157 protein-coding genes (2 of these 157 cut by a window edge) are annotated in these 230,686 nt (G+C 60.8%); 76 read left to right on the forward strand and 81 right to left on the reverse strand.

The annotated features are described in order from the left end of the window. Positions 1 to 190, forward strand: partial view of an FtsH protease activity modulator HflK gene (gene hflK / locus U1A53_RS05220; protein ID WP_322279438.1) — the 3' end only. It extends 824 nt beyond the left edge of the window; 190 of the gene's 1,014 nt are visible here — the last part of the coding sequence; the start codon falls outside the window, past its left edge; its stop codon occupies positions 188 to 190. Next, the gene (gene hflC, locus U1A53_RS05225) at positions 187 to 1,248 is read left to right on the forward strand and encodes a protease modulator HflC (protein ID WP_322279439.1); all 1,062 of its coding nucleotides are present in this window, start codon (positions 187 to 189) and stop codon (positions 1,246 to 1,248) included. Before hflK ends, hflC begins: the two co-directional genes overlap by 4 nt. A 249-nt stretch (positions 1,249 to 1,497) precedes the next feature. Here the strand turns inward: hflC and U1A53_RS05230 are convergent, their stop codons facing one another. Both U1A53_RS05230 and U1A53_RS05235 read right to left on the reverse strand, forming a co-directional pair. Continuing rightward, entirely contained in the window at positions 1,498 to 28,218 is a 26,721-nt protein-coding gene (locus U1A53_RS05230; protein WP_322279440.1) for an autotransporter-associated beta strand repeat-containing protein, read from the reverse strand. 512 nt (positions 28,219 to 28,730) lie between these two features. After that, positions 28,731 to 42,377 (reverse strand): autotransporter-associated beta strand repeat-containing protein, encoded by a 13,647-nt coding sequence (locus U1A53_RS05235; protein WP_322279441.1) that lies wholly within the window; start codon positions 42,375 to 42,377, stop codon positions 28,731 to 28,733. 341 nt (positions 42,378 to 42,718) lie between these two features. Between U1A53_RS05235 and U1A53_RS05240 the strand changes: the two genes are divergently transcribed. Both U1A53_RS05240 and U1A53_RS05245 read left to right on the forward strand, forming a co-directional pair. Continuing rightward, positions 42,719 to 44,236: a sulfatase gene (locus tag U1A53_RS05240; protein WP_322279442.1), complete on the forward strand. Its 1,518-nt coding sequence runs from the start codon at positions 42,719 to 42,721 to the stop codon at positions 44,234 to 44,236. Positions 44,237 to 44,386: 150 nt separating this feature from the next. Next, positions 44,387 to 45,856: a sulfatase gene (locus tag U1A53_RS05245; RefSeq protein ID WP_322279443.1), complete on the forward strand. Its 1,470-nt coding sequence runs from the start codon at positions 44,387 to 44,389 to the stop codon at positions 45,854 to 45,856. 61 nt (positions 45,857 to 45,917) lie between these two features. Here U1A53_RS05245 and U1A53_RS05250 read toward each other — a convergent pair whose 3' ends face one another. The 3 genes from U1A53_RS05250 to U1A53_RS05260 form a co-directional block, all read right to left on the reverse strand. Continuing rightward, positions 45,918 to 46,382: an EVE domain-containing protein gene (locus tag U1A53_RS05250; RefSeq protein ID WP_322279444.1), complete on the reverse strand. Its 465-nt coding sequence runs from the start codon at positions 46,380 to 46,382 to the stop codon at positions 45,918 to 45,920. A 486-nt stretch (positions 46,383 to 46,868) separates the two neighbouring features. Next, entirely contained in the window at positions 46,869 to 47,981 is a 1,113-nt protein-coding gene (locus tag U1A53_RS05255; RefSeq protein WP_322279445.1) for a D-TA family PLP-dependent enzyme, read from the reverse strand. A 71-nt stretch (positions 47,982 to 48,052) separates the two neighbouring features. Further along, a complete protein-coding gene (locus U1A53_RS05260) occupies positions 48,053 to 48,196 on the reverse strand; it encodes a hypothetical protein (RefSeq protein WP_322279447.1) in 144 nt (47 codons plus the stop codon). A gap of 126 nt (positions 48,197 to 48,322) precedes the next feature. Here U1A53_RS05260 and U1A53_RS05265 point away from each other — a divergent pair, with 126 nt between their 5' ends. From U1A53_RS05265 to U1A53_RS05290, 6 genes are all read left to right on the forward strand, one after another. Then, a complete protein-coding gene (locus U1A53_RS05265; protein ID WP_322279448.1) occupies positions 48,323 to 49,471 on the forward strand; it encodes a lactonase family protein in 1,149 nt (382 codons plus the stop codon). A gap of 43 nt (positions 49,472 to 49,514) precedes the next feature. Further along, the gene (gene tal / locus U1A53_RS05270; RefSeq protein ID WP_322279449.1) at positions 49,515 to 50,453 is read left to right on the forward strand and encodes a transaldolase; all 939 of its coding nucleotides are present in this window, start codon (positions 49,515 to 49,517) and stop codon (positions 50,451 to 50,453) included. Positions 50,454 to 50,557: 104 nt separating this feature from the next. Then, positions 50,558 to 51,316, forward strand: a complete 759-nt coding sequence (gene hisF, locus U1A53_RS05275) for an imidazole glycerol phosphate synthase subunit HisF (RefSeq protein ID WP_322279450.1) — start codon at positions 50,558 to 50,560, stop codon at positions 51,314 to 51,316. Positions 51,317 to 51,360: 44 nt separating this feature from the next. Next, positions 51,361 to 51,573, forward strand: a complete 213-nt coding sequence (locus U1A53_RS05280; RefSeq protein WP_322279451.1) for an addiction module protein — start codon at positions 51,361 to 51,363, stop codon at positions 51,571 to 51,573. Continuing rightward, positions 51,570 to 51,884: a type II toxin-antitoxin system RelE/ParE family toxin gene (locus U1A53_RS05285; RefSeq protein WP_322279452.1), complete on the forward strand. Its 315-nt coding sequence runs from the start codon at positions 51,570 to 51,572 to the stop codon at positions 51,882 to 51,884. The genes U1A53_RS05280 and U1A53_RS05285 overlap by 4 nt, the downstream gene beginning before the upstream one ends. A 44-nt stretch (positions 51,885 to 51,928) precedes the next feature. Continuing rightward, positions 51,929 to 52,825 carry a TIM barrel protein gene (locus tag U1A53_RS05290; RefSeq protein ID WP_322279453.1) on the forward strand — a complete coding sequence of 299 codons (897 nt, stop codon included), beginning with the start codon at positions 51,929 to 51,931 and terminating at the stop codon, positions 52,823 to 52,825. A gap of 575 nt (positions 52,826 to 53,400) precedes the next feature. Here the strand turns inward: U1A53_RS05290 and U1A53_RS05295 are convergent. Beyond that, the gene (locus tag U1A53_RS05295) at positions 53,401 to 55,257 is read right to left on the reverse strand and encodes an ABC-F family ATP-binding cassette domain-containing protein (RefSeq protein ID WP_322279454.1); all 1,857 of its coding nucleotides are present in this window, start codon (positions 55,255 to 55,257) and stop codon (positions 53,401 to 53,403) included. A gap of 112 nt (positions 55,258 to 55,369) precedes the next feature. Here U1A53_RS05295 and U1A53_RS05300 point away from each other — a divergent pair, with 112 nt between their 5' ends. The 4 genes from U1A53_RS05300 (at position 55,370) to U1A53_RS05315 (ending at position 59,781) form a co-directional block, all read left to right on the forward strand. After that, positions 55,370 to 56,644, forward strand: coding sequence for a PQQ-binding-like beta-propeller repeat protein (locus U1A53_RS05300; RefSeq protein ID WP_322279455.1), 1,275 nt, complete (start codon positions 55,370 to 55,372; stop codon positions 56,642 to 56,644). 77 nt (positions 56,645 to 56,721) lie between these two features. After that, on the forward strand, positions 56,722 to 57,831 hold the full coding sequence (locus tag U1A53_RS05305; protein ID WP_322279456.1) for a hypothetical protein: 1,110 nt from the start codon (positions 56,722 to 56,724) through the stop codon (positions 57,829 to 57,831). Positions 57,832 to 57,878: 47 nt separating this feature from the next. Then, entirely contained in the window at positions 57,879 to 59,045 is a 1,167-nt protein-coding gene (locus U1A53_RS05310; protein WP_322279458.1) for a PQQ-binding-like beta-propeller repeat protein, read from the forward strand. Between the two features lie 4 nt (positions 59,046 to 59,049). Next, complete coding sequence (locus U1A53_RS05315) at positions 59,050 to 59,781, forward strand: VTT domain-containing protein (RefSeq protein WP_322279459.1); 732 nt, start codon at positions 59,050 to 59,052, stop codon at positions 59,779 to 59,781. A 258-nt stretch (positions 59,782 to 60,039) separates the two neighbouring features. On the opposite strand, the gene U1A53_RS05320 is transcribed toward U1A53_RS05315, so the two are convergent. Continuing rightward, a complete protein-coding gene (locus U1A53_RS05320; RefSeq protein ID WP_322279460.1) occupies positions 60,040 to 60,477 on the reverse strand; it encodes a hypothetical protein in 438 nt (145 codons plus the stop codon). Between the two features lie 166 nt (positions 60,478 to 60,643). On the opposite strand from U1A53_RS05320, the gene U1A53_RS05325 reads away from it, so the two are divergent. Both U1A53_RS05325 and U1A53_RS05330 read left to right on the forward strand, forming a co-directional pair. Next, positions 60,644 to 60,778 (forward strand): hypothetical protein, encoded by a 135-nt coding sequence (locus U1A53_RS05325; protein ID WP_322279461.1) that lies wholly within the window; start codon positions 60,644 to 60,646, stop codon positions 60,776 to 60,778. Between the two features lie 117 nt (positions 60,779 to 60,895). Next, on the forward strand, positions 60,896 to 61,777 hold the full coding sequence (locus U1A53_RS05330; protein WP_322279462.1) for a LuxR C-terminal-related transcriptional regulator: 882 nt from the start codon (positions 60,896 to 60,898) through the stop codon (positions 61,775 to 61,777). A gap of 18 nt (positions 61,778 to 61,795) precedes the next feature. Here U1A53_RS05330 and U1A53_RS05335 read toward each other — a convergent pair whose 3' ends face one another. From U1A53_RS05335 to U1A53_RS05350, 4 genes are all read right to left on the reverse strand, one after another. Continuing rightward, positions 61,796 to 62,770: a DUF1080 domain-containing protein gene (locus U1A53_RS05335; RefSeq protein ID WP_322279463.1), complete on the reverse strand. Its 975-nt coding sequence runs from the start codon at positions 62,768 to 62,770 to the stop codon at positions 61,796 to 61,798. A gap of 409 nt (positions 62,771 to 63,179) precedes the next feature. After that, positions 63,180 to 64,187: a hypothetical protein gene (locus U1A53_RS05340; RefSeq protein ID WP_322279465.1), complete on the reverse strand. Its 1,008-nt coding sequence runs from the start codon at positions 64,185 to 64,187 to the stop codon at positions 63,180 to 63,182. Positions 64,188 to 64,217: 30 nt separating this feature from the next. Next, positions 64,218 to 64,610 carry a hypothetical protein gene (locus U1A53_RS05345; RefSeq protein ID WP_322279466.1) on the reverse strand — a complete coding sequence of 131 codons (393 nt, stop codon included), beginning with the start codon at positions 64,608 to 64,610 and terminating at the stop codon, positions 64,218 to 64,220. Positions 64,611 to 64,619: 9 nt separating this feature from the next. Continuing rightward, on the reverse strand, positions 64,620 to 65,453 hold the full coding sequence (locus tag U1A53_RS05350; protein WP_322279467.1) for a prephenate dehydratase domain-containing protein: 834 nt from the start codon (positions 65,451 to 65,453) through the stop codon (positions 64,620 to 64,622). Between the two features lie 422 nt (positions 65,454 to 65,875). Between U1A53_RS05350 and pbpC the strand changes: the two genes are divergently transcribed. After that, positions 65,876 to 68,131: a penicillin-binding protein 1C gene (gene pbpC / locus U1A53_RS05355; protein ID WP_322279468.1), complete on the forward strand. Its 2,256-nt coding sequence runs from the start codon at positions 65,876 to 65,878 to the stop codon at positions 68,129 to 68,131. 84 nt (positions 68,132 to 68,215) lie between these two features. Here pbpC and U1A53_RS05360 read toward each other — a convergent pair whose 3' ends face one another. Beyond that, positions 68,216 to 69,322, reverse strand: coding sequence for a site-2 protease family protein (locus U1A53_RS05360; RefSeq protein ID WP_322279470.1), 1,107 nt, complete (start codon positions 69,320 to 69,322; stop codon positions 68,216 to 68,218). Between the two features lie 11 nt (positions 69,323 to 69,333). Continuing rightward, entirely contained in the window at positions 69,334 to 71,187 is a 1,854-nt protein-coding gene (locus tag U1A53_RS05365; RefSeq protein WP_322279471.1) for a SulP family inorganic anion transporter, read from the reverse strand. A gap of 119 nt (positions 71,188 to 71,306) precedes the next feature. Between U1A53_RS05365 and U1A53_RS05370 the strand changes: the two genes are divergently transcribed. After that, positions 71,307 to 71,603 (forward strand): Smr/MutS family protein, encoded by a 297-nt coding sequence (locus U1A53_RS05370; RefSeq protein ID WP_322279472.1) that lies wholly within the window; start codon positions 71,307 to 71,309, stop codon positions 71,601 to 71,603. 4 nt (positions 71,604 to 71,607) lie between these two features. Here U1A53_RS05370 and U1A53_RS05375 read toward each other — a convergent pair whose 3' ends face one another. Continuing rightward, a complete protein-coding gene (locus U1A53_RS05375) occupies positions 71,608 to 72,105 on the reverse strand; it encodes a hypothetical protein (protein ID WP_322279473.1) in 498 nt (165 codons plus the stop codon). 133 nt (positions 72,106 to 72,238) lie between these two features. Between U1A53_RS05375 and tig the strand changes: the two genes are divergently transcribed. Further along, on the forward strand, positions 72,239 to 73,588 hold the full coding sequence (gene tig / locus U1A53_RS05380; protein ID WP_322279474.1) for a trigger factor: 1,350 nt from the start codon (positions 72,239 to 72,241) through the stop codon (positions 73,586 to 73,588). Between the two features lie 110 nt (positions 73,589 to 73,698). Here tig and U1A53_RS05385 read toward each other — a convergent pair whose 3' ends face one another. Beyond that, a complete protein-coding gene (locus U1A53_RS05385) occupies positions 73,699 to 74,424 on the reverse strand; it encodes a DUF1080 domain-containing protein (protein WP_322279475.1) in 726 nt (241 codons plus the stop codon). A gap of 69 nt (positions 74,425 to 74,493) precedes the next feature. Between U1A53_RS05385 and U1A53_RS05390 the strand changes: the two genes are divergently transcribed. Next, entirely contained in the window at positions 74,494 to 76,440 is a 1,947-nt protein-coding gene (locus U1A53_RS05390) for an ATP-dependent DNA helicase RecQ (protein WP_322279477.1), read from the forward strand. Positions 76,441 to 76,593: 153 nt separating this feature from the next. Here the strand turns inward: U1A53_RS05390 and U1A53_RS05395 are convergent, their stop codons facing one another. After that, positions 76,594 to 77,790 (reverse strand): hypothetical protein, encoded by a 1,197-nt coding sequence (locus U1A53_RS05395; protein WP_322279478.1) that lies wholly within the window; start codon positions 77,788 to 77,790, stop codon positions 76,594 to 76,596. An 88-nt stretch (positions 77,791 to 77,878) separates the two neighbouring features. Between U1A53_RS05395 and U1A53_RS05400 the strand changes: the two genes are divergently transcribed. After that, on the forward strand, positions 77,879 to 79,132 hold the full coding sequence (locus tag U1A53_RS05400; RefSeq protein ID WP_322279479.1) for an SGNH/GDSL hydrolase family protein: 1,254 nt from the start codon (positions 77,879 to 77,881) through the stop codon (positions 79,130 to 79,132). 6 nt (positions 79,133 to 79,138) lie between these two features. On the opposite strand, the gene U1A53_RS05405 is transcribed toward U1A53_RS05400, so the two are convergent. Beyond that, the gene (locus tag U1A53_RS05405) at positions 79,139 to 80,689 is read right to left on the reverse strand and encodes a phospholipase D family protein (protein ID WP_322279481.1); all 1,551 of its coding nucleotides are present in this window, start codon (positions 80,687 to 80,689) and stop codon (positions 79,139 to 79,141) included. 81 nt (positions 80,690 to 80,770) lie between these two features. Here U1A53_RS05405 and U1A53_RS05410 point away from each other — a divergent pair, with 81 nt between their 5' ends. Genes U1A53_RS05410 through U1A53_RS05420 form a run of 3 tightly spaced genes read left to right on the forward strand, consistent with a single transcriptional unit; the run spans position 80,771 to position 83,105 of the window. Then, complete coding sequence (locus U1A53_RS05410) at positions 80,771 to 81,529, forward strand: creatininase family protein (protein WP_322279482.1); 759 nt, start codon at positions 80,771 to 80,773, stop codon at positions 81,527 to 81,529. Between the two features lie 4 nt (positions 81,530 to 81,533). Beyond that, positions 81,534 to 81,854 carry a hypothetical protein gene (locus U1A53_RS05415; protein ID WP_322279483.1) on the forward strand — a complete coding sequence of 107 codons (321 nt, stop codon included), beginning with the start codon at positions 81,534 to 81,536 and terminating at the stop codon, positions 81,852 to 81,854. 6 nt (positions 81,855 to 81,860) lie between these two features. Continuing rightward, positions 81,861 to 83,105 (forward strand): MFS transporter, encoded by a 1,245-nt coding sequence (locus tag U1A53_RS05420; RefSeq protein WP_322279484.1) that lies wholly within the window; start codon positions 81,861 to 81,863, stop codon positions 83,103 to 83,105. Here the strand turns inward: U1A53_RS05420 and U1A53_RS05425 are convergent. From U1A53_RS05425 to U1A53_RS05435, 3 genes are all read right to left on the reverse strand, one after another. Beyond that, positions 83,060 to 83,485: a hypothetical protein gene (locus tag U1A53_RS05425; RefSeq protein ID WP_322279485.1), complete on the reverse strand. Its 426-nt coding sequence runs from the start codon at positions 83,483 to 83,485 to the stop codon at positions 83,060 to 83,062. The genes U1A53_RS05420 and U1A53_RS05425 overlap by 46 nt on opposite strands. 5 nt (positions 83,486 to 83,490) lie before the next feature. Continuing rightward, positions 83,491 to 85,797 carry a response regulator gene (locus U1A53_RS05430; RefSeq protein WP_322279486.1) on the reverse strand — a complete coding sequence of 769 codons (2,307 nt, stop codon included), beginning with the start codon at positions 85,795 to 85,797 and terminating at the stop codon, positions 83,491 to 83,493. Between the two features lie 139 nt (positions 85,798 to 85,936). Next, positions 85,937 to 87,187 carry an SHD1 domain-containing protein gene (locus U1A53_RS05435; protein WP_322279487.1) on the reverse strand — a complete coding sequence of 417 codons (1,251 nt, stop codon included), beginning with the start codon at positions 87,185 to 87,187 and terminating at the stop codon, positions 85,937 to 85,939. Between the two features lie 153 nt (positions 87,188 to 87,340). Between U1A53_RS05435 and U1A53_RS05440 the strand changes: the two genes are divergently transcribed. The 7 genes from U1A53_RS05440 (at position 87,341) to U1A53_RS05470 (ending at position 94,260) form a co-directional block, all read left to right on the forward strand. Next, on the forward strand, positions 87,341 to 87,802 hold the full coding sequence (locus U1A53_RS05440) for a hypothetical protein (RefSeq protein WP_322279488.1): 462 nt from the start codon (positions 87,341 to 87,343) through the stop codon (positions 87,800 to 87,802). A 174-nt stretch (positions 87,803 to 87,976) separates the two neighbouring features. Further along, the gene (locus tag U1A53_RS05445) at positions 87,977 to 88,522 is read left to right on the forward strand and encodes an NADH-quinone oxidoreductase subunit I (protein WP_322279489.1); all 546 of its coding nucleotides are present in this window, start codon (positions 87,977 to 87,979) and stop codon (positions 88,520 to 88,522) included. Next, complete coding sequence (locus U1A53_RS05450; protein ID WP_322279490.1) at positions 88,522 to 89,103, forward strand: NADH-quinone oxidoreductase subunit J; 582 nt, start codon at positions 88,522 to 88,524, stop codon at positions 89,101 to 89,103. Before U1A53_RS05445 ends, U1A53_RS05450 begins: the two co-directional genes overlap by 1 nt. Next, positions 89,100 to 89,417 (forward strand): NADH-quinone oxidoreductase subunit NuoK, encoded by a 318-nt coding sequence (nuoK, locus tag U1A53_RS05455; protein WP_322279491.1) that lies wholly within the window; start codon positions 89,100 to 89,102, stop codon positions 89,415 to 89,417. The genes U1A53_RS05450 and nuoK overlap by 4 nt, the downstream gene beginning before the upstream one ends. Positions 89,418 to 89,426: 9 nt before the next feature. Further along, positions 89,427 to 91,301 carry an NADH-quinone oxidoreductase subunit L gene (nuoL, locus tag U1A53_RS05460; RefSeq protein WP_322279492.1) on the forward strand — a complete coding sequence of 625 codons (1,875 nt, stop codon included), beginning with the start codon at positions 89,427 to 89,429 and terminating at the stop codon, positions 91,299 to 91,301. A gap of 12 nt (positions 91,302 to 91,313) precedes the next feature. Then, a complete protein-coding gene (locus U1A53_RS05465; protein WP_322279493.1) occupies positions 91,314 to 92,780 on the forward strand; it encodes an NADH-quinone oxidoreductase subunit M in 1,467 nt (488 codons plus the stop codon). Between the two features lie 7 nt (positions 92,781 to 92,787). Then, complete coding sequence (locus U1A53_RS05470) at positions 92,788 to 94,260, forward strand: NADH-quinone oxidoreductase subunit N (RefSeq protein ID WP_322279494.1); 1,473 nt, start codon at positions 92,788 to 92,790, stop codon at positions 94,258 to 94,260. 10 nt (positions 94,261 to 94,270) lie between these two features. On the opposite strand, the gene U1A53_RS05475 is transcribed toward U1A53_RS05470, so the two are convergent. The 5 genes from U1A53_RS05475 to U1A53_RS27060 form a co-directional block, all read right to left on the reverse strand. Next, positions 94,271 to 94,750 (reverse strand): hypothetical protein, encoded by a 480-nt coding sequence (locus U1A53_RS05475; RefSeq protein ID WP_322279496.1) that lies wholly within the window; start codon positions 94,748 to 94,750, stop codon positions 94,271 to 94,273. A 93-nt stretch (positions 94,751 to 94,843) separates the two neighbouring features. Continuing rightward, positions 94,844 to 95,467 (reverse strand): hypothetical protein, encoded by a 624-nt coding sequence (locus tag U1A53_RS05480; RefSeq protein WP_322279497.1) that lies wholly within the window; start codon positions 95,465 to 95,467, stop codon positions 94,844 to 94,846. Between the two features lie 547 nt (positions 95,468 to 96,014). Further along, the gene (locus U1A53_RS05485; RefSeq protein WP_322279498.1) at positions 96,015 to 97,097 is read right to left on the reverse strand and encodes a DUF262 domain-containing protein; all 1,083 of its coding nucleotides are present in this window, start codon (positions 97,095 to 97,097) and stop codon (positions 96,015 to 96,017) included. Beyond that, entirely contained in the window at positions 97,094 to 98,119 is a 1,026-nt protein-coding gene (locus U1A53_RS05490) for an adenine-specific methyltransferase EcoRI family protein (RefSeq protein WP_322279499.1), read from the reverse strand. The genes U1A53_RS05485 and U1A53_RS05490 overlap by 4 nt, the downstream gene beginning before the upstream one ends. A 248-nt stretch (positions 98,120 to 98,367) precedes the next feature. After that, on the reverse strand, positions 98,368 to 98,547 hold the full coding sequence (locus U1A53_RS27060) for a hypothetical protein (protein ID WP_345786479.1): 180 nt from the start codon (positions 98,545 to 98,547) through the stop codon (positions 98,368 to 98,370). 161 nt (positions 98,548 to 98,708) lie between these two features. On the opposite strand from U1A53_RS27060, the gene U1A53_RS05495 reads away from it, so the two are divergent. Further along, positions 98,709 to 99,683 (forward strand): hypothetical protein, encoded by a 975-nt coding sequence (locus U1A53_RS05495; protein WP_322279500.1) that lies wholly within the window; start codon positions 98,709 to 98,711, stop codon positions 99,681 to 99,683. Positions 99,684 to 99,714: 31 nt separating this feature from the next. On the opposite strand, the gene U1A53_RS05500 is transcribed toward U1A53_RS05495, so the two are convergent. Beyond that, complete coding sequence (locus tag U1A53_RS05500) at positions 99,715 to 99,882, reverse strand: hypothetical protein (RefSeq protein WP_322279501.1); 168 nt, start codon at positions 99,880 to 99,882, stop codon at positions 99,715 to 99,717. 122 nt (positions 99,883 to 100,004) lie between these two features. Between U1A53_RS05500 and U1A53_RS05505 the strand changes: the two genes are divergently transcribed. Continuing rightward, a complete protein-coding gene (locus U1A53_RS05505) occupies positions 100,005 to 101,261 on the forward strand; it encodes a C39 family peptidase (RefSeq protein ID WP_322279503.1) in 1,257 nt (418 codons plus the stop codon). Here the strand turns inward: U1A53_RS05505 and U1A53_RS05510 are convergent, their stop codons facing one another. Together U1A53_RS05510 and U1A53_RS05515 are read right to left on the reverse strand one after the other, a co-directional pair. Then, on the reverse strand, positions 101,262 to 101,693 hold the full coding sequence (locus U1A53_RS05510; protein ID WP_322279504.1) for a DUF5069 domain-containing protein: 432 nt from the start codon (positions 101,691 to 101,693) through the stop codon (positions 101,262 to 101,264). Positions 101,694 to 101,739: 46 nt separating this feature from the next. Continuing rightward, positions 101,740 to 102,456 carry a hypothetical protein gene (locus U1A53_RS05515; RefSeq protein ID WP_322279505.1) on the reverse strand — a complete coding sequence of 239 codons (717 nt, stop codon included), beginning with the start codon at positions 102,454 to 102,456 and terminating at the stop codon, positions 101,740 to 101,742. Between the two features lie 67 nt (positions 102,457 to 102,523). Here U1A53_RS05515 and U1A53_RS05520 point away from each other — a divergent pair, with 67 nt between their 5' ends. Both U1A53_RS05520 and U1A53_RS05525 read left to right on the forward strand, forming a co-directional pair. Then, positions 102,524 to 102,946: a hypothetical protein gene (locus tag U1A53_RS05520; RefSeq protein ID WP_322279506.1), complete on the forward strand. Its 423-nt coding sequence runs from the start codon at positions 102,524 to 102,526 to the stop codon at positions 102,944 to 102,946. 9 nt (positions 102,947 to 102,955) lie between these two features. Continuing rightward, on the forward strand, positions 102,956 to 104,047 hold the full coding sequence (locus U1A53_RS05525) for an alpha/beta hydrolase family protein (protein WP_322279507.1): 1,092 nt from the start codon (positions 102,956 to 102,958) through the stop codon (positions 104,045 to 104,047). Positions 104,048 to 104,136: 89 nt separating this feature from the next. Here the strand turns inward: U1A53_RS05525 and U1A53_RS05530 are convergent, their stop codons facing one another. After that, positions 104,137 to 105,285 (reverse strand): 6-phosphofructokinase, encoded by a 1,149-nt coding sequence (locus U1A53_RS05530; protein ID WP_322279508.1) that lies wholly within the window; start codon positions 105,283 to 105,285, stop codon positions 104,137 to 104,139. A gap of 115 nt (positions 105,286 to 105,400) precedes the next feature. Between U1A53_RS05530 and U1A53_RS05535 the strand changes: the two genes are divergently transcribed. Together U1A53_RS05535 and U1A53_RS05540 are read left to right on the forward strand one after the other, a co-directional pair. Beyond that, on the forward strand, positions 105,401 to 106,288 hold the full coding sequence (locus U1A53_RS05535) for a DMT family transporter (protein ID WP_322279510.1): 888 nt from the start codon (positions 105,401 to 105,403) through the stop codon (positions 106,286 to 106,288). A gap of 42 nt (positions 106,289 to 106,330) precedes the next feature. Further along, positions 106,331 to 108,637: a CehA/McbA family metallohydrolase gene (locus tag U1A53_RS05540; RefSeq protein ID WP_322279511.1), complete on the forward strand. Its 2,307-nt coding sequence runs from the start codon at positions 106,331 to 106,333 to the stop codon at positions 108,635 to 108,637. 344 nt (positions 108,638 to 108,981) lie between these two features. Here U1A53_RS05540 and U1A53_RS05545 read toward each other — a convergent pair whose 3' ends face one another. Then, complete coding sequence (locus U1A53_RS05545; protein WP_322279512.1) at positions 108,982 to 109,737, reverse strand: exodeoxyribonuclease III; 756 nt, start codon at positions 109,735 to 109,737, stop codon at positions 108,982 to 108,984. Between the two features lie 100 nt (positions 109,738 to 109,837). Here U1A53_RS05545 and U1A53_RS05550 point away from each other — a divergent pair, with 100 nt between their 5' ends. From U1A53_RS05550 to U1A53_RS05565, 4 genes are all read left to right on the forward strand, one after another. Then, positions 109,838 to 110,473, forward strand: coding sequence for a class I SAM-dependent methyltransferase (locus tag U1A53_RS05550; RefSeq protein ID WP_322279514.1), 636 nt, complete (start codon positions 109,838 to 109,840; stop codon positions 110,471 to 110,473). A gap of 155 nt (positions 110,474 to 110,628) precedes the next feature. After that, positions 110,629 to 111,459, forward strand: coding sequence for a hypothetical protein (locus tag U1A53_RS05555; protein ID WP_322279515.1), 831 nt, complete (start codon positions 110,629 to 110,631; stop codon positions 111,457 to 111,459). Between the two features lie 104 nt (positions 111,460 to 111,563). Further along, positions 111,564 to 112,577, forward strand: coding sequence for a hypothetical protein (locus U1A53_RS05560; RefSeq protein WP_322279516.1), 1,014 nt, complete (start codon positions 111,564 to 111,566; stop codon positions 112,575 to 112,577). 10 nt (positions 112,578 to 112,587) lie between these two features. Beyond that, complete coding sequence (locus U1A53_RS05565) at positions 112,588 to 113,199, forward strand: YdeI/OmpD-associated family protein (RefSeq protein WP_322279517.1); 612 nt, start codon at positions 112,588 to 112,590, stop codon at positions 113,197 to 113,199. A 3-nt stretch (positions 113,200 to 113,202) separates the two neighbouring features. On the opposite strand, the gene U1A53_RS05570 is transcribed toward U1A53_RS05565, so the two are convergent. After that, complete coding sequence (locus tag U1A53_RS05570) at positions 113,203 to 115,497, reverse strand: FAD-dependent oxidoreductase (protein WP_322279519.1); 2,295 nt, start codon at positions 115,495 to 115,497, stop codon at positions 113,203 to 113,205. Between the two features lie 233 nt (positions 115,498 to 115,730). Between U1A53_RS05570 and U1A53_RS05575 the strand changes: the two genes are divergently transcribed. Then, the gene (locus tag U1A53_RS05575) at positions 115,731 to 116,267 is read left to right on the forward strand and encodes a polysaccharide biosynthesis/export family protein (protein WP_322279520.1); all 537 of its coding nucleotides are present in this window, start codon (positions 115,731 to 115,733) and stop codon (positions 116,265 to 116,267) included. A gap of 2 nt (positions 116,268 to 116,269) precedes the next feature. Here the strand turns inward: U1A53_RS05575 and tyrS are convergent, their stop codons facing one another. The 9 genes from tyrS to nrdR form a co-directional block, all read right to left on the reverse strand. Then, positions 116,270 to 117,535, reverse strand: coding sequence for a tyrosine--tRNA ligase (gene tyrS, locus U1A53_RS05580; RefSeq protein WP_322279521.1), 1,266 nt, complete (start codon positions 117,533 to 117,535; stop codon positions 116,270 to 116,272). 12 nt (positions 117,536 to 117,547) lie between these two features. After that, complete coding sequence (locus tag U1A53_RS05585) at positions 117,548 to 118,057, reverse strand: hypothetical protein (protein WP_322279522.1); 510 nt, start codon at positions 118,055 to 118,057, stop codon at positions 117,548 to 117,550. Between the two features lie 67 nt (positions 118,058 to 118,124). Next, positions 118,125 to 119,453, reverse strand: a complete 1,329-nt coding sequence (locus tag U1A53_RS05590) for an O-antigen ligase family protein (protein WP_322279523.1) — start codon at positions 119,451 to 119,453, stop codon at positions 118,125 to 118,127. Further along, positions 119,450 to 119,950 carry a DUF3592 domain-containing protein gene (locus U1A53_RS05595; RefSeq protein ID WP_322279525.1) on the reverse strand — a complete coding sequence of 167 codons (501 nt, stop codon included), beginning with the start codon at positions 119,948 to 119,950 and terminating at the stop codon, positions 119,450 to 119,452. The genes U1A53_RS05590 and U1A53_RS05595 overlap by 4 nt, the downstream gene beginning before the upstream one ends. 30 nt (positions 119,951 to 119,980) lie before the next feature. After that, entirely contained in the window at positions 119,981 to 120,604 is a 624-nt protein-coding gene (locus U1A53_RS05600) for a class I SAM-dependent methyltransferase (RefSeq protein WP_322279526.1), read from the reverse strand. Then, positions 120,601 to 121,797 (reverse strand): BtaA family protein, encoded by a 1,197-nt coding sequence (locus U1A53_RS05605; RefSeq protein WP_322279527.1) that lies wholly within the window; start codon positions 121,795 to 121,797, stop codon positions 120,601 to 120,603. Before U1A53_RS05605 ends, U1A53_RS05600 begins: the two co-directional genes overlap by 4 nt. Positions 121,798 to 121,896: 99 nt before the next feature. Next, positions 121,897 to 122,319 (reverse strand): hypothetical protein, encoded by a 423-nt coding sequence (locus tag U1A53_RS05610; RefSeq protein WP_322279528.1) that lies wholly within the window; start codon positions 122,317 to 122,319, stop codon positions 121,897 to 121,899. A 44-nt stretch (positions 122,320 to 122,363) separates the two neighbouring features. After that, a complete protein-coding gene (locus U1A53_RS05615) occupies positions 122,364 to 122,717 on the reverse strand; it encodes a histidine triad nucleotide-binding protein (RefSeq protein WP_322279529.1) in 354 nt (117 codons plus the stop codon). 6 nt (positions 122,718 to 122,723) lie between these two features. Next, complete coding sequence (gene nrdR / locus U1A53_RS05620) at positions 122,724 to 123,212, reverse strand: transcriptional regulator NrdR (RefSeq protein WP_294404293.1); 489 nt, start codon at positions 123,210 to 123,212, stop codon at positions 122,724 to 122,726. A 137-nt stretch (positions 123,213 to 123,349) separates the two neighbouring features. Between nrdR and U1A53_RS05625 the strand changes: the two genes are divergently transcribed. Continuing rightward, on the forward strand, positions 123,350 to 123,892 hold the full coding sequence (locus tag U1A53_RS05625; RefSeq protein WP_322279530.1) for a flavoprotein: 543 nt from the start codon (positions 123,350 to 123,352) through the stop codon (positions 123,890 to 123,892). Between the two features lie 55 nt (positions 123,893 to 123,947). Here U1A53_RS05625 and U1A53_RS05630 read toward each other — a convergent pair whose 3' ends face one another. After that, positions 123,948 to 124,787 (reverse strand): hypothetical protein, encoded by an 840-nt coding sequence (locus U1A53_RS05630; RefSeq protein WP_322279532.1) that lies wholly within the window; start codon positions 124,785 to 124,787, stop codon positions 123,948 to 123,950. Further along, complete coding sequence (locus tag U1A53_RS05635) at positions 124,784 to 125,764, reverse strand: SMP-30/gluconolactonase/LRE family protein (protein ID WP_322279533.1); 981 nt, start codon at positions 125,762 to 125,764, stop codon at positions 124,784 to 124,786. The genes U1A53_RS05630 and U1A53_RS05635 overlap by 4 nt, the downstream gene beginning before the upstream one ends. A 72-nt stretch (positions 125,765 to 125,836) precedes the next feature. Between U1A53_RS05635 and U1A53_RS05640 the strand changes: the two genes are divergently transcribed. Further along, positions 125,837 to 127,309, forward strand: coding sequence for a family 10 glycosylhydrolase (locus U1A53_RS05640; RefSeq protein ID WP_322279534.1), 1,473 nt, complete (start codon positions 125,837 to 125,839; stop codon positions 127,307 to 127,309). Between the two features lie 43 nt (positions 127,310 to 127,352). Continuing rightward, complete coding sequence (locus U1A53_RS05645; RefSeq protein WP_322279536.1) at positions 127,353 to 127,640, forward strand: hypothetical protein; 288 nt, start codon at positions 127,353 to 127,355, stop codon at positions 127,638 to 127,640. 10 nt (positions 127,641 to 127,650) lie between these two features. Here U1A53_RS05645 and U1A53_RS05650 read toward each other — a convergent pair whose 3' ends face one another. The 5 genes from U1A53_RS05650 to U1A53_RS05670 form a co-directional block, all read right to left on the reverse strand. Continuing rightward, positions 127,651 to 128,514, reverse strand: a complete 864-nt coding sequence (locus U1A53_RS05650) for a hypothetical protein (RefSeq protein WP_322279538.1) — start codon at positions 128,512 to 128,514, stop codon at positions 127,651 to 127,653. Positions 128,515 to 128,663: 149 nt separating this feature from the next. Then, positions 128,664 to 129,926 (reverse strand): DUF1080 domain-containing protein, encoded by a 1,263-nt coding sequence (locus U1A53_RS05655; protein ID WP_322279540.1) that lies wholly within the window; start codon positions 129,924 to 129,926, stop codon positions 128,664 to 128,666. 139 nt (positions 129,927 to 130,065) lie between these two features. Beyond that, positions 130,066 to 131,745 (reverse strand): 30S ribosomal protein S1, encoded by a 1,680-nt coding sequence (rpsA, locus tag U1A53_RS05660; protein WP_322279541.1) that lies wholly within the window; start codon positions 131,743 to 131,745, stop codon positions 130,066 to 130,068. A 228-nt stretch (positions 131,746 to 131,973) separates the two neighbouring features. Then, positions 131,974 to 133,041 (reverse strand): hypothetical protein, encoded by a 1,068-nt coding sequence (locus U1A53_RS05665; RefSeq protein WP_322279542.1) that lies wholly within the window; start codon positions 133,039 to 133,041, stop codon positions 131,974 to 131,976. 98 nt (positions 133,042 to 133,139) lie between these two features. Next, positions 133,140 to 134,735 (reverse strand): ATP-binding protein, encoded by a 1,596-nt coding sequence (locus U1A53_RS05670; protein WP_322279543.1) that lies wholly within the window; start codon positions 134,733 to 134,735, stop codon positions 133,140 to 133,142. Between the two features lie 135 nt (positions 134,736 to 134,870). Here U1A53_RS05670 and U1A53_RS05675 point away from each other — a divergent pair, with 135 nt between their 5' ends. Then, a complete protein-coding gene (locus tag U1A53_RS05675) occupies positions 134,871 to 135,518 on the forward strand; it encodes a hypothetical protein (RefSeq protein ID WP_322279545.1) in 648 nt (215 codons plus the stop codon). 106 nt (positions 135,519 to 135,624) lie between these two features. After that, a complete protein-coding gene (locus U1A53_RS05680) occupies positions 135,625 to 139,416 on the forward strand; it encodes an MBG domain-containing protein (protein ID WP_322279547.1) in 3,792 nt (1,263 codons plus the stop codon). A gap of 221 nt (positions 139,417 to 139,637) precedes the next feature. Here U1A53_RS05680 and U1A53_RS05685 read toward each other — a convergent pair whose 3' ends face one another. The 4 genes from U1A53_RS05685 to U1A53_RS05700 form a co-directional block, all read right to left on the reverse strand. Further along, positions 139,638 to 140,252 carry a hypothetical protein gene (locus tag U1A53_RS05685; RefSeq protein ID WP_322279549.1) on the reverse strand — a complete coding sequence of 205 codons (615 nt, stop codon included), beginning with the start codon at positions 140,250 to 140,252 and terminating at the stop codon, positions 139,638 to 139,640. Between the two features lie 103 nt (positions 140,253 to 140,355). Continuing rightward, positions 140,356 to 144,024 (reverse strand): alpha-amylase family glycosyl hydrolase, encoded by a 3,669-nt coding sequence (locus U1A53_RS05690; protein WP_322279550.1) that lies wholly within the window; start codon positions 144,022 to 144,024, stop codon positions 140,356 to 140,358. After that, positions 144,021 to 152,360, reverse strand: a complete 8,340-nt coding sequence (locus U1A53_RS05695; RefSeq protein WP_322279551.1) for an alpha-amylase family glycosyl hydrolase — start codon at positions 152,358 to 152,360, stop codon at positions 144,021 to 144,023. Before U1A53_RS05695 ends, U1A53_RS05690 begins: the two co-directional genes overlap by 4 nt. 11 nt (positions 152,361 to 152,371) lie before the next feature. Then, positions 152,372 to 159,487, reverse strand: coding sequence for a PA14 domain-containing protein (locus U1A53_RS05700; RefSeq protein WP_322279553.1), 7,116 nt, complete (start codon positions 159,485 to 159,487; stop codon positions 152,372 to 152,374). A 172-nt stretch (positions 159,488 to 159,659) separates the two neighbouring features. Between U1A53_RS05700 and U1A53_RS05705 the strand changes: the two genes are divergently transcribed. Further along, a complete protein-coding gene (locus tag U1A53_RS05705; protein ID WP_322279554.1) occupies positions 159,660 to 161,711 on the forward strand; it encodes a sensor histidine kinase in 2,052 nt (683 codons plus the stop codon). Then, the gene (locus U1A53_RS05710) at positions 161,708 to 162,343 is read left to right on the forward strand and encodes a response regulator transcription factor (protein ID WP_322279555.1); all 636 of its coding nucleotides are present in this window, start codon (positions 161,708 to 161,710) and stop codon (positions 162,341 to 162,343) included. The genes U1A53_RS05705 and U1A53_RS05710 overlap by 4 nt, the downstream gene beginning before the upstream one ends. Positions 162,344 to 162,384: 41 nt before the next feature. On the opposite strand, the gene U1A53_RS05715 is transcribed toward U1A53_RS05710, so the two are convergent. From U1A53_RS05715 to U1A53_RS05725, 3 genes are all read right to left on the reverse strand, one after another. Beyond that, positions 162,385 to 163,653 carry a hypothetical protein gene (locus U1A53_RS05715; RefSeq protein WP_322279556.1) on the reverse strand — a complete coding sequence of 423 codons (1,269 nt, stop codon included), beginning with the start codon at positions 163,651 to 163,653 and terminating at the stop codon, positions 162,385 to 162,387. 154 nt (positions 163,654 to 163,807) lie between these two features. Further along, positions 163,808 to 164,107, reverse strand: coding sequence for a hypothetical protein (locus tag U1A53_RS05720; protein ID WP_322279557.1), 300 nt, complete (start codon positions 164,105 to 164,107; stop codon positions 163,808 to 163,810). A gap of 2 nt (positions 164,108 to 164,109) precedes the next feature. Continuing rightward, on the reverse strand, positions 164,110 to 173,406 hold the full coding sequence (locus tag U1A53_RS05725; RefSeq protein WP_322279558.1) for a putative Ig domain-containing protein: 9,297 nt from the start codon (positions 173,404 to 173,406) through the stop codon (positions 164,110 to 164,112). 267 nt (positions 173,407 to 173,673) lie between these two features. On the opposite strand from U1A53_RS05725, the gene U1A53_RS05730 reads away from it, so the two are divergent. Both U1A53_RS05730 and U1A53_RS05735 read left to right on the forward strand, forming a co-directional pair. Continuing rightward, complete coding sequence (locus U1A53_RS05730) at positions 173,674 to 174,255, forward strand: hypothetical protein (RefSeq protein ID WP_322279559.1); 582 nt, start codon at positions 173,674 to 173,676, stop codon at positions 174,253 to 174,255. Positions 174,256 to 174,591: 336 nt separating this feature from the next. Beyond that, on the forward strand, positions 174,592 to 175,062 hold the full coding sequence (locus tag U1A53_RS05735) for a hypothetical protein (protein WP_322279561.1): 471 nt from the start codon (positions 174,592 to 174,594) through the stop codon (positions 175,060 to 175,062). Between the two features lie 18 nt (positions 175,063 to 175,080). On the opposite strand, the gene U1A53_RS05740 is transcribed toward U1A53_RS05735, so the two are convergent. From U1A53_RS05740 to U1A53_RS05755, 4 genes are all read right to left on the reverse strand, one after another. Then, positions 175,081 to 176,133 carry an MlaD family protein gene (locus U1A53_RS05740; protein WP_322279562.1) on the reverse strand — a complete coding sequence of 351 codons (1,053 nt, stop codon included), beginning with the start codon at positions 176,131 to 176,133 and terminating at the stop codon, positions 175,081 to 175,083. A 33-nt stretch (positions 176,134 to 176,166) separates the two neighbouring features. Further along, positions 176,167 to 176,967, reverse strand: a complete 801-nt coding sequence (locus tag U1A53_RS05745) for an ABC transporter ATP-binding protein (RefSeq protein ID WP_322279563.1) — start codon at positions 176,965 to 176,967, stop codon at positions 176,167 to 176,169. A 2-nt stretch (positions 176,968 to 176,969) separates the two neighbouring features. Next, positions 176,970 to 177,773 carry an ABC transporter permease gene (locus U1A53_RS05750; RefSeq protein ID WP_322279565.1) on the reverse strand — a complete coding sequence of 268 codons (804 nt, stop codon included), beginning with the start codon at positions 177,771 to 177,773 and terminating at the stop codon, positions 176,970 to 176,972. 130 nt (positions 177,774 to 177,903) lie between these two features. After that, on the reverse strand, positions 177,904 to 178,371 hold the full coding sequence (locus U1A53_RS05755) for a hypothetical protein (protein WP_322279566.1): 468 nt from the start codon (positions 178,369 to 178,371) through the stop codon (positions 177,904 to 177,906). Between the two features lie 445 nt (positions 178,372 to 178,816). Between U1A53_RS05755 and U1A53_RS05760 the strand changes: the two genes are divergently transcribed. The 3 genes from U1A53_RS05760 (at position 178,817) to U1A53_RS05770 (ending at position 184,489) form a co-directional block, all read left to right on the forward strand. Beyond that, the gene (locus tag U1A53_RS05760; protein ID WP_322279568.1) at positions 178,817 to 179,257 is read left to right on the forward strand and encodes a 23S rRNA (pseudouridine(1915)-N(3))-methyltransferase RlmH; all 441 of its coding nucleotides are present in this window, start codon (positions 178,817 to 178,819) and stop codon (positions 179,255 to 179,257) included. Positions 179,258 to 179,393: 136 nt separating this feature from the next. Continuing rightward, positions 179,394 to 182,330 (forward strand): PAS domain-containing protein, encoded by a 2,937-nt coding sequence (locus U1A53_RS05765; RefSeq protein WP_322279569.1) that lies wholly within the window; start codon positions 179,394 to 179,396, stop codon positions 182,328 to 182,330. 80 nt (positions 182,331 to 182,410) lie between these two features. Further along, positions 182,411 to 184,489, forward strand: coding sequence for a hypothetical protein (locus tag U1A53_RS05770; protein WP_322279570.1), 2,079 nt, complete (start codon positions 182,411 to 182,413; stop codon positions 184,487 to 184,489). Positions 184,490 to 184,612: 123 nt separating this feature from the next. On the opposite strand, the gene U1A53_RS05775 is transcribed toward U1A53_RS05770, so the two are convergent. Beyond that, positions 184,613 to 185,620: a pyridoxal-phosphate dependent enzyme gene (locus tag U1A53_RS05775; RefSeq protein WP_322279571.1), complete on the reverse strand. Its 1,008-nt coding sequence runs from the start codon at positions 185,618 to 185,620 to the stop codon at positions 184,613 to 184,615. Positions 185,621 to 185,745: 125 nt separating this feature from the next. On the opposite strand from U1A53_RS05775, the gene U1A53_RS05780 reads away from it, so the two are divergent. Then, positions 185,746 to 186,132 carry a hypothetical protein gene (locus U1A53_RS05780; protein WP_322279573.1) on the forward strand — a complete coding sequence of 129 codons (387 nt, stop codon included), beginning with the start codon at positions 185,746 to 185,748 and terminating at the stop codon, positions 186,130 to 186,132. Positions 186,133 to 186,235: 103 nt separating this feature from the next. Here U1A53_RS05780 and U1A53_RS05785 read toward each other — a convergent pair whose 3' ends face one another. Continuing rightward, positions 186,236 to 186,988, reverse strand: a complete 753-nt coding sequence (locus U1A53_RS05785) for a formyltransferase family protein (RefSeq protein WP_322279574.1) — start codon at positions 186,986 to 186,988, stop codon at positions 186,236 to 186,238. A 436-nt stretch (positions 186,989 to 187,424) separates the two neighbouring features. Between U1A53_RS05785 and U1A53_RS05790 the strand changes: the two genes are divergently transcribed. Together U1A53_RS05790 and U1A53_RS05795 are read left to right on the forward strand one after the other, a co-directional pair. Beyond that, on the forward strand, positions 187,425 to 188,393 hold the full coding sequence (locus U1A53_RS05790; protein WP_322279575.1) for a hypothetical protein: 969 nt from the start codon (positions 187,425 to 187,427) through the stop codon (positions 188,391 to 188,393). Between the two features lie 70 nt (positions 188,394 to 188,463). Beyond that, positions 188,464 to 189,183 carry a hypothetical protein gene (locus U1A53_RS05795; RefSeq protein WP_322279576.1) on the forward strand — a complete coding sequence of 240 codons (720 nt, stop codon included), beginning with the start codon at positions 188,464 to 188,466 and terminating at the stop codon, positions 189,181 to 189,183. Between the two features lie 15 nt (positions 189,184 to 189,198). Here U1A53_RS05795 and U1A53_RS05800 read toward each other — a convergent pair whose 3' ends face one another. The 7 genes from U1A53_RS05800 to mutS all read right to left on the reverse strand — a co-directional run bounded on the left by U1A53_RS05800 (position 189,199) and on the right by mutS (position 197,934). Next, positions 189,199 to 190,311 carry a Gfo/Idh/MocA family oxidoreductase gene (locus tag U1A53_RS05800; protein WP_322279577.1) on the reverse strand — a complete coding sequence of 371 codons (1,113 nt, stop codon included), beginning with the start codon at positions 190,309 to 190,311 and terminating at the stop codon, positions 189,199 to 189,201. 135 nt (positions 190,312 to 190,446) lie between these two features. Then, positions 190,447 to 191,394, reverse strand: coding sequence for an alpha/beta hydrolase (locus U1A53_RS05805; protein ID WP_322279578.1), 948 nt, complete (start codon positions 191,392 to 191,394; stop codon positions 190,447 to 190,449). Between the two features lie 152 nt (positions 191,395 to 191,546). Continuing rightward, a complete protein-coding gene (locus U1A53_RS05810; RefSeq protein WP_322279579.1) occupies positions 191,547 to 192,455 on the reverse strand; it encodes a sugar phosphate isomerase/epimerase in 909 nt (302 codons plus the stop codon). 77 nt (positions 192,456 to 192,532) lie between these two features. Further along, entirely contained in the window at positions 192,533 to 194,080 is a 1,548-nt protein-coding gene (locus U1A53_RS05815) for a hypothetical protein (RefSeq protein ID WP_322279581.1), read from the reverse strand. A gap of 15 nt (positions 194,081 to 194,095) precedes the next feature. Further along, the gene (locus U1A53_RS05820) at positions 194,096 to 194,290 is read right to left on the reverse strand and encodes a hypothetical protein (RefSeq protein ID WP_322279582.1); all 195 of its coding nucleotides are present in this window, start codon (positions 194,288 to 194,290) and stop codon (positions 194,096 to 194,098) included. Positions 194,291 to 194,515: 225 nt separating this feature from the next. Further along, positions 194,516 to 195,406, reverse strand: a complete 891-nt coding sequence (locus U1A53_RS05825; protein WP_322279584.1) for a hypothetical protein — start codon at positions 195,404 to 195,406, stop codon at positions 194,516 to 194,518. A gap of 20 nt (positions 195,407 to 195,426) precedes the next feature. After that, positions 195,427 to 197,934, reverse strand: coding sequence for a DNA mismatch repair protein MutS (gene mutS, locus U1A53_RS05830; RefSeq protein ID WP_322279585.1), 2,508 nt, complete (start codon positions 197,932 to 197,934; stop codon positions 195,427 to 195,429). 95 nt (positions 197,935 to 198,029) lie between these two features. Here mutS and U1A53_RS05835 point away from each other — a divergent pair, with 95 nt between their 5' ends. Continuing rightward, positions 198,030 to 199,151 (forward strand): metallophosphoesterase, encoded by a 1,122-nt coding sequence (locus U1A53_RS05835; RefSeq protein WP_322279586.1) that lies wholly within the window; start codon positions 198,030 to 198,032, stop codon positions 199,149 to 199,151. A 45-nt stretch (positions 199,152 to 199,196) separates the two neighbouring features. After that, positions 199,197 to 199,559, forward strand: coding sequence for a hypothetical protein (locus U1A53_RS05840; RefSeq protein WP_322279587.1), 363 nt, complete (start codon positions 199,197 to 199,199; stop codon positions 199,557 to 199,559). A gap of 137 nt (positions 199,560 to 199,696) precedes the next feature. Here U1A53_RS05840 and U1A53_RS05845 read toward each other — a convergent pair whose 3' ends face one another. The 6 genes from U1A53_RS05845 to U1A53_RS05870 all read right to left on the reverse strand — a co-directional run bounded on the left by U1A53_RS05845 (position 199,697) and on the right by U1A53_RS05870 (position 205,956). Then, positions 199,697 to 201,196 (reverse strand): SPFH domain-containing protein, encoded by a 1,500-nt coding sequence (locus tag U1A53_RS05845; protein WP_322279588.1) that lies wholly within the window; start codon positions 201,194 to 201,196, stop codon positions 199,697 to 199,699. A gap of 9 nt (positions 201,197 to 201,205) precedes the next feature. Next, a complete protein-coding gene (locus U1A53_RS05850) occupies positions 201,206 to 201,784 on the reverse strand; it encodes a hypothetical protein (protein WP_322279589.1) in 579 nt (192 codons plus the stop codon). Between the two features lie 86 nt (positions 201,785 to 201,870). Next, positions 201,871 to 202,737, reverse strand: coding sequence for a hypothetical protein (locus U1A53_RS05855; protein ID WP_322279590.1), 867 nt, complete (start codon positions 202,735 to 202,737; stop codon positions 201,871 to 201,873). Between the two features lie 5 nt (positions 202,738 to 202,742). After that, positions 202,743 to 204,707, reverse strand: coding sequence for an SUMF1/EgtB/PvdO family nonheme iron enzyme (locus U1A53_RS05860; protein WP_322279591.1), 1,965 nt, complete (start codon positions 204,705 to 204,707; stop codon positions 202,743 to 202,745). A 21-nt stretch (positions 204,708 to 204,728) separates the two neighbouring features. After that, positions 204,729 to 205,541 (reverse strand): tetratricopeptide repeat protein, encoded by an 813-nt coding sequence (locus U1A53_RS05865; protein WP_322279592.1) that lies wholly within the window; start codon positions 205,539 to 205,541, stop codon positions 204,729 to 204,731. Further along, on the reverse strand, positions 205,513 to 205,956 hold the full coding sequence (locus tag U1A53_RS05870; RefSeq protein ID WP_322279594.1) for a hypothetical protein: 444 nt from the start codon (positions 205,954 to 205,956) through the stop codon (positions 205,513 to 205,515). Before U1A53_RS05870 ends, U1A53_RS05865 begins: the two co-directional genes overlap by 29 nt. A gap of 168 nt (positions 205,957 to 206,124) precedes the next feature. Between U1A53_RS05870 and pabB the strand changes: the two genes are divergently transcribed. The 4 genes from pabB to U1A53_RS05890 all read left to right on the forward strand — a co-directional run bounded on the left by pabB (position 206,125) and on the right by U1A53_RS05890 (position 210,353). Next, entirely contained in the window at positions 206,125 to 207,327 is a 1,203-nt protein-coding gene (gene pabB, locus U1A53_RS05875; RefSeq protein WP_322279595.1) for an aminodeoxychorismate synthase component I, read from the forward strand. 35 nt (positions 207,328 to 207,362) lie between these two features. Next, positions 207,363 to 208,139 (forward strand): NIPSNAP family protein, encoded by a 777-nt coding sequence (locus tag U1A53_RS05880; RefSeq protein WP_322279597.1) that lies wholly within the window; start codon positions 207,363 to 207,365, stop codon positions 208,137 to 208,139. 200 nt (positions 208,140 to 208,339) lie between these two features. Further along, positions 208,340 to 209,686, forward strand: coding sequence for an SBBP repeat-containing protein (locus tag U1A53_RS05885; RefSeq protein ID WP_322279598.1), 1,347 nt, complete (start codon positions 208,340 to 208,342; stop codon positions 209,684 to 209,686). 166 nt (positions 209,687 to 209,852) lie between these two features. Further along, complete coding sequence (locus U1A53_RS05890; RefSeq protein WP_322279599.1) at positions 209,853 to 210,353, forward strand: 3D domain-containing protein; 501 nt, start codon at positions 209,853 to 209,855, stop codon at positions 210,351 to 210,353. Between the two features lie 93 nt (positions 210,354 to 210,446). Here U1A53_RS05890 and U1A53_RS05895 read toward each other — a convergent pair whose 3' ends face one another. Next, positions 210,447 to 210,632 carry a hypothetical protein gene (locus U1A53_RS05895; RefSeq protein WP_322279600.1) on the reverse strand — a complete coding sequence of 62 codons (186 nt, stop codon included), beginning with the start codon at positions 210,630 to 210,632 and terminating at the stop codon, positions 210,447 to 210,449. 123 nt (positions 210,633 to 210,755) lie between these two features. Here U1A53_RS05895 and U1A53_RS05900 point away from each other — a divergent pair, with 123 nt between their 5' ends. Then, positions 210,756 to 212,327, forward strand: coding sequence for a long-chain-fatty-acid--CoA ligase (locus U1A53_RS05900; RefSeq protein ID WP_322279602.1), 1,572 nt, complete (start codon positions 210,756 to 210,758; stop codon positions 212,325 to 212,327). 98 nt (positions 212,328 to 212,425) lie between these two features. Here the strand turns inward: U1A53_RS05900 and U1A53_RS05905 are convergent, their stop codons facing one another. From U1A53_RS05905 to tnpA, 3 genes are all read right to left on the reverse strand, one after another. Further along, positions 212,426 to 213,187, reverse strand: a complete 762-nt coding sequence (locus tag U1A53_RS05905; protein WP_322279603.1) for a ThuA domain-containing protein — start codon at positions 213,185 to 213,187, stop codon at positions 212,426 to 212,428. A 6-nt stretch (positions 213,188 to 213,193) separates the two neighbouring features. Beyond that, complete coding sequence (locus tag U1A53_RS05910) at positions 213,194 to 214,195, reverse strand: hypothetical protein (RefSeq protein WP_322279605.1); 1,002 nt, start codon at positions 214,193 to 214,195, stop codon at positions 213,194 to 213,196. 195 nt (positions 214,196 to 214,390) lie between these two features. Beyond that, on the reverse strand, positions 214,391 to 214,837 hold the full coding sequence (gene tnpA, locus U1A53_RS05915) for an IS200/IS605 family transposase (protein WP_322279607.1): 447 nt from the start codon (positions 214,835 to 214,837) through the stop codon (positions 214,391 to 214,393). 605 nt (positions 214,838 to 215,442) lie between these two features. On the opposite strand from tnpA, the gene U1A53_RS05920 reads away from it, so the two are divergent. Next, entirely contained in the window at positions 215,443 to 215,997 is a 555-nt protein-coding gene (locus U1A53_RS05920) for a hypothetical protein (RefSeq protein ID WP_322279608.1), read from the forward strand. 9 nt (positions 215,998 to 216,006) lie between these two features. Here the strand turns inward: U1A53_RS05920 and U1A53_RS05925 are convergent, their stop codons facing one another. Beyond that, complete coding sequence (locus U1A53_RS05925) at positions 216,007 to 217,647, reverse strand: fumarate hydratase (RefSeq protein WP_322279609.1); 1,641 nt, start codon at positions 217,645 to 217,647, stop codon at positions 216,007 to 216,009. A 99-nt stretch (positions 217,648 to 217,746) separates the two neighbouring features. Between U1A53_RS05925 and U1A53_RS05930 the strand changes: the two genes are divergently transcribed. Together U1A53_RS05930 and U1A53_RS05935 are read left to right on the forward strand one after the other, a co-directional pair. Beyond that, positions 217,747 to 217,974 carry an addiction module protein gene (locus tag U1A53_RS05930; RefSeq protein ID WP_322279610.1) on the forward strand — a complete coding sequence of 76 codons (228 nt, stop codon included), beginning with the start codon at positions 217,747 to 217,749 and terminating at the stop codon, positions 217,972 to 217,974. Next, a complete protein-coding gene (locus U1A53_RS05935; protein ID WP_322279611.1) occupies positions 217,964 to 218,275 on the forward strand; it encodes a hypothetical protein in 312 nt (103 codons plus the stop codon). Before U1A53_RS05930 ends, U1A53_RS05935 begins: the two co-directional genes overlap by 11 nt. Before the next feature lies 1 nt (position 218,276). Here U1A53_RS05935 and U1A53_RS05940 read toward each other — a convergent pair whose 3' ends face one another. After that, complete coding sequence (locus tag U1A53_RS05940; protein ID WP_322279612.1) at positions 218,277 to 218,660, reverse strand: molybdenum cofactor biosynthesis protein MoaE; 384 nt, start codon at positions 218,658 to 218,660, stop codon at positions 218,277 to 218,279. 88 nt (positions 218,661 to 218,748) lie between these two features. On the opposite strand from U1A53_RS05940, the gene U1A53_RS05945 reads away from it, so the two are divergent. The 6 genes from U1A53_RS05945 (at position 218,749) to U1A53_RS05970 (ending at position 226,583) form a co-directional block, all read left to right on the forward strand. After that, positions 218,749 to 223,599 (forward strand): PVC-type heme-binding CxxCH protein, encoded by a 4,851-nt coding sequence (locus U1A53_RS05945; RefSeq protein ID WP_322279613.1) that lies wholly within the window; start codon positions 218,749 to 218,751, stop codon positions 223,597 to 223,599. Positions 223,600 to 223,640: 41 nt separating this feature from the next. Further along, positions 223,641 to 223,898, forward strand: a complete 258-nt coding sequence (locus U1A53_RS05950) for a hypothetical protein (RefSeq protein ID WP_322279615.1) — start codon at positions 223,641 to 223,643, stop codon at positions 223,896 to 223,898. 3 nt (positions 223,899 to 223,901) lie between these two features. Beyond that, positions 223,902 to 224,198, forward strand: coding sequence for a type II toxin-antitoxin system RelE/ParE family toxin (locus U1A53_RS05955; protein WP_322279617.1), 297 nt, complete (start codon positions 223,902 to 223,904; stop codon positions 224,196 to 224,198). 9 nt (positions 224,199 to 224,207) lie between these two features. Continuing rightward, the gene (locus U1A53_RS05960; protein ID WP_322279619.1) at positions 224,208 to 224,462 is read left to right on the forward strand and encodes a hypothetical protein; all 255 of its coding nucleotides are present in this window, start codon (positions 224,208 to 224,210) and stop codon (positions 224,460 to 224,462) included. Between the two features lie 85 nt (positions 224,463 to 224,547). Further along, on the forward strand, positions 224,548 to 225,675 hold the full coding sequence (locus U1A53_RS05965) for a hypothetical protein (RefSeq protein WP_322279620.1): 1,128 nt from the start codon (positions 224,548 to 224,550) through the stop codon (positions 225,673 to 225,675). A gap of 17 nt (positions 225,676 to 225,692) precedes the next feature. After that, positions 225,693 to 226,583, forward strand: coding sequence for a glycosyltransferase (locus U1A53_RS05970; protein WP_322279622.1), 891 nt, complete (start codon positions 225,693 to 225,695; stop codon positions 226,581 to 226,583). Positions 226,584 to 226,589: 6 nt separating this feature from the next. Here U1A53_RS05970 and U1A53_RS05975 read toward each other — a convergent pair whose 3' ends face one another. Beyond that, entirely contained in the window at positions 226,590 to 228,071 is a 1,482-nt protein-coding gene (locus U1A53_RS05975) for a PLP-dependent transferase (RefSeq protein WP_322279623.1), read from the reverse strand. Between the two features lie 19 nt (positions 228,072 to 228,090). Then, positions 228,091 to 229,254, reverse strand: a complete 1,164-nt coding sequence (locus U1A53_RS05980; RefSeq protein WP_322279624.1) for a PLP-dependent aspartate aminotransferase family protein — start codon at positions 229,252 to 229,254, stop codon at positions 228,091 to 228,093. A gap of 75 nt (positions 229,255 to 229,329) precedes the next feature. Here U1A53_RS05980 and pyrH point away from each other — a divergent pair, with 75 nt between their 5' ends. The 3 genes in view from pyrH to U1A53_RS05995 are tightly spaced (at most 50 nt apart) and all read left to right on the forward strand, a layout consistent with a single transcriptional unit that may run on beyond the window. Next, on the forward strand, positions 229,330 to 230,067 hold the full coding sequence (pyrH, locus tag U1A53_RS05985; protein WP_322279625.1) for a UMP kinase: 738 nt from the start codon (positions 229,330 to 229,332) through the stop codon (positions 230,065 to 230,067). A gap of 50 nt (positions 230,068 to 230,117) precedes the next feature. After that, a complete protein-coding gene (gene frr, locus U1A53_RS05990) occupies positions 230,118 to 230,672 on the forward strand; it encodes a ribosome recycling factor (protein WP_322279626.1) in 555 nt (184 codons plus the stop codon). Positions 230,673 to 230,682: 10 nt separating this feature from the next. Beyond that, positions 230,683 to 230,686: the 5' end (the start) of a UDP-N-acetylglucosamine diphosphorylase gene (locus tag U1A53_RS05995; RefSeq protein ID WP_322279627.1), read on the forward strand. 674 nt of this gene lie beyond the right edge of the window; 4 of the gene's 678 nt are visible here — the first part of the coding sequence; it begins with the start codon at positions 230,683 to 230,685; its stop codon lies beyond the right edge, outside the window.

Consider the following 230,686-nt stretch of genomic DNA (forward strand, 5'->3'; position numbering starts at 1 on the left):
CGCGGAATATCTCAAAGCGCCCGAGGTCACCAAAAAACGCATCTACCTCGAAACGATGAGCAAGGTGCTGCCGTCCGTGCCCGGCAAAATCATCCTGGATGAAAAGGCATCCTCCTTCCTCCCGCTCATGAATCTCCGCCAACCCGCGCCCCAGCCGCCAGCCGCCGACCCCAAGCTCCCCGCCCGATGAAAGCCCCCCTCATTCTCATCATCCTCCTCGCACTGGCCATCGTGCTCGGCTCCGGTTTCTACACCATGAGCGAAACGGAGCAGGTCGTCATCACCCAGTTCGGCATGCCGGTGGGCGAACCGGTGACCAAAGCCGGCCTGCACTGGAAGACCCCGTTCATCCAGACCGCCAACCGCATCGAAAAACGCGTGCTGGAGTGGGACGGCGAGTCCACGCCCATGACGACGAAGAACAAAGTCTTCGTGATGGTGGGCAGTTTTGCCCGCTGGGAGATCATCGAGCCGCTGGTGTTTTTCCGCCAACTCACGGATGAGCGCCGCGCCCTCTCGCGACTGAACGGCATCATCGGCAGCGAGACGCGCATCGTCATCGCCAAGCATGACTTCATCGAGGCCGTGCGCACCACGAAGGACCGCAAGGTCGTGCGGGATATGATCAGTCCCGCGCCGGGCGCCACCGCCGGCACGCCGCTCTCCACCGCCGAGGCGCGCATCGGCGTGCTGCCCTCCATCACCAAAGGCCGCAGCGAGCTGGAGGCGGAGATTTTTGCCAACGCCGCCGAAAAGGTCAAGGATCTCGGCATCCGCCTGCTCGACGTGCGTCTCAAGCGCATCGACTACGATCCGTCCGTGAGCGAGTCCATCTACCAGCGCATGATCACCGAGCGTCAGCAGATCGCCGACCGTTACCGTGCCGAAGGCGAAGGCGAGGCTGCGAAAATCAATGGTGAGCGGGAACGCGATCTGAGCCTCATTGAATCCGAGGCCTACCGCAAGGTGCAGGAGATCGAAGGCGCCGCCGATGCGAAGGCCACGGAGATTTATGCGAAGGCTTATAACCAGACGCCCGAGGCCGCGCAGTTGTTTGAATTCCTGCAAACAATGTTGGCCTACAAGACCCTGATCACCCCGGACACGACGATGGTCTTCACCACCGACAGCGAACTGTTCCGCTATTTGAAGTCGAGCAGCCCGCAGGCCAAACCGGCGGCGGGTGGCACCAGCATGGAGTTCACGCCGTTGAACAAGCTGCCGACGCTGCTGGAAGTGGGGCGGTAAACACAGAACAACGAAGCAGCAGGGTTCCCATGTAACCAGGCAGCCTGCTGACTTAGGGAAACACTGATTTGCACCGCAGATTGGAACGCCGCAGAGGCTTGATTCAGAAGGCCATTCTCTGTGCCGTTTCCACCTGTATGTAGCGGCGTCCTGATTTCGAGCCACAGAGAACACAAAGCCAGGCTCTGGGTGTGGCTTTAATCAGCGGCTCCTTAGAAAACTGAGTGCCTTTGGCGCGGCGGACGCGTTTCAACGACGACGACGTCGGCGCAGCATCAGGCCGACCAGGCCGAACATCAACAGCAGCAGGCGGCTGGGTTCGGGAACCACGACGATGATGCCGTAGCGACCGAATGCTGAGGTGTCCCATGCCAGGCCTCCAAAGCCAGTGATGTCGGGCAGGTCGAGATCGCCAGCCGTCGGACTGGCGCCACCAATGAACCCGCTGGTGTAGGCGAAAGTCATGTCCGATGCCTGCGTCCAGTCGATCAGGTTGAAGACTTGGCCATAAGTGACCGAGGTCAGGCCTGCATCCAAGATGCGGATAGAACCATCACCATACGCGGCAGAAGCCCGGGCACCGACGGACAGGTTCGAGGTGGTGGCACCTGTGAGCTTGAGCTGGTCATGATTGGTGGAAGTGGTCGGAGCCACGTTCCAGGTGGCCAAGGCTTCAAGGCCATCAGCACCATTGGCTGAATCGTTATCCGCAGCGCTGTTGAACAGGAGCAAGGCGCTGGCATAAGTGCCGCCTTTGTACTCATACTGTCCGTTCGAGAACGTGATCAGGGACGCGTTGGTCGGGTTGGCAACACCGAGCTGGATCTGCGAGCCGTCGGCCACGGTCAGCGCCGTCGTGCTGTCCGCCGTGAGCGTCAGTGTGCCGTTGGCGGCGCCCAAGCTGCCGCCTACCGCGAGGATGCCCACGCTGGTCGGCGTCGGATTAGTGCCGCTGCCAACGGTGACTGTGCCGCCGATGGTGCCGTCTCCAGAAAGGATTGCGGCATTGATGAGCGTGCCACCGGTTTCACCGACCGTGACCGCGCCGGTGCTGAGGCTGCCTGAGACGTGGAGCTGGCCGTCATTGACCGTGGTGGTGCCGGTGTAAACGTTGGCACCGCTGAGCACCCATACTCCCGAGCCAGACTTGGCGACGGATGTCAGGCCGGCACCGGCATTAGCCAGGGGGGTGGCAAATGTGTTCTCATCGGTGTTGGTGCCGCTCAAAGCAAGCGTGCGGGCGGTTGCGGCAGTCGGTTGCGTTGGAGAAGTCGTGCTGGTGAACACCATCGGACTACCGGATGCGCCGGAAGCATCCAAGCCTCCACCGCTTGTGCCAAGTGTGAACTGACGGTCCGTGGTGCCGGTGGTCGCGCCAGTGCCGATGTAGCCGAGGGTACCGCCGTTGAGCACGAGATTGGCCGGGGCGGCGGCGGAGTTGCCAATGCTGCTGACGTTGCCGCCCGCGTCAAGCTTGGTGGCTTGGAGAGTGCCGGCGTTGATGGTGGTGGTACCGGAGTAGGTGTTGGCGGTGTTACTGAAGGCCATGGTGCCTGTGCCTGCCTTGATCACATTGTCCGTGGCACCAGTGCCATTGGAGATGACCGCGGTGACATTCAGCTCGGCGGAGCCGGCGGCGACACTGCTGCTGTCAGCAACAGTGAAGGTGCGAGTGGCAGCGCCAGGCAGGCCAGCACCCACTGCGGTGCCACCGAAGGAGACATTGCCGGAGAGCGTTGAGGCCAGCGGGTTGCCTGCGGCATCGTAGGCCACGTTGCCAAGCAGGTTCAGTGTGCCGGCTCCAGTCGATACATTACTGGTGCTGGTGGTCGTGCCACCGGTGCCGCCGAAGGTGAGGGAGGCGATGCTGTTGTTGAATCCTGCAAGGTTGAGCAGGGCGGTTTCCCCAGCAGTGGTGGAATTCACCGTGACAGCAGTGGTGGCAGGCAGCGTGTTGTTGGCTGCCGAAGTGATGGTGCCGCGGTTGATGGTGGTGGAGCCGCTGTAGCTGTTCGGGCCACCAAGCGTAAGGGTGCCGGTGCCCTGCTTCACGACATTGAGCGTGGAACCGACGTTGTTGGTGATCGAGCCGCCAAATGCCGTGCTGGTGGCGTCACCGATGAGCAGGGTGGTGGTGCCGGTCGTCGCCGAGGTGGTAAGGAGACCGCCCGTGGTGCTTGAGTCACCCGTCAGGGAAGCAATAGAGATGATGGCACCGCCGCCGTTGATGTCGAGTGTGCCGCCGCTGAGCACAGACACTGCGGAGGTGACCGGGATGGCGCCGAAGGTGCCATACTTCAGCAGACCACCGCTGACGATGGTCGGGCCGGTGTAGGTGTTGAAGCTGTTGGCAGGGGCAGCACCGCTGAAGGTGAGGTTCTGCAACGAAGCAAGCGTCGAGGTGGTGGCGAGGCTGAGGGTCACATCGCCGGTGCCGGTGTTGATGGCGGTAATGGTGGTGCCCGCAGCGATGCCGGAACCAGTCACCGTCGAGCCAATCACCAGTGTCGCGGCAGGCCCAACGCCCACGTTGATGTTCGTGCCAGCCGCAGGAACCGTGGCGGCGAGGCTGACCGCATTGCCGAAGGCAAAGGTGCCGGCATTGGTAGTGGCAATGGCGGGCTGAGAGAGAGTCACCACTGCGCCGGCGACGCTTGCAACCGTGGTGCCCGGTGCGATGCCAGTGCCGTGAACGGTCTGGCCGACGACGATACCTGCCGCAGCCGACGCGCTAAGGGTCAGCGCCGTGGTGTTGATCACCGTGGCGTTGGTAGCCGCACCTGTGGCACTCAGCGCACCTGGGGTCTGCGGGGTGAGGGTCAAGGTGCCGTTGCCGGTCTTGGTGAAGCCAGTGCCATTGCTAATGATGCCGTTGATGGCGGCGGTGGCCTGCGGATTGCTCACGTTGATGGAGCGTGCGCCGCCACCGAGATCGAGGGTGCCGTTGAGGGTCAGGTTGGAACCCGTGCCGCTGCTGTTGCCGTTGATGGTGAAGTCACCGTTGGCGATGACGTTGTTGGCGATGGTGCGGGCGGTGCCGTCGGCCAGGATGGTGGTGTTATTGGCAAGCGTCAGAGTGCCGGTGCCGAGAGGGCCTGCTGTCACTTGCAGCCCGACCGTGGTTGGCGTGCTGGCAGCACCGATGATGAGCGAGCCGACATCCACATTGACGCCACCATTGAAGCTGCTGGTCGTGCTGGTGAGTGCGAGGGAACCGTTGCCTGCCTTGGTGATGCCGGCGAGCGCTGTCGTGCCCATCACATTCTGGATGGGTCCGGTGATGGCGAGGCTGACTGGCGACGCGCCTGAAGTGGTGACCGTTCGACTGGTGCCGTTGAGTTCGACAGTCGAGGCGATGGTCGGCGTCGAGGCGTAGTTGTCGTTGGTGGCGGTGATGGGCGTCACTGAAGTGAACACCAGGGTGCCCCCGGTCACCGTCGGAGTCGCGGTGCCGCCGTTGTTGTTGAAGGTGACGCTGTTGAGGGTGTTGGCACCCACGAGGGTCAGAACGCTGCCGCCATTGAGGATAACGCTGCTGGTCGAGGCGATGGAGCCGTTGTTGGAGATCTGGGTGGCGTTGGCGTTGTTCAGGATCAGGTTGCCCTGGACCTGGATGCCACCCAACTGAGCTGCCGCGTTGCCGATCTGGAGGAGTCCCTGGTTGACCACCGTGTCACCCGTATAGGTATTGGAGAAGTATGGCAGCGGGGCGGAGAAGGTGATCGGATTGCCAGCAAGAGTGCCCGTTGCATTGGCCGAGAGGACAAAGGTGGTTCCGTTGGTGATGCTGGCAATGGTGGCACCGTTGGGGATATTGGTTCCAAACACAGCCATTCCCACGGCCAGTCCTGCGGTGCTACCAGCGCTAACGTTGGCCGAGGCATTGGTGGTGGTGAAGTTCGAGGTGGTCGAGGCAAGGAAGTTCGCGATTGGCGCACCGAAGATCAGGTTGTTGGAGGCGTGGGTGGCAGTTGCATTCACCGCTGCGCCCGTGGTGGCGTTGATCAGCGTGATGGTCGTGCCGCTCACGGTGCCGATCACGGTGTTCTGCGGGATACCGACGCCCTGGACATACATACCCACCGAGAGACCTGCAGCCTGTGCGGCACTCGCCATCGTGATGGACGCACTGGCGCTGGTCGTTGCGCCAACGGCCGTGCGACCGATGGCATTGGACAGGCCGTAGTAGGCGTTGGCCGTTCCCGTGGCGGAAGCGGCGGCGGAGAGAGTGATGGTGGTGCCATCAACGATGCTGGCGACCGTGGTGCCGAGCGGAATGCCCGGCCCTTGCACGGGCTGACCAACAAACATGCCGAGGCTGCTGAGCACCCGCGCTGTGCTGCTGCTGGCAGTAGTGGCGGTCGGTGTGGAACGTTCCGCAGGGGCAGCGAAGTTAGCCGTCGTGGGTGTGCCGCTGGTGAGGGCGTTGGCTGAGAGAGTGGCCAAACCAGTGCTCTGATCGTAAGCGGTGATGTAGGTGTTGGCTGGCAGAGTGCCAGTGCCGCCAGTGACCGTCACGATCTGACCGACATTCAGGCCCAAGGTATTGGCTGCCACTGAGAAGGTATTCACGCCAGAGGTCAAGGTTGGAGCGGCTGCGGTTTGAGCGGCGACCGGGGCGAAGAGCAGGGTGGCAGCACCATTGCCGGTGGCGTTGGCGGAGAGAGTGACCGTGGTGCCAGAGATGCTGAGAACGGTGGTGCTCGCGGCGAGCGTTCCGGTGGAACCCACGGCGGTGGTGACGACCTGGCCGGGATAGACCACGGTTCCGACTGGGACGGTCACGGTGTTAGCACCGCTAGCCAGGGTCTGGTTCACCAGCACCTGCGAGGTGGGCGCGGTGAAGGAAGCGTCGGCATTGGTGCCGGTACCGGTGCCGACGTTCTGATTGATGGTGTATTGCGTCCCGCTGTTGACGGCGGTAACAATCGAGCCGGCGGGGATGCCCATGATGGCAGGTGATCCCATGCCGACCACCACACCGGCGACACCGCTCGCACCCGTGCTCAGCGCACCAGCGGTGTCGATCGTCGGAGAGGCCGAGGTGGTGGTATTTAGTTCAAGCCGTGGTTCAACACGGAGAGCCACCGTTGCACCACCCGACTTCACGAAATTGACCGCACCACCGCCGTTGTTTTCGAGCCGGGAGAGGAACTGGGTGGTGCCGTTGTTGGCGAACACATAAAGTGAGGAGTTGGCCGTCGTGCCCGCCGTGAAGCGTCCATTCATGAAGTTCACCGCCTGCCCGTTGTTGTTGGTGAGAAGGCCGCCAGTGCCGATGCTGATCAACTGATCCATGGAGCGCATGACGAGTCCAGCGGCGGCGGTTGCACCCGTGTTGCTGTACCTCAGCGAATTCACCGTGCGGCTGGTGATATCCGAGCGGGACGCGCCGTCATTGATGTTATCCGTCGCGGTGCCGTTGCTCAGGTTGTTCGCATAGGCTCCGAAAGGTGTGGCACCGTTGGCACTGAAACCGATGAAGCCGACACCGAAGGCACCGGTGACGGGATCGACGGTGGAGCGATAGCCGGCGAAGTCCGCGCCGTTGACCACGGCCCAACCGCCGATGAGGTTGTTGGTAAGTGTCGGAGCGGCGGCGATGACGATCTGCGGGTTGGCTCCCTGATTGAGGGTGGCAACGTTGGCCGCATTGACAACCCCAGCGACGGGGCCGCCGAGGTTGCCGCCACCGCTGGTGAAGTTGATGGTCGCTTTGGTGTCGCCGCGGGAGAGGCTGGGGATGGTCAGCACAGAGCTTGATCCGGTCGGCGACCCGCTGGCGAAGATGGTGTTGTTGATCACGTTGGCACCGCCGTTGATGGTGACCGCGCCGAGGGTCTGGGTGTCGGCGATATCCGCCGCGAGGAAGGAGAGCGTGCCGCCGGTCATGTTGATGGCATTGGTGCCGATGCGGGCGGTGGCACCGAGCACGGCGAGGCCAGAGTTGTCGAGCGTCAACGACCCGAAGGACATGTTGATCGTCCCGGTGGCGGCGATGGTGCCGTTGTCGCGGAGAGTCACCGCGCTGCGGAGTGTCAGTGTGCCGGTGCCGAGGTTGTTGGCGCTCAGGAGCGTCCAGGCACCAGCGCCCTGCTTGTCGAGGTTGATGTTGCCACCGGTAATCGCGCCAGCGAAGGTGGCGGCGGCATTCGGGACGGTGATGAGGGTGGCGGTGGTGCCGCTGAGGTTCTGGATGGTGCCGGCGCTGTTGGCGTAGACGTTCAAGCTGCCCTGGGTGATCTGGCGAACGGCCTGGCTGTTGCCATTGAGGTCGAAGAAGCCGCTGTTGACGAAAAGGTCGGCGACGGTCGGGACTGTGGCCGTCGGGATGACAAGGAGCGCATTCGGGCCGACTCCGGTGCCGAGCGCAAGGGTGCCATTGTTGACGATGGTGGCACCGGTGTTGAAGCTCTTCTTGGTAATGGTGGCCGTGCCTTCGTCAGACTTCACGATGCCGCCGGAGCCGAGGATGGTGCTGCCGACGCTAAGGGTGGTGGCCGCGCCGAGCACATGGAGATGCACCGGGTTGGCAACACCGCTGATGGTGCCGCCGGAGAAGCCGCTGTTGCCAGCGTTGGCGACGATGCCGCCGCTGGTGATGGTCAGGGTGTTGAGCGCGCCATTGTAGCCGAAGAACTGGCCGTTCGGGCTGCTGGTGGCGGTCAAATTGCCGCCGCCGAAGTAACCGATGCCGCCGCCGCTTTCGAGCGTGAGGCTCTGGATGGTCGAAGCGTTCTGGATGCTCGTGCTGCCTGTGGCCTTGGCATTCACGGTCGTGGGCACGATGTAATTGAAACGGTTCAGGCCCGCTGTCACGGCCACGGAGGCGTGGACAAAGGTCACCGTATCCGTGCCGATGGCAGTGATCGTGGCTCCGGCAGGAATGACGTTAACCGCAGCGCTGAGGGTCTGCCCCACGACCAAGCCCGAGGTCGAAGCACCTGGGAACCAGATGGAGGCGGTGGTGGTGGTGCCAGCGAAGGTGGTGCCGCGATAGAGCGCTCCAAGTCCTTCACCCGTCGGCAGGATTTGGTATTCTGCCGAGGTGAGAAGGCGGTAGCCGTTGGCATCGTGAGTCACGAAAGCGCCCACAGTGTCACTGATGTCGATACCGATGATGTCAGGACGGATGCCGTTGGTCTTGGAACCTCCAACCGCCGGGTTGGTGCCGACCAGAGTCGGTGTGGTGGCAATAACGTTCACGCGATTGGCTCCGGCAGCACCGCCTCCAAGAGTGCCGGTGGCTCCGGCGTTCAGGATGAGCGAACCCTGATTGGTGGCGCTCTGGGCAGTCATGGTGCCGAGGCTGATGCGGGTCTGGAAGCTGGCGTTCTGGGTAAGGTTCCACTGGCTCTGGCCGGCGACGTTGGTGACAGTGTTGAGGGTCTCAACCACTGCGCCGGCAGTGCTGCCTTGGTAGTTGAGCACACCACCGCGGTTGTTGAGGACGCGGTCCGCGCTGCCTGACTGGATGGACTGCGCCCCGCCCAGGCGGTTGCTGATGGCATCCGTGGCGCTGTTGAGGGTGAGCACACCGCCTTCACCGAGGTTGGTGGTGACAAAGCCGAGCTTGCCGGTGGCCTGGTCGAGCACGACGGCGTCACCGAGGATGGTCAGGGTGCCAAGGAGGTTGCCTGAGCTGTCGCCCGTGAGCGTCCAGTCACCGGAGCCGATCTTGGTCACATTCAGCAGGCCGGAGGTGTAATCGCTCAGGAAGGTGCCCGCAAAGGTGCCACTGCTGCTGTTTCCAGTCACCAAGGTGCCAGCGGTGCTGACGTTGAAGTTTTTGATGAACGTGCCCGCCACACCACTGATGGTGCCGACAGCGATGTTCGTGTTGCCGCGCATGTCGAGGATGGTGCCAGCGTTGGCGAGGCTCACCGTCGTGTTCGCGTAGTTGGAGGCGGCAGTGTTGGTGTTCGGACCGAGCACGAGCGCACCGTTGTTCACGTTCAGCGTGAGTGTCTGGTTGCTGTAGCCGCCCAGTTGGAGCACACCCGCGCCTTCCTTGTTGATGGTGCCGCCTGCCGTGATGTTGGAGTTGAGCGCGAGGCCGATCTGCTTGTTGGACTGGCCGGCGGTGCCGCTGACCGCTGTCAAGCCGCCCATCACGTCCGCCACGGTGATGGTGGCGGCGCCGGGCAGGCTGAGCCTGCCGCTGACAGTCGGGATGACACGCACATCATCAAGGCTGGTCGCGTTGATGGTGTCAGCGGTATCGGTGAGCGTCAGGGTGCCTGAACCGGTCAGCATATGGGCGCTGCCGGTGATGCCGCCCTGGGAGTTGAACACCACTTTCGAGACGGTTTCATTGAAGCCGTTCAGATCCCACAGCGCACCACCGCGCACCGTGACCGTCGCCGTATCCGCGATCTGCTGGCTGAAGAGGCTGCGGGTGGTGGAACTGGCCACGACACCGGTGTCCCCACCGCTGTTGGTGCTGCCGGTCATGATCAGGTTGCCGGTGATGGCATTGCCGGAGCCGGTCTGGTTGTTCAGATTGAGGATGACGCCGTTCGCGTAAGCCGTGCCAGTGTAGGTGTTGGCATTGGTCAGGGTGATTTCGGGAGCGTTCCCCGTCTGGCTCAGACCCGTCATCACCAAGTCAAACGTGCCCGTGCTGTTCGCACCGATGTCCGAATGCACGGTCAGGGTGTTGTCACCGACATGCAGGAACAGTTCAGGACCAGTGGTGGTCAGACGGCCACGGACCGTGGCGGAGCCAATGGTGCGGGCGTTGTTGTCCACGCCGGCAAGGATACCGCCGGACGTGACCGTGAGGGTGTCGGTGCCTGCCGCGAACACCAGGGTGGAGACCGCGCCGTTCATCGTCACCGAGTTAACAGTCTGACCTCCACCGGTCACCGTCTGCGTGCCGTTGAAGCGCAAGTTGCTCGCGGCAGTGGAGGTCGCGAAAGTGATGTTCTGCTCCACGAGGTTCATCTGGCGGATGCCCACCACCGGATCGTAAACGGCGAACTCCGCATTGTTGGTGGCCGTCGTCCCGTCCGCAGTGACCACCGTGGCCCAGCCGCCGACCATGCCATTGGTGTTGGTGGTGAGTCCGGCTGCGGTCGCAGTAAAGAACGGATTCGCCCCCACGATGCCCGCTCCCGCCGTGAAGGTGAGGGTGGAGCCAGTGGCACGGCTGAAGGTGCCGCCAAGATTGAGCGTGGCCTGGCCGAGACCGGCACCGCCGACGTTGGCGCGGAGCACGGAGTTGCCTCCCACCAAGGAAAGGTTGCCGAGGGTAACGGTTCCGACTGTGTTGCTGCGGCTGATGTATTCAAAGGCACCACCATCAAGCTGGATGGCCACCGTGCTGGCGATACGGTTACTCATGCCCTGGATGCCGGAATCATCCCAGCGCAGGAGGGAGTTGCGGATGCTGATGGTGTCGCCAGCGCCCATGCCGGAGAGGCGGCCCTGGTCCACGAGAGCGGTGATGCTGCCCTGAAGGGTGAGATTGCCGGTGAACTGGTTGTTGTCACGCATCGTGAACTGTGTGCCGCCCGTCTTGACGAAATTCAGGTCGCCATTGATCTGGCCGGTCCAGTCACGAGCCGTGTTGACGTTGGTGATGAAGGTGGCGTTGGAACCAGAGTTTTGGATGATGCCGCCGCTGCCCACGGTGCCGTTACGACTGAGCAGGTCGCCGAACACCTGGGAATTGCCATTCAGTTCAAGCACGCCGCCAGCGGTGATGACGAGAGCGTCGTTGTTGGCGGTGGTGGTGGTGGCATTGGCCAGCGGGGCGGTGGCAAAGCGGTAGAGGAGCGGATTGGTGTCCGGGGCGGCGGTGGCGATCTCCACGGTGCCCAGGTTGATCTGGGTCAGACCGGTGTAGTTGTTGCCCGTGGTGGAATTGAGCAACAGCTTGCCGTTGCCGGTCTTGGTGAGACCACCCGTGGTGGGAGCCACACGACCACCGAGTGCCACATCCAAGGTGAGGACAGTGCCGCTTCCGTAAGTGTGGAAGTTCCAGTTGGTGCCCACCGCAGTCGTAGTCAGCGTACCCGCGCCCGTGATGGAACTGCTGGTCTTGGCCAACACACCGCCGCTCTCAATCTGAAGGTTGCGGTTGGTGTTGACGGTGAACGGACCGGCGTTCTCGAACGTGAGCGAGTTGATGCTGTTTGAGGTGATGCCCGTGGCGGCGGCACCGGAGTTCAAGGCTCCAGTAAGACGGATGTTGTCGTCCGCGCCAAAGGCGGTCGCCATTTCAGTGCTTGGGTTCAATGGACGCAGACCATTTGTAGTGTCATAGGTAAGGAACTGCGTCGTGGCCGTCGTTCCGTCGCTAGTCGCTGACGTGTCGCCGATGGCCCATGGGTAGATGCGCATTTCAATGCCGCTAGTGTCCGTCTGTCCGACAATGCCGACAAAGTTGGTCGGCGCAGTGGTGGTCGCCAGAATGATGTTTGTGTTCGTCGCCCCGACGCCCTGTCCGAGCGCATCACCACGAACGAAGGCGGTGGCGTTGTTCGCGCGGGAGAAGGTGCCGGTGCCGGTGGTGGTGATACGGAGGTTGGCACCGTTGTTGTCCAACGTGATGAGGTTATGGGCCAGGTTGATGGCAATCTGCAGGTCAGTGCCCGACGTCTCATTCACCGCCGTGCTGCCGTGGCCCAGCAACTCCAGATGGCCGCCGTTCAAGGTGACGGGCCGGGTGCCGAGACGCACGCTGCTGGCTGCCCCCGAGATGTTGTCCAGCGTCAGGCGTGTGTTTGGCACGATGCCGGTGTAGGTGCCGTTGTTCAGCGTGATCGTGCCGGCATTGCCGAGTGTGCCGGCACCGCTGGCGACAATCGCGCCGAGGTTGATGGTGGTGGCGCTGTAGGTGTTGGCCGCCGTGAGGGTGAGGACGTTGTTGCCGACCTTGGTGAGGGTGAACGCGCCGCTGACGGCACCACCGAGGGTGATGTCACCCGCCGTGGCCACGCCCGAGGTGGCGTTCACGCGGTTGGAACCGATACTGGTGGCCGCACTCATCGCCACCGTGCCGGACCAAGTGGCCGCCGTGTTGGAGGAGTTGATCAAAGCACCGAGGGAACTGACCGTGCCGACGCCGGAGACCGTGCCGGAGCCGCCGTAGCCCGCACCCGCGATGGTCAGCCCCTCGCCGGTGATGGTCAGGCCGTTTAGATCAAGCACTGCGCCGCTGACGATGGTCGCGCCGAAGGTGCCCAAGGCATTGACGTGACCAAGCTGCAAGGTGCCGAGGTTGACGGTGGTGGTGCCCACGTAGGTGTTGTCGCCGCTGAGAAGGAGGGTGTTGTTGCCCGTTTTGGTAAAACCTGCGGTGCCTGATACGATGCCGCTCAAGGTCATGTTGCCCCGGCCACCGATGGAGGAGTTGCTACCCATGGTGATGTTGCCGCTGAGGGTCGCGGCGGTGGCGCTGCTGTTCCAGATGGCACCCTTGAAGTTGCCCGCCAAGGCCGCCGTGCCCGTGCCGTTGATGGTCAGCGCATTGCTGATGCTGAAGCCGTTGATGTCCAACATGCCGTTGGTCGCACCCACGAGGTTGGTGATGGCCCCCGAAGCGGTGGCGCTTTGCGAGATGGTGATCTGCGTCGCGCTGTCCACGCTGACGATGTAGGCACCCGCCGGGATGCCCGTGCCGGTCACGGCCATGCCCTGCTGCATGGAGGCCGTGGAAGAGATGCCCGTGATGACAGCGGAGCCGGAGGTGGTCGTGGCGGCGGCCTGGGCTGCCAGCGTCGTTCCCGAAACGGTCACCACTCCCGAAGGTAGCGCACCCACATGATTCAGCATCACCGTGCCGTCCTGGATGGCGAGGTCGCCGGTGAAGGTGCCCGCCGTAGCGTTGTCGGCTCCGAGCATGAGGGTGCCCTGGCCGGTCTTGATGAGCGCCCCGCTAGTGCCGGTGCCCGTGACGAGCCCGGTGCCGCTCTGGGTGATGGGGCCAATGAGATTGAGCGTCCCCGCAGCGGCCGTGGTGCCGATGTTGGTGGTGGCCAGGATCACGCCAGTGCCGATGGAGGTCTCGCCACCCACGCCGAAGAAGCCGGTGCCGAAGCTGCCGGTGGCACCGTTGGTGACGTTGAGGATGGAGCTGTTGCCCAGCACCATCGCGAAGTTGCCTGCGCCCTGGGTGCCAGAAGTGTCGATCCTGTTCGCAACCTGAGGATCCACCACCACGCCGAACTGCGTGCCGAAGGTGTCAATGGTGGCGCTGCCGCTGGGCAGGTAGTAGGCGGTGTTGATGATGGCCGCGCCGTTGTAGCCGTTCGCCGACGTCGGAGCCGCCGTGGTGTAGTTCAGGTTGGAGGCGGCGATGGACTGGTAGGCACCGCCCGTGTCCGCGCCCGAATAGAGCAGGCGGAAGCCGCCGCCACCGCTACCGTTGGTCGGCTTGTAAACAATGGAGTGGAAGCCTGCCGTCAACGTCGTGGTGATGGCGGCGGAGTCCGTGAACGCGTGACCGAAGGCATCGCTGGCGATGGCCACACCGTCAATGTAGAGCGTCATGCCGTCATCCGTGCCGGAGCGGAAGGTGTAATCACCCGCATTGGTGATGTTGATGAAGCCGGAGAATGCCGCCGCTCCGTTGGCGAATGTTGCTGCCGTGGCCGAAGGGCGGTTCGCAAAGGAACCATCGGCAAGCTGGCTCACCACGAAGTTGGAGGCCGAGAAGCCGATTCCAGCCACCTGGCTGCTGACAGCGGCGGTGGGCGCGCTGGCCAAGGATGCGAAGGCTCCATTCAGGCCGCCGCTGCTGTAGCCGAAGCTGGTCATGTTCGCGCCGCTGAGCACGGCGCTGTTGATCTGGAGCGGGTAGGCCCCACTGAGGGTGATGGGGGCACCGCTGTTGAGCGTGGTGGTGGTACCGATCTGGATCTGGTCGGTGAAGAGCAGGGTGCCCTGACCGACGTTGATGGGCTTGTCGCCAGTGTAACCGAAGATGATGACTGTGGTGCCTGCCGCCGGGTTGATCATCGGAATCGAGCCGCCAAAGATGTCACCGCTCACATTCACGAGGCGCAGTTGATAACCGTTGGCGCTGGAGACGTTGAGGATCTGGCCGCCGTCGAGTGTGATGTCGTTGAGCACAATGGTGTTGCCCGTGTTGGCCCCGTTGTTGCCGATGTGCAGATTCGCGGTCGTGAGCGATCCGCCCACCACGACGTTGTTCGCGTAGGTGATGAGACCGTTGCTGGCTGTGCCGTTGTTGGTGAGCGCAAGCACGCCGCCGTCGCCGATGGTGGCGTTGGTTCCGGCGAAGACCGGCGCGGTGTTGCTGTCGTTGAGGCCGGCCAGTGCCAGCGTGCCGGCGTTGACGGTGACGCCACCACCGAAAGTGTTGTTGTTGCCGAGAATGAGGGTGCCCAGACCTTCCTTGGAGATGCCGAAGGTGCTTGCACCGTCATCGAGCAGCATGTTGAGCGTCAGCACCGCCTGCGGAGCCTCCACGGTCACCGTGGTATTGCCGAGCAACGTGGTCGTCGTGTTGTTGCCGTGCAGAGCAAGACTGTTGAGGCCCTTGTAGGTGAGCTGCGTCCCGGCGAGGGTCACGGCATTGCTCAAGGTGAACGCACCTGCGGAGGTGAGGTAGGTCCCAGCCGCACCGATGGTCAATGCCCCCGTGCCGACGGGGCCGCTGGCAAAGACACTGACCACGCCGGTGATGCCGTCGCGGGTGGTGACGTTCGTGCTCGCACCGACGGCGAGGCCGCCCGCCTGCACATCCACTCCGCCACCGAAGAGGCTCGCGCCGGAGAGCTGGAGCAGGCCGTTGCCGGACTTGATGACGCCGGTGGTGGCGAGGTTCGTGGTGCTGCTGATCGGGGCGCTGATGAGCAGCGTCGGGGTGACATTCGCGACCGTGGTGTTGCCGTTGATGGTCACGGGATTGACGGTGAACGTGCGGGTGGCCCCGTTGAGATCCAAGGCGATGCCGCCGGTGCCTGCGCCAGAGATGGTGGAAACGGTTCCCGTGTTGCTGGAACTGGCCGTGATGTCGCCGTTCAGCTTCAGGATGCCGACACCCGTGATGACCGCCGGGGGGTTGGCCACAGTGCCGCCGCCATTATTGTCAAAAATCAGGCCGGCGAGTGTCTGGTTCTGGCCGTTCAGGTTCAAGGTGGCGAAGTTGCCGCGGATCACCGGAGTGATGTCGAAGTCAATCTGGTTCGCCTGGAGCAGACGGACAGTGCCACCGTTGATGATGAGGGAGTCAGCCAGCGTGGCCGCTTCAGGAATCGCAGAGAAGCCAAGCGTTCCGTTCGCACCGGTCACGTTCAGGTCGAGGAAGCCGTTGTTGGCACCGTTCGTGGTGTTGACGACCGTGCCGCCGGAGTAGGTGTTCCCGCCGTTCGTGATCTGGAGCGCACCGGTGTTGTAGCCAGTGAAGGTCAGGCGCACGAGTTCCGTGCTGTTGTCCACCACGCGGGCGTTGAGCACAACCGGGTTGGCAGTCGCCGCCGTCACCACGAAGTTGAGGTCCACAAGGGCCGAATCCACGGCACCACCGGCGGTCAGACGACCGTTGTCCACCACCGCACCAATGTTGGAATTGAAGTTGGCAGTCTTGATGATGATGCCTGCGGTGAGGTTCATCACATCGGTCACGGTGTTCGAGCCGTTTCCGAAGGTGATGGTCTGGGTCGCACCCGGATTGAGGTTGAGGGCGTTGATGTTCAGTCCGCCAGTCGGCAGAGTGATTGCTGCGGTGGCCACCTTGTAGTTTCCGGTCGCATTGCTGGCCGTGGGAAGCACGGTGCCGTCGTAGCCCTGGTAACCGGCGCTGCCGAGCGGCGCGAGTCCACCGGCCGCGTTTCCCGCCGTCGGCTCCACATAGCTCACGAGTTCCCCGCCACCGGAGTTGATCCACGGGATGATGCCGTTAATCAGGAGGCTGCTGCCGTTCGCGACCACGATGCGAGTGTTGCTGCCCATCTGGCCCGCCGGGGTGTTGAGCAGCAGCATTGAACCGTCCAGGTGGGTCATGTTCCCCAACTCCATGACGGTGGAACGAACCGTGCCCGCCCCAAGCCCCACCTGGAGGTTGCCACCGCCTTGGGCGATGGTGATGTCGCCGAAGGTTTCCGTGGTGTTCGTCAGGTCGCGGCCCGTGAGGATCAGGGCGCCAAAGCCGCGCAGCGCGATGGTTGCAGCATCATTGACGCGATTCGTGTGAGTCGTGGTTCCGTTGTCGTTGAGGGTGAGCGTGGCACCGCTGATGTTGATGCTGGTGGTGCCAGAGAGACGGGCTTCGTCAATCAGGGTCAACGTGCCGCCGGTGAGGAGCGTGGCGCCGGTGTAGGTGTTGTCGCTGTAGAAGGTGGCGCTGTTGGCAGCCGCCTTGTTGAAGTAGAGCCCCGCGCCCTGGATGCTGCCGCCCCAGGCGGCCGTGCTGCCGGAGTTGTTCGATGAGACAAGCGTGCCCGTGCCCGTGATGATGCCGCCGGAGCCGGCGAAGGCGAAGCGGTTCGGCGAGCTGATTTCACCGACCATCTGGGCGTTGGCGCCGAGGTTCAGCGTGCCAGCGGGGCCGACCGCGAGGTTCTGGCCAGCCGTGCCGCCCTGCGCGCCCTGCCAGAGGGTGTTCGTGCCACCCGCGAGTGTCACAGAGCCATCGAGGACGGAGAAGAAGTTGTTGCCGGCGTTGAAGTATTGCTTGGTGTTGAACGTGAGGCTGCCGCCGAGGCTCTTGGTGACGTCCTGGGTGTTGAAGAACGCGGCGTTCACAGCGAGCGTGGCTCCCGTATCCACCGAGATCGCACCCGCGACGCTGGTGAAAACGATGGCTGCGGCGCTGGCTGCGGCGGGCTGCGGGGCCGTGCCGAAGAAGATGGCCGGTGCGGAGTCGGTGGCCACGAGCGAGGCACTGCCGATGGTCTGGCCCGTGCCGGTGGCGAGGATCATGCCGGTGTTGATGGCAAGCTGGGTGCCGCCGGAGGTGGCGAAGGTCACGTCCGTGTTGTTGCCTTCGATCCTGAGGGCGTTGGTCGTGCGCAGGTTCAGGCCAGGGTTGCTCAGCGCCACGGTGTCGCCGGTGATGTTGAGGACATTGCGGCCACCGGTCACGGTGGCTGCGTCCTGGGCATTCATGCCGAACGCGGTGCCACCATTCACATTGGTGAACCCCAAGTCGGTGCCAGTGCCGGTGCCATCAATGGCGGTGTAAGTCGAGTAGGCCCTGAGGTTTCCGGCAGCCCCCGCTCCAGTGTAGGTGGCGAAGTTGGTGCCTGCGGCGTCCTTTACGATGGTGCGCAGGATGATGCCATCGCCCGCAACCGTATTGGCATTGACGGGGCTGGTGCTGACAAACGTGGCAGGCATCGTCGCCACCACCGGCGTGGTGGTGAAGATGACGCGATTGGTCGTGGCGTTGAAGGTCTGGGCACTCTCAAAGAGCAGGTGACCGCCCGTGCTGGGCACGGCGAGCGAGGCAAAGGTCAGCGTGGCATTGGATCCGCCAGCGTTGGTCAGGGTCAGCTTGTTGCCACCCGGGCCGGCGGTGAGGGCACCGAAGGTCTCAGCGGAAACCGCGCCGCCGTTGGCGGTGTAGGCGAAGTTGCCGGCGTTGAGGGTCAGGGTGCGCGCGGTGCCGCCGATGCGGGTGAGCGGGCCACCGGTGGTGTCGTCAATGTTCAGCAAGCCGTTGTTCTGCACGATGATGTTGCCCGTGGCCCCGGTGAGCTGGCCTGCGCCGCTGATGTTGAACGTGCCTTGGGAGACTGTCCAACTGTTGGTGGTGTTGGCGGTGCCGGTAAGATTCAGGGTGCCCGTGCCGAACTTCGTATTCGCAGACTGGTTGGAATTGTGACCGGCAAGATTGATGATGCCCGAGCCCACGGCGATGAATTGCGGACTATTGGCTAGGGTATTGAAGGAGCTAGAACCAATGTTCAGCGTAGCTCCGCTGGCCGCACCATAGAGTTGAGTGGATGCACCCGAGTTCGTGAGGGCCCCGTTCACGGTGTTGTTGCCGCTAGCGGAGAAAATGCCTCCGGTGCCATTGATGCCGTTCAGGGAGTTTCCGGCTACAGTCTGCTGAATGGCGTTCGTCAGGGTAATACCACCCGTCAGCCAAAGTGCGGCACCACCAGCTCCACCGGGAGCCACGATGATCTGACCGCTGCCGAGGGCGTCGGCATTGTCAATCTGGACGACACCGCCGAGGATGCGGGTGATGCCCGAGCGACCGCTGTTGTTGGCCGTGATGACCAGGGTGCCCAGGTCATTCTTCGCCAGTTCATTGCCCGCCGCGCTGAAGGTGAAGGCGGTGTCGAGGGTGGCGGTGGTGCCTGCCGACACATCAATGCCCACGGCAGCAGCGTTGAGCATGATGGTGCGGCCCGTGAGCGTGTAGGCTGTGCCGCCATCGAAGCGCAGGCCATTGGTGGTGGAGTTCTGGCTGAGACGGATGACGTTGGACGTGTCGCCAAAGGCCCCGTTGCTCGTGCCGGAGAGGATGCCCGCCGTCACGTCGATGATGGCGCTGGTGCCGCCGAAAGTGTTGGTGGCATTGCTCAATTTCAAGGTGCCGTTGCCGGTCTTGGTAAGGACCACATTCGAAGCACCGGTGGCTCCGCCGGTGATCTGCCCGCTCAGCTCCATGCTGTCCACCACGTTGGAGTTCTTCGCACCCCCAGCGACGTTGAAAGTTGGGCCTGCACCCGTGAGGGTTGAAAGGGCCACGGCATCCGACACCACGAGTCCATAGCCGTTGTTGGCCGTCAGCAGGATGCCGTTGGCGACCGAGGAGAAGCTGGTCGGGGTGATGATCTTGTTGACCGCCTGGTTGAAGAGCACGGTCTGGCCGGAGCGGCCGATGGTCAGGTTCGGCGGGGAGGCGGACATGGTGATGGCACCAAGGTTGATGGCCTCGTTCTGCACATCGCCATCGCCGTCGTGCATGATGCTGAGGGTGCCGCCGTCGTTCATCGTCACCGGCAGGGTGCCGGTCGCGCCGGTGAGATTGATGACGAGGTTGCCGAGGCCGGTCTTGGTCACGCTGGTGATGGAGCCGATGTTGGTGATCGCCCCTTGGAGCGCGGCAGTGACGAAGGGATTGTCCACGTTGATCGTCAGCGCACCGTTGGGCGTGGTGATGGGGCCGTTCAGCGTGATGATGCGGGTGGTGCCCGTGGTGGTGTTGCGGAAGGTGGGGTCGCCCTGGAAGACCACGTCGTTCACGATGGTCCGGGCGGCGTCGTTGGTCAGGAGGGCATTGCCCGCAGCGAGGGTCAGGGTGCCCGTGCCAACGGGGCCATTCAAGAAGGCGGTGGCGTTAGCACCAAGACCAGCGGCAACACGCGTGGTGATGTTCGTATCCGCCGCCAATAGAATGCCGCCCGCTGTGCCTGTGGTGGTCACGCCACCCGTGAAGGTGTTCGCCCCGCCGAACTGAAGGACGCCATTGCCGCTCTTGGTGATGGTGGCGGTGCCGGTGATGACGGAGGCGATGGCGAGGGTGGGCTGGTTGATCGTGTAAACCTGGGATCCGATCTGGATGGGGGCCACGCTGATGGTCTTGGTGCCGGAGCCGAGCGCCAGGGTGCCGCCGGTGATGGTGGCAGTGGTGGCGGCGTTGCTGCTGGTCGCGGTGATGGGGCTGCTGCTGGACAGGGTAAAGGTGCCGCCGGTGCCGATGGTGACCGTGGGCGCGGCTTCACCACCGTTGTTGTTGAGAGTGATGCTGTTGAGGGTCTGATTCACCGATGCCGAACCCGTGAGCGCGGCACGCCCGTTCAAGGTCAGATCCGTCGTGGCTCCGATGGCGTTGCTGACGGTCAGGTTCGCTGTCGTCCCGGTTCCCGTGACGCCGCCGTTGATGGTGAATCCGCCCAGCGCGGGAACGACGACATCCCCGGGCGTGGTGGGGCTGATGTTCAACGTGCCGCGGTTGAGCACCGTGCCGCCGGTGAAGGTGTTGGCGGCGGTGAGGGTGAGGGCGCCGACACCATCCTTGACGAGGCGGACGGCATTGCCAAAGCCGTTGTTGGCGATGACGGAGTTGATGGTGATGGTGCTCTGGGCGTTGTAGGTGATGAGTTCGCGGGTGCCGCTGGTTTCCGTGCCGCCGGCGGTGAGCACGCCGCGCAGAGCGGTGGTGCCGAGGGCGGTGGTGGTGTTGTTGTCACTGCGCAGCAGGCCGCCGAGTTCGAGGTTCAGGATGTCATTGGCCTCGGCAAAGGAGATGTCATTGGTGAAAGCACCGGCGATGCGCAGCATGGCAGTGGTGGTGGTGTCCGCAGTGCTGTTCGCCAAGCCGAGCATGCTGTTCGTGACGGCGGTGGCGGGAATCTGGGTGATGAGGCCGGTGCCGAAGCCCGCGTCATACCCCGTGTAACCACCCTGGCCGACGATGCCGATGCCGTTGCCCGCGTTGTAGGCGGCGTAGTCGGTGCTGTTGGCAATGGCCCAGGCGCCGAGCGCACCACCGAGCACGGTGGTGAGCGGAGTGGTGAAGACGATGCGGGCGTTGTTGCCCTGCTGGCCAAGGTTGGTGCCGGTGAAGTTGAGGGTGCTGTTGCTGGTCCGGGTCAGGCTGGCGAAGGTGAGGTCCACGGTGGTAAATGTCCCAGCTGAAGCAGTGGCCGTGACTGTATTTGCCCCTTGGGCAATGGTCAGTGCACCGAGAGTCTCAGCAGCCGTTGAACTCACACGGCTGGTGTAAATGATCGAACCGCCGCGCAGGGTGATGGGGGCGGTGTCGCCGATGCGGTTGTTGTTCTGCGTCTGAAGACTGGTGTTGTTGCTCAGGGTCAGCGTGGCATAGTTGATGTCGATGCTGGAAGTGTTGAGGATCGTGGCGTCGTTTTCCAAGGTGGTCGTGCCGCCAAGCAGCATCGTGGCTCCGGTGTACGGGTTCGCCGACTCCAAGGCAACCGTGCTGCCGCCGATGCGGCCATAGTTCACACTGTTGGTGATCTGCCCCGCGAAGGTGCCGCCGCCGTTGGTTACCAGGGTGGCGGTGCCGGTGCTGGTGGTGACCGTGCCGGCGGTGTTAGGGAGTACGCCTCCCAAAAGACTGCCCACATACTGCGTGTTGCCATTGAGGTCGAGAGTGGCGCCCACGTCCACGCTGAGTGCTCCCACGGTACCCGCACCCGCCGCAAAGAGGGTGTTCAGCCCCCCGTTGAGTTGCAACGTGCCGCCGGAGACGTTCGTGGTGGTGTTGTGGAAGGTCTGGGTGTTCAGATCCATCTGGCCGGCCCCTGTCTTGTGGATGGTGTTTGTGAAAGAGGCGTTCACATCCAGCGTGGTGCCGGAGTCCACCTGGATGAAGCCCTGGGCAGACTGCACGATCTGGGCGGCGGTGAGAGTGTTGTTGCCCCCGGTGTTGAGGATGTTCGAGGAAGTCAGCGTGAGCGTCCGGCCCGCCGTGCCCACAGTGAGGCCAGTGCCGTTGATCTTGACGGCGTTGAGGGTGCGGCTGGCGAGGAGCGCGGCGTTGGCGGTGACATTCAGCGTATCGGTCGCCAGTGCGGTGTTGAGGTTGTTCGAGACGTTGTAGCCAGTGAAGGCCTGGAGGCCATTGGCGTTGGCCGAAACGCCGTCATGGTTGTAGCTCACGAAGTCCCCGGCAATCATCACACGGGGCACGATGCCACTGGTGGCAGGGACGATCCCGAGACCGGTGGACGTGGTGAAGAAAATCTTGTTGCTGCCGCCCAGGCTGGTGACTCCCGAGACATCCAACTGCGCGGAACTGCCGGTGAAGGTGACACCCGAGAAAGTAAGGCTGTTGCTGCCCACGCCAGTCATGTTGATGCTGCTGGCTCCCGTAACGGTGAGCGCACCCGCAGCCTCCGTGGTGGTGTTGCCGATGAAGTCCAGCACGCCGCCAGACATGGCGATCGCACCCGTGTTGGAAAGGCGATTGTCGTTGTTTGTAACGCTGTTGTCGAGCCGCAGGGTGCCCTCCGCGTTGATGGCGACAGTGCCTGCCGTCCAAACCCCATTCGCTCCGCCCAAGACGAGGGTGCCCCGGTTGGCAGTGAGCGCACCGGTGGCGGTGTTGGCCCCGGTCGAGGTGAAGGTGCCGGTGCCAGAGTAAGCGAGGCCGTTGGCCCCCGTGCCTGCGGCGTAGATGCCGTTGAGCGTGGTGTTGCCAGTGCCGAACACGGTCAGTGTGGAGGCGGCGGTGTTCGAGATGTTGCCAGTGATGGTGAGCGAGCCGCCGGAAATGTTGTTGATCAATGAGCGGCTAGCCGCCAGTGAGAGCGATGTGGCGGCGGTCAACTCGATGCTGTTCGTCCCGCTGAAGGTGGCCGGATCACCGCCGAGGGTGATCGGCGTGTTGATCGCGCTCGTGCCCGTGAGGGCGATGCCGCCCTGAACCGCACCACCATTGAACGCGAATGATGATGTCGTGCCAAGCGGCGACACGCCTGCAGTCTTGTTCAGGATCAACGTGCCCTGGCTCAGGGTTGTGACTCCCGTGTAGGTATTGGCCGCGCCACTCATGGTGAAGGAGGCATCATTGGCGATGGCGATGTTCCAGGCGATCTTGCCGCCCGCCGCCGCGTTTTCGGTGATTGCGCCATTCCAGAGTGTAGAGCCGTAGCCGCGGATCTCGAAGCTCTGGGTCGCGCCGGTGGTGGCGGCTTCAAGGTTGATGAAATTGCCGTTGATGGTGAGCAGCGCCCCACCTTCCAAGTTGTTGCTGATTCTTGTCGTGTTGTTGCCAGCAGCCTTGGTCACATTGTTGTTGATGGTGATCGCATTCTGACCGGCGATGACTGATGTGGCGTTGTTGCCCACCGTGACTGGCGTGCTGGTGGTCAGCGCGCCACCATAGGCAAAGATGGCACCGTTGCTGATGGTGATGTTGGCAGCAGTGCCAATGCCGTTCGAGGTAAGACCGAGAAGGCCGCCCGCAGCAGTGATGGCACCGGTGAACGTATTGGTCGCAGTAGGATTGAGCACCCATACACCACCCTCCGATTTTGTGACGGCAAGAAGGCTGGTGCCATTGTTCGCCAGCACCGAGGTGATCATGTTGTTGTCCGCGTTCGAGCCACGCAGGTCCAGAGTCATCGTGAAGGCACCCGTGTTGCTGTTGGTCACAGTGCTGAGCACGAGGGCACCGCTGCCAGAGCTGTCGAGGCGATGGGTGCGGGAGGCGGTCAGAGCGGTGCTGAAGACCAATGGACGGCTGGCTGTTTCCCCCGCACCGACGTAAACCAAGCCGTCCAAGGTGGCATTGGAGTTATAGACCATAGAGCCGCCGCTGGCACCGAGGGAGCTGGAGGTGGTGCCGGAAGCATTGCCGAAGGAACTGACGATGAGGGTGCCGCCCGTCAGGATGGTGTTGGCAACATAAGTGTTGGCATTGCCGAGAATCAAAGGGCTGCCACCGTTCTTGGTCAGTGTGCCGCCCGCCCCACCACTGATGACACCGGACAGGATGCCCGTGGTGACAGCGGCACCGGTGTTGCCGTTGTTGTTTACCGTCACGGTGCGGGCCGCAGTGCCGAGGTTGATGTCGTTCGTGATTTCCGTCTCACCCAGCGCGGTGGAGGAGCCCAGAACAAGGGAGCTTGGATTGAAGGTGGCACCGCCCCAAGTGATGGCACCGCCGCCGAGCGTGACCACGAGGCGGTCCGAGGTGGAGGCGGCAAAGCCGGAGGCACCGCCGGTTAGCTGCACCTGATTGGTTCCCGCCGTGCTGCCCAGGGCGCGGCTGAAGGTGCCGGAGGTTTCCAGAACGCCGCCATTGATGGTCAAGAGACTGTTGGAGGAAAGACCCGTGCCGTCCATCGCACGGAGGGCACCGCCGGAAATCGTCGTCGTGCCCGAGTAGGTGTTAGCGGAGGAAGGATTGAGAATCCAGAGGCCGGCGTCCGCCTTGGTCAGGGCAGTGGCCGAGGAGTCGATGGTGTTGTTGGTGATCTGCGGGGTGAAGACGTTGTCACCGATGGATGTGCCGCCGAGGGTCAGCGTTTTGGCACCGCCAGTGAGGAATTCGAGCGCGCCTGTGTTGCTGAAAATAAGACTGGCGTGGTTGGCACCCGTGCCCGCCGCGCCCGTTTCATTGCCATAAGTGCCGCTGGATTGGATGACAGCGTTGCCGGCGAACGAGAAGAGACGATCTGTGCTGGTGGACGGCGTTTGCGTAGTTTGGTAGATGCCGGCACCCGAGGTGTTGGCACCGGTGTAGAGCAGGGTGCCTCCACCGAAGATGAGGTTGGCAGCCGAATTACTCGAAGCGCCGAGACCACTGCTGAGAGAACCATTGGCAATGGACGTGATGGCGAGAGTGCCTGCGTTGATGGTGGTCACACCTGTGTAGGTCTTCGCCCCGACGATGGCCTGGGTGCCGGTGCCGTTCTTGGTGACGTTCAAGAGGCCCGTGCCATCCTGAAGCGCACCGCTAAAGGTGGCGCTGGAGGTCGTGGTGCCAAGCAGTCCGATGTTCAAGGTCGCCTGGGTGGCGCTGCCGTTGCCGCTGTTGGTCACCATGCCCGATCCCGAGAGGCTGCCGATTGTGGTCACCGGATAGGTGGTGCCACCCGTATAAAGCGCAGCAGATGCGCCGGCGGCGTTGATGTCGAGAATGCCTCCCTGCCGGATGGTGGTGATGTTACCCACGGTCGAGATGGTCCCGAGGCGCGCGGCGGAGCCAGACAACTGAATCGCACCCTGGTTGATGGTGGTGTTGCCGGTGTAAGCATTGCCGCCGAAGAGAATCAAGGTTCCGTTGCCGGCTTTCGTCAGAGATCCCGCGCCACTGCTGATAACGGTATTGGAGGCACCGGAACCAATCGACAACGCATTGCCCGTTGTCAGAGCCGCACCTTGTACGGGTGCCACTACAGGCGAGGTGCCGTTGGTGGTGACCACCAGTTCCTGAGCCGTGGTACCCAACTGGAAGGCACCTGTGATGGAGGCGGTGCCTGCGGAGTTATCAAACAACAAACCGCCGGGGTTGGTGGTGATGGGGAGCGCCGCGCCAAGGGTGAGGGCGGCACCGCCGGTCAGTTTAAGGGAATTCACCGCACCGCCAGTGCTGTTGGCGGCCCCGCCGATAACGTAATTGACCGTGGAGGTGGGCGCGAGCGCACCGCTCCAGGCAGTTGCACCGGTGTATTGCGCGGCGTTGTTACCGCTCAGGGTGACAAAATCCAAGCCGTTGAAGGTGGCATAGCCTGGAAGAACGCTGTTCGTAAGGGTGGGCGCGGTGGTGAAGCCAATCGTGCCAATGTCGGGCTGGAGATCGAGCGTGGCACCCGCTGCGCGGCTCAAATCCAGGAAGGTGAGTGTGTCAGCTCCTGTGCCGTTGGTGATTTTGACAATGCCGTGACCTGCGGCAGGATTCAGACGGCCCAGTACTTCCGTGCTGGAGCCGCCGGAGAAGCCAACGTATTCCAGAGTGCCCCCTGCACTCCCGAGGTTGGTTACAGCCTCGTTGCCGAAAACGAGGTTGCTCGTGTTGTTGATGATGTCGCTGGAAGCCGACGCGGCATTGAGACGTAGCAAGCCATTGGTGACAGACAGGTTGCCACCGAAGTTCGTGCTCAGGGTGGGCGTGACAGACTGGCCGGAGGCGATCGCACCGACCGTCATGGTCGAGCCAATGCCGCTCACAAGAGTAACCGTTGTGCCCGAAGTGATGTCTCGGATATACCAATTCTGGCCGGCAGGCAGAGACGCATGGGTCACCTGCTGGCCGGGAACCAAATTGACAGTGCTGGCAACCGTAATGATTGGGTTGGCAGTAGTTCCAGTGCTGGCGGCCGTGGTGGTCAACACGGCGGTAGCCCCACTGGCAACACCAATGGGATAAGTTCCTGCCACAACACTTGCTGCGCCCTGGCTAATCGTGAATGTGGTGCTACTAAGGATGCCCGTGATGACCGTGCCTGCCGGAATAGTCGAGCCGGAGATCGGCTGCCCGATAACCAAGCTTGCAGTCGTGCCGGAGGTTAGGGTAAGTGTCGAACTCGCAGTGGTGCCGATGGCGGCAATAGTCACTGTCCCGCTTGACCCGTAATTCGTGGGAGCGTTCAACTGCCACGTGCCGGTGCCGTATTTGATCACATTGGTGATGCCCTTGCCATTGGTGATGAGCCCCTGAATGTCGTTGATCTGGTCGCTTGTGCCACCAAGATTCAGCGTCTTGCCCGTGGCGTTGCTGCCAGCACCCCAGTTGTTGGGAAGGATGAGCGCGGTCGGTGCGCTGCCAGACTGGTTGGCCAGCACATAGCTGTTCACCACCCCGAGATCGAGGGTCTTGTTGCTCCAGGTTTCTCCGGCACCGGTGCCAGTGTCACCCAAGAAACTCAAGGCACCATTGCCAAAGATGATACGGCGGACGTTGGTATTGGTGTTGTTGAGAACTTCGAGGGTGCGGATGGCCAGAGTACCATCGCTGATCGTGACATCACCGGTGAAGTTGGAAGCCGTGCCTGCCGTGCCTTGGGTAAAGGTCAAGGTGCCGCTGCTGTTTTTCGTGAGCGAGTGAGTGCTGCCGCTGGCAATAATCCTGCCTGTCACGATTGTTTCCCCACCGCCGCCGATGCTCAGAGTGCGCGCCGACCCGTCAGTCTGATTCCAGAGGTTAGCATCAAGGGTGAGGGTTCCACTGGAGTTGTTGTTGATGGTGGCATTGTTGTTGCCGCCGCCGGCAATCGTGCCGCTTGCACCAAAGAAAGTGGCGCCCCATCCATTGCGCCCCGCGAAGTTAAAGGTGCTGTTCAAGCCCGTCGCCCGAAGATTCTGGAAGGCGACCGTTTGATTTTGAAAACTGGAAAGGTTGCCCAAGCTGAGGTTGCCGTCCAAGGCGTGATCGACGAACACGCTGCCGGTGGTGTTGTCGCGCACAAACACGTTGCGAGTTGAAAAGCCGCCCGGCGCATCAGTGCGGACTTCAAGAGTGCCGTTGCTCAAATCCACTGACTGCGTGCCCAGATTAAGACCGAGTGCGCTGTTCACCGCCACGCGCACCGTGCCCGAATCAATGCGGAGCGACTGCGCATAGTTGTTGTTCGCATTCTGCAGCCAGAGGGTCGTGCCGACGACGTTCCCGCTTTTGACGAAACGGTCATTGGCCACATCCACACCCGTCACCTGACCAGACACGTTCCAGTTGCCATTGCCCAAGAACACCTGTGCCGCGCCAGTGCCCAGATTCACGGTGCCGCTCACCGTCGTCGTGCCGTGAGTCGCGTAAGCGCGCGCCTCTGTGGCAGCCGAAGCCAGGGTGAGTCCGCCGGAGAAAGTGTTGTAACCAATGCTGACCACCCCCCCAGTCGCATTCACCGCGTTCGGGCCACGACCAGAGATGCTAATCTCACGGTTGATGGTGAGGCCGGTGCTTGATGCTGAAGTGCCTGCACCCTGAACGAGCAATGCACCACCGGAGAAACCGGGGTTGCCGGTATTGGCAATGCCCGTGACGGAGATCGCCGTGGTGCCCGTGCCGAGCTGCCCGGCGTTCGTGACGACCAACTGGCCCTGCTTGATGGACAAGTCACCGGAGAACGAGTTGGAGTTGTTCGACAGCACCAAGCTGCCATTGCCTGTCTTCGTCAAACCGTTGGACCCCGCAACCAAGGAGTCAATCGTTGCGCGGTTGGTGCCACTGCCTGTGTTATTCACCGCAATCACTGGTGAAGCCACGCCAGAAGCCGGAGTCAGTGTGAGAGTGTCGCCAATGATCAAATACCCGTTTGAATTGAACGTCAGCCCGCCGGCGCTGATCCCCGTGCCCAGCGTCACGGTAGCCGCCGTACCGGCAAAGATGGCGGTGTCGGTGCTGTTCGGCCAGGCGACATCTGCAGAAACACCGTCCCACCAGTTGGCCGTGATGGCATCCCAGGTTCCCGCGCCACCAAGGCCCGCTCCGGCGGTGGTGTTGCCCGCCGCCGTGGCATCTGAATCCCAGTAGAATGTGGCGGCCTGCAAGGGTTGGGCAATCTGCCAGAATGCCACGAGTACGATCATCGACGTGCTGATGGATCTGCGGCAGGCGCGAAGTAATTTCATAAGGTTGGGATCAGATGAGGTGACATTTTGCCGACATCACAGTCTCGGCAAAAGCCACCTCAAATAAAGTTTTTGGAAAGAAACGATAAAGGATTAGCGTGGCATCAGACAAGACAAAAGTTCATTCTTTTTTTGCCTGTTCGCCTCTTTGATTTTGAGTTCTTTAACCTCGCGGCTGTATTACAAGAAAAAGCCGGAGATGGGGCCTGTGGAATTGCCTTATTTCGCTCTAAAATCCTGCTGATTAAGCCCCACAATCACCCGCGTCCGCCGGCACGACGAAGTTGCTGGTGTCTGACACAGACTCCAGGTTCGGCGGGCTGAGTGACGCAGGCGTTTCATCAAAAGGTTCAGGCTTCATGCCATCCCACCAACGCCTTGCCTTGCCTTGGTCAACAGGACAAAATTCTGCCCAAAGACGGAGAGGCGACGATTCCCTGGCTCCTGATCAGGCCCAGTCAGCCTGAGTCAAAGACCGTGATATTCACGATCGGCCGCCACACGCCGGACCATTACCTGCGGCGACGGCGCAACATCAGGCCGAGCAGGCCGAGCAGGAGGAAGAGCGCACGGGAAGGTTCGGGGACGACGACGACGATGCCGTTGCTGGCGAACAGATCGGTGTTGAAGCCGAGACCCGCCCCGAGGGTGATCGCAGTGAAGTCGAAGGTGGTCGCGCCGGTGATATCACCCGCCGCCGTCCAGTCCAGGAGGTCAAAAATGTCACCATACTGCGGCACATAACCGCCGAGCACGGGGCCGAACTGGAAGGTGCCGGCGATGGCCGGTGTGCTGGCGCCCGTCACATTGACGCTGTCATGCTGGGTGACGCCGACCTGGTAGTTTTCATACGATGCCTGAATGGTGAGGCCGGTGAGACTCTGGCCGTTGGCATTGAAGTAGGTAAAGATGGTGGCGGCGTCATTGGTGGTGGCTCCGCCGATTTCAGCGAGGAGGAAGCCGCCAGCATCGATGTTCAGGGTACCGGTGAGGGTGAGCTGGCCAGCGCTGGCTCCTGGGGCGAGCGTGCCGCCGCTGTTGACCTGGACATTGCCGGCCACGGTGCCCGTGCCCCCGAGGGTGCCGGTGGTCAGGATCGTGACCGCGCCAGCACCGGTGGCGGAGCCGGTGGTGTTCATGGCGAGGAGGGTGCCGGCGGTGACCGTGGTGCCGCCGGTGTAGGCGTTGCCATTGGTCAGTGTCAGCGTGCCAGTGGTGGTCTTGTCGAGCACCCCGCCGCCGTTGAGTTCGCCGAGTTTGGTGAGAGTGCCGGACTGGGCGGCGAAGGTCACCGTGCTCGCGCCAGTTCCGATGTCGTTGCCTGTCATGTCGAGCAGACCACCGTCAAGGGTCATGGTGGCGCTGGTGGTGCCCGCGCCGCCAGTGCGCACAATGTCGCCCTGCACGGTCGTCGTGCCGCCGGTGAGGTTCACCGCCCCGGTGGCCGTGGTGCCCGCGGCTGCCGATGCCATTGTGATGGCCGTTCCGCTCGTGGCACCGATGGTCACGTCGCCACCGGTGACGTTCAAGGTCGCGGTGGCGATGTTGCCCGATGTGGAGGTCTGCCCCATTTGCAGGATGCCGCTGCCAATCGTGACAGTGCCGCCGCCGAGGTTGACGGTGCTAATGACGTCACGATCTCCCGCGAGGGGCGTGCCCGTCTTGACGGACATCGTCAGGCTGGTCATGTCGAGGGTGCCGGTGTCGAAGGAGAAGACGTTTGTCAGCGTATCCCCGCGGGTGGCCTGCGTGCCGATGGCCACAGCACCTAGCAAGAGGTCAGCATTGTGGCCGGTCACGTCGAAGGTGTTCTGTGCTCCTGCCACTGTGGCGACTCCCGTTGCACCACCCGTGGTACCCATGTTGAACGCAGCACGCCCCACCCCATCCGCCGCACGGACGGTGAGCGTGCCGGTGACATCCTGGAAGGTGACGGAACCAAAGTCGCGCAAGCCGGTGCCGATGTTGATGGCGTTGACATGGATGATGTTGCTTGTCGTACCGAGCTTGAGGCTGTTGACCTGACCAACGTTGCCATTGTAGGAACCAGCGCCGCCCACGGTGAGAGCGCTCGCGGTGATGGTGGTATCCTTCGCCAGGATCAAACTTCCAAAGCCAGTGCTGTTGGTCGTGGAAGTGCTGCTGACCTGCATGATGCCGCTCGTGGTGTTCAGGGACACGTTCATGGCACCCAATGCGCTGAAGTCGGCGGTGGCGATGTTCGTGTTCGCATTGCCCACCTGGAAAGTGACGCCCGTGGCCACAGTATTATTGACAATGAATGTCCCGTCTCCTGAAGCGGCGAACAACGTGGTGGAGCTTGCCAGGCTGCTGCCCAGCATGACGTTGCCGTTGATCGTCAACGACTTGGTGGCATCAATCGAAAGGTTGTTGGTATTGACGGCGGAGTTGGTCTGCACCGTCATGCTGCCAAAGGTGGCGTTCTCCTGAACCTCCAGGCTGCCTGCGGTAGTGATGGCGTTGGTGCTGCCGAACTGGAGTGCTCCGGTCAGGTTCTGCACAGCGGAGAGGCGGAGGATACCATTGTTGATGCTCGTTGCGCCGGTGTAGGAGTTGGACTGGTTGAGATTCCAGGTGTTGGTGTCAGTCTTGATGAGGCTTAGCACGCCACCGATCTCGGTGAGGGTACCGATGGAGTTGATCAGAGCGACATCTGAAGTGCCGCCGAGGTTTAGGGTTTTGTTCCCGGCCATTTCAAAGCGGGCACCGCCATAGCCGATGGCACCAGAACCACTACCGTTCAGGGTTACAGCGCCCGTGGTCCCCTGCATGCCGATGAGTCGGCCGCTGGTGTGACCGGTGCCGGTGTAGGTAAGAGTGGTGGCTGTGGTGGTCAGGCCCATGCGGATGATGCCAGCCTCCGCCGTGGTCGGAGCGCCGAGCGCGCTGGCTCCACCGCCGACGTTGGCGATGCTGTTGAAGCTCAGTGTGCCGGACTGAATCTCTGTTGTTCCGGTGTAGGTGCTAAGACCGGCCAAGGTGAGGATGTTGGTCTGATTTTTAAACAGCCCGCCCGAACCTGCCAGCACCGCGTCCACCGTTATATCACCCGTGTTGCTGAAGAAGAAGCCGGTGGAGGCGTTGATCGTGCCCGTGCCGGTGATGACTGGGCTGGCACCACTCGTGGAGACAAGACTGGCGGTGATGCTGTTGGTGCCGAGAGCCAGAGTGGCTCCTGCACCGATGCTAAGGGCACCACCGTTGCCGGTGGCATTGTTGGCACCGACGGTCAGCGTGCCGCCGCTGACCACTGTCGCTCCAGTGTAGGTGGCGGCGGCGTTCAAGGTTAGATTGCCCAAGCCGACCTTGGTGAGACCGCCGAGGCCGGAGCCGACGCTGTTGGCAAGGGCGAGATCGATGGTGTTGGTGTCGATCGTGCCACCGCCATCCAGCAGGGTGATCGTGCGAAGTGAAATATCGTCAGTCAAAGTTGTGCCGAGGCGAAGGGTGCCACCAGCGAAGACGAGGGAACCTGTGTTACCGCCGATGTTGTCGAGGTCGGCGATTTCGAGGATGCCTTCGTTGACTGTGGTCTTGTTGGCACCTCCGCCAGCGGTGTTCACGGCGGATAAGATGAGAGTGCCACGGCCCGATTTGGTGATGTCCGCAGCAGAGGTAAGGGGCGAGGAAATCGTGGCCGTGAGGGCCTTGGTCGGGGCACCTGAATCGGGGTTCACGACGTGGATGACGTATTCATTGGTGGCACCGACGGTGATGCCGCTGTCGAAGCCTCCAAAGGTGATGCCGTAATCTCCGGCCACTGCCGCAGGGTCCAGTGTGAAAAGCATCGCTCCGCTAGTGACTGCGAGGGACTCGCCGACACCAGCGCCGGTGACCGCATGGGTGGCACTGGCGAGGCTGGCATTGTGCAGCACGAGCGCATTGATGGTTTTTGCGGGGCCCGAAGCAACAGCGAGTGCCCCCGTGAGGGACTCGCGGATGTTATCCGTCGGCAGCACCTGGGCACCAAAGGTATTGTATTCCGCCAAAGTAAGCGGGCGGAAACCAGAACCGCTCACATAGGTCACGAGCGAGTTACCCATGTGCGTGGCTGCGAGAGCTCCGGCGGTGGACTCACCGATGGCCCACGGCACGATACTGATGTTCTGCGACGCGGCTGCTCCGCCTCCGCCGACGAGGTTGGCTGCATTCGCGATAAACGCCGTCTGATTGGTCGCGTCGCCGATACGGAACTCGTTTTCCTGAGAAGAGGCACCGCCGAGGTTCGTGCCGCGCACGTTCAGCGTCGCGTCGTTGAGGCGGACGAGATCACTGATGATGAAGTCCGCGTCATCATTGGTGGAGCTGGCTTCCATGCCGATGTAGCTGGCTCCCGTGTTGAGGGTGATGAGTCCGACGGTTTCATCCCGGGTGGCGTCGTTGTTGTTCCGAAGGCTGAGTCCGCGCACGATGGTCGGAGACGCCTGAAAGAAGCCGTCGGCCGAGTTCAGAGTGATCGGTGTGGTGTCAAGAATTCGCGTCGTGGTGATTGTGGTGGCCGTGTTGTCGATGTCGAGCGTGCCGCCTTTGTTGATGCGGATGTTACTGGCATTGATCTGGCCGATGCCATTGATGGTGACCAGACCGGACTCCACAGTGAGTATGCCAGTGAAGCCGGTGCTGACGTTGCTCAAGGCTAGGTTGTGCGTCCCCTGCTTGATGATATTGCCATCCCCCGTGAAGAAGCCCGCAAAGGTCGTGCTGCCGCCGCTGTTGTTGATGGTCAGGGTGTGGGAGCCGACGGCCACGGTGCCATAGTCCCCGTCCGTATTGCGCGAACCACCCTGGAGACGACCGATGGTCTCATCCGCAAGCAGTTCGAGGGTCGTGGGCCTGCTGGCCGAGAGCGTGACGATCGAGGTGTCGCCGATGGAGTTGCCGGAGACTTGTAGGGTGCCCTCCTGGATTTCGGTCAACCCGGTGTAAACATTATTTCCACTGAGCAAGAGGGTTCCGGCACCCGTCTTCGTCACTCCTTGGTTGATGCGGATGTCGGAGCTAATCTCGAAGCTCTGGGTGCTGTCCTGGGTGATCACAAGCTCTGTGGCACCCGAAGCCAGCGTGCCCCCCATCATGGAAGGCGTGCCGCCCACGTTGCTGGTGATGAGGAACCCACCGCTGCCGATGATGAGAACGCCAGTGTTCGACATGGCCACATCGGAGCCGCCCGCTGTATTGAAGCGCAGGCTGTTGATGAAGGCTCTCTGAAGCGTGCCGGTGAAACCTGTGGTTTCATCGGTGATGTGGTCACCTGTCAGCCATGTGGTGACATCATTCTTGGGCGTCGAGGCGAGGGCGACAATGTTGCCGAGACCAACGCCCGCCGTATTCTTCGTGGCAAACCAAGTCCCTGTCCCATCTTCCACCGTGGCGTAGGCCGCGTCAGAGGTGACCGTGGCACCAGTGCCGAGCATGCCGAAGGCGCTGTTGGGGCTGGTGGTGGTGATACCATTGGTGGCACTCTGCGTCCCGCCTGGCAGCATGAGACGGATGGTGCCGTCCTGGGCAAGATTGCCCCGGGTGATGGCACCGAAGTTCAGCACAGCATCCTGCCCTGTGCCGCCGGTGACCTGGATGGTGCTCGAGCCGCCGGTGGCAAGAGTGAGACCGGTGACGCTCTGTGTGGTGGCCGCGCCGTTGTTGCCAATGAGGTTGACCCTGGCACCGCGCATGTCGAGCGGCTGGGTCACATTGATCTTGGGGGTATTGCTGACCGTGTAATTCAGGTTCAGGATGCCGTCGTAAACGATGGTGTCGCCGGTGGAGAGGAGGCCACTGTTATCGCCGGTGAGCGTCACGGTGTTAGAACTGATCTTCTCCATCGCTTCGGTAGCCGCTAACGGAGAGGCGAGGTTCGCGTTCACCGTGCCGCCGTAGAGGTCGAAATTGCCCGTCACGGTGAGGGTGCCGGTTCCATTGACAAGGCCGGAGCGGTCAAGGTTGCGGTTCCCGAAAATGAACCCCGTCACGGTCTGGTTAAAGGTGCTCATGTTGAACGTACCCACCCCTGCTCCGTCGGTGCCGATTCTCAGTTCGTCGAACTCCGTGGCGACCACCGCATCGTTGGCTCCCAGATTGATCACCCCATTGGTGTAAGCTTGGAGGGTGCCCGAGGTGAGGGTCGGCGTATTGTATGAGAGGACACCGGTTCCATTCAGGTTCAGAGTAGCTCCGGCGATGACGGCAAAGTCGTCGCGCACCTGGAATAACCCGCTGTTCAGATTCAGGATCGTGTCGGCACCGGTGACGACCATGGCATCGCCAACGCGGCTGGTCGCAGTGGTATGTGTCCAGGTGCCTCCAGTAACCGTCATATCCGCTTCATCCCCTGTCTGGGTGATTCCCCCGCTGATGATGCCCTCGCTGCCGGCTGCGCCGGTCAGCGTGATCTTTGTCCCATCGGTGATTGACACAATGTTAATTGCGCCGCTGTAAGTGATGGCGGCTCCGCCCGTGCCGTTGGCCGAGAGGATGCCGGTGCCAGTGATGCTGATCGGGCGATTCGTGGACTGTGCGCTGGCGCCAATGAAGCGGAGCGTGCCGCCGGCGATGGTAACGGCCGCGCCGTTGCCAAGTGAACTGGCACCACCGCTGATGTCCGTGACAGTGTTGAACTCCAGTGCACCTTCTGAGAGAGAGATGTTCCCGGTGAAGCTATTCGCCCCGGTGAGGCGGATGATGTCATTGGTCACTGCCCAGGCACCCGCGTCATCATTGATCGCGAGTGAATAGCCGGAACCGCCATCAGAGATGATTCCGGAAATGGTGACAAAAGAGTCGGCATCGCCTCCGTCTGCGGAGATGCTGCTGTTGCCGCCGAGGATGACGTTTCCGGCAAGGTTGAGCGTGCTGGAGGCATCATTAACGGTAAAGCGGGCCGAGGCACCCGTGCCACCGGAACCGAGAGTGGTGACCCCGTTCTGATTGACCACATAGTCGCTGGCGAGAACAGCGCTGATGTTGTCAATCAACACCTCTCCAATGGACCCTGCGGCAAAGGTCAAGGCACCAGTGCGATTGAGGGTCTGACCGTTGATATTCCGGTAAATGACCCGCCCGAGCGTGTTGAAGGTCACTGCACCTATGTGACCGGCATTGGCCGCAGTCGCTGGGAGGGAGGTGAAGTCCACCGTTCCGCGTTCAAAGGCCAGTTCGCCGTCCCAGGTATTGGCCAGGTTGTTGATCGTGAGGGTGCCGGTTTCCGCATTGCCGGCAGTGAGCGTGTCCACGCTGTCCACCGTCAGCCTGCCCGAGCCGCTGAGCACGTTGGTGAGGGTGATGCTCCGGGCCGCAGTGGAAACGACGGCGGAATTGCTGTCCCGCATGTTGATGAATGAGTTACCACTGACATTCACCGTGCCGCTGTAGGTCTGGGTCGCAGTACCGGCGGAGAGCGTGCCACCCGCAAGCGTCAGAGGCATGGCCAGATTGGTCGTCGTGCTGGCGGCTCCGTTGTAGAAAAATACACCGCCGGTATTGACGGTGACGGTGGCGAAGTTGCCGTTCACCGCGTCACCGAGGGCCGCCACGTTGGTCATTTCCAGCGTGCCTGCATTGATCGTCACGTCGGCCGTGTCGCCACTATTGAAGGTCGGGTCGGCAGCAGCGGTGAGTGTGACCTTGCCAAGACCTGTCTTGGTCACGTCTCTCTCGCCCAAGAGCGAGCCCAGGGACAGGACGGAACCAGCGTCCGCCACATTCCAAGTCTGACTGGTGGCCAGACCGCCGAGGCGCACGGGGCCGCTGATGGTCACCGCCGCAGGTCCGCCTGCCGTGATCTTGATGCCGTCGGTCGCAAGTTGTGGGGCGATCTCGATGCGGTTCGTCGTGACGAGACCGGGGCCGATCGTCACCGAAGTCGGCGTGTTGGCAGGAGTCGTGGATGCCTCGAAGGTCAGCGAGTTGACCTTGAAGTTCTGCTCCAGCGTTGTTGTCACGGCAGCGTTCGTGGGTGCGTCCCACTGGAAGATCACGTCTGTGCCCTGCCCAGGGGTGGAAAGGGCGGGAGTGGTGCCAGCCTTGTCTTGGGACCAGTTGTTGGCATTGGCATTCCAAGTGTTGTCGGTCAGTCCGCGCCAGTAGGAAGAACCCGTGATGAGCGTTCCAGTGGTGATGAAGACGCTGTTGTTATTTGCCGTCAGTGTGATGGAACTGAAGCCGCCCGGGGTGGCCCCGAGGATGTAGTCGGTGTTCGCGAGCACCCCGCTCGTGAACCCGCCGTCCACGAAATTGAGCAATTCATAAGTCTGCCCGGCATTCAGCCCGGTGTCCGTGAGGTTGAAGGTGATTTGATTGCCGGTAAAAAGAGAGAGCGTGCCTCCAGTGGTAAGGATGAAGGTATCCGTGTTCAATTCATCGCCATCCACGGTGAGATCGCCAACATTGAGATTCAGGCTGGTCATAGTGCCACCGCTAGAGCCAAGTTGAAGGCTGGTCAGCCCGCTGAACTTGCTGCCCGCGCCGTCAAGGAGGTTGAGAAGCCCGCCGTTCTCAACGACGACACTCGTGATGGCAGATGGGGAGGTGATCCCGCCACTGAGGGTCAGGGCGCTGCCGCTATTGGTCACGCTCAAACCCGTTGTACCATTGAGGGCGGAGGCAATGGACATCGAGCCGCCGTTGACGTTAGTGGTGCCTTGATAGGTGAGCGTCACCCCTGTGAGGATCGAGGCACTGGCCGTGCCTGTCTTGGTGATCGAAAGCGCACCCGCTCCACTGTCGGTGATCGTGTAATTTCCGATGCCGCCGATGGTCACTGCCTGATCGTTTGCCCCAAAGGTCAGCGAAGCCGCAGTGCCAGAAGTATTGTCGATGATGGCGGTGCCAGCCGTGTTCGCGGTGAGCCCATTGATGGTCTCGGTCTTGCCATTGAGATCAAGGGTGGCGGTCAGTCCCAAACCGGGATCCAAAACGACTTCGTTGTTCGCGGGATTGACGGCCCCGTTGGGAATCACTTCGTTTGCACCCAGACGGAGCGTTCCGGATGTGATCCTCGTCCGCCCGGTGTAAGTATTGGCTCCACCCAGGGTGAGGCTTCCGGTGCCCGCATAGATGACCCCGAAACTGGGCATCGTGCTGCTGAAGATGCCATTGAGGATCGTGTCGCCCGAGCCGTCGAATCCAATGCCCAGACTGGTGGTTCCGGCGGTCGCGGAGTAGTTGCCGCTGAGGGTCAGCGTCTTGCCGGACACGATGTTGTTCCGGATGAAACGCGTGGTGCTCGTCGTGGAGGGATCCGTCCAGAGTCCCGTGAGGTTGATGCTGTAATCGCCGGTGAAGCCCGCGATGGTGCCGCTCGTAGCGGACTGCGTGATGGGATTGGAGATCGTGCGGTCGCCACCGTAGGCGAAAACGGTCCCGTTGCTGATCGTCAAGGTGCCGGTGCCTCCCAGTGCGTTGTCATGCCCGATCCCCAATGCACCGCCGGTCACCGAAGTTCCACCAGTGTAGTTGTTGTTGTTGGTCAGTATCCACGTCGCCGAGCTGTCCACGGTGACCCCAAGAATCCCCCCGTTATCGGACAACTGACTGGTTATCATGTTGCCACCGGCATTGACGCCGCGCAGGAACAGGGTCTTGGCACCGGCGACCATGTCATTGGCCACGTTGGTGAGGATCAGCGGACCGGTGCCGTCGGCGTGGAGTTGAACGCTGCCCGTCGTGGTGTTGAGCCGGATCTTGCGGTCACTGGTCTCGCCGGTGCCAACGTATTCCAGAATGCCTGCGCCCGTGCCGCCGTTGCCGATGGCAATGGCCCCGGCGTCCGTGTTGCCAAGGGCCGAGTTACCGACGCTGGTATTGCCCGGCGAGGTGCTGAGGCCGAGTGTCTCCACCACAAGGGTGCCCGCCCTCAGCAAGGTCTGGCCCGTGTAGGTATTGGCTGCTCGCAGATTCAAGATGCCCGTGCCTTCTTTGGCGAGATTACCAGCTCCGGTGATGATGCCGCTGATGGTGGCAAAGTCCGATCCAACGCTGGTAAAGTCACCCACATTGATCTGGCGGTAGCCGCCAGCAAGAGTGTCGGTGGCGACGCTGGTGCCCGCAGTCACGCCTGTGGCGGAATTCAGGGTAAAGGTCGTCGGACTCGTGATGGTCGCGATCGTGTAACCCGCCGGGATGTTCGGGTTGTTCGCGATCGTCTGTCCAATGGCCAAGCCAGCGGTGGTGCCGCTGGTGAGAGTGACCGTGGCGCTAGCTGCGGTGGTCGTGGCGTTGACCGTAACTGCAGCGCCTAGCGTAATCTCAAACCCACTGATGATGTCCACGTCGGAGCGGGAAACTCCGGAATTGTTCAACAGCAGGGCACCCGTGCCGAGGAAACCCGCCGTGCTGCCCCAGACGTTGCCCGTGCCGAGATCCACCGTCAGCGGCGAGCCTCCTGCGGAAAATCCACCTGCACCATGCGCCGTCCACTGAACCTGATCAGCACCCGTGCCGATGGCGCGGCTAAAGGCTCCGGAACTGGCGAGGGAACCTCCATCCAGGACCAAGTTCGAAGCGGTCGGAAGGCTGATGCCGTCGCTAACCGAAAGAGCACCGCCACGGATCGTCGTGGCACCCGAATAGCCGTTCGTGGCTTCCAGGAACCAGAGGCCAGCATCCGCTTTGTAAACGGAAGTAGCCGCAGCGCCGTTGTCGTTGATGATCGGGAAGAAACGGTTGTCTCCGGTGGACGCCCCCCCGAGGACGAGACCCTGGGGATTGCCAGTGGCATTGGCACCAAAAAGGAGCGCCCCGGTGTTGGTCCAACTGCTCGTCGCGCCATTGACCCCGTTGGACTGGATGCGCGCCCCGCCATCGGCACCACCATTGAAGGTGAAGAGACGGTCCGTCTCGTCGTTGGTCGTGCCCGTGTAGCTGAGCCCCCCGTATGCCTGAGTGGCGCTGGTGCCGTTGAAGATGAGGTTGCTAGCCGCATTGCTGGAGGCACCGATGCCGCTGGGGTTGGTGCCGTTCTGGAGATTGTTAATGGTCACGATGCCCGTGGAGCCGATCGTTGTACTACCAGTGTAGGTGCTCAGGCCCAGCCAAGACTGGCCGCCTGTGCCAAGTTTGACCACACTCACCTTGCCGACCCCGCCGTCCTCAATGATACCGAGGGAGGTGCCAGTGCCATTGGCACCGCCGACCGTGAAGGTGACATCGGTAGTGGCACTGGTATTGCGCACGATACCGTTGTTGTTGAAGGCGTTGGTGCTGGTCGCGAGCGTGACGCCGTTCAGTTCGAGGATGCCGTCCTGACGGATGGTCAGCGCGGCGGCAGCGCCCAAACGATCAGCGCCAGCGAGACGCACGGTACCTTCGTTGATGGTGATCGTGCCGGTCTGAGCGTTCGTGCCGCCCAGACGCAAGGTGCCTGCGCCCACCTTGGTAAAGCCACCCGTGGTCGTCGCGGTGATCGGAGCATCAAGTGACAGCGAGTTGGCCCCGCCATCCACATTGATGACCAGCGCACCGCTGCCACCGGTGCTGACGCCGGTGCCCGTGATGGAGCCGGAGCCGCCGGTCTGAATGATACCGCCCGAGGCATTCGCTGTGCCTGCGGTGCGGATCGTCAGGAGGCCGGTCATGTTGAGGGCGGTCGCTCCATTGATTCGGAGAGAGTCGATGGTCACCGCCGCGTTGCTGAAGCCAGCGCCCGTGATCTCCATGCTGCGCGCCGCCGTCAGCGCGGTAGAGGTGGTGGCAAAGTCCGTATCGGTCGTGTAATTCGGCGCGCGCAGGGCCGTCGCAGCTCCTGGCACAAAGGCGAAGTCAGAGCCATTGTAATAGAGACCGGCATTCGCGATGTTATTCACGATAGCAGTTGTCGTAAACTTGACGGTATCACCGCTGGTGGGCGCGACGATGTTCACCGTGCTGCCGCCGCCGACAGCGCCGAGCGAGGCGAAGACAATCGAGGCGGTCCCACCGCTTCCAGGAGTGAGCCTGACGGTGCCCGAACCAGCGGTAGGAGTCAGGACTCCGAGGGTTTCCACGTTGTTGGTGCTGGCCTGGCCGAGCAGTTCCAGAATCCCACCCGCATAGACGTTGGTGGCGTTGAACACGATGGCCGACGCATCGGCAAGGATGGTCGAACTCGCGGCATTGGCCTTCAATTGCAGTGTGCCGTTCGAGATGGTGGTGGCCCCGGTGTAGGTGTTGGTGCCAGCCAGAATCCAGCGACCCGCGTCGATCTTAGTCACCAGCGTGGAGCCATTTTGAACGATGGCCCCATTGATTGTGTTGGCCCCGATGTTCGTACCGCCCAAGGTAAGCGTCTTGGTGCCTGCACCCGTGGCGGTGAAGTCCGCGTTCAGCACCAAGCCTGGACTGGTGCCGGTCTGGTTGGCGAGAATGGTCGCGGCACCCGTCGTGCCCGAAAGGTTGATCACCTTGCTGGTGGTGAGGTTCGCCAGCGAGACGTTGTTGCCGATGACGCTCAGGATACCAGCGTTGATGTTGACCGTAGAGGTGTTGTTCGTGATCGCGCGCCAGTCACTGATCGCCACGGTGCCGCCGTTGACGCTAACGTTTCCGTCCAAGGTCGAAGCCGTGCCGGTGAGGGTCAACGTGCCGGCACCGGTCTTAGTGAGATTGTGGTTAAAGGCGACGGAGGTGGCGATAATGCTGCCGTTAATCAGGGTGTTACCGGCACCGCCGATGGTCATCGTGCGGGCAGCACCGTTATCCGTATTGCTCCAGAAATTCCCGGTGAAGCTGAGCAATGCACCCCCTTGGAGGTTATTGGTGAAGGTGCTCTGCTCGTTGCCCCCGTTTACCGGCGCGGTGGTGAAGCTCATGCCGTAGCCGTTCCTGCTGTTGAAGGTCAGCGTAATATTGTCTTCAAAAGACATGTTGCCGAACGCGACCGTCTGATCCTTGGCGGAACTGCCCGGTGTATGGTCCGCAAAGATGGTGCTGGCAGCACGGAAATAGACGTTCGCATTGGTGCCATTCGAAACCTTGACGTCCGGCGTGTCCATCAGCACGGCCAGTATGCCGCCATTCAGGTCCAGAACCGCACCCGTGGTCCCGCTGGTGCGTGTGCCGAGCACACCCGGAGAATCAATACGGACCTCGCTCTGCCCGCTGGCGGCGCTGCCGCTGACCCGGATGGTGCCGGAGAAACCCGAGGAATCGGAAGGACTGAGAAACAAGGTGCCCCCTCCACTCTTCTCGAGCGTGCCCGAGCCGGCGAGGACGCCGGAGATGTCGTAGGAGCTGGCACCCGCCTGATTTATTCCACCGAGAGAGTTGATGGTGGTCGCAGCGACACCCTGAACATTAAGCGGACCGGTGAGATTGAGCGTGCCGTCCGCAGCAATGATGCGGGTGTTCATATTCGTGCCACTGAAAGCAACCCCCATGTCCACTGTGCCAGACAGGGTGTTGTTCCCGGTGCTGACGAGGGCCGCACCGTTATCCCCAACCGGTCCTCTGCCTTGGAGGGACAGATCACGGGAGATGGTGATGTTGCCGCCCGTGCCATCGAGCACCAAAGAGCCGCCGCCGAAACCTCGCAGGTTGTTGACGCCAAGGGAACTGGCTCCCACATACGGATTGAAAGCCGCGACAACGATGGGGGAGCCGCTCGCACCCAGCGCCCCCTGACCAGTGATGATGAGGGAGCCGTTGCTGATCGTGGTGATGCCCGTGTAAGCATTGACGTTGTTCGAGAGGCGAATGGAGCCACCACCAGTCTTCGTGAACCCGGCGGAGCCGAGGATCTGGCTGTCGATCGTGGCGGACTCACCCAAGTTGGCATGTAGTGTCGGCGTCGTCCCCGCCAGGGTGAGATCACCTCCCGTGAGCGTGTACCCGCTGCGCAGGAAGCGGAGCTGATTGGCCGTGATGCCAGAGATCAGGGTCACGGTATTGAGCGTCGGAAGAATCGAAAACGGGACGCTGAAAACAGCCTCATCCACATTGGTGTTCGGCCACACCACGAGGTTGGTCGTATCCCACCAATTCATGGTGGAGGTGTTCCAAGTGCCCGTGCCCCCGAGACCCGTGCCATCGGCATTGTTGCCGGCAGTGCTGGTGTCCGTGTCCCAGTAAAAGGTCGCCGCCTGCAAGGGCTGGGCGATCTGCCAGAAGGCCATGAGTGAGATCATCAAGGTGCTGATGGATCGGCGGTAGGCGCGAAAGTGCTTCATAACAGTCATGGGTTGGGTGCAAAAAAAACGCTTTCGACGCAACCGCAGTTCCGCGAAGGCCCTCTTCAAACTAAGTTTGAATTTACAGTATGAAGGTTCTGAGTGACCACGAACAAGCAAAAAAGTTCATTCTTTTGCCAGCCAGCCCGCCATTGATTTTGAGTTCTAAAGCTGGCCGTTTTAATACGGGCAAATGACCGAGACTAAGACTGAGAAATCAGCTTATTGATGCCCTTTGAGCATGCTGATCAAGTCTTTCCACCGGAGATCTCGATCATCAGTGACAGGCATGCTGGATTCCGTCGCAAGACACTTCTTCACATCGCGTTTCAGGTGCCGTCATGAGACTCCCGACCCTCCTCACCGCTGCCGCCTTTTTCGCTCTTTCAGCCCTCCACGCCGCCCCGCGTCCGAACGTACTGTTCATGATGGCGGACGACCTCAACAACAGCCTCGGCTGCTACGGTCACCCGCTCGTCAAAACGCCCAATCTCGACAAGCTCGCCGCACGCGGTGTCCGCTTCCAAAACGCCGCCTGCCAGTTCCCGCTCTGCGGTCCCAGCCGGAACTCGATCCTCACCGGGCTTTACCCCAACAGCACCGGCATCCTCACCAACTCCCAACTCTTCCGCCAGACCATCCCCAACCACATCAGCCTGCCACAGGCCTTTCGTCGCGGCGGCTACTTCGCCGCCCGCATCGGCAAGCTCTACCACTACGGCGTCCCCAACTCCATCGGCACCAACGGCCACGACGACCCCGCCTCGTGGGAACTCGAACTCAACCCCGCCGGCTGCGACCGCCTCGAAGAACACCCCAACATCTTCTCCCTCATCCCCGGCAACTTCGGCGGCACCTTGAGCTGGTACGCCTCCCCACGTCCCGACGAACAACACACCGACGGTCTCCAAGCCAAGGACGCCGAGTGGGTGCTCGAACGCTGCGCCCGCGACAAAGACCGCCCCTTCTTCCTCGCCCTCGGCTTCTTCCGTCCGCACACGCCCTATGTCTCGCCGGAGAAATGGTTCAAAGGCTACCCCGAGGCCGAAATGCCCGTCGTTCAGGGAGTTAAGGAAGATCAGGCCGATCTCCCCACCCCCGCACTCGGCAGCTACAAAAAAGAGCAGGACAAACTCACCGACGATCTCCGCCGTCAGGCCGTGCAGGCCTACTACTCCGCCATCAGCTTCATGGACGCCCAGGCCGGCAAAGTCCTCGACGCCCTCGACCGCCTCGGCCTCGCCGACAACACCATCGTCGTCTTCACCAGCGACCACGGCTACCACCTCGGCGAGCACGGCCTCTGGCAAAAACAGAGCATCTTTGAAGAAAGCGCTCGCGTCCCGCTGCTCATCGCCGGTCCCGGGGCCAAAAAAGGCGTTGTGGCCAACACCCCCGTCGGCCTCATCGACCTCTACCCCACCCTCGCCGAACTCTGCGGCGTCAAAGCCCCCGAAAATCTCCAAGGTCAAAGCCTCGTCCCCATCCTCAAAGACCCCGACGCCAAAGGCCGCGGCTGGGTGCTCAGCCAGGTCGTCCGCGGCGGCGGCTTCAAACGTCAGGGTGCCAGCGCCGCCGCTGGCGACAACGGCAAACGCATCTTCGGCTATGCCCTCCGCACCGACCGCTGGCGCTACACCGAATGGGACGAAGGCCGTGCCGGCAAAGAACTCTACGACCACGAAACCGACCCCAAGGAACTCACCAATCTCGCCGACAAACCTGCGCACGCCGACGCGCAGGCCAAACTCGCCGAACAACTCCACTCCGCTGTGAAGACCACCTTCCCACCCAGCGGCGAAACACCCAAAATTCCCGAAGGCAACGTGATGTACTCGCCCATGCTCATCGATCTGTGAGGTGCTGCGCCGTCAAGCAGGTCAAGGAATGGTCAATCATCGTTGAGATGTTTCAGTGTCACCTTCTTGACCCCTTGACCACTCCTTGACGTCCAGACCCGCCCCTCAACTCCGAAACCCGGCTGCTTACCATCGCTTCAAATCGACCTCATGAAATCGCTCCTTGCCCTCCTCTTCGCCCTCAGCCCTTCGCTCTTCGCGGCTTCTCCGAACATCATCCTCATCAACATTGACGACCTCGGTTACGCCGACATCAGCCCCTTCGGCGGCAAAGTGCCCACGCCGCAGCTTGATCGCATGGCGAAGGAAGGCATGAAGCTCACCAGCCACTACGCCGCACCCGTGTGCTCGCCCTCGCGTGCTGCCATGATGACCGGTTGCTACCCGAAACGCGTCCTGCCGATTCCCGGCGTGCTGTTTCCGGCGGCCGCAGTCGGATTGAATCCAAGTGCCACCACCGTCGCTGAAGTGCTCAAAGGCGCGGACTACGCCACCGCCTGCATCGGCAAATGGCATCTCGGCGATCAGCCCGAGTTTCTCCCCACCGCTCAAGGTTTCGACCACTACTTCGGCATTCCCTATTCCAACGACATGGGGCCGCGCAGCGAAGGCTCGAAGAGCAATCCTGACAAACCCATCCCGCCAGAAAAGGAAGTCGCCAAAAAAGGTGTCGATCCCAAACAGGTTGGTGGCGACGAAACCGGCCTCAAAGGCGCTTCGCAGCCGCCGCTGCCGCTCGTTGATGACGGCAACGTCGTCGAGCGCGTCAAGGCCGCCGAGCACCACACCTTCACCCGCCGTTACACTGAACGCGCCGTGAAATTCATCCGCGAGAACCAGCAGAAGCCCTTCTTCCTCTACCTCCCGCACAACGCCGTCCACTTCCCGCTTTACCCGCATCAGGACTACATCGGCAAATCCGGCATCAGCCTGCAAAAAGACTGGGTGCTCGAAGTGGACTGGAGCGTGGGCCAGATTCTCGACACCTTGCGCGAGTTGAAGCTTGATGCGAACACGCTCGTCATCTTCACCAGCGACAACGGCGGCCCGCTTCAGCAAGGCGCCGACAACACTCCGTTCCGCGGCGGCAAAGGCAGCACCCTCGAAGGCGGCATGCGCGTCTGCACCATCGCCTGGTGGCCCGGTAAAGTCGCCGCCGGTTCACAAACCAAGGCCACCACCTCCCACATGGACTGGCTGCCCACCTTCGGCACTTTGGCCCGCTGCAAAAGCCTCGAAGAACTCAAGTTCGATGGCAAAGACATCTCCCCCGTTCTCCTCGGCCAAAAAGACGCCACCGGTCACGACGTCTTCCACTACTACAGCGGTTTCAATCTTCAGGCCGTTCGCAGCGGCCCGTGGAAACTCCACCTCGCTCAAAACGAGCTCTACAACCTCGACTCCGACATCGGCGAAGCCAAAAACGTCGTCGCCGATCATCCTGACATCGTCGCGCAGCTCCAAAAGCACGCCGAAACCATGAAGGCCGACCTCGGCGACAAAACCAAAGACGCTCCCGGCGTGCGCGAACTTGGTCGCGTGGCAAATCCGCTGCCTCTCATCGCCACCGATGGCACCGTGCGACCCGGCTTCAACAAGATCGCCAAAACGCTGCCTTAAACGTAAAACGAGTTTTCCAACTCGTTCCCCTCTCTCCAAACCACGAGTTAGAAAACTCGTGCTACACCCCGCCCAGCTTGCAAATGCGGTCCCAATGCTTCTGCTCCACCGGCGTGATGGAAAGCCGGTTCCCGCGTCGCAAGATCAGCATGTCTGCCAGCTTCGCGTCAGCGCGCAGCATGTCGAGCGTCACGAAGGTTTTGAAGTCCGCCTCCCACTTCACATCCACCATCAGCCAGCGCGGCTCCTCGCGCTTGCTGCCTTCATCAAAATATTCGGAGGACGGATCAAACTGCGTGTGATCGGGATACGCCTCCTTCACGATCTTCACCACTCCCGCGATGCCCGGCACGTCGCAACTGGAGTGATAAAAGAACCCCAGATCGCCCACCGCCATCTGATCCCGCATCATGTTCCGCACCTGATAATTCCGCACCCCATTCCACGGCTCCGTCTTCTTCGGGCGCGCCTTCAGATGGTCAAAGGAAAAAACATCAGGTTCGGATTTGAGAAGCCAGTGATTCATGGAATTGCCCCACGGAATACACGGAAGTCACGGAAAGGGAAATCCAAGTTCAAGCTTCTATTAAAAGTTCAGACTGTGATGTTGCCTCGATGGCCAGAATCTTTGTAAAGTAACCGCGTCAGGATGAGAACCATGTCTGAGATAATCGACGCACAAAAAGACACATGCGCACAACACCATGCCGTGTTTGACCCGCCGTCACCAAGTTCACGCGTTGGCATTGCTCTTCAGACACTGCATCTCGCTCCAATTCAAGGAGTGCGCGTAAGTCCTGACGATGGAACCAACGGTTGGTTCTTGTGGGCCGGGGAATGGTCTGCTGCGGATGACTTTTTCCAACCAATGTGCTACGAGCACTTGGCAGAGCATTGCCCTCTCGCTCTGCCGTTTCTCTCGCTGCCTCCTGGCTGGCGGTTTCTAACAGATGGAGCCTACATTGACGTTTGGCACGATCCCAGCTCACTCACAAACGTCTGAGTCTGACAATCACACCGTGATCAGCCGGTTCCGCGCCGTGATGGGCCAACGTTCGGTCGTTTTGCCGACTTCGATGACGTAAGCCTCGCCATGCATCGAAACGGTCGGACAGACGTGACGTGGGATGCCGTGGAGTGCTTGGCCGATGGTGAATTCGTGGGCGCGATCGGTTTCGAGGACGAGATGCTCCTCGCTCTGCATCACGGCGACGGCATCGGGCAGTTCCTCGAAGCGGACGCGAGGATGCGGGTTCTCAGGGGCGACGGATTTGTGGCCGAGGTCGAGCGTGATGCGGTTCGTGCCCGGCTTGCTGATGACGCGGGCCAGCAGCACGGCGGCGGGCTGGAAGGGCAGATCGGCGGGGTATTTGTCTCCATAACCAAAATCCCACAGCACGGTGGTGCCGGGGCTGAGGGTGCGGTCGTCATATCCCGCATGGATGCCGAACGTCGGTGAGCCACCGGCGACGAGTTCCTTCACGACGATGCCCTCGCCCTGCAAACGGCAGCGAAACTGCAACACCGGCTCGAACGCGGCATCGCAGCGCTCGCGACGCACATCAAGGCTTTCGTCATGAATGTGGCCGTCGTAGGCGTGGAGACCGCGAAACTGGAGTCGCGGCATGTCCTTGATGACATGCGCCAGCATCGCGACCGCATCACCGGGCACGATGCCGGTGCGGGCCATGCCGCAATCGAAATCCAGGTAAACACCGAGGGTGACGTTGTGCTGCTGCGCGGCGGTGGCGAGAAAGCCGATGGTCTCCTCGGCATCGGCGATGCTGGAGAACTGCGTTTCGGGAAATTTGACCGCGAGTTCGGCCAGACGATGCGCATTGATGCCGACGCAGGGCATGGCGAGCAGCACATCGGTGGCACCGACGGCGGCGCACATTTCTGTTTCAGCGATGGTGGAGGTCTTGAACTTCGTGATGCCAAGCTTGATCTGCATCGCGATGACCTCCGCAGTCTTGTGCGTCTTCACATGCGGGCGCAGGCGTTTCGCATTGCCCGCGATCTTGAGCATGAGTTGCAGATTGTGCTCGATGCGACTGCGGTAGAACAGCAGTGCGGGCGATGGGATGTCAGCTTCGTTTTCGACGTGGAACCAGGCGGGATGCATGGCTCATCGTGGCGAGCACCGCTGGCGCGGTCAAATGCGGGCGTGATGCAGATTTGAGCGCCAGACTGGCGCTAGCTGTTCTTCGGCATCCAGTTGTCCTGCTTGGTGTCGTAGGTCGGTTCTTTTTCGTCAGGCTCGAGATCCACGGGTTTGAATCCGTCACAGCCGGAGAGCATCACGAGAGCGGCGGCAAGAAAAAACAGGTTCGGCTTCATGGACGGAAACTGCGGCTTCCTTCGAGAAGGAGCAAGCGGACAAATGGACTGGATGAAATACCTTCATCCGACGACTCACAGTGCAGGCTTGACCGCGCTGCCACACACCGTCAGCATCGGGGCACCATGACACGAGCCACCCTTGCCTTCACCTTTGCCGCCCTCACCACCACCGCCATCGCCGGGGAAAATTTCCTCGTCTATTTCGGCACCAACACGAACGCCAAAAACGGCAGCAAGGGCATCTACGTCGCCCGGTTCAACTCCGCCTCCGGCGAGCTGACGCAGCCGGAACTCGCCGCCGAGGCCGGCAATCCGGGCTTCCTCGCGATTCATCCGTCGAAAAAATACCTCTACACGATTGGCGATGTCACCACGCCCGATGGCAAAAAAGGCGGCGGCATCAGCTCCTTCGGCATCGACCTCAAAACCGGCAAGCTCACGCCGATCAATCAAGCCAGTGCGGTCGGCAGCGGTCCCTGCCATGTGAATGTCGATAAAACCGGCAAGATGGCCGCCCTTGCGAATTACGGCAGCGGCAGCGTCGCCTCGTATGCCATCAAGGACGACGGCTCTGTTTCCGAAGCCGCCAGCTTCTTCCAGCACGAAGGCTCCGGTGCCGATCCGAAGCGCCAAGCCGGTCCGCACGCGCATTCCGTCAATTTCAGCCCTGACAACCGCTTCGCCTTCGCCTGCGATCTCGGCTTGGACAAAGTGCTCATCTACAAAGTCGATCCCGCCACTGGCAAGCTGACGCCCAACGAGCCCGCCTTTGCCAAAACGCCTGCTGGCGGCGGCCCGCGTCACCTCGCCTTCCATCCCAGCGGCAAATACGTCTTCGTAAACAACGAGATGGCCATGACCGAGACCGTCTTCGCTTACGACGCTGAAAAAGGCGCGCTCACCGAGATCGAAACCGTCTCCACCCTGCCGGAAGCCGACCGTGGCAAGACCGGCCTCAGCACCGCCGAGAGCCTCGCGCATCCGAACGGCCGCGTGGTCTATGTTTCCAACCGCACGCACGACACCATCGCCGTCTTCGCCTGCGATCCGGCCACCGGGAAGCTCACGCTGCTGCAAAACGTCCCCGTCGAAGGCGAAATCCCCCGCAACATCTGCCTCGACCCCACCGGCAAGTGGCTCATCGCCGCGCACCAGAACAGCGGTACGGCGGCGCTTTTCAAGGTCGATCAAGACAGCGGCAAGCTCACCTTCACCGGCACCAAGGTGAACGTTCCCGGCAGCATCTGTGTGCGTTTCCTGGCGCTTGATTAACCCGCCATTGACCGTATTCTCGCGCCCCCCAAAACCCCAGATTATGACCCAACTCGACCAGCTCAAGCAGCACACCGTCGTGGTCGCCGACACCGGCGACTTCGAAGCCATGAAGGCCTACAAGCCCCAGGACGCCACGACGAATCCTTCTCTCATCCTCGCCGCTTCGCAGAAGGCGGAGTACAAAGCGCTTGTCGATCAGGCAATCGCTGATGGCAAATCTGGCGGCGTGGACGGTGTGATGGACAAACTCGTCGTCGCCTTCGGCCTCGAAATCCTCAAGATCGTTCCCGGCCGCGTGTCCACCGAAGTCGATGCCCGTCTGTCCTTCGACACACAGGCAAACATCGACAAGGCACGCCATCTGATCGGCATGTATGAAAAAGCCGGCATCAGCCGCGAGCGCATCCTCATCAAGATCGCCTCCACCTGGGAAGGCATCAAAGCCGCCGAAGTGCTGCAAAAGGAAGGCATCAACTGCAACCTCACGCTGCTGTTCAGTCTCGCGCAGGCCGTCGCTTGCGCCGAAGGTGGCATCAAGCTCATCTCGCCGTTCGTGGGCCGCATCCTCGACTGGCACAAGAAGAGCACCGGCAAGGATTACGCCGCCACCGAAGATCCAGGTGTGATCTCCGTGACGCAGATCTACAACTACTACAAGCACTTCGGCTACACGACCGAGGTCATGGGCGCCAGCTTCCGCAACAAGGGTGAAATCACTGAACTCACCGGCTGCGACCTGCTCACTATCAGCCCCGGCCTGCTCGGCGAACTCGCCGCGAGCGAAGAAGCCCTCACGCCGAAGCTCAACGCCGCCAACGCCAAGTCCCTCAAGATCGAGCGTATCGGCAGCGATGAAAAAACCTTCCGCTGGTTGTTCAACGAAGACGCCATGGCGACTGAAAAGACCGCCGAAGGCATCCGCAACTTCGCCAAGGACATCGTGAAGCTCGAAACGATGGTGAAGGCGGCCTTGGGCTGAGGCCCAAAGCGTCAAGCAATGGTCAAGTCGTCGTCAAGAGGTCAAGACGGCCACTTCTTGACGATTTCTTGACCTCTTGACCACTCCTGGACAGTTCCGCTCCCATGCTCACCAAACGCATCATTCCCTGCCTCGACGTGAAGGAAGGCCGTGTCGTCAAAGGCACGAAATTCCTGCAGCTTCGCGATGCAGGCGATCCGGTGGAGTGCGCGATGGTTTACAACGCGCAGGGAGCCGATGAACTCGTCTTTCTCGACATCACCGCGAGTCACGAGGAACGCAAAACGATGGTCGATGTCGTCGCACGCACCGCCGCGAGCTGCTTCATGCCGCTGACCGTCGGTGGCGGCATCCGCACCGTGGCGGACATGCGCGAGATGCTCATGGCCGGTGCCGACAAAGTCGGCATCAACACCGCAGCCGTCAAAACGCCGCACGTCATCGACGAAGCCGCCAACGCCTTCGGCTGTCAGTGCCTCGTCGTCGCCATCGACGCCAAACGCAACGACCGCGGCTCCTGGACTGTCTTCACCCACGGTGGTCGCAACGTCACCGAACTCGACGCCGTCGAATGGGCCGCTGAAGTCTGCCGACGCGGCGCGGGCGAGATCCTGCTCACCAGCATGGACTCCGACGGCACCAAGGCCGGTTACGACATCGCTTTAACTCGTGCGGTGAGCGAAGCCGTCACCATTCCTGTCATCGCCAGCGGCGGCGCGGGCAATCTCGACCACATGGTCGATGTTCTCCGCGATGGCAAAGCCGACGCCGTCCTCGCCGCCAGCATCTTCCACTTCGGTGAATTCACCGTCGGTGATGTGAAGAAATATTTGGGCGCACGCGGTGTGCCGGTGCGTCTATAACAAGCAATTCTTGCCTGCACACGGAGGTGGCATACACTCAGGCTATGAGCCTCACGGACTTTCCTGATCTCGCACGCCTGCCGAAAGGCCAGCGCATGAAACTTGCTGACGAGCTTTGGCAGTCCAGCGTGGACGACAGCTCCAAAGTTCCCGTCTGGCATCAGGAAACGTTGGATCAACGTTGGAGTGATTATCGCAATGGCAAGGTGAAGCGCATTTCGCTCAAGGAACTCGAACGTCGCGTCGCCAAACGGTGAAAAGCCAGTCCGTCGAGTTTTTGGAGATCGTGGAGCATGATCTCCGCTATGCACGTGACTTTTATGATTCATGGAAACTGAATGGTGCGAATGACTTTCAGGAGCGTTTCCGCGAGAGTGTTTCGTGGATCGAATGGAACCCGGACATGTTCCCCAGACAGTATCGCAGCTTCCGTCGTGCCATCATCAGGCGATCTTATTTCGCGATTTACTATGTGATCGAGCCTGGAGTGACCACCGTCGTCGCTGTTCTCGACATGCGTCGTGAGCCGAAGTCCATCCAGTCGCTGCTCAAAGGCAGGAAGTCGTGATTCTCTGCTTGGAATCGCATATGCCATCCGTGTAGGCTGCACGCATGACTCCGCAAAATCTCTCCCGCCGTCAGTTCGGAACCCTCGCCAGCGTCAGCGCCATCGCCGCAATGCTGCAAACGCAGATCGAAGCCGCTGACAAGGCCGCAGGCGGAAAGGTGCGTCACTCCGCGTGCAAGTGGTGCTACAAGGACATCCCGCTGGAGGATTTCTGTCTCGCGGCGAAGGAGATCGGCCTGGAGTCCGTCGAGCTGCTCGATCCGAAGGACTTTGCCACGGTGAAGAAGCATGGTCTGCACTGCGCCATGGTCAGCTATCCCACCATCGAAGGTCCCGGTGGCGTGAAAATCGGGCCGATTCCGAAGGGTTGGAACCGTGTCGAGCATCACGACCTGCTCGTGCAAGCCTACGAGCCGCTGTTGAGAGACTCTGCCAAAGCGGGTTTCAAACAGGTCATCTGCTTCAGCGGCAACCGCGAAGGCATGAGCGACGAGCAGGGCCTCGAAAACAGCGCCAAAGGCCTCCAGCGCCTGCTGCCGTTGTGCGAGAAGCTCGGTGTCACGCTGGTGATGGAGCTGCTCAACAGCAAGGTGAACCATCCCGACTACATGTGCGACCACAGCGCCTGGGGCGTCAGCCTTGTGAAGAAACTCGCCTCACCGCACTTCCGGCTGCTCTACGACATCTACCACATGCAGATCATGGAAGGCGATGTCATCGCCACCATCCGCCGCGATCACGAATCCTTCGCCCACTACCACACCGGCGGCGTCCCCGGCCGGGCCGAAATTGATGAGACGCAGGAGCTGAACTACCCCGCCATCATCAAAGCCATCCAGGAAACCGGTTACACCGGCTACCTCGGCCAGGAGTTCATCCCCAAGCGCAAAGACAAGCTCGCCTCGCTCAAGCAGGGCGTGCAGATCTGCACGGTGGGGTGAGTGGTTGTAGCAGCCGTTGAGCTGCCCTTGTTCAGAATCAGCGCCGCAGAACCGTAGGCCGGATGTGTCCGGCGCGTTGCACTCCGCATGCACGCTTTGCATCCTTCGCCGGACTATCCGGCCGATTTGGGTATCGGTGAAGCTATCGGATGCGCAAAGCCGGATAGTTGGGCGATGTGCATCACGCCAGATGCGGGGTTCTTTTGCGCCCAACACATCCGGCCTACGTTCTCTCTCACCGCAGCGGCTCCGTACCCTCGCTGAGGATCGAGAGATAGGCGTCGTAAGCATACAGGCGGCCGTGCTTGCCGCCGTTGATCTCGCGGACGATGCCGAGGGTTTGGATGCGTTGCAGAGCTTTCGTGGCATCAGGCAGTTCTCGTGGTCTTCATGGAAGATGTCCGAAAAGCGGCGTGCGACCTGTCCTTGGTTCATGATTGAAAGAAACTAGGCGGTTTCTTTCAATCGATCCGGAAGATCGAAAGTTTCTATCGTTTTGTGGCCAATAATGAAAGAAAACTGGCCAAACCTTTCAATTCGACAGCCCAAATGTCAGAAGCTGAAGTTTACCGCTCTCAAGCAGGCACAGGCACCAGTTTCTCCAACTCCTCCGCCGCCTTTTCCCACTCGCTGGTGAGTTTGGGAATCTTGGTCTCGACGGCTTCCAATTCAGCGCTGAGAACGCGGAACTGGGCGGCGTCGGCATAGATCGCTTCTTCCTGGAGGAGATTGACGATCTCGTGCTTGCGCTTGTCGAGCGTGGCGAGTTCCTGCTCGATCTTGAAAATGCGCAGATCGAGCTCTTTTTTGGCTTTGCTGAAGGCATTGCGGGCATCGGCATCGGCACGGCGCTGCTGCTTGCTCTTGGGCGGCTCACGGACGGCGGGAGCGGTCCAGGTGGTCGGCTGGGCGTTGTGGAGCGTGGCGGTGAGGGCTTCGCGGGCGGAGCCGGCCTTGGATTTGTCGAGGTAGTATTGGTAATCCCCGGCATAGGGCGTGATGACGCCGGCGCTGACGTGCAGGACTTGCTTGGCCATCTGGCGGATGAAGTGGACGTCATGGCTGATGAAGACGAGCGTGCCTTCGTATTGATCGAGCGCGCCAATGAGCGCGTCGATGCTGCCCATGTCGAGATGCGTCGTCGGCTCGTCCATGAGCAGGAAATTCGGCGGATCGAGCAGCAGGCGCACGAGCACGAGGCGTGATTTTTCACCGCCGCTGAGCACGCCGACGGGCTTGAAGACATCATCGCCGTGAAACAGGAAGGAGCCGAGCAAGGTGCGGCACATGTTTTCACCGGGCCGGCTTGGCAGGTCCATGGCGGACTCGAGAACGGTGTGACGCATGTTCAGCACATCGCCGCGATACTGGGCAAAGTAGCCGAGTTTGACGTTGTGGCCGAGTTCGCAGGCACCGGCCTGCGGTGTGAGCGCTCCGGCGAGAAGTTTGAGCAGCGTGGATTTGCCCGCGCCGTTCGGGCCGACGAGCACGGTGCGCTCGCCGCGCTCCATTTCGAGATTGAGGCCGCTGTAAACGGGCTGCGTGCCATAGGCGAAATCAACGTCCTTCACGCGGATGACACGCTGACCGCTGCGAATCGGCTGCGGGAAGCGGAACTTCACCGTCTTGGCGTCAGCGACAGGCGCATCGACCTTTTCGATGCGGTCGATCATCTTCGCCTTGTCCTGCGCACGGGAGGCGAAGTTGGCCTTCGCTTTGAACTTGTCCACCCAGGCCTGCATCTTGGCGAGTTCGCGCTGCTGATTGTCGTAAGCACCCTGCAACTGCTCGGCGCGTGCGGCTTTCTCGCGCAGGTAGTTGTCATAGTTGCCGACGTAGCGGGTGATCTTGCTGTGGGCGATCTCGAGGATGCTATTGGTGAGCGCATTGAGAAACTCACGGTCATGCGAGATCATGAGGATGGCGCCGGAATAGCTCTGAAGGTAATTCTGGAACCAGATGAGCGATTCGAGATCGAGATGGTTCGTCGGCTCATCGAGCAGCAGCAGATCCGGCTCCTGCACGAGCAGGCGTGCGAGATGCGCGCGCATCACCCAGCCACCGCTCAAAGTGCGGGCGTTGCGCTCGAAGTCGGATTCGCGAAACGCGAGACCGCTGAGGATGCGCTTGGCTTTCGGCTCGATTTCCCAGCGGTGATCCTCGTCCACATGACCGGTCGCCAGTTCCAGCACTGTCACATCCTCAATCGGCGCGCTCTCCTGCGGCAGGAAGCCGAAGCTGATGCCGCGCTCCATGACCACCTGACCATCATCCGGCGTGGTATCCTGAAGCAGGAGCGAGAAGAGCGTCGATTTGCCGGCTCCATTCGGGCCGATCAGGCCGATTTTTTCGCCACGGTTGATGTGGAACGACACCTGGCTGAACAAAGTGCGGCCGGCGTAGGTTTTGCTGACATTGGAAACGGAGAGCATGCGGGAATTTGGGGGCGTGCATAGTGGCCCTGATTCGTCTCCTGTCGAGTTTGCAGGCGATTTCATGCCCGCTGGGGAAAAAGCAGCCGCTGGCAGGCGTTTGCACTCCCACATGCATCCCCCGCGCCTTTTCATCGTGTCGCTGTTCGCGACGAGTTTGTTGGTCTCCGCCGAAACCAACACACTTCCGCCCGGCTGGCATCAGTTTCGTGGTCCAAACCGCGATGGCATCTCAGCGGAGACCGGCTTGCTCAAGTCCTGGCCGGCGGAGGGGCCGCGGCTGCTGTGGGAGATCAAAGGCGCGGGCGCCGGCATGGGATCAGTGACGGTGGGGAAGGGGCGCGTGTTTGTGGTGGGCAACCGCAAGGAGGGCGTGTCGCTCACTGCCTTCGATCTGATGACGCAGGAGGAAGTGTGGAGCACGGTGATCAGCGACAAACGCGATCAGCCGAACGGCGCGCCGACATTTGATGGCGAGCGGCTGTATGCCGTGAGCAAGGACGGCGTCCTCGCGTGCTGCGACGTGGAGAGCGGCGAATTGCTCTGGCGGAAGAGCTACACGGCCGATCTCGGCGGCCTGATCATGAGCGGCTGGGGCTTCAGCGAGTCACCGCTCGTCGATGGCGATCTCGTGATCGGCGTGCCAGGCGGCAATGACAGCATCGTGGCCGCGATGGACAAGAAATCGGGCATGGTGAAATGGAAGTCGTCGCTTCCAGCCGATGTGGGCACGCGCGGCAAAGATGGTGCGGGTTACACTGGTGTGGTGATCTCGAACGGCGGCGGTGTGAAGCAATACATCACCCTGGTGGGCCGCGGACTCGTCAGCGTGCGAGCCAGCGATGGCAAAACGCTTTGGACCTACAACGCGGTGGCGAACGGCACGGCGAACATCCCGACGCCGCTGGTGTGGGATGATTATGTCTTCACCTCATCCGGTTACGGCACGGGCGCGGCGTTGCTTCAGCTCAAGAAGGACGGGGATGGTGTGGCGGTTGAGGAGAAGTATTTTCTCAAGGCCGCCACGTTTCAAAACCACCACGGTGGCATGGTGCGCATCGGTGATCACATCTATGCCGGTAGCGGCCACAACAACGGCATCCCGGTCTGTCTCGAATGGAAAACCGGCAAGGTCGTGTGGGAGCAGAGCGAGCGGCCCGGTCGCGAAAGCGCGGCGGTGATCAGCGCCGAAGGCCAGCTCTATTTCCGCTGGCAGGACGGCACCATGGGCCTCATGGAGGCCACACCGAGTGGCTACAAGCTGCACGGCACCTTCAAACTGCCCGCCGTCAAAGGCCCGAGCTGGCCACACCCGAGCATTCACGAGAAGAAGCTGCTCATTCGCGCGCAGGATCAGATTTTCTGCTACGATCTGGCGGCCGGTTGATTGTTTCTACGATCAGCACCATGCAAAAGTGCCACTTGGCGTGGCGCGTTCTTTGTGAAAACTTGCCACTCTTGAATATGAAACCACCCGTTCTTGCTCTCTTGGTCTGCGCCGCAGTGTCTCTGCATGCGGCGGGGGATTTGTCGAAACCCATCGAAGCTCTGCGCAGTGTGCAAAAAGAAGGGCAGGGAAATGAGGCGGCAGGAAAGGCGTGGCAGGAGATCGTGAAAGCTGACGCGACGAATCTACCGGAAGTGCTCAAGGGCATGAACGGCGCGAATCCGCTGGCCGAGAACTGGATCCGAGCCGCTGTCGGTGTGATCGCGGATGAGGCGCTGAAGGCGAAAAAACTGCCGGTGGAGACGCTGGTGACGTTTTTGAAGGACGCGCAAAACAGCCCCGGACCACGCGTGGTGGCGTTTGATTTGATCCAGCGTGCGGATGCGAAGCTGGCGGAGAGCTTGACGCCAACGCTGCTCAATGACGTGAGCAGTGATCTGCGCCGTCATCCGGTGGCGAAGTTAATTGAGGCTGGTGACGCTGCTTTGGAGAAGAAGGACAAGGATCAAGCGGTCGCGGCCTTCACGAAGGGTCTCGGTGGTGCCCGAGACGAGGATCAGATCAAGGAACTCACGAAGAAGCTGCGTGATCTGGACCAGAAGGTCGATCTGCCGAGGCATTTTGGCTTCCTGATGAGCTGGAAGCTCATCGCGCCGTTCAGCAACGCGGATCGCGGCGGTTTCGACACAGTGTATCCGCCGGAGAAGGAGCTGAAGTTCGACGCGAACTACGAGGGGAAGACAACGGCAGTGAAGTGGGTGGATTTCACGAGCAAGGACGAGTACGGAAAGATCGACTTCAACAAGCCCTTCGGCATGGAAAAGAGCGCGGTGGGCTATGCGGCGACGGATTTCTTCAGCGAGAGCGACCGGCCGGCGGAGATCCGCATCGGCTGCAAAAACGGCTGGAAGGTGTGGCTGAACGGCGAGCTGCTCTTCGCACGCGATGAGTACCATCGTGGTGCGAAGCTGGATCAGTACAAGCTGCCGTGTCAGCTCAAGAAGGGGAAGAACACGCTGCTGGTGAAGTGCTGCCAGAATGAGCAGAAAGAGAACTGGACGGTGGAGTGGGAGTTCCAGCTCCGTGTGTGTGATGCGACGGGGACGGCGATTCTCGCGGAAAGATGAATGATGCGATCTTAAAGATAAAAATTCCTGACCCAGCGCTCCAGACCATGAAGACCTCCTTTGTTTTAGTTTTTTGCCTTCATCTTTCGTCTTTTGCCTTCGCCGACTGGCTGCAATTCCGCGGGCCGAATGCGACGGCGGTTTCGAGCGAGACAAAGGTGCCGGCGGAGACACTGAAAATCGCGTGGACAGCGGATTTGCCGGGCCGGGGGCTTTCGGCGCCGATTGTGGTGGGCGACAAGGTCTTCGTGACGTGCTCCAGCGGGCCAGGGCAGGAGACGCTGCATGTGTTTTGCTTCAATGCGACGGATGGAGCGAAGAAATGGGAGCGCGTGATGCGCACGACGGGACGCACGATGACGCATCCGAAGACGAGCGTGGCGGCACCAACTCCGTGCAGCGACGGAGAGCGGGTGTTTGCGCTGTTTTCTTCGAATGACCTCTTCGCGTTCGATCTGGGTGGAAATCTCCTTTGGCTGCGAGGACTCACGTTTGATTATGCGAACGCGAGCAACAGCCTGGGCATGGCGCAGTCGCCGGTGGTGATGGATGGGACGCTTGTGGTGCAGAGCGAGAATGACAGCGAATCCTTCGCGGCGGGCCTGGATGTGGCGACGGGGCGCAACAAATGGAAGCTGGAGCGTCCCAAGGCCGCGAACTGGTCGAGCGCGACGTTGTGGAAGGGCGCGGTGGCCTTGCAGTCGAGCAAGGGCATCCTGGCGGTGGAGCCGGCGACGGGGAAGACGGTTTGGGACTACACGGATGGCGCGAGCACGACACCTTCGAGCGTGGTGTCAGGTGAGCTTCTGTATGCCGTGTCTCACGGCATCACGGCGCTGGCACCAGAGAAGGGTGCGGTGACGCAGTTGTGGCGCAATGAAAAGCTGAATCCAGGAACCGCGAGTCCGCTGGTGCTGGGCGATCATATTTACGTCGTGAATGGCGCGGGCGTGCTGATCAAAGCGAGCCTGAAGAATGGAGATGAACTGTGGAAACTGCGACTGAAGGGGCCGTTCAGCGGTTCGCCGGTGGCGGCCGGGAAAAGCATCTATGCGGTGAATGAACGCGGCATCTTCCAGACGATCGACCCCGAGGCGCCAGAGGGCAAAGTGACGCAGGAGATCGAACTGAAGGAGACTGTGCTGACGACGCCGGCGATCTCGGGTGGCGCCATCTACGTGCGCAGCGATGCGAAACTCTGGAAGCTGCAATAACGAGATGCCTGACGATCCGATTCCGGAGTCCGAGGAACTCGACATCGCGATCTCCACCGAGGTGGAGCAGGAGACGTCGCGTGCTTTAAACAAAGAAACACGCCAGGTGCTGCTGGCGGTGCTGCTGGTGGCCGCGTTCATGGCGCTCGCGCATTTCACGCCGCTGAAGGCGTGGATCACGAATGTGCAGACGTGGAAGGGCCTTGTGCGTGAGTTTGGCTGGATGGCGCATGGCATTTTTGTCGCAGCGTGTGCTGTCGTGGTGATGCTTGGCGTGCCGAGATTGCCGTTGTGTGCCGCCGCAGGCCTGATTTTTGGTTTTGGTGAAGGTTTGGTGTTGTCGCTAATCGGATCGACCCTCGGCTCGTATGGCGCGTTCGTGTTGTCGCGTCATGGATTTCGACGTGCGGCGGAATCGCGTGCAGAGAAATGGCCGTGGCTCAAGAAGCTGCTGAAAAAACCTTCCATCATGCGTGTGTTCTGGGTACGGCAGCTCATGGTGCCAGGTCTCGTTCTAAATGTGCTGCTGGGCATGACGCCGGTGCGGCACAGCCGGTTTTTGCTCGGCACGGGGCTGGGTTATCTGCCGCTGAACGTGGCATTCAGCCTGGTGGGCAGCGGCTTGGGCAAAGGGAGCCTCGCGTCCACCTTCGCGCAGTTGCTTGCGGCGATGGCGGTGATCAACATCGCAGCGTGGCTGGTGTACCGCATGATGAAGAAGCAGCGTAACGCGTGACCGCATTTCGTGTCACGCATCCTTGCGCACGACATGCCATCCTGTTTTCCCGCACGCCGGACAGGTCAGATACCGCCTGGGATTGCCGCGCGCCTTCCAACGAATGCCGCCCATGTCCCAAATGGAACGTGCGTGACCGCAGTCACAACGCACCCTCCACTGCCTCGACTCCTCCTCCATGCTGCGCGCCCATGCAGACGGCAGCACGCGGATGAAGAAACGCTGAATGGAGGACATCGCAAAACGGGTGCGCCGCTCTCAATGCATCGCATGCCATGCCAGCGTGTGATGCTCCGCATCTTCAGCATCGGTCTGTATGGCGGCCACGATCACGGCCGCAAGACCAATGAGCACGGCGACCGGGAAGATGAGAATCAGCAGCGGCAGCAGCATGATGAAGGCGAGGGGGCCAAGCACAACGGTCAACGCGATCGTCTCCCAGCCGAACTGTTTCAGTTTGAGCCCGACGGGGGGGGCGCCGAACTGGCCGCTTTTGACAAAGACATGCTCCTGTCGCAGCCAGACGAGCAGAGGGCGGATCGCTTGGCGGAAGGGCCGGAGGAATGTGGCCCGCATCCGGCGGAACTGCCAGACGCGGTGGAGATGACGGGTTACAAAACGCGCTTCGGCGTTCTTGGCACTGGCAGCCTGTTGAAACGAGGCCGCCTGACCAGTGGTGTCAGGGATCGTGTTCATAGTGGTGGATGGTTGTAAATCATACGCTCCGACCACTCCTGACCTTAAAAATAGTTTTGCTCAACCGTCCCTGCACCCGTGCAGCGAACACGCCTTGCAGGCGGCGCATAACTCACAGGTGACGGTGTGTGGGCTTTCCAGACACTTGGGGCAGTGAACACAGAGCATGCAGAAAGGGCGCTGGTTGCCCGCAACCCCGGAAGGGCGCGGCATCCTCAAGGCAGCGCTGCTGGAAAACGTGCAGGCCCTCGACGAGAGCGCCTGGATGGGATCCAAAACATCAGTTTTCATGGCAGAATAGGGTGAAACACCTCACGCATGGTCTCGGATCGAAAAATGCGCTATGGGCAGACCTGCCCATATTTTGAACTTTTTTTGTCGGCGTTGCGAACCGCCCCATCCCGCGCTAAATCCTTCCATGTCAGCGACAACCAAGGCTGAGACAGGCCAGGCATGCTTAAAATGGGGGGGTGGCTCGCTGCTGCTTTCCGGCCCGTGTGTGATCGGCCGCAGGTCGGACAATGACCTGCAAATCAACAATGTGCAGGTCTCGCGCCGCCATGCGTTGCTGATGAATTACAATGATGACTGGTGGCTGAACGACCTCGGCAGCCGCAATGGCATCCTGGTCAACGGCATCCGCCTCACCAGCGCCCGTCGGTTGCGCAATGGCGATGAGGTCCGCATCGCCAACCACCGGATCATTTTCCATAACAGCAGCCAGAGTCCTCCGCACCACAGCTCGATCATCGGCAAGACCACGCAGGTGGCGGAGCCGGCCTCGGACGAGACAAGTCCGCCAGCCGCGACATGCGAGCTCATCATCGCCACAGAGAACGGCGAGATTCTCGAAGGCGAAAAGGCCGCGCACTGGTTCTTCGGCAAAACAGTGGAGCGCGCACCTGGCGCCTCCTGCTACATGCTTCCGGCCTCGGTGCGTCAGTGGCTGGAACTCGTGGCCGGCGGGAATGGTGCCGGCGTGTCGCCCTTGGAGATCAAAAGCGGCGAGCGCCGCGTGGTCATGTCGCTCGCACGTCGCAGGGATGAGCGCTTTTTCCTGCTGGTGCGCGAGGAGTCGGCCAAAATCTCCATTGAGCGCCTGCAAAACCTAGACCTCACGGAGCGCGAGGCCGAGGTCATGCACTGGGTGTGCGAGGGAAAGAAAAACCCTGAGATTGCCGAGATTCTGGCCATCGCGCCCAGAACAGTGAACCACCACATCGAGCATATCTTCAAAAAGCTCGGTGTGGACAACCGCCAGAAGGCCGTCAAAACCGTGATGGAACGTCTGGCGGTGTGATGACAGACAAACCGCTGCTCACTTCATCACCGGGCGCAGCACCATGTTGCGGTAATCCACGTTCGTGTGGTCGCCTTGCAGGTAAAGTGGGCCGGGCTTGAACTCATCGCTGGTCATTGCGCCGCCGGTGCAGCCGAGGACGGGCTGGTTGTCGATGATGGTGGTGCCGTTGAGGATCACCGTGAGGTGGCGGTCCACCAGCGTGATGTCCAGCGTCTGCCATTCGCCGATCGGCTTCTCCGCGTTCACGCTCGGGGTGATGCGGCTGTAAAGTGCGCCCATGTGGTGCGAATCGAGCGGCTTGCCGAAGCTTTCCATGATCTGCACCTCGTAAATGCCGCGCAGGTAGATGCCGCTGTTGCTGCCTTCTTGCGTGCGCACCTCGGTCTTCAGATTGAAGTCCTCAAACTCCGCGTCCGTGCGCAGATTGCCGAAGTGCTTGTCCTTGGCCTTCACCACGCGGTTTTGCAGCACACCATCGACGACACTCCAGCCGTTGTCGGCTTCTTTGAGCAAACGCCAGCCGGTGAGATCCTTGCCATTCAAGAGCTGGATCGGATCTCCGAACTTCACCTTCGCGAGATCAGGCTTGGCCGGGATGTCGGCGATGCGTTTGCCCGCAAACTCCGCAGGCTGGCCGATCTCCTTACCCTCGGCGTTCTTCTTCACTGTCGTAAGCTTGAGCGCGTCACCTTCAATCTTCGCGGTGATCGTTTCGATGGCCGACAGCTTTCCTTCTTTGTTCTTCTGCTCACGCGTCACGATCAAGGTGTCGCCATCGACCTTCGTGCCCGCCGTTGGCACCACGCTGCCGCCGCCCCAAAGCACGCTGGAACTAAGAGTGCCGTCTTTGGACTCAACGCCCAGCCATCCAGCACCACCCGTCGGCAGCGTCAAAGCCCAGCGGCCGATGAAAGGATTGTCAGCGGCATTCAAAACAGCACCGAGGCCAAGCACGGCGGAAAAAGAGAGAAGTCGAATCGAGGAGAACATAAGCAGACAGGTTGGGGTTTGAGTTGGGCGGGGAGAAACGCCGCCTGCCCTACCTTTCTCACATGTCTTGCGCGGCCCTTCGTGCTGGATGAATGAAAACAACCGGCGGGCTGTGCTGTTTCAGCGCCAACGGCGCGTGACTCCTCAGCCCATGGGCGAAGCCCTGGGACCAGCGCGATAGCCAACGTTCTCTATTGGGTGAAGCCCTGAAAGGGCGCTGCTCGACACCGTGCCTGCATCGTCCCCAACCCGTATAAAAACCGCACGGTGTCGAGTGCCGCCCTTTCAGGGCTCACCGACAAGCCGTGCGCGGCCTTGCCTGTGAACCCAGGATTGCATCCTGGGCTGAGGAGTACCGCGCCCTTGGCGCTGCCAGAACCCGGACCGCAAATCCACCACAGCGTGCCACTTACTTGCGCTGATCCTTCACGCAGTCGGGATCGGCAGGTGTTGGCGAGCCGGTTTGATCGACCGGATGCGTGTAGAGATACTTCCAGACCGCTTCGTGGATGAGTTTGCCGTCCTTGTCCTTCACGGCAGATCCGCCGGGCGTCACAGAGCCGTGCGCACGCCCGGCATCGCCCTTCACATCCGCGTCCGTGATCAGCCGCCGGGTGTTTTCAAACGGCGGAGCGACCATGTCCACATTCACGATGGGTCCGAACTGGTTCAGCCCCATCATCTCCCACGAGCGGCAGTAGTGGTCGCCGGTCCATCCGCCGTCCAGCACATGGCTGAAGCCGAAAACGCGGTTCCCCGGTGTCGCCGAGGGCAGCGCCTGCCAGCTCTCGTAATTGTCACGCGGCCCGCAGAGACACACCACGCGATCCACCTTCTGATGCTTCGCGAAACGTGCCGAGGTCGTCGCGCCATGCGATGCGCCGGAAACGATCACCTTGTCCCAGCGCAGGCCTTTGCCGTCCTCGCTGATGAACTGCTCCCACTTGCCTGCGGGATGCTCTTTCGAGAGCCATTTCACGAACTGAAACGAACGCTCCATCATGCCGTCCGGCTGCGGAATGCTCACGAGATCACTGCGATCCTCGCCAATGGACGCTTCGAGCCGGATGTCGCCCAACGTCTTGCCATCATCGCGCCGCGCCGCCGGGATGATGCCGAACCACTTGTTCGCGTAATGCACCTGGATCGCGTGCAGCCCGTAGCTGTTCAGCCGCTCAAACAAACCCGCGTTGTGCCCCATCAGCCAGATCACCAGCTTGCCCTGCGGCTTCACGTTCACATCGACGCTCGCGTTTTGCATGTCCTGCGGCTTTCCCTTCTTGTCCGTGAACACGAAGTCGATTTCGGGATGCTCCTTGGCACGCGGATCAATCTCGCTCGCTCGCTTCGAGATGGTTTCGGCGGCGAATGAACTGGCCGCAAGGCCGAGACAGCAGGTGAGGATGAGGTGTTTCATACAGGGGATGAGAAATCGAATTGAGCTGTGCTAACGCTGCAAGCTGTGATCATGATGGTCAAGGCTTCGTGTCACTACATCGGAGCCCAAGATGGCAACCAAGCAGCGCTCCAACGAGTTTAGCTCGACCTTACCAAGCATGAACGAAATCTCGACAACTTGCTTCAAGGCCAACGATGCTGCCAACCCAGCATCAAGTTGCATGGTCACCGAGTTGGTTGTCAGATGAGCGTTGATGACTCGACCGTGAGAGCCCCATTTTTGATCATCCCGCTCAAAGTAAGCATTGTGACCAGGATCAGTCGCTGCACGACACAAGGTGAAATAGGTCGGTGGTGTTTGCGATTGATCAGCAAACCAAACGCGAGCAATTCCGTCATCATCTAACTCATCAAAGACACATTCGGTGGCGCAAAGCTTCATATTGACTTCTCACGACTCAAACCGCCTCCCGGCGGAATAAGACCCCACGCTGCGGATCGTCGCACCCTCCGCCCGCGTTTGATCCAGCGCCTGCTGCACCTCCGGATCAGCCATGGAGCCTTCGATCTCAATGTAGAAGCGATACTTGTTCGGCTGGCCGCGGATCGGGCGCGACTCGATGCGTTTCATGTTGATGCCATCATCGCTCAGCGGCGTCAGGAACCGGCACAGGCTGCCCGGACGGTCCGGCAGCTCCACGACGAGCGCCGTGCGGTCATGCACCGGCAATGCCGTGCTCACCCCATGCCCTACCAGGAAAAACTGAGTGATGTTCGGCGTCTCTCCCGCGATGGGAAAATGCAGCACCTGCAGCCCGTGGCGTTCGGCATTCTGCCTGGGGCCAATCGCGGCGGCACCGGGTGTGGCGGCGGCTTTGGCCGCCGCCTTGGCCGTGCTCGCTTCCGGCACACGTTTCGCCTGCGGATAGTTCGCGCGCAGCCACTCATCGCAGTGGAAAAACGGAATCGCATGGGAGTGAATCGAGGTGATTTTTTCCTCCGCACGTCCCAGCAGCGCCAGCTTCACATCCAGCGTCAGTTCTTCGAAAATGGTCAGCCCGGAACGCGCGTCCACCAGGCAGTCCACGGTGTCGATGATGAAGCCGCCCGACGAATTCTCGATCGGCACGATGCCCAGCGCCGCAGGATTCGCGGCGATGTAGGCAAACACATCGCCCACGTTGTCCCGCAGACTCACCTCAGCGCCGGGAAAGCGCATCTGCGTGATCAGATGCGAAAAACTGCCCTCAGGACCGAGGCAGGCGATGGTTGGCGGCGGATTCATGCGAGCCATGCATGCTGCGGTGGTGCGCGCGTGTGGTCAAGCTGTGTCCGCTCGGTTCGTAGAGGAAGGCGTCAGCCTTCCGACGTTCACGCCATCCCAGAAGGCATGCTCAAGCCTGCCTCTACAGTAACGAGATCTTAAACGCCAAAGGCGTGCGATTCCTCAGCCCAGGACGCCAGTCCTGGGTCCATCGCAGATCACACGGCACAGATCATCATGCAGCCCTGAAAGGGCGGAACTCGACTCCGCGCACACGTTGGCTGTCACAGTGCCAAACGTCGAATGCCGCGCCTTCAGCGCTTCATCTCGATTCGTGGCTGATCGCGTCGCAAACCCAGGATTGCATCCTGGGCTGAGGAGAAACGCACCTTCGGCGCTGTGCAAGCCGGTGGAATTCACGCTCATCTCGCGTTGAATGCCGCATGCTTCGTCGCTGGCTCAAACGTCTCGCCATTCCCGCCGCCCTGCTGGCCGCAGGCTGGTGGGGCGTGCCATGGCTCGTGCCTCTGCCCGAAGCTTTGCTGCAACCACCGCCCAGTTCCACGCTCTACCTCGCCCGCGATGGCACACCGCTGCGACATCTGCTGAACGAAGACGGCACACGCTCCGCGCCGCCAGTGACATACGCGGAGATTCCGACGACGCTGGTTCACGCGGTGCTCGCCACCGAGGACAAACGCTTCTTCTCCCATGGCGGCATCGATCCCCTCGCCATCGCCCGTGCCGCCTGGGACAATGCGCGCATCGGACGCATCGTCTCCGGTGCGTCCACGATTCATCAGCAGCTCATCAAAAACACCACGCCGCGCTCCGGCAAACGCACGCTGGGGATCAAGATCGTCGAGGCGCTGCAAGCACGTCGCCTCGCGATGTCGTGGAGCCGCGAGGATGTGCTCGCCGCCTACCTGAACCGCATTTCCTTCGGCAATCTCATGACCGGAGCCGCCACTGCTGCCTCGGGCTACTTCCACAAGCCGCTCAACGACCTCACACCCGCCGAATGTGCGTTGCTCGCCGCGTTGCCGCAGTCGCCGAGCCGTTTGAACCCGTTTCGCAGCCTGGAGGCCGTTTTGCCGCGCCAACGCCGCATTCTTGATCACATGCACACGCTCGGCTGGCTCGATGACGAGCAGCATCGTGTCGCTTTGGATCAAAAGATCGTCCTGCAACGCTTCAGCGGCGGATTTGAGGCTCCGCACGCGATTGAAATGCTGCGCGGTGCTGCCGATGCCACGACGATTCGCACCACGCTCAATGCCACGCTTCAGCAGCAGGTCGAGACGATCGTCGCGCAGCGCTTGGAGTCGCTCAAAGGACGCCATGTCTCGCATGGGGCCGTCGTGGTCATCGACAACGCCACCGGGTCCGTGCTCGCGCTTGCTGGATCGCGCGATTTTTTTGCGACGGAAGGCGGCCAGATCAACGGTGCCTGGGCACCGCACTCGCCCGGCTCGGCGATGAAGCCGTTCACGTATTTGATCGCTTTCGAGCGCGGAGCCACGCCTGCGAGCATCGTCGCTGACTTGCCTGTCGAGTTTGCCACTTCATCCGGCACCTATCGTCCGGAGAATTTCTCGCTGCGCAGCTTTGGGCCAATGACGTATCGCAACGCGCTTGGCAACTCACTCAACATTTCCGCCGTGCGTGTGCTCGATTCCATCGGCGGGGCCGGAACGCTGCTGCCACGACTACGCGAACTCGGCCTCAGCACGCTCACCGAAGATGCCGCGCACTACGGCCTCGGCCTCACCATCGGCAACGCCTCCGTGCGTTTGATCGAACTCGCCAATGCCTATGCCTGTCTCGCACGGCTTGGTCGATTCAAGCCGTGGAGTTTGCGCAGTGATGCTCCCCCCACGGAAGAACGCCGCCTGCTTGGCGAAAACGAAAGCTGGCTCATCGCCGACATCCTCAGCGACAATCAGGCGCGTGAGATGGCCTTCGGCAGTTACTCGGTGCTGCGTCTGCCGTTCAAGTGCGCTGTCAAAACCGGCACCAGCTCCACCTTTCGCGACAACTGGACGCTCGGCTTCACGCGCGAGTTCACCGTCGGCGTGTGGGTCGGCAATTTCGACAACACACCGATGCAGGACGTCAGCGGCGTCACCGGCGCAGGGCCGATCTTTCGCGATGTCATGCTGCACCTGCACGAAAAACATCCCGCCACCTGGTTTGACCGCCCTGCGGCCATCATGCATGCGCGCATCGACCCGCGCACCGGCAAACGCCTCACGCCGCTGACGCCTCCTTCGCGTTTGAGCCGAGAGGAGTGGTTCATCGCCGAAAAGATGCCGCCTGTGGCCCAGGCGAGCGATTACGACCAGCGTGGCCGCGCCATCCTGCCCCGCGAATACGCCGCGTGGATTCCGACCAGCGCCAACTGGCTCGGCGATCTCATCACCCTCGCCGAAACAGATGCCAGACCGGCGCTGCGCATCACGAATCCTATCCCCGGCACCGTTGTCATCCTCGATCCCGACATCCGCAACAACGGCAACCGCCTCCTCCTGCAAGCCACCGGTTCGGATCAGCCGCATTGGAGCAGCAAAACACTCGAACTCCGCACTGAAGCCGATCACACCTTTGCCATCCTCAAGCCCGGACGGCATGAGATCGAGCTGCGTGATAAGGCCAGCGGTTTGAGCACGAAAACATTTGTCATCGTGCAGGAAGAATAGCCCTCGGCACAGGTGCGTTGTTCACACTAAGGCGTGAACAATGTGCTCAAACTCGATCCCGGAGGAGTCAGAAATGAAGGGCTTTTAAACTGCGGGCCGGGCCTTCATCAACGCCGCTCGCACCATCAACGTCTCGCCGATGTTTTCAGCCGTGAGCAGGCCGACGAGTTCGCCGCTGAGCGGGTCGGTCACAGGAAGGGCGGGGCAGTCGCTGGCGCTGAGAGCATCAAGAGCCTGGGTGAGATCGACAGCCGGCTGCGTGGATTGTGGGCAGGGCTGCATGACATCGATCACAGGATGTTTGGGGCCGTTTTCGGCCAGCGCGGAGATCAGATCCCGTCGTGAGAGCATGCCCTGCATGCCGCCGTGTGCATCGAGCACCGGAAAATCCTGCTGTACCCCCGCGAGGAGCAATTCCACTCCATCGCGCAGCTTCGCGTGGGGTGGCAGCGTGCGGAAATCGGTGAGCATGGCGTCGCGTACCCGCAGATCACGGGTGGCTTCCTGCTGGGTGACGTGGGCGGCCTCCTGACCAGCGGCCATGAAGATGAAGAAAGCGATCAACAAAATCATGGGGTCAAACTTCGCGATGAGGAGCATATAAATGGCCACCAGCATGGCGATGCCCTGCCCAATCGATGCTGCCAGGCGCGTGGCCTGTCCATAGTCGAGAAACATTGCGAGCAGGGCCCGCAGCACGCGACCGCCATCCATCGGAAAGGCCGGGATGAGGTTGAAGACCACCATGAGGACATTCCAAACCATGAGCTTCTCGAAGAAGTTCCCCGTTTTGAGAAAATCGTAGCCGGGGTTGAACTCCGCGTTGATGCCGAGCCCCAGATAGATCGCCGCGGCGATGATCACGTTGACCAGCGGGCCGCTGATGGCGACGACCAGCTCCTGCGACGGCTTGCGCGGCATGCGTTCCAAACGCGCGACGCCACCGATGGGCAGCAGCGTGATGTCTGGCGTACGAATGCCGTAGCCACGCGCGGCCAGGACGTGGCCGAATTCATGCAGCAACACGCAGGCAAACATCGTGAGGATGAAAAGCGTGGACTCCAGGGCTGATGCCGTGCCCTGGCCACTGAGAAAACTCTGTCCGGCAACAAACACCAGCAGCAGAAAGAAGGTGACATGTATGCGCACTTCGGTGCCTGCGAAGGTGAAGATGCGGAAGGACCATTTCATGATGCGAGAGATTACGTCTTGGGCTGCTTGGACGGATCGTAGTAGATGCGCACGTCAGCGTCCTTGATGCCGAGGATCTCCTGGGCGCGCCGCAGGGCGTTGCGCGTGGCGAGGTTGGGATTTGAGGGGCTGGCGGGGAAGATGTTGTCTTTGCCCACGACATCCACGAGGCCGGAATCCTTCAAAACGCGATAAAGATCCTTCACCACGCCGCTGATGATGAGATCGCGGCCGTCAGCGCGCAGCACGTTCACGAGCTCTTCAATCGCCATCGCGCAGGTGGCGTCGAGGTGACGCGCGTTTTTCAGCCGCAGGATGACGATGCGCAGGTTCGGGTCGGCACAGGAGCGCTGGATCTGCGTGCGGAACAGATCGGCGGAGGCGAAGAACAGCTCGCCCTCGACATGCACGATTGAGATCGCCGGATGCTGGCGTCCGCCCTGGCGTGCCTCGGTGAGATGACCTTCCTCGTTAAACTCGTATTCGACGAGCGAGGGGCGGCTCGCTTTGCGCAGATACAGCACGATGGAAACACCGATGCCGACGAAGATCGCCACATGCAGCGGCAGCATCAGTGTGGCAAACAGTGTGACGACAAACACCAGCGCATCCGAACGTGTGGCGTTGATGGAAATAAGGATGTGGCGCTTGTTGAACAGAGAAACCGCCACGCACACGACCAGCGTGGCCAGCGCTGAACGAGGAATGTAGGCCACGGCTCCGCCGAGCGTCAGCGCTCCGATGAGGCAGCAGAAACCATTCCACATGCTGGCGAAGCCGGTGCGCGCACCCGAGGCGTGGTTCAAGGCCGAACGTGTGAGCGAGCACGAGGCCGACATGCCGCTCAGATAAGCGCAGGCCAGATTGGAGGCACCGAGCGCAAGCATGTCCTGGTTCGGGTCCACCCGTTGATTCGTGCGGCTGGCGAGCGTTTTGGACATGGCGCTGTTCTCCAAAGTCGCGAGGAAGGCCAGGGCGAACGCGAGCCCGAACAGCCGGCTCGCATCCGCCAGCGCCCCGCTGGAGATGAAATCAGGAAACGGCGGCAGCAGCTCGCTCCAGGTGAAGGTGGCGTTGCTGAAGGTCGTCACATGCAGCCCGAATGCCGTTGGAATGAGCCCCAGCAGCGAAACAAGAATGATTGTGATGGCAAACGCCGGCCAGCGCGGCAGCCAGCGCTTGAAGCTCAGAAAACTCCCCAGAGTCAGCACGGAAAAAGCGATGCTCAGCCAGCTTGCATGATCCAGATGTGTGAGGATGCGTTGCACATGGCCGGGAAAGGTGATGACCAGCTTGCCGCTGGCTTGCAAGACCTCCGCCGGAATGCCCAGCAGCACAGGAAGCTGGTTCACCGTGATCAAAATCGATGCTCCCGTGACATACGCCACCATCACCGTGCGGCTGATGAACTGCGTGAGGTCCGCCACGCGCAGAAACGCTCCCATGATCAGCAGCGCCGCCGTCATGAACACGAGCAGCGGCATCATGCCGATGCGGTCGAGCTGCGGATACGCCGCAAAGTAGGAGAACACCATGAAGGCCGTCGCATTCGTCGGCCCGAAGATCGTATGGCGTGAGGAAGCCAGCAGCGGCCCCACCAGCGCCGCGATGGCGGAGCAGGTGATGCCGTATTGCAGCGGCAGCCCGGCCACCAGCGCGTAGGCCATGCCCTGCGGGATGTCCAGCAGCGCCACCGTGAAGCCCGCGCGCGCATCGGCTGCGAAAGTGCGTTTGCCATAGCCCGGCAGGGAACGCCGCAGCGGGAAGGGATCGAGCGCGCTGTCGGCCACAACGCTTTGCAGCAATGCGCGGCCTTGCTGTGTGATGTCACGCAGACGCTGGAACCAGGATCGAAGGTGCGGCAACAAGTGAAAACTCCTCGGGAAACGTTTGGCGCATGCTAAACGCGGGAGCGTGAAGCACAAGCCGGGCGCGCATTCGATTCCTGCTGGACGCCCTTTGCCGCCGTGCGCACACTCACTGCATGCCTGAAGCCGATGACGACGCGATTCCCGAACTGGTGGAGCACCCCATCGGCCCGGAGCTTGATCTCCACACCTTCCGGCCGGATGAAATCAGCAGCCTGCTGCCCGAATACTTCGCCGAATGCCGGAAGCGCGGCATCCTCCGCGTCCGCATCATTCACGGCAAAGGCAGCGGCACGTTGCGAACCGGCGTGCATCAGTTGCTCACGAAACTGCCCGAAGTTCAGCAATGGATCTGGCCCGCCGATGAAACCAGCGGCTCCTGGGGCGCGACGTGGGTGGTTTTGAAGGCGTGAGCAATTACTGCGTCCACTTCGAGCTCGTCCACACCTTCGGCTTCGCGTTCTCCAGCTTTTCGAGATCGAGGGGCGTGTGGTTCTTCACTTCCAGTTTCTGGCCGCGGATGTCGAGGGTCAGAGGGCCGGTGAGGTCGGCTTTTTCCAGCCAAAAGCGCAGGCGGATGTCGGCAGTGGTATGGGCCTCGACGCTGGCGGGGCGCTCGACGGGCAGGATGAAAGGGGGCACATCCTTGCCAGCGGCATTGATCAGGCGCACGTCCGGCGGTTGCATGGAAAGCGGGCGGGGGCTGGTGTTCTTGTAGCGGACTTCGAGATCGAGCCGGGCATTGCCAAAATCACGCTCCAGCGTGCAGCGGCGGAGCTGCAGGGGCGAATCAGCGTTCATCCCGGCCACGGGGCCGTCTTCGACCGGGGTGGTGTTCGATTGAAAGGACCACCAGATGGCGATGCCGCCCACGAGGAGCAGCAGCCAGACTTCGAATCGTTGGAACAAACGCATGAGGGGAAGAACCGGGTTTTCCGGGGTTGTCAAACCGGGAAGTTGCCCTAGCATGCCCGCCCCCCGGACCCGGCGGCTGGTTTGCAGCCCCGCCTTGGTCTTGAGGAACACGTTTTCTCCCCCATTTTCCCCCATGAACATCAACGTCGAACACCAGCCCAACTGCCGCGCCGTCGCCCACGTGCGCGTTCCTGCCGATCAAGTCGGCAAAGAGCGTGACGAGATCATCACCTACTTCGCCAGCATGGTGCGCCTGCCCGGCTATCGCCCCGGCAAAACGCCGAAGAGCATCGTCGCCAAGCGTTACGAGAACGAGGTGAAGGACGAACTCGAGAAAAAGCTCATCAGCGAAGGCCTGCGCCAGGCTGTGAAGAGCGAAGGCCTCGAACTCCTGAACGTCCTCGCCGTGAACGACAAGATGTATCACGACACGGACAAGAGCTTCAGCTTCACCATCGAGATGAGCCTCGCACCGAAGTTTGAGCTGCCTGAATACACCGGCATTCCCGTCAAACTCCCGCGCATCGAAATCACCGACGCCGATGTGGACCACGATCTCCTTCACCTCCGCGAACACCAGGCCACCTATGAAGACGTGGACCGTGCCGCCGCCATTGGCGATGTCGTCGTCCTCAGCGTCACCGGCAGCCTCGACGGCCAGCCGCTCGGCGAAGCGATGCCCGACGCACCTGCTCATCTCATGGAGATGAAGGAAAACTGGTTCCTCCTCGCTGAAGAAGATGATTTCCTCCCCGGCTTCTACGCAGGTCTTGTCGGCATCGCCAAAGATGAGGAGCGCACGCTCAACATCACCCTGGCCGACGACTTCAACTTTGAAGCCCTGCGTGGCAAAACGATCGCCCTGGCCGCCAAATGCCTCAGCGTGAAAAACAAGGCCGTGCCTGAACTCACCGAAGAACTCATCAAGAAGGTCGGTGGAGATGACATGACGCTCGAAACGCTGCGCGAAGAAGTGCGTGACGCCATCCGCCGCCGCCGCGAGCAGGCTCGTGACTCGGCGAAGGCCAATCAGGTCATCGCCCATCTCTTTGAGAAGGTGGAATTTGAACTGCCGCAGGAAGTCGTGAACCGCGAAGCCCAGCGCCGCACCAATGAGATCGCCATGCGTGCCATGCAGCAGGGCATCGGCGAGGAAGAACTCATGAAGCAGCAGGACGAGATCCTCAACAGCGCCACCAATCAGGCCCGCCAAAACGTGAAGGTGAGCTTCATCCTCGAACAAATCGCGAAGAAGGAATCTCTCGAAGTCCCCGGCCAGAAGATCGCCATGGCCCTCGCCCAGCTTGCCGAGCGTCAGAAGGTGCCGGCGAAGAAATTCATGGCCGAAGCTCAGAAGAGCGGCCTCATCGACAATGTCCGCGGTGACCTGCTCCTGCAGGAAGCCATGGAGTTCCTCAAGGACAAGGCCGCCGTCGAAGAAACCGACCCCGAGCCGGAACACTGCGACGCGCACAGCAAGTGATGCGGCTGCGCCGTCAAGGATTCGTCAAGAGGTCAAGGAATGGTCAAGTCGGTCACTACCACGACACTTGACCACTTCTTGACCGGTGAAGCCTTGACTCCTTGACCCGATCACAACTCCTTGATCGAAACATTCCTGAACTGAATCAGGCTGGAGGCCGGAGAAAGTTCGCCGGTCTTCGCATTTTTACCGCCGTGGTGCTGGAGGCCGAGTTTTCCCTTTGAGGGAACGCCGGGAAGCTGCGCGTTTTCGATCACGGTTTTGCCATTCAACACGACGGTGAGGCGGTCGCCTTTCATCGTGATCTCAAAGGTGTTCCATTCACCCACCGGTTTGTCGGCCTTCACCTTCGGGGTCACACCAGCGCGGACTTCGGGCGGCATGGTTTTGTCCATGCGATAGCCATAGACTTCACCGGAACCGACCGGCCAGCACCAGATGTTGATCTGGGATTTGCCCACGCCGCGCAGGTAGATGCCGGAGTCAGCGTTCGGCGTCGGGATTTTGATCTCCTTGCCGTTTTCATCGAGCTTGTGCGTGCCATCGGGCAACACGACCGGCATGTCGTAGAGACCGGTGGTCTGCTTGAGTCGCCAGTCGATCTTCAGCGTGAAATCGCCGTATTCCTTCGCGGTCCACAGGTTCTTGTCCTTCCCCGGCGCCTCGCTGCAAGCGTCGTAATCAATGACACCGTCGATCACCTTCCAGTGACCGTTGTCGCCTTCAGGCACGACCCAGTTGGCGAAGTCTTTGCCGTTGAACAGCGGGGTGAAGCCTTCGTCAGCCGCGAAAGCAGCGGCAGACAGGGCAAGGAGGGAGAGCAGGATCGTCTTCATGGTCTCAAGAGAACGAAACAGGCGAGGTTTGCATTGCAGGCAGAAGCCTGAATGTGCCATGAGTGGCGAATGCCTCACGATCTTCACGCCGCACTCAAACAGCACTTCGGCCACAAGGCCTTTCGTGCCGGGCAGGAGCAGGTGATGGAAGCGCTGCTGGCCGGACGCAGTGCGCTGGCCTTGTTTCCGACGAGCGCGGGCAAATCGCTCTGCTACCAACTGCCTGCGCTGCTCATGGACGGCGTCACGCTGGTCATCTCGCCATTGATTGCGCTGATGAAAGACCAGGTGCAGGCGCTTCGGGCACGCGGCATTGCGGCAGCCCGGCTAGACTCATCCCTCTCGGCAGATGAAGCGGCGCAGGTCTTTGATGACATGCGCAACGGCACGCTGAAGCTGCTCTACATCGCTCCGGAGCGGCTCATGAATGAAAATTTCGTCGAGCGGCTCAAGCGTCTGCGCATTTCGATGATGGCCGTCGATGAAGCGCACTGCATCTCCGAGTGGGGGCATAATTTCCGGCCCGAGTACCTGCGCTTGGCACTCGTGGCCAAAGAACTCGGCATCAAGCCGGTGCTCGCGCTCACAGCGACGGCCACGCCATCAGTCGCGGCGGATATTCGACGCGCCTTTGGCATTGAGCAGGCGGATCATGTTCAGACTTCGTTTCTGCGGCCGAATCTGCACTTCCGCATCACGCCTTGCACCGCGCAGCAGCGTCTGCCGACGCTCACGAAGCTGCTGCTCAAGCGCAAGGTGCCTTCCATCGTCTATGTGACGCTGCAAAACACCGCCGAGCACGTCGCCACGCATTTGCAGAGGAATGGCGTCAACGCACTCGCCTATCACGCCGGTTTGCCCGACGAGCATCGTCACGCCGCGCAGGATGCGTTCATGAATGGCCAGACGGATGTCATTGTAGCCACCATCGCCTTCGGCATGGGCATCGACAAAGCGGACATCCGCGCCGTGTATCACTACAACCTGCCCAAGACCCTCGAAAACTACTCGCAGGAAACCGGTCGCGCCGGTCGCGATGGCAAAACGTCTGTCTGCGAGATGCTCGCCTGTGCCGACGACTGCATCGTGCTGGAAAACTTCACGTTTGGCGACACACCGACGCCGCAGGCCATCCGTCAGCTTCTTGATCACCTGCTGCTGCAAGGCGGCGAGTTCGACATCTCAATGTACGACCTTTCTCATGCCACAGACATCCGTCCACTCGTCATCGAGACCGTCATCACCAATCTCGAACTCGACGGCATCCTGCGTCCGCTCGGCTCTTTTTACGCCAGCTATCAATTCCGCTTCATCCAGCCCGAGCAGCGCATTCTTTCCGGCCACAAACCCGAGCGACAGACTTTTCTGCGCAGCTTGTTTCAATGCGGCAAGCGCGGCACGAAATGGATCACGCTCAATCCCGACGAGGCCGCCACCGAACTCAACGAACCACGCGACCGCGTGCTCAAAGCGCTCACCTGGCTTCAAGAATCTGGCGACATTGAACTCAAACCGAGCGGCAGCCGGCAGAAATATCGCCTCGCCGAAGACGCGCATCGTCGCGATCCGAAGGAGATCACGAAAAAGATGCAGCAACTCTTCGCCGAACGCGAGAAACGTGATGTCGAGCGTCTGCGCCAGGTACTCGAACTCGCCCAGCATCGCGGCTGCCTCACGAAATGGCTGCTTAACTACTTCGGCGAAGCCACCGCAACTGACTGCGGCACCTGCACGAGCTGCAAAGAACGCGAAAAAGGCATCATCGACGATTCGCCGCGCGAAATCCCGCAATCCGCGCCGCCGCCGATCACCGTCGAGCATGTCGCGGCCATCCACGAAGTCATCGCCGAACGCAAAGCCGCTCTCAGATCGTCACGCCAACTCGCCCGTTTCCTCTGCGGTCTCACCAGTCCTGCGACCAGTCGCGAACGCCTCGGCAGGCATCCGAGCTTCGGTTTGCTCGAACGCATTCCGTTTGCCGATGTGCTTGCGCAGGCGGAGAGCATGGTGCGGTGATGCAGCAGATCGAGCCGGAGGCTCACAAGAAATTAGCCGGTGGTGAAACCACCGGAAAACATGCCAACAACGTTCCAATGCATGTCGCGCCCCGGAGGGCGCGCGAGAAGCACGCGAAGATGCTGTGGCCTTGCGCACGCTTCTCGCGCCCTTTCAGGGCGCATCGGCTGTGAATGGCGCGGTGCCGGCTTCAGTCCGGTGGTTCTCGATGGCTTCGCCATCTCCACCACCGGCTAATTTCTCCCGAGCCTCCGGCTCGTCAGAGGATGCCGCGCAGCACTGCTTTCCAGTGACTTGCCTCATCAGTTCAAAAAAACCCTTCTTCCGCTCACTTGAGATGCGCCAGTTCACCGGGATGCTTTGATAGCCGTCGTCGAAGCCCTCGCCCTTCATGCGGAAGTCGAAGAAGCCCCAGGAAACGTGTTCCTTCACGGCGGTGGTGAAGTTATTGTCGGGCTGGTCGAAGTCGAAATGATCGTCCTCGTTGTTTACTATGGGGATGTTCCGGTCGCCACGCGCGGTTTTGACCTTGGCGATGAACTTGCGCATCGCGTCCGGGCCTTTGACGCCATTGCCATGGATGAGCAGGAAGTCGGAATGCTCGATCACGTTCGGCGTCGGCACCGCGCCGCCGCCGAACGACGTTCCGACGAGCAGGCGGCGGCCATCGACCGTCGTCATGCCTTTCACCCGCTGGATCAGTTCATGCACGCGGCCCGGCTTCAGGATGGCGTGATCGTACTTCACGTTGGCTTCGTTGTTGACCTCGATGAGCACGTTCCGCCAGTTTTTGGAGAGAACCCAGAGCGCGGTGGCATCGACGGCGGCGATGACGGCTTGTTCGTCCTTGAGACGCTGATCCTGGCCGAAGTAAAACACGCCGAGAATCACTACCATGCCCAGTTCATCGGCTTTCTTGATGATTTCCTCCGCACGCATGAGGTAATCGCCGCGCAGCGTGCCGTCGTCGTTGATGGCGGAGTTGTGCCAGGGCTGATCCTTCGAGTAGCCGTAGGGCGAACCGCCTTGCAGATTCAACGTGAAGGCCAGCAGGCCGTGCTTCCGCCATTCCGGCATCGCGGCGATGAATTCGCGCGTGTTGCGCCCCGCGCTCCACTTGTTCGTGTCGGGATAGGCCCAGTTCTTCACGGTCTCCGGATTTCGATCATCGAAAATGCCCTGCACCATGCGCGAGTTCATGAGCAGACCCTCGATCCGATGCCCCTGCCACTCGCGGCCTGCGTAGGTCGGCTTGCCGTTGAGATGAAAATCCTCTCCCTGGATGCTGACGACGGTTTCGGCTCGCAGAAAGCTGCCAAGGAGCATGAGTGGAAAAACAAGCCTGTTCATGCGGCTCCAAACGTGATTTCGGTCAGAGCATTGCGGAGAAAACAAATCCTTGCCAGAACGCCTGTTTTTTGGCGGTATGAACATCGCCATGCGCATTCTTCCGCTTCTTTCCATCCTCCTCGCCGCCGTCAGCCTGCGTGCTGAATCCTTGCTGCCTCCGAACGCCCGAGTCGCCGTGATTGGCGACAGCATCACGGAGCAGAAGATCTATTCCAAATACATCGAGGCCTACCTGCTGGCCTGCACGGGGCGCAGCGACATCAAGGTGTTCCAGTTTGGTTGGAGCGGCGAGCGTGCCGGAGGATTCGCGGCACGGCTTGAGAATGACCTCGCGGTGTTCAATCCGAACGTCGCCACGACCTGCTACGGCATGAACGACGGCAGCTACACCGCCTTCACACCGCAGATCGGCGGCGAGTATGAGAAAAACATGCGCGCCATCCTGGCCGGATTCAATAAGGCCGGCGTGAAAGTGGTGGCGGTGGGTTCGCCTGGGGGAGTCGATCCTGATTTCTTCACGCGGCCGACGATCAAGGGCGAGATCTACAATGAAAACCTCGCGCAGCTTCGCGACATCGCGAAGAAGCTCGCGGAGGAGAACAAACAGCCCTTTGCGAACGTGCATGACACGATGATGAGCGCTCTCGCCAAATCGAAAGCGGCGCTTGGCAAGGGCTACGGTCCCTTCGGCGGCGATGGCTTCCATCCGGCACCAGCGGGTCAACTATTGATGGCGCAGGCGTTCCTGAAGGCGCTCGGTTTCGACGGTGAGATCGGCACGATCACGGTGGACATGAAGGGCGAGTGTACGGCGAGCAGCGGGCATGCCGTCATAGCGGGCAAGGGCGGCAGCGTGACACTGGAGAGCACGAAGTGGCCCTTCGTTTTCGATGCCGATCCGACAAGTGCCGGCAGCAACCGCAGCATCCTGCCCTTCACCAGCTTCAATCAGGACCTGAACCGCCTCACTTTGCAGGTGAAGAATCTCGGTTTCGCCAAGGCGAAGGTCACTTGGGGTGCGCAGAGCAAGGAATTCACGCGTGACCAGCTCGAAGCGGGTATCAATCTCGCCGCCGAGTTCACCCAGACACCGTTTGATGCCGCGTTCGCCAGTTTAACCAACGCCATCACGCTGAAGGAGAGTTTTGAAACGGCCCTGGTCAAGGGTCTGGTCACGCACATGCGCGTGGTGGCTGCAGAAGCTGCCGAGGAAGCCAAGGTGGCCGTCGCGCTGGCGAAACTGAAGAAGAAACTCGCCGACGAGCACGCGAAGATGGATGCCAACGTGCGCAAGCAGATCAAACCCGTCACGCACTCGATCAAGGTCGAGGAAGTGCTCTGATCTGCGCTACAGAAAGTCCTCCCAAGGCAGCAGCCGGAAAAACCAATAACCCACACGGCGGCTCAGCGGCGCGTGCGGATCGGTGTGGTGCACCTTGCTCCGTCCGTCGGGTCGTTGGCCTGACCAGAGGATGGAACCCTTGCTGGTGCGCGTGATGTGCCAGCAATGGGTGGGTTGCAGGTCTTCGAGGAGATAAGACTTCAATCGCGAGGCAAGGGCGGCGCTCTGGATGATCACGCCGGTCTCCGTGTTGATGTACTTTGAGCGCGGATCCATGTTGTAGGAGCCGATGAAGGAGACGCGGTCGTCCACAACGATGCCCTTGGTGTGCATCCCCATGGGCGTGAGCCGTTTGACGCGAATGTAATCCCTGCGCGATGGCGCACGGGCGTTGAGCTCATAAAGACCGATGCCAGTGTCGAGAGCATCCGAGCGCCGGTTGGCGATGCCTGCCATGGCCGGGAGCCCGTCGATGGAGGCCAGAGAATTGGTGAGCACCTGCACGCCGACGCCGCGTGCGGAAATCTGCCGCAGCAATTCGAGTGTGTCTTTTTGCGGGATGAAGTAGGCGGCATGCATCACCACCTCGGATCTGGCATTGCGCATGGCATTCTCCACCTGGCGGCTCACGGGTGATGAGACACGAGTCTGCCGCAGCATGCGTTCCGGCGGATCGGACACAAAATCGTATTCCGCCCAGATCATGCGACCGCTCATCTGGCGCAGGACTTTGAGGGATTCGGCGCGGCTCAGCGAGGTGGGGAAGGGGCAGCCGTTTCTTCTGGCGAGAGAGCGTTTCTTGCGGGCGATGTGATCACGCAGTTTCTGCAGCTCCTTGCGTTCGCGGTCGGTGACCTTGGCCTGATCGTCAATGCGCGTGAGTGGCGAGGACCAATAGACGTCGAACGACTTTGCCGAGTCATTCACCACCGGCCCGATGGCGATGAAGTCGAGATCGCGCATGTTGCGCTCGCGATGGATGCCAAAATAGGTGTCGCCGAGGTTGCGTCCGCCACCGATGACGATGGCGTTGTCCGCCACCATGAGCTTGTTGTGCATGCGGCTCTGAATGCGGTCGATTTCTCCGATCACCGGGATCGGATTGCCGGCAAAGATGCCCTTCAGATCTGTCATCGGATTGAAGAAGCCCACCTGAATGTTCGGATGCGCGGCCAGTGCGGCACTGCTCACTTCTTTCTGCGCGTCGCCGGTGATGTCCAGCAGCAGGCGGACACGCACGCCGCGATCCGCCGCGGCCAGCAAGCGGTCGGCGAAGACCGTGCCGACGACATCGTCCCGCCAGATGAAGTACTGCACATCCAGCGTCCGCTGCGCCGACTCCACCATCGCCAGGCGAGCGAGATAAGATTCCTCGCCGTCCGGCAGAATTTCGAAGCCGGACGTGCCGCTGCGATGCACGGTGCGCTCACGGCAGGCGTGTGAAAGGGTCTCCTGACTGACGAATCCGACGGTGGGCAACGCTGCCGCATCCGGCCTTGAAGTGCCGCATGAGGCCAGCCCCAAAACAGTCAGTCCGCAAATCAGAAAACGAGGCACAAGATTCATCCATGTACAATTCCTGTTCAGGACAAACTTGCAAGTCTGCCAAAAACGAACGTGGGAGTCCGTTCTACCTCCATGCTCCTGACCGATCTCGCCTGGCCTGCCGTTGCCGCCCTCGATAAAAACACTCCTGTCATCTTTCCCGTGGCCGCGCTGGAGCAGCACGGGCGGCATATGCCGGTCTTCACCGACAGCATGCTTACGAACGAGCTTGTGCGCCGTGCGGAGGCTGCGCTGGGTGATCGCGTGTTGATCGCGCCGCTGATGTGGCTGGGGAATTCGCATCACCACATGGATTTCCCCGGCACTTTGTCGGCGGAGCCGCGCTTGTATCTCGATCTGCTCAACGGGCTGATGGACAACTTCATCGCCCACGGCTTCAAGCGTCTCGTTTTCCTCAACGGCCACGGCGGCAACGACATTCCCGGCAAGCAGGCCGTCTTCGAGACGCGGCAGAAATACCGCGAGCGTAAAGACCTGCTGCTGCTCTTCGCCACTTACTGGAATCTCGGCGCCGAACCTTGGACGCGCGATCCTTCGATCAAACAACGCGTCATGGGCCATGCCTGCGAATGGGAGACCAGCATGGTCCTGCGTCTGCGCCCCGAACTCGTCGGCGATCTCACAAAAACCAGCGACGTGCCCTTCGGCAATGCTTTCGAGCCAGCTTCACGCGGCTGGATCATGACGGATCGCAGCGAACCCGGCCATGTCGGTGATCCGCGTTCTGCGACGGCGGAAAAGGGGGAGGTGTTGTTTCAATGCTTCACGGAAGAAGTCGTGAAGATGCTGGAACGTGTGATCGCGTGGGATGGAAGGAGCTGGGAAGGATAGCTTTATGCCCACCGCAGACACAACGGCACCAACATCCTATGACGAGTGGTTGAATCTCTCGGACGATGAGCGAGACCGCGTACATCGTGAGGTTTGGAACGTCTATGATCGTGATGGCATCGGAATCGCGACTATTGCAGCCGGGAGGCTGGCGCTCGTCTGCACGACAAAGGTTTTGGATATGAGAATTGGCACTTATCATGGAGGCGAGTTCGTCCTGCATATGTGTGTCAGCGACAATGATCTTCCAAAGATGCCAGAGATGCTTAGCCAAAGGTTTGAAGGCTTTCGCGTGATTTGGATGCCGACATCGAATTGGCGATAACCTATCATGAAACAACGCTCCCCCCTCTGGAAATGGTATCTCTGCGGCCTGCTGCTGCTGGCGACGACGATCAATTACATGGACCGGCAGACGCTGGCGAACGCGGCGGTGCGGGTGACGAAGGAGTTCAAATTGTCGCAGGAGCAGTATGGAGACATGGAGCTGGCGTTTGGCTGGGCGTTTGCGGTGGGATCGCTGGTGTTTGGGTTTTTGGCGGACCGGTTTCGCGTTTACTGGCTGTATCCGATTGTTTTGAGCGGATGGTCGTTGATGGGGATCGCCTCGGCTCACACGGATGGCTACTGGCCGCTGCTGACATGCCGTGTGTTGCTGGGATTCTTTGAGGCGGGGCATTGGCCGTGTGCGCTGAAGACGACCTTCGCGCTGCTGGACCCGAAGGATCGAACGATGGGCAACAGCGTGCTGCAAAGCGGCGCGTCCATCGGCGCGGTGGTGACGCCGCCGATGATGCTGTGGCTTATGACGGACGACATCAGGAGCTGGCGTTTCGCGTTTGAGGTGATCGGCGGCATCGGATTGCTCTGGGTGGTGATCTGGTTCCTCTCCATTCGCAAGACGGAACTGGATGTGGTGATCCCCGATGATCCGACGAAGCGTGAAGGCATGTGGGACATCCTGCTGGGTCGTCGCTTCTGGGCGCTGGCGATTTTGATCTTCGGGGCGCAGACGTGCTGGCATTTGTTCCGTGTGTGGCTGCCGAAGTTCATGCAGGAGGGACGCGGTTACTCGGAGACGGAGGCGCTGACGTTCAACTCGGCCTACTACATCGGCACGGACATCGGCTGCATCGCCGCAGGGGTCATCTCGCTGTGGCTGGCGCGGCGTTTTGCCATCTCGGCGCATGGCGCACGCCGCTGGGTCTATGCGGGAGCGTGTGTGATGACGTCGTTCAGCGTGCTGCTGCTGTGGCTGCCGAAGGGCTGGCCGCTGATGGGTGCGATCCTCGTCGTGGGCGCCGGGGCGCTGGCGCTGTTTCCCTGCTACTACAGCTTTGTGCAGGAGCTTTCGGATCGACACGTGGGCCGGCTCACGGGCTTGCTGAGCACCTGGGTGTGGGCGGTGTCCTCGCCGATGCACAAGATTTTCGGACGGATGGTCGATGAGACGAAATCCTTCGACATGGGCATGGCGATGGCCGGCTTGGCCCCGTGGCTCGGCGTGATCGCGATGAAGCTGCTGTGGGATCAGTCCAAATCTTCGACCACTTCTTCATCGCCCTCATCGGCATAAATGCCCTGGGAGATGACGCGTTCGGTGACTTCGTCGAGATAGGACTGCAATACCTCGCTGAGCTCGAGAAATTCGGGCCAGAGGGTTTCTTCCACGAAACTGCGCGGCACTTTGACCATGACGGTGTTCCGTCGCTGACGGGCGCGGCGATAGGGCTTGAGCGCGTAGCGTCGTAGCAGGGCGAGAAAGAGTTTTCGCGACCAACCATCGACGAGGGTGAATTTGTATTCGACGGGGCGGTCAATCTTCGCGGTTTCGCCGATGCGGCGTTTGATGCGGGCGATGGCCTCGGCGGCAGCTTCTTTCTCGCCATGAGTCGTGGCACCGGCATAGAGGCGCTCGATTTTGCGGAGCTTGTCGAAGAGATCCTGTTCGCGCATGCGTGTTATGACGCACGACGGATCCCGCGAGTTGCCAGAATGTTGCGCACAAGGCGGAGCATGTCGGCGGGCTCGTAGGGCTTCGGCAGCACGGCGGCGAAGCCGTAGGAGGCGGGATTGGCCATGACGGGATCGTCCGAGTAGCCGCTGGAGACGATGGCGAAGACCTCGGGGTCGAGGGCGCGGAGTTTTTCCATGGCGCGTATGCCACCCATGCCGTTGGGGATGCTGAGATCGAGAATGACGAGATCGAAGGCGCGGCCTTGATTCATGCTTTCCTGATATTGCCGCACTGTGTCGCTGCCTTCGGCGCTTTCAGCGACCTCAAAGCCGTTGCTGGTGAGATTGCGGACAATGAGGGAACGAACGAGAGGATCGTCCTCGAGAACCAGGATGCGTGGCGTGGCGGCGGTGAGTTCCGGCGGTGTGTCGAAAACTTTGCTGATGCCGAAGGCGTCGGCCTCCTCGGCATCGGAATCGAGCGGGAGGTAGAAGCGGACGGTGGTGCCGCGCCCGGGTTCGGAGCTCACGGTGAGCGAGCCACCGTGGGCTTTGGCGATGGATTCGCACACGGTGAGGCCGAGACCGGTGGCGTTGTCGGCTTTGCGCGTGCTGAAGTAAGGCTCGAAAATATGAGCCAGGTGGTCGGGCTGGATGCCTTCCCCCTTGTCTTCGACTTCGATGGCAAGGCCGGAGGGCTGGAAGTTGGTGTCCGTGACCATTTCACCGGGGAACATCTCGGCGTGATCGGGAGCGAAGCAGCGCACAATGATCTCGCCGCCGTTGGGCTGGGCTTGTTCAGCGTTGCGGATGAGGTTGCTCAAAAGACGGCGGACTTGGGCGCCATCGATGGCGATCTGCGGCAAATTGGGCTGCACCTCGATGCGATACTCGATGCGGGTGGCCCGGGTGTGATGCGTGAAGAAGGTGTCAATCAGATCGCCGAGACGAAGATGCGTTTTGATCGGCGCACCGCCACGGGCGAAGGTGAGGAGTTGCTGGACGAGGTTCTGCGCTTGAAGCGTGGCCTGCTTGGCCGTGTGCAGCTCAGGCAGCGTGATGGCGTTGCGCAGGCGCATCTCGGCGAGTGAAATGTTGCCGAGCAGGACGGTGAGCAGGTTGTTGAAGTCGTGGGCGAATCCACGGGCGAGCAGGCCGAGAGATTCGAGACGGTCGATGCGGTTGCGGCGCTCAGCTTCTTCGCGACGAGCAGTGACATCCTGCAGGAGCAGGAGCAGACCCTCGCCGAAGGGATAGCCGCGCATTTCGAGCCAGATCTGCTTTTCGTCGAGGTAGAGCTCGCGGTTCACCGTCTCACGATGCAGCATGGCATGGGCGAGCGCCTCATGATGCAACTCACGTGTGGCGGAGGGCATGATGTCCCACAACGAAAGGCCGAGCATGTCGGACAACTGGCGGTCGAAGAGGCGTACGGCGCTGGCATTGGCATACGTCACTCGCCAGCGGGCATCGAGAGCGAAGAGGGGATCCGAGATGCTTTCGACGACATCGACGAGCGGCGCGGTGCTGCGGTTTGCCTCAATCGTGACCGCCGGTGCCTGCACGGTGGCTGAGCGGAAGAGAATGATGAGACCGGTGAGCTGTCCTTGGGCATCACGCAACGGTGCGGTGCGGTCTTGGATGGGCAGCCGTTCACCGGAGCGGGTGGTGAGATAGACGGTGCGCTCACCAGCTTGTGCAGCGGCCTCCGCTGGCAGGATGTCGGCGGGTTCGCCCGTGCTTTGATAGACACGAAAGACTTCGTTCAAGGAACGGCCAACGGCTTCCTGAGCGTTCCAACCGGTGGCACGGGCGGCGGAGGGATTCATGAATACGACCCCGCCGGACAGATCGGCGGCGATGACGCCATCGGCGAGGCTTTGGAAGGCTTCGAAGTAACTGTGTTCACGACGCTGGCGTTCGTTCTCTTCCAGATGGCGCTGGGCGGCGACTTCGACAGCGAGGCGAAGTTCGTCGTGATTGAAAGGTTTCAGCAGGTAGCCATGCGGATGCGTCTGCCGTGCGCGGGCGACGGTGTCGAGATCGGCGCAGGCGGTGACGTAAACGATGGCCACACGGCTGCGGCGCTGCAATTCACGGGCGGTGTCGATGCCGTCGAGCTGACCGGCGAGGTGGACATCCAGCAGCACGAGATCTGGACGGAGTTCTTCAAAACGCTCCAGGGCTTCCTCCCCGGAGGCGCAGATGCCGACAACGGCATAGCCGAGTTTGCCGAGAGACGTGGCCATGTCGCAGCCGACGAGGCCCTCGTTTTCGACGATCAAGATGCGGATGCGGTCAGAATTGGTCATTTCCCTAGTGGAGAGATTATTCTAGCCGAGATGAATTAGAAACGCCATAAAAAATCCACGTTTCTGCTGTAACGGCTCAAGAAAGTGCCTGGCTCAAGCGCAAGCCCCGCATCTGCCGGAGAATGAGGCCGGCTCAGTTTCAGTTCGTGGACGTTGCCGGACCGTTCTTGCCGGGAGGGAAGTAGCTGATGTCGATTCCCTCTTTGCGCAGGGCTTTTTTCACCTCTTCGGCAAGCTGGGCATAGGTGCGTTCGCGCAGGAGGTGGGTTTTGACGGCGGCCTGCTTCTCTTCTTTGCTCTTCGCGTTCTGCACCTGGCGGAGGTAGGCGATGATGTTGGCGGCGTCGCCTTTGCCATCAAGGTGGTAGAAGAAATAAGTCAGCAGACCAGCGGAGCCGTAGTTTTCGTTGGCAGAGCCGCCCTTGCCGAGCGCTGCCGACCAGCGGTCGCCTTCGATGGTCATGAGTTCCTCCAAGTCGATCATGGTGTAGCTCTTGCCTCCCCCTTCATAGTTTCTCCTTTTGGCAAAGTTCTGCAGCAGGCGGTTCAGGCCGATCAGGCTGAAACGCCCATTGCTGTTGTACTCCAGCATGCTGACGTATTCGGCCGCGCCTTCAATGTACCATGTGGGCAGCTTGTTCAGCCAGTGATTCATCATCTGATGCGTGATTTCATGAATCAGCACCACGTTGTCCTGGTCGCTGCCGTTCTCCAGTGACACACGACTGCCCACCATCTTCACCCCCAGGCTGGAGAGGGGCACCATGAGGGCCTTCTTTCCCCGCGAATAAACGCCTGCCGAACCCTCGATGCCTTCCTTCATATAGTCCGATTTTTCGGTGAACAGGCGTGCCAGGAAGAACTCGCGCAGCGGCTCGGGCTGGGGTTTGAAGTCCAGCGGCAGAAGGCTGTTGATCAAGTACGTGGCTTCAAACATGCGCCCGAATTCGCGTACCACATTGGCACCCAGCTTGGAATCGCACTGAAACTCGTAATGTGGCGAACGGTAGATGAACTCCTTGGTGGCGGCGTCTTCCTTGATCACGGTGACCACCGGCTTGTCCTCCAGAGAGACCGTGCGCGGCCAGGTGGTGCTGGCGGCCGGGCTACCGGAGGGCGAAGAAGCCGTTGAGGTGGCTGGCGAGGCAGGAGCCTGACTTTTGGCAAAGGCCTGGTCTTCGGCGGACAACCGTGCCAACGGCACGGTGAAAGTGCTGCCATTCGCCATGCGGATCTTCACTCCGTCGCCTTCCAGCGCCACGAATGCGGCATCGATCTTGCGGCCATCCGTGCTGGTCCAGATACGAGTGGGGGGGACGGTCGTCTGCGCCAGCGAGACGGCAGACAGCATTGCGGCGGTGGCGATGCACAAAAAGCGGGAGAACTTCATGGTGGTGATTTTGCGAGGAGTGCTGCCAAATGTCGAGCATTTAGGCATTCGGCAGCCTGATGGCCCTGATAAAAAAGTGTGAAGATAGGTTTTTGTACTCGTCAATCCCCCACAGGTCCGGGTAGCTTTGCCTCCTCAATTGCACCACCTCTCATGAAAACATTCGTATATCTCCTCTCCATCCTCGCATTCAGCCTGTCGCTTTCTGCCGCCGAGACGGCGCCGAAAAAGAAAAGTCCGGCCAAACCCAAGGCTCCCGCCACCGAGGAGGCCAAGCCATCCGCCAAGGTCGAAGCCGTCGCCAAAACGCTCACGCCGTCCCAGCGCACCAAGCTGCTCGACCTGTTGAACGAAGGAGATGACAAGGCTCTGATGACGATCCCCAATGTGGGCGAAACCCGTGCTGCCGCGATTAAAAAGGCCCGTCCCTTTGCCGATGTGACCAACGTGATGAAGGTCGAAGGCATCGGCGAAGCGACCTTTGCTGAAATGGTCGCGCATGCGAAGGCAGGCTTCCCGCAGCCGGAGAAGGCAGAGGCCAAAGAAGAGCCTGCCCCGAAAAAGAAGGCTCCGGCCAAGTCGAAGACCACGCCGAAGAAAAAGGACGCCAAATAAGCCTGCGGGCTGTCTGGAAGGCTTTCGTGCCTCAATGATAGGGTGAATCCGGGAGAATGGCCCTCAAATGCCATTCTACCCGGACCTTGTGAAATTTTTCACAAATAGCGGTTGCCGCCCTGCGGGACGCTCGGATAATCAAACCCGATTCTCCCTGCAGCTCCCTGCATTTTCATGGCCACCATCACCGTCCAACGACCCAAACTTGCCTGGCATGAACGCTGGTTCATTTCCACGCTCCTGAAGGGCCTGAGGATCACGGTGGGGCATGGCATCAAGACCTTCCTCCAGATCGCCGGGAAGAAGCCCAAGGTGACGATGGAATACCCGGAGCAGAAGTGGGACGAGCATTTGCCCGACTACTACCGCGGTGCCCCGGCGCTCGTCACCGATGAGCAGGGTCGTGAACGTTGCGTGAGCTGTCAGCTCTGCGAGTTCATCTGTCCGCCGAAGGCCATCAGGATCACTCCCAGCGAGATTTCGAGCGACGATCCATGGGCGAAGGTCGAGAAGCGGCCCAAGGAGTTCGATATCGACATGATTCGCTGCATTTACTGCGGCATGTGCGAGGAGGTCTGCCCTGAGCAGGCCATTTTCCTGCGCAAAGACTACGCCATCACCGGCCTCTCACGCCAGGAGATGGTTCACGACAAAAAACGCCTCTATGAGATCGGCGGCCAGCGTGTGGGACTGGTGAACAAGTGGAACGAACTCAAGTGATGCCTCCGCTGCTGTTTTATCTGTTCGCACTGATCACCCTGGGCTTCGGCTTCATGGTCGTCACAGGGCGTAATCCGGTCACCTGCGCCCTCTCGCTCGCTGCCAGCTTCGTCGGTCTCGCCGCCCTGTTCCTGAGCCTTGATGCCTACTTCATCGGCATCATTCAAATCCTCGTCTATGCCGGTGCGGTGATGGTCTTGTTCCTCTTCATCATCATGCTGCTCGACATCAAGGCCGAGGAAGGCAAAAAACTGAACCTGCCCGCCATCGTTTCGGGCGTGCTGCTAGCTGTTCTTCTCACCATTCAAATCATTGCCGTTGTCAGCGGAACCGGTTTCGCCAAGAAAAGCACCGCGAATACCCCGCTAGAACTCGCTGAAGCCGCCGGGAAGATCGGCAGAGCGGCGCTGCCCACGATCACCAACGACCTCAAGTCCGGCACGCTGCCCGATGCAAAGCTGATCGGCTTCACGCTCTTTGATCAATACGGCTTCCACCTTCAAGTCATCGGCCTGCTGCTGCTCGTCGGCACGATTGGCGTCGTGGTGCTCAGCAAGCGCGAAAGGAGCGGCACGCCATGATCACGCTCGGTCATTACCTCGTCGTCAGCGGCATGCTGTTCGCGCTTGGTCTCGCCGGTGTCATCGCCCGGCGGAACATCATCATCGTCTATATGTGCCTGGAGATGATGCTCAGCGCCGCGAACCTCGCGTTAGTCGGCTTTTCGCGCTTCCATCTCGTCAACGGCCTGCCGGACTACACCGCGCAGTCGCTCGTTTTCTTCACCATCACCGTGGCCGCCGCTGAGGTGGCCGTGGGTCTCGCCATCATCGTGGCGCTCTTCCGCTCGAAGCAGAGTGTCGATGTCGAGTCTGTCACCAAACTTCAAGGATAACGCGCCGACATGCACGCCAGCATCATCCTTCTGCTGCCCTTCTTTTCGGCGCTCCTCATCCTGCTGGGCCATCGCCAGCTCAAAGGCGCCGCCGTCCTCATTTCCGTCGGTTCCTCGATCATCTCCTTCGTTGCCTGCCTGTTCTTCCTGGCGACGGACGATGACAATAAGCTGCTGCTGCCCTTCATCGAAGTCGGTCAGCTTCAGGCGAGCATTGATGTCCTGATCGACAAGCAGAGCCGGGGCATGATGTTCATCGTCAGCTTCATCGGTATGCTGGTACACATCTTCTCCCTCGGTTACATGAAGGACGACGATGCCAAACCGCGGTTCTTCGGCGCTTTGTCGCTCTTCATGTTCTCGATGACCGGCATCGTGCTCGCCGGGAACCTCATCATGATGTTCATCTTCTGGGAGCTCGTCGGTTTGAGTTCCTACCTGCTGATCGGGCACTGGTATCAAAAGGCCAGCGCCGCCGAGGCCTGCAAAAAAGCCTTTCTCACCAACCGCATCGGCGATTTCGGCTTCATGATTGGCATCCTGCTGCTGTTTGGCGCGAATGGCGGCAACGTGAATCTAGACGATCTCGCCACAGCGTTCAGCTCAGGACCGCTGCGTCCTGACGCGCCCGGTTACAGCGCTGGATTCACCACGGCTGCCGCGCTGTGCATTTTCTTGGGTGCCGTCGGCAAATCCGCCCAGTTCCCGCTGCATGTCTGGCTTCCAGACGCGATGGAAGGCCCCACGCCGGTCTCCGCGCTCATCCACGCCGCCACGATGGTCGCCGCCGGTGTTTACATGCTGGTGCGTGTCAGCTTCCTCGTCACCGCATCCCCGCTAGCGGCGGAAATCATCGCTGGCATCGGTTGTGTCACCGCTTTGCTCGCCGCGCTGATGGCCACGCAGCAGAACGACATCAAGCGTGTGCTCGCCTACTCCACGCTCTCGCAGCTTGGCTACATGGTCATGGCCGTTGGTGCTGTCGCCATGGCGGCGCAGCATGGGCACGAGCCGCACGGCCCGAATCCCGGTCATCCCGCGATGTTCCACCTCTACACGCATGCTTTCTTCAAGGCGATGCTCTTCCTTGGCTCTGGCGCGGTCATTTATGCCTGCCATCACGAGCAGGACATCTGGAAGATGGGCGGTCTGCGCAAGCACATGCCCGTCACCTTCTGGACTTTTGCCATCGGCACCGTCGCCTTGATGGGATTGCCTCCGCTCAGTGGTTTCTGGAGCAAGGAGGCTGTGCTCGGGGCTGCGTATGACAGCGGCAGCAACATCCTTTTCCACGCTGGCACCCTTACCGCCGTGCTGACCTCGTTTTACATGACGCGGCTGCTCATCGTCGCCTTCCTCGGCAAGCCGCGCACCGATTCCGCGCATCACGCCACCGAAGCACCGATGGTCATGATTCTGCCGCTCGCGGTTCTGGCCCTTTTCTCGATCTTCTCCGCCTCCGACATTCTTGCCATGCCCTTGCAGGCGATGAAACCGCCGCACGTCGAAGGCCATCAGACCGTCCTCTTTGCCTCGCTCATCGCCCTCATCGTGGGCGCTGGTGGCGCGACCTACCTCTATCGCGGCAAGGACAAGGATCCGGTCAGCATCAAGCTCTTCGCCAACAAGTTCTACTTCGACGAGATCTACGCCGTCATCGTCCGTGTCTGTCAGGACCGCCTGGCGTGGATCGTCACCGCGCTGGAACGTGTGTTCGTTGATGGACTCGTCGCGCGTCTGCCAGCGGCAATCATCGCCCGCCTCGGTGCCGCCACCCGCATGCTGCAAGGAGGCCATTTACAAGGCTACACCTTCCTGCTGGGCGGCGGAGTCATCGCCGTGGTTTATCTCGTCGTGTTTGTGCTGCCCCGCCTGGGTCATTGATGGAAAAATTGAATGAGTGTTCTTGAAATCATCATCGCACTCCCGCTGCTCGCCGCTCTGGCGATCTGGCTGGGAGCGCCTGCCCGTGCTGCCTCCCTCGGCGCCACGTTCCTCAATCTGATCCTCGTGCTCGTTGCCACGGTGCAATACTCCGGCAAGGCCGCCAACGGCCTCGCCTTCACGTATTCGCGTCCGATTCTCGACAATCCCTCGCTCAGCTTCGCCGTCGGTGCGGATGGCATTTCGCTTATCCTCGCCTTGCTCACCACGCTGGTCATGCTGTCCGCCGTCTGGCAGATCGAAGACCGGCCGAACATCTTTTACATCTCCTCGCTGCTCATTGGCGGGGGTGCGCTTGGTGCCTTCCTCACCACCGATGTTTTCTTCATCTACGCCTTCCATGAGCTGGCGCTGATCCCGACCTTCCTCATGATCGCGCTGCATGGTCGCGCCGACGTCGCGCAGCGGAAGGCGGTCGCCTGGAAAGCCACGATTTACCTCGGTGCGGGCAGCTTGGTGCTCCTCGTCGGCCTGGTCTGGGCTGTGCTGGAGTTCAGCGGCGGCTCCAAGCTCACCTTCGATCTCGAGGCATTGCGCAATCAGGCGACGCTCACTCCATTGCCCGTCGCCAAGCAGGCGCAGATCTTTTTCGTCCTGCTGCTCGGCTTTGGCTCGCTCGTCAGTCTGTTCCCCTTCCATAGCTGGGCTGCGCCCGCTTACGCCACCGCACCGACTCCAGTCGCGATGCTGCACTCCGGCGTGCTGAAAAAATTCGGCCTCTACGGCCTCATCCGCATCGCCATGCCGCTGCTGCCGCAGGCGGTGCATGTCGAGTGGGTGCAAAACGCCCTGCTGCTCATGCTGCTGGGCAACATCCTTGTCATGGGCCTCGTCACCATCCACGCGAACCGCCTTGACGACACGCTGGCCAACTCCAGCGTCATGCACATGGGCTACATCTTCCTCGGCATCGCCGCAGGCAGCGAGATCGCCCTCAAAGGTGCGGTGATCCTCATGTTCGCCCACGGTGTGTCGATTGCGCTGCTGTTCGGGCTCTGCGGCCGCATGCGCAACCAGCTCGGCACCCTCGAATACAACAAGCTCGGCGGTCTCGCCGCTCACGCACCGGCGTTCACCGTGCTGTTCGCCTTCGGAGCCTTCGCTTCCATCGGCCTGCCCGGTCTCACCAACTTCGCCGGTGAGGTCATGATCTTCGTCGGCTCCTTCACCAGCTTCAAAGCAGGCGTGTTGAGCAATCTTCAATGGACCGTCATCCTGGCGCTGTGGGGCGTCGTGATGTCCGCCGTTTACATGCTGCGCGCCTACCGCAGCATCTTCCACGGCAGCGCCACCACCGGATTGTTCATGATCGACCCCGCCATATCGCAGCGCGTGCCGTTCATCCTGCTCGCCGCCACGCTCCTCGTCACCGGCTGCTGCCCTTGGCTGCTGCTTAACCTCATGAAATCCGCGCTGTAGTCCTGCCATGAGCGTTTTCACCATCGAAGCCGGCCTCGCCCTTCTCGGACTCGTCCTTCTGCTGGTCGAGGCTTTCAAGCCCGACATCTCCCGCCGCACGCTTGGCCTCACCGCCATCGCTGGCACCGCGCTCGCACTCGTTTTTCTCGTCTTCGCAAAGCACGACACCGCCAGCCTGCCCAGCTTCATGCAGCCATGGCATCAGCTCGACACACTCGCCCTTTTCTACAAAGGCTTCGCCCTCGTCATCACGCTCCTCGTGCTCTGGCTCACACTCGAATGCGCCCCGTATCTCACGCGCTTCACGGTCGATGGCAAACTGGCCGAAATGTTCAGCCTGCCGCTCATCGTCTGCGCCGGCATGATGTGGATGGCCTCCGCACGCGATTTGGTGACCGTCTTCGTCGCTCTCGAACTCGTTACCGTCAGCTTCTACGTCCTCGTCGCCTTTGCGCGCAAAAGCGCCTTCAGCCTCGAAGCGGGCGTCAAATATCTGATCCTTGGCGCTCTCTCGACCGGCATTCTCGTCTATGGCATCGCCTGGATCTACGGTGCCACCGGCACCATGAGCTTCGACGGCATCGCCAAAGCACTCGCCAATCCTGCCACGAGCAAAACCGCCGCCCTGTTCGGTGCCGCCATGCTGCTTTGCGGACTCGGCTTCAAAGTAGCCGCCGCGCCCTTCCACATGTGGGTGCCCGATGTCTATCAAGGCGCACCGACTCCCGTGACTGCTTTCTTGTCCGTCGGATCAAAGGCCGCCGGCTTCGTCGTCCTCACGCGTGCGCTTGATGCTTTCCTCGTGGAAGGTTCCATCATCGCCACCGAAATTCAGGCGCTGCTGCTCGTCGTCGGTTCTCTCACCGCCTTGCTCGGCAGCCTGCCCGCGATCTTCCAGACCAGCGTGAAGCGCCTGCTCGCTTACTCCAGCATCAGCCACGCCGGTTATCTGCTTCTCGCCCTCGCCTGCCGTGACAGCGCCCGCTTCGATCTCTCCTCCGGCGGCATCGTCGCCTTCTACCTTGCCACCTACCTGCCCATGACCGTCCTCGGCTTCCTCGGTCTCGGCCTCATGCGCGCCAACGGCCTTGGCGAGGACATCAAGGACTTCACCGGCCTCGCCAAACGCAACCCGCTGCTGGCCTTGGTGATGACGATCTCCTTCGCCAGCCTCGCAGGCCTGCCGCTCACTGCGGGATTCATCGGCAAGCTCTTCGTCTTCCTCGGTCTCGCCGACCACGGCTACTGGGGAGCCCTCAGTTGCGCCGTCATCGCCGCCGCCGCCGGATTCTACTACTACTTCAAGACCATCCTCGCGATGTACACCACCGAAGGCACCGACAGCCCGGTCCTGACACTCAGCACCGCCACCAAGTCCGTCGCCGGCGTCCTAGCCCTCGCCATCCTCATCCTCGGTGTCTATCCCAGGCCGCTGCAGAAGGTGCTGACACCTACCGCAACGGCCGTGGTGGCGAAGTAGCCGCAGTGGCCTACCTCCGCAGCATCACGATCAGCTCATCGATCTTGTTCGCGATGTCCTGCATCTCCGCTTGTGTCGGCGGATCGCTCACCGTCATTCCCAGCGTCGCCACTTGGTTGCTGTTGCTGCTGGTGGTGGCGATGGCGTCGGTGAGCTGCTGGAGCGAGACCTCGCCGGGAGCGCCCGGCAGGCCTGGCTCGCCTTGAATTCCCTGCTGACCCTGGCCACCATCGCTGCCGTTGCTTCCATCCGCCCCGTTGTTGCCATCATTCCCGCGAGGTATCTCGAAAACGAAGTGCAGCGTGGAGGTGTTCAGCGTGAGCGTCACCGTGGCCGGATCACCGGGATTGACGGTGGTCACTCCATCGACCTGAGCGCCGTTCACCGTGGCATTCGCGTCGATCAAAGTCTTGAGTCCTTGGAATTGAGATCTCATTTCGGCGGAGACCATGTCTGTTCCGTTGGCAGGGATGTTGGGATCGTAAGGCATAAAAAGGGAAGCGTTGAAGGTTGCAGTGAGCGGTGGAGGAGCATGAAAAAGGGGCCGGAAGAATTTCTCCCGACCCCTTCGGATGATGATGGGTCAGGCGATCAGCGCTTTGGCCGGATCGCTCCAGGGTCCCTTGTCACTCTCGCCGCGCACGGCGCGGGCACGCACCCAGCGGATCGCCATCGAAGGCTGGCCTGTGATGGTCTCGCTGCTGGTCGTCGTCGTGGAGTAATGCACCCAGCCCGTGCTCGGATTGTCGCTGACTTCCTTCTCATAGGCAGCGGCACCGGCTACGGGATTGTGCTGCACATCCATCTCGCCCGCGTTGTCACCCGTGGACGCGGCGAGCGCCGTCACCTGGCCCAGCGAAACGATCGGTGGGGCTTCAGAGGCCAGTTGATAACCGCTCTTCACCGCCTTCACCGCGTCATCCCCGCAGATGCCAGCCACCGCTGAGCCATTTTGGGTAAACATGAGCTGCGCCTCGGCGAGGAGAATGGGACGTGCAAGACGCAGTCCCTTCAATTCAGCTTCCTTGGTCGTGATGTCGCTCAGATTCGTCGCGACCTCCGTCACCTTGGCCGTGTAGTTGGCCAGTGAGACGGGGAGGTTCGGAAAATCCGCCGCGTTGGTCGTCAGCCCGTTTTTGACCGCTGTGAGCCGCGTGAGTTGATCGGCGGGTTTCAATGATGCGATGCCAGTAATCAGTGTGATCATTTTGGTTCGTTGGAGGGTGGCCGGAGCTGGCAGCGCGTCCCAGCTTTGCTGGGAATCCCAATGCTTGTTTGTGTCCCACGCAGCCATTTCCGGTCGGTTGATTTGATTGGAATTAGCGGGGACTCTGGGAGTTCGCCGCGTCAATGTCGAGCCGAATCCCGATGCTTCGAGAATTCCGCCGTGGAAGACCCTCCATGCCGCGTGGACGATTTCTCATGCCGCATGGAGGGCGGCACAGGCGGCGTGGAAGACCTCTCACGGCGCATGGAAGACCTCACAGGCGGCGTGGAAGAGCTCCCATGCCGCCTGGAAGGCGTTCCATGCCGCATGGACGACCTCTCATGGCGCGTGGAAGACCTTCCATGCCCCGTGGAAGAGCTCTCATGGCGCATGGAAGAGCTTCCATGCCCTCTGGAAGGCCTTCCACGGCAGGTTTAAAGCTCTGAATACCAACGTTTTAGATTGGATATGGGAGGGAATGCACCCTCAAAGCGGGGATAGGTCCCCGTCACCGCTCCCAGGGTCGTCAATCGGTATTAGACCTTCTTCACTTCCCCGATTTCCTCCGATTGTCGTCTTTGCACAACATCTGGCAGTTGGCCGCGTTCGTCTTCCCGCCCTCGTGCCATGGCTTGATGTGATCGCCTTCCATCTCGTTCAATTGAAACTTCGTCTTGCACTTTATGCAGACCCCCTTTTGCCGCTCATACGCTTCCCGCTTCATAGTGTCCGAGAAAGCGCGGATATTCAGGTGTCTCTCATCTTCATCCAGCACATATGGATAGATTCCCGATTTCCTTTCCACGTCGTCGTCTTGCATCAACTTTGCGACCTGTTTCTCCAGCTCCTCCGTATCAAAGTCGCGGTCCTTGCACTGATTGTAGAGAACTCCCCAATCCACCCCTTTCATCTCCCGCCGATACTCTGGGAACGTCGCTTTCACCCAGCTAATGACCTTTTGAAAGTATTGCCACAGCGGCGTCGCGTTCTTGTCGTGTTGATGCTTCGACATATACTCTTCGATTTTTCCCTCGGAGTGCCATTCGATCGCGGTCTGCAAAAGCTCCTGCCGGATCGCAACACCGCTGACATAATCACCCCCGACTTGATATGCTGGGCAATTTGTTTTACTGAAGATTTGCTTGGCACTGGCGGTCCACGGCCCGGCGTATACCGCGTTGCGTAATTCCTGATCGGTCAGTTTCTCACCGGCGATGTTGATCGTCCTGAACCACTCCAGTCGCTCGCTGTCGGTTCCAGAACAGAGATAGATCATCAGTTTGTAATCGAGAATCTGCTTTTGCTGGTCGTCCTTGAGATTGTGAAACGCCAGCCCTTTGATGGAGAACTCGCCGTTCACATATTGGCAGATTGAGAGCGTGCGCTGCTGCCCGTCGATCACCTCGAAATAGCCGTCCCCGCGCACCGCCCAGTACATGACGTTGAGCGGATAATCCTTGCGCACGGTGTCGATTACAGCATCCCGCTGCTTGTCCTTGTAAATGAACTCGCGCTGATACGGCGGACGAATGTCGAGCTTGCCGCCGTAGGCAACGACCCCTTGCTCAGCGTTGTCCGCAAAGCCGTCGGTTAACTTCTCCACCGTAACTTCTTTGAGTTGGATTTTCATAAGCCCTTGTTCTTGATGACGAGACGGTCATACATCCGGCGGTACGCGCCCTCGCCATCGGACAAGTAAAAGCGCGGTCCACCTTGCGAGAAGCTTCCCTTCTTAGCGACCTCTGACATGGGTCTAGCGAGGGTCCTACTCGACCCAAGAATCTCGAACTGGTCGGGGTTGTAGTGGTCCAGAAAGGTTACGGGTACACCCATAGCACCCTCGTAGTCACCTGGAATATCCGTATATTTGGAAATCTCAATAGCGTCGTAGTTTTTGTACTTTGGGTAAGACTTGCGCGAGTAGGTCTTGTAAAGAACCAACTCCTCGTGCCGCTTAGCAATGTCGAGGTTCGTGAACCAACACGCGTTCCCGAAGCTGCGCCAGTTCGTACCGTTCTCGTCGCGCCAGCTTCGCGCCTCTCGCATTTCGTAATGATCCGGCACGACGAAAGCCACTGGATGAGTGTAGCCCAACCAAATCTCGTTGCCCTTGATCAGATCGAATATTTCCTTGTAGCTAACAGCGTTTTGATTGCCGACGATGAGGAACTTTTTCTTGTATTTTACCAATTGCTCAACGTATTCACGGAAGAGAGAAAAGGGCGGGTTGGTGACGACAATATCCGCTTGCTTGAGCAGCTTGACGCATTCCTCGCTGCGAAAATCGCCGTCGCCTTTGAACTTGTGGACGCAGAATTTGGCCGGGTCGGGGACGCGGTTGCCGCTCTTGTCGCCGTCGTATTCGAGGCAGATTCCCCTCTCGGCTTTGTTCTTGCTAAACAAATCGGCATCGCAATTTTTGTAGCATGTGGCTATCAGTTTTTTCAGCTTCAACTTCTCGAAGTTGTGCGAGAAGTAGTGAAAGAATTTGCTGACCTTCGGATCATCGCAGTTGCACAGGACGGTCTTGTTCTTGAAATGCTTCGTGTAGTGCCGCAGCTCCTTCTCGATGTCGGAGAGCTGAGTGTAAAACTCGTCCTGCTTGGTCGCCTTCGCGGCGTGTAGGCTTCGATTTAACGGTTTGCTCGGCATTTCTCGCGGTTCTGTTGGCTCTGGATAGTGGGCTTCCGGTCGCGTTGCAACGGTTAATTCCCTGCTCGATCCTTCGCTCTACTGCCGACCAAACGGGCGAGGGGAACCGGGGGCAGGGCGCAAATTCTTGACTGAGGGGCCAAACCAGAGCGATCGGAGGGGACTCTGCCTGATCGAATGCTGTTAAAAAAGAAGCCCGAGCCACACATCGTGACTCGAGCAACCAACGCAATTGGAGGACAATTCGCTTACGCGTATTGAATCAATTTCCACGTGACCGCCTGTCCTGCGTAGGGCGGCATTTTGTTCCCCTTCGAAATGGGTGCTGTAGTTGTTGGATTACCAACAACCTGCCAGACGCCGCTTTCGGGGCAGGTTTCACCAGTGCGTGCAGTTGTGCCCAGAGGGGCTTTGGTTAATGTGCTCATATCGTGTGTGTGTGTGTGTGTTTATGGGTTATGTGTTTCGGGCCTTTGCCCAATGACATCATGATGCCTGTTGGAGTTTGCTCAGGGGCAAACTTTGGGAACAATTCCCGCACCAAAAACAGTGATTTGCGGAGACCCCTGGTATCTGTTAGTGACAAGTTATGCGGACTGATTTACAGCATGATCTTCAACGGCTACGTGAACTAGCATTTCATCTCCATGAGAAGTCCGTGGATCTTTTGAAGCGGTTCCAGCAATCCAAGAAGGAAATCAATTCCAACCCGTTATCGGAGCAAATATGGAAGGTCTATGATTGGCTCTTGGTTCCGTACTCTCTTTGGCCTCTCGATTTTCAAGGCATGGCGGAGCATCTTCTCAAGCTGATAAAGTTGAAGAAGGAATTTGATCGACCTCTTAACCTATTGCTTGAAATCATCAGTCCACCACCTTCACGTCTCGCGACCGCTGAAATCGAGAAATTCGAACATTTGATGCAAAGCGGCAAATATGATCGCCTGACCAAGCAGCCCGCCAAGTTTAGCGAGGTGGAGGCGGCACTATCCGAGGATGCGGATTTCGATAATTCATGGCGTCTGATAAAGTCCCATTTTGACCACTCCAAACTTGCAAACAGAAGCGGCGTAATTCGACGCAGGCTGTCTCAAGAGCGGAATTTTAGGCAGGGCTGGGAGTTTTCTTGGGCTACCAAAAAACAGCGATTCTTAGCGCTATTCGACGCAATGTGTCATCGTTGGAAACTGTACGGCATCCAAAAGGACAGACCATTGTTGCTGAAGGTAAGCATCAATCCAACACCATATGGAACGATGATCGTTATACCGGGGCATTGGAGCTTGGACAATAAACGTGATTTGGATTGGGCTGCGATTAAACGGATTCATCGCGTGCATGGAGCGATGAACCAAGGGCCGAAACTCAGCGCAGCTAGAACAGAGAGAATACAGGAGGCCCAAAAGGTGAAGGCTCTATGGGAGGCCGCAAAGAAGCAGAATTTGCGGGGCGATAAAAGAGTCGAGCATGTGTTAACAGCCATGAAAAAAGATCCGAGGACCGATCCGAGTTGGGTAAAGCGGCACCTTCGGCTTGCAAAATCGTCTGATCAGAACAGAAGGTGATTCGTGATAGATATCGCAAGGCGTCCCATCGTCAGAGCCGCCATCCCGCTTCTCGCAGCTTTTGCAGCAGATCGATCTGGCGCTGGCCCACTCTGCTAGCCTTCCCTTGGTTCATCCGCAGCGGCATGAGTTCCAGATTGGCGATGACTTTGTCCAACTGCGGAGCCACGGCGAAGGGGATGATGTGATCCGCGCTCAACTGGTCTCCGGCATAGAGAAGAAGATGCCTGGCATTATGCGCTCGTTCTGCGGCCCTTTAGACTGCCTCGAAACGTGGACAATGATTGACACCAGCGGCGTGAAGCGGGTAAAACTGGCCGCATGCCTCGTCTTGCTGCCGTCCTTTGCCTCTCCTTCGTCGCATGCCTCCCATGTCTGGCCCACGCCCAGGAGCGCAGGCTGCCCGAACTCTCCGCCAATCTCGACGCGCTGCTGAACTTCGCGGAGCTGTGGCAATGGGGTCCAGAGAGATTCGAGAAAAACTATGTGCTGAAGCTCGAAGACCAGGAGAAGCAGCAGAAGGCACCGCAGTTTGAATGGGTGAGCACCGCGCGTGACCGCGCCCGCTTCTCCCGCCACATGTTCAGCAACGCCGAGACCAACCTGACGATGTTCGGTGGCTCGATCAAGGTGGAGGAGGCCATTCTGGAGTTTGTGAATGGCAAAGCAGCACGCGCCACGATCTCGTTCTACAATCGCGGCGATTCCGGTGACATCGAAGTGAAGGAATTTGACCGCATCTTCAAAACGATCGGCCAGAACCTCGGTCAGGTGACGAAAGTGGGTCCCAAAAAGCAGCTTATGTCCACGAACGCGGCGCTGCCCGTCACGGGCTGGATGTGGAGCGCCCCCACGGGTGTCGCGTTGCTCGAATACAATGAGTACAACACGCCCGGCAAAGCCACGAAGCCTGAATTCCTGCGCTTGAAGCTCGCCGCGCCGAATCAAGCCGATTGGAGCATGGGCAAACTGGCCGTCGGCGTGCAGCGCATGGAACTGCTCAAGCGCGTCACCAAAACCCCCGAGGGCGATGTGTACATCAGCGGCGTGCCGATGGTGGATCAGGGGCAAAAGGGCTATTGCGTCGCCGCGAGCTGCCAGCGCCTGTTTGAATACATGCGCATCCCCTGTGACCAGCACGAGATGGCCAAACTCGTCAGCGTGGATGCGGACAGCGGTGCGAACATCATGACGATGCAGAAGAGCCTCGCGAAGATCGACAGCGCCTTCAAAGTCACCTTCAAACCACTGGTGAATCCCGAGTTGTATTACAGTGCGGGCCGCAAGCGCCGAGTCTCCGAAAAGGAGTACCTTTCCATCATCAAAGAGAACGTTGAAAAGGGTGTCCCACTGCTGTGGGGCCTCATGCTGGGCCAGAAGCCGGAGGAGCCCCCGCTCCCGGGCGGTGGCCAGGTCAGCGGCGGCCACATGCGCATGGTCATCGGCTACAATTTGGCGAAGAACCAGGTGCTCTTCACCGACTCCTGGGGTGCTGGCCACGAACTCAAGCGCATGGCGCTGCTCGATGCCTACGATGTCACGATGGGCCTCTACTCGATGGCTCCGCGGGGCTTCTGATCACGCGGCGCGGCCTTCTTCCGCATCCATCAGATCGAAGAAGGTCACGATGTCCTCACGGTCGGGGAAGCCGGCCTCTGCTCTTTGCTCCACGAGGCCCTTTGAGGCGGCATCGCGCCAGCCGCGCTTGGACATGAAGCCGTTCCAGATTTCGATCTGTTCTGTTGTCGGGCGGTTGCCATTCTGGCAGCACCATTCGAGAATCTCCTCGTCCGTGCCGCCTTCGAGCGTGCGTTTCGTCAGGGCATTGAAGTCCACACCGAGAAATTTGCACACGCGCTCGTCGAACGTGCGGTTGCCCGGCGTGTAGCCGAGGTGGTAGCCCTCGGGCAGCTTGCCCTCTTTGGCGAACAGACGGATTTTGTCGAGGATGCGGCCAAAGACGAAGATGCCGCCGACCATGTCACGAGGGGAACGAATGGGGAATGCCATGCGTCTTTTTAACGAGGACGCACGGCCAAGTCAATCCGTCGGGCCGTTACTCGGCCTTCTTCTTGCCCTTTCCTTTGCCTTTGGGAGTCGCGGCAGGAGCCACTTTTTCACCGGGCTTCGGCAGCGTGGCCTTCACGTCTTCCCAGGCAGGATTCAGCGTGGCCTCACGGATGGTGAGATTGCGAAAATCGACTGACTGGCCGGCGACGGTGAAGCCGGGAGCTGCTTTCTCGGTTTTGAACAGATCATTCGCGCCCCAGGCCACGAGGTCATCGACTTTGCCGAGCATCGTGTCGTCCACCATTTCGAGACGGACCTTGTGCCAGCCCTCGCCGAGCTCTGCGGGGAAGCGGGCGAAGACGACGGCCTTGTCCGGGCCTTCATGGTCGTTGTCATCGCGTTGAATCGTGACGGACTTCGGCGTGATCATGATGCGCGCCATGTGGTCCTTGACCGCGTTGATCGAGAGGCTGGTGCTCTTCGCTCCTGCAAACTTGAACTCGTACTCGACGACGAAATTCTGCAGCTTGTTCGGCAGGCGGGTGACGGCGCCATGCTTGTCCGCCTCGAGTTCAGAACCGCGCATCACGCCCTCAACCAGCTCCCACTTGCCCTTGGCGGCCTTCCATGGAGCGCCGGGAGTCGTGTCGAGTTTGTTTTCATAGATGACTTTGCCGGGGACGGCGAGGAGAGGCGTGTCATCGGCACGGACGCCAAACGCGGCCAGAGTGAGGCAGAGGGTGATGAGGCTGGTGTGTTTCATGGGGCGTTGAAAACGGAGACCCTGCATCCTTGTTGCACCTGTTTTCCAGACCTGATAGAACCGCCGCATGCAAACATCTGTCGTTTGTTTTTTCCTCATGCTGCTGGGTCACTTGTTTGCCTTGGCAGGAGAGACTCTGCCGCACGAATCACCGTGGACTGGAGGCTCTGGGACATCCTCCAATCATCAGGAAATAAAGTGGCGAAAATGGATGGAGGCGACGGTGTTTCCTGAGTTCGAGTTCACTGGATCGCTGGAAGATGCGATCGAGCATTTGATGGTGCAGTCGAAGAAAGTGACTCCAGATGGTCGAATGGTCGGAGGTTTTGTTCTCAGGGGTGAATTCGACAAAATCCGGGTGAACATCAAACTCAGAGGCAGAAACGCATTGGAGATTATTGACTCGATGTGTGCCCTGGCAAATGCGACATGGACGCTCGCTCCGCATTCAATCATCATCCAACGAGATGCCAAACCTCCAACCAGATAACCTTCGCACATGCGCACGACTGCTGTCTGCCTCATCCTTCTCTTCCTTCGCATGCAAGCTGCTGAACCCACCGCCGATGCCTGGCTGGCCAAAACGAACATTGCTCCGCCGTTGCAGGTGCCGGCGACATTGGCGGTGTGGACGAAACAGCGTGGAGAGATTCGCGCCAAACTAAACGAACTGCTGGGGGATCTGCCGCCGCGACCGCCCGTGTCGGCGTTTCAAGTCATTGCCAAGGAAGACAAAGGCAGCTACACGCACGAGACGATTCAGTTCGACAACGGTGCGGGTGAAATTGTGAAGGGTTATTTGTTTGTGCCAAAGACAGCGACACCGCAAAACAAAGCCCCGGCCATTCTCTACTGCCACTGGCATGGCGGGCAATACGACCACGGCAAGCAGGAGATGGTGCAGACGAATGCGACCCCCGTGACGCCGGGACCGGCGCTGGCGGAGGCGGGTTATGTGGTGCTGGGCATCGACGCACCGTGTTTTGGCGAGCGGAATGGCAAAGGACCGGATGGTCCGCAGCAGAAGGGCGGCAATGGCGAGATGACGGCGGCGAAGTTCAATCTCTGGGCCGGACGCACGCTGTGGGGCATGATCGTGCGCGATGATCTGACAGCGCTGGATTACCTCTGCTCGCGGCCCGAGGTGGATGCACAGCGTATCGGCGTCACCGGCATGAGCATGGGATCGACACGCAGTTGGTGGGTGATGGCGATGGATGACCGTCCCCGTGCGGCGGTGTGTGTGGGCTGCATGACGCGCTACGAGGAACTGATCCGCGCCGGCATGCTCAGAGCGCACGGGATTTACTACTTCGTGCCCGGCATGCTCCAAAACTTCGACAGCGAGGCCGTGATCGCGCTCGCCGCACCGCGTGCGATGCTGTTCATGACTGGCGACCAAGACGGCGGCTCACCAATTGAAGGTGCCAGGAAAATCGGCGAGATCGTCGGCAAGGTGTATGCGCTGCATGGCGATGACGCGAAGCAGCGTTTCGAGAACGCCATTTATCCCGGCATCGAGCATGTGTACCTGCCCGAGATGTGGGAGAAGACAGTGGAGTGGATGAATCGCTGGGTGAAACAGCGCTGAGAGCATAGGGCGAAGGGCATGGAGTCGCTTTGTGCCGGGCGAAGTTCTTGCCGTGTCTCTACGCTCTCAGCCCTTTGCCCTTCGCTTCATTACCACGAACTCAAATCATCATGGAGCTGCTCCATCTCGCGTGAGAACGCTGCACGTTCGGGCATGTCGGGTTCGCCGTAGGGGACGATCTCGATGACGTTTTTGCGCAGGGCGGTGATGCCGCTGCCAGCGTTGGCTGTTTGAATCGACTTCCAGGCGCAATCCGCGAAGCGCGCGGCGAGAATGCAGTCCTGTGGCGTGGTGTGGCCGCCGCGCTGCAAGTGGCCGAGCACCGAGGGGCGCACTTCGAGATCCGGAAACGGTGCGCCGCTGCGCTGGAAGTATTCCTGGAATGCGTCCATCAGCACGTAGGCGCGGTTGCGCTTCTGCGGCGGATCAAATTCCACGCCTTCGGCCACCAGCACGATGGCGTGGCCGCGGCCGCGGGTCATCGCCCCTTCGATTTTGGCGGCGAGTTTCTTCATCGCTTCATCGTTCAGCGCACCGCCTTCCGGTGTGATGATCATCTCCGCCCCGGAGGCCAGACCGGCCATGCGCGCGAGGTCGCCGCTCGCACGGCCCATCGTTTCCAGCACCATGACGCGGCGGTGGCTACGTGCGGTGTCGATGAAGTGATCCACGGCCCAAACGAGCGTGTTCACCGCCGTATCGACACCGAGCGCCATGTCGGTGAATTGCAGGTCGTTATCAATCGTGGCCGGAATGCCGATGACGCGAAGGTCGCTCTCTTGGGCGAGCAGTCTGGCGCCCGTGAGTGAGCCGTCACCCCCGACGACGACGAGCGCGCGCACGTTGAGGTCTTTGAGCAGTTGAATGACCTTCGTGCGCACTTCCTTCTCGTGAAACTCCAGGCAGCGTGCCGAGCCGAGAATGGTGCCGCCTTTGCCCATGATGCCGCTCACGCTGGCGTGGTCCATCTGGATCACATGAAGCTGCTCGGAGATCAATCCCGCGCGGCCCGTGTGCGTGGCGATGTCCTTTTTCAAACGCACCAGCGCCTCGGCATCACCATTCACGGCGCGCGCGGTGCGCACCAGGCCGCGATAGCCGTCACGAATGCCGAGCACGGCGATTTTTTCGCGGTTCAGGCCCAGGCGCACGATGGCGCGTAGGAAAGCGTTCATGCCAGGCGAGTCGCCGCCGCTGAAGAGAACGGCGACGGATTGTTCGGGGAAAGTGGGGGTCATGGAAAAGGGGTTGGGGAGGTGCTGCCTTAGCGAGTTCTCCACGAGAGGCAAGCGACGGCTGATGCATGGCAGATTCTCGATCTTGATAGCACGAATGAGCGTGATAAGAGCACGAGTGTCCCCCGCTTTCGCCACCACGCTGTTTCCGCTCATTGCCGCCTTGTTGTATGCGTTCGGGGCGCTTGTGCTAAAGCGCTCCAGCGATCTCGGCGTGGGCCTCTGGCGTACGACTTTCGTGGCGAACATCATCGTCGCAGCGCTGTTTTCGCTGCTCTGGCTGCTCGGCGGCCCGCCGGTGGAAAAAGAGCTGCTCTGGCAGCCCGGCGTGATCGCCCTGTGCCTCTTTGTCGGCCAGCTCTCGCAGTTTCTCGCGCTGGAGAAAGGCGATGTGTCCGTGGCGGTGCCCGTGTTTGGCTTGAAGGTCATCCTCGTCGCCTTTCTCACGCCGATCCTGATTGGCGAGGCCGTGAGCCTGAAACTGTGGATCGCCGCCTTCCTCAGCGTGCTGGGCATCACGTTTCTCAATCGCAAAGACGCCGACCAGCCGCCGCGCCATCTGCTGATCACCTTCATCGCCGGCGGCACCGGCGCGATGGCGTTCGCAGTGTTTGATGTGCTCGTGCAAAAATGGGGACCAAGCTGGGGCGCTGGCCGCCTGCTGCCATGCATCTTCTGGATCAACTCTCTCTTGTCCTTCGGCCTCATCTTCCGGTTCTCCGCGCCGCTGAGCGCCATTCCGCGTCAGGCCTGGCGCTGGCTCGGCGGCGGTTCGCTGCTGCTCGGCACGCAGAGCATCATCTTCGTCAGTACTCTCGCCGTCTTTGGCAAGGCCACCTCCGCCAACATCGTCTATGCCTCGCGCGGACTCCTCAGCGTCGCGCTGGTGTGGATGGTCGGCCACTGGTTCGTCAACGCCGAGCAGCACCTCGGCCCCAAGGTCATGCGCTGGCGTCTGGCCGGCGCGTTGCTGATGATGAGCGCGATCGTGCTGGTAGTCGTGTGAAGCGATTCAGCAAGTCACGGGTTCCAGCCACGTTAAGGTGGCATGAAGACGTCACTTTGGATTGGTGGATTCGTGCTGGGCGCTGTTCTGGCTCACGCGGCGGAAGTTGAACCTCAGCCCTTTCTTGCGGCGACGCAGCGCTTGATCGATGCGACGAACTTTCTCGGTTCGCCGTTCAGTGCCGATGAGATCACCACGTTGAAGGCCTGCATTCAGACCGGCGATGCCGCCAAGGCGCAAGCCGTGCTGGATGCTCATGCGCTGTTTCAGGTCACCATCAGTCCCGAACAGCGCGTGAAAGTCGCGGCGGGCGCGGCGAAGCCGGTGCTCGATGAAGCTGGCTGGCGACAGTATCTGGTGCGGGTCGATAACGAAGCGGGCGTGACCGCGAAGCTCGCGGGGAGCAGTCCGCAGGCGAAGGAAGAGTATGTGAAAGGCTCACCGCCCGTGGTGCCGAACTCGAAGCCGCGTGATCCCGGCGAACCGGCGCTCTCCACGCGCTGGCTGGACATGCAGATGTTTGAAGCACCGCCGATGAAGACGAATTTGAGCGGTCTCGGCGTCGAGTATCGCATCATCCAGCTCTACAGCCGCGATGCCGGGAAGCGTGATGCCACGTTCAGCTTCGACACGGGCCAAGGCACGCAGGATCTTGGCTTCCGTAATGAAGTGAGCCTGCTCTTCGACTGCAAACCGGCACGCGAGTTGAAACTGAGCATCCTGGATGAAGATGGGAAGCCCTGCTTTGCCGAACTGCTCATCAAAGATGCCGCAGGGCGTGTGTATCCCTCGCAGATCAAGCGTGTGGCACCGGATTTCTTCTTCCACCCGCAGGTGTATCGCGGCGATGGCGAGGTCTTGAAGCTGCCGGATGGCGACTACGACATCACCTTCCGTCGCGGGCCAGAATCACTCGCTGAATCGCGGCAGGTGAAGGTGTCAGGCGAAAACGTGGCGCTGAAGTTCCAGGTGAAGCGCTGGGTCGATCCGTCCAAGCTCGGCTGGTGGAGTGGCGATCATCACATCCACGCCGCAGGCTGCGCGCATTACTCGCAACCGACGATGGGCGTTCATGCGCCCGACATGGCGCGACATTGCATGGGCGAGGACTTGAAAGTCGGCGCGAACCTCACCTGGGGGCCGTGCTTCGATTATCAGAAGCAGTTCTTCACCGGCGCGGAAGACAAGGAGTCACGCTTCCCCTTCCTGCTGCGTTACGATGTCGAGGTCAGCGGTTTCGGTTCGCACAAGAGCGGTCATCTTTGCCTGCTGAAGCTCAAGGAGCAGATGTATCCCGGCGGAGACAGCACCGCGCACTGGCCCACGCTTTGTCTCAACACCTTAAAGTGGGGAAAGAAGCAGGGAGCGCTCGTCGGCCCCGCGCACAGCGGCTGGGGCCTGCAACCGGTTGCGCCGGAAGAATTGCGCGCGGGTTCCAGCAAGAACGCCAAGGATTTGAAGATCGCCACGGACGCGCTGCCGAACTACATCGTGCCGCCTTTCAACGGCATCGGCGCGTGCGAATACATCGCCGATGTCACGCACATGGTCCCCGGCCCGAATGGCAAGCTGGTGCCTGCCGTCGATTTCCTCTCGATGGTCGATACGCCGCACACCTGGGAGCTGAACATCTGGTATCACACGCTCAACGCCGGCTTCCGCACCCGCGTCAGTGGCGAGACCGACTTCCCCTGCATCTACGGCGAACGCGTCGGCCTCGGTCGCGCCTATGTGAAGCTCGACGACAAGCTCACCTACGACGCGTGGTGCGAAGGCATCCGCTCCGGTCGCGCGTACGTCAGTGATGGCAAGAGCCACCTCATGGAGTTCAAGGCCAACGACCTCGAACTCGGCGTCAACGGCAGTGAATTGAAGCTCGCCAAGCCCACCACGATCAAACTCACCGCCAAAGTCGCCGCACGACTCGATGAGCAGCCAATCCCCGGCATCCAGGGCCTCGCCCCCGACAAAAAACCCTTCTGGGACATTGAGCGCGCGCGCATCGGCACCAAGCGCGAAGTTCCCGTCGAAGTCATCGTCAATGGCGAGTCCGTCGCGCAGCAAATCATCGTCGCCGACGGCACCACACGCGACCTGACCTTCGACGTGCCCGTGACCAAGAGCTGCTGGGTAGCCCTCCGCATCCGTGCCAGCTCCCACACCAACCCGATCTTCGTCATCGTCGCCGACAAACCCATCCGCGAAAAACGCAGCCTCGAATGGTGCCTCAAGGGTGTCGAGCAATGCTGGTCCCAGAAAGAAGCGCTTATTGATCCCAAGGAACATGATGATGCCGTGGCGGCGTATGAGCACGCGCGGAAGGTGTATCGGGAGAGGCTGGCGGAGTGAGGGTTATTCAATGCGGAGGCAATCGTAGCCTCGAAACAGGTTTATCAGCGTTTGTTTGAGCCGCTCCAGCGCATCAGCGTGCAGATTGAGTCCAACTTCCGCTTCATTCACACCTCCTAATATCTGAGCAGTGGCTACTGTGAACTCGATATGAACTGAGATTGCAGACCATCGTGGACGAGGAACGGGCGCACGGTTCTCGCATCCCTTCAGGATGCGCCTTTGAGCAAGGTTGGGGTGCTGTCATGTTTCCAGGGGCGGCGCTCGCTTCGTGAGCTTGCACCCTGGCCACCTTCTGTGATCTCTCCGGGATCATTGCGATTTAAGTCACCGGAACTCGAACCTCACCCCACCACCAACTCCACCGGACAATGATCGCTGCCATGCACATCGTCACGGATCGTGCATGACTTGAGCGCAGGCTTCAGCTTCTCCGACGCGAGCCAGTAATCCAAACGCCAGCCGATGTTCTTGGCCCGCGCGTCCGGCGTGCGCTGGGTCCACCAGGTGTAGCGGTGCGGGCTGGGATCGAATTGGCGGAAGACATCGAGGAAGCCGGCGTCGAGATGCTTGGTGAAGCTGGCGCGTTCCGCATCGCTGAAACCGGGGTTCATGCGATTCGATTTTGGATTCGCGAGATCGATCTCCTGATGCGCGCAGTTGAGATCGCCGCAGGCAATGACGGGCTTGGTTTTTTCGAGCTGCTTCAAATGCGCACGGTAGGCGTCGTCCCACTGGAGGCGGTAGCTGAGGCGGGCGAGCTCCGCCTGGGAATTGGGCGTGTACACATTGACGAGATGAAAGTCGGGGAACTCCACGGTGATGAGGCGGCCTTCACGGTCGTGCTCGTCGATGCCGAAACCGAGAGCAGAGGTCTTGAAAGGCACGCGGCTGAGGATCAGCGTGCCGGAGTAGCCTTTCTTCACGGCGCTGTTCCAGACGGCGCTATAGCCGTTGAACCAGCCGAGATCGACCTGCTCCATCTGCGCTTTCGTTTCTTGCAGGCAGATGACATCGGCGTCGCCGGTTTCGAGATATTCGCGGAGGCCTTTGTTGAGTGAAGCACGGATGCCATTGACGTTCCAGGAGGTGAGTTTCATGGGGAAAATGAGGAGTGACGAATTAGGCCGGAAAGCATCCACAGGAAAGGGAGATGTCGAAGGGGTTGCGATTCGAAGTGTTCCCGGCTTTGACTGACACATGAACTTTGACCCGCTGGCACAGCATTATCGCTGGATGGAGGCGTTGTTTGCGGGGGAACGGCTGCAACGCTGCCGTACAGCGTTTTTGGAGGCGATTCCAGCTCCGACAAACGTGCTGGTGTATGGCGAGGGGAACGGACGTTTTCTCGTGGAGCTGTGCCGGCGTTTTCCGACGGCAGGGGTGACGGTGGTGGATGCCAGCCCGGTGATGATCAAGCTCGCGCGTGAACGGTTGCGGCGTGAGGGATTGAAGAACGTACCGGTGGAGTTCATTCACGCGGATGCGCTGACCTGGGAGCCGCCTGTATCATCGTTTGATCTCATCGTGACCTGTTTCTTCCTCGACTGCTTTCGCGAGGATCAGTTGCAGCAGTTGATGCCCACCATCGCTCGTGCGGCCACGCCGAAGGCACGGTGGTTGATCGCGGATTTCAAACTGGCAGAGTCTGGCCTGCGACGGCTGCGCAGCCGACTGATCGTGGCGTTGCTGTATGCGTTCTTCCGCTGTGTGACGCGCCTTCCCGCGAGTTCACTCATCGCACCAGAGCCTTGGCTGATGGCGTCCGGTTTCACCTTGATGCGGCATGAAGAACATGATCACGGCATGCTTTACAGCGACTGGTGGGAACGCTGAGAGATTGCGTCTCAGGCGCGTCGCAGAACATGTGCATTCGATGACAAGATGCGTGGATCAAAGCGAATGTGCGTGTGCTTTATCTGCACATGGACAACAAACCACACTCCCCGAATCGGTGGTTGCCTGCGCTGGGTCTTAGCGCACTGGCAGCCGTGTCACTTTCAACCGCAACCGCAGGTGCGCCCGCCGTCGAGGCCGCTGACTGGAAGGTCAACACCATCGCGCCGGTGACGAACCCGATCTTCTTCGAAGATCCGGTGATCCGCTCCGAGATCCGCCCGATCTTCGTGTATCATACGATCGACAAAGGCTTCCTCACCGGCGGCGGTCATGCCACACTCTACGCGCTGCAGCTCCGTTACGCGCTGACGGACCGCCTTGCGCTCATCGCGACGCAGGACGGTCATTTCGACATCGATTCCCCCGGTCTGAACGTGGATGGCTGGATGGACCTGGCCGCCGGGTTCAAATACGCGCTGATCGACGATGCGGCGAATCAGTTCATCCTCACGCCCGGCCTCACCTTCCACATCCCCACGGGTGACAAGGAAGTCTTCCAAGGTCGTGGTGGCGGCGAGTTCAATCCATTCGTGTCATTCGCCAAAGGCTACGGCGACTTCCACATTACGGGTAATGTCGGCCTGCGCATCCCGGTCACAACCGACGAGCAGAACCTCGTGGCTCATTACAGCCTGATGCTCGACTACTACACCTGCCGCTGGTTCATTCCTTTCTTCACGGCGAACTTCTGGACCAATCTTAACGACGGCACGAACATCCCCGGTTTGCGTGGCAACGGCTACGATGTGATCAACTTCGGTGGTGGCAACGCCAACGGTAACACGCAGGGCACCCTGGGCATCGGCTTCCGCAGCCGCATCCTTGATAACGTGGACCTCGGTTTCGCCTATGAGATCGCGGCGGTGCGGCCCTACGGGCTGACCAACAACCGCGTGACCGTGGACATGTGCATTCGTTTCTAAGTTTGGGTGATGCTGAGTCGGGCAAGACGCACGGGGGCGAAAGTCCCCGTGCGTTTCTGTTGCCGGGCACGTCCGGTGACTGCATCATGGCGCCCCTGACCACCATGAAACGCCACGCCCTTCTCCACGCCGCCGGCGCTCTTGCGCTCATTCTCATGCTGAACGCCTGTGGCAAAACGGAGCAGCCCGCTGCTGCAAAGCTGGCGCCACCTCCTGCTCCCGAAGCACCGCCACCGGCCAAGGTCGCGGAGAAACCGGTGGAGCCGGTGAAGCCACAAGAACCGGTGATCGCCGCCATGCCTATCGATCTGAACGGCTTCGGCAGCGACGAGCCAGCGGAACGGGCCGATGAGCCGACACGCGGCGTCATCATCATCAATCCGAAGGACATCACGCACCTGAACCAGCAGCACTGGGATCAATACGACTGCACCAGTTTCACTGCGAAACGCTGGGGCCGCTATGAGGTGCGCCTAACCTACACGCTCAGAAACGCCACGATTGGCACGCAGTTCCGCTTCGCCCAGCAGCCGTTGAAAAAGACCCTCGTGGCCGCCAGCCAGCCGAAACGCGCCGTCTATGGCACGGTGTATGTCGAAAAGAGCACCCTGTATCCCTTTTCGCTCTATGTGGCGGCGACTGGAGCAGAGCCTGGTTTCGAAATCCATCAGGTGACCTTCGTTCCCGCTCCTGAGGGCCCCGCGCCCGTGCAGGCCGCGGATGGCAGCATCGTGCTCGAAGCGGGCAGCGCCACGACGTGGTCGGAAAACATGCGCTACGAGCCGAAGCCCGAGAAAAACTGCCTCGGCTTCTGGACGAGCGCGGACGACTTCGCCGAATGGCAGTTCGATGTCGCCAAACCCGGCCGCTACAAGGTCACCGTCGTTCACGGCTGCGGCACCGGCGAAGAAGGCAGCGAAGTTGCCGTCAAACTCGGCGGCCAGGAGCTGAAGTTCACCGTGAAGGACACCGGCGGCTTCCAGAAGTGGTCCGAAGCGGCGGTCGGCGAGGTCGAAATCAAAAGCACCGGCAAACAGAACCTCGTCATCGATCCGGTGACCAAGGCGAAGAGCGCCGTGCTTGATGTACACAAAGTCCTGCTCACGCCAGTGAGCTGAGTTCGTTCGCATGGACTGCTCGCGCACGCCCACCCGCGATCCTGAGATCTGGCTCGACCTCGCGCCGGAGTTTTCGCAGGCCATGGCGCGGCAGGTGCGCGCCTGGATTCAACGCTGGGAGCCGGACCTCACCGAGTCGATCAAGTGGCACATGCTGTGTTTCAGCGGCCGGAAGCTCGTCTGCGGCCTCAGCGCGTGCCAGAAACACCTCGGCATCACGTTCTTTCGCGGCACGGAGCTGCGTGAGATCACCAACCTCTTCGAAGGCGGCGAAGCCAACACCAGCATCCAGTCCATCCGTGTCACCAAACCGGAGAAGCTCAATGCGCAGGCCTTCCGGCGTCTGCTGCATGCCGCCGTGGCCTTGGACGCCGATGCATCCGCCAAACCGCCGCCACCCAAGCAGCGCGAAGAATGGCCGATGCCGCCTGCGCTTGCGAAGGCATTGAAGAAAAACCCGGCTGCTGCGGCTGGTTTCAATTCACTTCGACCCACGTATCAGCGCGAGTACAAAGTCTGGATCAGCACCGCGAAGCAGGAGGAGACGATTCAGCGCCGCTTGAATGAAACGCTCCGTGCCCTTGCCGCTGGGAAGAAGTGGATGCAGCGGAAAGACGCCTGACGATCACGGCAGGTACTCGAGGCGATCTGGCACGTTGTTGTTGTTGCTGTCAAAGGGCAGCGGGTCGTCGAAATCCTTGCGCTCATCCTCATCGTGATCGTTGTCAGGCTGGAGCCAGGAATCATCTTCGTTCAACCACTCGCCGCGTGTGCGCAGCACTTTCCAGAGCTGAATCGCCGCATCCGCACGCGTGAGCGGACGTTGCGCCACCTCTTTGGCGAGGAGACCGCGATCCGCAGGCAGCTTCAAGGCAAGCGACCAGCGATAGAGCGTGCCCCAGTCCGCCTTGTGGTCGGGATTGAAGGTTTTGTCCGTCGTCACGATGCCCCAGGAGCAAAGCGATTCGATGGCGGTGCGATCAGTGTCGTCCTGGCCGACATCCGTGAAGCGTGGAACTCCGGGCATCGGCCATTGCGGCGTGTTGGCCTGGGCACGCACCAGGCGGGCAAGCACGCGAACGAGTTCGCGGCGAGTCATGATTTGATCCGCGCCAAACGAGACGCTGTCCGCATCCGCCGGCCAGATGCCACGCACGGCGAGCATGTTCGCGGCTTCAAAGTGCAGCGCATCGGTGGGAAGATCCTGCCATGGCCACAACAACACGCCAGGACCACCATTGCCGCGCACCAGACGAAGCTGGATCTCACGCCAGTGCTTCTGCGAAGCGGCTGCTGTTCGTGGTTGCAGACCGTCACGCAAGCATATCCAGGCGAGTGTCGCGCTGGCCTGGCCGACATGCATCATCTGGCCGTGTAGCCGCAACGCGCTCTGCACCACGCTGCTGACGCCGATGTTTTTCGAGCAGCCGAGCAAGCCGTTGATTTGCACAGGAACAAGACCGCGCAGTGGAAACATCGCGCGGTCGGTGTCGGTGTGCCAGCCGCGTGAAGGTGTCTGCACATACAGCCAGGGGCCGTTGCGATCCTCGCCGATGAAGCGGCGGCGAGTGGGATGGAAGTCGATGTTGAACTGAAAACCGAACACGCCATCCGGCACCAGCACCTTCGCCCACTTCGGTTCGCGGGTTTCAGCGCGGATGTCCTGCTCGCGCAGCATGTAGAGCGCCTCGAGACGCAAGCCTTCGCGCACATACGGCTTCGGCGGCAGCAGATCGGGCGTGCCGAACTCCGTGGTGAGCTTCATGTAGCGGAACGTCTGTGGAAAATCACCCACACGGTCATGCACGGCGGTTTGCAGATGATACAGCATGCTGAGCGCGTGCTGCTTCGCGTCGTCGAAGATGATCTGCCGCTGTGCCGGCGTGAGATGGACGATGTTCTTCTTCGACGCACCCGGCGCGGTTTTTTCGAGGGCATCCACGACGCGCTGCGGCAACTGGCAAAGCGGATAATCCTGCACCGGCCAGTTCAGGAACGTCGCTTCGGTACCAGCGGCCAGATCATTGTGCCAGCGATCCACGAGACGACGATGCGTGTAAACGCTCCAGCCGGACTGACTGTATGTGCCCGCGCTCATGTCGCTGTCCACCCACGGCGGTGTTTTGTCGAGCTGGGCAAAGGAACGCGGATCGTAGATCGCAGGTCTTGGAATGGTGCTGTTCTTGCCAGCTTCGCGCAGCACCACGCACCAGGAGAGCGGGTTCATCTCCTGCGGGTCGGCATCGTCGTAGGTTGCGGGAGCGCTGACTTCGCCGAAGCGGGATTTCAAATCCGCACCCGCTCCGTATTTGGCGCCACTGAGGCGGATCACATCGCCCCAGTCGGAGGAATCGAGCGTGAACTTGGCGCGGACGGTCAGCGGTGATTTGGACGGACTAAAGCCCGAACTACGAACAAAGCCGACTTCGGTCACGCGATTCTGTTCAACCCGCACTTCGGCGGCCTGCCAGCCGCGTTCGATGCGCAGCACACCAGCATCGACGTAAGGCTTCACGAGTTCCTCGAAAATCTTCGCCGCCGCCGCCGGTTCGATGGTTTCGGTACCGCAGTAGGCATTGCCGGGCGTGGGAAGGCCGTAGGTCTGTGAGTTGTGCGCACGAACGCGGTTGATCACCTCGCTGTAGATGCCGCTGCGCGGAAAATTCACGCGGCGACCGTTCACCGTGGTCCATTCATCGGGACAGCCGACTCCCTCGGCACTGAACTGACCGCCGAGCCAGTCGATGTCGTTCACCAGCACGATCTTCTTCACGCCAAGTCGCGCGGCTTGAACAGCGGCAGCGCAGCCGGATTCATTGCCGCCGACGATGAGGAGGTCGGTTTCGAGTGTGGTTGATTCAGCGGCTTGAAGCGAAATTCCAAGGAGGCTGGTGGTGAGAACAAGTATGACAAGCTTCATGCAAAGTGGAGGTGCGTGGTTGTGGCATCGTTGAACACGATCCCGGCATCGTCCAGCAAGAGCACTGGCATCTGCCAGAATGGTCTTGCCAGACAGCCGCCGGATTGGGTAGGCTGTTCGGCATGTCGGCGACTCCCATGATATTCAGCGTAGTGCTTGGTGTGCTGTTGCTGTCTTCCACAGCACGGAGCGAGGAGAAAGCGCCCATACGACCCATCAACATATTGACGAGCATGGAGGCGCTCGACAATGCCTGGCAACTGAAGCCAGAGAACACGATCAGCATTCGGATTCTGGAAGACAAGCGCGATGCGCTTCAGCAACGGGTAGCGATCACGGGTGAGATTCATGTTCCCTATCTTGGACTGATCAAAGCCGAGGGGTTGACCTGTCGTGAGCTGGCCCTAAAAATCAAAGCCGGGCTTGAGAAGGAGTTCTTCAAGATTGCCACCGTGCTGGTCACAAAGGATGAGGATGTCATTCCAAAAGTTGTGAAGTGTTTCCTTCAACCCCCAACCGTTGTGCTCTTTGGGAAGGCAAAGCGGACCGGGATATATGACCTCCCAACCGACAGAGACCAGACAGTGAGCGGCCTCCTTGAGAAAGCTGGTGGACATACTTCCGAAGAAACAGCGCCAAAGATCCGGGTTGTCCGCAAGACTCCTTTGGGCAACAAAACAATTCTTGTTAACTCCAAAGCTGTGCTGATACAGAAACGCCCTGAGTTTGATTTGTTCCTGCGAGAAGGTGACGTGATGTTCGTCGAATAATCTCAAACCCCAGCCACCCGCACCGTCGCATAGCTCTTCTTGCCTTTGCGCAGGATGCAGAGTCTGCCGCCGAGGAAATGATCGGCGCTCAGCGTCGGCACGGAGCCAGCATCCACCTGCTGGTTGTTGATGTAGAAGCCGCCGCCTTTCATCAAGCGGCCTGCATCGCCTTTGGAGGTGGCGAGGCCGAGGGTGACGAGCAGATCGGCCACCTGCGGGATGTTCGCGAGATCAACCTCAGTGCTCGGTGCAGATGCGGTGGCTTCGATGAGCGTGCCGACATCGGCGGTCGCGAGATCAGCGCCGCCAAAGAGCGCCTGGGAGGCGAGGATGACTTTTTGCAGCTCGGCTTCGCCATGCACCATGCGCGTGACTTCGGCGGCGAGACGTTTGTGACCGCTGCGCTGTCCAGGGTTGGCGTTGTGCTCGGCCTCGATGGCCTCGATCTCTTCATGCGTGAGCAGCGTGAACTGGCGCAGGAAGCGCGGCACGTCGGGGTCTTCGGAGTTCACCCAGAACTGGTAGAAGGCATACGGACTGGTCTTCGCGGGGTCCATCCAGATGGCGCCGGCCTCGGACTTGCCGAATTTCTTGCCGGAACTCGTGGTGATGAGCGGGAAGGTGACGACGAAGGTCTGCTGGCCGCGCAGTTTGCGCACGAGGTCGATGCCGGCGGTCATGTTCCCCCACTGGTCGCTGCCGCCGATTTGCACCGTGCAGCCGTGGCGCTCGTTGAGCACGACGAAGTCATACGACTGCAAAATCATGTAGGTGAACTCGGTGAACGAGATGCCGGACTCGAGACGCGCAGCGACGGATTCCTTCGCGAGCATCCACGCGATGGTGAAATGCTTGCCCACATCGCGCAGCAGCTCGACGGCGCTCAGTTTGCAAATCCACGAGGCGTTGTCTTCGATGATGGTCTTGTCGGGAATAAGGATGCTCCTGATTTGCACCTCGATGCGCTTCACAAAGGCGGCGACGGTCTCGGGCGTGTTGAGCGTGCGCTCGTTCGCCTTGCCGCTGGGATCGCCGATCAAACCGGTGCCGCCGCCGACGATGGCGATGGCCTTGTGCCCATGCTCCTGCACGCGGCGCAGGGCCATGAGCGGCAGGAGGTTGCCGATGTGCAGGCTGTCGGCGGTGGGGTCAAAGCCGCAATAGAAGGTCTGCTGCGTCTTGAGGGCTGCTTTGAGGGCTTCGAGGTCGCTGCACTGCTTGAGCAGGCCGCGCCATTCGAGATCGGCGATCAGGTCGGTCGTGGGCATGAAAAGATGAAATTACGGGGTCGAACCCGGTTCACTGCGCAGGAGCTGGGAGCCGTTGAAGCGCTCGTTGGGCTTGAACAGCCAGCCGGGGCTTTCATTGACGACCTCCCAGCGGCGCAGCTCAAACTCGGGCAGGACAAGATTGCTGTTCGGGTCAAACACGCGGCGGCCGGTGTAACGGCCGTAGATGCGGTATTCGGTGTTGTGATCGTCGCCGTAGGCATAACCGCCGTCGTTCGGCTGCTCGGGCAGGCGGTTGGGGATTTTCATGTAGCGCTCGTTCATGATGACGAGCTTGGAGTTGTTCCAGCTCTCGCCCGGGCGGCGCAGGTAGCCCCAGAAGTGCGTGTGATCGAGGAAGAAACGCCTGCCGATGTAAAAATCACCCCGCGGCTCCATGGCGAGCTGCCGCTGGCGGGCCGCGCTTTGTTCTCCTGCATAGGGTGAGGAAGCGGTCTCGCAGCCGGAGATGAACAGGCTGAGAAGGCAGAACAAGGTGGAGAAGACGATGCGAGCGGACATGGCGGCGCGCATTGTGAAGCGTGGGGCCGCTGCCGCAATGGGAAAGGCGCCAGCAAGCCCATGAAAGTCACGCACTCTCTGCGAGGGTGCTCGCGTGTGATTTGCCGCCGCGAACGAGGGCCACCATCAGCGGCAACCAGAACAGGAGCCCTTCAAAGCGTGGCGCTGTGGCGAGCGAGGTGAGGGATTCGCCATCGAAGAGCAGACCGCCGCAGCCGAAGGCGAGCAGGGCGATCCAGGTGGCATCACCATGAACGGAGATGCGCCAGGCGCGACGAACAGCGCACATGAGCAGGCCAAGCAGCAGAACGGCTCCGATGACGCCGCCATGCACGAAGGTGGCGAAGAAGGCGCTGTGCAGATGCGACATCAGGGTGTCGTCGCTGGCCTGCAGCTCACACTGCCAGACCTCGCGCACGCCCCACTGGCCGGTGCCGAGCCAGGGGTTGTCGATGGCGTTCCAACCGGCGCGGTAGATGTCGAGGCGGCCGTTGTCGCCACGCTCCACGGCCTGCTGGAGATGGTGGGTTATGCCTGGCTGATGGGCGGCCAGTTCCGCTGATTCAACCCGCCAGCGGTCGAGTTTTGCCAGCAAGGGGGCGCTGGTGAAGTAAATCGCACCTGTGACGATGAAAACACAGGCTGCTGCCGCGCCACGCCGCCACCCGCGGGCGATGAGCAACGCCGCATGACCGCAGAGCAGCGCCAGCATGGCACCACGACTGGCGGAAAGAAACGCCGCGAGATGCAGAAAGGCGATGGCTGCCCACATGAACCGGCGCGGCAAAGGGGTGGTCTCGTTTTCCATCAACGCCGCCAGCCAGACAGCGGCGAAACCAAAGGTGAGGCCGGTGCAGACCGGATTGAGACCCCCATGCACGAGCAGATTCGTGAGCCGTTCGCCTGCGTGATGATCCGGCAGCACAAAATACGACAGCACGATGCTGATCAGAGCGGAGAAAGCCGCAATCATGCCCGCCACCCAGCCAACAGCGTGCAAGGCCTCGGTTTTTTGCGCCTGCTGCCAGGCGAGCGTGCAGAAGAGCACGAGCAGCATCGTGCCGAGAAGACCACGAGTGATTTCTGCCGAAGCGTCGCCGTGCATGAATGCTTCGCTGAAGCAGGAGCGTGCTGTCATCCACAGCAGGAAAGCCGTTGTCAGCACGCCGCCCGGATCCACAGACCAACGCGTGAGGTTTGGCCTCCAGTCCGACCACGCGATGGCAAAGAATCCAGCAACCAGCAGCCAGCCGAGGTGCAGCCATTCATTCGGCAGGCAGGCATGCCCGGCGATGAAGCCTGTGACGGCGGTTTGCAGCGCCACCGGTCCGGTCACGTGCTGGCGCAACGCCTGCGTCGCGAACTCGTTCGTGACTGCGGGTGCGAGAGTTCTCATGCCAGCCAAAGCCCGGCTGCCAGCATGACGAGCAACAGCGCGCAGGTGAGCGCCCCCGTCGCCGACTTGTGCCATGACAGTGGCTGCACCACCGCCTCGGCCGGATTGCGAGGATGGTAATACACGGGCACTTCCGCCCCCTGCCTGATGCAGGTGATGAATTGAGCGGTCAGGCTGGCTGCGTTGCGCACCGTCTGATGTGCGAAGCGGTTGCCTTCAAAGGTGCGCCCCCCCACCGTGTAGGAATAACTCAGCACCGGATCATACAGCAGGCAGCCGTCCGTGGTTTTGGTCTTTCCACGGCGCATCTCCGCCGTGAGCACACGGCCCTGGGTGCGCCGCCATCCGCGCATCGACCATGCGGCGCCAAAACGGCGCAAGAACCCAATGAAGGCGAACAGCGCGATCACCGTGCCCAGCAGCAAGACCTGCATGAGCGGCCTGGTGGTGACAGCGGCAAACCATGAGGAGAAGGAGAGAAGGACGGTGCTGGTCATTGCGGAGTTGGTTGCGGACGGATTGCCGCGTCAGGACTGTTTTCGTCCAATGAAGATGCCGTAGCTCCACACACCACCGTAGGCGGAGAAGCGTTCATCGAGCAGGGGCATGAACCGTCGGCCCAGATACGGCCACAGGTGGCTTTCCATGCGCACGTGGTTCACACCCATCCAGCGGCGAAACCACGAGAAACGCGAATGCGAAAAATCCACGACGGCGATGAGGCCGCCCTCGTCCAGATCATCCCACGCGGCGTCGATCGCCTGCTCCCAGCCCGGATTGAACATGGAGAGGGCGTACGAGAAGAGCGCGAGATCGAAACCTGTGTGCCCGATGTGAACAGGAGCCGAGTAGGAGCGGCGCAGCAGGGTGATTTGATCATCGCGCACCTTTTGCGCGGCGATGGTGAGCATCTGCTCGGACAGATCCACGCCTGTGATGCGCGCTGCTTTGAAACGCTTCCTCAGGCCGGCCAGATTGCGTCCGGTGCCGCAACCGACTTCAAGAATGCGTCGCGGGGAGGCCACACATTCGACGCGGCGCAGGATTTCCTCGCGCCCAAACAGGAAGCTCCAACGCGTGGCGTCGTAGATGCGCGAATGGAACTGGTAGTAGCGCTCCAGCGCGGTGTTTGGAGCCGCCGCCGCATTCATCCAAGCACCTCCGCAAAGTGCAGACTGCCGTAGGTGCCGACGCGGTCGAGCTGATGCAGCGCCTCGGTGCGTTCCGGGAAGAAGCGCAACCGGGCGCGCACAGACTGTGGCACAAAGCTGAGATCGAGACCGGCCGAACGCATCAGTATTTTGGCTCCTGAGGCGCTGTTGGCGAGGATCAGCTCCCATTCGTCCAGCAGGGCCGCCGTGTCATGTGCGGCGAGCCAGTCTTGATGATCCAGCAGCACAAAGTGCGTGTAGCTGCCGGGATGCTCACGCAGGAAATTCGACACGGTGGTGGTATGGCTCTTCAAACGATCCACACGTGCTTGAAGCGCAGGAAGGTTCTCCTGCTTGAGGTAATTCGGGCAGCAGCCCAGCGTGTAGGAACCGGTCATGTACACGCGCCAGAAGTAGTTGTCGGCGACGGGCAGCTCGGTGAACACATGGCGCAGCTTATCCTTCACATAAGACGTCAGACCGCCGGGGTAGGAGTCCTGGATCAGCTTGATCTGCGGGCGCGGCACGCCGAGCAGCGTCATGAGCGTGGGCTGGCGCAGCAGCCAGTTGCTGAACGGTCCCCAAATCTCGCGCTCGAAGAGCTCATACGCCTCGCGTTGTTCCTGAAGCGAGCGGGCATCCAGCAAGCAGGCGGCGAAGTTTTTCACGTTCGGGCGCAGCTTGAAGAGCGCATTGCCCATCACATACGCGGCGATGCCTGAGGTGCCGTGGTAATAGAATGACTTCTTCAAGCTGGCGGGGTCGAAGAAGCCGATGCGCTTGTCCCAGAGCTTTTTCGCCTGGCCGGAGAGTGTTTTACGCACGCTGGCATACACGGCGGCGTATTCGGGATGCGAGCCGAAACCAAACATTTCAAACAGTTCGTCGAAGCTGCCTTTGCGAATGAGCGCCTGCTTGAACTCCAGCAGCGCGTTTTGCCGGTAGTTCATGTCCACCGCGTGAATCTCCGCCGGATCATCGAGCAGATAATCGAGCGCGTTGCAGCCGGCGCTGGTGATCATCACCACGCGGCTGTCGCGGTCCAGTTTCATCAACTGCCGGTCGAGCCGCGGGTCCTCCCACGCCGTGTTGTAGATGAGGTTGGAGTTGTGAACATGGCGGAAGACCATGTCATGGGCCGATTTCAGGAGGCGCACCGGCCTGGGGCGCGTGGGTTTATGCAGCGTGGGCATGCGCCGCATGTGTTCCATGCGTCGCGTCTGTGGCGAGCAAAGGAGTGTGCATGTTTCGTCACACAGACGAACGCGTCACGATTCCGTCAGGGACACGGCTTAATAAAGCAGGAAGCCGATCTCGCTGTCGGTGAACTGGGTGGTGTCTTCCACGGCCAGCAGCGCCTCAGTTTGATAAGCGGTCTCCCAAGGCGTTTCCGCCGCAGGCAGCAGCGGCACTTCCGGCGCGGGAATCGTAATCGTCTGCTCAACGATCTGCGGGGCCACTTCCGGCTGCGTCTGTAGCACGGCAAAGGTCAGCGCGATGGCAGCGGCAGCCCCGGCAGCAAGCGCCCAGCGGCCAGCGGCGGGCGCATACGAGACATCTTCCCACCACGCGCGAACAGCGGCCAGCCAGCCACGATCCTGCGGGGTCTGGCGGGCCGCGCGCACCACGTTCTGGCTGAAATTGGAACGCGCCTCGATCTTGCGGGCTTGGGCCAGCAGCTTCGTGAGAGGGTCTTGGGGCGAGAACGGTTCCATGATGACAAAAAAACAGCCGGGGCGGTCCAAAGTTGCAAAATTTCTCAGCCTGGAGGCCATTCCAGGCTGCGACCGGCCAAAAGATGCACATGCAGGTGCGGCACGGACTCGCCCGCGTCCTTGCCGTGATTGATCACGAGGCGGAAACCCTTGCTGCGGTCCTTGATGCCGAGTTTGTCGGCGATTTTGCCCGCCGCGAGCAGCAAAGCTCCCAGCGTGGCCTGATCTTCGGCCACAGCCTCGCCCACGCGGGGAATGAGCTTCTTCGGCACGATCAAAACGTGCGTCGGAGCCTGCGGATTGACATCATTGAAGGCCGCGACCAGCTCGTCCTCATAAACAAGCGGGGCCGGGATTTCGCGGTCGATGATTTTTTGGAAGATGGTCTTTTCGGACATGGTGGATTAGCGGAAAAGCTCGGGCTGCCGCCCATCGCGCGGGCGGCGTTCGCCGAGGCTCTTGATTTCGTCGATGAACTCGCCCACGTCCTCAAACTGGCGGTACACCGAGGCGTAGCGGACGTAGGCCACATGGTCGATGGCCTCCAGGCGGCGCATGACCTTTGCGCCGATCACGGTCGATGGAATTTCGCGGTAGCCTTCCTCTTCGAGCTCGTTGGCGATGTCATCCACGAGTTGTTCGAGCTGCTCCATTTTGACGGGGCGCTTTTCGCAGGATTTGCGCACGCCGCCCAGCAGCTTGTCGCGGTTGAAGCTCTCGCGGGCGCCGTTGCGCTTCACCACGCGCAGTTCCTCGCGCTCGACGATCTCGTAGGTCGTGAAGCGGAAATCACACTTCATGCACTCGCGGCGTCGGCGGATGGCATGACCTTCCCGCGCCTCGCGTGAGTCGATCACTTTATCCTGGGAGCTTCCGCATTTGGGGCAGCGCATTCAGTCGGGGGTTGGGGCGCGGAATGTGCTTTCTCGCAGGCACTAAGGCAAGTCCCTTCGTAGTTCGGCTCGGCCTTCGTCGCCTTGGCGAAGAAGGAGCTTTGCGGGCTCATTTTCGCGTTTATCGTCACCTCAACATGTCCCGCATCATTCTCGGCGTCACCGGTTCCATCGCAGCCTACAAGGCGGCGGATCTCGCCAGCCAGCTAACCATGGCGGGTCATGTGGTGACATGCGTTTTGACCAAAGCCGCGCTAGAATTCGTCACGCCGCTCACGCTGGGCACGCTGTCGAAGAATCCGGTCATCACCGACCTGTTTGCTGAAAAAGAAGGCTGGCAGCCCGGTCACATTCAGCTCGCCGATGAAGCCGATCTGCTCCTCATCGCCCCTGCCACCGCGAATATTCTGGCCGCCATGGCCCACGGCTTCGCCAACGACGCCCTCACCGCCATCGCGCTCGCCACGCGTGCCCCCATTTTGATCGCCCCGGCCATGAACGGCAAAATGTGGCAGCATCCGGCCACGCTGAAGAACGTCGAAACCCTGCGCGGCTTCGGCGCGCAATTCGTCGAACCCGCCGAAGGCATGCTCGCCTGCGGCTACGAAGGCTTCGGACGGCTGGCGGAGGTCGAAACGATCCTCCAGGCCGTCGAAGCGGTGCTCGGCGCGAAGCGATGAGTTCGGGGCGGCGGTTTGCAACCGCCGTACCTGGCGATTGCAAATCGCCACCCCATCAATGCGCCGCAGTGACCCGCTTCAACCACTCGCGGGTCTTGTCGCGAGCAGGGCTCGAGCGTAGTGTCCAAGCATCGTTGTGATTGCGGAAGCCGGTGCTCAGGAAGGTCAGATCGGCGTTGGGGAGCAGCGGGCGGAGGTAGGCTTCGGTTTCCTGGGCGTTGGAACCTTCACCGCAGATGAATTGCGGCCGGTTGCCGAGGCGCTGGAGGCGTGCGAGGGCCGATTCGCGGTCCGAACCGGGATACGGCCACTTTTTGACACCGTCATAGTGGCTGTAGGCGAAGAAGGCGCACCAGAGCTTCGCGGTTTCGTCGTCGTGAAGGCCGAGGTAGTTGCAGGCGATGGCGCCGCGTGAGAATCCGGCGAGCACAACCTTCGATTCATCGCCGCTAAAGTCGCGACAGACACTTTTCACGGTCTCGCGCAGGTTTTTGAGCGTCGGCTGCGGATCGTAGGCGGGCGCATCGCCCCACCACTTGATGGCGATTTGATCACCCTTCGCGTTCAAATACGGCACACAGAGCCAGATGAAGCCGCGACCGGCGGAGAGGCCGTAGCCGAGGTTGCTGCCTTCGGGCAGGCCGGTGCTGACATCGCCATATTTGTTCGTGTAGCCGCCGTTTCCGGCGAGTTCGACGATCACGGGCCACTTCGCGTCCGCTTTCCAGTCGGTGGGCAGGTAAAGCACGCTCAGTCCGTGGCGGACGCGTTTTCCAGCGACGGGTGGTTCGCTCAAAGCTGGGACGACGAGATCCGCAGGCACGCTGCGGATGTCTGGCAGCTCGGCGGCGGGGAGCAGCGTAGGCAGGAACAGAATGAGGATAACGGATTTCATTTCAGCGGCACGCTCCACAGATGACCGCCGGAGGTGATGAAGAGCGTTTTGCCGTCCTTGCCGCCAAAGGCGCAGTTGCAGCACTCGTCGGGCGCGGTGGGGATGAAGTCGATGAGACGACCGGAAGGCGACAGGATGTAGCAGCCGGCCTTGAAGCGCGTTGTCTCGAACTCCGTGGCTTTGTTGGCGCCTGCGGCGACGTAGATGCGGCCTGCGTCATCCATTTTCATGCCATCGGGTCCGCGACCGTCTTTCCAGTCGAAGATAACCTTCCCCTTCCCAGAGACATCGCCGTTTTTGTCCAGTTCGTAGCGTAGCAGCTTCCGTGAGCCGCCGTGGGTGTTGTTATTGTTGTCCGCGATGTAGAGAAAGCGGTCGTCTGGCGTGATGAGGATGCCGTTAGGGCGTTCAAGGGCAGAGTATTTGGACGCGGACAGCACGAGCGTCACCCGATTAGGACCATCGATGCGATAGACATTTTCGACGGGTGTTTTTCCATGAACGGTTCCAGTCGGGCTACATGCACTGGACGAGGCCATGATCTCCATCCCCTCCCTTGATCCATACCTCGGATCGGTGAAGTAAATCCGACCCTTCGAGTCCATGCAGAGGTCGTTGGGCGTGTTGAAGCGCTTTCCTTCGAAACGATCTGCCAGCACGGTGATACGACCATCTTTCTCGGTGCGCGTGACGCGACGCAGGCCGGATTCGCAGGCGACGAGGCGGCCTTCGCGGTCGAAGAGCAGGCCGTTGGAGGCGTTGTGACGAAACACGCTCGTTTTGCCATCCGGCCCCATGCGGTTGATGTGCTTGCCGTCGGTGAAGTAGAGAGAGCCATCTTTCCAAGCCGGTCCTTCGCCTGCGCCGATGGGTCCGTGATCTTTTGGCACCGCGCCGGGCACGATGGGCGAGCGCAGGGACGAGCAGGAGGCCAGAACGAGAATGGCGGCGAGGCTGGAGAGTGAGCGTAGGTGCATGAAGCGCATGAATACGACGTGGGATGGAAAATTTCAGCGACACATCGCACCCGCCGCGTTTTCTTGCCGCACATGCGCCTGAAACTCCTGCTTTCGATCTCCTGGCTGTTCGTCGTCACGCTGCATGCTCAAACGAGCGTGCCGCCGCCGGCGCGGGAGCTGCGCGGGTCGTGGATCGCGACGGTGCGAAACATCAACTGGCCTTCGGAGCCAGGGTTGCCGGTGGCGAAGCAGCAGCAGCAGTTGCTCACGCTGATCGAATCCGCGGCGAACGTGGGGCTGAATGCACTCATCTTCCAAGTCCGTCCGGCGGGCGATGCGATGTATGCCTCGGAGATTGAGCCGTGGTCGCCGTTTTTGACCGGAGAGATGGGCAAATCGCCAGGCTGGGACCCGCTGGAGTTCGCGGTGACGGAGGCGCACAAGCGCGGGATGGAGCTGCACGCGTGGTTCAACCCTTACCGGGCCTTGGCGGGTGAAAAACACGCGCCGAGCGCGACGCACATGCGCCGGGCGCACCCGGAGTGGACGATGAAGTACAGCATCGACTGGTGGATGGACCCCGGTGTGACCGAAGTGCGGCAGCAGGCCGTGGCGGTGATGCTGGACGTGACACGTCGCTACGATGTGGATGGCATTCACATCGACGATTACTTCTATCCGTATCCGATCACCGACTTGGCGAAGAAGAAGATCGAGTTTCCCGACAGTGACACTTATGCGCGCTACAAGGTCGCCGGTGGTACGCTGGAGCTCACCGCATGGCGCAGGCAAAACGTGGACCAGACCGTGCAGGCCACCTACGAGGGCATCAAGGCGATCAAACGGCATGTGAAGTTCGGCATCAGCCCGTTTGGCCTGTGGCGGCCGAACTATCCAGAGGGCACCGGCGGTGGACTCGATCCGTATGAGGATCTGGGCGCGGACTCGAAGAAGTGGCTCCAGCAGGGCTGGGTGGATTACTTCACGCCGCAGCTCTATTGGACGATTGACCGGCCGAAGCTCGGCTTCATCACCTACTACGACTGGTGGCTGGAGCAGAACACGCAGGGCCGCCACATCTGGCCCGGCATGAACACGTCAAAAATCGGCGATGATCGCAACGCAGGCGAAATTCTGCGTGAGATGAGCGTGCTGCGTGAACGCGGGCTGAAGATGACGCCGGGACACTTCCATTGGAACTTTGGCGCGCTGCACAAGGACCTCGGCAAGATCGGCACTTACACGAAGGAGCGGGCGTACACGACGCATGCGATTCCGCCCGCGTCGCCGTGGCTCAGTCAATCGACGCTGCCAGCTCCGGTGGTGGGCAAAATCGTGCCCGGTGGCAAACTCACTGTGGCATGGCAGCACAGCGATGTGCGCTGGATGTCGCAAACGCGCTGGTGGGTGATGCAGGCGCAGATCAACGGCAAGTGGATCACCTGGGAGACTTATTTCAAAGACCAACTCAGTGACGAGTGGCCGGACAACGCCACCGCAGTGGCGATTCGGGCCGCAGGATTCGGCTGGGAGGTGGGCGAGGCGGGTGTGGTGGTGAGGTAATCACCTCCTTGTCACAGCTTACAAAGAACAGCATGTTGCCACCATGAGACCGAGGACATTTGAAATCCGGGGATGGCCCGCGCTGTTGATGCTGGGAGTGTTCGCGGTCGTCGCTGTCGTGGTCATCACGCTGGTGCTCATGGTCGGTGCGGCGGTGGCTGTCGCGGCGCTGGCGCTTTCGGCTGTGGCGGCGCTGTATTACGCGGTGCGGCGTAAATTGACTCAAAGTACGAAGCCGGCGGATTGGATGGTCGAGAATCCGGCATCAGAGCAGACTTCGCTCGAAGTGCGGGAAATTGAAGTTGAGGTGCTGCCGCAGGAAAAGCGTTGAGAGTGCCGCTTCAGGCGCAGTAATCCCTGAACAGGCCGCCCATCATGCACCCGAGCTGGTTTCCTGGAGCGAAGTGGCCGCGCGTGTAGAGGATGATCGCGTAGGGAGTGTTGCGGTGGTAGAAGAACAGGGATTCGTGATCCCATTCGCCGTAGTTGCCGGTCTTGCCGCCGATGTAGGTGATGCTGGCGGGCATGACCCAACGGCCGAGACCGTATTGATCGCGGCGCATGGCTTCGAGCAGCAGCTCGCAGCCGTGGTCGAGGCGGTAGTTCACGCAACGGTCGTAGAACTCGGCGTAGAAGCGTGGTGACTGCCAGTTGTTGATGATCTGCACGTCGGGCAGATTGTATTTTCGCTCGAAGTATTGCTCATCCGCCGGTGTGATGCGCGCGAGGAGATAAAACCATGAAGCATTAAGGCTCTGGTCGCAGGCATAGACGATGTTTTGGAACTCCTCGCGCGTGAGGTTGCCGCGGCGTTTTTCCAGCAGCACCGCAGCGACGGCGGGTTTGGGCATGGAACAGCCAAAGAAAAGCTGGTCTGCCTGGAATTCGGCCAAGTAGCGGCCAGTGGCGAGATTCTTCACGGCATAACCCACGCGTGGATCACGGCGATACGCACGGTAAGTCTGTTCCATTCCGGAAGTCCACGGCCTGCCATGTGCGCTGTGCGAACGGAAGCGCAAACGAGCGCCGGAGGCGAGGAAGCGGTTGTGATACTCCCATTGCGCACGGGCCTTGCGCGCGGAGAAACCGAGCATGGAAGATGCAGGAGCCGCGCAGCCGACGAGCAGCGATGGCGACGCGGCCAAGGCACGGCGCAACCACTGGCGACGTGTTTCCGCGGGCGATGAAGGCGCAGGTTCAAGCATGATCGGCAAAAGTGTTCTTCTTCGGGGCCTGCTGCCAGAGAGAAAGTGTCAGAAGATTGTGTGCGGCGATAGACGTGTGCGATCCGGGTCGCCATACACACGCGGGCGCTGAATTTGCAGGCCTTGCTGCAGGAAGCTTGAGCAGGGAGTTACTTCACCTGCTGGACTCTGACGTTGCGAATTTCGATGGCTTCGTCGGGGCGCAGCTTGAAGCAGACATAGCCCGTCAGTTGACCCTGCACGTTGCTGACTTGGGGTGCGATGGGGGTTTCTCCAAGCTTGGCGGCAAACTGTCCCATTCTGCGGCTCAACATCACCGTGCGCCATTGATCGTCCTGCGGCAGCCCCAGACAGGAAATGCGTCTGTCGTGGCCATCGGCGGCTTGCAGGTCGAAGGATTCGATTTGACCGCGATAGTCCGCCAAGGCGGCAAAATCTCCGCCCAAAAGAGCACGGTGATAGACCAGAATGGCGCGCGGCCAGTTGCTGTTCGTGGTGTTCCGAACTGACAGCACGCCGTTTTGGATTTTGACTGTCATCTTCTCCAGCGGGTGCTCGATCCACCGCTTGTCCTTCTTCGACCAGCACCAGACGCGCCAATCAGAGGGGTTGATGCCCGTCGTTGCTGCGGGAAGCGGTGGAACCACGGCGACGGGGTTTGCCGCCGGACGTAGCTCCCGGATCTTGAGATTGCGGAAAGCGACTTCTTCGCCGTGATCTTGCAAAGCGATCGCTGTGGCGATTTTTGTCCCAAAGCCGGGGTAGCCCTTGAATTTGCTGCTGGCAATGATGCGTTGCAGCGCGGGGCTGGCCAGTTCGGTTTCCGCCACCTTGCTGCCATTGAGCCAGTGCTCGATGTGATTGCCATTCACAATGATGCCGGCCTGATTGAACTCACGCACGGGCCGCAGGGACTTGCGAGTCGCAGCGACCAAGGAGTAAATGGAAGCGGCCAGACGATCCGCTGAGCTCTTCGCATGGGCGGCATCATCGAGCACCTGATACTCAAAGCCCAGCGGGCTGTCCCCTTGGTCGCCAGGATAAAACGGAGTCGTTCGTTTCGCGCCTTCAGTAAACAGATACTCCACCCCGCTGTTGCCGCCCGGCCCGATGCGCCATTCGAATTGAAACTCGAAATTCGTGAAGGTGGAGTTCGTGACGAGATCCCCGCCGCTGCCGTTTGGACGACCGTTGCTCTGGGGATTCACGAGGCAACCCTGCTCGACACGCCAGCCTTTGGTGGGAAACGAGTTTGTCCCATAGCGGTGCCAGCCCGAGGTGGTGGCGCCGTCGAAGAGCAGCTTCCAACCTGCCGCTACCTCCTGCGGAGTCAGCGTGTTGGGTGCGGCGGTCATTACCTGGCCGACAGGGAGCCACAGAGCGGCGAGGATGAAGAGTGTGGTGCGTTTCATGACCACTCGGGAAAGGACGCGCGTGTTTGAATCAAACGATGCAAGCGCAGAACGTGTTTCTGCGCATCCAATCAAAAAAGAAGGGACGCCTCGCGGCGTCCCTTCGTGGTTGATCGTGTTGTGAGGCTTGGATCGCCGATTACTGGCCGCCGGGGCGCCATTCTTCGGTGGCGAACTTGAAGGCCTGCTCCAAACCGACGAGGTCGGTGCTGGGGCGAAGGGCTTCGAAGGCCTGGCTTTCCTTCTGGATGTCGGCTTCGCTGTAGTTCATGGCCTTGATGGAAAGGCCGATGCGGCGCTCCACCTTGTCCACTTTGATGACGCGTGCTTCCACTTCGTCGCCCACGTTGAGCTTGTCCTTGACCTTCTCGATGCGGTCTTCGCTGATCTGCGAGATGTGCACGAGGCCGTCGATGTCGTCCTCGAGCTCCACGAAGGCGCCAAAGCTGGCGATCTTCGCGACGCGGCCCTTGACGATGTCGCCCACCTTGAAGCGGGTGTCGATGATGGACCATGGGTCGGTGTCGAGCTGCTTCATGCCCAGGCTGATGCGCTGGTTGGCCTTGTCGATGCCGAGCACGACTGCGTCCACTTCCTGGCCCTTCTTGAGCAGTTCGGACGGGTGGTTGATCTTGCGTGTCCAACTGAGGTCGGAGACGTGGATCATGCCGTCGATGCCTTCTTCCAGCTCCACAAACGCACCGTAGGCGGTGAGGTTGCGGACGGCGCGCTTCATCTGCGTGCCGATCGGATAACGGGTGTCGATGTCGTCCCATGGGTTGGCATCGAGCTGGCGGACGCCAAGGCTGATCTTGCGCTCTTCCTTGTTGATGCCCAGCACGACGGCGCTGATTTCCTGACCGACGGTGAGAACATCCGAAGGACGGGCGATGCGCTTCGTCCAGGAGAGTTCGGAGACGTGGATGAGGCCTTCGACGCCTTCTTCCACTTCCACAAACGCGCCGTAGGCGACGAGCTTGGTGACCTTGCCCCGGACATTCTGGCCCACAGGGTAGCGGCCTTCGATGTTTTCCCACGGGTTGTTCTGAAGCTGCTTGAGACCGAGGGAGACGCGCTCTTTCTCGCGGTTGACCTCAAGGATCTGCACTTCGATTTTCTGGCCGATGCCAAGAAGCTCGGAAGGATGGTTGAGGCGGCCCCAGGACATGTCCGTGATGTGGAGCAGTCCGTCCATGCCGTTGAGATCGACGAACGCACCGAAGTCGGTGATGTTCTTGACGATGCCGATGACCTTGTCGCCAGGAGTGACGCCGTCGAGGAACTTCTGGCGCTGTTCAGCGCGCTCGGCCTCGATGACTTCGCGGCGGGAGAGCACGATGTTTTTGCGCTCGTCGTTGATCTTGACGATCTTGAACTCGAACACCTTGCCGACGTACTCGTTGAGATCCTTCGGCGGGATGATGTCGATCTGGCTGCCGGGCAGGAAGGCTTCGACGCCCACGTTGACCATGAGGCCGCCTTTGACGACGCTCTTGACCTTGCCCTTGACGAGACCGCCGTCCTTGAACACGGCGTAAATTTTCTCCCAGTTCTGACGGTGGGCGGCCTTCTCCTTGGAGAGCACGACCATGCCTTCGTCATTTTCGAGGCGTTCGAGGAGGACTTCCACCTCATCGCCGACCTGGATGTCTTCATCTTCGAACTCGTTGGAGGGGATGGCCCCTTCGGACTTGTAGCCGATGTCCACGAGGATGACCTGCGGTTTGATTTCGAGGATCTTGCCTTTGACGATGGATCCTTCGGAAAGCTCGCGGAAAGAACCTGCGATCAGGTCTGCGAGCGTGGCTGTTGCGTTCATTATCTGTTTTACGGGTTGCGAGTGTTTGGAGGGAACCGCACGCACACCTCCACTCCTGAGGCGCGCTGCGGGCTTTTGTCCCGCAGAACCAAGGGCTCCCGGACAAGAGGGCCGCCATAGTCGGGAAAGTACGCGGTTTGGCAAGGGGGAACTTAGCCGCCGAGCGTCACGGTGATGATGCGAACCTCAAACGTGGGTTCGTCCATTTGAAGCTGGTGGCGGTTTTCTTTAAGGAGCCGCAGGCCGCCGTGTCTTGATGGACTGCACGGTGACCTCGGAGCCAAAGGCCTGGATGGAGATTGGCCGGTTGATGGTGGAGTAATCGCCTTTGTGCTCAAACCGCTGTTTGCCGTCCACGGAGATGATTTGCCGGTCCTTGGCCACATGCCAGCGGATCACCACGAACTTTCTCTTTGGGATTTCTCCTTGCATGGGGGTGTAGATTTGGCTGGCCGGCCCGCCGTCGATCCGCAGCTCGTCCGGCCTCCTTTCCCAGTTAAAAATTAACTGGTCGGCTGCATAGCCGAGGCGGAGATCCAGATCTTCAATTTTTACCACCATTTCGATTTCGACCGGAGGGCTGAAACTCGCCTCTGTACTGATGATCTCGCGCCTTTTGAGAACGATGGGTGCGTTCTTGGGCTTCGGGGTGACTTTTTGAGTGTGATCCTCCCAGTCTCCTTCGAGGGTGCCCGGTTGTTCCGCATAGCTTTTGGCAAGCTGCTTGGCCTCCAGAGCTGCATCGGCTTTGCCCGAGCGGGCCAGTTTGACTGTCAGGGCGTCGAGCTGTCTCGCCAGTTCCTTCCGGAGCGGCTCAAGATTGCGCTGCATGCCCGTGCGCAGCGCCTGCACCGCGTCCAAATATTTCCGCCGCAGAGAAGGAAGCTCCCGCAGCCCGGGATCGAGTGTCGGCAGATCCTTCGCCGGATTTGCCGCCACGGCTTCTTTTTCCGCTTTTAGGGCCATCGCTTCCTCCAGTCTTCCCCTCAGCGTGGTTTCTTGCTGAGCCCGGTCCAACGCCTTGATGTAGTTTTGGCTCAGATCCTCGCGTGCCTTGGCAAACGGCGCTTCCACGTCGGTCGAAACCTTGGTCTTATAGGCGAGCAGCAGGGCGCTCAGCTCCGGCTCCGATGGTGCGGCTTGCGCGATCAAGCTTCCGGATGTCAGCGCGAGGACGGCGGCGATGACTGAAAACTTTTGAAAAGTGGAACTCATGGCTGCACGGAGGCTTGTTGGAGCGATGCCATTGACCGGTGATGGATGGAATGCGGATTCTTCACTAACCCCTTGTTTCAATCATCCGTGAGGACGAGTCAGGCAAAAGGATTGGGTGAATTGGTGAAATGATATGAGGAAGGACGACTTCGAGTCAAGCCAAGCGAGCAGGTGGGATCTTACGCGGCATTGGTCCGATTGAGGCAGACCTCGAAGATGGTTTCATCCTCCCGTGAACTGACCAGCCGCAGCTCGGCACCGTTGGCGCGGGCGAGTTCGGTGGCGATGTTGAGGCCGAGGCCGAAGCCGTCGGTCTGGCGGTTGTGGGCTTTGTCGCCGCGGAAGAATCGCTCGAAGAGGCGTGATTGATTCTCAACGGGAATCGCCGGGCCGGTGTTGGTGACGGTGAAGGCGATCTGGGAGTCCTGACGCGTGAGTTGCAGCGCCACGCGACCGGCGGGGCGGTTGTATTTGATGGCGTTGCTGAGCAGGTTTTGAAACACCTGACGTAGCAAAGCACGATCGGCATGCACATTGATTCCGGGCTCGATTTGGTGTTCCAGCGTGAGTCCGGCCTGCTCACAGAGGATTTCGGCGTCTTCGAGAAGGCGTGAGAGGTCGGCGCTGAGGTCGTAGGTGTCGGGATGCGTGGGCAGTCGGCCTGCATCGGCCTGGGAGAGGAGCAGGAGGCTTTGAGTGATTTGTTTGAGCCGTGAGGCCTCTTCAAACAAGGAAATGAAGCGCTCGTGCTCCGTGCTGCCGGGTGTGGTGTGGCGCACGGCGTCGTCCAGCGTGGCGAGCATGATGGCGAGCGGCGTTTTGAGTTCGTGCGAGGCGTCAGCGGTGAAGCGCACGGCTTGCTGGAAGCTTCCTTCGAGGCGTTGCATCATGTCGTTGAGCACGTCGATGAGTTGGGCGAATTCGCGGTCGTCATCCCGGCTAAGGTGGATGCGCTCGGCGAGATCGCTGGCGGTGAGACGCTGGGCGGTGCTGACGACGCGTTCCAGCGGACGCATGGCGCGTTTGGAGGTCCACATCGCGCCGAGACCTGCGAAGGCAAGGCCGATGACACCCGCGCCGACGTACCACCAGGCCATGCGATTGATCTCCGCATAAAAGTCCGTGAGCGAGAGGCCAATGAAGATGGTGTAGCTAGGGCTGCTGAAGGCACCGAAGCGCCAGTCGATCCCGCCGGAGCGGGCGGTGAAGGTGGTCGGCTCGCGCACCATCGGCATCTGCGGGCGGAAGGGGAGATCGCGCTCGGCGGCAGGCTCTGGCGGGGAAAAATCGGGCAGCGTGCCGAGCAGATCGTCGAAGTCCGTGTTCCGGCGTGGCGGCGGCCCATGGCGGCGGCCGGGGGGTGAGCCCGGCCCCGACTCAGGCATTGGCGGCACGTGGCTGAGTTCATCCGCAGTGGGGAAGCAACTGCGGAAATACACGTCGAGATCCTTGGGTGCGTTGGGCGTGGCGAAGATGGTCTTGCCCTGGCGGTGATCCTGCACCACCAGCACTGCGTTGGTGGCATTACGGTCCGGGGAGGTGCCAAACACGAGATCGGCGATCATCTTGAACTGCTCATCGGTCGTGTAGGGATCGATCCGGCTCCAGACCCGCTGGGCGGGAGCGATGATGCGGTCATCGACACTGCGTTCGAGCGTCTGGCTGGCATACCACCAAGCGACGGCACCAAACACGGCCACAAGCGCCCCTGCGACGAGCATCGTCTGCAGGGCCAGACGGATGCGGAAGCTGCGTGTGTTGGCCGGGGCGCTCATGCAATGAGAGGAACGCAGTGAATCTCACGCGGAGAGCGGCGGCACGCACGAAGATAAATCGCAATTAATGCTGCGCCACAAGCGGGCGTCATGCGCGGCGGCTCCAATACCTGCATCAACAACCCACCAGCCGCCATGCACCTCGGAGAAGACTACGCCGCCAGTTACACCACCGATTCATCCACCCAGGCCGATGCCTCGGCCCTCTACCGCCGCCACTGGCATGCGCTGTGCGCCTTTGCCCGAGCCCGAGGCTGTGAGGCTCACGATGCCGAGGACGCCGTGCAGGAACTGTTCGCCAAACTCGTGGCGCAGGGCCAGCACGAACGTGCGGCAGCCATCCTCGACCATGGCGAGCAGGCGGCGTTCCTCTTTGCACGGATGCGCACCCATCTCATCAAGCGCTGGCAGCACCGCATGCGGCAGCGGCGAGGTGGTGGCGTGGTTTGTTTCTCCCTGAGCGATGAAAATGGCGTGGACATCGACATCGCCGACGTCCATGCGGCCCCGGACTGCGAACTCGACCGCGGCTGGGCCCGAGGCGTGATCGACCGTGCCTTGAACTGCATGAGCGTGGAACTGCATGCGCAGGGGCGGGGCGATGTCTGGGGCTGTCTGGAGGAGAACATGATCGAAGGAACACGTACCAGACGCCCGCAAAGCGGGGCGCTACGCACGGCGCTGCATCGTGCGAGAAAGCGGCTGCGGGTCATTCTCAGCGAGCAGTTGCGCGGGATTCGCGAGGAAGATGCCCGCTCCACCCTGCATCTGGCCCTGACGTGAACGAAATGCACGGGGAAGTGTCTCTGAAAGGGCCTTCAAACAGATACTTTCAGAATTGACGCCTGTTTGCTGGCTCTGGTAGTCTAGCCGCCCCGTTTGCCCCATCATGGTTTTGTGCTCCTTCCGCCTTTCAGGCCTACATCTCTTCATCGCCAGCCTGTTTGCCATGGCCACGGCTGCGTTTGCGGCACCGCCCGCTGCCCCGACAAATTTCGCCGCCTCGATGACCTACAAAACCTCCGCCACGATGGCTTGGAGGTTTAGTTGGACAGACAACTCCACGGATGAGGATGGTTTTCGACTTTTCTACCGCTATGGCGGGCCGTCTGGAGTTCAGGGTGTTTATGGCGATCTGCCCGTGTCAGCCGACATCAAGGCGGCGACAGGCCCGCTCTCGATCACGGTGGATTTTCCCTCAAACGGTTTTGGCACGGGCTGGTACGTCGAGTGGTATGTTGCAGCTTACAAATCCTCCCCCGCAGAACAGAGCAGCACCTCAAACTCGGCGACCTACAGCTCCTGGCCTGGCCCGCAGGCACCCACGCTGACCGCCCCGAGCAATCTTGCTGCGACGGCCATTGGTGACGGGGTGTTTCGCATCACTTACAACGACAATTCCAACAGCGAGCAGTACTTCCAGCTCGATTATAAAAAGACCGCTGACAGCACCTGGCTTTCGACCGCCATCGACTTCAACCTAACGACCCAGGATGTCGGGGGCTACCAGGCACGCACCGTCAGCACAGACATGTTCCTGCCAAATTTCATCCCAGGCACCTCCTATAACTTCCGACTGCGTGCCGTGGACTGGTCCAACAATGTCAGCGCGTACACAAGCACTGTGACGGCAGCGACGCAGGCGTTCAAGGCACCGACGGGCCTGTCGGCCACACGGGTGGGCGAGAACACCTTCAACCTGGCATTCACCAACAATTCCACGGCGGAGTCCGGCTACGAGTTCCAGTTTCGCGCGGTGGGATCAGGGACATGGACGACGCTGGGCAATGTGGACGATCCTTTCTTCAACACGATCAACTCAGGCCAGTTGGAGGCCGGCATCAATTATGAGTTCCAGGTGCGTGCCTACATCCGCAGCACGAACGTCGTAACGGACACACCAACGACCTATTCATCCTTCGCCGGACCGGCCACGGGAACAACTCTCTTCAACCCGCCGACGAATCTGGTCGCCACCTCACCCAGCGAGGGGAAGGTGAATCTCACCTGGACGGACAACTCCTCCATCGAAGGCAATTACGAAGTGCAGTGGCGTGTGCTGGGCGCACCCACCTTTGAGGTCTATGGCTACTATGCGGCCAACACCGCCAGCCTGTCGAACCAGTTGATCGCCCCCGGCAAAACGCTGGAGTTTCGCGTGCGTGCCACACGGGGATCACAGGCAGAGATCACTTCCGCCTTCACCAGTACGGCGGAAGTCACCACAGCGTTCAATGCGCCAACCAATCTGGTCGCCACGGCTTCGACGACCACGCCCTACCTGATCAGCTTCACCTGGACGGACAACTCGGCGGTGGAGACGGATTACGAGCTGCAGTTCCGCAAGCAGGGCGGCACCTTCGAGACCCGCAAGATCATCTTCGCCAACTCTGGCACGGCACCGAACAGCATGAGTCTGGCGAATCTGCCGGAGTTCGATCCTGGCAGCATTTACGAATTTCAACTCCGTGCCAATTACACGCTTCTCAATGGCACCGTCTTCGCGACCTCCGCCTTTACCAGCATCTCGACGACCACGACAAAAAACGGCTTCAGCAGCAAGCCGTATGCGCCGATCACACAGGGGGTGCCGTTTTCCTACCAGATGGCAACACTGAGCCAGCAGAGCCGGACCGACTGGACGGTCGGCACGCTGCCCGCAGGCCTGGATTTCAACAGTACCACCGGGGTCATCTCAGGAACACCGACCGTGGCGGGCGCTTTCTCGGTACCCATGACGGCCAACTTCACCGGCGGCACCTCGCATGTGCTGAATCTGGATCTGCGCATTCTGCGTCCGCCAGCAGCGCCACAGATTGCCCAGGCCATCGACCCACAAACCATCGCGGCGAGTTCGAACGCGTCGATTGATCTGGCCACGAAGTTCTCGGATCTGGACACGGATGCCGCCGTGCGCATGGCCACGTCGAAGGGCAACATCGACATCATTCTCTATTCTTCGCTCACACCCGGCACCGTCACCAATTTCCTGGCCTACGACTATGCGGACACGCTGTTCCACCGTGCACCGGCGAATTTTGTGGTCCAGGGCGGCGGCTATCGAAGTTTCGATTCGCCTGACGTCTTTGAGTCCATCACACGGCAGTCCCCGATCACCAACGAGCCGGGTGTCACCAACACGGTCGGCACCGTGGCGATGGCAAAGACCGGCGACGATCCCAACAGCGCCACCAGCGAATTCTTTTTCAGCCTGGGTGACAACAGCGCCAATCTCGACAACCAGAACGGCGGGTTCACCGTGTTTGGACGTGTATCAACACCCTCGCTGAGCGGCGCTCTCACCGCGCTGGCGAACATTCCCACCAGCAGCTACAACGTGAAGCTGCGTGAAGGCGGGGTCACGCCCACCTCGACGAATTTCTCATTTACCAACATTCCCATCGATCAGACGCCGGTTCCTGCCAGCATCGACCAGACGAAGTTGATGAAAGTCACTTCGGTCACCAGCCTGCCCGTGCTGACCTACGCCATCACCAACGCGCCAAACAGTGCCGTTGCCACGGCCACTTTGAACGGCACCAGCCTGCAAATCACCGCTGTCGCACCCGGTACGACTTCGCTGGTGGTCGCAGCAACGGACGTGGATGGCAACAGCACCCCGCAGACGGTGAACATTACGGTTCCCAAATTCGCCGCCACCGTGACGCTGGCCGGTCTGGCGCAGACTTACGATGGTACGCCGCTCTCCGCCACGGCAACCACGAATCCCACCGGCCTCGCGGTCAGCTTCACCTATGACGGTTCCAGCACCGCACCGACGAACGCCGGCAGCTACGCCGTCGTCGGCACCATTGATGATGCCATCTATGAAGGCACGAACGGCGGCACGCTGGTCATTGCCAAAGCCGCTGCCACGGTCACTCCCGGCAATCTCGCACAAGCTTATGACGGCAGTCCGAAGCCGGCCTCGGCGACCACAAATCCCTCCGGCCTCACGGTCAATTTCACGTACGATGGATCGGCCACCGCGCCCACGAACGTGGGCAGTTATGCCGTGGTCGGCACGATCAGCGACACCAATTACACCGGATCGGGCAACGGCACCCTGGTCATTGCCAAGGGTACCGCCACCATCACGCTCGGCAGTCTGGCTCAGGCCTACGATGGCAGTCCAAAGCCAGCTTCAGCCACCACCACGCCCGCAGGCCTCACGGTGGACCTCACGTATGACGGCTCCGCCACCGCACCAAGCGCCTATGGCAGCTATGTGGTCGCTGCCACCATCAGTGACGCGAACTACAACGGCACGGCGGGGGGAACCCTGACTATCAGCGGCCAAACCGCCAGCAACTGGCGCTCCGAGCATTTCTCACCCGCCGAAATCACCGCAGGTCTGGCCGCTGATGATGCCGACCCTGATGGCGACGGCCTCAAAAACCTGGTTGAGTACGCCCTCGGCATGGATCCCCTGAGCCGAACGCCGGCACTAACACCGACCCTTGATGCCAATGGCCTGACCCTGACCTTTACCCGTCCCAAAGCGCTCCCTGGCGTGACTTATGCCGCCGAATCCAGCGATGGGCTGGGCGTCTGGTTTCCCGTGACCCTGGTTCTCGTCAATGATGGCGCAGTGCAGACCCTGCGCGCCAGCGATCCGCTGAGCAGCGGCAATCTCAGCCGCCGCTTCATCCGTCTGGTCTTCACTCCGATCGCACCGTAGTCCGCATTTTCCACACCACTGGCGAAGCGAACGGGTGGGATTTTGCAAGACGATGCCGTGACTGAGCATTGCTGGAATACGGTCACGATCACAAGATGCTGCCCCTCTGACTAGGAGTGTGTGAAAGGCATCGAGCAGGTGCTCCAAGAGGTCGGCAGGAACCAAGCACAAAAAAACCGTGTCACGGATGACACGGCTTTTGAGAAGGGATTCCTTGGAACTCAAGCGCGGCGACGGCGAAATAGAAGGCCCGTCAGGCCGATCAGGCCGAGCATGGCGCGTGAGGGTTCCGGCACCACACTGAAGGTTGCCTCGAAATTGGCAGCACCAGCGTTGTTGAACTCCGGATTGCCGGTGTTGACCCCGTTAGTGTTGATCTGCGAGAACACCTCCAGCGTATAGTTTCCGTTCGCGAGGCCGGAAAGCAGGTTGCCCGGCGTGTAGAAGGCGGTGCCGTTCGAGCCAGCCACGTCTGATCCCCACTGCTGGTCACCACCGCCGCCGATGTTGAGCTGAAAGGCGTAGCTGAACGGAGTGAACGCTCCTGACTCTGTGCCCTGCCAGATGCGATACTGCAACTGCATCCCCGTCACGTCTGAACTGTTGTTTTTGAAGCTCTTGCCCTGGCCGCCGAGACTCAGCGTGCTTCCGGTGCCGGGGTTGAATGTCCCAAGATCGCTGCCTTGGAAGTCAGGATTCCCGGTGGACGCACCGATGTCGTAATAGGTCTGGGAGCCGGTGTTGATGATGACGAATTGATCAAATAATCCGGTCGCTGCAAAGCCGGAAAAGGGCAGCGAGAGAGCAGCAAACAAAAAGAGTTGGGCGGACTTCATGACTGAATTAACGGTTGGAATTTCGGGCGGATTATGAGGATTTCTCGTTTCCGAGTCAATTAGTCAATTGGCTAGCAGACCGGTCGGGCAGGATTCAGGCGTTTCACGGGAGGCTGTTCGCCGTCACCCGCGCTTGATAGAATTTTTGGGTTCCGGAGGGATTTTGATCGGTAAAAGTCAGGCTGCCGCCCGTTCCAGGGCGGTTTTTGGCCTCCGTTTCGTTTTCCAGCGTCCAGGAAACGAGGTCGGGGCTGGAGTAGACATGATAAAATCGTCCCAACACCGTGGGGAAGGCCAGGATGACCGTGTTTTCAGATTGAGTGGCGCTGGTGATGGCGAAGGTGGACGTGCGATCCAGCGGGCTGGTGCCGGCGGTGGACTCGTTTTCGTTGCTCATGCCATCACCATCGTGATCCCCCGTGGGTGAGAGGAGCAAAACGGGTGTGGTCTGGCTGGAAGGGTTGGGGTTGCCGCTGTCGGATGAACTTGGAGCAGAACTCACCTCCGCGCTGCTGACGGCCGAGAGCGTGGCGTAGTAGGTGGTGCCGGTGGTGCCGGTGAAGGTGTAGCTGGTGGTGCTTCCGGTTACGCTGGCGTTGTTCACGACGTTGCTCCCGCCAGGCGTATTGCCGATGCTGATGCGCCACTCGGTAATGTTGTCATGCGCACTGGCATTGCTGGTCCAGGTGAAGGCGCCCTGCGTGCCGATCTGATAATAGGTGGCGTTTGGTGCGCTCGCGGGCGGCGGTGTGACATCGACGACCTTCAAATACTGCGCCAGTTCGCCGTCATTGGTGATGGCATTGCTTGTGCCGCCGTCGAGGCTGACGAAGACCCCGTTGCTGTAAATATCGGCTCCGCTGCGAGGAGAAGCCCAGATGTTCGCGCCTGCATTGCTGCTGGCGAGATTGCGGATGTTGTACTGCCGTGCGGCCGAGTTTTGCAGGCCCAGCAGCGACCAGAGTGGATCGCCGACACCCCCACACAGATCAAAAGTGTCAGACGCCACACCATGCGCCGCTCCGTGGACGAACAAGTTCGCAAAACAGATCACCACGTCTTTGAACGCGGGGGAAGCACCGGCCTGCTCGTATTTGGCGATGGCAAAGACGTTGTTGTTTGGCGTCGTGCCATTCGGCCGTTTGTCGAGGTAGTATTGGTTGATGCTCTTGATTGCCGGACTGTTGAGCCGCGCCCAGTTCACCCGTCCATACCACTGCGCCATGCCGGTGTTGTTCGGCGGCGGCAGCGTCCAAAACTGCGCGCGATTCCACTTTTTGAAGTGCGGAATGCGTTTGCCGAAGTTCAGCTCGTGATCCGTCTCAAAGCCGTCGTAGTGAAAGGTGCCGCCGTTGGTGTTGTAGTTTTGAATGCCCTGCTCCTGGCCGTAAAAAGTCATCGGCAGGCCCGGAACGGCCGCCAGGGCGGCATAACGCGTGGCATTCAGCCAGGCGTCGTTATCAGGCAGGACTTCATCGTGGCCGGTGATGTTCAGCAGGATGGCTCCGGTGCGGTAGTTGCTGCGGCGGGACTCCAGGGCGCTCTGGATCACCCCTTCCTCATTCACATGGCTGGCGGTGAAGTTGAAAACGAGGCTTTCATTGAGGATGTCGAATACGCGGTTGCTGCGGTAGCCCGGCTGTTCGCCATCCAGCGTCTCCGCCATGAAAACAAAATTCCACTTTGCGCTGCGGGTGCGGTTGATGATGTATTCCCACAGTGGATTCGGCAGCCCTTGGCCAAAGTCGCAGCGCAGCGAGTCGATGCCCTTGTTGTCGGCGGCAAGGCGTGCGGCGTAGCTGCCAGTGGTGGAATTGGCAAGCGAGTGTCCCGTCTGCTGCAGCCAGTAGATCGGGTAGTGGCCGAGATAGCGCCATAGTTTGATCACCTCGGGACTCAGGCTGTTCCAGTCCATGACATCGTCCTCATTTTTATGCGGCTCGGAACCGGCGGTGTAGGTGTCGAAGCGCCACTGCGCGGAGTAGCGGCCGTAGTAAAGCTCGGTGACATCACTCCACTTGCCAAAGTCGTTGCGATCGGGCGCGACGGCCTTGTCCTTGTCGCTCAAACTCGTGAAGTAGGTTGCCGGCTGGCCGTAATCGCCCGTGCGCGAGTACCAGTTCACTGGAATCGCATTCGTCGTGCTGCCGGTGAAACCGAGATCGACTCCGCCTTGCCCGTAAACCGCATCCCAGGCTGTGTGATTCGCCACAAAGTCGAGCATGACATTGATCGTTCCCACGCTGCCACCGTAGTCGTCCGCCTTCGTCACGAACGACTGAAACTCACTCATCGCCGAGGCCTCCGTGCCCGCAGTGCCGAGGTAGGGGCTCACGGCGAAGAAATTTTTCGTCGCATACGGACTTCCCGGCGAATACGGCGAGGACGTGGCCGGATCGTTCTCCACACCGAGACCGCCCGTCGGATGGATCGGCTGGAACCACAGGCAGTTCGCTTGAATCGTATTGAAGTAATCGAGGTTCACCGGATCGATGCCGTCGGAGTCGCCATCCGCTGCACCGAGCATGTCGAGGAAAGTGCTGCGTCCGGCCTCACTCGCGGCGGTGGCTTCGATCGTGAGCGGATTGACCTCATAGAGCGTCATTTCGAGTGTCTTCTTCGGACTGACGACCACGGCATGATCACGGTCGCCATAGTAGAACCACGGGCCGGTGGGCGCGAAGCGGTAGCGCACGGTGGCACGATACGCGCCGGTCTTCGTCACCGGAATCGCGGCATTCCAGGTGCTGCCGCTGCTGTTCGTCATCGCATGGGCCTTGTAGTAGTGTGTTTCATTCTGCCCGCAGAGATCACGCGGCGGCGACAGGATGCCATCCGGCACGCCATCGCTGTTGTTGTCCTGCTCGGCCTTGTCACGGCGGTTCAAATTCGTCACCACTTCCACTTCCGTCGGCGGAGTTCCGGCGTTGAAGGTGGCACTGACATTCAGCGGGAAGGTCTCGCCTGCGATTTCGTCGATGAAAAACTTCGTCGTCTGATACGGCCCGCTGGTGTTGTTCACGCTGAAGTCTGTCATGCGGTTCACGCCGCTGATGGTGTAGTTGGCACCGGCATTGTTGTTCCAGGCAAGCGACAGCGCATCCGTGGCGAACCCGCTGTGAAACTTGTCCGGCGTCGCGGTGCTGGTGAGCACATACCAGGCGTAGTTTTTCCCGTCCTTGATGTCCGGGATCGTCGCTGTGGCCGTGTTGCCCGCCACGGTGGCCTGAATGACCTGCGAGTAGGTCCAGCCCGAGTCCGTGTAGCGCACATAGACTTTCTCTTCGACCGCAGGCGTGCCGCTGAGGTTGATGGTGATCAATCCGCTCGTTGCATTCCGTGACACGCCGGTGATGGCGACCGGCGCGGCGCTCAGTTCCATCACGCTGATGAAGGTATTCGCCAAACCGGGGTCTTTGACCGTGAAAACGTACCGTTTGCCATTCGTCACACCGCCGGAGAGCTTCGCCGCGCTGTCGCCGACCGGCTGGTAATACAGGATGGCGAGTTCATTCTTCGGGAAGATCAGATTGCCGCCGTAATCCTGATCCCAGTTGTTCCCAGTGACCATTTTGAAGTTGTAGTCGCTGATGGCGGTGCCGGCGGTCCATTGAAAGCGGAACCATTCCGTGCTGCCATCCGGCCCGGTAAATTTCGTCGAATCAGTCGTGCCGAGATCCCATCCTTGCCCGTCACCCGGAAAATCCACCTCGTTGGCATTCCAGGCGAACGCGGAGGTGGCAAACAAGAGAACTGGAAGAATTCTCTTCATGGGTTCACAAGACGCACTTCGACGCGGTAGAAGCGGGAGGCGGGAGGCGTGGGGTCGGTGATCGTGATGGGTGAGCCGGTGCCGAGGAGGTCGGCGGTCAGCGGGTTCCAGGACGTGAGGTTGTCGGAATAGAACACGCGGTAGAGGCGGTCGGGAATAGTGGTGAAGGTCAGTTCGAAGCCGCCGACGACTTTGGCGGGCACGGGCTGGTAGCGGTCTCCGGCGCGGGGATTGTTACCGAGGATGAACTCCTGCAGGTTGGTGTAGGCGTCGCCGTCGGGATTGCCGCTGTCGCCGTTGATACCGCCGGAGTCGCCGGCATTGAGGTTGTTGGCGGTTTCCCAGGCATCGGGGAGGGCGTCGCCATCGGTGGACTCGCTGAGCGTGGGGCCGGTTTCGAGACCGAACTCGAACACGTCGCCGTCGGTGATGGTGAGCTCGATCTGCTGCGTCTGCGCCTGATTGCGCATGTTGAGCGTGTCGAAGGTGATGACGGGATCGTCATCAATGGCATCGCCGTTGTAGGTGGCGCTTGGCCAACTGGGGATGCTGGTGCGGATGTAGGCGCGCACGACGGCATCGGGCGCGTTGTTGGTGAGGCTGACGATGCCACCGAGGCTGGAGACGCTGCCGAGATAGGTCTGGCCGCTGGTGAGCAGATTGGCAAGATGCGGGCTGAGGCCGTGGCGTTGATACAAGGTGGTCACGCCGCCGGTGAGAGCGAATACGGCACGCAGACTGTTGCCACGCGCCGCGAGCGTGATGGTTTTGGCGATCTTGCCGTCGCTGCTGGTGAAGGTGAAGCCGTTTGTCGCGGTGGTCACGCTGTAGAGATTGTTGACGTAAGCGAGTGCGTCAGGCACGCCGGTGGCGAACCAGTCCTTGAAGCCGCTGGTGCGGTAGCTGCCGGGTTGCGTGCCGCTGACATTCACGTTGCCTTCCTCCTCGGTTTCAAAGCCGGCGTAGCTGTGCGGATTGCCCACGACCTGCATCACCTTGCCATTGACGAGATCGCGCACGAACGCGCAGGTCATGCGGCCGCCGATGCGCTCGAACATGGCAAACACGCGGTCGTTAAAGAGCAGATACTCGTCCTCGCCATCGAGATCGGCATCCTCGGCGGCGGTGCTGACGCTGTTCGCGAGTGTGGCCGCGCTGGCGGCCCACTGGCTGACACGCTGATACACCTTGGCCCAGCGGAACTGGCTCTGCGCGGCCTTGGAGAAGCCGGCGAGGTTGTTGAAGCTGGTATCGGGATAGATGTAGTCGCCGGTGCTGAACTTGGCGAGGTTGGCGCTGGGTTGATCGTGAAATGCCGTGAGCCACATGGCGCTGTGGAAGGCACCGCGGGCCAGACGGCCAAACGACGGATCGCTGATGCCGAGCGTGGTGGCGGCGGTCCAGGCCGTGTCCACGAGGCCGGACACGCCGACCTGGCCGAAGGCTGCGGGCAGCGGCACGCCGGGCCGGATGTTGAAAATCTTGCCGTTCAGGCTCTCCTCGCGCCCCGCCTGGCCGAAGTACCAGTTGTCATAGTTTTCCTGCGTGGCGAAGTGAACGAAGTCCTTCGACACGATGGGCAGCGTGGGCGCGTTGCGCTCGACGAAGGGCCACACATCCGGCGTGCCGTTGCGATTCGAGTCCACCTCACCGGCGGCGATGGCCTCCGGCGTGGTGATTTGAATCCACGGCCGGCTGGCCATCCACGCGATGTTCACGTCGTAGCCGTCCGCGCTCGTCTTGGTGGTGAAATCGCTCCAATCGCTGCCGAGGATGACGACCTGATCCTGCGTGGCGCTGCGCGCCTTGCGGTTCAACAGCTCGCGCAGGGAGGTGTTGAGGCCGCCATCGGTGTTCTGGAAGCGGAACTGGCTGGGCTGGTCGCTGATGGCGAAAACCTTGACGCCGTGGATGCGGTTGAGGCGGTAGCCATCGTTGCCTAGAGCGCTGCTGCGGCCAAACCACTTCTCGAAATGCCGCGCCTGCTCGGCGTAGCTGAAGCTGAAGCCAGAGGCGGCGAAATCGCTGTAGGTTTCGTCTCGCAGCACTTGTTCCGGTGGATACACCGTGACGGGCGTGGCGTGGTAAAGATCTGCCATCGGCGTGTTGGCATCGGTGAAATTTGTTTGCGTGTAACTGAGCGGGAAGTAGGAGGCGATGTGATCGCCATAGGTGGTGCCAACGAAATGCACAACGCCGCCGCCGACGAGCGCGTCGAGACGCGCATTGAAAGCAGGGCCATCACGCCACGGTTTGCTCACGGCGGGATCGACCTTGGCCCACTGAATGGCACTGCCGAGCGTCGGCGTGAGATGCAGGGCCATGGGGACGCCGTAGGCCTCATGCACATCGAGCGGCCGATACCACCCTGCCCCGGCACCGTTGTTGATGAGCGCCTGAACTTCGCTGCCGGCGAGCAGCGGACGTGATTCGTGAATGAGGCTGGCGACTTTGACACGCTTGAAGCGATCATTGCTGCCACCGGGGCCAAACCAGGCCTTCAACACGCTGCCCGCACCGGCGAGGGTGCTTTGATCGCGCCAGTAGTCGCTGGCAATGTTGTCATCGTAGATGCTGTCACGGATGTCACCGCGCCCGGCGATGTCGCTGCCGTCTTTGGTGGTATAGACCTGGAAGTTGAGCGTGGAGGCATCACCGAGCCAGCCGGCATCCATGAGAGCCTGGCGGCTGATGCTGAACTCGACGGCGTCGAGCTTGCTGTTGAACCAGGATTTTTTGAAGCCGTTCGCATCCGCCTGCGTGCGGCGCACGACGCCGAAGTCGGTGGGGTTCTCGTCGAAGGCGGTCGAATGGCCCGACAACGGCGTGTCCACATACACCGCACCGCTGTCCGTGGCGTAACAGGCCACCACGGCCTCCCATTTCATGTTGGTACGTGTGTCGATGCCATCCGGCAGCGCGGACTCGCCGTTGGCAGGGCTGTTGAAGTCGATCACGACGTAGATGTCGAGATTGGCATCCTCCGCGAAGGCGGCGAGATCCTGCACATCGACGCGGAAGTAGAAGTTGCCGTCACCACCGGCTCCGGTGCTGCCGCCATCGTGCGCGTAGAAGGCCACGAGGTCGCGGCTGCTGTCAAAGCCGTCGTAAGCGCGATACAAGTCGCTGCCCTGGTTGTTGGTGCCGTCGCCGTTGTATTCGTCGAGGGCGATGAGATCGCCGATGGCCCAGTCGGTGAATTCGCGGTTGTTGCTCACACCACCGGCCACCACCGGCGTCTGCGGGCCGATGACGATCTGTCCCGGCGGCGGTGGCGTCACGATGTTGTTCTCGCGCGGACTCGTGCCGTTGGTGATCTCCTGCAAATTGGAGAAGCCATCGAGATCGGGATCGCCATTGGGGCCGTTCACGGCGAGCGCCGTGACGCCGCGAAAGCTCAGCGTGCCGTTGTCGAGCGGATCGAGGTTGTAGCGGGCTTCCCAGCCGTCCGTGAGGCCGTCGGCATCGGTGTCGGCCTTGAGCGGATCGCTTTCGCTCCATTCTTCGGGTGATTCCCAGATGCGGTTGGTGTTGGTGTCGCCAGCGATGCTGCCGTTGAAGTCCTTGTCCTCGCCGTTGCCATCCACCGCGCCATCGCCGTCGGTGTCGGCGTTGTTGGGATCGGTTTCGGTCCAGATTTCGCCGGGATTGCGGACGCCATCAGGCCAGGTGCGTGCCAGCGAAGGATTGGCGTTCGTGGCGAGCGATTCACCATCGCCCTGCAACCAGCCATCGCGGTTTGCATCTTCGACACCGTCTTTGATGCCGTCATTGTCGGTGTCAGGATCATCGGGACTGGTGACGCTGCCGCGCAGTTGTTTCGCCCGATCACCGCCTTCGCTCAGCGTGTTGACGCCGGGCACGTTGTTGAGGTTGTCGATGGTGTTGTAGAACGGCGGATCTAGGTCGCCGATGAAGTTTAAGATGCCGTCGCCATTCGTGTCCACGCCGGGAATGGTGCCGAAGTCGTATTTGAGATCGAGATCGGCATCGGTCCAGGTTTCGCTGGCTTCACCCGCATCATGCACGCCGTTGTTGTTCGTGTCCGTCCAGTCGAAGAGACCGTTTCCGGCTCCGATGACGGTGGGGGAACCGTAACCAGTGTCAGAAAAGGTCTCACCGATGATGGTCGGGCCGCGCCAGCCGACTTCGAGCGCATCGGGCAGGCCGTCGCCATCGGAGTCGGGGTTGTGGGGATCACTTTTGCCGAAGGCGTGGTAGATGTGGATTTCGCCATTGGTCCAGGTCTCAGGATTCGGCTTCGGCGAGACCAGATAACCATTCGGCAGCGGCGTGGCGGTGGCTTCATCGCCATCGAGCAGGCCGTCGTCATCGTCATCGGGATCGGTCGCGCTGGCGGGTGTCACTTGCCGAAAAAAAACGCGCGCGTTGCGGGTATCGTGATTTTCGCCGCCGGGAGCGAAGACGGTGGCGGTGAAGCGGAACTCGCCCTGCGTCATGTTTTGCCAGGTGAAGTCCCAGAACTTGGTGTTGCCCTCCGTGGTGACCACCGACTCACCGGCGATGTCCATGGGGCCGTTGTTGATGGTGAGCGTGACGCTGGTGGCATCCGCTGCGGTGGCGACGCGGATGGTGTAGCGGCGCTGATCAGCCGTGGGCGCGGCGACATCCGGCAGGATGATGTCAAACGGCTTACCATCGCTGTCGAGATCCGGCGGCGTGTCGATGCTGATGCGCGGGACCTGCGACGGCATGAAGCGCACCAGGCGTGTGGTGGAGATGTCGGGCGTGGGTGTCGGACGGTCGTGCGTGACTTCGATCTTGTGCAGGTAGTCGGGCTGATCGTTGTAGAGATTCGGCAGCGTGAAGGCGAGGGCGTGGCAGTCGTCCGTTTCGTTGAGGTTGATGGTGTAAGCATCACGCGAATAGGCGGTGAGCACGCCGCCGTCGTCATTGGAACCAATGCGGATGGTGAAGCGGTCGCGGAGCTGCGTGGTGGTGAGGCCGTCGGCCAGCGACTTGGTGAAATAGACTTTCATCACATAACCGTCGCCCACGAGGTCACCATGATTCTGCGGGTAGGCGATGAACATGCGGATGTCCGGCCCGGCGGTGGTCACGGTGCGCTGCAACGTGGTGAAATGACCGGCGACGTCGCTGAGCGCGAAGTCCTTGTAGGCGGCGCTGCTGAGTTCACGCAGGCGCACCTGGATCGTGGCGCTGCCGGTGGCGGGAATGTTGGTGTAGTTGAGCCGCCATTCCTTTTGGTAGACCGGATTGAGCGCCTGGAAGCTGAGCGAGGGCGTGACTTCGGTGGCCTTGACCCAGGAGGTGGCCAGCGTGGCATCCCAGGTGCCGTCTTCGTCCAAATCGACAAAGGCTTCCCCGGCATCGCGTACGCCATCACGGTCGCTGTCGGTGAACGGTTCATAGCCGCCACCGTTGCCGCTCAAAGAACGCGTGATGCCGTCGTCGTTGGTCGCATCGCCGTCGGTGATGTTGTACCAGACTTCGGTGACGCTGGAGTCGGTGCGGACGACGCCACCGTACTCGCTGCCGCCCACCGTGTCGCCGTTGGTCTCTGGAAAACGGATTTCACCGAGCGGGCGCTGCGCATCGAAGTAGAACGACTGCGTGAAGGTGTTGTAGATGCTGGCCTGGCCGCCGCGATTGAGGAAAGCCCGCGCACGGATGACGTGCATGCCTTCGCTCAGGCCGGTCTGCTCCGCGCCATAGTCCGCATGCGGGCGGATCACGGTGGTGGTGAGATCACGCACGCTGGTTTCAAAGGTGGTCAGCATCTTCTGCTTCCGCGTGACGGCGTCCGCATTGCCGGGCCACCAGGAGGGAGCGGCGTCTTTGTAGATGCCGATTTTGTATTTGGATGTGGTGTTGAAATCGACCGGCAAAGGCACGGCGCTCCACCAGTCGCTCGCGCCGCCGTCGTCGTTGTGCCGGTAAATCATCTCGGCGACCTTCGTGGTGCCATAAGCCCTGCCGCCAGCGCCCTCGGGATTGCTGCCGTCGTTGGTGTAATAGAGGAACATCTTGTAGCCGGCTCCAACGCTGTTGGCCTTCGCCCACATCTCGTTGTTGGCGGCGTCGTATTGATTGCGTGCCGGGGTGATGTTGCCGACCGGCGCCGCAGGATCGTGGTAGAGGAAGGCGGCGGTGTCGGCGTCGATGAACTTGGCGGTGGTGCCATTCACAACGGTGCTGGTGGTGAAGGTTTCCGCGCCTGCGGAGCCGGTGGCGTTGCGTGCGGTATCTTTGGCAGCGAACAGCTCGGGATGAATGCGGCTGACGAATGCTGGCTGCTCGTAGCCATGAAAGGTGTCCGTGCTCACCGCCGGCGGATTGTCGCGTGAATCGCCGCCCGCGTGATTGATCGCGTTCAAATTGATGCCGCCGTCGAGTTTGAGCAGGATGTTTGCCGCCGAGCCGTCTGTGCGGGCGATGAAGCGCACGGCGGTGCCGTCGGTGATGCGCGGAATTTCCGCGCTGTAAGTGTAGTCGGTCAGATTCGTGTCTGGGAGCAGCACGGGACGCGAGGCTTCGGGCAGCGTGCCGCCGCTGAAGGCTTTGTCGCCATTCGAGCCGTCTTTGCGATTCACGGTGACGGTGACGGCGGTCACACCGTTTTGCGTGATGGTGATGGGACGACCACCGAAGTTTTTCCACAGCTCGGACGGGTCGGGATTCTTCCAGGAGAAAAGGAAGTAGCCACCGGCGGGCACCACCGTGCCACCCAGCTCCTCCTTGAACTTGTAGAAGCCGCCGCCATACCACGAGTAGTTGTACAAATAGGCTCCGGCGGGAAAGGCGCTGCCAAGACTGCCGCGCGCCTGACCGCTGGCATAGTTGTCATTGAGCATGACGAGCAGCGTGACACCGTTCTCATCGCTCATGGAAGGGTTCTCGCGCTTGTCGATGCGCTCCCACGCAACAAAGTCGCCATCGCTCCAGCGACCAACTTGATAACCGCGCGCGAACTGATCATGCACATAGAGCAGGTTGGGCACACGGCCATCGGCCCATTGGCCAAGGAAGGAAGTGTTGGCATGCCGTGGGAAGGCGCCGCCGCTTTCACCGAGAGTTTCGGCCTGATAGTTGCCATCGGTGTAAAGCAGGCCGAGGCCCTGGCGCAGGAAGTAGAAGGCGTGCTGCAACTCGCGACGTGCGGCGTAATCGTTGTCATGGCTCTGCGCGTGCATCACGCCCACATCCGCGCCGAAACCGCCGGAACCGGGCGCATCGAAGCCTTCGAGACCGCTGGAGGGATTGCCGAGTTTGCCGTTGAGCTGCTCGCGCAACACGTTGTCCACCAAACGCATGCCGGAGTCGATGTAAGGGCCGTAGGCGGGCGGTTCGCCGAGATGTTCGCCAAACAGCATGGCATCATCGCGGCCCGTTTCGGTGTTGAAGACGCTGTCGCGATGATTCGTGTCGCTGAAGCCGCGCGAGATGTTGAACTGGCGCTGCACCTGACCGGTGTAGCCGTAATCGCTCGAATCTTTGTCCGCACCGAAGGTCGCGCCGAAAAAATCGGAGCGCACATGCTTCACGGCGTCGAGCCGCAGACCGTCGCCTTTCGTGCGGTCGATGAGCCAGCGCGCGGCGCGGTTGAGGTAGTCTTCCACACGCTCGGAGTAGAAGGACGGATTCGCCTGGAGCAGCTCGGTGGTGATGCCGTTGCCGGGACCAAAGCCGACATACGTGCCGTTGGGCAGGTAGCAGTAGTGTTCCGGCCGCGCCAGATCGCGGATGAACTTGATCTTGAGCGCCGTGCTGCCTTCGCTGCTGCCGAAATTCTGATTCGTGTCCCCCGGCTCCTGCGCGATGTCGATGAGATCGGCGAGACCGAGGTTCTGCACCTGCCAGGCATCATTCCACGAGCGCGTGTTGTCCCACTTGCGGTAGAAGCCGTCCTGCGTCTTGCGCAGATGAAAATCTTCCGGCACGAGGCCTGGATACAGATCCACCGGCGTCGTTTCATTGTAGCCCGGCACGTCGAACGCGCGGTGGTTCATGATGTTGTCGAAGTAGATGCGGATGCCGAAGCGGTGCGCGGTTTCGACGAGGCGAATCAGCTCCGCCTCCGTGCCGTAACGCGTTTTGATCGAGCCGCGCTGGTTTTTGGAACCCAGATCGAACGGATCCCACATGTCATAGCCGACGGAGAGGCCGCCCGAGCCTTTGGTCGGCGGCGGCAGCCACAGCGCGGAGTAACCCGCCTCGGCCAGCTCGGGCATCTTGTTGGTGATCTCCACCCAGCTCGTGTTGAAGTACTGCAGCATCGTTTCCGCGCGCAGCGACGGCGTCAGCACGCACAGCAGCGCCAGGAACCGGCAGAAACGATGGAGAGAGATGATCATGGTGGAAAGCTTCATGGCCGCACGACGCGAACACGTACGAAGCGGCGCGGTTCGCCCGGTGTGAGCGTGATGGTGGCGCGCATGGGCTGGAGCTGGCCGTTGGCGGCCCCATCGACAGCAGTGGTGATGCCGGTGGTGCTCCAGGTGTTGCCTTGCAGGTCGGTGCTGGATTCGACGATGAACTGAACATCCAGGGCGCCGGTGTAGGTCTGATAGTTGAGGATCATTTGCGTGGGGGTGACTTGATTCAAGAGAGTGGGGCTGGTGTTGGTGCCCTTGGGTGCGGTGCCGAGGGCGTATTCGAGCAGGTTGGGCAGACCATCGCCGTCGAAGTCGGCAGTTTCGCCGCTGAGGGCGGGATTGGCCTGCTCGGCAGGGGTGAACTGGCTGGTGAACCAGGTGTCGTACGGCACGATGCTGGTGGCGAAGGCGTGGTGCGTGGGCGCGGATCGTTCGCTGGTCGTGGTGCCGCTGCTGTCCTGGTGGCGGGCACGGAGCTGATAAGCGGTGCTGCCGAGGAGCGTGGTGCGGGCCGCGTGGCTGTTTTCAAAAGCTCCGTCAGCGAGCGTGAGGTCGAGACGTTGCGCGCCGGTGCGATTGAGCGCGCTCCACACACGCTCGATGGTGCCGGTGGTGGTCCAGATTTCCCAATCGGTGGCGGCATGCGTTTGTGCGGAGTCGAGATCGACAAAGGCACCGGTTTGCAGCGCCAAAGTGGCGGGGCTGACGAGTCCGGCACCGGTGGGCAGCGTGATGTCCGGCGTGCGCGGGCGGCGATTCGAGCCAAGCAGCGGCGCATAGAGCCGGGAGGCGGGAATGAGCTGCTCAACGCGGCTGGCGCTGCTCCAGAGCAGTTTCGCGACAGCATCGCCGCCGAGTTCGAGGAAGTGGACTTCGATGTCGTAGAACTGACCGGCGTTGAGGGTGATGGTGCCGGTGGTCTGGCCGGTGAAGGCACCGAAGTTGTCGATGATGAGCTGGCCGTTGACGAACACGCGCGTGCCGTCATCGCTGTCGGTCTTGAAGGTGTAGGTCTCGGTGAACTCAGGTTTCACGCGGCCACGCCAGCGCGCGCAGAAGTTGTCGGTGCTGATCGCGCCATCGGGGCTGCCGCCGCCCCAGGAGAAATTGATGTCGTAGTCGGTGCGCGTGAAGGGCGTGGTGCCCTGGAAGGTCTGCGTGTTCGAGTAATACTCTGCCGCGAGGCCGTGCGCGGCGTCCATCGGGCTGGCGACGAAGTATTTCCAGTCGCTCCACGCGCTCCACTCGCTGTTTGCATCGGCGCTGCTGTCCTTGTGGCGGATGCGGATGCGGTACTTGGTGTCGTTGATGAGCGTGGTGCGGCCGGAGTGGCTGTTTTCAAAGGTGCCGGCGCTGAGCGTGACGTTGGTGAGCTGAGCACCGCTGCGATTCAGCGCGCTCCAGGCGCGCACGGAGCTGTCTTCATCCGTCCAGATTTCCCAATCGGTGCCGGCATGCGTGTGACCGGCGTCTTCGTCTTCAAAGGCACCGCCGAGCATCGGCACGGCGGAACTGCTCTGCGGTGCGCCGTTGGTGGAAGGCGTGATGAGCGCGGGCACACGCGGACGGTGATTGGCTCCGGGTGCGATGGCATACAGGCGCAGCGCGGGAACGACCTGCTCGGCCTGGCTGGCGCTGGACCACATGAGCTTCGCCATAGCGCCGAAGGCTCCTTCAAAGTACTGCATTTCGAGATCGTAATACTGACCGGCGATCAAGGTGATGGTGCCGCTGTGACGGGTGGGGCCTTGGAACTGCCATTTGTCGATGAGAAGCTGGCCGTTCACCCACAAACGTGCGCCATCGTCGGTCTCGCTGGTGAAGGTGTAGGTCTCGGTGAACTGCGGTTTCACGCGCGCACGCCAGCGCACGCAGAAATTGTCCGCGCCCACGCCGCTGAACGGCTCGCCGCCGCCGTAGTTGAAGTCGATGTTCGTGTCCGTGCGTGAGAGCGGCGTGCCGGTGAGGCGGAAGGTGGCGTTGTTCGGATAATACTCGCCGAGAACGCCGCGCGGATCATCCGGCGGTGTGGTGGTGAAGCTGCGCACGGCCTGCGGGCTCCATTCCGTGGCGGCATCGGCGCTGCTGTCCCGATGACGCACGCGGAGCTGATAGGTCGTGTCATTGGCGAGCTGCGTCTGGCCGGTGAGCACGCCTTCAAAGGTGCCGCCGGGGAGCTGACGATAAAGCAAGGCGCCGCCGGTTTGATTCAGCGCACTCCACACACGCTCGATGGTGCCGGTGGTGCTCCAGATTTCCCAATCGGTGGCGGCATGTGTCTGCGCGGCATCCACATCCTGGAAGGCGGCGGTTTGCATCACCATCGTGATCGGATCGACGAGTTCGCCATCATTGGCGGGAATAATGATGTCCGGCTGGCGCGGGCGATGATTGGCACCGGCGGTGGGATTGAACAGGCGATCACCAGGCACGAGTTCCTCCGGCTGACTGGCGCTGGACCACGACAGGCGTGCCACGGCGGCACCAAAGCCCTCAAAGTAGTTCATCTCGATGTCATAAACCTGTCCGGCGGTCAGCGTGATGGTGCCGGTGTAGGCGGGATTGGCGCCTTGATTGACCCAGCGGTCGATGACGAGCTGGCCGTTGATCCACAGGCGTGTACCGTCATCGGTGGCCGTCTTGAAGGTGTAAACTTCGCTGTACTGCGGCTTGATGCGTCCGCGCCAGCGGGCGCTGAACAAATCATTCGGAATACCGGTCATGGGAGCGCCGCCAGCCCAGTCGAACTGGATGTTGGCGTCGTTGCGTGTCACCGGCGTGCCGCTCATCGCCAGATTCGGCCAGTATTCGGCGCTGAGGCCCAGCGGACCATCAGGACTGACGGTGATTTGATTGAAGGAGCTGAAACCGACCGCGCCCGTGCTGTCGGTGGCCTTGGCCATGACCTGATGCACGCCGGTAGGCACGCTGTTCCAGGTGAAGGCAAACGGCTCGGTGAAATCTTCGCCCACTTCGGTGAAGCCATCGAAGAACTCGACCTTGGTGATCGTCGCTCCGCCGTTCGTCGTGAAGGCAGTGGCGGTGAATTCAACGGTGCTGTTGAGGTAGTTCGTCGATTGATGCAGCGGCGCGGTCATGGCAACGCTCACCGCACCCTGCACGCCAGTGATGTCGATGTAGCAGAGCTTCGTGTTGGTTCCGCCCGCGCCTTGCGCGAGTGACAGTGTGCCATCGCTGATGGTGACAGTGCTGGTGGCTTCGATGTAGCGGCTGGTGGTGCTCGGCGTGCCGGTGAGGATCACATTGCCTTCGGCGGTGACGACATGGTTGCTGTCAGTCGTGGTCGGATCACCGGCGACGAGATGGACGCTGTAAGTGCCGTTGGGCAGCTCGATCTGCCACGAACGCGGCGCGGGCGCATCCGTGTGCTTCATGTGATTGAGTGTGTCGTAGCGCTGATCGGGAGAGGCGGCGTTGTTGCGGTCGCGGGCGAAGGCGGTGTTATCGACATCCCAGCCGTAGCTGAAGCCGTTGTCGCGCAGGCCGTAAATCGAGCCGGTGTCGGCGATGTAACCTTCCGGCACCGGTGCGGAGGCGGTTTGGAAGTTCACATGCAATTCGAGGGGCAGGCCGTTGGCGAGCACGCTGACGTTGTCGAACAAGGCGGTGGCGGTCTGCGCATTGTTGTGCGCTGAAAGGGCGAGGCCGATGTAGATGCTCTGATTCATCGGCAGCACGATGGAACCGACCTGCTGCCACGCGCCATTGCTCGCGGCGATGAAGCCGGTGATCACATCACCCTGACGACGGATGCGCACGAAGTAGGGCGCGAACTCGTTCGGCCCGTCCGTGTGCGCGGTCGCGCCATCGGTGGCGGTGCGGTATTGCAACTGCGAACCCTGGCCGCTGGTGAGCAGCATGAGCGCGTTTTTGGCACCGGCACCGAGGCTGTCGCGAATCATCACACCTGCCTTCGTGTAAGGATCGGTCGGCGTGATGGATTGCACACGCGCGATGATCTCGCCGTCGCCGTTGAGCGTTTGATACGCGAAGTGGAAGGCGTCGGCGTTGTTCCAGATGTCATCACCGCTGCCGGACATGATGAAGGTGTCGTTCAGCGTCGCGTAAGTGGCATCACCGGCGAAGCCAACACTGCCGACATCGGCGTGAAGCCACGGCGACGGCAGCGGATCGGCCGGCGGCTGCGAAACTTCGGCGATCCACTGCTCCAGCATGGCGATGGCGTCTTGATCGACGACATTTTTGGCCAGCGGCGGCATTTTGAAGTGCTCGGTGGCGGTGGCCATGCGCAGGTACATGATCGAACGCTCCACGCTCTGCGGCGCGATGACCTTGGCGTTGTTCACGCCGAGATTTTGCTGCACGATGCCGTTCACGATGCTGGCGGAGCCGAGCGGCGTTTCGTAGCGCGCATCCCAGAACGCATGCACGCCGCCGGGGCGATGGCAGTGCGAGCAGTTGGAGTCGAGGTAGCCGCGCATGCGCTGCTCGGCCGAAGCGGTGTTGTCGGAGAGCGCGGCGAACTTGTCGTAGTTCGGGATGTCGCCTTCCACGAGCGGCGTGGTGAAGTAACCGGCGTGGTTCATGGCCCGGAGCTGGTTGTCCGTGATGCCGCTGGCGAGGTAGTGGTAGTTGCTGTTGGATTGAGGGGTGTTCATGCCCAGCACGCCGCCTGAAACCTGCGTGTGGCAGGCGAGACAGTCCTGGCGGCCCGGGAAATACCACGGCTGCGTGCGGTTGATGTTGAAGTGGAAGCGCGCGGTCGAGGTGGCGGCGTTGCTGTGACCGGTGACGGCCATGCCGAAGTAAACCGTGCCCGGCAGTGCCAGCGTGTGCGTGGCGTAGAGCGTCCAGTTCTTGCCGTCTTTCGCATGCCAGGCGGTGAAGACATCGCCCTGACGCTTCAGGCGCAGCCACGCATTCGGGTAGCGCACTTGCGGCTGCGGTGTGGCGGGATAGATCGCCGCAGAGCCACCGCCGGTCGTGTCACGATACTGGAACTCGTAGCCACCGGTGTTGTTGTTGCGCGCTTCATTGGTGGGGAACATCAGCGCCATGACATTGCGTGAGTTCGCGGCGAGGGATTCGCGCACCATGAGGCCGGCCTTGGTATAAAGATCAACGCGGTCGAGCGATTCCATGCGCGTGGCGATGTCGAAGTCGCCGGTCTTTTGCGAATGCACGAAGCGAAACTGGTCGCTGACGCCAAAGATGTCCGCGCCGCCACCGGAGACAGCGTAACCGCCATTGAACGGCGTGGTACTGCCCGCCACGCCGGGACTGCCGATGTCCGTGCTGCTCAGCGTGCCGAGATCGACGCTGCCGATGATCGGAATGTCCTCCGTGATGCCGCTGGTGATCAAATCCGCGTCGGAATTGTCCGGCCGCCACTTGTAGGTCATGCCATAGACGTAACCGGCGTTGTCACGCACGAGGACGCGTGTTTCGAGGCGTTGTGCGACGGCAGGGTCGTTGTCATTGGTCGGCAGATCGAAGTGTTTGATGAACACCGAGCCTTCCGGGAAGCTCCACTCGCCTGCGGGCGTGAAATTGATCGTCTGCCCGGTGGGAATGCCGAACCAGCGGTACTTGTAAGCGCGGTCGCTCCACAACGGATTCACCGTTTTGAACTCGTTGTAGCCGGTGACGGGCTGGAGCGGGTTGTTGTTGCCGAAACTCGCTGGCGAGAGCAAGCCGGTCGCGGAAAGCGTCTGCGGCAGCGACGGCGGCGGTGCGCCGGTGCGCTGGAGTTTGTAGATGCGGCCGCTGTTCACGTCGCTGGACATCTGCGTCATGTACAGCTCGCCATCCGCATCCACGCCGAAGCTGGAGACGCCGACGTAGTTGCCGCCGGAGACCGGGCCGACGCCGTTCGGAAACGTGGTCAAACCGACCTTGCCGGGCGGCATGGTGCTTTCATCGAGATACCAGATCGAGCCGCTGACGTTGTCGGCGAAGATATACTTGCCGCCGAGGTCGCTGGCGAACTCGCTGCCGCGATACACATTGCCGCCGATGACCGCACCGCCTTCCGCGTGCGAGTAGTGGATGATGGGCCGCTTGTTGGTGCCGATGTAGGGCTGCGTGAGATCGCCCTGCAGGCCTTCGATCTTGTCCCACTGGAAATTCAGCGCGGATTCGTTCGGCTCAATGACATCAATCTCCTCCCAGTTGCCCAAACCCACGTCACCGATGAAGATGCGCTTGGAGACGGGGTCGATCGTCATGCGGTGCGGACTGCGCAGTCCGATGCAGAAGAATTCTTCGAGCGCATTGGCTTGCCCGACGAACGGGTTGTCGAGCGGGATGTAGTAGTTCTGCGTCACCGTGCCCGCCGGCTGCGGTGTGCGGGTGATCGGCTTGCTGATGGCACCGCCGCGCTGATCCACATCAATGCGCAGCACGCCGCTGAACAGACCGCGGTCGATGCGCTGCGTGTTCAGCGTCGATTGCGCGTCGTCGCCATTCGTGAGGTAGAGGAAACCGTTGTCCGGGTGGAAAAACAGGCCGCTGCCGTTGTGCCACACACTGCCGGCCACCTGGTCGATGAGGATCGTTTCGCTCGCTGGATCAATCGTGCCATCCACATTCACCGTGAAGCGCGCGAGGCGGTCGCGGCAGGGTTTGAAGGTGTTCGGGCGTGTCGTGGGACTGCCGGTGACGGTGCCCGGCGTGACCCAGGTGTAGTAAAGGAAGACGTAGCGGTTGTTCGAGGGCTCCGAGCCGAAGTTCGGATGAAACGCGATGTTCATCAGCCCGGAATCGTCCCAGCCCTGGCATTGATTCGAGATGTCGAGCATCAGCACCTTCTGCGCGTTGGTGGCCGCCGCATCCTTCGGGAACGAATAGATCTTCCCCTCACGCTCCCACGCGACGAGGCGGCGTTGATTGGACGCTTGCCCCGGCAGTTCGCAAACGCCGAGGGCGTTGTAGAGCGTCACATTTGGAAACGCCGGCGTGACGGACCAGTTACCGGAGAAGGTCGGCGCATTGGTGGGCAGCGCGCCGTTGTTGAACGCCGTGAACGACGGACGCGAAGGGATGCCGTATTGAGCAAAGGAGGTGCCAGTCAGAAGAATGGCGGGCACGAGCAGCCGGAGCCATTTCAAGAAATACAAAATCACGGTCCGAAATACGGTTGGGGTTTAGGGCGGTCAGGAGGCTCCCAAAAAACTGCCTTCGAAGCAAGCTTTTACCTGGGTGGAGGCGGGGCGAGATCATGCCCTCCCGCAGAACGGAAGTCATTTAGTCAAATGAACATTTCGCAGCCCGGCCGGGACAGGTATGATGGAGCGCATGTTCAACGGGCTGAGACTCTCTCTGGCGCTGGCGTTTGCAGGCCTGCCCTTCGTCATGGCCGCGGAGCCGCTGGCAACCGTGGGGGAGGTGCGCAGGCTGGCGCCGGAAACGGCGGAGCGCAGACCACCCGTGCGCGTGGAAGCAGTGGTGACCTGCTACCACAAGGACTGGGGCGTGCTCTTCGTACACGACGGTAAAGATGGCATCTGCGTCGGCATCGCCGAGCAGGACCGCCCGGCGCAGCCGTATGCACCCGGCATGCGGCTGAGTATTGAGGGAGTCGCCGGGCCGGGTGAATTCCTGCCGGTGATCCTGCCGTCACGGATCGACGTGAGCGGCAGCGGTGCGTTGCCGGAGTTTGAAAAGGTGACTGCGGAGAGGCTTTTCCTGCCCGGGCTGGACTGCCATCCGGTGGAGGTGGCGGCGGTCGTAAAGGGCACTTGGTTTGGCGATCAAAGCCTGGTGGTGGAGCTGCAGATCCAGGGCTGGTCGGTCAAAGCGGTGCTGCCACAGCATCAACCGCAGTCGCAACTGCCCTGGCAGCTCGTGGAACGCCGGGTGCGGGTGCGCGGCATCGCGGGCACGCATTTCAACGACCAGCGGCAGATGTCCGGGCGCCTGCTGTTCGTGCAGGGGCTCGAATCCTTTGTGCTCGATGAAGCGGCAGAGTCGGTGGCGGAAGCACCGCTGATGCCGGTGGACGGGCTGTTGCGCGTGGATTCGCCGCTGCGCCAGCGGGTGCGGGTGCGAGGCGTCGTCACGCATGGCGTGGCCGGACGCGGCCTGTACCTGCGAGGCGAAGGCGGCGGTTTGTTTGTGCAGACGGCGCAGCCGGTCTCCATTCAGACCGGGGATGAAGTGGAGGCGGAGGGCTATGCCGCCGTCACGGCATTTCGACCGAGCCTGAGTGCGATCAATGTGACAAAGACCGGCACGGCGGCGGCCTTGCCCGAACCGGTGATTTTTCATGCGGCGAACACCCGCCATAGCCGCGAGCAGTGTGAACTGGTGACGCTGGAGGCGAACTACTTGGAAACGATGCATGGCCGTGAAGGCATCAGCCTGATGTGCAGTGCGGACGGGCAGGTGTTTGAAGCGCTGCTGGCGGCGACAGACCCGCTGGCGGAGGCACTGCTGCCCGGCATGAAACTGCGACTCACGGGCATTTGTGAATTCAGCTCCACACGCCCGCTGGTCATTCCCCGCAACGCCACCGGCTTCCGCATCCAGCTTCGTTCGCCGGCGGATGTGGTGGTTCTTGCCCGGCCGCCGTGGTGGGATGGGCGCCGTGCGTTGTGGGCGCTCGGGATTCTGGCCGTCGTGGCGTTGGTGATCGGTGCCTGGGCGGTGGTGTTGCAGATGCTGGTGCGCAAGCAATCCTCCGTGATCCGGCAGCAGGCCCAGCAGCAGGCCACGCTGGAGGAGCGCCAGCGCATCGCCCGTGATCTGCATGACACGCTGGAGCAGGAACTCGTGGGCGTGACGATGCTGCTGGACAGCACCGCGATGAAGCTCAACGGCAGCCATCCGCAGGCCAGCGAACCGCTCGGGCTCGCCCGCCGGCTGCTGCGGCGTGTGCGTGAGGAATCACGCAGCACGATTCGTGAAATGCGCAGCGTGACGCTGGAGCAGCGCGGCTTGCACGCCGCCCTCGATGAACTGCTGCGCCCGCTGGCGACGGTGAGCGGCGCTGCCTTCAACGTCGAAGTCGTCGGCCAGCCGGTCCGGCTTTCGGGAACGCTGGAAACGCATCTTCTCCGCCTGGCCCAGGAGGCCGTGGCGAACGCCGCACATCATGCGGCGGCCCAAAAAATCGACCTCCGGCTCGAATACGCCGACGGGCAGGTGCATTTGGCGGTGCGGGATGATGGCAGGGGGTTTGAACCGTCCAGCGCCGCGGCGGCGGCCGGGCACTTCGGCCTCAGCGGCATGCGGGAACGTGCGGAAAAAATCGCCGGGCAGTTGCGCATCGTCAGCCAGCCCGGCGCAGGCACCACCGTTTCAGTTCAGGCCCCCGTCGTGGCCTTCCAGTCCTCCTCCCCGGCATGAGCGCAAGCCCTCCCATCCGTGTTCTCATTGTGGACGACCATTTCGCCACCCGGCTCGGTCTGGCGGTGCCGATCAACAGCGAAGCAGGCATGACCGTCGTCGCCGAGGCCAGCACCGGGGCGCGAGCCATCGAACTCTACCGCGAGCACCGCCCGGATGTGCTGCTCATGGACTACCGGCTGCCCGATCAGACCGGGGTGACGACGCTGGAGGCCCTGCGTGTCGAGTTTCCGCACATCCGGGCCTTGATCCTGTCCGTGTTCGACGGTGAGGAGGACATTTACCGCGCCGTGCAGGCCGGGGCCAGAGGCTACCTCACCAAAGCCGCCGAATGCGAGGAGGTGCTGCGCGCCATCCGCTGCATCGCCGCTGGAGAAACGTATTTCCCCGCCGAGATCGCCGCCAAACTGCATGCGCGTGAGCAGCGCAAGCCGCTGACGCCGCGTGAGCTGGAAATCCTCAAACTGCTCGTCAAAGGCCACTCCACCAAGGAGATCGTCGATCTGCTCCACATGAGCATGGGCACCATCCGCCTGCACATCAGCCTCATTTTGGAGAAGCTGGAGGCCTTCGACCGCACCCGCGCCGTCGCCATCGCCATCGAGCGCGGCATCGTCCACGTTGGGGAATAGGTCGATGCTGGATGCGAGGGGTGGGTCAGAGGATGCCCCCGTCAACACAGCGCCGATGCTGCCACAGCACGCCGCGTTGCCAAGTCGGAAACCAGGCTGCTTGCGTTCTGCTCGATTTGAGAACATGAGGAGCGTGACATCATCAGATCAGTCGCATGCCTACCAAAGTTGTTTCCGAAGCCGGTCAGCACACGCGTACGCCGGTGTCTCGGAAGAGTGATCAGGGACAAGTGCTCCGAGGCGGGCAAGGCATTGGCATGTTGAGTTAGAGTAGGTTTTCTTTTCTCCGTCAACCGCATGGTTCGTGCGGCGAGCGAAGGCAGTCTCCAGTGTGGAAACGCGGACTGCCAGGCCTTGCCTTGTGGCTTTGCCAAGGAGGGTTCGGGACCGAGATGCTGGCCTGGTTTCATTTTCTCAAATGGGTTGGCACGGCCAATGCCATTGGTTTGGCTTGTACGTCTCATTCTGGCGGTTGAGGTTGGGGGCAGGATGCCCCCACTCCTTGAAGTTTCGATGCGGCGGGTGCGATAATCGTAGTCGTAGCTGTGCTCGCTGCCGTCGGGCATGGTGACAGCGGTGAGGCGGTCCTGCGCATCCCAGGAATACTCCGTGTTTAAAGTTTCAGGTTGAGAGTTTAAAGTTGTGACGTTTTGGGCGATGCGGTTGCCAGCATCGTCGTAGGTCAGTGTGGCTTCACGGAACGTCGTGCCGCTCGGGTAGTCGCTGTGCGTCCAGCCGATGAGCTGGTTGGCGCTGTTGTAGGTGTAGGCCCAGTGGCCCACGTCGTTCTCCCCGGCCTCGGTGCTGCTGGCAGCAGCGGCGAGACGCGTCACCGTCTTGGTGGCCCGGTTGTTGGCGGTGTCGTAGCTGTATTCCGTCCGGCTCTGCTCCACGGCGGGCGCGCTGTCCGTGGTGCGCGTGAAGATCGCCTCGCCGGTGAGCCGGTTGTTGCCGTCGTAGCTCATCACCGTGCTGCGGATGCCGCCTTGGCGCGTGACTTCCCCCGGCCACAGTTCGTGCTGCTGCGTCACGTTGCCCAGCAGGTCGTGCTCCCAGCCGAACTCCGCCAGCACGTCGGCCTCGCTCATCGTCTGCGTGCGGAACAACGTGCGGTTCTTCAGCCGGCCCAGCGCGTCGTAGCTGTTGTTGCTCACCTGGCCGTTGCCAGCGACGAGCACCACGGCGCGTCCGCCCAGGTCGTAGCCGTAACGCGTCACCCGTCCGCCCTCCACGATGGCCTCGGGCCGGTTGCCACGGGCCATGACGTGGTAATAAGCCCCGGCGGATTGAATGCGGATGCTGCGTGGCATGCCGCGCTTTTAACCCTGAGACAGCTATTTTGTCAACTTTTTGCACACTGACCCCGTTTTCCGACGTAGGAGGAACCTGGCCTGATTTCAAATCTTTAAATATACTGGCACGATCAGTTCTATTGGTTGGCTTGCGGGTTCTTTTGGCGTGGGTTCATTTTTCTTCTTTTCGCGGCTTCATGTGTGCGAATATCCAAAGATCCTTGTTGATCCTCTCCTGCAACTCATCGGCGGTCACAAACCACTTTGGCATCGTGAATATCTGAATGCAGCCCGGATGCTTGAAAAGTGCTTCCTTTTGCTCAGTCTCATTTGGAACGGTCTTGTAGCGAGACACCCCGACAACTTCACCGTCACTGTTGAACTGGAGAAGCCCATGTTGTGGAGCAAAACGCCGATGTGCTTCCTTGTAGTCAAGGTTTGTAATAAGTTCGAACGCTTGATTAATTGTCATAATCATTTAAATCCGAGTTCCGCTTTGCTGACTTGATCAGTTTTGGAACGGATACGCTCAACATTTTTGACCAGCTCCTTTTCCATTCGTGACCATTGCCCTGTACCAGGGGCGAGAGCTTTTGGAATATCATCCATCACTTGAATGATACTGTCTGCTTTTCTCATTTCTCCATAAATATGCTTATAAAGTTCCTTTCCGCGCAAAGGAGTGTCGATCACCCTGGCACCAACCTTCTGCGCTATTGGGCGAAGCACTTCAGGAACTCCTCGTCCTAACAAAAGAACGTCTTTAGCAGGGCCGTTTGCCGCTACTTGCAGCGGAGCACGGGCACGACTCAATCCGCCGGTCATCATCATCGCCGAAAGCTCAATTGACCACCGAGCTGCTGTGCCTGCCGCCTGAACTGTCGGATGATTAGCAGCATCTCCCCACGCGCTCATGTGATCCTGTGGGTTCCATCTTTCGTTTTTGACAAAGTTCTCCCTTGCCGTCGAGGTGGGCTGGGTAATTCCGTACTTCCCGGCAGGTTCCCAACCGCTGCTGTTAGGTTTGCCCTGAGGGCCGTTGAACCATGAGAACTTATCATCACCCCAGTCGGTGTAATGATTCGCCAGAACTTCGGTCTTCCCATTCGCACCTGTCCTGGTCAGAGGCTCGCCTTTCTCATCTGCCTCTAGCCTGGTAACTCCCCTCTCACCCTTTTTGGGGTAGTAGCCCTTCTTTTCGGCCAATCCATCCGGATCAAACGCCGTCCAAGGGTTCTGTTTCACATAGGCATACAGATTGGGGCCATCCACAAAACCCGCCGGATCACGGCTGAGCCACACGCCCGTCTCGATGTCGCGGTAGCGGAACCCTTCATTCAACAACCCCGTCGGGTCTTCGTCCTTCGAGTTCGCACGCTGCTTGTCCTGGTTGGTGCCGGTTTCCTTCGTGCGCTTGCCGTAGGCTTCGTAGCTGGCGGTCCAGGTGAGCGTGGCGGCTTGATCGGCCTGCGCGACGATGTCGCCTCGGCCATTGCTCAATGAATACTTCGTCGTGCCACCTCGGAGCGAGTAGAGCATGCCGCCCACGCCGCCGCCCATGTCGGGACCGCGCGTGTATTCCACCGTCGGAGAGTTCGCAGTGCTCGGCGTGCTGCTGGCGCTGTCCCATTCCGCGAGGCTCAGGCCACCGGCGAACAAGATGGCGGTTGAACTTGGGGGTGAGACACCCCCGCTCCTTGTGGTGCTGAGCCTGCGCGTGCGGTAGTCGTACTTGTAGGCGTGAACCGCGCCGTCCGGCATGGTGACGGACGCGAGACGATCTTGGGCATCCCAAGCGTAGAGCGTGGACTGTGCGTTGCCGTTCTCGCTGACGCTTTGCGCGATGCGGTTGCCGGCGGCGTCGTAGGTCAAGGCGGCGGTCTTCACGGGGCTGTTGGCCACGAGCTTCTCCCAGTTCGTGAGCTGGTTGGCGGCGTTGTAGGCGTAGCTCCACACTCCCGGTTCCGTGCCGCCGGTGACTTGTTTCGTGCTGCGGTTGTTGGCGTTGTCGTAGGCATAGGCCGTCGCGGTCACTCCGACGGTCGGATCATCGATCGTTTCGTTCGTCAGACGGTTGTTCGCGTCGTAGGCCATGCTGGTGGTGCGCACTCCGGGGCGAGTCACCTCGCCGGGCCATGTCTCGCTCTGACTCATCACATTGCCAAGCAAATCGTGCGTCCAGGCAAACTGCGCGAGCTCATCCCCCGCTGCCATCGCCTCGGTGCGGAACAGCGTGCGCTGCTTGAGCCTGCCGAGTTCATCATACGTGTTGCGGCTGGTCTGGCCGTTGCCTGCTTTCAGGATCACCGCACGTCCGCCGAGATCGTAGCCGTAGCTCGTGCTGCGGCCGCCTTCGTTGATCGTCATGGGGCGGTTGAAGGCATCGTAAGTCGTCGTCACCATGCGGCCGGTGCCGTAGCTGGCGCTGACACGATTCCCCACGATGTCATAGCTGTAAGTGTGCGTGATGCCGCGTGAGGTCTCGCTGAGCACGCGGCCCAGTTCGTCGTAGGTGTAGGTGACGTTCGCGGTGGGGTTGGCCGGTTCGGTGACGCCGAGCAGCCGGCCCGACACGTCGTACTGATGCTGGCGGGTGAGGCCGGGCGCGTTGGTGGCTGTCACACGGTCGCGATTGTCATAGGTGTAGGTCGTGGTGATGCCGCGCGGCGAGGTTTGCGAGAGCTTCTGCACCGCGTTGTAAGTGAACGTCGTCGTGTCGCCGTTGGCGAAGGTTTGCGACTTGAGCCGGTTGAACCCGTCGTACACAAACGTCGTCTCCTGATTGAGGCCGTCCTTCACGCTGGTGCGGTTCCCCGCCTCATCATACACGAAGGTGTTCGTGATGCCGAAGGCGTCGGTGGTGGTGATGAGGCGACCGAGAATGTTGTAGGTGTTGGTCACGGTCTGGCCGAGCGGGTTGGTCACGCTCAAGGCGAGACCGCCCGCGTCGAACTTCGTGACCGTCGTCGGCCGCACAGAGGACTGTGCGGACCACACTGCTGGCGCTTCGACCAGCCAGTTTCGTCCGGCGCGGTCGTAGTGCTTCGTCGTCACGTTGCCTTGTGGATCGGTGACCGTGAGCACCTGGCCGAGCGCATCATACGTCGTCTGCGTGCTGGGCCGCACGGTGGCTCCGGCCAGCGCATCCCACACTGGCGGCGCATAGGCGGCCACCGCGCGGTTGCGCTCATCATACTGCGTGTCCGTCACGCGGCCCAGCGGGTCGGTCACGCGCACGGCGTTGCCCGCCGCGTCGTACTGCATCTGCGTGATGGCGCTCACGCCATTGACCGGCGGCGCGATGGTCCGCACCGCTCTCCCCGCCGCATCAAACTCCGTCTGCGTCAGGTTCCCCGCCTCATCCACCACCTTCCACGGCTTGCCATGATGCGTGTAATCCGTGCTCACCTGCGTGCCGTCCGGGTGCGTCACCCGCTGCACCTGCCCGAACACATCGTACACCGTCAGCGTGTGCCGCCCCAGCGCATCGGTCACCCGCGTGGGCCGACCTGCCGCATCGTAGAGCGTGCTCGTCGTCGCCGTGATGCCGCCCGCGCTCACCGTCTGCGCCGTGGTGCGGTACATCTTGTCGTAGGTCAGCGTGGTGATCACGTTGCGCGGCGCGGTGATCTGCGTCGGCTTGAACCCGCTGCTGTCAAACACGCTGCCGCCGGAGTTAGGACCGGAGTAGTCAAAACTGGTCAGGAGGTTCCCGTCAAGCGTCGCGGTCAAGCGTCCCGCCGGATCATACGTGTGCGTCGTGACCTTCCCGCGCGCATCCGTCTGCGTGACCACCTGCCCGCGCAGGTTGTAGGTCGTGGTGCTGACGATGTCACCGTTGTAGCTCACGCTGCTGCCGTTGACACTGGCGTTGGTATAGCCCGCATTGGCAGTGCCGTTGTCATTGAGATCGACGGTCGTCTTCACGCGACGGTTCATCGCGTCGTATTCGTGGAAGGTGCGCACGTTGTTCTCGTTCGTCTCGCGGATCAGATTGCCATGCGCGTCATAGGCCAGGTCTTTGTGCGAATTGCCAGGATGAGTCACGCGGGTCAGGCGGTGGTGCGCGTCATAGCTGAACAGGGTCAGGTTGCCACGCGGGTCCGTCACGCTGGCCTTGCCACCGGCCAGATTGCTCACCGTGACGGTGCTGGCCAGACCGGCGGCGGTCTGCACCGTCTCCGTCACCTCCAACCAGCCGTTGAGCCCCCCTACTTCATAAGTCGTCACCGTCGGTGGCGCGGTGTCATTCGCCGAGGCATCCACGGTGGCCTTCGTCATGAAGCCTTTGAAGGTGGCATCGTTGTACTCAAAGGTGGACTGCCGTTCGATGACGCCGCCCGCGCCACGCACCGTCTCGGCCAGTTTGAGGCCGGTGAGGGGCTGGAGGGTGTACTCTGTGATCACCCCGGTCTGGTCGGTCATGGAGCTCATCACCCGCGTGCCAGGGTCATACGTAAAATCCTTGAAGTTCCCCAGCGCGTCGGTTTCACGGATCGGATCGTCCAGATTGGCCGTGTCGTAGGTGAAGGAGGTGGTGTTCCCGCTCACATCCTTGGCAGAGGCCAGTGCCATGCCCGCCGCCGGGCTGAAGGTGTAGGTCTCCGTGCCGGCCGCGGCGGTGATGTCCATGCGCGTGAAGCTCAGCGTGCTGTCCCGGTAAAACGCCGGAACGTTCTCGGGCGGGTCGATGAACTGCACAAACGGCTCGGTGAAGTGGTAGAGCGTCTGCCCCGCCGGGCTGTTCACCGTGGTCAGGGAGTAGGGCGTGCCGGTCATGAACCGCTGGATGGTGGCCTCGCGCACGATGTCAATCTGCGTCACCCCGCCGTCCGGCAGCGTGACGGTGGCCACCAGGCGCGGCTGGCCGCCACGAACGAACACGGTTTCAATATCATCTTTGATTTGCACATACTTCACCAGCTCGTTGCTGCGGTAGGTAAAGGCATACGCACGGCCCAGCTCGTCGGTGATGCGGTTCACCGCCGCATGCCACGCCGCCGAACCGGGGTAGTCACGTTCCAGGCTGTAGCCGTAGCCCACCGCCGTGCCCGTGCCTCCGCCAGGGGCCACGCGGGTGACGGCGCTGAGCACCGGCAAGTCCGCCAGTCCATTCTCCCCGCCCATCAGCGTGTAGCTGTAGCGGATCACGTCCCCGCCAGGACCGGCGACCTCGGTGATCCGGTTATGCGTGGTGTCCTGCAGGATGTTCACCTCACGGCCCGGCCTGGCGGGATCGTAAATGCGGTCAGGAATGAGTTTCTGCTGGCCGGGGTATGAATAAAGCAGTTGGTTCTCCAGCCGGTCAGTGACCTGGGTGAGCCGGAAATACTGCGTCAGGTCTTGAGCACCGGCCCCGGCCTTCGTCACGCAGTAATCGTAGCGGCAGCGGGTGCCAAAGGTCTTGATGTAAATGAAGGTACCGCCAAAACGTGGATCAGCGCCCTGGTAGTACAACTGGTTCCAGCGGGACTTGATGTCCCCCGTGGCGCTTGCGGAGGCGCGCCAGTAGGAGCCGAGGCCGACCTTGACCAGATCAAAGGAGTGTGAAGCGCCCTGCTCATCCGTCACGGTGGCACGGGTGCCATTGCTTTCCAGTTTCAGCGTGGCGCACAGGTTGGTGGTCCAGCCCGCGCCGAACGGCCGGTCCATGCGCCGTCGGAAATTCTCCGCAAAAGTGCCGGTCGTTTCGTAGAAAGTGTCATCCGTGCAGTCGCGGCGCACCAGCAGCGGCAGCAGAGAGCTGTCCACGCTGGCGTACACATCGGAGACGCCGTGGCGCAGCTCACCGGTATAGGCGTCAATGTAGGTCTCCTCCGGCACCTCGCCGCTTTCATCCTTCGCCTGGGGCTTGCCATCCGACAGCGGGCTGCCGTTAAGGCCGACTTTGCGGTAACGCGATCCCGCGCCGTCGGTCGTGTTCACCTCATGGAATTCATCCTCTTCCGTGGTGGGCTGGCCCGGACCGGTGGGCCTGTCATTTTCATCAGAGTTGCCTGTCTCTGGATCATCTGGCATCGGGGCCACTCTAATGCTCACCGTCACAGGCTTGCTGGCCACTGCGGTCTCCGAGTCAGTCAAAACCACATGGCCGGTGAAATGGAGAGTTTCTGCGTCGGGGTCATCACTGTCAGTCCAGGTCAGCACGGTTTGCGACCCTTCCGCAGGCTGCAAGGTGGCTGTGGGTTGTTTGCCGGATTCGTGCTCGTCCCAGAGGACGCTCCAATGATAGCCACCCGCCCCGCCGCTGGCGGAATACTCCCCCACGATTTCCAAGGGCGGCGGCGGCGGCGGCTTCACCACCAAGGTCAGCGCAGCACTGGCGTTCGCCGGTGGCTCGGCGTGGTCCTGCACGCTGACAGACACGGTGTAAGTGCCTGGCTCGGCAGGCAGCGTGCCGCTGAGCGTGCCGTCCATGTTGACCACCAGCCCCGCCCCGCCAACGGAGAATTGATAGGGCTGCACACCGTTGGCCGCGCCCACGACAGCCTCATAAGGTGCGTAGTCAGTACCTGCCACGCCTTCGGGCAAGGAGAGGGTCGTGATCGTCAGGGGCGGCGGTGGTGGCGGCGCTTCCAGCACGAGGCTGAGCTGTTTCTCCGCCGTTTGCCCCGCATCATCGGTCACCTCCACCGTGAAGGTGTACATGCCGCCCGTCGGCAAAAGGCCGGACGGCAGCAGGGTGACGCCACCGACGAAGGTCAGCATCCCGTTGCCCTGCAAGACGTAGCCGGCGGGAAGGCCGGAATCCCCCTCGCGTTCGACCACGCCGAAAGCGTAGGGCACGGTGCCGTTCCGGGCGGTGATGACCGCGCTGTAAGGCGTGCCTGACACCCCACCCAGAGGCAGCGTCTCGGTGACGATCTCCAGTTCGGTGAACGTCACGCTGAACGTCCCCGTCGTGCTTTGAAACATGCTGTCGGTGGCCTGCACGGCAAGCGTGTGGCTGCCTGCGGTCACCGGCGTGCCGCTGAGAACTCCGGTGGCAGAGTCCAGGCCCAGCCCCGCAGGCAATCCTGCCTGGCCGGAGGCCATGCTGTACGTATAAGGGCCGGTGCCCCCGCTGGCCGTGAACGTCGCCGTGTACTCCACGCCCACCTTGCCCTCAGGCACATCGCCTGACAGGCTCAAAGGCGGCGTGGTGTCCGGCTGCACGGTGATGCTCAGCTCCTGCGTGGCGCTCTGACTGTTTTGATCCGTGACCTGCACCATGAAAGTGCTGGTGCCCGCCAGGCTGGGCGTGCCGCTGATGCTGCCGCTGTTCGGGTTCAGGATCAAGCCGTCGGGCAGTCCGCCGACGATGCTGAAGGTGAAAGGCGGCGCGTTGCCTACCACCTCGATCGTGGCACTGTAATTCGTCTCCATTGCGGCATCCGGCAGTACGGTGGTGGTGATTTGCGGCGGCGGGTCATCATTGACCGTCGGATCACGGCCCTGCTGGTATTCGAGCAGATTCACCAGGCTGTCGCCGTCGGAGTTGCTCTGCGCGTCACTGGCAACCCGTAAATCCAGATGATGGCGGTACTCCCAGACATCGGGCATGCCGTCGCCATCATAATCATCACCTGCCACACGTTGCGGCAGCGGCACCAGCTCTGGCGCGGCATTGAGCGCCACGACGAAGGCCTGCAGACCGTCAGGCACGGCATTCTGGTCCGCATCCGCCTGCGTCTCCCAGGCTGGATTGGCGGTCATGTTCCTGAGCCAGGCCCACTCCTGCAAATCATGCACACTGGTGCTGCGCGACCACGCGCTGCCGGGATTGAGACCGAGGGTGATCTCCTCAAAGTTCATCAGCCCGTCATTGTCAAAGTCCTGCACCGCGTCGTCAAAGCTGCTGCTGCTCAACATCCCCGGATACGCCGCGCTCCATGCGTCCTCCAGCACGTCGAGGATGCCGTCCTGGTCGTTGTCGTATTGGTCGAAGTGGGCGATGAAGCTCCAGCCATTTCGATAAGCCTGCAGGTTGCTGTAACCGTCGCTGTCAAAGTCCACGAGCGCATCCTCCGTGGTGTCCGCGCCCATCGCGTAGCCGAGCTGCACATACCACTGCTCGATGCGGTCGGGAATCTGGTCGCCGTCCGTGTCGGTCTGATCGACCATGTAGTAGTCCGTGTAGAGCTGACCGGAGTTGGTCTTCTCCAACAACGGGTTGGTGTGCCAGGTCAACAGTTCCTCATAATCCGTCAACCCGTCATTGTCGCTGTCCGGCTGGTCGGGATCGGTGCCGTGCTGCGTGTTTTCCACGTAGTTGCTCAGCCCGTCGTCGTCGTTGTCAGCGTTGTTCTCAGCGTCGTCGGGCCAGGCATCAGCGCCGTCGGGGATGGTGTCGCCGTCACGATCATCGTCGATGCTGCCGGGATACTCGCTGCCGTTGTAGCTGAAATGCGGCGCGCCGTTCCAAGGATCCCACATCCAGTAGTCGGCGACGTCAGGCACACCGTCGCCGTCCACATCGCTCCAGGCACCGGTGTATTCGACGCCGTTGTACCAGTAGCCGCCGTTGGGCGTGGCATCCAGAGGATCGGGAATGCCGTCGTTGTCCACATCGCTCCAGATGCCGGCATACTCGGTGCCATTGTACCAGTAGCCACCGTTGGGCGTGGCGTCATGCGCGTCAGGAATGCCGTCATTGTCCTGGTCCATCCATTCACCGACATACTCCACCCCGTTGTACCAATACGAACTGCCACCGGTGGGGGTGGCATCGAAGGCGTCAGGCGTGCCGTCGCCATCCTGGTCCACCCACGCGCCGTAGTATTCCGTGCCGTTCCACCAGTAGCTGCCGTTGGGGCTGGCATCTGCGGGGTCGGGGACGCCGTCGCCATCCTGGTCGTTCCAGCCGCCGGAATATTCGCTGCCGTTGTACCAATAGCTCCCCGCCACCGTCGGCCACGGATCAAACGAGTCAGGCACGCCGTCCCCATCCTGATCCGCCCACGCACCACCATACTCGATCCCGTTGTACCAATAGCTGCCGTCCGGGAACGAGTCTGCTGGATCAGGCACTCCATCGTTGTCACGATCACTCCAAGTCCCGCCATACTCCTGGGTGCCATACCAAAAGCTGCCATACGGAAAGGCGTCGTTCTGATCTGGCGTGCCGTCCCCATCGCTGTCCAGCGTGCCGGTGGGATACCAGTTCCCGCCGATGATTACACCCGGATCGCTCTCTGGTGGCGGCACGTAGCCGTTGTTCGGGTCATCCATGTAGCCGCTGTCATTCCAGTTAAGGACGCCATCGCCATCGCGGTCCATGTTCAGCGGATCACCGTCCTCAAAGTTTTTGAGGCCGTCCCCGTCTGCGTCGCTGTAAGTGAAGAAGCTCCCAGCAGCGAGGTTGTTGTAGTTCACCACCGGGGTGTAGCCCTGAAGCTGCTGATAAAAGCGGTCGAAGTCCGAATAACCCGAACCGTTGGTACTCCAGTTCCAAGGGTCATAGGGCAGCGGCTGCGCGGCGCTCAACGCATCCTGTGAATACTGATACTCCACAATGTCCCCCAGGCCGTCCCGGTCGCTGTCCATCGTGTAAGGATCGGAACTCCAGCCCGGTGTCAGCACCTCTTCCGCATTCGTCAGGCCATCGGTGTCAGAGTCCTGCTGCCACCAGGAATCGCCCTCGGGCGGGTTGGCCACCTCCTCTTTCACGCCATCATTGTTGCTGTCCGTCCAGTAGGAGTTCGCCTGCGGCACCGGCTGTAGAATCAAAGAGGCGATGAGGTAACCGTGCAGCAGCCAGGCACGACGGGAGAAGCGGCGGAACGAGTTCATGGCGGTCAGAGAAGCGGTTGACTGAATTATCCGTGAATTACTGATCCTGTTTAGCAGGTGCTCCAAGCCTTGTGAACACCCATGATGTGTTCCCCGGTGATTTTTTCGACAGACCTATCGGCCAAGCCGCCTGGGCACGACCTCCAGCACAGCCGCATTTTTCCATTTTCCCCAGTGAAATCACGTTTCAGCAACGCACCGTCCATGACAATCAGACACTCTCTCTATAATAGAGATGCCTATGCTTGTTAGTATTGGATTGCCCGCATGCCACTGCCGCTCACTTGGGATTCAAGTTCACTGACGTATGATTCGTCAGGTCTCATCTGGGATGGCACGGCACCCACACCCAACCCACACACCACCATGGACAATCGCATCTCCGCCACTCTCAGCCCCACCGACAAGGCCACCATCCTGACCAAAGTCGGCGAAATCCAGGCCCTGCTGCCCTTCCTGCTCAACCTCACCACCGACGAAAAAAGCGCCCTGCCCAAGATGAGCGCCATCCGCGACGGCATGGACGAGGTCTTCGCCCAGGAAATGGCCGCCCATCCCGAACTCGTGCCCGGCTTCGTGGACATGACCGAACTGGCCAAGGACCGCGCCTTGCGCACGCCGCTGCGCGATCTTCACCAGCAGATCTGCGCCCTGTGCGAAGGCATCGAAGACACCCTCACCGCCGCTGGCGTGGACACCTACATGGCCTACCTGAGCTTCTATAACAACGTCAAGCAGGCGGCCAAACGCAACGTCCCCGGTGCCAATACCGTGCATGAGAACCTCAAGCGCTTCTTCCCCCGTGGCGGTGGCAGCACCCCCACTCCTCCAGCGCCACCAACTCCTTAAATCACTGAAAAACAGCGACTTGAGCACTAAAACGTCCGGCCTCCGAGGTCGGATGTCGGAGCAAAAAGGTCGGCCATCGCACCTCCAAGCCCGGCATTCGGCCCTCCGAGGTCGGCCCTCCAACCCTCATCGGTCGGATGCCGGACTCCGAACTCGGGCACCGAACCCAAAAGCTCGGATGACACACCGCACCGCTCGGAACGCGCCCCCAGGAGGTTCGACGGCGGAGCAAAACGGTTAGATCTCCGACCGCAAAGCTCCGCCAGCCGACCTCCGAAGTGCGTCCTCCAGACAACCTCAACCCCAAGACGGCTTCGCCAGGCCACCCTTCCAGCCATGCCCTTCGATCCCACCCTCCCCGCCAACAACAGCGCCCTCGTCTCCGCCGAGATGCGTGCCCAGCTCAACGGTCTCAAAGATCTCATCGACGCGCTCCAGACGATCAACGCCGCCATCGTCGATGGCACCAACACGCTGCCGACGGGCAGTCCGGCTCAGGTGACCCTCGAGGTGACCGACGGCACTCTGCACTTCACCTTTGCCATCCCCACCGGCCCGCAGGGTGAGACGGGCAGCAGCGGCAGCGATGGCGGCCAGGGTCAGCAGGGAATCCAGGGTGAGCCAGGCCTGCCGGGCGCTCCCGGTGAGGTATCGCTCCAGCAACTCACCGAGGCCATCTCCACCACCAGCAGCAACAGCAACAACGTGGCCACCCTGGGAATGACGGTGAGCGATCCGTCGACGCAGGCGGAGGTGCAGCAGATTGCGAACAAGATCGATGAGCTGATCGTGATGCTGCGGCGGTAGCAAAGCGAGGGACGCAGCTTAGCGGAAGATGCCACGCTTCGGCGGAGCGGGCGCCTCCTGCTGCTTTTTCAGTTCTTCGGCCCGCAGCTTTTCCGCAGTGTTCTTGTACCAGAGCGGGCCGTTGACTTTGAAGTTGTAAATCAGGTCACGGAAGTCGTTGCGCATCTGCTGGTCGTTCATGAGGGCGCCCAGCAGACCTTTGCTTGATGAGATGTTGGCAGCGGCCACGGCGAAGCTGTCGGCGGCTTTTTTGATGGATTGCAGCGATTCATCGGCCGTGGTCATGACCTTGTCGGCCTTGGCGATGGCGGGATCGAGCTTGTCGAACATGGGGCCGAGCTTTTTGCTGGATTCCTCGATGTTTTTCGAGGCGGTTTTGAAGCTGGCGGCGGCGTCTTTGAGTTCGGCCAGCGCGGTTTTGAGGGTCAGGGCGTTTTCGTCGCCGAGGACTTTTTCATCGACCCGTTTGAGCGTGCTGTGCAGGTGTTCCATGCCTTCTTGGAAGTTCTGAATGGTGGTGTCGGAGAGCGCGCCTTTGTTGACCTTGCTCATGGCCTCCTTGATGTCCTTGAGGGCGATTTTAACTTCATCGAGCACGACATCGACTTTTTCGCCGACGGCTTTGGCGGTGCTTTGCAGGTCGTTGAGACCGCCGGCTTTTTCGCCTTCGATGACCTTGTCGTAATCGTGGGGCAGGAAGACATCGGTCTCTTTGCCGCTGGGCTTGATTTCGACGAGAGCATCGCCCATGAGGCCGGCGGAGCCGATGCCGAAGGTGGCGTCGGCGGGGATCAAGACATCTTTGAAGAGCTCAATATCGATGATGACGCCGGTGAAGGTGCTGTTGAGCGCCGGCTTCTTGTCCACTTTGCCGACGCGTGAGCCGCCGAGAAACACGGGGGAGCCTTCCTTGATGCCGGAGGCGTTCGCGAAGGCGACTTTGAGGTGGTAGGTGTCCTTGAACACTTCGCGCACGCGGCCGAACTGGAGGATGAGGCCGCCGAGCAGGAGCAGCCCGACGAACAGGAAGAGTCCGACGAGCATTTCGGTTTTTTTGTCGCTGTCGATCATGAGAAGGGGAGGTTTGGGGTGAAAAACGTGTGCTTAGCCGGTCACATCGGAATGGCCGTTGACGAAATTTTGCACAATGGGGTCGGGTGAGGCGCGCAGCTCGTCGGGCGTGCCGAGAAAGTGAATTTTGCCGCGGTAGAGCATGGCCACGCGGTTGGCGATCTTGAAGATGCTGCGCATGTCGTGCGTGACGATGATCGAGGTGACGTTGTAGCGGCGCTGCATGCGCAGGATCATCTGGTCGATGATGTCGGAGCCGATGGGGTCGAGGCCGGAGTTCGGCTCGTCGTAGAGAATGCACTCGCTGCGGCAGATGATGGCGCGGGCGATGCCGGTGCGCTTGCGCATGCCGCCGGAGAGGCTGGTGGGGTATTTGTCCAGATGCTCCTCGAGATCAACGGCCTCCAGCGCCTCGAACACACGGCGCTTGATCTCCGCCTTGTCGCGCACGCCGCTTTCCCACAGCGGAAAGGCGACATTTTCCTCCACGGTCATGCGGTCAAAGAGCGCCGCGCCCTGGAACAGCATGCTGACCTTCTGGCGGATGGGGGCCATTTCGCGCTCGCCCAGGCGGTTCACATGCATGCCGGCCACAAAGACATCGCCCGCATCCGGTCGTATGAGGCCAATGATGTGCTTCATCGTCACCGTCTTGCCCTCACCGCTGGGGCCGATGATGCAGAGTGTCTCGCCGTGATAGAGCTTGAGGTCGATACCGCTGAGAATCTCCTGTTTGCCAAAGCGTTTGTGGAGATCCCGCAGTTCGATGAACACCTCGGCAGCGCCGTTTGGAGCTGCGGGTGGGTTCGTGCTGGCGGTGGGTGTTGCAGCCATGGCTAGACGCTCCCGATCGGAAAGACGTAGTTGAGCAGGATGGAGAGGAAGAAATTGACGATGAGCAGCACGAGCGAGGAGATGACCACCGCGCGCGTGGTTCCCAAACCGACACCGACGGCACCATTTTCCGCCGCCAGACCCTGATGGCAGGAGATCAGGGTGATGAGCATGCCGAAGACGAAGCCTTTGATCATGCCGATGGAAAGATCTTCCATGTTTGTGTGGTCGAGCATGTGGGTGAGATACCACGAGGAAGGCATGTCATAGCCGAAGCTGGTGACCATGTAGGATGCGATGAGGCCAAAGGAGATGCTTTCCGCCACGAGAAAGGGCATGGAAATCATCATGGCCAAGAAGCGCGGGAGCACGAGGTAATCGACCGGGTGCACGCCCATGACGCGCAGCGCATCGACCTGCTCCGTCACCTTCATCGTGCCGATGTCCGCCGCCATCGCCGCGCCGACACGACCCGCGACCATCAAACCGGCAAGCACGGGGCCGAGTTCACGGCACAAGGCCACGGAAACAACGGCACCCACGGTGGTTTCAAAGCCGAACTCTTTGAATTTGGCGTAGCTTTGGAAGGTGAAAACGGCTCCTGTGAACGCCCCAGTCACAATGACGACCGCCTGTGACCCGTAACCGATGGCGACGATTTGTTGTGCCACGAGTTTGAGCCGCCACACCCTTGAACGCACAGCGATCAGCAACTCGCCCATCAATGCAGTGAGTTGTCCGAGATAGACCAGAAAATGAAGAAAAGTGCGACCCGGAAGGGTCAGCAGGCCGGAGGGAAAATCCATCACGGTTCATCATGGCATGTTGTGGCATGAAGGCAAATCACGGAACCGTTGACTGGAAAATGAAAAGCCCCGTCCAGAATTCACTCCAGACAGGGCAATATTGATGGCCAGCAATCCAATGAGATTGACGCTACTGCGGCGGAACGCGGAAGAGCTTGCCAGTGTAGGGGCATTTGACTTCCATGCCGACGGGCAGGCCGGTGACATCCACAAGCTGATGCTTCGCTGCAAACGGGCTGTTCACGAAACCAGGACGCCCTGCGATAGGCGAGCCATAGGGCAGTTCGACAGCAGGGCTGGAGGCAGGAGCAACCGAGGGCGGAGTCGATGGAGTGGGTTTGTTCATCGCAGCGACATTGCTGTTCGGTGCGACTGGCGCGGTACGAGGCCGCTCAGGGGCGGTGGGAGTCCTGGGGGTGGAAGAAGCCAGGCTGGAGGAGGCGGTGACACTGCCCGGCACAAGGAAGGGGCGTTGTGTGTAAGGACAGACCACTTTAGAACCGGCTGACATGCCACGAACATCGACGAGGCGCGGAGGATTAGTGAACGGAGTGCGCACATAGCCAGGAAGATCGGGCACCGCTTGAGCGACAGGCATCGTGGAGGCATTAAGCATCGACGGAGGCGGAGTGGAAGGACGCTCTGGACCAACCAAGGCTGTCGTCGGTGTTTGCAAAGGCGTGGTGTTCTGAGCAAGCATCTTTGATCCTCCGGTGACTCCCAGAGGACGGCTGTCACCCGATAAATAAGTGATCAGTCCGCGGGTTTGAATTTCCTGCCATGCTTGACGTGGAGGAACGGCACAGGAAGCCAGCATCAGAGCCGCAACGCTGGCTGTTGTGAGACGAACCGAAGGATGGAATGCTTGGAACATAGGCTTGAACATGCGGTTAATTTTTGAATTAGCATTCTCATTTTAACGATCTTTTTAAATTATGCAACAACAACGATGGTGATGCCAGGTGAGAATATTCAACTAATCCATAAAATTCATAACATTAGACTAGCCTTGTTTGTTTGTTTGAGATGCGCTCTTACTCGTCATGCAATGGCGCATCATCACTGTTGGAAAACCCGGTCATTTGTGGGTTAGGGAAGCTGTGGGCATGTATTGGAAGAGGCTGCAGCACTATGCTCGGTTTGAGCATGTGGTGATCAAGGAGGCGCCGCAAGACCGGGTTGAGCAGCAGATACAAGCTTACTGTGATGGGGATCTCTGCATCATTCTCGATGAGCGTGGCAGGCAATTACGTAGCGTTGAAATGGCAAAGTGGATCGAGAACGAAGAAATCTCCGGTCGCAAACGCATCTGTCTGGTCATTGGGGGGGCGGAAGGTCACTCGCAACACTTCCGCACCAGTGCGCAAGTGTGCTGGTCACTGTCCACATTGACCATGCAGCATGACATTGCTTTCATTGTGCTGGTTGAGCAGATTTATCGTGCTTACAGCATCATGCGCGGGGAGCCTTACCATCGGGAGTGATTTCAGAAAGCTTCTGAGTTGATGAAGCTTGCCTCTCGGTGCATTTATTGCTGAACTGAGTCGCAATTCTTTGTATTTTCGCCTTGTCGAGAACTTGAGAGGAGCTTATTTTTAAATTTTCCGAACTAATCTCCCCATGTCTTCTTCAGTATTAAGAAACGTCATTCAGCCCAAGGCGCAGACTTCGCCTTTGGAGAAAATGCGTGAAGAGGCCAAGGAGCAACGCACAGGACCCTCGGTCTCCGCGTTTGGGTTCTCCAACGCTCAGGAGTCACACAAACACGAATCTGAGGACATGGAGCTCGTGCTCGGCGTTTTGGTGGAGAACGCCCCGGTTGCCATGGCCATGTTTGACCGTGCAATGCGGTACATGCTTGCCAACCGCCAGTGGATCAACGAATTCGGCCTGCAGCAAGTGCAGCCCCTCGTTGGCAGGAGTCAGTATGAAATTTTTCCGGGCCTGCATCCTGGCTGGAGACAGGTTTATGAGCGTGCATTGCAAGGGCACATCGTGCGTAGCGAGCACGATTCTCTCAGCGGGCCGGATGGCCGTCATCTTGTCTATCGCTGGGAGGTTCGTCCTTGGCGCAGGAAGCGTGATGCCTCTGTTGGTGGCTTGATGGTCACGTGTGAGAAATTCAGCTCTCCACAGGCTGCTTCTGCAGATGAATCAAAAGCCGGCTCTTTCCCTGAAAACAAAGAATCCACCCAGCCTGCAAAGAAAACGCCGGAACCCTTGGATTGTGCCCTGCCAATGCTGGTGCTGGACGCTCAGGGCACGATTCTGCATGCCAACGTTGCTGCTGCGCATCTTACCTTGGACAAGGGTATTCAGGAAGGCACCACCTGCTTCTGGGAAGTCTTTGGCGAAGGGCGTGACTTCAGCGCGCTGCGCCAGCAAACGCTCGAATCACTCGCCAGTGTGGCGGCGGCGAAAGAAAATGTCCCGGGCTGTGTCATCACGCAGTCCGGTTCCTCCCCAGATCATCAAAAGCCTTCGCGCTGGCTGGTTTCAGCGCTGGCACGCAAAGGCTCGGACGAATCTCCGTGCCAGTTCATGCTGATGGCACTTCCGCCGCAGGCGACGTCAGAAACGGTGACGCGCGTCACGTTCCAAATGCCCGTGCAGCCACCTACTGCCGCTCCCGCAATGGCATCTGAGGATGCCGCCGCCATACAGCGCATGGAAAACGAGCTTTTGCGTTCCCGGCAGGAACTGCGCACTCTCGCTGAGGCACAGCACACTTTTGGCAATCGCGAGGCGCGCCTGCGCAGCTACCTCGAGGGCGTTCCTTGTGGCGTTTTCGTGCTTGATGAGCGTGGCTCTCCGGTGTTTCAAAACGAACGTTTGGCCAGGCTGTTGGGGCGGCCGCTCGAGAAAGATCAAACCGTTGAAAACTGGCTGGCGCACGCCTGCCCCACGGAGGAACATCGCGAGCAGGTCACGCTCGCTTGGCGTGAAAGTGTCTGGAGGCGCCAGCTCACGCGCACCGTTTCACTGGCCACCGCGGACGGTCTCCTTAAAGAACTCGAGTTTCACCCCATCGCACTCCCCGGCGGCGGCATGCTCGTCAGCATCCAGGACACCACCGAACACACGCGCCATGAGGAGCAGCTCCGCAGCATGGAGGCCAAGCTCCGCACGCTGTTGCAGGGCAGCCCCATTGCAATCGTTCTCACTGACAAGGCCGGCGTCATCTTTGAAGTCAATCAGCATGCCGAATCGCTGCTCGGACAGGCCAAGTCCGAACTGCGCCGCTATCCGCTCGACGCCTGGCTTGATCCCGACAGCGCCACCGCACGGCGCGATGCCCTGCGTGCCTTGCAAAACAGCGGCAGGCAAGCCGAGGCGCTCGGTGTTCGCATCAAACGTGTCGATGGCACTTTCTCGCGTGCCATCCTGCACCTTGCCACTGTTCCAGATGCTCAGGGCGAGACACACTGCACGATTCATTACCTGCAGCAGGTCACAGAACCGGATGCTGCTGTCAGCACCCCCGTTTCAGCGGGTGCTCAAACGTCACCGACCCCTGCTGAACAAACACACGCCATCCTGCTCATTACGGATGCCAACGGCCGTGTCCGCACTTGGACCGGGCAGGCGCAGGAACTCTTCAATCTCGATGCCGCTCTCGCCATCAGCCGCCCATTGCATCAGTTCTTCCGCCCCTCTGATGCCACCGGTTTCTTTGCCGATCTTGCCCGGCAGGCCGCTGATCCGCAGAACATCGTCGAGCGTCCATTCTTCGACGCCAATGCCAAACGTGGCGAAGTGAAAATCAGCGCGCGTCTGCTTGATGACGGCGGCTTTGAGCTCACCTCTCACAGCACGTCGGAGATCAAAGCACACGTTGCTGTCACGCAGCCGTCACATGCGTTGAAAGCCGCCGTGCCGCTCGCCTTCCAGGTTGTTTCGCCATCCAGCCAGCGTTGGCCGGTGGTCGATCTCGAGCGTGAAAAACTCCTGCTCACCGAGACGCATCACCGCATCAAAAACCATCTCCAGATCATCTCCAGCCTGCTGAACATGCAGATCAATGGCGTGAGCGATCAGGATGCACGTGACGCCCTGCGCTCCAGCCAGAGCCGCGTGCGCGCCATTGCCGCCCTGCATCAGCATCTGTATCAAGTGGCGCTTGGAAAGGGTGACACCTTCAGCGACTTCACCCGTGATCTCGTCGCGCACCTGCGTGAGTGTTACGAACTGACGGCGGACCAGATCAGCGTGCGGTTGGAGATTCAGGAAGGCCCCATTCAGCAGGAATGGCTCATGCCGCTCGCCCTCACGCTCAATGAGGCGCTCTCCAACTGCTTCGAACACGCCTATCCACATGGTCGTCAGGGGCAGATCACCGCCACACTGAATTACGCTCAGGCCAGCGGTGAACTAATCATCAGTGATGATGGCATCGGCCTCCCGTCCGACTTTCATCCCGGTGAAGGCAACGGCCTCGGTCTCAAAATCCTCGCAGTTTTCGCGGATCAGATGCGCGGCCAGCTCTTCGTGCAGGGCAATCCTGATCAGGGCACCGAGATCAAGCTGCGCTTCCCCCTCGCTTCGACTGAAGGATAAACCTTCTGCGTAGTACATTCCTTTTGCGAAGTGCCGTGCCACCGTGACAATGCCGGGTGCGAATCCTGTCCACGGCCTCTTTGCGCCTCCTTGCGTTCCTGACGCTGGGCATCAGCGGCATCATCGCACAGCCCGTCACCATGCGTACCGACAGTGTGGCGAAGCTGCTCAATGAATGGTTCGTCAATGGCACTGCCGCAGGCCTCAAAGCAATCTCGTATGAAAATCGCGACGGCCAGCATTCGCCGTTAAACACCGCGCAGTATCCTCTCCTCCAGGTGTTCAAAGGCGCGGAGAATGACAAAGGCGCCGCCACACAACTTCGTCTCCAGCCCACGCTCGGCAATTGCTCCATGGCTTCCGGCGCCACGCAGCTCGGCTGCCTGCCGCGTCTCTACATGATGGACCCTGGCGGCAATCGCTTCCTCGCGCAGCAGTACCTCTCCAACAACCTCTTCATCTATCCCGAGCACCAAGATTACGACATCGGCGCCAACGGCATCGGCGCCAACGGCATCGGCGGCGGTTATGGCGATCTGCTACCATTGAACACTCCCAGCCTCCTCATCTCACAGGGTTCCTCCGGCACCGACCAGCCCTTCCTCCAGGCCCTGCTTTCCACCGCCGCTGCTTTTCGTCCAGAAACACAGAAACTGCTCATCGAGAAACGACTTCTCATGCCCACGCTCCAGTCCATTTTCCGTCGCTCGAACAAAATGATCCAGGTGCCGGAAGACTACTTCACCGGCAAGGCACATCCGCCCGTCTTCGACGGCACCCAGATCGACGAGGAAAAAATGGTGCGCATCGCGCATGACATGACGCCGGAGAAAATTCCGCCGCTCGTGCTGCTTCAGGTCATCGAGGAAAGCAAAATCGAAGCCGGCAAAAACTTCTTCGAGCTGCCCGGTCCCTATCCTTGGCAGCTCTCCGACACGCCCGTCTCCATCGCCCGCATCCTGCGTGGCAATGAAGCTGAGCACGGCATGCTCATCGGCTTCGAAAAGACCCTCAACCTCACCAAGTCTCCGCTGCAAATGCGTGCCACCGTGCTCCAAGGAGATCCGCGCTTCGTCCGCATCGAGTCCGCTCCAGGCGGCAATGTCATGCGTCTCCGCGTCCGCTGGCAGCCGCCCGTTTTCACCGCCTCCGGCATCCGCAGCCATCGCATCGACATCGGCATCTTCGCCGACAACGGCGCCAGCATCAGCGCACCCTCGATCGTGAGCTTCTACATGCTGCCCAACGAGATGCACTTCTACGACGAGCAGGGTCACGTCTCGGAAATCCACTATCAAACTCACAATCCAGACTTCGGCCTGCCCGTCGCCGATACCGATCCGCGCTGGGTGAAAGTACTGCTCGCCTTCAGTTTGAAGGACACCAACCTGCGTGGTCGTCTGCTTGATCAAATCCTCACCCCCGCCGAACGCGACGGCCTGCAGAAACACTACCTCGCTCTCAAACCGCAGATGGACGCGCTCACCGCTGCCGAACGCGACGACAAACGCAAGGAGGAAGCCGCAAAGCTCCGCACGAAGCTCGGCGAATCCATCCGCTTCGCTCTCAAAACACGCATCACGGAAAAAGCCGAACTCACCACACGCACCACCATCGAAAAAGTCCTTCACGCCATCGCCAGCTTTCACCCCTTCTACCTCGGCTCACAGCGCGAGCTGGATGCCCTCGCCTCCACCTCGTCCAAATCATCCGCCATCGCCGATGTCCGTGCCGAGCTCCATCGCCTCATCATGCAGGGCGTCCTCGTCGAACATGCCTCCGGCCAGATCGACACCATGTCACCGCCCGACAAACTCTCCCTCGGCGAACGCTACATGCTCCGCGGCCTCAATCTCACACTGCTGAGCCAGGTTCTCTTCCCCGACGTGCTCGAACGCTCCACCGCTCCCGCCTACGTCAGTCCGCGCCTCACCACCCCCAAGCCTTGGCGTGACGTCTATCGCTACGACCCAGACTCAGGGGCACTGCAAGGTTGGATTCGTTATTCCGGCGCCCGCATCGCCAATTTCGACGCCACAGGCCGCTTCCAGCCCGACGGCCCCAAAGGTAAAGCCGTCCCCGTCATCTACGCCAAAGACGCAAACGGCTCCCTCACCTGGCAGCCCCAGGCCGAGCCCACCCCCGTCGCTCCAAAGTAACGCGGTGTGATGGCCAAACACCGTCTGGATTGCAGCGAAGCAAGCTGACAAATGGAATGCACCAAAGACGCGGTAGTGACGCGCCTTCGGTGCATCATCTGGATGGTAGAGGCGGCGTAGATCTCACGGCAGAGAGCCCGGTCTGGGATCCACCGCGCTACAGGTGTTCCAGAACAGCACACGTCGCCCAGCCAGGGCTCCGCTGGCGAGCAAACCGAGCGTTTTCCCCGTGTAGGTCGTCTCGATGCGGAAGTATCCGGAGGCCGCGACGTCGTCGGCCGCTTGTTTTCCTAGAGCATTGTTGAGCCCATATCCCGGGCCAGCATGTGCGTCCACCCACAGCGATTCACCCCAGTTCACGGGGCCGTCGAAACCATGCTGGCGCAACAGCTCCAGGGTCCGCTCCGCCAGACGCCGCATCTTGCGCGGCCCGGTGACGATCTTTGGTATCATCCGGACCGCGACGACTCGCACCTTCAGGCCTGCAATGGCAAAGCCCAGCAGCAGTCCCGCCGCCGTCGCGCAGGTGCCGGTCGCCACCACCACATCGTCGGGCATGGGCAGCTCTCCCGCTTCGACAGAGCGCGCCACCTCCAGCGCTCCCTCCACGAGACTGAGAATGCCGAGCGGATGTTTGGAACCGGAAGGGATCCAGTAAGGCCGCTTGTCCCCCAGCGAGCGGAGCCGAGCGCGGAGTAATGCCAGTGGCACCGCCGCGAAACTGCCGCAGCGCAGCACGTCCATCCCGTAGCTCAGAATCAGGCGGTCGTTGAGTTCGATCTCGGGCGTCATGGGCCGGGGTGCCAGCACCGTGCGCGTCTTGAAGCCGTGCAGCCGCCCAAAAATCGCCAAGGTCAGGGATTGGTGGCTGCCATAGGGCCCCATGGTCGCGAGTCCGCTCGCGCCTCTCATGCGCGCATGGCCGAGGAAATACTCCAGGGTGCGCACCTTGCTGCCGCCATAGAGCGGATGGGCCAGGTCGTCGCGCTTGACGCGCAGTTCCGTGAGCCCCCACTTCTCTGCCAGCGTAGGCGCGCTGGTGATCGGCGTCGGCCGGACGACGAGATCCATGGGCGGTGCCAGCTTGTCGAGGTCGGGAGCCACTGTGCTCAAATGACGTGGTGGGATCATGCGGGCCGATGGTGGGTGATGGGCGTGCAAAAGACAAGGGTCATCGGTGCTAACATGGGTCGTGCGGAATTCAGCGGCATTCGTCGTTGTGGGGCCTTTGTGAAAGGCGCAAGATGGACTTGTCCATGAAAGTCACGTTCATGCTCTACGATGACCAGAAACACCTCCTGGTGGAGACTTTCGGGACGCCCATCGCGTTGCTTTGCGAATTCGTGGAGGAACTTGAAGGGGCAGAGCCCGAGTGGCTGGACATGATCCGGCGCCCCGCTTGCGTGATCGAATACAGCTTCGACGGCGAACCTTCCATGTACTCACGCGCTGATGCTCTCACCTGCGTGGGACGCTTGCGTAGTCTTGCCGTCCAGCATGGGAAGCTATGGACGAGCGATTCGCGTTGGCCTCAGTATTGGTGGGATGCCGAAGAACTCGTGGACTGGCTCGACTCGACGATTGAAACACTCGAAAGCCAGCCGCCCGAGTCACGCATCTACGCGCTGGAGCAGCATGGGTGAAGGCTTGATCGGAGTTTCAGAAGCTGCATAACTTCCGGGAGTTTCTGGCCTAGGCTCTCCTGTCATGGAAGGCGCACGCTCCATCGTTGCCCGGAAAAAGTTCTCACAGGTATTTCCAAAGGTCGAGACAGGTGCCGTATCTCCCTTTTCTTTGCCGGAAAAGCACCTGATCTGCAAGGCTGGGCCAGGATTGATATGTGGCTTGGCTTTCGTCTTGGGGAATATGTGGCGCGTTGCCGCCCTCGATGAGTTTCACGGCCTTCACCAGCATGGCTGCTCCAGTCATTGAGCATCTGTACAATAACATCAAAGCGCTATCCTCAGGGCATAGCTTCAGCCTTTCTTGTAGCAAGATGCTTCCTGAGTCGACGCGGTCATCCACCCAATGTACAGTCACACCTGTTTCTTCATCGCCAGCGACAATCGCCGCGAATATGGGACACCGTCCCCGGTGTCGAGGCAGCAATGCCGGATGAACGTTGATAACACCACGAACCGGCAACTGGATCAGGGTTGGTTTGATCAGTTGCAATAGATAGACGGAGACGATCAAGTCAGGGCGAAGATTCTGGATCTGGGCCACCGTCTCGGAGTCATTGATGTCCTCAGAAGAGATCACCGCAATCCCATGATGGGTTCCGATGTCAGACAGGGAGCCAACCGACGGCTTGTGCCTTGTCAGGCCCTTTGTCGCGAGCACGAGCCGATCCAAAAGCGATCTGAGTACGAGATGTGCGATATAGCGGAAGCCGGACTGCCGCCACAAGTGCCAAAGGAATTGGGGCAGATTCTTGCCCTTGAACCGGCACGTTGACCTCACAATGCCGACCACCTGCCCTGGTAGTTCCCGGACCATCGTTGCAATCATAAGATTCGAGAGCAGGCTCTCCGACGTGAGGATGACGATACGTAAGGGCGGTGGTCCGTCTTGTGCTGGTACCGGTTGCTCTGAGGAGACACATGGAGCGGTGGATCTTTCTTGTTTTGTGGCCACGCGAGCAAGGTTCGACGGATTGGTTCGACTTTTTGACCTTATCTCGGATCGGGGAAGAGATCGAGCAGGTTCATAAGCCACGAGTCTTGAACTGGCGGCCATCAGATCAAACTCGCTTGAACTCCACAAGACAAATCGTGGTGATGTCTCGGCCGGAGTGCCGTGCCTCATCGACGGTGTGGGCCGGAGGGAAGTGGATGGCCCGGCATCAGCCCGGACGAATCGCTGAGAGACGAAATGGAATGGATCGTTCTCACGGACCATCTTCCGTATCTCCTGTTTCCAACCTCTCCCAACCATGACTCGCCTCTTCTCTCGATTAGCATTCTTCGCATTCGCTCTCGTCTCGTTTTCCATGGCGGCTGGTGCCGAGGGTGAAAAGAAGACGCTGAACGTGCTCTTCATCGGCAACAGCTTCACGGCCCGGCACAACCTCTCCACTGTGGTCAAAGCGATGGCGGAGGCGGGCCAGCCGGGGCTCACGTTCAACCGCACGGACGTCATTTATGGTGGTCGCACGTTGAAGGATCACTGGCGGCTTGGCACGCAGAACATCGTCAAGCAATCGACGCTCACCGAGGCTGAGGAGAAAGCCACGATCGCTGCGCTCGAGAAAGCCGCTGCGGACAACCCAAAGGATGCCTATGCCCCAAACGCTCTCGCACGTCATCGTGCATTGCTCCCGAAGATCGAAGCCAATCGCCAGCCCTGGGATGTCGTGGTGCTCCAGTCCTATCGCGATGATGTGGAAGGTGATCCGACGCTCTATGCCGAGTATGCGCCGAAATTCGCCGAGCTGGCGAAGGCTCAAGGTGCCCGCGTGATCCTGTATGAGACCACGCCCACGACTCAAAACGACAAGCCGCTGACCGTCGCGCCCGATTCCGCGCCGATCCTCGCCAAGGAGCGCGCCATCGCCGCCGTGGCGAAGAAAATCGATGCCGCCGTCGCTCCGATGGCGCTCGTGGCGCATCGCTGCCAGACCCAGCGGCCGGATCTCACGCTGCGCTTCGTCAATGACGCGCATCTGAACCAGACCATGGCCTACCTCACCGCCTGCACGCTTTACGCCGCGCTCTTCGAGAAAAGCCCCATTGGTCTGCCCATGGATTCCATCACGGACACCCGCACTTTCGAAGGCACAAGGAAAGACAAGACCAAGGACCGCGACGGCAACCCCATCACCCGCAAGTTCTCCGCTGAAGACCGTGCCGACCTTCAGCGCATCGCCTGGGAAGGCTGGTCGGAGTTTCAGAAGTTGCGGTGATGGTTCTGCCGGGTTGCTGCCGTACTTGGCTCCCATGGGTCCGCTGCCGTATTGCGTTAGGAGGGAGACCATGAACTGGGCGCGAGGCGCTCTCTTCATGGGCTTGTGCGGCGTCGTGACGTTGCATGGAGCCGATGCGATGCCGCAGCCTCCGCCGCCGGACGACGACGGGGCGATTCCGCAATCCGTGAAGGACGAGCACTTTGAAGAACTCCTCACAAACTCGCCGTTCACTCGCACCTTGGGCGTTTTCGATTCGATCATCCTCACGGGTGTCGCGCGCACCGAGAACGATGTCCTTGCCACCCTGCTCGACACCAAGACCATGGAGTCTCATGTGGTCTCCAAAACGGCCAATTTTCAGGGATGGCAATTGGTCGGTGTCGGAGGCAATCCAGCCGAGATTCACACATGGTCGGCAAAAATCCAAGTCGCAGGAGGGCAGGTCATCACCGTCCGCTACCAGCAGCCGCCAAAAAAAATCGTCCGGGCAAAATCAGGCGGTGGCGGTTCCAGTGGCAGTGCGGGCGGAAACTCCCCGCCTTTGAGCTCGGCCCAGATGGACGAGGCGAAAAACGCCGCCGTGAACTACAAGGAAGGCTTCAACGCGGACGGCTACCCCCGCCAGCCGCCGCCGGAGATGGTGGCCAAACTCTCGCGTCTCAGCGTCTCGCAGCGCGAGGACATCAACAAACAAATGTTCGGCCTGCGCAACCAGGGCCTCGGCCTGGACGAACGGCGCAAGATTTATGAGAACTTGGTGGACCGTTCGACACAGGGAAGACGTTGATGCCTTCCTCGTCGATCACGCGGACGCCTCGGCGAGGTGCGTGGCTTTCTCGGCCATCGCCAGTGAGTCACGGGCGTTTCGTTCCGTCAATTGGCGCACATGCGTGCGGTCCCGCAGCCAGGCGAGCTGGTCGGTGAAGCGCGCGCGCAGCAGCTCACAGTAGCGGCGCATCTTGTCGTCGCCCAATCCGTGGCGCAGCTCGATTTGCTGGTAGAAGTCGAGTTCTTTGAACCGGCCACGTGCAGCGCGATCACTGCCTCCATAGGTCTTCAGCACATCGAGACTCGCGCCGGGAAACAGCTCCAGCAGCGTGCGCGTCTGCTCCTCGTTCACCGCGGCACGGATGCGCGCGCGCACCGGCACCCATTCCTCCAGCGTCACATCGCCGTGCTCAAAGAGAAGACGAAACTCCTGCCGGTCCATCCGTGATGGCTGCGTGAAACTGTGATGAAAATTCACCAGCGCGCCGCTCGCATGGCGCACGGTGCACTGCACCTGCTCTTCGATGCCCAAGCCAGGCCGCAGCACACGCTGCGCGGCCACCACCTCGCCCTGGCCCAGCCAGCCTTCGAAGAGGTCGAAGAAATGCACACCATGCTCGATGAAGATGCCACCGCTCATCGCACGGTCCCAGAACCAGTGCTCGGATCGCAGACCCTCGTCACTCGCGTAGTTTTCGAAATAGCCGTGCAGGCACTCGCCGAGCACGCGCGACTCGACCAGCCGCCGGACGGATTCAAACAGCGGATTGTAGCGCTGCATCAGATTGGCGATGCAGAGGAGATCCTTGGCTTGTGCCAGCGCCACGAGTTCATCGGCTTGTGCCACCGTCAAGGCGAGCGGCTTCTCGCAGATGACATGTTTGCCCGCCTTCAGAGCCGCCAGCGCCTGCGGGTAATGGAGGAACGGCGGCGTCGCGATGTAAACCAAATCGACCTCCGGGCTTGCGAGCAGCGCGTCCACCTCCACCAAATCGGGCACGCCAAAGCGCCGCGCCACGGCCAGTGCCGCCTCGCGATGCGTCCCGGCGATCCCCGCAAGCTGCACTCCCGGGATCTGAAGAAATTGCTGGAGAGCGAACAGGCCGAAGCCTCCTGCGCCAATGGCACCGATGCGAAGCGTGTTCATAGTTTGGACACGTCGTCGCCGCTCATCCCACAAGCAAGACCAGAAGGGCAGGAGTTTGATGGCCTTCACCGACGCTCTTCCTCCCGATGATCCGAACAGCCCCATGACTGTTGCCTCGTGGATGCATTCCAAACACTAAATGCCAGGCGTCTTTTCCCGAAACGCAGCCCGCAAGCCGGCGGCCGCCTCCGCCACAGCGTGCTGACCTTGCGCTAGGGCTCCGCTGAGTCCAAAGAAGCCGTGAATCATTCCATCATAGCGCTTCAGGGTGACCGATACGCCCGCATCGCGAAGCTGTGACGCGTAAGCCTCGCCCTCATCGCGCAGCGGGTCGAATTCAGCCGTGATCACGAGTGCCGGTGGCAGGCCTCCAAGGTTGGGGGACCGCAGCGGTGAAGCCTTGGGTGAGCTGCCATCGGATTCACTGCGCAGGTAGTGCCCCCAGAACCAGGCCATCAGGTTCTTCGTCAGGAGATAGCCGTCCGCGTTCTCGCGGTAGCTCGGCGTGTTGAAACCGTAGTTCGTGACGGGATAGATGAGGAGTTGATAGCAAAGCCGGGGACCACCCTCGTCACGCGCCTGCTGCGCCACCACCGCCGAGAGTGTGCCGCCCGCGCTGTCGCCGCCGACCGCGATCCGCGACGCATCGCCATGAAAGGTGGGCGCATTTGCGGCCACCCATTGCAGCGCTGCATAGCAATCGTCCAGCGCCGCCGGGAACTTGTGCTCGGGCGCGAGCCGGTAATCAACGGACACCACGGCGCACCCGGCCGCATTCGTGAGCTTGCGGCAGATGGGATCATACGCCGCCAGGTCGCCGACCACCCAGCCGCCGCCGTGCAGGTGAACGAGGACCGGAAACGGGCCCGATCCCTTGGGGGTGTAGATCCGCAGCGGGATCGGCCCCCCGGGTCCGGGAATCGTTCGATCGATGACCTCGCCGACCGCCTCGGGCTCCCCGCTCCCGCCAAACAACTGGCGATAGATGGCGCGCACCTGATCCACCGGAAGTTGTTCGAGTGGCGGTGCGCCTAAGGCAGCGAGCTGGGCAAGAAAGGCCTGCGCCTGGGGATCGAGTGGCATGATGGGTGCTTGGTGATGATTCGCGTGTCGTTGGTCCGAGGCTTGTGCCCTCGCCCCGTTTTCCTGACATGGAAAGACCGCATTGCCGTTGTCCTTTCGGCGCTGCATTCGGTCAGGGCGGTTTCGAGCGCCTCACCTCTTCGCCTGCCATTTTAGCCGACCTTCGCCAAAGCGCCGGACAGGACCGTGTAGCACTGCTTCGCGGCGGCGATGGGTTCATAGCCGGGCTTGTTGAAGATCTGTCCGCTAACCTCCACCACGACGGGGCCATGGTAGCCGTGCTTTTTGAGCGCGGTGAAGTACTTCACATAATCGGTGCGCCCTTCACCGGGCAGCAGGAACTGGAACTTCCCTGGCTCGCCCACCGAGTCTTTGACGTGAATGAACTTCGTGCGCGACAGCAGCAGCTTCATGCTTTCTTCCATGTCGATGCCTTGCAGCTCAAAATGGCTGTAGTCGTAAGCCACTTGGATGGCCGGTGACTTCACCTGCTCCAGCAGCCAGAGCAGGCGCTCCGGCGAGTTCACCGCGCTGCCCACATGGGCTTTGATGGCGATCGTGGTCTGCGCCTTTTCCGCCGTCTCGGCCCAGGATTGCAGACGCTCGGCCATGCCGGACTTCTGCTGCTCCCAGGTCGCCGGTTTGCCACCGAGCACCGTCTCGATGATGGCAGGCCGGTCTGCATTCATCTCGCGCGCCAGTTGCGCCGCATCGGTGATGCTTTGCAGGGCCTGGACATGAGCCTTGTCATCGGCGGTGAGGCTGAGGTTCACCATCAGGCATGGCAGGTCCAGCTTGAGCGCACGGAGCTGCTGCGCCGCCTCGGTGCGTGCTGCCGTCGTGAAGACCTTGGGTTCGGTGGGAAAACCTGCATTCAAAGCGAACTCGACATTGGCATAGCCGATCTCGGCACAGGTTTTCAGAGCCTCGCTCAAAGACAGCGTCTTCATGCCATACAAGCTGAAGCCGAGGCTGACCCCGCCAGGCGCTGCCGCCCACGCGAGATGTGGCAGGGTGGCAAATCCCAGAGCAGTGTGAAGAAAATGGCGACGTGATTGCATGAGTGTTGGGAGTGGGTGGGTGAGCTGGGCTGATAAAGTAGCAGGCACTGGATTCCTTGCACGGGGAAGTCGGGTACTCACGCTCCCCTACTCCACAATGGCGTGTGCGATTGGAGTCCGCTGGATGCTGCGACAAACCGCGGCTGGCGGCGGCCATCCAGGCGGTCAAAGAGCATGTAGCAGCCGGGGAAACGACTGAGGACGAACTTGCTGTAATCAGGCCGGTCCGAGATCGCCAGATCTCCGGCCAGCAACAGTTCTCCCAGCTTGCGCAGGTTGGTGGAGAACAGGTCAGGAATCGAAACTTCGATCATCCACATCTGGTCGGGGCAGATTTTGGCGAGATCGTCCACCGTTGCTGGATCTTCGGTGTGGTGCTCCCAATCCTGCATTTCCCTCACATGCTGGCAGTAGGCTTCTCGTGTGACCGGCACCGTCCGCAGGATGAGTTCCTTGTTCTTCACGGTGCGATGCAGGCGGTTCACCCATGGGTTGGCCGATTCGTCCAACTGCCGCAGCAAGGAATAGAAATACCGGCTTGCCGCCACCTCCGCCACAAATCCGGGTGCCGCGTAACCGCGTGGATAAAGAGCAACAACGTAGTCGGCCTGTTTGGCAGGCAGGTAATCTTTGGCGACACAGAGATTCGAGCCAAAGTTGTCATCGTGAATCAGGAAGCTGCTCATCCACGCAGAGCTGGGCAGGTAGCGGATGTCTTTCCCGATCTTGAAATAGGCCCCGTCGCCACGGGCGGACCAGGTGTCTTCATTGAAGGTATGCCCAAGGAGCGGCACGATGTGACCGCAACCCGGTGCTCGTGGTCCGCTGGTGGTAAAGGCTAGCAGAGCACCGCAGCCGCTCTCGATGCCGCTGTACAAGATCTTCTGGTAAGGCAGGCGACTGCGCCATTTCTCACGACCGGAGAGGTTCGGGTAGTAGATGGCGAAGTGCGGAATCCCGAGCCCATCGAGCACGTCCTGAATCTGATCCGTCGTCAACCCTTCACCCGGCTTGGCCACCGGAGAGACCGCTGCAGCGAGCTGATTGATGCGGCGGAAGGTCAGGTCTGGATCATCCAAAAAGGCGCTGCAAATGCTGCGCAGAGCCACTTGGGCGCAGGCTTTGTTCAGACCGTTCTGCTGGCAGTAAAGTACGCCTGGAATCTCAAACTTCCTGCCCGCGATCTTCACCGGCACGGCCCTGGCACAGGTGGCGAAGCTGTGTGGGTGCTCGTAGGCACGGATCACAGACTCAAACACATGCCAGCCCTGCCTTCCGCCCACTTGATCGAGCTTCAGGATGGCCCAACCCATGCAGTCTTGATCGCAAAGCGCCGCCAACTCGGCTTTGCGGGTAAAAGAAGTCCGCCAGAAGGAAAGCCGCACCAGTCCGGCCATCTGGTAGTCCGGGAAAAGGCTGCGCAGTTCGGCGTTCTCATCAGCCACCGAGCCTTGGGCGGCCACCTTTTCCATCACCAGTGTTTTTGCTCCACGGGACCGAGCCTGGGAGAAAAGTCGCCGGATCGGTGCCGACCCGGAGAACTCGCGATCCACAAAGTCGAAGTTCGAAAAGGGACGATCCACCCCTTCGATCTGCGTGGAAAGCGCCTGAGCGAGTCTGGACATGGCATCCAGGGACCGTTAGCGCACCTTCATCCCCATCTTGCGGGTGGACTTCTGGGCGGCGGAGACCAGACGCATGAATTCAGACACCTCCTTGGTTCCCACCATCTTGGAAACCGTCACCACACTTGCCTTGGCACCATGCCGGGACGCGATCCTGTCGGCAATCGCTGGGCTGGAGAGAAGCATTGATTTAGGGGAGGGTGCAGCCATGTGAAGCAGAGTACGCGACCGGACAGGTCGATTGCAACGCCAAATTTGAGCGATGCTAAAATTGTGGAACTCCTGGCGATGCGACGAGGAACGGGGAAGCAGCGCCTCGGGGGCTTGTTCGATGAAGACTCCGAAATCCCTCTCGCCGAGATGGACTTCCCGGCGGCATGGCGGACGCATCCACTGCGGGTTTGAGTGTATTTGTCAGACAGTTGATACCTTACTTCATTTCCCAGCATTTCCTTCCTTGAGCTGGCTGTTGTCACCAAACAGCATCAGCTCGAGTGACTTGGCATCAGGAACCTTCCGCGACTCAATCAACTTCACAAGAACCTCTCGCAATATCATAACAGACCTCAGAAGGTCGTCTGGTTCAGCATGAGCATTCGCGTGTGCGGCACCACTTCGGGCTCCATACAGTTTTTTACATTCAGCAAATAGCTCATGACGTGCGACGCCAGCTGGCTTCAGAAAAGCAGCTACATATGCCGACACTTTAAACGTGAGTTCATGCTGGATATTAAACAATGATTCCAGAGCGGCCCAGATCGAGATCATCGCCATGCCACGATGCATTACAAATTGCACATCACTAAGAACCTCGAGAGCTGTCTTTAACTTTGGATTCTTATGCAGGAATGCCAGAGTAGTACTTAGTTCATGACTCAACCAACCAAGGTCATCTGCCGTGACCTTTTCTTTCCCTGCTATGGCTAAAGGGAAGAATCTTGGAAGCGCCTCCAACGCATGGAACACGGCATTATCGTCTTGCTTCGCTTCGCTGAGATCGTGAGTGGAGATCAGCGGTGCTACAATGTCGGGTTTTACCGAAAGTCTTAAAAGACCGACCATAATCTGAGAAAGGTCTTCTTGTGTGAAGCGGAGGTCGCGAATTTTAGTCGGCATAACCAGCTCAGCCATAATGTCGTATGCATAACCGCTTTGAGTTGCCTTCCATGGCGCGGGGTGGTGGCCTTTGGGTGGTGCTGGAGCGAAGGCAACCATTCCGTGCGACATCAAATGCGCATAAGTCTTCCTGAGATAAAAACCACAGCCTAGATCGATTTCATCACAGTCTAATTCAAGATTGGCAAGTCCCAGAAAAACAGTGTCCATAGTTAATAGTAACAGGTTGCTCACCCAAACAAACTCATCTGCCCGGCGTCGGCATCGCTCACTGCTTTCTTCCGCGTCTTCGCAGGCACGCTCGTCGGCACCGGCACTTCTTTGACACTCTCGGCGGGCTGGTGGCCGGATTCGAGTTGTTGGAGGACTTCCTTGGCGCGGGCGATGACGTTTTCGGGGAGGCCGGCGAGTCGGGCGACCTGGATGCCGTAGCTTTTTTCGGCGCAGCCGGGGAGGATCTTGCGGAGGAAGATGATCTGCTGGTTCCACTCCTTCACGGCGACGTTGTAGTTCTTCACGGCGCTGCGGCTTTGCGCGAGGGCGGTGATCTCGTGGTAGTGGGTGGCGAAGAGGCAGCGGGCACCGATGTGGTCGTGCAGGTGCTCGGCGACGCTCCAGGCGATGCTGAGACCGTCGAAGGTGCTCGTGCCGCGGCCGATCTCGTCGAGGATGACCAATGAGCGCTCGGTGGCGTTGTTGAGGATGAGCGAGGTCTCGTTCATCTCGACCATGAAGGTGCTCTGGCCGCGTGCGATGTCGTCGCTGGCGCCGATGCGGGTGAAGATGCGATCGACGAGGCCGATCTCGGCGCTGGCGGCGGGGAGGAAGCTGCCAATTTGCGCCATGAGCGTGAGCAGCGCGGTCTGGCGCAAATACGTGCTCTTACCGGCCATGTTCGGCCCGGTGATGAGGATGAGGCGGCTTTCCTCCGGCTCCAAGGTGACGTCGTTCGGCACGAAGCGCTCGCCGCTCGTCAGGTTTTGATCGAGCACGGGATGGCGGCCGTCGCGGATGAAGAGATTGCGCGTCTCGTTGAGGACGGGGCGGGTGTAATTGAAGAGCCGCGCGGTTTCGGCGAGCGAGCAAAGCGAATCGAGGATGGCGATGGCTTCGGCGGTTTCCTGGATGTGCGCGAGGTGCTCCAAGACGCGGCTGCGCAGCTCGATGAACTGCTCGTACTCGAGCGCCTTGCTGCGCTCCTCGCTGCCGAGGATTTTGTCCTCCATGCGCTTCAACTCGTCGGTGATGTAGCGCTCGCCGTTGACGGTGGTCTGCTTGCGGTGGTAGTCGGTGGGCACGCTGCCGACGTTGGCCTTGGTGATCTCGATGAAGTAACCGAAGACGGCGTTGTATTTGATCTTGAGGCTCTTGATACCGGTGCGCTCGATCTCGCGGTTTTGCAGGTCGGCGATCCACTGGCGGCCGAGCGTGGAGGCGGCGCGGAGTTCATCGAGCGCGGGGAGATAGCCCTCGCGGAAGACGCCGCCTTCTTTGATCTGCATGGGCGGCTCATCGCAGATGGCGCGTTGGATTTCCTGGCAGATGGGGGTGAGGTCGTGGAGGCGTGTTGTCAGGTGGTCTGACATGGCTGACCGGGTTGACCATTCTGACAGGAGTGTTTTCAGCGAAGGCACGACCTCCAGTGAGACGGCCAAAGCCTGCAAATCGCGGCCATTGCCGCTGCCTTGGCTGAGGCGGGAGCTGGTGCGTTCCAGATCGCGGACTTCTTTGAGGAGGGTGCGGATTTGGCCGAGCAAAATCGGCTCGTCGAGCAGCGCGGCGATCATGTCCTGGCGCTGAGTGAGCAATTCCAGATCACGCAGCGGATGCAGCACCCAATGGCGCATTTTGCGCGCACCCATCGGCGTGCAGGTGCGGTCGAGCGCGCTCAAAAGTGTGTGCTGCGTGCCGCCGCGCGCGGTGACGAGCTCGAGGTGGCTCTGGCTGGCGGCGTCGATGAGGACGCAGTCGTTCGTCTGGCCGACGCGGAGGCGCTGGATGTGATCGACACTGCGGCGGAGCTGGAATTGCAGATATTGCAGGATGCAGCCGGCGGCGCAGATGGCGGCGTTCATGCCGGTGCAGCCGAAACCGTCGAGCGACTGCACTTTGAAATGCTGCGTGAGGCTGTGCTGCGCCTGGTCGAGCAGGAAGAGGTAGCTTTCGATGGGTTGCGCGCTGCTCGGACTACCGAGAGCGTCGATCACGTCGCGCTGATCATCACTGAAGAGCAACTCGCTCGCTTGAAGTCGCTCAAGCTCATCGGCAAGCTCGGTGGTGTCCTTGAACTCGCCCACTTCGAACTCACCGGTGGTGTGATCGACATAAGCGAGGCCGAGTTTCTTGCCCGAACGAAATACTGCAGCGAGGTAGTTCGGGCGGTTCGAGTCGAGGAGGTTGAGGTCATTGATCGTGCCCGCGCTGAGGATCTGCGAAACGGCTCGCTCGACGATTTTTCCAGGTGTTGGTTCGGTGGTCTGCTCGGCGATGGCGACACGCTTGCCGCCTTTGATCAGCTTTGCGATGTAGCCCTGCGACGAATGATGCGGCACCCCGCACATGGGCACGCCGTTACGCTTCGTGAGGGCGACATTGAGGATGGGCGAGGCGACCTTCGCATCCTCGAAGAACAGCTCATAAAAGTCGCCCAGGCGGAAGAACAGCAGCACGTCCTCCGGCAGCTCGCGCCGGATGGCGAGGTACTGCTTCATCATGGGAGTGGTGGCTGCGTCGGACATGGAAGGCGTGATGGTCAAGAGGGGCGAGGGAGTGGTCAAGAAATGACGAATGACGAATTCAGAATGACGAATGGCTGAGGTGACGTTGAAGCGGCATGACCACACGCCGTCGATTTTTGCAAGCCTGTGCCGCTGCGGCGTTGCCGGGAGTGGTTTCGCATGCCGCAGGAGGCGCGAAGCCGTTTTCATTCATCCTGCTGGGCGATTTGCACTACGACAGCCTGGAGCATCATGATTTGAAGTGGTTGCAGGAAAATCACGGCGGTGATCTGAGCCAGATCCAGAATTACTCGCGGCTGACGGCGGAGTTGATGCCGGGAATGTTTGCGGCTGTGAAGCAGCGCATCGCTGCGCTGCGGGAATCGTCCGCGCCACCGGCGTTTGTGCTGCAGGTGGGCGATTTGGTGCAGGGTTTGTGTGGGAACGCGGAGCTTTCCGTGAAGCAGAACCGAGAGGCGCTGGCGTTTGTGACGCAGCAAGAACTCGGTGTGCCGTTTTTGTTCACGAAGGGCAATCATGATGTTACGGGCGACGGAGCCAAGGAGGCGTTTGATGAAGTGCTGCTGCCGTTCATGGCGAAGGAGGCGAAGCAGCTTGATGCGGCGGCTTCGAACACGAAGGCGAATCATCTGGTGACGTACGGCGAGTCGCAGTTCGCGTTCTTTGACGCGTATGACAAAGCGAGCCTGGAATGGCTCGAAGCGGTGGCGGCGAAACGCACGGTGCGGCATCTGTTTGTGATCGTCCATCCGCCGGTGGTGCCGTATGGCGCGCGGGCGACGTGGCATCTGTATGCGGGCGAGAAGTTGAAGGCGCAGCGTGAAAAACTGCTCGATGTGCTCGGACAGCAAGAGGCGATGGTGCTGGGCGGACACTTGCACAAGTTCAGTGCGCTGACGCGGGCGGCAGGCGGAAAAAGATTTTCACAGCTCGCGGTAAGCAGCGTGGTGTCGGCTTTGAATCAAGCGCCGAAGAACGAACTGCATGGCATCGCCAGCTACAACGGCGATCAGGTGAAGCTGGAACCGAAGCACTCGCCGGAGACGGTGGAGCTGAGACGCGAACTGTATGAAACCGAGCGGAAACAGGTGACGGCGTTCGAATACGCGGACACTGCGGGTTATGCGGTGGTGACTGTGAGTGAAGGGAACGTCGAAGCCGCGGTACATGCGGGATCGCAGGCCGGAGCCTTTCAAAAGGTCAAACTTTCGGTGTAAAGAAGTGCGTGCTTGATCACGGCGTCCTGTTTGCAATGATGAGCCATGACTCAAGATCATCGCGAAGCTCTGTTCGAACTGCTCACCCTCTCCATCTATGCGGACGCGCATGTTTCGCTGACCGAAGAGCGGCTGCTGGAGTCGGCCTTCATCGCGGAAGGCTGGGATTCCGAGTATCCAAAAAGTTTGTTCATCGAGGAGTCGTTTGCCAAGGCGCGGGAGGCGGCGGACAGCGATGACGCGATGTTTGATTACATCAGCGCGAAAGCGCAGTTGTTCACGACCAAGGCCTCACAGAAGGAAGTGCTCGGCGTGGTGAAAAACATCCTCGCCAGCGATGGCGAGACGCCCGAGGAGAATGAATTCTACAACCTGCTGGTGCAGGCGATGCCGAAGGTGACGAAGTGATTTTTTGTTCCCGGTTTTCTTTTCGCCGAGATGCTTTTTGAAGAGGGCAGCAGTGATTTCGACGCATCAGGGATCGCTCACCCGGAAGGGATGCGGCGCTCCCTTGAGGATGAGTTCGAGCAGGAGGACGATCCTGATTAGATAGCCTGCGTGTCGCTTGGAGGTGCTGGTTTTTTGCCACCCGAGGATGAGGCGGGTTTGCCAAGGTAGCCGGGGAGCTCGATGCCAGCGTTTCTGGCGATGTCGTGCAACGGGGGGATGGCACCGACGAGGCCGGAGACGAAATCGGCGGTGCGGGTCTTGCCGTCTTCGCCGGTGCGGCCGGAATCCCAGACGGTGAGCTTGTCGATCTTGATGCCGGAGATGGCTTTGACCTGTTCGGCGACGAGTCCGGGCAATTGTTCGGTGACCATGAGCTGCGCGGCTTTGTCGGCACCACCAGCGGCGGTGACGATGGATTGGAAGCCTTTGGCACGGGCTTCGAGCTGGGCCAGGGTGCCTGCGGCCTCGGCTTCCATGTAGGTTTTGAGACCGGCGGCCTCGCCTTCCTTGATGATGCGGATGCGTTCGGCTTCGGCTTGCGCCACGAGTTCAATGCGGCGTTTCTCGGCCTCGGCTTCGAGTTCGATGCGCTGCTTTTGCGCCTCGGCGCTGATGCGGACACGATTTTTTTCGGCTTCGGCGAGCACTTCGATCTTCCGCTTCTCGATGTCGGCCTGCACGATGATGGTGGCCATCATCGCGGCTTCTTCGCGCTTGGCACGCTGACGTTCGGCAGATTCTTCGGCGAGATAAGATTCTTGGAGCGCTTTCGCACTGGCAACCTTCTCGGCGGCGGTGCCGAGACGTTCGGCCTCGGCTTCTTTTTCGCGGCGTGAGGCGATGGAGTTGGCAATTTCGACCGCGGAAAGGTTTTCGCCGGTGACGGCTTCGGCCTGGGCTTGCGCGACGCTGATGCGTTTCTCTTTGTCAGCAAGGGCGGCACCGATGTCGCCATCGCGTTCCTGCTGGGAGACTTTGATCTTGGCGTCGTTGATGGCGCGTGCGGCGGCTTCTTTGCCGAGGGCTTCGATGTAGCCGGATTCGTCGGTGATGTCCTGGACGTTGACGTTGATGAGACGCAGGCCGACTTTTTTGAGTTCGACTTCGACGCCGTTGGAGATGTTGGCGATGAGCTTGTCGCGGTCGGCGTTGATCTCCTCAATGGGCATCGTGGCGATGACGACGCGCATCTGGCCGAAGATGATGTCCTTGGCGAGTTCTTGAATCTGCGGCTGCGTTTGGCCGAGCAGACGCTCGGCGGCGTTTTCCATCACGCCAGGCTCGGTGCTGATGCCGACGGTGAAAGTGGAGGGCGTGTTGACACGGATGTTTTGTTGCGAGAGAGCGCCACGCAGTTGGATGTCGATGGGCATCGGCGTGAGGCTCAGGTAGGCGTAGTCTTGAATGACCGGCCACACAAAGGAGGCGCCACCATGCACGCAGCGGGCGGATTTGTTGCCGCCGACCTTGCCGTAAACGACGAGGATGCGGTCGGAGGGACAACGTTTGTAGCGTGAGGCAAAGAACGCGAGCGTGGCAAAGACGAGAATGGCGGCGATGCCGGCGAGGACGGGAATCATGGCGGAGTCGAACATGGTTGTGGTTCAGGAGGTTGGTTTAACGACGAAAGTGTTGGGCGGCATGAGCGCGGTGATTTCGATGCCGCTTTGTGGCGGCAAGGCGTGATCGGCATCGGTGACAGCGCTGGCGGTGATGAGGCGGCCTTGCAGCATGACCTCGATCTGGCCGATGCCTGCGCGTAAGGCGGGAATGGTCACATACACCTGGCCGCGCAGGCCGATGGCGTTTTCGTAATGCAGCGAGCCGTCATCGCGCATCGACATGAGAAAACGCAGCGTGGCGAAGAGCAGCAGCATGAAGATCACGCCGGAAATGAGAGCGGCGAGAGCGGCGAGAGCGGTGGAGCCGGGAGACATGCCATTGCGCTGCCCCATGACGCCCGCCCAGCCGAAGCCGACGAAGAAGGCGACGAGCACACGCAGCGAGAAGATTTTCACGGCATCCGTGGTGCTGCCATCATGTGAATCGGCCCCGTGGTCGAAATCATGACCGCCACCCATGAGTGCGCCGATGAGCAGGAACACCTGGAGCACGGAGGCGAAAATGGCGACGGCCCAGTAAAGCTGCGTGCCGGAGGCGAAATCGAACCATGAGGTGTTCATGACACCAGTTGTTAGCTGGCGCACGATGTCAGGGCAAGAGCGGATGCGTTCCGCTTTTCAGTCGGGTTTGTAAGCTGCGAGTGTGGCTACAGGCCGGGTGGACGCTCGGAGGCCTTGCGCATTTTCTTTTTCTCTGGCGGCGGCGCACCGGGATCGAAGTAAACACCACCCACCACCTGCGGGAAGCCGCCACCCACCAGTAGGGAGGGTCGGTTGCCCTCCTGATCGCGGTAGTAGCCTCGTTTGAAGATTTTGCCGTCCGGGTTCACGATGGCGTGGCAGTAAACATGAGGCTGGGCCATGAAAAAGACATGCAGCTTGTTTTTGGGGTCGATGCTGATCTGTGGCTGAGTGGCCATGTTGACCGAGCCAAGAAGGAACGTGGCGATGTAGGCGCCACTGCGGTCATCGGTGAGGCGGCAGTAGAGCTGCAGTGTGTTGAGTTCGCGAAACAGGATGACTTGGTAGCGCCGTGCGCGACCTGCGTTGGGGAAACCTTCCGGCACGCCAAACGGCTGGTCGAACATGTTTGGCTTCGAGTCGGTGATGGTCATGCGCGCCCTGTTGGACACGTAGAACTGCCCGCTGATGGGATGCAGCACGTTGGCGATCATGTTGTAGGTGCCGAGGTCGGCGGTGGAATAGCCGCCTGAAATTTCGACGGTGTGCTTCATGGTGCCACCCGCCCTCATGGTGATGGGCTTTTCCGAACCAATGGTGACGGGCGAGAGCCTACGACCTTCCGCCTCGGTGATTTCAAAATGCAGCCAGTCACGCGCGCCATGACCACCAACGATCACGTCGGCGCCGGAACGATTGATGATGGTGATCTCGGCCACGACCGGCTCTCCCGTGAGAAACTGGTTTTTCAGCAGTGTGAGATTGGTGACGTACTGCGCATGGGCGGCGGCGGAGAGCAGGCAGAAGGTCAGCAGCAAAAGGATGCGGTTCATAAGCTTCAAGGATTCGGTTTGGCGGGGGCGGTGCTGGAGGCGGTGCGGAATCCCCGGGCGAGTGTAGCCTCGTTTGCGGATTCTGGAAAGAGGCGGTCGGTGAGCAGGTGGTCATTGCTCTTCAGGCCAAAGTGGCCGCCACGCACGACCGGCACTGTGATGTCGATGTAATCAGGATGCGCAGGCCATTCGCCATCCTGGGTCTCACCAGCGGTCCATTCACTGACGTTGCCCGCCATGTCACACACGCCATAATGACTGACGTCTTGAGTGACACGGGTGATCGGAGCCCAGAGGTTGTAGCCGTCAACCCTTCCTCCCCTCGCTTTGGGGGCGGCATTGTAGTCGTCACCGAGATTGGCGGCGTTATCGCGTGCTTCATTGCCCCAGGGATAGCGCAGGCTTTTCTCCCCATTCCAACGCGCAGCTTTTTCCCATTCCTGCTCGGTGGGCAGACGCTGGCCCTTCCATTTGGCAAACGCATACGCGTCCCACCAGTCCACCTGGCTGACAGGAGTGTTCAGCGTGATGCTTTCGCCGTTGAAGGTGGTGCCTGACTTCGCCGCAGCATAATATTGGCTCCACTTCGCGGGTTCGTGGCCGGTTTTCGTCTTCGGTTGCCGCGGATGATCATGGACTCCCGGCACGGCGGTCTTCAGCGCCTGCAAAAACTCGGCATACTGGCCGATGGTGACTTCATGCTTGCTGATCCAGAACTCCGGGAGTTTGACTTCTTCTTCGTTATTCTGGTATTTGAACGTTCCTGCGGGGATGCGCACCAGTTCAACGGGCAGCGCCGTGGTGTTCGAGCCGTTCATGAAGGCACCCAAGGCGGCCACGATGACGAGGATGAGGATGATCGTCATCCAGACCCACCACGGTTTCTGACCATCCGCGTTCATCGGCAGAGTCTCTGCTTCGATCTTGCGCACGATGCTACGCTCGCGCATGTCATCACGCACATCATCGAGGGCGTTGAACAGCCCTTTCCAGTCATGATTCGCCTCCGCGAGCGACTGCAGCAGGCCGCGCGCCTTGCCGTCCGAGGCAATCGGGCGCAGCAGGTCCAGAAACGCGCGCACGTCCGCTTTCGCATCGCGTTTGTCATCCACCGCAGGCCGGAAGATGTTTACGATGCTCGCCTGATGCTCGGCATCGATGTAAATGTCGCGCGGGGCAAGGCTGCGGTGATGGTAGCCACGTTCGGTGGCAAATTGCATCGCCTCCGCCACACCATGCAGCACCTCGGCCAGACGCCGCTCGCTGAGGGCTTCATCCGTCAGCTCGATCTCGGCCAGGCTGCGCCCGCGGGGCAGCTCGCGGGAGTAGAACAGCCAGCCGTTTGCCTCGCCCGCCTCATACAGCGGGGCGATGCGCGGATGCATCAGCGAGGCCTTCACCCGTTCGCGTTCCTTGAATTTGGCGACGACTAGCGGCTGCTTCAACTGCTCCGGCTTCAACAGCACCAGCGCCACCGGACGCTGCACGGCGACCTGCAACGCACGGTAGGTCTCGGCCTCTTTTTCGACGTAGAGCCGCTCGAGCACCTGATAATTGCCCAGAACGGTGCCGGGCTGCATCACCGGCGCGGGATCATCCGACTCCACGGTTTGCGTCATGAGGGAACGGACGCGATCCAGCAGCTTTTCGGGTGTGTAGGGTGCGTCTTTGAGCACCAGCCCGTCGGCGATTTGAGCTTCAAAACCGGTCAGGTCATAGCGTGTGGTGAACAGCACGCGTGCCTGTGGAAAGCGTGCCCGTGCCGTGTCGCGCAGCGTGAAGCCGGTCTCCTGCGTGGGAAAGATGGCCTCGGTCACGAGCACATCGAGCGAGTCAGCCTTCGAGATCCACGCCGTGGCGAGCGCTGGATCGGAGAAATCAACGATGGTGAAGCCAGGGAGGTTCTCCCTCAGCCAGATGGTGCGTGTGCCGCGCAGTGCGGCGTTGGAATCAACAAACAGAAGAGTCATGCGTGCGGTGTCGGGTGGCGATCATCTCCCCACGGGCGGGAGGAGCGGATTGGCACCGGCAGGAGCAGAGCCCGGTGCGGATCCGAACTCCAGGAGATCGCGGGGCTCGGCGGCCACATCCTGGAGTTTGTTGTTATGGTACAGGCGCAGCATGTAGCCGTAATACGAACGGCGGCCATGCTGCTGGACTTCAGCGGCGGAGAGTGCGGGCAGGTGATACACGACATCCAGCGTCTCCTCGCCGGTGCCGCTCCAGTCCACCGGGGCGGACTGCCACGTTTCGACGGGTTCAGGCGCGATGGTCTGCGCTACTTTCGTGCCATTGATTCGGTCGAAGAAAAATACTTCCAGATTCACCGCCTTGCCGTCGATGGGATGATTGCCGGCCCGAACGATGGGCACACGCAGCACATAGCGCTCACCCGTGTTCACGGTGAAATCACGGGCCACCTGGCAGGCACCGAGACGCAGAAACTTCTCACTCTCCATGCCAGGCACGCCCGGCATGGCAGGTGCCGCCACGGCGGCCGAGCCCGCGCCGAGCCGACGAGAGGCGAGTTCAAAATAGCTGCCCGCCTTCGTCGTGCCCAGCAGTTGGATGCGTCTCCAGGAATCCGTCGCCTTGTCCGTGATGCCCATCTGCTCGTAGGTCTGCGCCATCTCGGCGATGATTGCCGGATGATCGGGATTGAGCTGGTCGGCGCGCTTCAACAGCTCCAGCGCGCCCTGCATATCGCTCATGCCGCGAATTTCCTTCGCGGAGGTGACAACGTAATTCACATCACGCAGCAGTTCGGCGGCAGCATCAGGCTTCGGCGCTGATGGAGGCGGCATAGTCGATGAAAAGGCGGGAGGAGCTGCGGGCGTTGTCGCCGGAGGTGCGGCTGGCTTCGGCGCTGGAGCCACTGGCGCGACGGGAGCGGATCTGACCGGAGGAAGGACTGGAGCGGAAGGCGCTGGCATCGGCGTGTCCGTTCTCTGGAACGAACCGATCGGCGGTGGTGCGCTGGAAATGGGGGCAGCCACAATCGGAGCCGGTGCAGGCATCAGCGATCCCGGCAATGGTGGGGCGGTCGAACTCGGCGGAGCGGCGATCTGACCGATCTCCGGCACCACGCTCGATGTAGGAGCCGACAGTGATGAAGAAATCATGGCCGGAGCGGATCCTGACACCATGGGCCCTTTGGCAGTGAGCAGCTTCACGGCGATTCCCATTTGCACCACTGCCAGCACGCACAGCGTTCCCCAAGCCATCGCCGAAGAACGATCGCGGTCTGGAGTGAGAATGGTGGAAGGGGGAGTCACAGGTTGCTGAAAAAGACGGTCATGGTACGATTTAGGCCTCCTAGTGTCAATGCTTCAGGGTTCTTCGTTCAAAATGCCGGAAGGGCACACCCTGCCGTTGTTCGTTCATGCCTTGGAAACGTCACCACATCACCGCCGGTGTGAATTTTCCTTCACACCCGCCGAAATCGCGGCGCAACTGTGCCATCGCGAGGGTTTCGTCTGGATGGATTCCTCCCTGCCCACCCCCGGTGCCATCTCCGTTCTCACCGCCGAACCCGTGGCGATTTTGCAGGGCCACATCGACCACGATTGGGAAAAAGTGCGCGCCGCCCTGCGCACGCCCCGCGCTTCCGCCGGTGGTTTGTACGGCTGGGTCGGCTACGACGGCCATTTCGTCTTCGGCATTTACCCGCACGGCCTCATTTACGATCACGACACCGCGCAGTGGTTCGAGTTCGGCCATTTCAGCTTTCAGCTTTCCACTTTCAGCCCCCCCCCCTCTTCCCAACTTCACTTTGAACCCCAAGTTACCCGCGACGACTTCATCCGCAGCGTCCAGCGCGCGCAGGACTACATCGCCGCTGGAGACATCTACCAAGTCAACCTCTCCTACCCTTGGCAAGCCGTTTGGCCGCAGAATGCCGATGCTTTGGCGCTCTATTTGAAGTTGCGCTCCGTCTCCCCTGCCCCGCATGCCGCCTTCATGCAACTGGCCGGAACCACCGTGCTCTCGGCTTCTCCCGAGTTGTTCCTCAACATGGACGGTTCGCGCATCGCCACCCGTCCCATCAAAGGCACGCGCCCTCGTTTCGTCGGCGATCCCGCCCGCGACAGCGCCGCCGTGCGCGAGCTCACCGCCTCCGCCAAAGAACGCGCCGAGCTGCTCATGATCACCGACCTCGAGCGCAACGACCTCGGCCAGGTCTGCGAATTCGGCAGCGTCGCCGTGCCCGAGCTGTGGCGGGTGGAAAGCTTCGCGCAGGTGTTTCACCTCGTCTCCACCGTCACCGGCACGCTCCGGCCGCATGTCGATCACGTCGATGCCTTCCGCGCCTGCTTCCCCGGCGGCAGCATCACCGGCGCGCCGAAAAAACGCGCCACCGAGATCATCGCCGAGCTCGAACCGCATCCCCGTGGCCTCTACACCGGCGCCATCGGCTGGTTCGGCTTCGACGGCCGCAGCCAATGGAACATCGCCATCCGCACCGCCGTGCAAAAGGATGACGCAATCACCTTCCACGTCGGCTCCGGCATCGTCGCCGACTCCGTGCCGTTGAGCGAGTACGAGGAGACTCTGCACAAGGCGGCGGGCATTCTGGCGGCAGCTTCGTGATAAGCATGTGTTTGCCCGCCGTTTGTTCACCCCTCATGAAGCGCCTCACCTTTCTCGCCCTGGCCCTCACCGGCCTCTTTTCCACGATGATCCATGCCGCCGATGACACGCGCGTCTATGAACTGCGGATCTACACCTGCAACGAAGGCAAACTCGAAGCGTTGCTGGCCCGCTTCCGTGACCACACCTGCAAATTGTTTGAAAAGCACGGCATCGGCAACGTCGGTTACTGGGTGCCGGTGGATGAGGAGAACGGCTCCAAAACCACGCTGATCTATGTGCTCGAACACAAGAGCCGCGATGCGGCCAAGGCGAGCTTCAAGGCCTTCGGCGCGGACCCCGAGTGGAAAGCCGCCGCGAAGGCGAGCGAGGCGAACGGCAAGATCGTCGCCAAGATCGAGTCCATCTTCATGTCGCCGACGGAGTACTCGCCACCGCTCGCCATCGCCAAAGGGGACAAGCCGCGCGTGTTTGAACTGCGCACCTACACGACGCCCGAAGGCAAGCTGAACGACCTGCACGCCCGTTTCAGCAACCACACGATGAAGCTCTTCAGCAAGCACGGCATGAGCCACCTCGCCTACTGGGTGCCGACCGATGCGGACAAAGGCGCGGGCACGAAGCTGATCTACATCCTCTCCCACGCCAGCAAGGAAGCCGGCATCGCCTCCTTCACCGCGTTCCGGGCTGATCCTGACTGGATCAAAGCCAAGGGCGAGAGCGAAAAGAACGGCCCGCTCACCATCCAGCCGCAGGCCGAAGGCGTGAAGAGCGTCTATATGAAAGCGACGGACTTCTCGCCGATCCAGTAGGCTCGTAATCGGGCCATTCCTGGCCCGTGGATGCCGTGCCGGGGGGCAGGAATGCCCCCGTTACCCACCTGCCCCACTGCGGTAAACCGGGCCATCCCAGGCAGCCATCCTCTGAATTCCGTGCCTTCCGCGTGTTCCGTAGGCTCTCCATCTCTGGAAGGCCGCAACACCTTCCCTCACGCGCCCGTATGCTGCGGGCCATGATTTCCCTCCGCACGCTTTGCCTCGCCCTGTTTGCCACGTCACTTCAAGCCGCCACCCCGACGTTTGAATGGGTCGCCGCTGGCGGCGGAGCGAAGAGCGACAAGACGCGCGCCGTGACCTTTGATCGCGAAGGAAACGTCTTCCTCGCCGGTGAAACGACCGATGACGGCACGTTTGGCGATGTGAAGCGCACCGGACTCGGCGGGTCAGATTTCTTCGTCGCGAAGGTGTCCAAAGAGGGCCGCTTCCTCTGGGTGCGCAGCCTTGGCGGCAGTCTGGTGGATCGCGGTTACGGCGTGGCGACGGATGCGGCGGGCAATGCCTACGTCACTGGCCATTACCAAAGCACCGATGCGCAGGCGAATGGCCAGGCGCTGTCGAACGCGGGCGATTACGACATCTTCGTGGCCAAATACGATCCCGCTGGCACGCTGCTGTGGATCAAAACCGCTGGCGGCAAGGGCTATGACTACGGTCACGGCATCGTAGTCGATTCCAAGGGCGACATCGTCGTCACCGGCGCGGTGGCGGGCGAGGCGAAATTTGGCGACGTCACCGTGAACGCGGGCAGCACCACGCGACCGATCTTCTGCGCCAAATACGATGCCGCAGGCACGCTGAAGTGGGTGAAGACCACCGGCGGCAAATTCTCCGGCAGCGGTCATGGCCTCGGGGTCGATGGCAAAGACGCTATTTATATAGGTGGCAGCGGCGGCGGAACTGGGAGCATCGGTTCCGTGGTTCTCGAAGTCGCCAAAGGCCAGGCGGGCGTCGTTTTGAAGCTCACGTCCGAAGGCGAAGGCGTCTGGGCTGCCACCTTGCCCGGCGTGCCGAGCGCGGGCTTCCACGAGATCACCGTCGATAACGCCGGGCGCACCTGGGGTGCAGGCATGTTCAAAGGCGTGCTCAACAACGGCCCGAAGACCACCGGCGACAAAGACAGCGACGGCGTCCTGGCGCACTTCAGCCCCGAGGGCAAACTCGTCTGGAACCACGTCATTCAAGGCCCGGCCACCGATTACTGCCTCGGTGTCGCCACCGACAACACGGGCCGCTGCTTCGTCACCGGCGAGTTTTCCCAGACGGCCACCTTCGCCGGACAGACGCTCACATCCCAAGGAGCCACGGACATCTACACCGCCGCGTTTGACGAGAAAGGCAGCCTCGAATGGCTCGTCCCCAGCGGCGGAATCAAGGGCGACAACGCTTACACCATGGCCTGGCACCCCTCCGGGAAGCTAATTATTTCGGGGGCTTGTGTCGCACCTGCGTCATTCGGCGGCCAGACCATGACCTCGCCCGGCGGCGCGGAGGCCTACGGGGCGATTCTCCGCCTAAAGTGACTGCATGGCGCTGAATTCGGTTCTGGAGGCCGCAAAAATGAGGTTTGAGGGCGGTTTGGGCCGGGAAAACCCGCGTTGACAGGTCCGTCAACCTCGGGACCATGCGCGCCCCTCCGCCAGGGCCAACCACCCCGGCAGAGCGCGACCCAAACAACCCAACTACGTTTTGATCCGAACCACCCTCCTGTGCCTCGCTGCCTTGTGCGCCTCCGCTTTCGCGGAAGAAGTTAAAAGCTCAACCACAACCCCAGCTGGCACTCCAGGCCAGGTCATTGCAGGCGTCAGAACCACCGCCTACACCCACGACGAAAGCGATCACATCGAGTACGGAGCCCGCACCGCCGTGGGCACGCTCCTCAAGCACGGCCAGATCCGCAGCGCCGCCGCCGACTGGTCCATCTACCCCGTGGGCACCGTGTTCCAGATCCAGGGCGATCCCTCTCTCTATGTCGTGGATGACTACGGTTCCGCCCTCGTTGGCACCAAGACCATCGACCTCTACAAGCCGAGTTTCAGCGCCATGAACAAGTGGGGCACGCGCCGCGTGACCATCCAGGTCATCAAATGGGGCTCGTTTGCCAAAAGCCTCGCCATCCTGAAACCGCGGGTCAAAGCGGCCTCCCACGTGCGCAAGATGGTGGCCAGCATCGAAGCGCGCCCGGCCTGATCCTTCCCCCCAAAACCTGAATCCAGGTTCAGCCACGGAGCCGCCTCGTCGGTTTCGTGGCTTGTTTGTTTGGGGCTGCGAAGAGAGCCCGGCCTAAGCCAGCACGCTGTCCGGCACGCGGGCAACGATGCGGCCTTCGGCATCACGCACCAGGATCTTCCCATGGATGATCTCGGGCGGGTTGCTGATGCCCTTCGCGTAGTCTGCGGCCAGATCCTTGCTGCAGCCCAGTGACTGGCGGATGCGAACGGCGAGTGTTTCAAGGTCAATGTCGGTCATGTGGACATTCCATAACGCCATCTGGCGGCAAAGTCGCGGCAAGAATCACGGCGGCATAGAAAACTCCGCGCATGTTTTCGCTCGCCATGCCTGACCAGGCCTTTCTATGATCGGCGGAATTCCATGGAAACGCCGCTCTCACCCCTCGACTTCGCCCGCCGCGCCCGCCGACTTTACCCCGACCGGGAGGCCGTGGTGGATGGCGACCGCCGCTTCACCTACCGCGAGTTCTTCGAGCGCTGCGACCGCTGGTCCGCCGCGCTGCAAAAGCTCGGTGTGCAGCCCGGCGAACGCATCGCCACGATCTCACCGAACACCCACGCGCATCTGGAGGCGTTCTATGCTGTGCCGCAGATCGGCGCGGTGATTGTCCCGATCAATTTTCGTCTCACCGCCGCCGACTTCGCCTACATCCTGAACCACAGCGGATCCCGCGTCGTCTGCGTGCATGCCGATTACCTCGACGCCGTCGATTCCATCCGTGATCAAGTGCCCGGCGTGGAGCACTTCATTGCCTTCAGCGGCTCCAAACCCGGCTGGATCGACTACGAGTCCACGCTCGCCGCTTCCGCGCCCGATTTCACGCCTGCCGAGGTCGTCGAGACGGAGATGATCGCTCTCAATTACACCAGCGGCACCACGGCGAATCCGAAAGGCGTCATGGTCACGCATCGCAACACCGCCCTGAACATCATGGGCCATCTTATGCACACACGCATCACGGCGGCGGACCGTTACCTGTGGGTGCTGCCCATGTTTCACGCGAATGGCTGGTGCTTCGTCTGGACCATCACTGCCGTCGGTGGTCGCCACGTCTGCATCCCGAAGGCCGATCCACGCCTGATCTTCGAAGCCATCATGCGTGAAGGCGTCACGCTGCTCTGCGCTGCTCCCACGGTGCTCATCGGCATCGCCAGTGCATCGGAAGAAATTCGCAAAAACGCCCCGCGCGGCGTCCGCGTCTTCACCGCTGGCGCACCGCCCGCCGCAGCTACCATCGAGCGCGTCGAAGGCGAACTCGGCTGGGAAATCGCCCACATTTACGGCCTCACCGAGGTCTCGCCGATCGTCACCATCAGCGAATCGCGCCCCGAACATGCGCAACTCACGCCGCAGGCGCGCGCCATCATCAAAGCCCGCCAGGGCGTCGAATACCTCGGCAACGCCGAAGTCCGCGTCGTCGATGATGAAGGCAAAGAAGTCGCCCAAGACGGTACCGCGATGGGCGAGATCATCATTCGCGGCAACGCCGTGATGAAAGGCTACTACAACGACCCCGCCGCCACCGCGAAGGCCATTCGCAATGGCTGGTTCTACAGCGGCGATGCCGCCGTCGTGCATCCCGACGGTTACATCGAAATCCGCGACCGCTGGAAGGACATCATCATCAGCGGCGGCGAAAACATCTCTTCTGTCGAGGTTGAGGGCGTGCTGTTGCGCCATCCCGCCGTGCAGGAATCCGCCGTCGTCGGCCTGCCGCACGAAAAGTGGGGCGAAACCCCGCAGGCCTTCATCGTCCTCAAACCCGGCGCCGACACCACACCCGAAGCACTCCGCTTGTTCTGCCGTGATCACCTCGCGCACTTCAAAGTGCCGCATGGCTTCGAGTTCCTCGCCGAATTGCCGAAGACAGCGACCGGGAAGATTCAGAAGTATGTCCTGCGCGGCGGGCGGGCGAACATCACGAAGCAGTGAGCCGGAGGAGCGCGAGTATGGCGAAGCCTACTTGCCACTTTTGTCGTGACGCGTGAAGCGCAGGAAAGCCAGGCGAGTTACGAAACTCGCGCTCCGTCTCAATGCACCGTGCCACCGCGCACCGCGATCTTCTCCCGCGCCTGCTCCACCGGCACCTTGCGCGGCGTATTCGCCGCCACGCCTTGCGGCCGAGCCCAACGGATGCCATTCGCGATCACCCGCTGCACGTCCGGCATGTGGTAGATCGGATAAACCTCATGCCCCGGACTAAAGTAAAAGATGCGCCCGCTGCCGCGCGTCCAGGTGGCACCGCTGCGGAAGACTTCGCCGCCTTGAAACCACGACACAAAGATCAGCTCGTCTGGCGTCGGGATGCCAAACGGCTCGCCATACATCTCCGATTGCTCGATCTCGATGCAGTCGCCGATGCCCGCAGCGATGGGATGCCCCGGATGCACCACCCACACCCGCTCCCGCTCGCCCGCTTCGCGCCAGCACAGTGCGCAGCTCGATCCCATGAGCCGCTTGAAGACCTTCGACCAGTGCCCGGAGTGCAAAACGATCAATCCCATGCCCGCCAGCACCCGCTGCTGCACCCGCGTCACCGTTTCATCCAGCACCGCATCATGCGCCGCATGTCCCCACCACAGTAGCACGTCCGTTTCATCGAGAACCGCCTGTGACACACCCTGCTCCGGCTCATCGAGCGTCGCTGTGCGGATGACAAAGTCCGCATGGACACCCAATGCTTCCGCCAGTGCTGCATGAATGCCCTTGGGATAAATGGCGGCGACGGCAGGGTTCTGACGTTCGTGAACAAATTCGTTCCAGATGGTGACGCGGATGGGAGAGCTGGGCATGGCGGACTATTTCTTCACGATTTCAAACTTCTGCACGCGATGGTTGTAAGTATCGACGATGAACAACTCGCCACGGCTGTTGATCGCGACACCGTGTGGCGCGGAGAACTGGCCGGGCTCGGTGCCCTGTGTCTCGCTGAGTCCGCCAAGAAACTGGCCATCGCGTGTGAAGCATTGCACACGACCACTCACCGCTGTGATCCACAAGCGATCTTCATGATCGAAACAGATGCCGATGGGGCCGATGAGATTCGCTTTGAACGCGGTGAACTTGCCGCCAAAAGCACCGGGCTTGTCCTCCAGCGTGCCCCAGGCCAGCAGCGGCTTGCCATCCGGTGAAAACTTCTGCACGCGTCCCACACTGGCCTCCGTGGTAAACACATCGCCCGCGCTGTCGATGGCGACAAACTGCGGCCCACCCACGCGTGATTTCGGATTCGTGTTCCCGCCGAACTGCCCCGGCTGCACGCCATACTCGCCCCACTTGCGCAGGAATTTGCCCTCACGATCAAACACCTGCACACGCCGGTTCGTCTGGTCCGCCACGAACACCTCGCCTTCTTTACTGATCGCGATGCCGCCCACCATGTCGAACTGCCCGTCGTCTTTGCCGCTCATGCCCCATTCGCGGATGAACTCGCCCTGCTCCGAATACACGCTCATGCGGTCCGGCGTCTTGTCCTTCGACAACCGCGCCACCGGAAAGTGCCCGATGTAGAGTTTGCCGCCATCGACCGCAATCCCGCCCGGATTCGGCAGCACCGCGAAATGCGCGAGCAGCTTCCCTCCCGCATCAAACTTCTGCACCCGGTTGTTGTAGTGATCCGTCACAAAAACCTCATCCGCCGCATTGATCGCGATCCCGATGGGGATGTGGAAGTCACCGGGCGTTTCGCCTTCCTTACCCCAAGTCGTGACAAACTTTGCCACGATTGGTTTCGGTTCATCCGCGACCACCAGCGGCCCAAACAGGCCGCCAAGCAGCATCAAGATGACTAATCGGTTCATATTAGCGATATATTGGCTACGAGACACAACGCCACCGTCGCTACCAGCATTGCACACGGCGTTGAATGCGAGCCGGAGGCCCGCAAGAAATTAGCCGGTGGTGAAACCACCGGATCCACGGGCAAACACCCCACGTTTTCATCCGCTGCGCCCTGGAAGGGCGCGAGAAGCCCTCAAATACCCACCGCTCTCCTCTCACCACAAATACCGCTCGTCATACTCGACCATTCCCCGCTTCAACATCGCCACATACTCCTCTTGAAACGTCTTAACGCGATGGTGCTCCTCCTGGTCCAACACATACGCCCTCACCGATTCCAAATCCCGCGCTGCAAACGTGAACGCTCCATAGCCCTCCTGCCACGCGAACCCGGCCAGCCGCAGTTCCTCGTGAATCCAGCGGGACGATTCGCTTTTAATCTCACGCATCACATCCGCCAGACAATGCGTCGCCCGCAAACCCGCCGCGACATGCACATGATCGCCCGTTCCGCCCACCGCATGCGCGATCCCGTTCATGTTCCGAATCGTGCCGCCGATGTATTCGTGAACGCGTTGGCGGTGCGTCGGTGAGAGCCATTGTTCCCGATTTTTCGTACTGAACACGAGATGGTAGTGCAACGAGAGGTGCGTCGAGGCCATGGAGAACGCTTCTCGCGCTCCTGCCGGAGCGCAACGCAGAAAATCGGGGTGGGTGGTTCGACCGGTCCGGTGGTTCTCGGTCGCTGCGCTCCTTCACCACCGGCTAATCTCTCTCATGCCTCCGGCATGAGAACCGAGACCGGGGTGGTCATCATGGCTTCGTCCAGCGCCAATCCCGTTCCGCGAGCCTGAGGCTCGCAAGATGTTAGCCGGTGGTGAAGCAAAACCGCGAAGCGGTGCAGCGAGAACCACCGGACCTCGTGCCCACAACACCCCGCACATCCAGATCGCGCCCTGGATGGGCGCGAGAAGCGTTCGGGAATCCCACGAGATGAAATACATGTTAGACCACCGCCCGTTTCTCGCGCTCCTGCCGGAGCGCGGGGCAAATCGCCTGGGGTGGGTTTTTCGGGTCCGGTGGTTCCCGATGGCTTCGCCATCTCCACCACCGGCTAATCTCTTTCGAGCCTCCGGCTCGGGGTATTTGAGTTGGCGATTGCCTCAATTGCTCATTCGGACAAAACTGTTTATCAATGAGTGCATCAGGCCAGCTTACTGTGTACGGAACAAGCTTCGCTCTTCGCAAGGCAACCATTAGCGCATGGATGAATGATCCATACTGGGTTCGAGAATTTGCGCCAGATCACCCACTGACACCGAAATGGTCTCTGGAATTGTTTTTTGAGCAGGGCGTGATTGGGGAAGACCAGTATGAGCCGCACGTCTATCACCATTCGCTGCCGTTGACGCTTCGGAGCTGGCGACAGCTTGCGGACTTTGCCTGTGAATGGAACGAACCTACGGACGAGAGCGGCAAGCCAAAGGGTGGATTCTATCTTTGGCAACACGGCAGCATCATTGAAGGGCGTCTGAGTTTCCACAGAGTTGGAGGCACCTGTTTTCGAGTGGAGTGGAGCGGTGTTTGCGAAACGTTGATCGACGATTCAGCACAGAGCGCGTCACCTTTCAACCTGACTGCTGAAACAGAGTTCACAGGCGTCACTATGGCTGCCAGTGACAGTGAATCCGAATCGGACGTGCAGGAACGATTCGCTTTGTGTTTCGAAGCTTCAGATTTCCTGCGCGGCGAAGATGTATGGCAAGGCAGCTATGACTCAGGCATGGGGGTGCGCCAGATTCTCTTCAAGCCGCGTCTATAAGTGCCTGCTTCAGTGCTTCACCGAGCACCCCGGCCCGACGGTCTGGAAGAAGTCATTCCCCTTGTCGTCGATGAGGATGAACGCCGGGAAATCTTCGACTTCGATCTTCCAGATCGCCTCCATGCCGAGTTCGGCGAACTCGACGACTTCGACCTTCTTGATGTTCTCTTTGGCGAGGATGGCCGCAGGGCCACCGATGCTGCCGAGGTAGAAGCCGCCGTGCTTCTTGCAGGCGTCGGTGACCTGCTGGCCGCGATTTCCCTTGGCGATCATGATCATGCTGCCGCCGTGGCTTTGGAAGAGATCGACGTAGCTGTCCATGCGGCCTGCCGTGGTGGGGCCGAAGCTGCCGCTGGGCATGCCGGCGGGCGTTTTGGCGGGGCCGGCGTAATAGACGGGGTGGTTCTTGAAGTAATCGGGCAGCGGCTTGCCGGCATCGAGCATCTCCTTGAGCTTCGCGTGCGCGATGTCGCGGGCGACGATGATGGGGCCGTTGATGAGGAGGCGCGTGGTAGTGGGATACTTGCTCAGCTCGGCGCGGATCTCGGCCATGGGGCGGTTCGTATCGATGCGCACGGCGTTGGTGTCTTTGCGGTGGCGCAGCTCCTCAGGAATGTATTGCAGCGGGTTGGTTTCGAGTTTCTCGATGAAGACTCCGTCACGCGTGATCTTGCCCTTGGCCTGACGGTCGGCGGAGCAGGAAACGCCGATGCCGATGGGCAACGAGGCACCATGACGTGGCAGGCGGATGACGCGCACATCGAGCGCGAAGTATTTTCCGCCGAACTGGGCTCCGATGCCGCACTCGCGGGCGGCTTGGAGCATTTGCGCTTCGAGTTCGACATCGCGGAAGGCGCGACCGTGCTCGTTGCCGGTCGTTGGGAGGCCGTCGTAATATTTTGTGGAGGCGAGTTTGACGTGTTTCATCGTTGATTCAGCCGAGGTGCCGCCGATGACGAAAGTCAGGTGATACGGCGGGCACGCGGCGGTGCCGAGCGACACCATTTTTTCGCTCAAGAACTTCACGATGCCCTTCGGATTCAGCACAGCACGGGTCTCTTGATACAAGTAAGCCTTGTTGGCCGAACCGCCACCTTTGGCGATGAAGAGGAACTTGTACGCATCGCCATCGGTGGCGTAGAGGTCGAGCTGCGCGGGGAGATTCGTGCCCGTGTTCTTCTCCGTGAACATGTCGAGCGCCGCGTTTTGCGAGTAGCGCAGATTGTTCTCCGTGTAGGCGAGATAGACGCCCTTCGAGAGCGCGGCCTCGTCACCGCCACCGGTCCAGACCTGCTGGCCCTTTTTGCCCATGATGATGGCGGTGCCGGTGTCCTGGCAGAACGGCAGCAGGCCTGCGGAGGCCACGTCGGCGTTTTTCAGCATCGTGAGCGCCACCATGCGGTCGTTTTCGCTGGCCTCGGGGTCATCAAGGATCGCGGCGACCTGTTTGAGGTGCTTCGGGCGCAGGAAGAAATTGATGTCGTGGAAGGCCTGGTTCGCCAGCAGCGTGAGCGCTTCGGGATCGACGAAGAGCATCTCCTTATCGCCGATCTTTTCGACGCGGACGTGTTCTTTGGTCAACTGGCGGTATTCGGTGTCGTCGGTGCCGAGTTCGAGGAGTTCCTGGTAGTGAAAGGGGGGCGTGGGCATGGCTGGGGAGGTCAGTTTGAAAGCGATACAATGCTGGGCAACGAGGGAAAGCTCATTTTGAGCGTTGCGGCAATGGAGCGCGGAGGATAAACTCCAGCCATGATTCTGGAAACGTTGCCCGCCGTCCGGCAGCTCAGTTCCCGCGACAAGCGGCAACTGGCCGAGGAGCTTTGGAACTCCGCTGATGTCGAAGATGGTGAAGTCACCGTGGATGATACCGTTCTAGAACTGTTGGAGCAACGTCTTGCTGCTCATGCGGCGAACCCACAGTCAGTTTCGACCTGGGAAGAAGTGAAATCCCGAGTCTTCTCAGGTCGTGGCGCGTGAGCTTGTCTGGACCGCAGGGGCGACAGCGGATCTGCTACAGCTTTACGAGCAGGTGGGAGATCACGATCTCGCCATCAAGGTCTTGCGGCAGCCGCTGGATCATGCATTGAGCCTGTTGAATGAAAATCCTGCTCTCGGGCCACGAGTGCGCGGCACACTTCACATCCGTCGGCTGTTGGTTGGACCGAAGTTTCGATTCGGCGTGTTCTATGTTGAGGAGCCGCGTGGCATTCTGATTCATGCCTTGCTCGACATGCGACAGAGTTCAGATGTGATAAGGCGAAGGCTGGGCAGCCTGTGATTTACTCCACAAACATCGCCCGTTTCCAGATCGGCACGCAGGTTTTGATCTCCTTCAAATACCAGCGGCAGAGGTCGAAGGATTCCGCGCTGTGCTTGGTACGCACCTTGATGAGGATGCTTGGCTGCTCTGCGGCTACAAAGCCAAGGCGATGCTGGATGAAGACGCGATGTGGCCCGTGCTCGCGCTCGCCACGCTCGACGAGTTCGCGCAGCATTTTTTCCGCCATGGGCAGATAGGCACTGTAGTCGATGCCAGAGATGACTTTCCCATCCTCCATGCCACGCACGACGCCGAGGAACTGCGCTTCCGCGCCCTCGCCGGACTTGAAGACCGTTGTGGCGGGCTGGATGGGTTCTTCGTTCAGGATGAAGACAGGCGTCATGAGATCAGGATAAACAGCAGGATGGCCGATGGCTCATAAAAGTTGTCTGTCAGCACCCATTTCTGATAGCGTTGGTTTTCTCCCAGCCATGAAAAGTTTCCTTTTCGCCTTCCTCGCGGCTTCCAGCCTCCACGCCGCCACCCAGATCACTTGGAAACGCCAACAGCTCCACGGCGATTTTTACTCCGAAGGTGCCGCCATCGGCGACATCAATGGCGACGGCAAACCCGACGTCGTCGCAGGTCCGTTCTGGTGGGAAGGCCCCGCGTTTGAAAAGAAGCACGCCTACTACGAGCCGAAGATTTTCAGCATCAACGGCTACTCGGACAACTTCTTCGCCTACGTCCATGATTTCGACGCCGACCAGAAGAACGATATCCTCATCCTCGGCTTCCCCGGCAAGGAAGCGCGGCTCTACCTCAATTCCGGCACGCACGACGACAAGCCCTGGCCCATGCACATCGTCGCCGATGTCGTCGATAACGAATCGCCCGTCTTCACTGACATCACCGGCGACGGCAAACCGGAGATCGTGTGCAGCACCGGCGGCAGCTTCGGCTGGTTCGCCCCGACTTGGGATAAGCCGGCCCAGAAGTGGCCCTTTGTTTCTGCCACAGAAGACATGAAGGTGGCCAAGTTCACCCACGGCCTCGGCGTTGGCGATGTGAATGGCGATGGGAAGATGGACTTGCTCGAAGCGCGGCGGTGGTGGGAGAATACCGGAGTCATCACGAAAAGCGGCAGAGCAGCAGCCAATTTCATCCAGCACAACTTCGCCGCCGGAGTCGGTGGTGGCGCGCAGATGTTCGCCTATGACTTCGATGGCAACGGCACGAACGACGTCTTCACCGCCCTCGCGGCACATCGCTATGGTGTGGCGGTTTTCCTTCAAACCAAGAACCCAGAACCAGGAACCGCGAACTGGCAGCGCATCATGCTCGCCAGCGAGCAGCCGCAGGACAACGACTACGGCATCGTCTTCTCCCAACCCCACGCCGCTTATCTCGCCGACATCGACGGCGACGGCGTCAAGGACATCGTCACCGGCAAGCGCTACTGGGCGCACAACGGCCACGATCCCGACGAGCGCGGCCACCGCGTCATCTATTGGTATCAAACGAAGCGCGATGGCAAAGGCGGCGTCGATTTCGTCCCGCATCTTGTCGATGCCGAGAGCGGCGTCGGCGTCGATGTGCAAGTCGGCGATGTGAACGGGGACAAGCTCCCCGACATCGTCGTTGGCAACAAAGCGGGCGTGTTCATCCTCACACAGGAGCGAAAGGACACGACGGCAGAACTCACGCCGAAGAAAATGTACGGTCCCGCGCTCAAGCCGCAGAAGGATTACGCCAAAGGCCAGTCGCCACAGGATGCGCTGAAGTCCATGCAGCTCCCCGGCGGTTTCAAAGCCGAGCTGATCGCCGCCGAGCCGGATCTCGTGCAGCCGATGGCCTTCACATTCGATGAGCGCGGCCGCATCTGGGTCGTCGAGGGTAACAGCTATCCGAAGCCCCGCGAAGTCGGCGCGGGCCAGGACCGCATCAAGATCCTCGAAGACCAAGACGGCGACGGCATCTTCGAGACAAAGAAAATCTTCTGCGAAGGCCTCAACCTCGTCAGCGGCATCGAACTCGGCTTCGGTGGTGTGTGGGTGGGTGCCGCGCCGTATTTGATGTTCATTCCACGGGATGGGGACAAGCCGGTTGGCTTGGTCAAGGAGTCAAAGGGTCAAGAGGTCAAGGATGCCTCGAAGCACGCCCTGACCCCTTCCTTGACCCACTTGACTGCCTTGACTCAGGTTCCGGGCCTCAACTTCACCGCCTACGCCCTCCTCGATGGCTGGGGCAGCCAGGACACTCACGAAACCCTCAACAGCTTCATCTGGGGCCCGGACGGCTGGCTGTATGGCTGCCACGGCGTCTTCACGCACAGCAAGGTCGGCAAGCCGGGCACGCCGGACGAGCAGCGTCAGCCGATCAATGCCGGCATCTGGCGTTACCATCCCGTGCGGCATGAGTTTGAAATCTTCGCGCACGGCACCAGCAATCCGTGGGGACTCGATTACGACCAGCATGGCGAGTGGTTCGTCACCGCCTGCGTCATCCCGCATCTCTACCACATCGTCCCCGGCGGACGTTACCAGCGCCAGGCTGGTCAGCACTTCAATGCGCACACCTACGAGGACATCAAGACCATCGCCGACCACGCGCACTACGCAGGCAATCCGCGCCCCGATGTCAGCTTCGACAAGGCCACCGGGGCGGGCGTCATGAACAACGACACGAACGCCCTCGGTGGCGGCCACGCGCACTGCGGCCTCGCCATTTATCAGAGCAGCCTTTTCCCGCCGACGTATCGCAACCAGCTCCTTTTCGGCAATCTCCACGGCCACCGCCTCGTCGCGAATTACACCGATGTGAAGGGCAGCAGCTACATCGGCAAACACGCCGCCGACTTCCTGCGGTCGAACGACATGCACTTCATCCCCGTCACGCAAAAAGTCGGCCCCGATGGCGCTTTGTATGTCAGCGACTGGAGCGACCAGCAAATCTGCCACCGCGGCAGCAACGCCGTCGGAAACTGGGACCGCAGCAACGGGCGCATCTATCGCATCAGCTACGACGGCTGGAAGCCATGGAAGGGCGATCTCGCGAAGGAAAGCGACGAAGCGCTCGCCAAACTCGCCGTGCAGACGGAGCACGAGTGGGAGTCACGCATGGCGCGGCGGGTGCTGATGGAGAGTTCTGTCGGAAAGTCGCAGAAGTTTGACCAACTGGAAGAGAGCTGGGGCAAGCATTTCGATTCTAACAAGCTATCCGAGGCCGAGAAGCTGAGGGGATTCTGGCTAACGCATTCAGTTCATAGTGCTGCCCGCATCGGTTCCGAAACGAGACTCTCCTGGTCGGTGTCACCAAACATGAGCTCCGAAGATCGACGAGCAGCATCTGTTCGGTTTAGTTTTCAGGCAGACGAGGCTGTCGCTGCTTTGAAAGGCGATGAGTGGCTTGACCAGTTGCATCCGTTTGTTGAGGTCGCCAAGGCCGACACTTCCCCCATCGTCCGCCGCGAGCTTGCCTCCGCGCTCCAGCGCATCCCACAGGATCAACGCAAAGACCTCGCCACCGCCCTCCTCAAACACGGCGAGGACAAGGACGACCCGATGATCCCGCTGCTCATCTGGTATGGCATCGAGCCACTGGTGGCGGCGGACCCGGGGGTGGGGATGCAGCTCGCGAAGGTGTCGAAGCTAGAAAAAGTCACCGGGTTCATCTACCGCCGCCTATCCTCCGATGATGCGGGCCGCGCCGCGATCCTGACCGAACTCGCAAAGGAGCCTGATGCCGCGAAGCGCGAACCCGTGCTCACCATGATCGTCACCGCCGCACGAGGCAGCGGAAAGCTCACCATGCCGCCGAACTGGCCGGAGATCGCCGCGAAGCTCCGGGGCACTGTAGTTCCGCCTTTAGGCGGTTCTGGGGACGCCCCGAAGCCGGCTAAAGCCGGGACTACGGAACAGCTTGTGAGCGAACTCAGTGCTCTGTTCGGCGATGCGGAGGCACTGCAAGCCTTCCGCAGCCAGCTCGTCTCCGCCACGCTCGACACTCCCGCACGCGAGAAAGCACTTTCGGTTCTTCTCCAGTCTCAAGACAACGCCACCGCGAAGCTCCTCCAGCAAATCGTCTCCACCCAAGACGCCCCGTCGTCACTCCGCCGCAAAGCCATTCAATCCCTCGCCTCACTCCAAGACTCCAACACTCCCGCGCTCCTTACCTCGGCGCTGCCGAAGCTCTCTGCGAACGAACTCCCCGACGCCATCAACACGCTCGCCTCGACGAAAGAAGGCGCGACAGCGCTCTTGAAAGCCGTGGAGGCCAAAACGGTGCCTGCGACGACCTTGTCACCATTTTTGGTGCGCCAGCTCACCGCGTTCGATGACGTGGAGATCAACGCCTTGATCAAATCCGCCTGGGGCGATGTGAACGCGCCGAAGGCCGACCTTGGTGAGCGCATGAAAAAGTTCCGCGCCCTGCTCACGCCTGCGGCTTTGGCCAAAGGCGATCTCGCGAAGGGCAAGATGCTCTACACCGCCACCTGCGGTCAATGCCACAAGCTCTTTGGCGAAGGCCAGAACGTCGGCCCCGACATCACGGGCAGCAATCGCGCTGATTTGAATTACCTGCTCGAAAACGTGCTCGATCCGAACGCGGTGATCGGGAAGGACTACCAGCTCAACCTTTTCACCATGCACGACGGCCGGGTGATGGGCGGCGTGATCAAGGAGGAGAACACGGCGACGGTGAAGGTCGCGATGATGGGCGGCATCGAGTTTGTGTTGCCGAAGACCGACGTGAAGAAGCGTGAGGTGTCCAAGATGAGCACGATGCCGGAAGGCTTGTTTGATGCGCTACAGCCCGAGATGGTGGTCGATCTGGTGAAGTATCTCCAAAGCGGTTCTGTAGTCCCGGCTTTAGCCGGTCAGAAGCCGCCTAAAGGCGGGACTACAATACCCGGAGCGCTCGAAGGGGAGTCGCTCAAAATCATTTCCAAAACGGGCGGCAACACGCGCATCCAAGGCATGGGAGGTTTTGGCAATCGTTGGAGCGGCGGTGCGCAGCTTTGGTGGGTGGGTGGCAAGCCGGACCAGAAGCTCACGCTGGCCATCCCGGTCAAAGAAGCTGGCAAATACCAGCTTCGTGCCGTGCTCACGATGGCCCGCGACTACGGCGTGACGAGCATCACCCTCGATGGCAAACCTGTGGCCTCATCCTTCGATGGTTACAACGCCGACAAAGTCATTCTCACCGATGAACTCGACTGGGGCACGCATGAACTCATCCCGGGTGATCATGTCCTCACCTTCACCCTCGCCCCACCGAATCCCGCCGCCGCGCCGGGGAACATGGTGGGGATTGATTATGTGAAGCTGGAGAAGAAATAGGCCGCGCTTGCGCTGTCTGAATTTTTTTGGCACACTTCGGCATGAACATCACACTCAATCCTGTCTTGGATTCCTTCGTCTCGCGCGGAGTTCGCGAAGGACTCTTTGCCAGTGTGGATGCGGCGATTGAAGAAGGGCTGGAACTCTTGCTGAGGCAAAACAAGCTCCGGAGTTCGTTCACCGCCAAGAATGAGGCTGATTTGCTGGACAAACTCGATGCAGGGCTGGCCTCGCTTGATGCGGGCAAAGGCATTCCTGCCACGCAGGCTTTTGCGACGTTGCGCAACCAAGGCCGCTGAACCATGGCCGAGGCGATCATCTCCCCGGAGGCGCTTCAGGACATGGCGGACATCCACCATTACATCGCGATGGACAATCCGGTGGCGGCTGATCGTGTCGTGCAGGCATTCGAGGAAAACGCCGCTTTGCTGGCGGCACAGCCAGATCTCGGTCAACACAAGCCACGACTGCGCGACTTGCGCCTGTGGGTGATCACGGAGTTCCCCAATTACCTGATGTTTTATCGCCAGCGAGAAGGGCAGATCGAAATCGTGCGTGTTCTGCATGGAGCCCAGGATTTGCAGACGATTTTGGAGTGAGATGAGCTCATGAAAGACCTTCAAAGCACCAAGGCCATGTGGCTCAAAGGCGGGTTGTTTCTCGTCATCGGCCTGATGTCGGCGGCGATCCTGCTCGTCGAGAACTGGAACTGGCGCACGGCACTGCTGCTGGCGCTGTGCGTATGGGGCTTTTGCCGCGCCTACTACTTTGCGTTTTATGTGATCGAGCGCTGGGTGGACCCGCAGTTCAAGTTCAGCGGTCTGGGGAGCTTTTTGGTTTACCTGTGGCGGTCACGAAGGTGATCGGGATTGGAGAAACTTGCCGTGAGTCCCCTTTGGGATGAAATGCACGCATGACCGCCGCTTTTACCCCCAAACTCGATTCGGCGTGAAGTACGTCTCTTTGCACGAAGCCAGCGGTTATGGCATCACGGCACGGCGCAACATCACGGGCTTGGTGAAGCACGGCGCGCCGGTGACCTGGACGCCGATGATGCCCGGCCGGCGCTGGTGGCAGGGTTATGAACCTTTCTGCGGCACTTTGGTCGGCGATCCTGAACTGGATCCTGTTTGCAACCGGCGGGTGGATTATGACACGGTGGTGGTTCATACCGTGCCGGAGTTTTATCCCGACTGGATTCGCCGGGAGCCCGACAAACGCATTCTGGGCTGCACTGTTTGGGAAACCGATGTGATCCCAGACCATTGGAAAGACCTGCTGAATTCGGTGCATGGCCTGATCGTCCCCTGCCAGTGGAACAGGGAGGTGTTTGAGAAATGCGGTGTGCGAGTTCCCGTCCATGTGGTCCCGCATCTGTATGACGAGCGGCCGATGCCGGCCCGTATGGAATGCCACGACATTCCGCAGGAAGATTATGTGTTTTACACCATCGGCGAGTGGGCGCCGCGCAAAACGATCTGGCTCACGGTGCGCGCCTTTTGCGAGGCCTTCACGGCGGACGACAAGGTGACTCTGGTCGTCAAAACCAACCGGCACGATCACACGCAGAGTTTCTGGCGCCCTTTTCCGCGTTCGACTGCCCGGGCGCTGGAGCAGGTGTTGCGAGACTATCCGAACCCGCCGCGCATCAAGCTGCTGCCGGAGCCGCTGAGTGATGACGACATGCTCCTTCTGCATGCCCGAGGTGACTGCTACGTGTCTCTATGTCGAAGTGAAGGCTGGGGGATGGGCGCTTTTGACGCCGCCCGTTTTGGCAAGCCGGTCATCATGACGGGTTATGGCGGCCAGTTGGATTTTCTGCCGCCGGATCTGGCCCGCCTCATTCGATATCGGCTGATTCCCGCCGAGGCAGGCGCGAGATGGCGTTCATACACCCGCGACCAACAGTGGGCCGATCCAGATGTGAGCCATGCCTCCCAGGAAATGCGGCGGGCCTATGAATCACCTGATGTGGCGGCGGAGCAGGGCCGGAAACTGCGCGAGTTTGTGCTGTCGCGGTTTCAGAACAGTCGCTCGATGGAAAAACTCGTCGCCATTCTGCGCGGAGAAGGCTAGTCGTTGCGCTTTGCCGCGTGATCCCCAAGATTTTCCATTTTGTCTTCGGCTTGAAGAAGCAGCGCGAGCCGTTTCACCTCGCCTTTTATCTGTGTCTGGAGTCGTGCTTCCAGGTGAACCGGCCGGACGAAGTACGCCTTTATTACCAGCACGAGCCATACGGCCGTTACTGGGACATGATCAAACCCAGACTCACCTTGGTGAAAGTGGAGCCGCCGCGTCGCATCCTCGATTTTCGTTACCGGCAATGGTTTGCGGACCGGTATCGTTACGCGCATCTCTCCGACTTTGTCCGGGTCGAGAAGCTGCTGGAAACAGGCGGCGTGTACGCGGACATGGACACGTTGTTTGTGAATCCAATCCCGGAACGGCTCTACCAGCAGCGCTTTGTGCTGGGACGTGAGAACGATGTGCCCTGCGAGCGCACCGGCGTCATGCGCTCCTCGCTGTGCAACGCCTTCATCATGGCCGAGCGTGAGGCGGAGTTCGGCCGCGTCTGGCTGGAAAAAATGAATGCCGCGTTCGATGGCTCCTGGTCGAATCATTCCTGCCAGTTGCCCCATCAGTTGAGCGAGGCGATGCCACACCTCCTGCATGTGGAACGCCAGGAGTCATTCTACAAGTTTCAATGGTCGCGCGAGGATCTGCGGCGCCTGTTTGAGGAATGCCACGCCGCTGACCTGGGCGACGTGCTTAGCATTCATTTGTGGAGCCATCTGTGGTGGCGGCGTCTGCGCCTGGATTATTCCCGCTTCCATGCCGGGAAGCTGACGGAGGAGTACGTCCGCACCGCCAACACCACCTATGCTGTGGCGGCGCGGCGTTTTCTGCCGGAGGGCGGCGCGGAGCCGTCTCGAACACGCAAGCTTTGGAGCGGACTTCTTCGGTCTTTTTCCAAGACCGGCTGACTTTCTTCAAACCACCGCCAGCGCCTCGTCAAAGCGCGCGATCAAGTTCGCTGTGTCTTCCAGGCCTGCGGACACGCGAATGAGCCAGCGGCTGACGCCGCAGGATTCGGTCCAGTCGAGTTCGTCGAAGTGCGCGAGCAGCGTGTAAGGGCAGGCGAGCGTGAAGTTCGTGCCGAGGCTGGGGCCTTTGCACACGCGCAGGGCGTCGTAGAACTTCGGGCTCGTTTGCTCCGGATTTTTCAGCGTGAAGGAGAACAGGCAGCCGTGACCACCATTCTCACGGCGGATGAACTCGTAGCCGCGTCCGCCTTCGTTCGCCGCATGCCAGACGCGATCCACCTTGGGATGCGAGCGCAGATGCTCGGCCAGCGCCTTCGCATTGCGGCTCATAGTGGCGGCACGTTGAGCGAAGTCGCGGCTGTTGAGTTCGAGCGCCACGGCATCTCCGCGCCACAACTCATGATCGGCGTGTGCGGTCAAAAACGCGGAGAAGGCGGCGTGATGCGGTGATTTGCGGTTCAGGACAACGCTGCCGGCCAGAACATCGCCCACGCCGGAAAAACTCTTCGTCAGGCTCGTCGTCACCACATCGGCGACGCGATGCGCATTGACATGCGCGACGGTGGAGATGGTGTCATCGACGATGATGGGAACTCCTGGTTGCGCGGAGGCGCGAATCGTGAGCAGGCGCTCGAAATCGACGCAGCGGAGCAGCGGATTGCTCGGCGCTTCGCAGAAGATGCCAGCCAGCGGCTCGCGTTGAAGCAGATCGCGCAGGTCGTCATACTCGCTGTCCTTGATCAGCGGCAGGAAATGCGCGCCGCTGCCGAAAAGCTGCTGGAGTTTGAGCACATCGACATAGGGGAAGTCGAGCTGTGCGGTTTTGCGGCCCGGAAACAGATGCGTGAGCATGCGATGCACCGCAAAATTCGCCGCCATGCCGGAAGGGAAGAGAAACACGTCCTCCGGTTGCTGCCCGGCGAGCTGAGCGATGCGCTGTTTGATCGTGAGGTTGGCAGCTTTGCCTTCGGCTTCGGTCACACTGCTCGATTTCGATCCCAAAGCCTCGCAGGCCTGCCGTGTGCTGACGCACTCACCGCAGAAACGCCAAAATTTGCGGGCGTTGACGTAGCTATCCGCAGGAAACACGGCGACACCGAGTTGATGCGCGGTCCATTCGACCACGCGGCCGGTTTTGATGAACTGCACGCAGCGCTCCGCATGCACGACACGCGGAAAGACAAGGCAGCGCTCGCCCGCGGCGGCGAATTCCTTTTCCGCCGCTTCAAACAGCCGTGTGATCGCTGGCGGGCAGCAGAAGCGCGGGTAGCCGGATTTGAATTTCGAAACGATCTCCTGATCGCCTTCCTCATAGCCGATCACATGTTTCCACAACGGCAGGCACACGGACACGCCGAGTTCGTGATCAGGGATCGCCTTGCCGAGGTCTTCGGCGTTGCAGAGAGGGTGTTTGAGGAGGTCAGACATTAAGAAAAGGGGCGTGTCCTTACTTCGCCGCCAAAGCCCGGTCAATGTCCGCCCACAAGTCTTCGACGTGCTCGATGCCCACGGAGAAGCGCACCAAACCATCGGTGACGCCGGCAGCTTCGCGGGTTTCCTTGGGAATCGAAGCATGGGTCATGCTGGCGGGATGAGCGACCAGGCTTTCGATGCCGCCGAGGCTTTCGGCCTGCGTGAAGAGGCGCAGACGGCGGATGAAGGCGAGGGTGTCGCCGTAGCTCAGGCCGAAATCAGCCAGCAGCATGCCGCTGCCGGCTTTCATCTGCTTCTTGGCGAGCTTGTGCTGTGGATGGCTGGGCAGGAAGGGATACTTCACGCTTTTGACGCCTTTGCGGGTTTCGAGGCGTTTGGCGAGTTCGAGAGCGTTTGAGGAGTGACGCTCCATGCGCACGGCCTCGGTTTTGGCACCCCGTGAGACGAGCCAGGCATCGAACGGACTGGGCTGCAAACCGATCGCCTTCTGCGCGAAGATCATCTTCTCCTGCCACTCGTCGGAGTTCGTGCAAACAGCGCCGCCCAGGCTGTCGCTATGGCCGTTGGTGTATTTCGTCGTGCTGAGGAGTGAGAGATCGGCGCCGAGATCGAGCGGCTGCTGGAGCAGGCTGGAGGCAAAGGTGTTGTCCACGGCAACGATGCTGCCGACGCTGTGCGCGGCGGTGCTGAGGGCCTTGATGTCGAGGATTTTCAGCAGCGGATTGGTGGGTGACTCCAGCCAGACCAGCGCGGGCTTCAGTTGCGCGATGAGATCGTAGTTCTCGGGGTTGGCGAGGTTGGCGTATTTGATCGTGACGCCGAAACGACGCAGCACCTTTTCAAAGATGCGGTAGGTGCAGCCGTAGATCTGCTGCTCGGAGAGGATCACATCCCCCGCTTTGAGAGAAAACAGAATGGCGGAAATGGCGCTGATGCCGCTGGCGAAGACGGTGCAGTGCTTCGCGTTTTCCAGACTGGCGAGCGTGGCCTGCAGGTTGCGGAAGTTCGGATTGCCGGAGCGCGTGTAGTCAAAACCGGTCGGATTGCCGGTCTCGAACGTCGAGGTCATGTAGATCGGCGGGATGACCGAGCCGGTCTCGCTGCGGTAGTCCTGGCCGACGTGGATCGCGCGTGTTTCAAAGCGTGCGTCGGAGGGAAGGGTCGGGTCTTCTTTCATCGCTTGATGATGGACACGCAGATTTGGCTTTGCAAGGCCCTGCGCTCATGCTTTATGAATCAAATCCGCTCTTTCATGTCCGATCCCACTGCTCCTCGAAAATTCCGTCGTGTTCTCCTCAAACTCAGCGGTGAAGCACTGAGACAACCAGGCAGTACCGACAACATCTCCCCGCCCATCGTCGAAGATATGGCGGCGCAGATCAAAGCGGCGCATCAAACCGGCCTCGAAATCGCCGTCGTCGTCGGTGGTGGAAATTTCTGGCGCGGCGTGACGGCCAGCAACAAAGGCATGGAGCGTGCCACGGCGGATTACATGGGCATGCTGGCCACGGTGATGAATTCACTGGCCTTGCAGAGCATGCTGGAGGCCATGGATGTGCCGTCGCGGGTGCAAAGCGCGATCAAGATGGACAACGTGGCCGAGCCCTTCGTGCGCCGCAAAGCCATGCGCCATCTGGAACTTGGCCGCGTGGTGATCTTCGCCGCCGGCACGGGCAATCCGTTCTTCTCCACCGACACCACCGCCGCGCTGCGCGCCAGCGAGATCAACGCCGAGATCGTGCTGAAAGCGACCAAGGTGGACGGTATTTACGATTCCGATCCCGCCAAGAACCCGAACGCGGTGAAGTTTGACCGCGTCAGCTTCCACGAATGCCTGACACGCCAGCTCAAGGTGATGGACTCCACGGCGTTTTCCCTCTGCATGGAAAACAACATGCCCATCGGCGTGTTCAGCATGAACGAGCCGGACAACATCCGCCGCGCACTCGTCGGCGAGTACATCGGCACGATGGTTGATGCGAAGGGCTGAATCCCGAGTTCAAATCTGAATTTTCCAATCCCAAGACTATGGACCCTGAAATGACCATGCTGGAGGCCGATGAGGCCATGACGAAGGCCGTCGAGCACGCCATCCACGAATTTGCCACCGTGCGCACCGGCAAGGCCAACCCCACGCTGGTCGAAAACATGGATGTGCATGTGATGAGCTACGGCAGCCACATGAAGCTGAAGCAGCTCGCGATGATCACCACGCCGGACGCGCGGCTGATCCGCATCGAGCCGTTTGATCCCAGCACTTTGCAGGACATCGACCGCGCGATCCGCGAATCACGCCTCGGTCTCAATGGCTCCATCGAAGGCAAGGTCATCCGTCTGCCAATTCCCTCCCTTTCGCAGGAACGCCGCGAACAGATGGTGAAGATGTGCAAGACCCTCGGCGAAGACGCCCGCGTGCGGGTGCGCTCGGCGCGGCGCGATGCACTCGAAGCCATCAAGAAGGGTGAGAAAGACGGCAGCATCACCGAAGATGATCTCCATCGCATGGAGAAGGAGATTCAAACCATGACCGACAAGAAGATAGCCGAAATCGACCAGCATGTGGTGTCGAAGGAGAAGGAAATTCTGACGGTCTGAAAGTAACGACGTGT

Source organism: Prosthecobacter sp. (genome assembly GCF_034366625.1).
Lineage (GTDB): Bacteria > Verrucomicrobiota > Verrucomicrobiia > Verrucomicrobiales > Verrucomicrobiaceae > Prosthecobacter.

What these genes read in the sequence shown, in the direction of transcription:
- U1A53_RS05945 (WP_322279613.1), top strand. Translation starts at nt 218,749, where the DNA reads ATGAAAAGTTTCCTTTTCGCCTTCCTCGCGGCTTCCAGCCTCCACGCC.
- U1A53_RS05300 (WP_322279455.1), top strand. Translation starts at nt 55,370, where the DNA reads ATGCATCCCCCGCGCCTTTTCATCGTGTCGCTGTTCGCGACGAGTTTG.
- U1A53_RS05425 (WP_322279485.1), bottom strand. Translation starts at nt 83,485, where the DNA reads ATGCGCGAACAGGATCTCTTCGACAAGCTCCGCAAAATCGAGCGCCTC.
- U1A53_RS05840 (WP_322279587.1), top strand. Translation starts at nt 199,197, where the DNA reads ATGACTCAAGATCATCGCGAAGCTCTGTTCGAACTGCTCACCCTCTCC.
- U1A53_RS05360 (WP_322279470.1), bottom strand. Translation starts at nt 69,322, where the DNA reads ATGAAATGGTCCTTCCGCATCTTCACCTTCGCAGGCACCGAAGTGCGC.
- U1A53_RS05690 (WP_322279550.1), bottom strand. Translation starts at nt 144,024, where the DNA reads ATGAAGAGAATTCTTCCAGTTCTCTTGTTTGCCACCTCCGCGTTCGCC.
- U1A53_RS05780 (WP_322279573.1), top strand. Translation starts at nt 185,746, where the DNA reads ATGAAAGTCACGTTCATGCTCTACGATGACCAGAAACACCTCCTGGTG.
- U1A53_RS05950 (WP_322279615.1), top strand. Translation starts at nt 223,641, where the DNA reads ATGAACATCACACTCAATCCTGTCTTGGATTCCTTCGTCTCGCGCGGA.
- U1A53_RS05430 (WP_322279486.1), bottom strand. Translation starts at nt 85,797, where the DNA reads ATGACCAATTCTGACCGCATCCGCATCTTGATCGTCGAAAACGAGGGC.
- pbpC (WP_322279468.1), top strand. Translation starts at nt 65,876, where the DNA reads ATGCTTCGTCGCTGGCTCAAACGTCTCGCCATTCCCGCCGCCCTGCTG.
- U1A53_RS05835 (WP_322279586.1), top strand. Translation starts at nt 198,030, where the DNA reads ATGACCACACGCCGTCGATTTTTGCAAGCCTGTGCCGCTGCGGCGTTG.
- hisF (WP_322279450.1), top strand. Translation starts at nt 50,558, where the DNA reads ATGCTCACCAAACGCATCATTCCCTGCCTCGACGTGAAGGAAGGCCGT.
- U1A53_RS05675 (WP_322279545.1), top strand. Translation starts at nt 134,871, where the DNA reads ATGCACCTCGGAGAAGACTACGCCGCCAGTTACACCACCGATTCATCC.
- U1A53_RS05520 (WP_322279506.1), top strand. Translation starts at nt 102,524, where the DNA reads ATGCAAACATCTGTCGTTTGTTTTTTCCTCATGCTGCTGGGTCACTTG.
- U1A53_RS05795 (WP_322279576.1), top strand. Translation starts at nt 188,464, where the DNA reads ATGAACTGGGCGCGAGGCGCTCTCTTCATGGGCTTGTGCGGCGTCGTG.
- U1A53_RS05550 (WP_322279514.1), top strand. Translation starts at nt 109,838, where the DNA reads ATGAACTTTGACCCGCTGGCACAGCATTATCGCTGGATGGAGGCGTTG.
- U1A53_RS05515 (WP_322279505.1), bottom strand. Translation starts at nt 102,456, where the DNA reads ATGAAACACACCAGCCTCATCACCCTCTGCCTCACTCTGGCCGCGTTT.
- U1A53_RS05585 (WP_322279522.1), bottom strand. Translation starts at nt 118,057, where the DNA reads ATGTCCGCTCGCATCGTCTTCTCCACCTTGTTCTGCCTTCTCAGCCTG.
- U1A53_RS05745 (WP_322279563.1), bottom strand. Translation starts at nt 176,967, where the DNA reads ATGGCTGCAACACCCACCGCCAGCACGAACCCACCCGCAGCTCCAAAC.
- frr (WP_322279626.1), top strand. Translation starts at nt 230,118, where the DNA reads ATGACCATGCTGGAGGCCGATGAGGCCATGACGAAGGCCGTCGAGCAC.
- nuoL (WP_322279492.1), top strand. Translation starts at nt 89,427, where the DNA reads ATGCACGCCAGCATCATCCTTCTGCTGCCCTTCTTTTCGGCGCTCCTC.
- U1A53_RS05505 (WP_322279503.1), top strand. Translation starts at nt 100,005, where the DNA reads ATGCCTCGTCTTGCTGCCGTCCTTTGCCTCTCCTTCGTCGCATGCCTC.
- U1A53_RS05385 (WP_322279475.1), bottom strand. Translation starts at nt 74,424, where the DNA reads ATGAAGACGATCCTGCTCTCCCTCCTTGCCCTGTCTGCCGCTGCTTTC.
- U1A53_RS05490 (WP_322279499.1), bottom strand. Translation starts at nt 98,119, where the DNA reads ATGCCGAGCAAACCGTTAAATCGAAGCCTACACGCCGCGAAGGCGACC.
- tal (WP_322279449.1), top strand. Translation starts at nt 49,515, where the DNA reads ATGACCCAACTCGACCAGCTCAAGCAGCACACCGTCGTGGTCGCCGAC.
- U1A53_RS05495 (WP_322279500.1), top strand. Translation starts at nt 98,709, where the DNA reads ATGCGGACTGATTTACAGCATGATCTTCAACGGCTACGTGAACTAGCA.
- U1A53_RS05925 (WP_322279609.1), bottom strand. Translation starts at nt 217,647, where the DNA reads ATGCCCACGCCCCCCTTTCACTACCAGGAACTCCTCGAACTCGGCACC.
- U1A53_RS05350 (WP_322279467.1), bottom strand. Translation starts at nt 65,453, where the DNA reads ATGAATCCGCCGCCAACCATCGCCTGCCTCGGTCCTGAGGGCAGTTTT.
- U1A53_RS05325 (WP_322279461.1), top strand. Translation starts at nt 60,644, where the DNA reads ATGCAGAAAGGGCGCTGGTTGCCCGCAACCCCGGAAGGGCGCGGCATC.
- U1A53_RS05410 (WP_322279482.1), top strand. Translation starts at nt 80,771, where the DNA reads ATGCTCCTGACCGATCTCGCCTGGCCTGCCGTTGCCGCCCTCGATAAA.
- U1A53_RS05435 (WP_322279487.1), bottom strand. Translation starts at nt 87,187, where the DNA reads ATGAAGTTCTCCCGCTTTTTGTGCATCGCCACCGCCGCAATGCTGTCT.
- U1A53_RS05265 (WP_322279448.1), top strand. Translation starts at nt 48,323, where the DNA reads ATGACACGAGCCACCCTTGCCTTCACCTTTGCCGCCCTCACCACCACC.
- U1A53_RS05895 (WP_322279600.1), bottom strand. Translation starts at nt 210,632, where the DNA reads ATGACCGACATTGACCTTGAAACACTCGCCGTTCGCATCCGCCAGTCA.
- U1A53_RS05845 (WP_322279588.1), bottom strand. Translation starts at nt 201,196, where the DNA reads ATGTTCGACTCCGCCATGATTCCCGTCCTCGCCGGCATCGCCGCCATT.
- U1A53_RS05240 (WP_322279442.1), top strand. Translation starts at nt 42,719, where the DNA reads ATGAGACTCCCGACCCTCCTCACCGCTGCCGCCTTTTTCGCTCTTTCA.
- U1A53_RS05530 (WP_322279508.1), bottom strand. Translation starts at nt 105,285, where the DNA reads ATGACCCCCACTTTCCCCGAACAATCCGTCGCCGTTCTCTTCAGCGGC.
- U1A53_RS05900 (WP_322279602.1), top strand. Translation starts at nt 210,756, where the DNA reads ATGGAAACGCCGCTCTCACCCCTCGACTTCGCCCGCCGCGCCCGCCGA.
- U1A53_RS05230 (WP_322279440.1), bottom strand. Translation starts at nt 28,218, where the DNA reads ATGAAATTACTTCGCGCCTGCCGCAGATCCATCAGCACGTCGATGATC.
- U1A53_RS05775 (WP_322279571.1), bottom strand. Translation starts at nt 185,620, where the DNA reads ATGATCCCACCACGTCATTTGAGCACAGTGGCTCCCGACCTCGACAAG.
- U1A53_RS05245 (WP_322279443.1), top strand. Translation starts at nt 44,387, where the DNA reads ATGAAATCGCTCCTTGCCCTCCTCTTCGCCCTCAGCCCTTCGCTCTTC.
- U1A53_RS05860 (WP_322279591.1), bottom strand. Translation starts at nt 204,707, where the DNA reads ATGACTCTTCTGTTTGTTGATTCCAACGCCGCACTGCGCGGCACACGC.
- U1A53_RS05720 (WP_322279557.1), bottom strand. Translation starts at nt 164,107, where the DNA reads ATGACAATTAATCAAGCGTTCGAACTTATTACAAACCTTGACTACAAG.
- U1A53_RS05740 (WP_322279562.1), bottom strand. Translation starts at nt 176,133, where the DNA reads ATGATCGACAGCGACAAAAAAACCGAAATGCTCGTCGGACTCTTCCTG.
- U1A53_RS05250 (WP_322279444.1), bottom strand. Translation starts at nt 46,382, where the DNA reads ATGAATCACTGGCTTCTCAAATCCGAACCTGATGTTTTTTCCTTTGAC.
- U1A53_RS05295 (WP_322279454.1), bottom strand. Translation starts at nt 55,257, where the DNA reads ATGCTCTCCGTTTCCAATGTCAGCAAAACCTACGCCGGCCGCACTTTG.
- U1A53_RS05235 (WP_322279441.1), bottom strand. Translation starts at nt 42,377, where the DNA reads ATGAAGCACTTTCGCGCCTACCGCCGATCCATCAGCACCTTGATGATC.
- tnpA (WP_322279607.1), bottom strand. Translation starts at nt 214,837, where the DNA reads ATGGCCTCGACGCACCTCTCGTTGCACTACCATCTCGTGTTCAGTACG.
- U1A53_RS05610 (WP_322279528.1), bottom strand. Translation starts at nt 122,319, where the DNA reads ATGGAACCGTTCTCGCCCCAAGACCCTCTCACGAAGCTGCTGGCCCAA.
- U1A53_RS05560 (WP_322279516.1), top strand. Translation starts at nt 111,564, where the DNA reads ATGAAACGCCACGCCCTTCTCCACGCCGCCGGCGCTCTTGCGCTCATT.
- U1A53_RS05960 (WP_322279619.1), top strand. Translation starts at nt 224,208, where the DNA reads ATGAAAGACCTTCAAAGCACCAAGGCCATGTGGCTCAAAGGCGGGTTG.
- U1A53_RS05980 (WP_322279624.1), bottom strand. Translation starts at nt 229,254, where the DNA reads ATGAAAGAAGACCCGACCCTTCCCTCCGACGCACGCTTTGAAACACGC.
- U1A53_RS05280 (WP_322279451.1), top strand. Translation starts at nt 51,361, where the DNA reads ATGAGCCTCACGGACTTTCCTGATCTCGCACGCCTGCCGAAAGGCCAG.
- U1A53_RS05395 (WP_322279478.1), bottom strand. Translation starts at nt 77,790, where the DNA reads ATGAACAGGCTTGTTTTTCCACTCATGCTCCTTGGCAGCTTTCTGCGA.
- U1A53_RS05805 (WP_322279578.1), bottom strand. Translation starts at nt 191,394, where the DNA reads ATGCCACTCGATCCCCAGGCGCAGGCCTTTCTTGCCCAGCTCGCTGCC.
- U1A53_RS05820 (WP_322279582.1), bottom strand. Translation starts at nt 194,290, where the DNA reads ATGGCTGCACCCTCCCCTAAATCAATGCTTCTCTCCAGCCCAGCGATT.
- U1A53_RS05575 (WP_322279520.1), top strand. Translation starts at nt 115,731, where the DNA reads ATGGAGGCGCTCGACAATGCCTGGCAACTGAAGCCAGAGAACACGATC.
- U1A53_RS05600 (WP_322279526.1), bottom strand. Translation starts at nt 120,604, where the DNA reads ATGAATGCGGCGGCGGCTCCAAACACCGCGCTGGAGCGCTACTACCAG.
- U1A53_RS05255 (WP_322279445.1), bottom strand. Translation starts at nt 47,981, where the DNA reads ATGCATCCCGCCTGGTTCCACGTCGAAAACGAAGCTGACATCCCATCG.
- U1A53_RS05445 (WP_322279489.1), top strand. Translation starts at nt 87,977, where the DNA reads ATGGCCACCATCACCGTCCAACGACCCAAACTTGCCTGGCATGAACGC.
- U1A53_RS05855 (WP_322279590.1), bottom strand. Translation starts at nt 202,737, where the DNA reads ATGAACCGCATCCTTTTGCTGCTGACCTTCTGCCTGCTCTCCGCCGCC.
- U1A53_RS05930 (WP_322279610.1), top strand. Translation starts at nt 217,747, where the DNA reads ATGATTCTGGAAACGTTGCCCGCCGTCCGGCAGCTCAGTTCCCGCGAC.
- U1A53_RS05390 (WP_322279477.1), top strand. Translation starts at nt 74,494, where the DNA reads ATGCCTCACGATCTTCACGCCGCACTCAAACAGCACTTCGGCCACAAG.
- U1A53_RS05750 (WP_322279565.1), bottom strand. Translation starts at nt 177,773, where the DNA reads ATGGATTTTCCCTCCGGCCTGCTGACCCTTCCGGGTCGCACTTTTCTT.
- U1A53_RS05905 (WP_322279603.1), bottom strand. Translation starts at nt 213,187, where the DNA reads ATGCCCAGCTCTCCCATCCGCGTCACCATCTGGAACGAATTTGTTCAC.
- U1A53_RS05340 (WP_322279465.1), bottom strand. Translation starts at nt 64,187, where the DNA reads ATGAAACACCTCATCCTCACCTGCTGTCTCGGCCTTGCGGCCAGTTCA.
- U1A53_RS05615 (WP_322279529.1), bottom strand. Translation starts at nt 122,717, where the DNA reads ATGTCCGAAAAGACCATCTTCCAAAAAATCATCGACCGCGAAATCCCG.
- U1A53_RS05450 (WP_322279490.1), top strand. Translation starts at nt 88,522, where the DNA reads ATGCCTCCGCTGCTGTTTTATCTGTTCGCACTGATCACCCTGGGCTTC.
- U1A53_RS05370 (WP_322279472.1), top strand. Translation starts at nt 71,307, where the DNA reads ATGCCTGAAGCCGATGACGACGCGATTCCCGAACTGGTGGAGCACCCC.
- mutS (WP_322279585.1), bottom strand. Translation starts at nt 197,934, where the DNA reads ATGTCCGACGCAGCCACCACTCCCATGATGAAGCAGTACCTCGCCATC.
- U1A53_RS05810 (WP_322279579.1), bottom strand. Translation starts at nt 192,455, where the DNA reads ATGCAATCACGTCGCCATTTTCTTCACACTGCTCTGGGATTTGCCACC.
- U1A53_RS05545 (WP_322279512.1), bottom strand. Translation starts at nt 109,737, where the DNA reads ATGAAACTCACCTCCTGGAACGTCAATGGCATCCGTGCTTCACTCAAC.
- U1A53_RS05260 (WP_322279447.1), bottom strand. Translation starts at nt 48,196, where the DNA reads ATGAAGCCGAACCTGTTTTTTCTTGCCGCCGCTCTCGTGATGCTCTCC.
- U1A53_RS05920 (WP_322279608.1), top strand. Translation starts at nt 215,443, where the DNA reads ATGAATGATCCATACTGGGTTCGAGAATTTGCGCCAGATCACCCACTG.
- nuoK (WP_322279491.1), top strand. Translation starts at nt 89,100, where the DNA reads ATGATCACGCTCGGTCATTACCTCGTCGTCAGCGGCATGCTGTTCGCG.
- U1A53_RS05290 (WP_322279453.1), top strand. Translation starts at nt 51,929, where the DNA reads ATGACTCCGCAAAATCTCTCCCGCCGTCAGTTCGGAACCCTCGCCAGC.
- U1A53_RS05375 (WP_322279473.1), bottom strand. Translation starts at nt 72,105, where the DNA reads ATGCGTTTGTTCCAACGATTCGAAGTCTGGCTGCTGCTCCTCGTGGGC.
- U1A53_RS05670 (WP_322279543.1), bottom strand. Translation starts at nt 134,735, where the DNA reads ATGAGCGCCCCGGCCAACACACGCAGCTTCCGCATCCGTCTGGCCCTG.
- U1A53_RS05655 (WP_322279540.1), bottom strand. Translation starts at nt 129,926, where the DNA reads ATGAAACGCACCACACTCTTCATCCTCGCCGCTCTGTGGCTCCCTGTC.
- U1A53_RS05975 (WP_322279623.1), bottom strand. Translation starts at nt 228,071, where the DNA reads ATGTCTGACCTCCTCAAACACCCTCTCTGCAACGCCGAAGACCTCGGC.
- U1A53_RS05540 (WP_322279511.1), top strand. Translation starts at nt 106,331, where the DNA reads ATGAAGACGTCACTTTGGATTGGTGGATTCGTGCTGGGCGCTGTTCTG.
- tig (WP_322279474.1), top strand. Translation starts at nt 72,239, where the DNA reads ATGAACATCAACGTCGAACACCAGCCCAACTGCCGCGCCGTCGCCCAC.
- U1A53_RS05650 (WP_322279538.1), bottom strand. Translation starts at nt 128,514, where the DNA reads ATGCTTGAACCTGCGCCTTCATCGCCCGCGGAAACACGTCGCCAGTGG.
- U1A53_RS05680 (WP_322279547.1), top strand. Translation starts at nt 135,625, where the DNA reads ATGGTTTTGTGCTCCTTCCGCCTTTCAGGCCTACATCTCTTCATCGCC.
- tyrS (WP_322279521.1), bottom strand. Translation starts at nt 117,535, where the DNA reads ATGCCCACGACCGACCTGATCGCCGATCTCGAATGGCGCGGCCTGCTC.
- pyrH (WP_322279625.1), top strand. Translation starts at nt 229,330, where the DNA reads ATGTCCGATCCCACTGCTCCTCGAAAATTCCGTCGTGTTCTCCTCAAA.
- U1A53_RS05635 (WP_322279533.1), bottom strand. Translation starts at nt 125,764, where the DNA reads ATGCACCTACGCTCACTCTCCAGCCTCGCCGCCATTCTCGTTCTGGCC.
- U1A53_RS05420 (WP_322279484.1), top strand. Translation starts at nt 81,861, where the DNA reads ATGAAACAACGCTCCCCCCTCTGGAAATGGTATCTCTGCGGCCTGCTG.
- U1A53_RS05565 (WP_322279517.1), top strand. Translation starts at nt 112,588, where the DNA reads ATGGACTGCTCGCGCACGCCCACCCGCGATCCTGAGATCTGGCTCGAC.
- U1A53_RS05715 (WP_322279556.1), bottom strand. Translation starts at nt 163,653, where the DNA reads ATGCCACGCAGCATCCGCATTCAATCCGCCGGGGCTTATTACCACGTC.
- U1A53_RS05590 (WP_322279523.1), bottom strand. Translation starts at nt 119,453, where the DNA reads ATGAGAACTCTCGCACCCGCAGTCACGAACGAGTTCGCGACGCAGGCG.
- U1A53_RS05465 (WP_322279493.1), top strand. Translation starts at nt 91,314, where the DNA reads ATGAGTGTTCTTGAAATCATCATCGCACTCCCGCTGCTCGCCGCTCTG.
- U1A53_RS05910 (WP_322279605.1), bottom strand. Translation starts at nt 214,195, where the DNA reads ATGAACCGATTAGTCATCTTGATGCTGCTTGGCGGCCTGTTTGGGCCG.
- U1A53_RS05345 (WP_322279466.1), bottom strand. Translation starts at nt 64,610, where the DNA reads ATGAAGCTTTGCGCCACCGAATGTGTCTTTGATGAGTTAGATGATGAC.
- U1A53_RS05695 (WP_322279551.1), bottom strand. Translation starts at nt 152,360, where the DNA reads ATGATCATCTCTCTCCATCGTTTCTGCCGGTTCCTGGCGCTGCTGTGC.
- U1A53_RS05735 (WP_322279561.1), top strand. Translation starts at nt 174,592, where the DNA reads ATGCCCTTCGATCCCACCCTCCCCGCCAACAACAGCGCCCTCGTCTCC.
- U1A53_RS05755 (WP_322279566.1), bottom strand. Translation starts at nt 178,371, where the DNA reads ATGCCTGTCGCTCAAGCGGTGCCCGATCTTCCTGGCTATGTGCGCACT.
- U1A53_RS05400 (WP_322279479.1), top strand. Translation starts at nt 77,879, where the DNA reads ATGCGCATTCTTCCGCTTCTTTCCATCCTCCTCGCCGCCGTCAGCCTG.
- U1A53_RS05730 (WP_322279559.1), top strand. Translation starts at nt 173,674, where the DNA reads ATGCCACTGCCGCTCACTTGGGATTCAAGTTCACTGACGTATGATTCG.
- U1A53_RS05885 (WP_322279598.1), top strand. Translation starts at nt 208,340, where the DNA reads ATGATTTCCCTCCGCACGCTTTGCCTCGCCCTGTTTGCCACGTCACTT.
- U1A53_RS05595 (WP_322279525.1), bottom strand. Translation starts at nt 119,950, where the DNA reads ATGACCAGCACCGTCCTTCTCTCCTTCTCCTCATGGTTTGCCGCTGTC.
- U1A53_RS05785 (WP_322279574.1), bottom strand. Translation starts at nt 186,988, where the DNA reads ATGGTCCGGGAACTACCAGGGCAGGTGGTCGGCATTGTGAGGTCAACG.
- hflC (WP_322279439.1), top strand. Translation starts at nt 187, where the DNA reads ATGAAAGCCCCCCTCATTCTCATCATCCTCCTCGCACTGGCCATCGTG.
- U1A53_RS05645 (WP_322279536.1), top strand. Translation starts at nt 127,353, where the DNA reads ATGAGACCGAGGACATTTGAAATCCGGGGATGGCCCGCGCTGTTGATG.
- U1A53_RS05310 (WP_322279458.1), top strand. Translation starts at nt 57,879, where the DNA reads ATGAAGACCTCCTTTGTTTTAGTTTTTTGCCTTCATCTTTCGTCTTTT.
- rpsA (WP_322279541.1), bottom strand. Translation starts at nt 131,745, where the DNA reads ATGAACGCAACAGCCACGCTCGCAGACCTGATCGCAGGTTCTTTCCGC.
- U1A53_RS05800 (WP_322279577.1), bottom strand. Translation starts at nt 190,311, where the DNA reads ATGAACACGCTTCGCATCGGTGCCATTGGCGCAGGAGGCTTCGGCCTG.
- U1A53_RS05705 (WP_322279554.1), top strand. Translation starts at nt 159,660, where the DNA reads ATGTTCAACGGGCTGAGACTCTCTCTGGCGCTGGCGTTTGCAGGCCTG.
- U1A53_RS05415 (WP_322279483.1), top strand. Translation starts at nt 81,534, where the DNA reads ATGCCCACCGCAGACACAACGGCACCAACATCCTATGACGAGTGGTTG.
- U1A53_RS27060 (WP_345786479.1), bottom strand. Translation starts at nt 98,547, where the DNA reads ATGAGCACATTAACCAAAGCCCCTCTGGGCACAACTGCACGCACTGGT.
- nrdR (WP_294404293.1), bottom strand. Translation starts at nt 123,212, where the DNA reads ATGCGCTGCCCCAAATGCGGAAGCTCCCAGGATAAAGTGATCGACTCA.
- U1A53_RS05480 (WP_322279497.1), bottom strand. Translation starts at nt 95,467, where the DNA reads ATGATCACACTGATTACTGGCATCGCATCATTGAAACCCGCCGATCAA.
- U1A53_RS05825 (WP_322279584.1), bottom strand. Translation starts at nt 195,406, where the DNA reads ATGGACACTGTTTTTCTGGGACTTGCCAATCTTGAATTAGACTGTGAT.
- U1A53_RS05790 (WP_322279575.1), top strand. Translation starts at nt 187,425, where the DNA reads ATGACTCGCCTCTTCTCTCGATTAGCATTCTTCGCATTCGCTCTCGTC.
- U1A53_RS05570 (WP_322279519.1), bottom strand. Translation starts at nt 115,497, where the DNA reads ATGAAGCTTGTCATACTTGTTCTCACCACCAGCCTCCTTGGAATTTCG.
- U1A53_RS05765 (WP_322279569.1), top strand. Translation starts at nt 179,394, where the DNA reads ATGTCTTCTTCAGTATTAAGAAACGTCATTCAGCCCAAGGCGCAGACT.
- U1A53_RS05470 (WP_322279494.1), top strand. Translation starts at nt 92,788, where the DNA reads ATGAGCGTTTTCACCATCGAAGCCGGCCTCGCCCTTCTCGGACTCGTC.
- U1A53_RS05865 (WP_322279592.1), bottom strand. Translation starts at nt 205,541, where the DNA reads ATGCCGCCTCCATCAGCGCCGAAGCCTGATGCTGCCGCCGAACTGCTG.
- U1A53_RS05510 (WP_322279504.1), bottom strand. Translation starts at nt 101,693, where the DNA reads ATGGCATTCCCCATTCGTTCCCCTCGTGACATGGTCGGCGGCATCTTC.
- U1A53_RS05525 (WP_322279507.1), top strand. Translation starts at nt 102,956, where the DNA reads ATGCGCACGACTGCTGTCTGCCTCATCCTTCTCTTCCTTCGCATGCAA.
- U1A53_RS05320 (WP_322279460.1), bottom strand. Translation starts at nt 60,477, where the DNA reads ATGAACACGATCCCTGACACCACTGGTCAGGCGGCCTCGTTTCAACAG.
- U1A53_RS05815 (WP_322279581.1), bottom strand. Translation starts at nt 194,080, where the DNA reads ATGTCCAGACTCGCTCAGGCGCTTTCCACGCAGATCGAAGGGGTGGAT.
- U1A53_RS05630 (WP_322279532.1), bottom strand. Translation starts at nt 124,787, where the DNA reads ATGAAATCCGTTATCCTCATTCTGTTCCTGCCTACGCTGCTCCCCGCC.
- U1A53_RS05685 (WP_322279549.1), bottom strand. Translation starts at nt 140,252, where the DNA reads ATGAAGTCCGCCCAACTCTTTTTGTTTGCTGCTCTCTCGCTGCCCTTT.
- U1A53_RS05605 (WP_322279527.1), bottom strand. Translation starts at nt 121,797, where the DNA reads ATGCCCACGCTGCATAAACCCACGCGCCCCAGGCCGGTGCGCCTCCTG.
- U1A53_RS05955 (WP_322279617.1), top strand. Translation starts at nt 223,902, where the DNA reads ATGGCCGAGGCGATCATCTCCCCGGAGGCGCTTCAGGACATGGCGGAC.
- U1A53_RS05475 (WP_322279496.1), bottom strand. Translation starts at nt 94,750, where the DNA reads ATGCCTTACGATCCCAACATCCCTGCCAACGGAACAGACATGGTCTCC.
- U1A53_RS05315 (WP_322279459.1), top strand. Translation starts at nt 59,050, where the DNA reads ATGCCTGACGATCCGATTCCGGAGTCCGAGGAACTCGACATCGCGATC.
- U1A53_RS05880 (WP_322279597.1), top strand. Translation starts at nt 207,363, where the DNA reads ATGAAGCGCCTCACCTTTCTCGCCCTGGCCCTCACCGGCCTCTTTTCC.
- U1A53_RS05330 (WP_322279462.1), top strand. Translation starts at nt 60,896, where the DNA reads ATGTCAGCGACAACCAAGGCTGAGACAGGCCAGGCATGCTTAAAATGG.
- U1A53_RS05440 (WP_322279488.1), top strand. Translation starts at nt 87,341, where the DNA reads ATGAAAACATTCGTATATCTCCTCTCCATCCTCGCATTCAGCCTGTCG.
- U1A53_RS05710 (WP_322279555.1), top strand. Translation starts at nt 161,708, where the DNA reads ATGAGCGCAAGCCCTCCCATCCGTGTTCTCATTGTGGACGACCATTTC.
- U1A53_RS05485 (WP_322279498.1), bottom strand. Translation starts at nt 97,097, where the DNA reads ATGAAAATCCAACTCAAAGAAGTTACGGTGGAGAAGTTAACCGACGGC.
- U1A53_RS05625 (WP_322279530.1), top strand. Translation starts at nt 123,350, where the DNA reads ATGTCCCGCATCATTCTCGGCGTCACCGGTTCCATCGCAGCCTACAAG.
- U1A53_RS05850 (WP_322279589.1), bottom strand. Translation starts at nt 201,784, where the DNA reads ATGAACACCTCATGGTTCGATTTCGCCTCCGGCACGCAGCTTTACTGG.
- U1A53_RS05640 (WP_322279534.1), top strand. Translation starts at nt 125,837, where the DNA reads ATGCGCCTGAAACTCCTGCTTTCGATCTCCTGGCTGTTCGTCGTCACG.
- U1A53_RS05335 (WP_322279463.1), bottom strand. Translation starts at nt 62,770, where the DNA reads ATGTTCTCCTCGATTCGACTTCTCTCTTTTTCCGCCGTGCTTGGCCTC.
- U1A53_RS05725 (WP_322279558.1), bottom strand. Translation starts at nt 173,406, where the DNA reads ATGAACTCGTTCCGCCGCTTCTCCCGTCGTGCCTGGCTGCTGCACGGT.
- U1A53_RS05940 (WP_322279612.1), bottom strand. Translation starts at nt 218,660, where the DNA reads ATGACGCCTGTCTTCATCCTGAACGAAGAACCCATCCAGCCCGCCACA.
- U1A53_RS05760 (WP_322279568.1), top strand. Translation starts at nt 178,817, where the DNA reads ATGCAATGGCGCATCATCACTGTTGGAAAACCCGGTCATTTGTGGGTT.
- U1A53_RS05305 (WP_322279456.1), top strand. Translation starts at nt 56,722, where the DNA reads ATGAAACCACCCGTTCTTGCTCTCTTGGTCTGCGCCGCAGTGTCTCTG.